Raw genomic sequence first — 179,655 nt, forward strand, 5'->3', positions numbered from 1 at the left:
CCCGGCAGGGTTCCGGCCGCGATGACTGCGGCGCCGGCTCCCAGCAGTGCGAGGCCCACGAGGGCAAGCAGGATGCGGTTCAGTGCACGGTGTGTTTGCCTCATTGCCCTACTGCTCCTTGGTTCAAGACCCGGACACTCGAGGAGGCCCGGCGGTCCAGCGCGAAGGCGGCCAGTTCGCCGTCGACCGCTGTTGTCACGGACTCAAGGTCCAACGGAACGCCCGACGTCGGACGCACCTGGACGCGTACGGACCGCCCACCGACGGTGGTGGTCACCTGCCCTGGGGCCAGGCCGGCGGCGAGCCGGGTGGTGTTGGAGAGAGCTGCGGCGATCACGTCGTCGTCCACCACCACGGCGGCGCGCTGGCTCGCCAAGGAGCGTCGGGCCTTCCGGCCCCTGCCCACGGCAAGTCCCAGCAGCAGCAGCCCCAGAATTCCAAGGCCCGCTCCGGCCGCTGCCATTCCCGCCGGGACCGTGGTGACCGGAAGGTCCACGAGCCACTGGAACATCTGTGCGGGGCTTGCCAGCAGCGGCTGGTCCTTGAGGATCCACAACACGGCTTCCACTGCGAGCCAAAGGAAAACGACCATCAGAATGCAGGCGGAAACGATGGACGGAAGAGCCCGCGAAGAGTGGGTTTCGCGGCGGATCATCCGCCGTTGGGTTCGATCTTGGGTCACAACACTCTCCTTACATCGACTCGGTCCGTGGATTGTTCCTTGGACTGCTTGGTGCGGGGCTGCTCCTTGGCACCGGCGAGACGGATATCCACCCGGCCGATCTCCAAGCCGGTCAGCTCCAGGCCGCGGGACACCAGTTGCGTTCGTGCTGCCTGGGCCTGTTGGAAGACGGTTCCTGTGGTTTTCCGCGGTCCCAGAAGCGGCGGGAGTGACAGCTTGACGGAGAGGCTGACCCCGAGCTTGCCGGCGTCGTCATCCAGTTCGGCCGCCACGTTTCCTGCACCCACCCGGAAAGCCTGGGCTGTGACGGCTTCCAGGGTTTTCCGGAGAGCGTGCTGGGTGATGCGCGTGTGGCCGGCGCGACTCATGATGAAGAGCGCTTGCCCCGCAACGCGTCCAGCACGCCGCGCAGGTCAAGCTTTCCTTCGGCGGAGCGGCCCAGGACAGCCCCGACGCCCATGAACAGTGCCGTCAGCAGGAGGCCCCAGAATCCAAAGGCCAACCCTGCCAGCGCCAGGACCGCTCCTATGGCCGTGCCGGCGATGGTGGGGTTCATGCGACCCTCGGCTCACGGCCGGCGTCGTCGGTCTCTGCGTCCTCGGAGGGAACATGGATGTCCGTGATGGTGATGTTGACCTCGGTGACTTCCATTCCCACCAGGTCCTCGATGGCGTTGTAGACGGCGTCGCGGGCGTTGTCCGCTACTTCCTGCAGCGGGTGCGGGTACTCAACAACCAGGGTGACGTCCACGGCCACCTGGGTTTGGCCCACTTCGACGCTGACGCCCTGGGTGAGGTCTTTCTGGCCCACCTTTTCGCGCAGGTTGCCGATGGCGCGGGCAGCGCCGCCGCCGAGGGCGTGGACTCCAGGGATTTCCTGGATGGCGATGCCGGCGATTTTGGCAACGACGCCGTCGGCAACCGTCGTGGCACCGCGGCCGTCCTTGCCCTTGTTCAACGCGGCGGCGTTCATTGCGGGGGCGTCGGCGTCAAGCGTGGCGGGGGTGTTGGTGGTCGCTGCCGTGCTGTTCTTGGCCGGAACGTCTGCGGGGGTGTGCGTCTGGATCGTCATGGCAATCAGTCCTGTCAGTTGGAAGCGGCTATGAATCATTGCGGCTTGGTTCGCTACGGCGTTTGTTTCGCCGTCATGAAGAAGACGCACCCAGTGGGCAGATCCTCACGGTGCATTTTGTGTGAGTTGCATCACGTTTTGGTGTTCACTATTGTTTAGCTGGTCCCGCTTCGGATCAGCGGCACCTAAGGTGATGAGGCTGGAACTACCCCGCAGGAGACTCATGGCCACCGGCTTCACCATGCCCGCCCCGGATTTTGACCTCAGCCCCATCACAGGCTGGACGCGGGAGCACTGGGTTTCCTTCGCGGATCAGCAGCTCCTCGCTGTGCGCCCGCACTTCTCCGCCCTAAAGGCGGCCATCCGGCTGGACGGCCGACCGTCGTCGTCGGGCGCTGTGTCCGACGCCTTGGAGGGCTTCGCGCGGACGTTCCTGCTGGCGGCTTTCCGGGTGGCGGGGGAGGAGGGTGAGGATCCCTTCGGCCATCTGGACCTCTACCGTGAGGGCCTCCTTCACGGCACGCAGAAAAACGGGCCCGAAGCCTGGCTCCCCATCACTGACCGCTCCCAGCCCATGGTGGAAGCCGCGTCCGTGGTCCTTGGGCTCCAGCTCACCAAGCCCTGGCTGTGGGACACGCTGTCCGCCGGGCAGCAGGAGCAGGTAGCTGCCTGGTTGCAGGGTTCCTCGCACAGCACCTGCGTGGACAACAACTGGGTGCTCTTCCAGGTGATGATCGCCGAGTTCCTGGCCGGTGCGGGCTTTGAGCACAACGCAGCCCAGATCGAGCATGGCCTGGACAGGCTGGACGACTGGTACGCAGGCGGAGGTTGGTACCGGGACGGAGACAATAACGATTCCGGTGATTTCTTCGACTACTACTGCGGCTGGGCCATGCACCTGTACCCCATCCTGTGGGCCGAAGCTGCTGCCGGACGCCATGCACAGGCCGATCACCGCCTGGAAATCTCCCGCCGCCGACTCGCCACCTTCCTGGAGGACCACCTCAGATTCTTCGGTGCCAACGGCGCCCCCGTGTTCCAGGGCCGCTCCCTGATCTACCGCTACGCCGCCGTAGCGCCCCTCTTTATGGGCGAGGCGATCTGCGCCACGCCGCTGGCCCCCGGCCAGACCCGCAGGATCGCCAGCGGTGCCGCCAAATACTTCCTCGACGGCGGAGCCTACGACGACGGCCTGCCCTCACTCGGGTGGTTCGGCGCTTTTGAACCAATGACCCAGGAATACTCCGGGCCGGCCTCGCCGTACTGGACGTCCAAAGCCTTCGTCGGACTGCTCCTCCCCGCCGACCACTCGGTATGGACGGCCGTCGAGGAGCCCTCGCCGTTGGAAGTGGCGGACGGCCTGAAGCACGCGGAAGCCCCCAACTACCTGCTCCATTCCACCGCGGCCGACGGCATCGCCCGCGTGCTTAACCACGGCAGCGACAAGTACTACGCACCGGGACCGGACGATCCCCTCTACCGCCGTCTCGCGTATTCAAGCCGCACAGCGCCGCTGTTCACCCAGGACCCCATCGACAACCACTTCGCCATCCTCAATGACGCAGGGACACCCAGCAGGCGTTCGCGGATCCACCGGCTGCCTGCCGGGCAGGGCCAAGCGGCCAGCTGGCACGCCCCGGTGTGGAGCGATGCTGAGGATGCCGCCGATTCGGTCTGGAGGGTGGCGACGGGGACCGCCGCCGCCGGCGGATACGAACTGCGTGTGCACGCAGTTGAAGCGCCGGACAGCTCCAAGCTCATGGTCCGGGACGGCGGGTACGCGCTCGCGGGTGATCATCCGGTGCCGGCCGACGGCACACTTACTGACGGTCGGCTGCACACAGCCATCTGGCCGCTCCATGGCTACGCGGACAGCGGCACTTACCAGGCCAAAGGGGTGTCCCCTTTCGGTGCCTTTGCCACCTGTGGCTATCTGCAAGGCAGGCTGTCCGGGGAGCGCAGCTGTTTCGCCTCCCTGGTGTATCTCGGCGGCGAGCCGGCCGCCTGGGTTCCTCCCGCCGTCGGGCCTTCTCCCGCTTTTGAACTGTTCGACGACGGCGCCAGCGTCTCCGCCCGCCTCGCTTTGGGCCCGGGCCAGGTGCTGGAAGTGGTGTTCCCCTTCTGAGGTGTGGGCCCGGAATCTTGAGCAAATCTTGAGATGACCCGGCGCCCTTCTTGAGGGCTCCGTCCGATGGTTGAAACATCAGCCAAGCCGCTGATGGAGCTTCCAGGAAGGACCACCGAAATGACTGACCAGATCTCCACCCAGTCCTCGAACGTCACCGCCGCCCACGACGCCCTGTCAGGCACCGCAGAGGCCGTCCGGCATGCCGGCGAGGTTCTCGGACAGACGCGGGTGGCCGTTCGTGAGCAGTTCAACCCGTTGGGTGTGGGACTGCGCAGTATCTGGCCGCAGTCGGTGGTCGGTTTCTAAGGGTCGTGGGTGCCCAGGAACCCTTGGGCTTTGAAGCGGGCAGGCAGCTCCCTCATGGGGGAGGTACCCTGCCCGGCCTCATTTAAGGGACGATGGAAGCAGCTCATTAAATAAGGAGGCTTGTCATCAAGGAAGAGATGAGGAAGGCCGCCGATGTGGCTGAGGAAGCTGCGAATTCGCAGGCCTTCGCCGCTGTGGCGCGCGCCGGGTACGTGGTCAGCGGGATCCTGCACGTGCTCATCGGCGTCATCGCCCTCCAACTGGCGTTCGGAAGCAGCGGCGAGGCCGATGTCAGCGGGGCCGTGACGTCCCTTGCCAGCCAGCCCTATGGGCCGCTGCTGCTCTGGGCCTGCTTCGCGGCCTGCACCGCGCTGGCACTGTGGCAACTGGGGAACGCCATCCTTGGCCACCGGAACGGCTCGGACAAGATCACCAAGAAGCTCTCCGCCATCGGGCAGGCGATCGTCTTCGCCGCCCTCGCCACCACCATCGTCTCGTTCATTGCAGGCAAGGGCCAGAACAGCCGCGAGTCCAGCAGCGACTTCACGGTCACGCTCCTCAAGGCGCCATTTGGCGTGTTTCTGCTGGTCGCGGTGGGTGCCGGCATCGCCATCACGGGGATCGTCTTCGCCGTGCGGGGATTTCGCCGGAAGTTCACCAAGGACCTCACGTTGTCCTCCAACAGTTCGGTGCGGAAGTTCCAACTGGGGGTAGGTGTGGTGGGGTACATCGCCAAGGGGATCGCCCTCTTCCTGGTGGGCCTGCTGGTGGTCATCGCCTCCGTGCGTGCCCAACCCGAGCAGTCGACCGGGCTCGACGGCAGTTTGAAGGCTCTCAGGGAGCAGCCGTATGGGGTGTACCTGCTGGCTGCCGTAGCAGTGGGGCTGATCGCCTACGGCCTGTTCCTGATGGTCAAGGCGCGGACCCTGCGGACGTAGGTCCCGGACTCCTGTATTACCGTCGCCGTGGTGGTCTTACTGTTTCCCTGAGTCCTCCCGCTCCACCGGAATCCAGAGCTGCCCGCGGCCGTGGGTGCCGCCTGCTTCCACCTGGACGCTGAGCATTTCAGGGCCGGGTGCCCACCTGTACGGGTTGGCCGGGAACCACTCCGTAGCTGCGTCTGCCCACATGCTTTGCAGGACCTCCGGGAACTTTCCTTCGGTTTCGAAAACCACCCACAGGCCTGCCGGAACGTCCATGGCCGCGAACCCTTCCGGTGCCTGCTGGCTGGATGCCACCGCATGCCAGTAGTCCAGCTCGCTTCCCTCGCTGCGCTGCTCATCGATGTTGTCAGTGACGGACAGCGGGCCCGCCGGCTCCATGTCTGCCAGCCCCAGTAAGCGCTGGGTGACAGCAGGATCCAGGCCCCGTTGAAAATCGATGATGGCCTGGTTGGGTCCTTCGTGGACCAGGGGGACGCGGGCTTTCAGGCCAATAAGGCGGAAAGCGGATTTGTCTTCAATGCGGTGTTTCATGTCGGTATTCCCTTCGACTCGCAGGTGGAACCTCAGCTGAGGTTGGGAATGAAGCACGGCGCCGGCTTGCCTCGCTTCAGACGGCGTCAGGCCGTGCATGGCTTTGAATGCCCGGGTGAACGCCTCGGCAGAGGCGTAGCCGTAGCGGACAGCAACGCCCAGGACTGTGCCGCCGTCGATGATTTCCGCTGTGGCCGCTGTCAGGCGGCGCCTCCGGATGTACTCCGAAACCGGCAGCCCGGCCAGGGAGGAAAACATCCGCCGGAAGTGATACTCGGACGTCATGGCGATCCTGGCCAACGTCCCCACGTCAATGTCTGCCGTGAGGTCCTGCTCGATTGCCTCGATCGCCCGATTCCACTCCTGCATGCTGACCCGTTCCCTCGTTGTGTTTCCCTGCCGTGTCTTCATTCCTGCCCTTGACGCTACGCAGGGCCGGGGGCCGATGCCCCACCTATCCTTGCCCGAAAATATCAGGGCCCCGTTTGGTTGGACCGTGCGATCAGTGCCGATCGCACGGCACGCCGGGCAGCAAAGCCCCGAAACGGGACCGCCTCCTTCGCGGGAATCCGAGGCAACGCAAGGACCCGGAGGCTGCGGCTGCAGCGCTCCGGGTCCTTGGTGTTATTCAGTCCCTGCCGTCCGGTGACAACCGGTTCATTCCTACGGGCGACTTGAGCCAGACGCTTCTTCATCCGGTTCGGACGAGAAGGGCCGGTCCTCAGGGGTGTCTTCCGTGTTGTGTTCGTCCAGTTCGGCGTCTGCCGACGGGACCGTCTTCTCGGCGTAGTCCCCTGCGGTGTAGTCGCCTCCGGCGTCATCCTTCAGGGTCTCCGGGGATACCCCGGTATCGCCGTAGTCGCCCTCGGAGTACTGGCCTTCGAGTTCGTCGCCCTTGGCGTCGCGGTTCTGGTTGTTAGCCATGGTGTGTCCGGCGGCTGGTGACCAGGCCGTAGATCAGCAGCACGATGATGGAGCCGCCGATAGCCAGGAGCCACGTTGTCAGGGAGAAGAATTCCTGCAGGCCCGTACCGAAGATCAGGCCACCGATCCAGCCGCCCAGGAGAGCGCCGACGACGCCCAAGAGGAGGGTGATCAGCCAGCCACCACCCTGGCGGCCGGGAAGAATAAGTTTAGCGATAGCGCCGGCCAAAAGGCCGAGCAGAAGAAAACCAAAGAAACCCATTTTTGGTCCTACTTTCTTGTTGATGGAAACTTGCTGATGGAAATTCCATGAACGTGATGAAGCGAGTAAGTTCACCGGGCGCCTGTTCCAAGGTTTAGGCACCGTAATGGGGCCCCTGAAGGCCCTATGGAATGTGGGGGAGTGGAACTGTTTATGCAACCCCGATGAATTTATGAAATACAGCCAATAGAGCACTCCTGCCGATTGGGTCGGACTCGGTACTACACCAGTAACGCTAGCGGCTCCCGCGGCTGGTAGCAAGTAACCTGACTATTAGCTCAACCTTGCTTGCAGGCCCGGGATGCCGGGGATCCGCGCTCTAGTGGCCCTTGAGGGAGTCCGCTGCTCCCTTGGCTGCGTCCTTGATTTTCTCACCGGACTGCTTGAGATTTGCCTCAGCTTGCTCGCTGCGCCCCTCGGCCTGGAGGTTCCCGTCGCCGGTGGTTTCGCCGGTCTTTTCCTTGAGCTTGCCGCCGGCTTCTTCGGCAGCATTGTTAATCTTGTCGTCCAGTCCCATGGCATTCACTCCCCGGGTTGCGATGCGGTTACTTCCTGCGGTTATCCGCTGGTTGGCATAACAGTTTAGTGGATTGTTAAATTTCGGCAAATTACTGGTAACCGGCCCGCAATCACTGGGCAGGTGACAGCGCGTGCCCGCCGGGGCTAGTGTCGAGGAATAACGCCTCGAAAGGAGTGATTCCTGTGAAAGGGAAAGCATTGTTCGCCGTTGGAGTGGCTGTCGGCTACGTCTGGGGATCCAAGTCCTGGCCGGAGGTGTATCGGCGTCTCCGCGGAGGCACTGAAAAGGTCTGGAAGAATCCGGAGGTCCAGGAGAACGTCCACCATGCCACCGAAGCTGTGCAGGAGTCAGTTCCGGACATTCTGGACAACCTCTATGAGGCCGGTAAGAAGCTGATGGAGAAGGCCGAGACCATGTTCCCCGGCATTTCCTCACCGAAGACGGACCAGCGGTCCGGTCCTTCGTGCACCAGCTCCTCTTCCACTGGCCCTACTGTCACCACCGTGCCCACGGTCAAGTCCGACGTCGTATCGGACCCCGCCCGGGATGACACCACCGGCAGCGACTGGACCGATGAGGGTGGCGCGGCGCCGGAGGGGCCCGCCACGAATACGCCGCCCAGGGCCTGAAGCCCCTGGGCTACTTGGCGCGTTCCACCGCGGTCACGATCGCCTCTCCCAGTTCCTTCGGTTTGGTAAATTGCGGCCAGTGACCCGTGGGGAGGTCGATGTAGTCCACGTCCCGGATCCGAGCGAGCTCGGCGGTGAACGGGTGCCCGGCGTCCATCCATTCCTTAAGGAGCGACGACGGGAACTGGCACGCGATGATCGTGGCCGGAACGTCGTACCGGCGGACGTCAGTCAGGTGCTGCTGGTCGACTGCCACTCCCTTGGGCTCAGGGACGGCGCGGGCGCGGAATGCTCTCTTCAGGTCATCGGTGAGGTCAATCAGGTCTTCGTCTTCGAAGGCTTCCCACGGCGGCAGCGGGATGTCGTCGCCGTCGTCGGGCAGTTCATCATTGATGACCCCGCCCTCACCAAGCGGTCCGCTATCCACATAGATGGCGCGGGCCACGCGGTCCGGACGGGAGTCGGCTGCACCGTGGATGATGGCGCCCCCGCCCGAGTGACCCACCAGGATGACCTTGCCTTCCAGCGAATCCATTTTTGCCACCACGGCATCGATGTGCGTGCGAAGACCGATGCCGGCGCGTGGTGCATCGGCAGACTCCAAGCCGAGCAAGGTCAAGGGGTGAACCGTGTGTCCAGAGGCGACCAGTGGGGGCGTCACCTCATCCCATGACGACGCGTCCAACCAGAAACCGGGTACAAGGATGATGTCCATGTCGGTACCCTACGGGAGGCCACTGACAGTTTGTAAGAGTGGCTAGTTTCCTCCGGCCAGCTTCTGCACTTCCTTCGCCAGGATTTTGTCGCGGGACTCTGGAGTGCGGGCCTTCAGGACCTGCAGGATGATGAGGTACCGGTCGGTTTTGCCCAGCCGTTCAAAGGCTTCCTTTGCAGCCGTGTTGGCTGCCAGCGCCGCTTCCAGGTCTTCGGGCACCTCGGCCTTGGCCTGCGAAACGTAAGCGGCCTCCCACCGTCCGTCGGCTTTGGCGGCCTCTATCTCCGCGAACCCCGCAGGCTGCATGCGCCCGGTCTCGATGAGGTGGGCCACTTTGCCCACGTTCACCTGCGACCATGTGCTCCGGGCGCGGCGCCGTGAATATCTCTGCAGGAACGTCTGCCCGTCGTGGGCCCTCCGTTGGCCGTCGATCCAGCCGAAGCAGAGGGCGGCGTCCAGGGCATCCTGTATCTCGATGAGACCGGCGCCCGCGTTCTTCTTCCCGATCACCAGCCACGCTTCGGTGTGGGTGCCGTGATGCGCCGCGAGCCATTCCTCCCACTCCGCGCCGCTGGCAAACCTCAGCAACTCCGGTTCGTTCTCCCGCTCCATGGTCTCCCCTCCCGTTGCACTCGCCCAAGTACCAGCATCCCCCAAGTAAGTCGCAGTTGATGCCGTTCTCAGCGCTGAAAACGGCATCTGCTGCTACTTGGTTGGGTGCAGGGAGGGGGTTGACGCGGGTCACATTCACGGTTCATAGTTATCGTATACGATTTCGTACCTGATGCAGCTTGAGGAAGAGGAGGCGCCGTGACACTGGAGTTCCGGACCCAGGAAGTCAGCCAGGACATGCTGGCCCGGACGCGCAAAGTCATTGCCGTCCACATCAACTACCCCAGCCGTGCGGCCCAGCGTGGACGGACTCCTGAGCAGCCGTCGTACTTTCTGAAGCCGTCCTCGTCGTTGGCGCTCGGTTCCGCGGATGCTCCCGGCACGGTTGAGCGCCCGGCTGGTTGCGAGCTGCTGGGCTATGAGGGCGAGATCGCGCTGGTGATCGGCAAGACCGCCCGTCGCGTGGAATTGGAAGACGCGTGGAGCCACGTCGAGTGGGTCACCGCGTCCAACGACCTCGGTGTGTACGATCTCCGCTACGCAGACAAGGGCTCCAACGTCCGGTCCAAGGGCGGCGACGGTTTCACCCCCGTTGGCCCGGCACTGATTCCGGCCGACGCCGTGGACCCGGCCCGGTTGCGGATCCGCACCTGGCACAACGGGGACCTCGTCCAGGACGACACCACCGAGGACCTGCTCTTCCCCTTCGCCCAACTCGTCGCGGACCTCTCGCAGCTGCTCACCCTCGAAGAGGGCGACATCATCCTCACCGGCACCCCCGCCGGCGCCTCCGTTGCCACGCCGGGTGACGTCGTCGAGATTGAGGTCACCGGCGGTGACTTCAGCAGCGGCCGCCTGGCCACCAAAGTCACGGAAGGCACGACGCCGTTCGCGGACTTTGGTGCCCGGCCCAAGACTGATGACACCCAGCGGGAAGAGGCGTATGGATCGCGGGAATTGGCGGGCTTGGCGCCTGCCGCGAGCCTCCTGACGCCGGAGCTGAAGGCGAAACTTGAAAGCGTCGCGACCGCCACCCTGTCTTCCCAGCTCCGCAAGCGAGGGCTGAACAACGTGAGCATCGACGGCCTCCAGGCCACCCGCCCGGACCGCAAAGTGGTGGGCCTGGCCCGGACCCTGCGCTACGTGCCCAACCGCGAGGACCTCTTCAAGTCCCACGGCGGTGGGTTCAATGCCCAGAAGCGCGCCATCGACTCCGTGAACGAGGGCGAAATCCTGGTCATGGAAGCCCGCGGCGAGAAGGGCACGGGCACGGTGGGGGACATCCTGGCGTTGCGTGCCCAGGTCCGCGGAGCTGCTGCCATCATCACCGACGGTGGCGTCCGGGACTACTCGGCCGTGGCCGATCTGCAGATGCCGACGTACTTCGCCAACCCGCACCCGGCTGTGCTGGGACGCCGTCACATTCCGTGGGATACGGACATCACCATCGCTTGCGGCGGGGCCACGGTCCAGCCGGGGGACATCATCGTGGCCGACTCGGACGGCATTCTGGTGATCCCGCCGGCCATCGCCGAAGAGCTGGCGGACGACTGCATCGCCCAGGAAAAGGAAGAGACTTTCATTTTCCAGATGGTTCAGGAAGGCAACAGCGTGGACGGGCTGTACCCCATGAACAAGGAATGGCAGGCACGCTTCCAGGAATGGCAGAGCCGGCAAGGAGCCCACAGTGACTGAGACCGCCGTCGGAAGTACCGCCGTCGAAAACGCCGCAGCCCAAAGCAAGTCCCAACAGGCCTACGCCGCCGTGAAGGCGCGCATCGTGGAGGGCGCTTACACGCCGGGGTACCGGCTGGTGCTCGCCAAGATCGCCGAGGACCTGGGCTTCAGCGTGGTCCCGGTCCGTGAAGCGATTCGCCGCCTGGAAGCCGAAGGACTGGTGAAGTTCGAACGGAACGTGGGCGCTACGGTGTCCGGGATCGACCCCACCGAGTACCTCTACACGATGCAGACCCTGAGCATCGTGGAAGGCGCGGCCACCGCGTTGTCCGCGCCGCTGATCGACTCGGTCTCCATTGCCCGGGCCCGTGCGGTGAACGAGGAAATGCGGGAGTGCCTGGAACACTTTGATCCCGTCCGATTCACCGCCTTGAACCAGGACTTCCACAGCGTCCTGTTTGAACACTGCCCCAACCCGCACATTCTTGACCTGGTCCACCGGGGATGGAACCGGCTGGCGTCCATCCGGTCCTCGACCTTCCGGTTCGTCCCAGGCCGCGCGCAGGAATCGGTGCGCGAACACGAAGCATTGCTGCAGCTCATCGAGAGCAGTGCAGACGCCGACACCATCGAAAAAGCAGCCCGCCAGCACCGCGCTTCCACCCTGGATGCGTACCTGGCCCAAGCCAAGCAATAACTACCAACCACTGATCGCTAGTTAGGACTTCAACGATGACGACCTCAGTAGAGACCGCCAAGCACTATATCCCCGAGAACCTGCCGTCCCACATCCAGCACTTCATCAACGGCGAGTTCGTTGATTCGGTATCCGGCAAGACCTTCGACGTCCTGGATCCGGTATCCAACGGCAATTACGCCACGGCTGCTGCGGGCCAGAAAGAAGACATCGACCTTGCTGTGGCTGCTGCCCGCGAGGCGTTCGTCAACGGTCCCTGGCCGAAAATGAAGCCACGCGAGCGTGCCCGGGTGCTGAACAAGATCGCCGACGCCGTCGAGGCCCAGGAAGCCCGGCTCGCGGAACTCGAAACCTTCGATACCGGCCTGCCGATCACCCAGGCCAAGGGCCAGGCCCTGCGCGCAGCGGAGAACTTCCGCTTCTTCGCGGACCTGATCGTGGCGCAGTTCGACGACGCCATGAAGGTCCCGGGCTCGCAGATCAACTACGTGAACCGGAAGCCGATCGGCGTCGCGGGCCTGATTACGCCGTGGAACACCCCGTTCATGCTGGAGTCCTGGAAGCTTGCCCCGGCGCTGGCCACCGGCAACACCGTGGTGCTGAAACCGGCCGAGTTCACCCCGCTGTCCGCATCGCTGTGGGCGCAGATCTTCAAGGATGCGGGCCTGCCCGACGGCGTGTTCAACCTGGTCAACGGCCTGGGCGAAGAAGCCGGCGATGCCCTGGTGAAGCACCCGGACGTGCCGCTGATCTCCTTCACCGGCGAGACCACGACGGGCCAAACCATCTTCCGCAACGCCGCAGCCAACCTCAAGGGCCTGTCCATGGAGCTCGGCGGCAAGTCCCCGTGCGTCGTGTTCGCCGACGCCGACCTGGACGCCGCGATCGATTCGGCACTGTTCGGGGTGTTCTCCCTCAACGGCGAACGCTGCACCGCCGGTTCCCGCATCCTGGTTGAACGGGCCATTTACGACGAATTCTGCGAGAAGTACGCCGCCCGGGCCAAGAACATCGTGGTGGGCGATCCCCACGATCCCAAGACCCAGGTGGGTGCCCTGGTTCACCCCGAGCACTACAACAAGGTGGCGTCGTACGTGGAGATCGGCAAGTCCGAAGGCCGACTCCTGGCCGGCGGCGGCCGACCTGACCACCTGCCCGAAGGTAACTACATCGCACCCACGGTGTTTGCCGACGTCGCGCCTGACGCACGGATCTTCCAGGAGGAAATCTTCGGTCCCGTCGTGGCCATCACGCCCTTCGAGAACGACGACGAAGCCCTCGCCTTGGCCAACAACACCAAGTACGGCCTCGCGGCCTACATCTGGACCCAGAACCTGACACGGGCCCACAACTTCTCGCAGAACGTGGAGGCCGGCATGGTGTGGCTCAACAGCCACAACGTCCGCGATCTTCGCACTCCGTTCGGTGGCGTGAAAGCGTCCGGCCTGGGCCACGAGGGTGGCTACCGTTCCATCGACTTCTACACCGACCAGCAGGCCGTGCACATCACGCTCGGATCCGTTCATACGCCTAAATTCGGCGCCTAAAAGCTTCCCACTGACCCTTTCAACGAAGAGAGAATCCCATGAGCAACTTCACCGGCCCCATCCCTACCCCCACCGTCCCGGCACCGGACATTGTCCGCTGCGCCTACCTGGAACTGGTGGTCACGGACCTGGCCAAGTCCCGCGCGTTCTACGTGGACCTCCTGGGCCTGCACGTCACCGAGGAAGATGAGAACACCATCTACCTGCGCTCCTTCGAGGAGTTCATCCACCACAACTTGGTCCTCCGCAAGGGCCCTGTGGCCGCAGCAGCAGCCTTCGCCTACCGCGTGAAGTCCCCGGCGGAGGTGGACGCCGCCGAGGCCTACTACCGTGAACTGGGCTGCCGGGTGGAGCGCCGCAAGGAAGGCTTCACCAAGGGCGTTGGCGACTCCGTCCGCGTGGAAGACCCGCTGGGCTTCCCGTACGAGTTCTTCTACGACGTGGAGCATGTGGAACGCCTCACCCAGCGTTACGACCTCTACTCCGCCGGCGAACTGGTCCGCCTGGACCACTTCAACCAGGTCACCCCGGACGTCCCGCGCGGCCGCAAGTACCTGGAGGACCTCGGCTTCCGCGTCTCCGAGGACATCAAGGATTCCGACGGCGTGACGTACGCCGCGTGGATGCACCGCAAGCAGACCGTGCACGACACTGCCCTGACCGGTGGCAACGGACCCCGCCTGCACCACATCGCGTTCTCCACGCATGAGAAGCACAACATCATCCAGATCTGCGACAAGATGGGCGCCCTGCGCATCTCCGACCGGATCGAACGCGGCCCCGGACGCCACGGCGTGTCCAACGCGTTCTACCTCTACATCCTGGACCCGGACGGCCACCGCGTGGAGATCTACACCCAGGACTACTACACCGGCGATCCGGACAACCCCACCGTCACCTGGGATGTCCACGACAACCAGCGCCGCGACTGGTGGGGCAACCCCGTGGTCCCGTCCTGGTACACCGAGGCCTCCCTGGTCCTGGACCTCGACGGCAACCCGCAGCCCATCATCGAACGCGAGGACAAATCCGAAATGGCCGTCACCGTGGGCGCCGACGGCTTCTCCTACACCCGTCCTGACGGCTCCTCGGATGCGGCTGAGGGATTCAAGCTGGGGGCGCAGGTCTAGCTATGTTGGACGCGAAGACGATCGAAGCCATTGCCGACGAGCTCCTCGAAGCCGGCCGCAACCGCAAGCCGGTCCCGCGACTGACCGCCCGCTACCCCGACATGACGGTGGAGGATTCCTACGCCGTGCAGCAGTTGTGGAGGCGGCGGAACGAGGAAGCCGGGCGCACGTTGGTGGGGCGGAAGATCGGCCTCACGTCCAAGGCCATGCAGGCAGCCACCGGGATCACCGAACCGGATTACGGTGCCATTTTCGATGACATGGTCCTGGAAACGGGATGCTCCGTGGAGTGGGACAAATACACCCACCCTCGGGTTGAGGTGGAGTTGGCCTTCGTGCTGAAGTCCGGTCTCAAAGGGCCCGGCTGCACGATTTTCGACGTCCTCAACGCCACCGACTACGTGGTTCCGGCCCTCGAGATCCTGGACTCCAGGATCGAAATGGAGGGCCGGACCATCGTGGACACCATCTCGGACAACGCCGCGATGGGGGCCATGGTGGTGGGTGGTCGCCCGGTGCGGCCCGACGCCGTGGACCTCCGCTGGGTGTCCGCCATCCTGTACAAAAACCAGACCGTGGAAGAGACCGGAGTGGCAGCCGGAGTGCTGGATCATCCGGCCAACGGCGTGCACTGGCTGGCCAACAAGATCGCCGCGCACGGGGACTCCATGAAAGCCGGAGATATCATCCTGGCGGGCTCGTTTACCCGCCCGCTCTGGGTGTACAAAGGTGATACCGTGCACGCTGACTACGGACCGTTGGGAGTTGTGACATGCCACTTCAGCTAGGCCCCACTTTCTACTCGGCGCTCACTGAGGCGGGCCGGCCGCTCGCTGGCATGTGGGTGTGTTCCGGTAGCCCCTTGGTTGCAGAAATCTGCGCCGGATCCGGCCTGGACTGGGTCCTGATCGACGCCGAGCACAGTCCCAACGGACTGGAATCCATCCTGGCCCAGCTTCATGCCGTGAGTGGCTACCCGGTGCAGGCCATGGTCCGGCCACCCGTCAACGACACCGTGGTCATCAAGCAATACCTGGACCTCGGTGTGCAGAACCTGCTCATTCCCATGGTGAACTCGGCGTTTGAGGCCGCCTCCGCGGTGGCCGCTGTCCGGTATCCGCCTCATGGGGTCCGGGGCGTCGGCTCGGCGTTGGCCCGGGCGTCCCGATGGAACCGGGTTCCGGACTACTTGGCGACGGCCTCGGAGACCATCAGCCTCACGGTCCAGATCGAATCCGAGGCTGCGGCGTCTGCGGTGGAAGAGATCCTGGCCGTCGACGGTGTTGACGGCATATTCCTCGGCCCCTCGGACCTCGCTGCTTCCATGGGCCTGCTGGGACAGCAGGAAAATCCCTTGGTGAGGGCCGTCGTCGAGCACTGCCTCGCAGCCGCCAAAGCGGCCGGAAAGCCTGCCGGCGTGAACGCCTTCAACGAGTCAACCGCCCGCGCCTATCTCGACGCCGGTGCCTCCTTTGTGCTGGTCGGCGCCGACGTTGCGGTGCTGGCCCGCGCGTCGGAAGGGTTCGCGTCAACATACATTCCCGTGTCTGAAACGGCTGACCGCGAAAGCTACTGACCTGTTCCAGCCCGGGGTAGACGGTGGGCTAGGCTCGATGGAACGAGAGCCTGAGGGGGCAGAGCCGTGAATCGTCGTGGGTTAGCTGTGATTGCCGTAGTTGCTGTGCTCGGACTGGCCGGTTGTTCGTCGCCCACTGGCCCGGATGTCCTGGCGCGGGAAGCGACGGCGGAGGACGAGCTTCCGGAGACCGTAAGCCTTATCAGTGTGGACACGGACATCAAAGCGGGGTCGGCCCGGTTGCTGACAACGTATGACGATGTGGAGTACTTCGCGGCCAAGAGTTCCACTGGAGGGTCCGCCTGCTTGATTTCGGTGCCTGTAGGACTCCCGGGGCGGTGGAGGGCAGGTTGCGCAGCGTTGGCGACAGGCGAGGAAATCATCACTCTGACTGGCTTTGACGATTCACAAGCGACGCTCATCAACGATGGCGTGGATGCAGGCCAGCCGAAATACGACGGCTGGACCCAGATCCACCCCAACGTCCTGTACAAACCCCGCTAGCTACTTGCGGGCCATGTACCACTCCGTGAATTCACGGGCGCGGCCGTCCTCGGCGAATCGAATGACCCACAGGTTGTCGTAGGTGGGGTCCCCGTTGAGGTACGTGGTCAGGCCTTGGACGAACGCCGTGTCACCATCGGTGCCCAGGAGCGTCCACTCGAAGGTCCAATCCTCGGGCTTGTCGCCGGCGTCCGCCCACGCTTTCACGATTTCCTCGTGGCCGTTCCACTGTTTCGCCGTGTTGGGGCGGTCGTTGTAGACGGCGTCCTCGGTGAAAAGTGCCCTGATTTCTGCGGGGTCGTTTGAGGTCCACGCGCGTTCGTACTGGTCCATCCAAGAGTTCACGTCGCTCATCCCTCCGTTCTACCCTGCTGCTGGGCCGGGTTCAACGGGTGGGTGATTCCCCGGCTCGCGCGGCGGATGTGGTCCGGGGTGAGGCCGGTCTGTGAGGCGAGCTCCAGATCATCGCAGACCTGGTTCCGGAGGGCCCTCACAATGAGGGCCTCGCGGCGTTCGGTGATCTGCTCCCGGTGGCTTTTTGCTGCCTTCAAAGCCTCGCTCTTCGCCGCCAAAGCAGCCACGTGCGCATCGCGGGGGATTCCACTGGGGTGGAGGTCGTCATAAGCCAAAGCGATGGTCCTGACCGCTTTGACGTTCTCACCCGTGATGGCCGAAACGGTGGTCAGGCTGAGCCCGTCCTCGATGGCCTGTGCTATCAGCTCGTTTCTGGCCGCGCTCAGGTTACGGATAGCGCTGGCCGCATGCGAGATGAGCTGCCGATGAACTCCCAGCGCGTGTGCCAGAGTGGCGTGTTCTGTGTGTTCCTGCGCTTGCGGGCGCTGTGCCTTGGCCCTGTAGGTGTACCTTCCGGTGGCTGAGCGGCCCTGAGGGGAAACGGCGGGGGCTGAGCTGGTTCGGGGTGGCATGGGGCTCCCTTTTCGGTTCGGAACAGGTCCTTGTGATCCCTCGAATGTAGGCGTCGTTGGGCCGGGTGAGGAAATACCAATACCGCGTGAGCCCATAAGCAAAGTGCATGGAAGATGTGTCATAAGCCCCCCTTATAGATCCACGCACATTAGGTCTTATCCACAGCCCGCGAGAATCCCTAGTCTCGAAAAAGGGGACACGCGAATCCGCATGTCCTGAGTTCCATATTCCTGGAGGAGACATGTCCGAGTACCTGCCGGCGTCGAGGGTCACCCGCATCAAGTCCTCAGCGAGCGTCGCCGCGGCCGCCCGCGTCCGCGAACTGAAGGCTGAAGGCATCCCGATCATCGACCTGACCGTTGGCGAGCCGGACTTCGACACCCCGGACCACATCAAGGCCGCCGCCATCGAGGCGATCAACAACGGCGAGACCAAGTACACGTCGGTGACGGGTACCCCTGAGCTGCAAACCGCCATCCTGCGCACAATCGAGGGGCACACCGGACATCACTATGAGCGCAACCAGTTGACCATCGGCGGTGGCGCCAAACAGGTCCTCTACGTTGCCCTGATGGCGTCATTGAATGACGGGGACGAGGTGATCGTCCCCGCGCCATATTGGGTTTCGTACCCGGACATGGTGCTGGCGAACGACGGCACTCCCGTGATCGTCCCGTGCGGCGAAGAGGTGGGCTTCAAGCTCACGCCGAACGCCCTGGAAAAGGCCATCACCCCCAAGACCAAGTGGCTCATCCTCAATGCCCCGTCCAATCCGACCGGCGCTGTGTACACCCGCGACGAACTGCGGGCCCTCGGCGCAGTCCTGGAGCAGCATCCACAGGTGTACATCCTCACTGACGAGATCTACGACGAAATCCACTTCGGCGACGGCCGCGTCACCAGCCTGGTCACCGCCGCACCGGTTCTCAAGGACCGCATCCTGCTGGTCAACGGCGTCTCCAAGGCCTACGCCATGACGGGCTGGCGGCTCGGCTACGGCGTGGGACCGGCTCCTCTGATCGCCGCCATGAACAAGCTGCAGTCCCAAACCTCGTCCTGCCCGTCGTCCATCAGCCAGGCTGCCGCGGTAGCGGCGTTGAACGGTGACCAGACTTTCGTCCGCGACAGCGTGGAGGTGTACCGCAAGCGCCGGGACGCCGCCGTCGAGGGCTTGAATGCCATCGACGGACTGTCTGTTGCGCCGGCGGAAGGCGCCTTTTATGCCTACGTGAACTGTGGCGGGGTCATCGGCAAGACCGCTCCCGATGGCACCGTCATCAAGGACGACCAGGATTTCACGCTTTACCTCCTGGACGCTGCCCGCGTCGCTGTCATCCAGGGCTCGGCCTACGGCCTGGGTCCCTACTTCCGGATCTCCTTCGCCACCTCGCTGGAGACCATCAACGCCGGCGTGGACTCCATCCGCGACGCCGTCAACGCCCTGTCCTAAGACTCACAGAAAGATCCCGACCATGATCCACGTCAAGACCAGATTCGAGCGCCCGGATGCCGACATCGTCAGCCGCCTCGCCAAGTTTTCCTCAGCCACCATCCATGAAGCCCAGGGCCGCCGCGGCGCCCTGAGCTCCAAAATCAAGCCGATCGACCGGTCCATGTCCTTCTGCGGCCCGGCCGTGACTGTGGCCTGCGCCCCGCAGGACAACCTCATGCTCCAAGTGGCCATCCACTACGCACAGGCCGGCGACGTGGTTCTGGTCGGTGCGCAGGAAATGGCCGAAGCCGGCACGTTCGGCGACGTCCTGGGCAATGCCATGAAAGCCAAAGGCATCGCCGCCATGGTGACCGATTCCGGCGTGCGCGATACCCAGGACCTGATCGAACTCGGCCTGCCCGTCTTCTCCGGCAGCGTCAGCATCAAGGGGACCGTCAAGGAAACCCTCGGTCCGATCAACCACCCGATCGTCTTCGGCGACGAAATCATCTACCCCGGCGACATCCTCCGCGGCGACGCTGACGGCGTGGTGGTGGTGCGCCGCGAAGAAGCCGAGGAAGTCATCGCACTCTCCCGGGCCCGCGACGACCACGAACGCGAACTCATCAAGCTCTACCACGACGGCGGCACCACCATTGAGCTGTGCGGCCTGACCGAGAAGCTGAAGGAGAAGGGCCTGTTGGTCGAGGACTAAGGGTTTCCGAAAGGACCGGCCACCGCAGGACGGTGGCCGGTCCTTTGCCGTGCTGTTTGCCTATTCTTGGGCACCCCCACTTGGGCACAGTAAAGGCGCCTTGCCAGGGGCAGGGCGCCTTATGGTGGTGGAGCTTTGGTGAAGGTACGACGGCGGGTGGCCGGGTTTGTGGGGTTCGGCCGGGCCCGCGTGGGCTTAATCAAGCCCTGAGTGTCCCGGACGCGTGTCCACCAGGTGCCATTCGATGCTGCTGCCGGCGTGGGCGGGCATCAGGCTGCCTTCGAAGACGAAGAGGGGTTCACCGATGCCGCCACCCGGACGCCAGAAGCCGTTTCTTGGGCAATGGAATCCGGTTCGTGCGCTGACGGTTCCGCGGGTCGGATTCGACACCCATCCGGCTGTGCTGATCTTTTTCACCGTTGTTTCCTTTGAACTTGCCCGCGGAACCCCGTGGGCCTTTTTCGAATTTCTTTCTTATTCGATAATAGGAAATTGCAACGGCCTTGAATAAGACCAAAGGTGTCTGTCCGGATAAGCGATTGTTATGGATGGGCCGGCAGTTGCACGGGGTCGGTCCCGTACTTGTTGATCAGTTGTTGATGCAGCATCTCCTTGACCACCAGGAGCACGGCCGACGCGGCCTCTGACAGCGGCTCGTGGTCCGGGGTGCAGAGGGCAATCTTGCTCTGCAGTCCGGGCTCCACGATCCGCAGCACCTTGAAGTCCTGGTCCGGGAAGAGGGCGTCGGCGGCAGACTTCGGCAGCACGGTCCCGCCGAGGTTGGCCCTGATGAGCCTCGTCAGTGAAGGAACCGATTCCACTTCGCCTACCAGTTTCAGGGGAAGGTCCTGGTCCGCCAAACCCTTCTCGATGAGCTGACGCAGTGTGTGGTTCTTCTCCGGGAGGAACAGCCCCACCGTGCTGGCCTCCGCGAGGGTGATGGTGTCCTTGCCGTGGCTGATGTCCACATCGGGATGGACCACCAGGTGCAGGTCTTCCACGATCATGGTGGTGAACTGGACTCCACGGATCTTTCCAGGCTCATAGATGAGAGCCATGTCGAGGCGGCCGTTCTTGATGGCCTCGCTCAGTACGCCGCCGAAAATCTCCGTCAGATGCACCACGATGTCCGGGTAGCGGCGGCCCACTTCACGGATGATCTGGGGTGTCAGGCTAGAGGCCATGCTGTAGGGCGCAATCGCGATGGAGACCCGGCCGGAGGGGGCTGCGCCGGAGGACGCGACGTCCTGCCGGGCTTGTTCCACCAGCCGCAGAATCGACTGTGCATGGCGGTAGAGCGTGTGCCCGGCTGCCGTCGGTTCCACGCCTTGCTTGCTGCGGATCAGGAGGCGTTGCTTGAGGTCGTTTTCCAGTGCAGACACCTGCTGGCTGAGGGCCGGCTGGGCAACATGGAGCGCTGCAGCTGCCTTGGTGATGCTCCCCGAATCAACGATCTGCACGAAGTATGAGAGCTTCCGCGTGTCCATGGATGTACCTTCCTGGGGAGCCGTGCCCCGTGGGTGGGAAGTCCCCTTGGGTGGCAGGTCCCGATGTTCAAATATAGACGCATCGCCCAGCGGGCAGTCTCTGGGACCCATGCCACAGGGTGAGGTGGCGCAGGTCATAACGGAGAGCTATCACGGGATAGCTATTAGGTCTTTGTGCAACGTACTTGACCGGTGCAAGACTTTTAGGACGAACTTCCGGCAACGCTTCGGATTCCATCCAGCGGCTGTCATTTCCCGGAAATTCCATGGTGCCCAGTAAATGCCCTTTGCGAATTTCACCATCAAATGCAGGACCACGGAAAGAGAACCACGTGAAACCGATCATTGATCTTGTAGCGGATCTTGGAGAGGGATTTGGCGCCTACACCATTGGCGACGATTCCGAACTCCTGGAGATCGTGACAAGCGCCAATATCGCTTGTGGTTTCCACGCCGGTGATCCGGACATTATGGCGGCCACCGTTGCGCAATGCGTTCGCCGCGGAGTCGGCATCGGAGCCCACCCGAGCTTTCCGGACCTGCGTGGTTTCGGCAGGCGGGACATGGGCCTCACTGCAAGCGAGGTTCAGAACGACGTTGTGTACCAATTGGGTGCGCTGAACGGCTTCGCAGCCTTCCACGGTACCAAGGTCACGCACCTGGCACCCCACGGCCGGCTCGGCAACCTGGTTGCTGTCCGCGCTGACTACGCCCAGGCCGTGGCTGACGCCGCCGCCCGCGTAGACCCGGAGCTGATTGTGGTGGCGCAGGAAGGTGAACTGGCTGTCGCCTCACGGGCTGCCGGGCTTGACGTTGCAATCGTCGGCATCGTGGACAGGGCCTACCAGGAAGACGGCACCCTGGTTCCCCGCAGCCAGCCCGGCGCCGTGCTCCACGATCCCGCAGAGATCGTTGAGCGAACCCTCCGCATGGTGATGGAGGGCAAGATCCGCTGCGCCAACGGCGCGGACCTGGACATCGACGTCGACACCCTCCTCCTGCACGGGGACAACGCCGGGGCAGTTGACCTGGCACGCCGGATCCGTGCAGAGCTCCTCTCCGCCGGTGTGCGGATTGCCCCGGTAGCCGAGGTCATGGGCGCAAAGAAGAAGGTGGCCTGACATGTCCGTGCTCACAGCGGCCCCCACCGAGATCTACGAATCCGGAGACTCGGCACTGCGCGTCGTGGCCATCTCGGAGGCCAGCGAACACAACTGGCTGACCGTCCACGGACTGGCCGACTGGTTGGAAAACTGCGGAGCCGAAGGTCTTCATGGAGCCGTTCCCACCTACGATTCCGTGCTGGTGGAATTCGACCCCATCCTGGTTTCTGCCCGGCAGGTGCGGGCCTTCGTAAAGCTCGGGCTGCTGGAACTCGGCCACGCCGTGGGATCCGCGCAAGCACCCCGCGAGTTTGATGTGCCCGTGGTGTACGGCGGTGAATACGGTCCCGATCTGGAGCGCGTTGCTGAGCACCAGGGAATCTCCGTGGAGGAGGTCGTCCGCCTGCACACCCACAAGACCTACACTGTGCGTTGCCTCGGTGCTCCGGCTGGTTCTCCCATGATGGACGGCCCCGCCTTCCCCAAGCCCGTGCCCCGCCTCAAGGATCCCCGGCTCAGCGTTCCGGCTGGTGCCGTGGCAGTTGCCGGACGCCAGGCAGTCATCGCTCCGGCTGTAGCTCCCGGTGGATGGTGCGTCATCGGCCAGACCCCCTTGTCGGTCTTGAACATCCGGCGCGAACCGTTGGTGCCCTACAAGCCGGGCGACATCCTGCGGTTCCGGCAGATTCGTGCTGAAGACTTCAGCCAGTACGCCGGTCTCGAATTGGAGCCGATGGAAATGGCTGCTGTGGAGATGCCTCCCGCGGAGCTGGGAAGGCAGCCATGACCGGCGAAATCCTGATCCAGCAGCCCGGCAACTCGGTGGTCACGGACCTCGGCAGGACCCGCGGACCGCGTTTTGGCCTTCCCGTCAATGGTGCTTTGGACCAGTATTCAGCCCGTGCCGCCAACATCCTGGCAGGAAACCTGGACAACGATCCCTTGGTGGAGATCACTGCCCTGGACTTCCGGATGACGGCCACCACCGACATCCTGATCGCCGTCACCGGCGCCCCGCTCACACTGACCGTTGGCGGGCGGCCAGCCAGCCAGTGGGAACCGGTCTCGGTGCTTGCCGGAGAAACAGTGTCCCTCCGCGGGATCACCCGTGGCCTTCGCGCCTACCTGGCCATCCATGGCTCCATCGAGGCAGAAACACTGTTGGGCAGCGTGGCGCCGGATACCGTGGTGGGCTTCGGGCTCCAACTCAAGGAGGGCACCAGTCTCCTTACCCGGACGAGTGTTGGCCCGGTTCGCCAGCCCTACTTCGATCTCCCGCTCTTCCGGCTGGGCCTGGAACGCCCCAGCATGGACCCAAACCTGTTGGTCGACGTGACCGACGGACCGGACGTTGCCGAGTTTGGCGACTCCGGTGAACTGCTCTTCACCTCGGAGTACGCCGTCAGCGGCCGCAGCAACCACATTGGCCTGCGGCTCGGCGGAGACCTTCCGGAAAGAACCTCAAGCGGTGAGGTTCTTTCCCGCGGAGTGCCAGTAGGCGCCGTCGAGGTTCCCTCCAGGGAAGAGCTGCTGGTACTGCACCGGGGGCGCGGCGTCACCGCCGGGTATCCCGTCCTGGCAGTAGTCACCAGCACCGGACTGGATGTCCTGGCCCAAGCGCGGCCAGGGGACAAAGTCCGTTTTCGGAGAACCACAGTGGCAGAAGCAACTGCCGCCCATCGGCGCTCGCGGGCCCACCTTGAAACCCTCCGCGAATCCGTCAACACCGTCTTCGGACTACTCGGCATCGGATGCCGTCCCCAGTGGCAGGACCTACCAGTTGCGGCATGCAGCTAAAACCCTGTCGTCACACCAGTAGGCATTGCTACGCTCATCCCAGTAAGGAAAAGTCATGACCGCAAGCACCAACGCTGCCCCCGTGCAGCATGAGCGGCTCACCAGCCGCCAAACCCGCAAGGTTGTCACCGCAGGTTGTGTTGGCATCTTCGTGGAACTGTACGACAACGGCATTTTCGCCTTCATGGCCGGAACGCTGGCGCTCGTCTTCCTGGCCCCGGGCAACCCGGACAACGCCCTGCTCTTCGTCTTCGCCGGCTATGCGGTGTCGTTCTTTGTCCGCCCGCTGGGAGCGGTGGTCTGCGGCTACCTCGGAGACCGGATCGGCAGGCAAAAGCTGCTGGTCTTCGTCATTCTCCTGATCAGCGTTGCCACCGCTGGAATCGGCCTGCTGCCCCCTTATGCGGCCATCGGCATCGCGGCTCCCATCCTCTTGGTCCTGATGCGGCTCCTCCAGGGCTTCTCCGTGGGCGGCGAGGCCGCCGGCGCCATGACCTTCCTCGCTGAGCACGCTCCCGAAGGGAAGCGCGGCATCATCACCTCCTATGCCCAGATCGCCTCCTTCGCGGCACTCCTGACCGGTACCTTGGTTGCCTTCTCCATGTCGCCGTGGCTCACCCAAGCAGCCATCGACGGCGGCGGGTTTGGTTCGTTCGCATGGCGCATCCCGTTCCTGGTCGCCATCCCCATGGGCATCATCGGCTGGTACATCCGCAAGGCCATCAGCGATACCCCCAACTTCGAAAAGCTCAAGGAAGAGGGCGGCCTCTCCAAGAACCCGCTCAAGGAAGCCTTCCAGTCCAAGGAGCACCGCCGGGCCATGCTCCTGGCCCTCTTCATCCCGCTCATGAACGGCTCCGGCTACTACGTCCTGTTCTCCTACATGCCCACGTTCCTCAAGGGCAAGCAGCTGAACTTCACCATCGGCGAAGCCCTCCTGGTCACGGCCTGCAGCCTGGTTGTCATCTGCATCGCCATCCCGTTCATGGGAGCCCTCTCGGATCGCGTTGGCCGCAAGAAAGTCATCGCCGGATCCGCCATTGCCATGGCAGTGCTTGGAATCCCGTCCTACGCCCTCATCGCCACTGGTGAAATGGGCCTGGCCATCCTCGGTGCCTGCATCATGGCCGTCGTGTTCGCCGGACACACCGCCGTCATCCACATCCTGATCGTGGAGCTGTTCCCCACCCGTGTCCGCTACTCGGCCTATGGCCTGGGCTACAACGTTTCCTCCGCACTGTTCGGCGGCACGGCTCCGTTGCTCATGACCTGGCTGATCGGCAGCACCGGCAACATCTACATGCCGGCGTTCTACGCAGTCATTACCGCGCTCGGCACGCTCATCGCGGTCAGCACGGTCAAGGACCGCGCCCACGAACCGCTGCGCGACGCGTAGCACCACCTGCCTCCGCGCTCCATCAACCAAGGCAGTGCGCCGGATCTCCGGGTCTGGCGCACTGAGCCCCACCGATTCCCCACCTTTTGGAGAACCCAATGTCCTTTTCTGACTACACCACCGCACTCGTCACCGGCGCCTCAACCGGCATGGGCGCAGCCATCGCCGAACGCCTCGCCAAGCGGGGCCTGACCGTTCACGCCGTGGCCCGCAACGAGGAACGCCTCGCCGAGCTGGCCGACCGCACCGGAGCAGTCCCGCACGTGGTTGACCTGACAGATACCGCCGCGCTGGCCGCCGTCGTGAGCGACCTCAAGGTGGACGTCCTGGTGAACTGCGCGGGCGTTTCCCGGCCGGGCAACATCCTGGACTCCTCCGAAGAGGACATTGATGAGCTGGTGGACGTCAACCTCCGCGGACTGCTGCAGCTCACCCGCCTGGTCCTGCCGGGCATGGTGGAGCGCGACCTCGGCCACGTCATCAACATCAGCTCCATCGCCGGCGTGTACAACTTCTACGGCCACACCGTCTATCACGCCACCAAGGCCGCCGTGCACCAAATCTCCCGCCAGCTCCGTAACGACACCGTGGGCAAGCGCATCCGCGTCACCGAGATCTGCCCGGGACGCGTGGAGACCGAGATCTTCGGCCGCAACCTGGGCGGTACGCCCGAGGCCATGAAAGAGGCCTGGCAGACCTACTACGAGGGCTACGAGTCGCTCACTACCGACGACATCGTGAACGCCCTGGACTACGCCATCGAAACGCCGCGCCACGTCAACGTGGGCATGCTCGAGCTCATGCCGACGTTCCAGGTGCCCGGCGGACTGACGTTCGACCGGCGCTGACGCCTCCGCGCTGACGATGGACCCGCGCTGATGCTTTCGGTCAGCACCCCACAGGTTCCGGTGGCATCACTCCCGTCACCGGAAATACAAGCTGGCGGCCGCCTTCCCGCGGCCGCCAGCACCCGTTAATGGGCCTGGACGGTCGGCCAACAGCGCACGACGCCGGTCGGGTCAGTCCTCGTCCAACGTTTCAGTCAGGTGGTGCGTGGGGATTCGGTCCCGGTCGTACGTAATTTCCGTGTAGCCGTGTGGCTGCGGACGTCCGTCGGTGCCCAGGTTCACGAAGACGATTTCCTCGATGGTCAGGATGGGCTGACGGGTGATCATATTGCGGACTTCGGCGCGCATGGTCAGGGAGGTACGGCCGAAGCGCTTGGCCGTCAGCCCCATCTCGATCAGGTCGCCCTGCACGGCCGAGCTCACAAAGTTGATCTCGGAGATGTACTTGGTGACGGCCCGGCCATTGCCCAGTTGGAGGATGGCGTAAATCGCGGCCTCTTCATCGATCCACTTCAGCAGGCTGCCACCAAAGAGCGTGCCGTTGGCGTTGAGGTCCTCGGGCCGCACCCATTTGCGGGTGCGAAAGGTGATGTCTGCTTTTTCCATAATCCGAGATTATCGAACTGCGGCGGCTGCCGCTTGATGTTGCGCCCCAGAACGGACGCCCAGCCTGGACCTTGCCATCAATGTGTTGCCCCGCGGCGCCATTCCACGTCACGCCCGCCCAGTTACGCCATTGCCGTGTGGGATGCGCTGTGGGAGTCGATCCTCTTGGAGTAGCAATACGATTCTGTGACGCCAACGTACGGACCAAAATTTGGTACCGCTGCAAAACCGGCGCTCTCGTAGAAGCTCCGACCGTCAGACTGGGCCGAACCCGCCTCCGCTGCGATGACGCCGAACCCGTGGGAGTGTGCCTGGGCTTCGAGTGCGGCCAGAATGGAGCTCGCCACACCCGAACCACGGGCATAGGGGACCACGTAAAGCCTCTTGATCTCAGCAGTCTTCTCGTCGAGCATCCTCAGCCCGCCGCATCCCAGCGGTTGACCTGAGCATTTCTCGTAGGCCACCACAAACACAGCAGTGTCTGCTTCCGACGGAGGAGGTCCAGGCTCGTGGTCCGTACTGCCGAACCGTGCATCGAGTTCAGCCTGCTGCGCGGCCCGGAGGTCAGCACCCACGGGGTTGGCCCATGTGACCTGCCGGATGTTGAGCCGTGGGTTGGTCTGCATCTTGCCTCTTTTCGCCGGGTTTCGGGGAGGTGTCTATGCGTCTTAAGCCTAGGGAGCTGTGGTTACCGCGGTGTTTCCTGCGCGTAAGCGTCGGGAGAATTGCTGGCCTTTTCCTGCGTTGTGAGGCCCGCTCTGCGCACTCCGGACTCGTTGTGGGGCGCAGAGCAGGCCTCACAACGCCAGAATCAGGACCACACCGATCAGGGCCGACGGGCCTCGCCCGTGGGGTCCTCGGCGGTTCGATCGGCCAAGGCCATTCCGCCCACAGGGATCTGGTCCCAGTGCAGCACCTTCCAGCCATTCCGGGGGTCGCCTTCGAGAGCCACGATGCCGGTGTTCGGGAGTTGATGGATCTGAGCGAAAACAGTGTCGATGTCCGTCGCCCGGCGTCCCGCCCAGCAGCGGATCGCGGCACCATGGCTGACGATCGCCGCCGTGGAGTGTCCAGCGGCCACAACTTCCTCCACGGACGCATCGAACCGGGCGAAGAAGTCGTGCCCGTTGAAAGCGCCCGGCATCCGTACGTCCAAGTCGCCATCCGTCCAGGCAAAGATTGTGCTCATGTAGCGGAGGTGCGACTCATGGTCTGTTTTCTTCTCCAATGCGCCCGCCTCAATCTCATGGACCCCCGCCAGAATGGCTGGCTCCAAGCCTGTGGCCTTCGCCAAGGGAGCGACAGTCCTTTGGGTGCGCAGCAGCGTGGAGGTGTAGAGCGCTTCGATGGCTTCGTCCGCCAGCGCATCCGGGAGGGCCGCTGCTTGGCGCTCACCGAGTTCGGTCAGTCCCGGCCCTGGAAAGGCGGTGTCCAGTTGGCCGGCAACATTCCCGGGCGTTTGTCCGTGCCTGATCAACAGGAGCTTCATGGGTGCTCCGCTCCTTACGTCGTCACTGATCCGTTTCCACAGAGGGTCCCGCGGTCAGACGCACCGCCGTGCTCGTTGCGCTGGTTGCGCGCCTCGCCCCGGCTGTGCTGGTCGCGCCGGCTTTGCTGGTTTGCACTGGCCGCACCGGGTTCCTCCCCGTGTACTCCCAGCCAATCAGCCCCTCAAGCACCGGAAGGACCCGACACGCCGTGTCCCGGAACTCCACCCTCGATCCCGGCAGAACAACCGGGAGAAAACACGATTAACGCCGACGGCGGGCCGAGGCACCCAGCCCCTGCCCGCCGTCGTCGTGCGTTTGGTCTTACTGCAGGTGGTCCACCAACTTGTCGGCGATGCCCGTGTATTTGCCCGGGGTCAGGGCGAGCAAGCGTGCCTCGGCGTCGGCGGAGAGGCCAAGCCCCTGCACGAATTCCTGCATGCGGGCGCCATCCACGCGCTGGCCGCGGGTGAGGTCCTTGAGCCGTTCATAAGGGTTTTCCATGCCTTCCACACCGGCGATTGCCTCGGCGCGCATGACCATCTGGATGGCTTCACCCAGGACTTCCCAGTTGCTGTCGAGGTCGCCTGCGAGGACTTCCTCGGCGACGTCGAGGGCTTTGAGGCCCTTGGCGACGTTGGAGATGGCCAGCAGCGAGTGGCCGAAGGCGACACCGATGTTGCGCTGCGACGAGGAATCCGTCAGGTCGCGCTGCCAGCGGGAGGTCACCAGCGTGGCACCCAAGGTGTCCAGGAGGCCGTTGGAGATTTCGAGGTTGGCTTCCGCGTTCTCAAAACGGATCGGGTTGACCTTGTGCGGCATGGTGGAGGAACCCGTGGCGCCGGCAACCGGGATCTGGCGGAAGTATCCGATGGAGATGTAACTCCAGATGTCCGTGCAGACGTTGTGCAGGATGCGGTTGAAGCGCGCGATGTCTGCGTAGAGCTCAGCCTGCCAGTCGTGGCTTTCGATCTGCGTGGTGAGTGGGTTCCATGTGAGGCCCAGGCCTTCAACGAACGTCTTCGCGACGGCTTCCCAGTCAGCACTCGGTACTGACGCGACGTGGGCGGCGTAGGTGCCGGTGGCGCCGTTGATCTTGCCCAGGAACTCGGTCTTGGCGATTCGTGCCAGCTGGCGGTTCAGGCGGTGGGCGATGACCGCGAGTTCCTTGCCAAGCGTGGTGGGGGTAGCTGGCTGGCCGTGCGTGCGGGACAGCATGGGCACGGCGCGGTTCTCTTCCGCCATGGCCTCGATCTGCTGGACGAGGGCGGCAGCGTTCGGGAGCCACACGTCCTCCACAGCGCCCTTGATGCCTACAGCGTAGGAGAGGTTGTTGATGTCTTCGGACGTGCAGCCAAAGTGCACCATGGCCGTCAGGTTCTCGATCCCAATGGCGGGCAGGCGGCGGCCGATGTAGTACTCCACGGCCTTGACGTCGTGGACGGTAACAGCTTCGATCTCGGCAAGTTCATTGACCGATGCGGCGTTGAAATCGGTGACAATGGCACGCAGCTGCGCGACTTGCTCGCCGGACAGTGGACCGGCGCCCGGCAGTACGGACTGGCTGGTCAGGTGGATGAGCCACTCGACTTCGACGTGAACACGATCGCGGTTGAGTGCAGCCTCGGACAAGTAGTCCACGAGGGGCGCGACGGCGGCACGGTAGCGGCCGTCAAGGGCGCCAAGGGCGAGAGGTTCGGAAGCGAGGGACACGCGAGGGGATTCAGCCATGGTGCCTATTCTTTCATGTTCCGCCAGGGGACCCGAGTCAGTGACGATGCTATGTGGACGGCTCCCCGGGTTATCCACATACGCGACGTCGGCGCTTCCGTTGGGTTCTGCCGCTCCGTAGCGTCGAACCTACCGATCAGCAGAACAATCAATGGAGTACACGGACATGAGCGTCGGCTTGATGCCTGCAGCCAACCCGCCCACTTTCGACCCCCTGGAGTGCGCCTCCCGAAGCCACGAAGTCCAACGGCTCGCTTGGCGCATCAAGACCTGCGTGGACCAAGTAGATGCTGTTCTTACGTCCCTGCGAAGAACCCAAATGGACGATTGGCAGTCTCCCGCCGGACGCGCCTACCGGACAACCATTGCCCTGCACGCTTCCGCGCTGATGCGTGCCCGTGAGGCCATGGACACCGCCGCTGCCTTGATGCTGCGTCATTCCCAAAACGTCTCAGTCTCGGGCGGGAGGGGCCGGTAATGGCTGATTCAGCTCCAGTGGGAGCCGGTGAAGCACCCCGGCCTCTATCTCCGGCGCCGGACGGAATTCTCACCATACGGGGCGGGGTAGGAGGGATGTCTTTCCAGTTGGAAGAACTTCTGCGGGGCGCAACCCAGCTCGATGACGTGGTCCAACAACTCCTTGGTATCGAAGACGAGGCACGTCGGGTCCAGGATGATCTGGAACCGTATCTGTATGAATCCCTTGACACCGGTCGCAATGCTGCCGACGCCGTGGCCGGGAGCAGGCGGGACGTGGCGCGGGTGCGTCAGGAGTTGGTCGAGGTCAGCTCGAGCGTCCGGGCCAGCCACCGGGACTACCAGAAAGTAGAGGCCGGCAACGGTTTCAAGCAGAAGCTGCGTCTCGATGAGCTCAGGAGCTCCGGGGCAGCCTGGGTCCTTGACCGGGACATGACGCACAACCTCCTCAGGGCAGTGGTAGTTCCACCTTGGACGAACGCGAGGGATACCCTTCACGGCATTCTGGAGTCGCCGCTCCTGGCAGCCCTTCAACCCCGTCACGTGAGCATCGAAAGGATGGAGCAATCCATAGAACCTGTGGAGCCTTCAATGGCAGAAAGCCTTCGTCGTCTCGAGAGGCTTCACTCCCGTAACAGCGGCGAGATTGAGGTCATCCAGTTCGAACAGGACGGCTCGTCGTCCTGGATGGTGCTGATACCTGGAACTCAACCCAACTCGCCCAACACGAACCCGCTCGATATCCCGGGGATCGGCGAGGCTGTTGCCTACGATTCGGAGGAAGTGATCCCGGCCGTTGGCCAGGCCCTCCGCGAAGCCGGGGCGGAAGCCGGAGACCAAGTTGTGGCGGTAGGGCACAGCCAAGGAGGCGTGCATGCCATGAACCTCAGCCAGAACCAGGCATTTCTCAGCGAGTTCGACCTCAAATATGTGCTGACAGCCGGAGCCCCTGTCGGCGGGATTACCCCGGAGCCAGGTATCACCTCACTCCACTTGGAACATGTGCAGGACTGGGTCCCGGGAACAGACGGCCAAGTGAACGCCGACACGAAAGACAGGGTGACGGTGTCGCTGACAGACGAGATCAGGACACCCGAAGGACAGGACGCAGGCCTTGGCCCGGGACACGACCAGGAGAACTACGCGGCAGGAGCAGAGCTGGTTGCCGCAAGCCATGACGAGTCACTGGCCGCCTCGTCAGCCGTATTCGCAGGCGTTGTGGGTGCCGGAGGGGTAGCAAGAGTGACGCGATTCAAGATGGAAAGGGCGCCAATGCCGGTTTCATCATCGCTGGAGAAGCCTGACTCGCCGCCGACGGTCCAGGACACGAAGAAAGCGGCCGGAACGCGGTAGGCGCTGCTCCTACCGCTTGCGCGTACCCGGAATCAGGCCGGCCACCATCGAGATGATGCTGATGATGAGCGAGGCCAGGATGGCGGTCCAGAAGAACGAGTCGAGGGTGAGGTGGACGGGTGTGAAAGAGCTCAGCCAGGCAGTGAGGTACAGCATCGCCGCGTTGATCACGACGGTGAACAGGCCAAGCGTCAGGATGGTGACCGGGAGGGACAGCAGCCGGACCAGGGGGCGGACCACCGCGTTCACTACGCCGAAGATCAGGCCTATGAACAGGTACGCCAGGATGATGCCGGCGGTGTCTGCGCCTTGGGTGAGGCCTGCGTTGGTGGCGGCTTTCTCGGTGGCGCTGGTGCTGATATCCATGCCTTGCAGCAGCCAGGTGGCCACCCACAGGGCAAGCCCGTTAATGAGGACGCGAATGATGAATGAACCCATGGGCCCATGCTTTCACACGGAGCTGATAATCAGCTCAGCATCAGTCATAAGCAGCCAAGTAGGCTTGAAGCCATGACTACTACTGACAACGCACCGGAGGGCGTACTCCCTCGACCGGTCGTGGACAGGCTACCGAAGTACGCGGCAGGTAAACCCCCCGCTGCGATCGAGGGCCTCACCAGCTACAAATTGTCGTCCAACGAAAACCCGCTGCCTCCGATTCCTGCAGTGTTGCAGGCAATTGCAGACCAGTCCGATATCAACCGCTACCCGGATCCACTCGCCACCAAGCTGCGCACCGCACTTGCCGGCTTCCTTGATGTCCCCGCCGACGATGTCGTCACTGGCGCGGGCAGCCTTGGCGCACTGAACCAGATTCTCGCAACGTTTGCCGGGCAGAATGACGACGGCAAGCAGGACGAGGTCATCTACGCCTGGCGTTCCTTCGAGGCATACCCCATCTGTGTGGGCCTCGCAGGTGCCGCCAGCGTCCAGATCCCGTTGCTGGCTGACGGACGGCACGACCTCGAGACCATGGCCTCGGCTGTCACTGTCCGTACCAAGGTGATCCTCCTGTGCACCCCGAACAACCCCACGGGGCCCATCCTCACCGCAGAGGAAACCGAGCGCTTCATCCAGTCGGTACCCCCACACGTGGTGGTGGTCATCGATGAGGCGTATCAGGAGTTCGTTCGGGATTCAGGCGCGGTGGACGGCGTTAAGTTGTACCGCAACTATCCCAACGTGGTGGTGCTGCGGACTTTCTCCAAGGCGCACGGACTGGCCGGATTGAGGGTTGGGTACAGCGTCTCAGGTCCCCTGCTCACTCAGCACCTCCGAGTCACCGCTACTCCTTTCGCAGTTTCCCAAATTGCAGAACGCGCAGCCGTCACCTCCATCGAGAATTTTGATCAGGTTGTGGAAAGGGTACAAAGCCTGGTGGACGAGCGGGACCGTATCACGGCCGGACTCCGGGACCTTGGGTGGTTCGTTCCGGAGGCCCAAGGCAACTTCGTTTGGCTGAACCTTGGGCAGCACAGTGGCGAGTTTGCGGCCTTGGCGGCAGAGCAGGCATTGTCCGTTCGGGCCTTCGCCAATGAGGGAGTTCGGGTGAGCATCGGTGAGGTCGAGGCCAACACCCGATTCCTGGAACTCTGTGCAGGTTATACAAATGCACCGCTGGGTTCCTAGCGGTTAACAAATGCGCCAACCGAACTTACTGCCGATAAAGTAAGGGACGAAAGCCAATAATATGCCCGTTCCGGAATACATTCCGGAACGGGCATATATCCCAGCGACAGACATTGCGCGGCGCCCCGCCGTGGCAAGCAAGGAGACGGAATGGGCTCGACACAACTGCCCCCCGGGACGGAAGACACTCTCGCGGCAACCTCCGCGGCAGCAGCCGCGCCAGGCGAACCGGTGGACATGGTTCAGTTGCTAGGCCCTGACGGAAAGCTGGGTTCAGATCCTGTGTTCTCGGATTACGCCAAGCGGATCGACCCCGAGAAGCTGCGTGTTTTCTATGCCGACATGGCCAGGATCCGCCGGTTCGACCAAGAAGCCACCGCCTTGCAGCGCCAGGGTGAGTTGGCGCTGTGGGTGCCGCTGACAGGTCAGGAAGCCGCGCAGATCGGTTCGGGCCATGCAAGCCAGCCCCAGGACTACATCTTTCCCACGTACCGCGAACACGGTGTCGCGCTGGTCCGCAACGTAGACCTCGCCGAGCTGCTCAAGCAGTTCCGCGGTGTGTCCAACGGTGGCTGGGATCCCCGCGAGAACAACTTCCACCTGTACACGCTGGTCCTTGCAGCCCAGACGCTGCACGCAGTTGGCTATGCCATGGGCATCCAGAGGGACCAGAAGCTCGCCGCAGCAGCTGATTCCACAGACCCCAAAGCCGCAGTCATCGCTTATTTCGGTGACGGAGCCAGCTCAGAAGGCGACGTCCACGAGTCCATGGTCTTTGCTGCGTCCTACGACGCACCGGTGGTGTTCTTCTGCCAGAACAACCACTGGGCGATTTCCGTGCCCACCGAAGTCCAGACCAAGGTTCCGCTGGCCAATCGCGCCAAGGGCTACGGCTTCCCGGGAATCCGGGTCGACGGCAATGACGTGATCGCAGTCCACGCCGTCACCGAGTGGGCCTTGGAACATGCCCGTGAGGGCCGCGGCCCGGTGCTGATCGAGGCCTACACCTACCGGGTGGGCGCACACACCACGGCTGATGACCCCACCAAGTACCGCGAATCCGCCGAGGAAGCTGCCTGGCGCGAGAAGGATCCCCTGGACCGCCTGGAGATGTACCTGCGCACCGAAGGGCTGGCGGACGAAGCTTTCTTTGACCAGGTCAAGGCCGACGGCGATGAGCTGGCCAAGTATGTCCGCAGCACCACGCATGGCCTTGAAGTTCCGGACATCCGCGACGCGTTCGCCAGCGTCTACGCCGAACAACACCCGCTGATTGCGGAGGAACTGGCTTGGTTCGAGGAATACTCGGCCGGCTTCGAAAGCGATGAGGAGACAGCTCACTGATGGCAACCATGACCATTGCGAAGGCCATTAACGAGGGTCTCCGCGCATCGCTGACGAACAATCCCAAGTCCCTGCTCATGGGCGAGGATATCGGTCACCTTGGCGGCGTCTACCGCGTCACCGATGGCCTCATCAAGGAATTTGGCGACGAACGCGTCCTCGACACACCCCTGGCTGAGTCGGGCATTGTGGGTACGGCCATCGGCTTGGCCCTGCGTGGCTACTCGCCGGTGTGTGAGATCCAGTTCGATGGCTTTGTCTACCCGGCCTTCAACCAAATCACCACGCAGCTGGCCAAGATCCATGCCCGCAGCCTCGGCAAACTCACCGTGCCTGTGGTCATCCGCATTCCGTACGGCGGCGGCATCGGCTCGATCGAGCACCACTCCGAGTCTCCGGAGGCGCTGTTCGCACACACCGCCGGCCTGCGCATCATCTCGCCGTCCAACGCCCACGATGCTTACTGGATGATCCAGAAAGCCATTGAGTGCCAGGATCCCGTGATCTTCTTCGAGCCTAAGCGCCGCTACTGGCTTAAGGGTGAAGTGGACGTCGAGAATGCCGGCCTTTCCGAGGACCCGTTCAAAGCCCACGTTGTCCGCGAAGGTACTGATGCCACGATCGTGGCGTACGGACCACTGGTGCCCGTGGCCTTGGCTGCTGCCAACGCTGCCACGGAGGACGGACGGAGCATCGAGGTCATCGACCTCCGCTCCATCTCGCCCCTGGACTTCGACACCGTTGAAGCCTCGGTCAAGAAGACCGGGCGCCTGATCGTCGCCCACGAGGCCCCCACTTTTGGCGGTATCGGAGGTGAGATTGCGGCACGTATCAGCGAGCGGGCATTCTTGCATCTGGAAGCTCCTGTGATCCGGGTGGGCGGGTTCCATATGCCCTATCCCGTTGCCAAGGTGGAAGAGGACTACTTGCCGGACATCGACAAGATCCTCGAAGCGCTCGACCGTTCACTGGCCTACTAACGCCCAGAGGCCTGCCAGCGCCCTCTCGCCTACCAAACCGCCCTGATCCTGCCCGGCTTCGCTGCCAGGTAACCGGAAATCGAGGACCACTGTGACTGTAAAGAAATTCAACCTGCCGGACGTCGGCGAGGGCCTGACCGAGGCCGAGGTAGTGGCTTGGAAGGTCAAGCCCGGCGACGTCGTAGCGATCAACGATGTCCTGTGCGAGATCGAGACCGCAAAGTCCCTCGTCGAGCTGCCCTCGCCGTTCGCCGGCACAGTCACTGAGTTGCTGGTGGAAGAAGGCATCACGGTGGAGGTTGGCACGGCAATCATCGCTGTTTCCGAAGGTGCCGAAGGCACGGAGGACACAAAGGGTACAGGGGGCGATGCCGCGCCGGCAGCGCCCGCCGTCGAGATGCCGTTGTACGGCAAACTGCCCGCCGATGACGACCACGATGACAACCGTCCAGCCGGAGGTCCGTTGGTAGGTTCGGGACCGAAAGCCGACGCCGTCAAGCGACGCGCGCGAAAGCGTCCGGCGGGTTCGGTTGAGGCAGCCACGGTCGCCGAGAATGCCGAAGGTACAGTTCAGGACCACCAGGCCGTGCTGGAAGCCAAGGCGGCCGAAGCGGCGGTTTCCCACCGCACGACGCCGGCACACACCGCCGTAGCGCCCGTCACCCAGGCGCCGGGCGCCCAGGCCCCTGTCACCCAAGCGCCGGCCCCGCGAGCATCTCAACCCACGGGCACGCCGACGGCTGCTTCCCGAGGTGCTGCCATCAGCGGCACCATCAGTGGCTTGGTGAACAAGGTCCTTGCCAAGCCTCCGGTACGTAAGTTTGCCCGTGATCTTGGCATCGACCTCGCCGATGTCGTGGCCACTGGCCAGCGAGGCGAGGTGACGCGTGAAGACCTGGTGAGCTACCAGGCGCAGCGCGATGCCGAACACGACCAAGCAGACTCGTTCTGGGGCGCCTCCAAGAAGCCACAGGACCAGCGCGTAGAGCGCACGCCGGTCAAGGGCGTACGCAAGGCGACCGCGAAGGCCATGGTTGATTCGGCTTTCTCGGCCCCCCACGTCAGCATTTTTGTGGACGTGGATGCCAGCCGCACCATGGAGTTCGTCAAACGCCTGAAGGTCTCGCGGGACTTCGAAGGCATCAAGGTGTCGCCCTTGCTGATCCTTGCCAAGGCAGTCATCTGGGCCGCCGCCCGCAACCCCAGCGTCAACGCAACGTGGGTGGACAACGCTGACGGGAATGGCAACGCCGAGATCCAGGTCAAGCACTACATGAATCTTGGCATCGCTGCCGCAACGCCGCGTGGCCTCATGGTGCCCAACATCAAGGACGCCCAGGACCTCTCGCTCAAGGAGTTGGCTCTTGCGCTCAACGAGCTGGCTACCAAGGCCCGCGCGGGCAAGACGCAGCCGGCTGAGATGCAGGGCGGAAGCCTGACCATCACCAATATCGGCGCGCTCGGCATTGATACAGGAACGCCGATCATCAACCCGGGCGAGGTTGCCATCATCGCGTTCGGAACCATCAAGCAGAAGCCCTGGGTCCTGGACGGCGAAGTCATTCCCCGCTGGATCACCACGCTGGGCGGTTCCTTCGACCACCGGGTGGTGGACGGCGATCTGTCGGCGCGCTTCATGGCCGATGTTGCAGCCATTCTCGAAGAACCGGCGCTGTTGCTTGACTGACCGGGACGCCTCGCAGGCCCCGGCCACGGTTACATCTTCAGGCGCGGGTCAGGGGACAGTGGTTGCCACTGACCATCCTGGCCACGTGCCCCCTCAACTGGTGACGGGGCCGTGGCGTACGGTTGCCCGCATTCTGACGGAAGTGTTCCAGCCGCCGATTGTGGTGACCGTGCTGTTGCTGGTCAGTCCCGCAATCGAACCCGGTTTTCCGGGCACCATTTGGTTCGGGCTCTTGGCTGCCCTCTTCGTTTGTGTCCTGCCGCTGGCCTACGTGTTGTTGATGGTCAAACTGGGCAGGATCACCGACCACCACGTCAGCGACCGGCGCCAGCGGCCCGCGCTGCTCCTGATGGCCTTGGTGTCAGTGGTGGTTGGCCTGGTGGTGCTGCAACTGATAAATGGTCCGGTCAGCGTCTCGGTGATGATCATCGCGCTCATCGGTGGCATCGGGATTTTGGCGGTGGTCAGCGCCTTCTGGAAGATGAGCGGCCACGCCTCTGCCTTGGCCGCGGCGGCGGTAATTGTCGTCGCGATGTTCGGACCCGCCTGGCTGCCGGTGCTGCTCTTGGTCCCTGCGGTGGGCTGGTCGCGTCTGGTCCTGCGTGCCCATACCCTGGGCCAGGTCATTGTGGGCTCACTGTTTGGTGGCGTGGTGATCGCCGGGCTGTGGTGGTTGCTGCGGGAGTGGATGCTCCAGCGATGAGCACGCCACCCGAGCGTGCCGTCCAGGTTTAGAACGCCGGGTAGCTGACCAGCAACGCCTGAAGTTCGGTGGTGGACATGTTGTTGGCCATCTCCACGCTGATGCCCATGGCAATGGCTGCAATGGTGACCATGGCAACGCAGGCCACGGACAGGAAACGCCAATCCTTGCGGAACACGCTTCCCAGGGTTTCCGGCATCTCAAGGCCCGGAGTGATCATGTTGGGGGCGCTGTCCCAAGAGCCGTCGTCGAGCATCGCGATGATGCGATCATTGCTGCGGTCATAGCGCATGGTGCTGATGTTGTTGCCGTGGCGGGCAAGCAGAATGTCGTGTCCCACGCGCTGGCGCGGCTGCAAAGTAAGCAAGTAAATGATCCCCTGAAGTCGGATATTGGAGGTGGCACGCGCCATTGGGGCATCTCAATTTTATAACGATGACTTCAGGGGGATGGCTCAAAAGACGCCAAACGCCGGGTGAGGCTCCCCACCCGGCGCCGTGATTCAGCTCGCTTTACGGCTGGTCGGTCTTGGCGATGTAGACGTCGCACGGTGCAGTGTGGGCCACGGTGTTGGCCACGCTGCCGAGCACGCGGCCCAGGCCCTGCATGCGCCGGTTCCCCACCACGATGAGCACGGCGTCCTGTATTTCGGCTTCCTTCACCAGGGCTTCGCCGGGCTTGCCGCGCGCTGCGGAGTAGGTGACCTCAAGACCCTCGTGGGACAGCCGTTCCGCCACGGTGCGGGCTACGGTTTCCGCTTCGGCGGCGTCGGACACGATCCACTTGTCGGTGCCGATCTCAACCACCTCGGTGCGGTTGCTGTCGAAAGCACTGACAACGCGCAGGCTGGCTCCGAGGCCGATGGCCAATTGCTGAGCGGCCTGTGCTGCCCTCATTGCCGTCTCGCTGCCGTCTACTCCGACAATCACAACTCCGGTCATTGTGCTGCTCCTTCATTGGTGGCTGTGATGGCTTCTGCCAAAACTGGGGCCAGGCGGCGGACGCCTTCGGCAATCGTATCCGGCGGGACTGCGCTGAACGCCAGGCGGAGCTTGTTGGAGGGGCCGTCGGCCGGCGAGAAGGCTGCGCCGGGGATGAAGACGACGCCGGCGTCGATTGCTTTCGCGAGCAACGGGTACGTGTCCACGCCCTCGGGCAGGGTCACCCACACGAAGAATCCGCCGTCCGGCCGGGTCCACGTGAGGCCCTCCGGCATGTACTCGTCGAGGGCGGAGAGCAAGGCCTCGCACCGCTCTGCATAGAGTTTGCGGTACGTGTCTATCTGGCCCTCCCAGTCGTACTCGCGCAGATATGCCGAGACCAGCATCTGGTTCAGCGGCGGCGGGCAGAGCGTCACGGCCTCGGAGGCCAGGTAGAAGCGACGCTGCAGGTGGGCGGGCACCAGCGCCCAGCCAATCCGAAGACCGGGAGCGAAGATCTTTGAGAAGGAGCCGAGGTAGATGACGTCGTCCGGGTTGGCGGCGCGCATCGGCGCGATGGGGTGGCCGTCGAAACGCAGCAGCCCGTAGGGGTTATCTTCCAGGACGATAATATTCGCTTCGCGGCATATATCGACGATTCGCTGCCTGCGCTCCTCGGCCAGGGTGATTCCGGAGGGATTGTTGAAGTTGGGGATCGTGTAGAGGAACTTGATGTTCTTGCCCTGCGACTGAAGCGCCGCGATCCTGGCCTCAAGAAGCTCAGGCACCAGGCCGTCGTCGTCCATGTTGATCGGCTCCACCTCCACCTGGTACGCCTCGAACGTGTTCAAGGCGCCCACGTAGGTGGGGTTTTCCACCAGGACTACATCGCCGGGGTTGCAGAAGACCTTGGTGGCCACATCCTGTGCCGACTGCGAGCCGGCAGTGATCACCACATTGCCGGGATCGGCGTCGGTAATGCCTTCGGCGGCCATGATCTCGCAGATCTGTCGGCGGAGCTCTTCGGTGCCTTGTCCGCCGCCGTACTGAAGTGCCGTCATCCCCTCTTCGGCGATGATGCGGGCGGCGGTCTGGCCAAGCTTCTCCAGCGGCAGCGACTGCAGATAGGGATTGCCTCCGGCGAGCGAGACAAGGCCCGGCCGCATGGAGATGTCGAAGACGTCCCGGACGGCAGATTGCTTGATGTTTGCGGCGCGCGCGGAGAACAGTTCCTCGTGCGGGTGTGCGGCCGTGGCGGCCCGCTCAATGGCGTCGATGGCTTCAGCGGGCAGCGTTGCGCCGGCATCCAATGTTTCGTGGGTCACAGTCACAGGATACTCCTCGATGTTGCTGATGAGGCAACAGTTGTTTTCGAATCTCCTCCATTTTGGCAGCCCGCGCTTTACGTCGCGATCCGGAAGGGCTGGAATGTAGCTATGACAGCGCACCGGGGATCCGTGACCAAGGCCGAACAGTTCCACAAACTCCATGATGCAGGGCCCGCGCCACTGGTGCTGGTGAACGTGTGGGACGCCGCCTCCGCCCGCGTTGTCCAGGAAGCAGGAGCGACGGCGATTGCCACCTCAAGCTCGGCCGTCTCCTGGAGTCTGGGGTTCCGGGACGGTGACCATGTGCCGTGGGGGCTGGCCATGGCCGCGTTGGGACGGGTGGTTGGCGCTACCACGCTGCCCGTGACCGCGGACATCGAGACGGGCTACGGGCGAACCGATGATGAACTGAGGGCGACCGTCCACGCAGTCCTGGACGAGGGTGCTGTCGGGATAAACATCGAGGACTCCGCCACGGAACCGCTCACCGACATCGACGAGCAATCGCGCCGCATAGCCCTCATCCGCGCCGCGGCCGACGACCGCGGGATTCCACTGTTCATCAATGCCCGCACGGACACGTATCTGTCCGGACAGTTCCCGGATGCGGCTTTCGACGAGACTCTGCGGCGTGCCGAGGCCTATCTCACTGCCGGCGCCGACGGCGTCTTCGTGCCCGGCGTCGTGGACCTGCATGTCCTCCACGAACTCTCCAGCAGGATACCGGCGCCGCTCAACGCGCTGGCGGGGGTGGGTGCGCCGTCGCCGCTGGAACTGCACGACGCCGGCGTCCGTCGCGTCAGTATCGGCGGCAACACCGCCAAAGCCGCCTACGCCAAGGTGGCGAGGGTTGCGAAGGAGATCCTGGGAGATGGCAACTGGGCCGGCCTCGCCGGGACACGCAGCCACGACGAGATGGACGCACTCTTTGCGGAGGGGCCCAAGTACAGCCAGTGAACTGATGCAACGCACGACGGCGGAGTCCGCCTTTAATGTCGGACCTCGCCGATAGCCTCGGATCCGAAGCAAAAGCCACCACGGCAGGGGAGTATGGATGGCACGACGCAGTGTGCAGTTCTGGCGGATCGAACAGCTGAACGGTGACGAGCTCAGCCGTCCCTTTCCGGCGCGCCGGGTGGCGGAGGTCCTGAAGAAAGCCCAGGATTCTGCGACGGACCGGCATTTCACCAGCGTGGACGGGACTGTGTTGCTCGCGCAGGCGGTGGCATCCTCGCCTCATCCTGTGCTGTTGCTGGACCGTGTCCGGGACACCAACCTGCCGAGTGTCGGCGACGCCCTTGGCCGGCGTAAACCACTCCCGCTGGCTCCCGGCGACCACCTCCTGGAGACCACCTATTTCGCGTTCCTGAAAAGGAACGTCATAGCCGTGCTCACCAGCGGCAACGGCCCGCGGGCATCCCGGATGGGGGAGTACCTCGGAGGGATGCTGGGACTGGAACCCACTCTGGTTCCTGTGGTGAGGGAGGATATCGAGGAAATCCTCACCCGGCTTGAAGTGAGCCGTTTCGAATTCGCGCTTCCCGCCGAGCGCCTCTCAGGGAAGCTCATGGAAGGTGAGTGGGCCGACGTCCTGGACAGCGCTTCACGCCTCATGAACGAAGGAACGTTCCGCATTTCCCTGAGCGTGGGCCGGTCCGGGAAGGCGGAGGACAAGCAACGGATCCGGGATCGTATTCAACAACTCATCGACCTCTTCCGCCGGGCCGGGTCCGTGGAGCACTTTGACTACGTGGTGGCAGAGGGCAAGGACTCCCTGACGGGCGACCGTGAAGTGGTTGACCTCCTGAAGGAACGGTTCGTGTCGCACATCGAGGTTGATCCGGACGTGTTCAACGATCCGCAGAAGTCAGTAGCCGAGGCCATAGCCATCCTCAACAAACAAGCCAAGGACAACGAGGCCTTTTTTGCGAGGACCCTGCCGGACGTCAAGGGCTCTGCTGACTCGAGCCTTGTGCCGGATATCGTCGCGGGCGGAATGGCTGCTGTGCGCGAGGCTCTCGTCGCGGCGACACTCGCTGATGAAGCCGCTGCAGGCGGGGAGGGCCATGAGCTTGTACGAGGTTGATATCGAACGCCCCGGACGGCGACGGACCCTGTGGCGGTGGTTCCTGCTGCATCCCACTGCCGACTATCTGTGGGCGGTTCTGGCCGTCCTGATCTGGTGGGGCATCGCCTTGCTGGCGCGTCAGCCGTTGATGCTGGAAGGGGTTGATGCCGGAACCCGGCGAACCCTCTTCCAGACGCTCGCCACCTTGGCCGGCGCCACGGCCGGGCTGACACTCACCAGTGTTTCCATGCTCATCAACGTGTTGGGCAAGAAAGCCGCGCCGGGCCAGCGGGAACTTCCCTTGGAGAAACTATCGGCCACCCATCGTCGCCAGATCGGTGAGGTGTTCCTGTTCGCCATCCCCGGGCTTGGCCTGCTGTTGGTCGCTGCCTTGGTCACCATGGTGCTGGAAGGAGGCGCGCCCACTGGTTTGTGGATTCCCGAGACCGTGGTGTTCGTGCTGGCGTTCGCCTCTGCCCTGGCTTTATTGCGCGTGGCCTGGGCCCTGCGGAGGGTGCTGGCGATCGCTACAGCGTGATGAAGGGGGTGGCTGTCCTAGCGCAGTGCCCGGAGGTATCGTCGCCGCACGCCGTTCTGTAGCAGCAGGAGGGCCGGGTACAGCAGTCGCCATGGTTGCTGCGGAGCCGGCCCTGTCAGCGAACGGATAGTCAGGCTTACCTGGTCCCCACTGCGATGCACAATGAACGCTTCTTCGCCGGAAACGGGATGCCCCGGGAGGGTCCGGTACGCGAAGCCCACCCGGTCCGGCTCTTTCACCACCGAGACCACCTCCACGGGTTCCAGCACCCTGAAACCGAAGAAATGTGCGGTGACCAGCACCCGATCACCCAGAGATACGGGGCTCGGTGAATCGACAGAGAATCCGCTTGCGGTCTTCACACCCCACCGGAGCACCTGCTCCGCGGCGCGTTCCCAGACAGCATCACCGACTCCCATGCTCGGAGATATCACCGCAGTGATCTCCGAGCGGCGGTAGCCCATCGCAGCACTGGGCCAGTCCTGCTCGTCAGGACATGTCATCACGTGTTCCCCCAAAGAGTTGCTCCCCACATCGCGGTACTTTGATGACGCCGAATCACGTCGCCAAGTTACAACAGGTCCCCAAGCTACAACAGCAAGCCGCTCTTCACCGTACCGCTGCTCAACCTGCCAGTTGCAGGCGGCGCCCCACTGCTCACCGTACGCTGAGGGCCTCCGTCAAGGTCCTGCCGTTCACGTAGATCTCCGCCCGCGATGCCCCGCTGGCTGCCACGATGGTCTGCGTTAGTTGTGCTTGGATACGCGGAATGTCGCACACGCCCCCTGGACGCAGTGATCCGCTGAGGTTCACCACTACCGTGGCCCCGCTCATGTAGCCGGACAGGTAGCGCAGCGATGAATCAGCCAAGGCGTCGTAGAGGGCGGCATCGCTGTCCACCGGCATTCCCGCCCCCAGCAGCCGGCCCAGCGCCACGGTCAGTGGATCCCCGGGAACGGCCACGCCGCGGACGGGAACCAGGCTGTCGTTGCAGCCGAACCGCACGCCGCGGGAGCCGCCGTCGTCGATTGCTACGTAGTAGACCGCCGGACCGGAGGCGTCCACGGTCATCACCGTGCCGGTTTCAGCAGGCTCGGGAGCGCTGGTGCCCGGCTCGGGTGAGGGCTCGACGGCGGCACGAGGCTGGGTAGGGGCGGCTGCGGGCGGAGCAGGGGTGGTGGAGGCGCCTGCACTCGGAGCGGGAGCAGCGGGCCCTTGGGACGACAGAGCCGGGGAAGAGGTCACCGGGGCGGGGATCAGCGACGCGGGACCGGCAACGGACGGCGTGCCTGGCGCGGAAGGACTGGAGGCCACCGGGGCGGTGGGCGAAGCGGCAGGTGAACTGACGGAAACCGTGGGCAGAGGTGCCGCGCTTTCAGGTGCGGCTCCTGCAGGACCGCCAGGGACGGTGGTGCAGCCAGCCACCCCCAGGCTGAAGAAGAGGCAGGCAGCCGTGATCGCCGTCGTACTTTTTTGTCCCCGTCCGGCATGCATGACAGCTCCGCGCTCCTGTCCGTCCACCTGTATCTCCAACGTTAGGCCGGGTGGGCGCAACACAACATGCCGCTACGGTGACGGTTCGGACAAGAGTTGGTCACGCTGGGCTGTCCGCAGTCCAGCAGCCCGCAGTCCAGCAGTCCGCGCGGCAGTAACGCGAATGCCCCCGCCCCGCACAAAGCGGAACGGGGGCATTGAAAGCGAAAGACTAGGCTGCTGCTTCTTCGTTCTGGACGGCGGTCAAGGGCTCGAAGATGCCCTTGATCTGCTCTACGACCTCGGCGTCGTCCTTCGGGTGCAGTTCAGCGAAGCGGATCATGGAACCCGGGACGGCCAGCTTGACGTCTTCCAGGACCTTGGCGCCGGCGATGCCGGCGGCCTTGCGGGCCTCGTCCTGGGCCCACACGCCACCGAACTGGCCAAATGCGGTTCCGACGACGGCGGTCGGCTTGCCGGAGAGGGCACCGGCGCCGAACGGGCGGGACAGCCAGTCGATGGCGTTCTTCAGCGATGCGGGCATGGTGCCGTTGTGCTCGGGGGTGACCAGCAGAATGGTGTCGGCGTCGGCTGCTGCGGCGCGGAGTGCGGCTGCTTCGGCGGGGACCTGACCCTCGACGTCGATGTCCTCGTTGTAGAACGGGATGCTGCCCAGCGAGCCGTGGATCTGTACATCAACATTCTCAGGCGCGTTCAGCTGGATGGCTTCGGCGAGCTTCTTATTGTGGGAATCGGCGCGAAGGCTGCCGACGAGGGTAAGAACGGTGCTCTTGGACATGGTGTCTCCTTGTGTCTGGACAGGTGCCTTGCGGAACCCGACCTGCGGTATCTGGGCTTTGGAGCCTTCATCGATACTAAACGGACTATGGTCCGCTTTCTATTCCCGGGGTCTAGAATATTTCTGTGAGCTCCATCCCTCTTCGGCCGGACGTGCCCTTGGGCGCGCCGCACGAGCGCAGCGATGCCGCCCGAAATCGTGAGCGCCTTCTCAGTGCTGCCCGGGACTTGGTGGCAGAGTTCGGTGCTGAAGCACTTACTATGGACGCGCTCGCCTGTAAGGCCCATGTGGGCAAGGGCACCGTCTTCCGCCGGTTCGGCAGCCGGGCGGGGCTCATGATGACCCTCTTGAGCGATTCTGAATCCGAGTTCCAGCAGGGCTTCATGTTCGGGCCGCCACCGCTGGGTCCAGGCGCCGCCGCTAAAGAACGACTGATTGCGTTCGGCGAAGGGCGGATCTACTTCGTCCTGGAAAACGGCGAACTCCTGAAAGCGGCGGGTGCTGCCACCCGCAACAGGTTCGATGTCCCCGCAACCAAGCTCTCTCACCGCCACATGGAGATCTTGCTCCGGGAGGCGGGGATTGCTGATCCCTGGGTCATGGCGATGTCCCTGACCTACGCCTTGGACCCTGAGCGCATTGTGGACGACGTCCGCGTGCGCGGCATTTCACCCACGCGCCTCACGGACTCCTGGCGCGAACTGATCACGCGGCTGCTGCCCGCCGCTTAGCCCACGCGGCTGCTGCCCGCCCGCCGCTTGGGCGCGCGGATGCCCCTGCCCCGCCCTGTTAGCGCCCCCATTGCCGCTACTGCAGGCGCACAAGTGCCTTTGGTGTCGGTAACGTGACGCAGTCTGCACATAACAATCTGGCTGCAGGCGCGAAACTGGACGCGATGAAGCAAAACGTGAAGCAGTTATTGTGGTAGTTTCCTCTTGAATGTGACGCATGCCATACAAGGCTGGTGATCACTGAAGGGGTGCGGGGGACCCAAGGCCCGCTGCGCCAATTCGTAGCTGACGCCGGCCACAGCCGGGAACCGCGGAAGGACGAGCATTGAGTTTTGCCACGATTCGGGGCAGCCGCCCGACATGCTGAAATATCTGATGAAGCGGTCGGGCATCTACCTGATCATGATCTTCCTGACCACAAGCGCCGGCTACTTCCTGGCGGTCTCATCACTCAAGCCCGCAGTTCTTGAGCAAGAGAAAATCCCGCGGCCAACCCCTGAACAGGTCAACGCTTCCTTCCGGGGACTGGGCCTGGACCCGGAGAAGAATGCCTGGGAACGCTACGTCGACTGGCTCGGTGGCATCCTCACACGCTGGGACTGGGGCCGGAGCCCCAACGGCGCGTTCGTCAACGCAGAGTTCGCCGACCGCGTGCTGGTCTCCACCCGCTTGTTCATCGCCTCGATCATCCTCACGCTGATCATCGGCGTCGCCCTCGGTGTTTATTCCGCAGCACGCCAGTACAAGGTGCAGGACCGCGTCATCACGTCCTACAGCTACCTGGTCCACATCCTGCCCGCGCCCATCGCCTACTTCCTGGTGCAGCTCGGAGCCATCAGCATCAACGAGGCCGTTGGGGAGCGCATCTTCTTCGTGACGGGAATTTCGACGCCGGGAATCGACCCCGGCTGGCCGGCTTTCGTTGACATGGTGGCCCACTACGCCGTGCCCACCTTCGCGATGACCATCTTTGGTTGGGCCGGGTACCAGATCGCCCAGAGGCAGTACCTCCTGGACAACGTCAATGCCGACTTTGTCCGCACAGCACGTGCCAAGGGGCTCACCCGTAACCAGGCCATCAGGAAACACGCCCTGCGCGTCTCCTTCATCCCGGTGGCCCAGAGTATCGCGTTCACCATCCCGGCCATCTTCACGGGAGGTTTCTTTGCGGAAGCCATTTTCGCCTGGCCCGGCATCGGACTCTGGAGCATCCAGGCCATCAGCCTTCAGGACGTCAATGTAGCCACCGCCACGCTGGCCTACGGCTCCGTGATCTTCGCGATCGGTGCCATCCTTGCCGACTTCGCCACCACGCTGGTCGATCCACGAGTGAGGGTCCAGTAATGACCAACATCATCGATCCCATCGCGGAAATCGACGAAGCCCGGGTTGGTGACCAAGACGTCGTCATCGGCAAATCCCGCATCATCTTCCGTCGCTTCATGCGGAACCGTACCGCCGTCGCCGGGTTATTCATCTTCCTGGCGCTGTTTCTCTTCTCGATTTTCGGCGGGTTCCTGACGTCCTGGGACAAGGACACCCTTGATCCGTTGAACATTGGCATGCCGCCGTCACCGGATCACCTGCTGGGCACCACGCAGGCCGGCATCGACCTCATGGCACTGATTGTGGACGGCACGCGAACCTCGATTCTCATCGGCCTCATTGTGGGCGGCGTGTCCGTGCTGATCTCCGCTGTGTACGGCTGCACCATGGCCTTCTTTGGGGGCAAGGTGGATGCCACCATGCTGTTCATCCTCGAAGCACTCATCATGATGCCCGCCATCCTGGTGGTTGCCGTGGCAACCAGCGGCAGCGGTGGCCTGAAGGACCTTCCCAGCTGGCTCCTGCTGGTGGTGGTCCTGCTGTTCTTCAGCTGGATGGGAACTGCCCGCCTGGTGCGCTCGCTGTCCATGTCGCTCATGCAGCGCGACTACGTCAAGGCCGCCAAATACATGGGCGTCCCTTCCCGCCGCATCGTGTGGCGTCACTTGGTTCCGAACATCGGCTCGTTGCTGGTGCTCGACTTCACCCGCGGCATCACCGGCGCCATCCTTGCCGAAGTAGCGTTCTCCTTCATCGGCATCGGCATCAAGCTTCCCGACGTCAGCCTCGGTGTCCTCATTGGGCAGGCCACGGGCCAGGTGTCCTCCTTCCCGTGGATGTTCTGGGTACCGCTGACTGTCATGTTCCTGCTGACCGGTTCGCTGGCCATGATGAACGACGGCCTCCGCGATGCCTTTGACCCCAGCTCCAGTTCCATTGGCCGGGCGAAGACCAAGACCGCAAAGAAGGTCAACAAATGAGCACCAACATCTCCCACACCCCCGCCGAACGCCTCCGCGACGCCGGACTTTACGCACCCGGCGACGCCGTCCTGAGCGTCCGCGACCTCAACGTCCGCTTCAACTCCGAAAATGGTGTGGTCCACGCTGTCCGCGGAGTGGATTTCGACCTCATGCCCGGCAAGACCCTGGGCATCGTGGGCGAGTCCGGCTCCGGCAAGTCCGTCACGTCCATGGCAGTCATGGGGCTCCTTCCCGAAACTGCGGACATCACCGGCTCCGTGCGTTTCAAGGGCAAGGAACTCCTGGGCCTCAGCGACAAAGCCATGTGCAAGCACCGCGGCAGTGACATCGCCATGGTGTTCCAGGACCCGCTCTCCTCGCTCACCCCCGTCTACACGGTGGGCACCCAGATCATTGAGGCGCTGACGGTCCACAACCCCACCATGAGCAAGCAGGCCAAAGAAGCCCGCGCCGTCGACCTTTTGCGCATGGTGGGCATCCCGAGCCCCAAGGATCGGCTGAAGGCCTTCCCGCATGAATTCTCCGGCGGCATGCGCCAGCGCGTCATGATCGCCATTGCGATCGCCAACGATCCGCGGGTACTCATCGCGGATGAACCCACGACGGCGTTGGACGTCACCATCCAGGCGCAGGTGCTGGAAGTCCTGCACACCGCGCAGGAGGAAACCGGCGCCGCCGTCGTCATGATCACCCACGACCTCGGCGTCGTAGCCGGCATGGCCGACGACATCATGGTCATGTACGCGGGCAAGCCGGTGGAAACCGGCACCGTGGAGGACATCTACTACAACCCGCGGATGCCGTACACGCTGGGGCTCCTTGGCGCGGTTCCCCGCATCGACACCGCCACCAAACAGTCACTGGTTCCCATCGAAGGAACGCCACCCAACCTCGCGCTACCGGTGACGGGTTGCTCCTTTGCGGCCCGCTGCCCCTTGGTCAGCGACGCTTGCCTGCACGGCGAGCCGGAGCTGTTCCCGGTACCTGGTGTTGAAGGTCAGACGCTGGGACACAAGGCAGCCTGCATCAAATCCGAAGAACTTTCCGGTCATGCGGACGCGCACAAGATCTTCCACGCGCCGCCCAAGCCGGTTTCAAAGTTCGACGGCGTCCCTCGCGTCGAGCGCGACAAGGTCCTGGAACTCAAGGACGTGAAGAAGCACTTCCCGCTGCTCAAGGGTGCCCTGATCAAGCGACGGATCGGCACGGTCAAGGCCGTGGATGGGCTGAGCTTTGACATCCGCGAGGGCGAGTGCGTCTCGATCGTAGGGGAGTCGGGCTGCGGCAAGACCACCACGCTCCTGGAAATCATGGAGTTCCACCCCGATCAGGTGGGCGAAGTGGTGATCGGCGGCGTCAGCAACAAGGTGGCCACCGACCACAAGACCAAGATGGCCATGCGCAAGGAAATGCAGATGGTTTTCCAGGACCCCACGGGCGCCCTGGATCCGCGTTTCACAGTGTACGAAGTCCTGGCCGAACCGCTGGAAAACCTGGGGATGCCCAAGGCCGCCATCAAGAAACGCATCATGGAGCTCATGAAGCTGGTGGGCCTTCAGCCTGACCACGTGAACCGCTTCCCCAACCAGTTCTCCGGCGGCCAGCGCCAACGCATCGGCATCGCCCGGGCGCTCGCGGTCAATCCGAAGCTGGTGGTCCTGGATGAGCCCGTCTCTGCACTGGACGTGTCCGTCCAGGCCGGCGTCATCAACCTGCTGGACCAACTCCGCGCCGAACTCGGACTCAGCTACCTCATGGTGGCCCACGACCTCTCGGTGGTCCGCCACATTTCTGATCGTGTGGCAGTCATGTACCTCGGCAAGATCGTGGAAACCGGCGACGTGGACGATGTCTTCGATAACCCGCGCCACCCCTACACCAGGGCTTTGCTGTCGGCGATCCCCGTGCCGGACCCCCAACTGGAACGCACCCGTGAACGCATCATCCTGCAGGGTGACCTGCCCAGTCCGTTGGATGCGCCCAAGGGATGCAATTTCGCCACCCGTTGTCCCGTGTTCGCCGCACTACCTGCCGCAAAGCAGGAGAAGTGCCTTACTCTGGAGCCGCCACTGGCTTCTGAGAAGGAAGGCGCGCAGGACTTCGCATGCTTCTTCCCGGATGGAGAGCTGGATGCCGACATGCTGGTGGTGCATGCCTGACGACATATGAAGCATTGAATACATCCGTGGTCTCAACTCGCAAAGATATTTCAGTCGTAAACACGAAGGGCAAACCATGAAGAAGTACACGACGATTGGCGGCGTGGCGCTCGTAGCAACGCTCATGCTGACCGCTTGCGGCGGGGGAACGCCGTCGGGTCCGGCCTCACAGAAGGCCGAAGCAAGCGGCGGCGACATCAGCAAGCTGATCAGCGTCAACGCCAAGGAAGCAAAAGACCTGGAGCAGGGCGGCACAGTCACCCTGGGAACCGTGGATCTCGGGCCGGATTTCAACAATAATTCCAACGTCGGGAACAGTGGCCCCACCGCCGCTGTGTTGACTCCCGTTAATCCGGCAGGCCTTAGCAGCGGCGGGATCGGCGGTTGCTGGAAGCTGGACTTTGACGGCAAGGCTGAGCCGAACAAGGACTTCTGCGAAGAGGTGAAGAGCGAAATCAAGGATGGCAAACAGACCATCACCATTAAGGTCAACGACAAGGCAACCTGGAACGACGGTACGCCTATCGACGTTAAGACGTTCGAGAACACATGGAAGATGTCCCGCGGCGAAGATAAGGCGATTGACATCGTCAACCCGGGGTCATATCCGTTTGTTGAATCAGTCAAAGCTGGTGCCAACGACAAGGAAGTCATTGTCACCACTACGCAGCCGGTCTATCCCCTTGAGGATCTCTTCTTCGGACTGATCCACCCTGCCGTCAACACGGCGGAGATCTTCAACAATGGCTTTGCGGGCAACATGCATCCTGAATGGATGGCTGGCCCGTTCAAGGTGGAGAACTACGACACCACCGCCAAGACCGTCACCATGGTTCCCAACGACAAGTGGTGGGGCCAGAAGCCTGTCCTGGACAAGATCATTTGGCGCCAGATGGAACCCAGCGCCACCATCGCCGCCTTCAAGAACGGCGAAATTGATGCTACTGACGCTCGCTCCCTGAGCCGCTACAAGCAGCTTGAAGGAACCAAGAACGCTGAGGTACGCCGCGGTCAGCGACTGTTCGCCGGTGGTCTCAACCTCAATGCCGAGCGGCCGGCCCTCACCGATGTGGCCGTCCGCAAGGCGATCTTCACGGCCGTGGACCGAAAAGCTCTCCGAGATGTTCAGTTCAACGGCCTGAACTGGTCCGAGGAAAGCTCGGGCTCCATGATGCTCATGCCGTTCTCCGAGTACTACCAGGACAACTACCCCGTGAAGGACGCGGACGCTGAGGCCGCCAAGAAGGTCCTCACCGATGCAGGTTACACTGCCAATGACAAGGGCATCATGGCCAAGGACGGCGTCCCCGTAACGTTCAAGGTGACCTACTTTGGCGAGGATCCCACACGGGCGGCCGTCTCACAGACCCTGCAGAAGCAGCTTCAGGCGGCGGGCATGGATGTCGCCGTTGAGCAGCGCGGGGACGCGGACTTCCAGAAGGTTCTGGGGTCGCGGGAGTTTGACCTGACGATTTCTGGCTATCAGGTTGGCCCGGATGCGACCAGCGGCGTCAAGCAGTTCTACGAGTCGACCACCAACGAAAACAAACTCGGCGATGCTGAGCTGGACGCTGAAATCAAGCGCCTGGCAACCATTGCTGATGACGCCGAGCGCAACAAGGCCGCCATGGAGGTCGAGAAGAAGCACATGGAGAAGTACTTCTCCATGGGTACCCTGCTGAACGGCCCGGAGATCCAGTTCGTGCGCACGGGCCTGGCCAACTACGGTCCGTCCCTGTTCAAGAGCAACTCCAACGTTCCTGACTGGACCACCATCGGCTGGGAAAAGGGCGCCAAGAAGTAGCCCTCCCGCTGTAGTTTTCCAAGGTGTAGTTTCCTGAAGGCCGGGAACGTCCCTGAATCCCTTGATGGGTTCGGGGAAGTTCCCGGCCTTCGCCGTCCCCAACCCTCGCTCACATCCCGCGTGCTCCAGCCCGGCCCTCTCTCACATCACGCGGGCAATCCGGGAACCCTCGTTCACATCCCGCGTGCTTGGGCCCCACCCTCGCTGGCATCCCGCTCCCAAAGACCAGATCTGGGGTCGTGAGATGTACAAGATGTACGTAAAGTACATTAACGACTATAGTTGGCATATGGGAACCGCAGATTACGTGGTGAGTGTTGCCGACCTCCGCGTACACCTTTCAGATACCATCAACCGCGCCGCATACGGACACGAGCGGATCAGCATCACGCGCCGCGGTAAAGTCGCCGCCGTGCTCATCAGCGCTGAAGACCTCGAGCGGCTTGAACGGCTCGAAGATGAGGCAGACCTTAGAGCGCTTCAGACCGCGAAAGCGGAAGATGATGGTGCCAGGGTCAGTCTCAATGATCTGCTGGAGGAAAATGGCATCACCCGGTGAGCCGATACCGGGTGGAGTTCAGCACGGCGGCGGCCAAACAGATTCGGAAGCTTGATGCTCCGGTCCGCCGCAAGATTCTTCTGGCCATTGCCGAGTTGGAACTGTACCCACGTCCAGTCGGAGTCAGGAAGCTTTCCGCAGAGTCGAATGCCTGGCGAATTCGTGTTGGTGACTTCAGGGTCCTCTACGAGATCCATGATGGTGAACTCATCGTCATCATCTTCCGTGCCGCCCATCGTCGCGAGGTCTACTGATCTAGCCTAGGGTCATGACTTCCCAGCCGATCCGTACCGCCGTCGCAGGCTTTGGCCTTTCGGGCAGCGTGTTCCACGCGCCGTACATCGCCAGCAACCCCGCCTATTCGCTTGCCGTCATCTCCACTTCGGATGAGGCGCGCCAAGCAAAGGCCAAGGACCGCTACCCGCAGGCCACCATCGTCAGCACTCCGGCGGACATCCTGGCGCTGTCGGACCAACTGGACCTCATCGTGCTGGGCACCCCGCCCGCAACCCACTACGCACTCGCGAAAGCCGCGCTGGAAGCCGGACTCGACGTCGTCGTCGATAAACCGTTCGTAGTTCACAGTGCCCAGGGTGAGGAACTGATCCATCTGGCGGCGAATCTGGGCCGTGTCCTGACGGTCTACCAAAACCGGCGCTGGGACGGCGACTCGCTCACCGTCAGGAAACTGCTCGACGCCGGAACGCTGGGGACCGTGACCAGGTTTGAGGTGGGCATGGAGCGCTGGGCGCCGGAGATCGCCAAAGCCTGGAAAGCCAGTGCCGCGGCGGAAGACGGCGGCGGTGTCCTGTTCGACCTCGGCACCCACGTACTGGACCTGTGCCTGCAGTTCTTTGGTCCAGCTACCGTCACCTACGCGGAAATCCAGGCCCGCCGTCCCCAGGAAAGCGTCGATGACGATGTCTTCCTGGCACTCCGGCACCAGTCCGGCGTGGTCAGCCATGTCACCATCAACCTGACCAGCCACCTGCACGGCCCGCGCTTCCGCATCCTGGGTACCGAGGGCGGCTTCGTGAAGTTCGGCACCGACCCCCAGGAGCCCTATGTGCTGGGCGGCGGGCTCCCTACGGACCCGCGGTACGGCGTCGAACCTGCCGAAAACCATGGCACGTTGGAACTGAACGGTCAGCGCATCGAGGTCCCCACAGAACGCGGCGCCTACCCAGAGTTCTACCGGATTCTGGCGGACAAGCTCGACGACGGCGGCGCGGCCTCCGCGCTTCCCTTACCTGTGGATCCGGCCGGCTCCGTTGCGGTGCTGAAGCTGATTGAGCAGGCTAGGACGCTGGCGTAACGTCTGCGCTGGCAACCAGCGAGTAGATGGCCTTGAGGTCGTCGTTGCCTTCGGTGGGTTGGCAGCTGCCCGTCAGCTGGACGATATCCGCAGCGGTTTCCTGGTGAACTACCGTGACGGCGGTGAACTGGGCCAGGGAGCCGGCCTGGGGGTGTGTGTACCGCGCCTCGCGTACGTGCCAATCCCGGCCATTGATCACTACAGGCTCCGTGCCCAGCAGAACGGCATCCGGCAATGCGTCCAGGAACGAGTCCACGGACGCAGCAATGTCCTGGAGCTGGTAGCCGGGCAAGCGGCGCGACACGGTGATGACCACGTTTGCGGTGTAGCTGCCCTCGGCTGCCGGGGCCATCATGGCTCCTACGGCGTCGGGGACCACATGCTGGGACCATCCCGCCGGCGCGTTGAGTTTGATGGTGGGGTAGGCGGGGAACGCGGCGGACGGGAAAACCTGGTGCGATGTCATGGGAGCCCTTTCGGAGCGCTGTCAGTCAGTTCGGGAGGCTATTTGTTGAGGAAGTCGACGAACCCGGTCACGGAATCCACGAACCCGGACGGGCTGATGGTGATCTGGCCACCGGCGCCCAGGCCCAGTTCCGCGGTGAGCTTGGCACCCGCGCCGAGGGTGAGCCCGTCTTCGTCCATGGAAGCCGTGAAGAAGTGACCCTCGCCAGCTCCGGCGGCCACCGTTGCGTTGAGCGTCAGTGTCTGGCCCAAAACCTCGACATACCGGCTCCCGGTCAGTTCCGCTCCGGCTCCGGCGCTGAAGGCTGTACCGGTGGTCTCGCGGCCCTTGACGCTGACTTCACCTTCGCCCGCGCTTGCCCAGGCACCAGCGCGCAATTCTCCGCCCTGCCCTAGGGAAAACAAGCCGCCAGCGAACTCGGTCTTGTTATCCATAGTGACCTTCTGGCCAGCGAAACCCTCACCGCCCGCAGAGAACAGGAACGGGCTGCTGGCATTGGCGTGGGCGCTGGCCTCCACTCCGGTCATCATTCGCGTGGTGGCGGTGTTGGTGACCCAGCCGTCGAAGAAGTCGGATCGTGTGGTGGTCACGTTCTCTGCGCCTGCGAACGCTTCGCCGGTGGCATGGGCGTTGGGAAGTCCGAGCCCGAACGGCACGCTGGCCCCGTACTCGCCTTCGGCGCGGGCTCCGACAAAGGTTTCGTTGGTGACCGTCGTCTTGACGGGACCAAATTCTGAGCTCGCCTTCCAGGTCATGTCACCACCAGTGGAAGCTTCGCCGGAGCCACCGACGTCGATACCGGCCGGACCTATGGATCCGTGCGTTTCGCCCGATGCTTTACTGTCGAAGGAGCCGTTGCCTTCAACCGTGACGGGACCGTATGTGGTGGGATCAAAAGTGAACTCCAGCGACCCCGGGGTTGTCCTGCCCGACCCGCCGGAAGGGCCTCCCCTGGATCCGCCACCCGAACCACCCAGGGATGCCTGCTCCTGTTGCTCCGCGTTGAGCTTCAGGGCGCGGGCATTGGTCCGCAAGCAAACAGCTGCGGCGCCAAGCCGTCCGTGGAGGTCGCTCTGCCACCTGCTGCGGAACTGCTCGGCGTCATTGCCTCGCCAATAAGTTCCGTTCTGAATCATTGCGGTGAGTTCCCGTTGAAGACTCGTGATCTTCTCGGCCTCAGCATCCATTACGGCCGATAAACGCCGGAGATCTCCGACGTCGGCGCCCACCAGTCCCTGTCCCATCACGCATCCCCTGAACGTAGCGACATCAAAATACCTGGGACCAGTCTTGGCGCCAGGTGTCTCCCGAGCATAGTTGTCCGGGAACAGGGCTGCCATGGGGAGAACTACCGGGGGTGGATAACTCCCTCCGGAAAATTTCGGCCACCTGCGTAACCTCGCTGCAGCCGTGAACGATGTAAGGGGAGTGCGGGCCACGTCCGCACGCTGATCATCCGGCCGCGACCCAACCGCTGCCGGGGCAATCCCAAGAATTTTGTCGGAGGGTTTTATGTCCTTGTTCACTGTCCTCGCCACCAGCAAAGTCGCCGCGGGCGTCCTGGCCGCCGGAGCTGTAGCTGCCGGTGGAACCGGTGTAGCTGCCTTCAATGGTGCGCTTCCCACCGGAATCCAACAGACCGCACATGACCTCGTTGGGGCACCTGCTCCGGTTGACGGTCCGGCCGCTGAAGCAGCCGACGGCGCCCGGACCGCCAGCACCAAGTCGGCTGACGCCGTCGGGACCGCGCAAGCAAAGGCGACCGAAGCCGCCGAATCCGGTCAGGGCAAGGCTGCCGACGCTGTTTCCGATGCGAAAACCACAGCCAACGATGCCACGTCCCCGGAAGCGTTCGGCCTGTGCACCGCGTTCCTCAACGGCGGCCTGAAGTCTGATGCCAAGGTCCCGGGCTTTGAGTCCTTGACCATTGCCGCGGGTGGCGAGGCGAAGGTGGAAGCGCACTGCGAGGCAGTGGTTGATGCCGGCAAGGCCGCCGACGCGAAGGCGAACGGTTCGGCCCAGGCAGACGCCGACGCCGATGCTTCCGTGACGTCTGAACTTCCGGCAACGCCGGCGGTCCCGGCCGTCCCCGCCAAGCCTGCCGTCCCGGCGACGCCTGCCGTCCCGGCGACGCCTGCCGTCCCGGCGACGCCTGCCGTGCCGGCAACCCCCGCAGTCCCGGCGACGCCTGCTGATCCGGCCCTCCCGTCGCAGGTTCCGAGCGGCGCTCCGGCGGATGTTCCGGCGGCACCGGGCGCACCCCTCGATTCTGTCCGCTAACCACGCAGCGGCTACGGTTTAACGGCGGGGTTCCTTGGCTTAGGGCAAGGAACCCCGCCCTCGTAACGTGGGATGGAGGCGTCCACGGGTGCTTGACCCTTTAGCTGACGAATACGTGCAGGCGGACCAGGATGACCCCGCGCTGCTCTTTACGGCTGCCTACAACAGCTTTTCCGGGCCGGTCTTTGGCTACCTCCGCGCCCGGGGTGTGGACGACCCCGAAGCCGTCACCCAGGACGTGTTCCTGGCTCTGTACCCAAAGCTTGAAACCCTCCACGGCGGCCTCCAGGGTGCCAAGACACTGCTGTTCTCCATTGCCCACGCCCGGATGGTGGACCACTACCGCAAACGCGAACGCACGCCTGACTCCACGCCTTACGAGTCGGAACTGGATTCGCGACGTGCGCCGTCGGCGGAAGACCAGGCCTTCGGTCGGGCCTCCGGTTTGGGAGTCACGGAACTCTTGAACGACCTCGCGCACGACTACCGGGAGGTCCTGGCATTACGAGTCATTGCCGACCTGTCCGTGGAAGAAACAGCGGACATCATGGGCAAATCCCAAGGCGCCGTGAAGCAGTTGCAGCGCCGGGCCTTGGGCGCACTGAAGAAGCGGGCACATCGAACGAACGGCACATCATGAGCGAACACTTACCGCCCCGCGGACGCAGGCACCAGCAGGCAGTCGACCGGTTCCTGGCCGACTCCGGCCTGGAGGGCGACGCCGAACTCCGCACAGAACTGCTGGAACTCCGTTCGCTGGCCGACACTGTCCCCGTGCCGTCCGAGGCAGTTCGTGCGCTTATGGTCAGCGCCCAAGGTGCAGCCACCCATAAGATCACGACGACGGATGGTCCCGCTGCGTCGTCGGGCGCACCGACGGCGGTACTCGCCATGGTCGGTGACCCTGCACGTCTGAAGGGCCCGACGCCGCCGGCTGAACCGGCGCCGGCCGGAGACCCAGCCCATGGGGGCGCCCTCCCTGCCGACGAACTTGCTGCGCGGCGACGGACGAAGCGTCGCACGGCCATTGCCGGCCTCGCCGTCGTGGTGTCCTTGGCCGGCGGTGCAACTGCTGCGGCCGCGTCCGACGGCGGAATCCCGGGTGCCGTCCAGCATCTTGGCGCGGCCATCGGCTCAGTGGTCTCGCAGTTCACTCCTGGTTCCGGCAACGCTCCGCAGCAGGGTGGCCCCGCCGGTTCCACTCCGGTGCCGACTGTTGAGGAGACGCCCGCAGTTCCCGACCGGAGCCAGCCCGCCCCGGCACCCGCTGCCCCTCGTCCAAGCGGCAAGCCCGGGACGGATTCCCTTCCGCAGCCCGGCGGAGGAGCGTCGCCTCAAAAACCCAAGGATCCCTCACCCCACGAACCCGGGAACGGCGGCATCCCCACGCCGGTGGTTCCTGTGACGCCGCCGGGGATCGACCAGCCGGGGATCGACCCCTCGCGGATCGATCCGGCGGAGCTCCGCCCGTCGGACATCCCCGTGACTGTTCCCACCCATGTGGTTCCCTCACCGCCAGCCAACCCCGATATCCCCGCGAAGTGACACTTAATGCCAATGTTCGTCAGAAACATTGGCATTAAGTGTCACCTCGGCGCGGATTGAACCACGCCGTCGGGCGTGGGGTCCTAAGCGGAAACCAGGCTGTGCCAGTCGGTGACGAGGGGCAGGTTGTGCGCCTCGGAAACGGAGTGGTGTGCCACGTGGCCTGCGGCGATGTTGAGGCCGGCAGCCAGCGCGGGATCGCGGTCCAAGGCGGCCTTGACGCCCAGGTTGGCCAATGCCACGGCGTAGCGCAGGGTGACGTTGGTCAGTGCGTATGTGGAGGTGTTCGGAACAGCGCCAGGCATGTTGGCAACGCAGTAGAAGATCGAGTTGTGGACCTTGTACGTCGGTTCCTGGTGGGTGGTGGGGTGCGTGTCCTCGAAGCAGCCGCCCTGGTCAACAGCGATGTCCACCAGGACCGAGCCCGGCTTCATGCGGGCAACGAGCTCGTTGGTGACCAACTTGGGAGCCTTGGCGCCCGGGATCAGGACTGAACCGATCACGAGATCTGCGTCGATGACTGACTTCTCGATCTCGTAGGCGTTGGAGGCAACGGTCTTCAGGCGGCCCTGGTAGAGGGCGTCGAGTTCACGCAGCCTGTTGATGTTGATGTCCATGATGGTGACATCAGCACCGAGGCCCAGCGCCATGGCAGCTGCGTTGGTTCCTGCAACGCCTGCGCCGAGGACAACAACCTTGGCCGGGCGGACGCCCGGTACGCCGCCCAGGAGGACGCCCTTGCCGCCGGCGGGAGCCATCAGAGAGGAAGCGCCGACCACGACCGAGAGGCGGCCTGCGACCTCGGACATGGGGGCGAGCAGCGGAAGGGTGCGGCCTTCCTGCACGGTTTCGTAGGCGATGGCCGTGACGCCGGAGTTGATGAGCTCGGCGGTGAGCTCGGGCTCTGCGGCGAGGTGCAGGTAGGTGAAGAGGATGAGGCCCTTGCGGAAGCGGTGGTACTCGGCCGCGATGGGTTCCTTGACCTTCATGACCATGTCCGCACGGCCCCAGACGTCGTCAGCGTCGTTGACGATTTCGGCGCCGGCGATCGAGTATTCCTCGTCGGTGATGCCCGAGCCGAGGCCTGCGCCGCGCTCAACCAGAACGGTATGTCCGTGGGTGCGGAACTCGTGGACACCTGCGGCCGTGATGGCTACGCGGAATTCGTTGTTCTTGATTTCTTTGGGGACGCCGATGATCATCTGTGGGCTCCATCGTTAGCGGCCTCTTCGGCCGAAAATGTGTTGCGGGCTGTGATTCCAGAATAGATCCGGCTGTGAGGCAGGCGACATGCGTTTGGTCGCGCGCAGATGGAGAAGCCCCGGAAATTCAACGATCTTCATCACGTGAGCTCGACATTTGTCGAGCGATGGAGCGTCAGGTGTCGCCTGCTGTTGGTACGCTTTCCTGATGCAGCAGGACGTGGAACAGATCGTTGAACGCGTGGCGTTGAAGCTGGGCCGCGGACTGTCCCTGGAAGACCTCGACGGCGTCCTCCTCGCCTACAGCTCCAACCAGTCGCACGCCGACCGCGTCCGCGTGAACTTTCTCCTCAGCAAGCGCGTCCCCAGCGACGTCAGTGTGTGGCAACTGTCCCACGGCATCGCCACGGCGGTGCGTCCCGTCGTCGTTCCCGCCAATGAGGAACTCGGCATGTTGGGCCGCGTCTGCGTGCCGCTCCTGGTGCGCGGCTTCCGCGTGGGCTACTTATGGGTCCAGTTGGACGTTGAAGAGCAAAGTGCGACGGCGATACTCGCCGAGTTGCCCGGCGTGCGTGACGAGCTGGACCTGTTGGCGGGGTTGCTCCTTGATTCCAACACCGCAGAATCGGAGTTCCGGCGCAGGCGTGAGCAGGAGTTTCTCTCGGCTTGCAGCGGCGAATCGAATGCCGTGGCCGCCGTGGCCGGGTGGAAGGAAATCCAAGGCCGCGGTCCATGGCAACTGGTGACCATCCTGGACGCGGAAGGTGCGAGGTCCGACGTCGATCCCCTTGCCGCAACCCTGACCCACCGTTCAGCCGCGCTGCAGTCCACCATCGGCGTCAACGCTGCGTTGTTCAGTGCCGGAACGGAGACGCATTCGGTGGTCCTGTTTCGCGAGTCCGGTGGCCGGGCAGACCACGCCCAGGTGCTGGTCCACTATCAAATGGAACTCGCCAAACGCGCGGGCCGCAAGGTGGACCGGGTGATCCTGGGCATCAGCGAGCCGTTCCACGTGATCCGGCAGCTCTCAGGAGCGTACCGGCAGTCCAAAGTTGCGGCGCAGGCCGCCGCGGTCGATCGACCCCTCGGCGAGCTCGTGGACAGCCGGGCCGTAGGCGTCTATCAGCTCTTCGACCGCCTGCTGGCACCCGGAGGCTGGGATGACACCGGTTCCGTGCACTTCCGAACGCTGGAGGACCAAGACAAGAACGGCGAACTCCTGCCCGTCCTGGAACTCCTCTATGACAGTGATGGTTCTGTCCAGGACGTCGCGACCAAACTTCACCTCCACAGGAGCAGCATCTACAACCGGCTCGGCCGGATCCGCCAGCTTATCGGCGCTGACCCGTTGAGCGGAGCGATCCGCCTCGAACTGCACGCTGCCTTGAAAGCCCGCCGCTGGGCAGGCCGGCCACGGATCTAGATTGGAAAGAAGAAAAGGCAGGCACCCTGGGGGTGCCTGCCCTTTTCGCAGGGTCTTGCTTTAGGAACGCCTCAGCCGCTGGCAGCTCCAACGTCCCAATCGGCGTCGGAACGCGGCCGTCCGGCTGCTGCTGCAGTACCGGCTGTGCCATCCCACGTGCGTGGTGGTGCGCGGCAAGCGCGTGCTCATTTGAGGGCGTCCTTTGTCGCGTTAAGGATCTCTTCGAGTGCCGTCTCGGTGGGCTGCGGCGCGGTGGCCGCGCTGGGCTTGCCCGTGGGCTTGGGTTTGGTGGTCTGCGTGGGAGTCCCCGTCGGGGTGGGGGTAGGAGTGGGAGTGGGCGTGACCGTCGGTGTGGTTGTGGGCGTCGGCGTCGTGGGTGGCGTAGTGATCGTGTCCGACGGCACCTCACTGGGTGCCGGCGCAGGCTGGGTGGGGACCGGGCTGGCGGTGCTGGGTGCCGCGGCGATGGTTGACGGCACTGCGGACGGGACCCAGACGGGGTCGGCCAAGGAGACTTTCGGGGTGGGAACGGACGACGGCGACACAGGTGCGGGCGCCTCCGGAACCGTGGCCGGCTGGCCGGCTGCCGACGTCGCTGCAGCTGACGCGGAGGGTGACGAGGCCGTCGAGTAGGAGGCGCTGGGTGCGGGGGCCGCTGTGCCCGAATTTCGATTGGAGGCGTTGGCTTCCTGGGAAGGCGTCTCCTGGCCGAAGAACGGCAGCTCGAGGGCCTGCCCCAAGGTCCCGGCTGTCAGGACCAGGCCGAGGGCGCCAGCCACCACGGCCATGCGCTGGCTCATGTGCTTGACAGACGCAGCTTTACGCAGGACCGCCTGGGGTTCCCGGCCAAGGGACGATCCGCCCATTCCCGGCCTGGAAGAACTGGGAGCGACCGACTGCTTTCGAACGTCCTTGCGGCTTGCCAGTGAAGCCGACGCTGTGGCGGCCGCAGCAACTTGCGCCGGGGATGTGCCCCGCGGTGAAACGGGTGCCGGCGAAGCGGGTGCGGCAGCAGGCTCTTGGCGGGCGGCCACAACGGGAATGGCGGCGGTGGCAGGTTGGGACGCGGCAGGCTGAGGCGTTGTCGGCTGCTCGGGATCCTCCTGCTCGGAACGTGACGCCTGAACAATCGGAATGGCCGAGGTAGGAGGCCCCGGCGTGGTGGAAGCCGGAGCTGCAGCCTGTGCGGCCTCCACGACCGGAATGGCCGCGGTTGCCGGCTCGGCAGCTTCGGAGGGCTCTCCTGTTGCGGATGCAGCTGGCTCGGCCTCGGACGACGCCGGGGCGGCGGGCGCGATCACAGCCAGGGCTGCCCGCTCCCGCTCGGCCGCGCGCGCGGCCGCTCGCGTGATGGGTGTCGCGACGGTGGGAAGGGCCGCAGTGGCGGCCTCCGGCGTCGTGCTTGTCGTTCCGGGTGCGGCAGCAGTGTCTGCCTGCACGCTGATGGGGGATCCGCTGGGTTGGGCCCGACGGCGTCCGGTTGGCTTGGTGCGCTCGCGTTCAGTCTCGGCGCGGCGCGGCTGATCCATGGTTGGGGACATGGTGGTTGCCTCTCAACGCCTTCGAGGTTAGCTGTCGGGTTCGGACGAGGCCGTCCGGCCGCCGTAGCGGCTTCACCCCAAGGACTTTGGAAAGTCCGGGAACTTTTGGGTCCCCCGCCTCTGCCGCGGGTCTGGCGGATCCCGGAATGCGGCAGAGCTCGGCGTCATTCCGGAAGCGGCCCAGCGGAGATACGGGTCGCCCTACGACGGTACATGAGCCGGAAAGTAAAGTCACATTAATATAACGGACGGTAGGCCTCCCAAGATGAGAGGGTTCTAGCGTTTAGGCTTCGGGGCCGGTGCCGGCGCGGGCAACTCATGCTGGATCCTCTGGATCTGCACGGCTTGGTGGGTTTCCGGGCGGAAGATTTCATCCGCCACTCCCAGCATGCCGCCGGTGGCTCCACGCCGGACTTTGCCCTCGCCGCTCCGGCGCGATGACCAGTACCACACGCCGGCCATCAGAGCCGGGAATCCGAGCACTGCAGCCGCCGCGAGCAAGATATCCATGGCCCAACACTAGCTTCGCGCTGCACCGGCAGGTAGACATTGACTATGGACCTGCCTGTGATGCCACCCGTCTCGCCCATGCTCGCCAAGTCCGTCCCCACCATCCCCGATGTTGGGCACTACGAGCCCAAGTGGGACGGATTCCGGACCATCGTCTTCAAAGACGGGGATGAGATCATCCTGGGGAGCCGCAATGAGAAGCCCATGACCCGCTACTTCCCCGAACTGGTGGAGGCGCTGCGGAAGAACCTTCCGGACAAATGCGTGATCGACGGCGAGATTGTCCTGATCGAGGGCAATCGGCTCGAATTCGAGGTGCTTCAGCAGCGGATCCACCCGGCCGACAGCCGGGTGAGGATGCTCGCCGAGAAGACCCCGGCGTCCATGATCGCGTTCGACATCCTCGCCCTCGGCGACGACGACCTCATGGGCAGGCCGTTCTCCGAACGCCGCGCCATTTTGGAGCGTGCGCTGGCCAAGGCGGAGCCTCCCGTGTACGTCACGCCCGCGGTCACGGCCCTGGAGCGCGCGCAGGAATGGTTCGTGCAGTTGGAGGGCGCAGGTCTGGACGGGGTGCTGTCCAAGCCCTTGGACGGGATGTATTTACCCAACAAGCGCGTGATGTTCAAGACCAAGCACGAGCGCACCGCGGACTGCGTGGTGGCTGGCTTCCGCTGGCACAAGACCGCGAAAGTTGTGGGGTCCATGCTGTTGGGTCTTTATAACGACGCCGGTCGACTCCAGCATGTGGGGGTGGTGGCATCGTTCCCCATGGCCAAGCGAGAGGCCCTGGTGGCTGAGCTTGAGCCGTACCAAGTGGAACTCAGCGAGCACCCGTGGGGGGAATGGGCCAGTCAAGGCGAGGGGGCTGCAGGGTCCAGGATGCCCGGCGCCCAAAGCCGGTGGAGCGGAGGCAAGGATTTCTCCTTTGTGCCGTTGCGTCCCGAGCTGGTAATTGAAGTGGCGTACGACTACATGGAGGGCGAGCGGTTCCGCCACACCACGCAGTTTCGCAGGTGGCGGCCGGACAGGACCCCCGAGAGCTGCACCTACTCGCAGTTGGAGGAGCCGGTTGCGTACGATCTCGGGAAGATCCTGACCCTGCCTTAGCCGGTCCCGCCTGGGCGTTCAGTCGTGGCCGGAGCTACTCTTCGTGTCCTTGGTCGCTGCTCATGCTGCCCTCGGCGGGCGGGGTTTCTCCCGGGGGTACTCCGCCGCCGGGTTCCAAGCCCGTGACGTTTCCGTCGAGGGGATCCGGGTTGGCAGATGCTGCAGGGTCCTCGTCCTCGTCCTGGCGCATGTCGGGATCCTCGTGGATGCTGTCGGCATCGGATGTTGTGTCAAACGGCCCTGTAGCGCCGGTTGCACCGAAGCCTTGGGTTTCCTCATTCGAGTCTGCAGCAGTCACAATCAGCCCTTTCGTAAGCAAACTTACTAATACTCTTGCTCCGTCAGCCTAGCCGGGAGGAGCTGACTCAACAAGCAGGCCAATGCCGGCGGCATCGTGCGTTAGTACTCAGCGATGAGGCGCAGTGGTGGTAACGAAGCTCCGGATGGCGTCGGCCACAGCTTGGGGCCGCATATGTTGCGCTACGTGCCCGACGCCGGGGATCTCCACCAAGCGCCCCTGGTCAACCGTCCTCGAAAGCCGGAGCGACCAGTCCGGGCCGGCCACGTTGTCTCGGCTTCCCCTCAGGACCAACACGGGGACCTTGATGCCAGCCAAGCGCTTTTCAGTGGGGTACCTCATCATCACGGGCAGTTCAGTGAGGTACCAGCGCGGACCGCAGCGGAAATAGTCCGACGTGACGATCCAATTGGAACCCGGGCTTTCGCGGAGCATCCCGTCAAGGAAAAGAGCCACGGACTGGCGCCTCACGTTCTTGTGCCGCGAATCGACAACAGGCCCCATCAGCACCACCTGCCGGGCCCGTTCCGGAGCATGCAAGGCCGCTTCGATCACAAATTGCGCACCCATCGAATGGCCCACCAGAACGTAGGAACCGATGCCGCGGGCAGCGAGGACCTCCGCAATGAAGGCACCGTAGTCCTCCACCGAGAGCTGTCGATCAGGCTTTGGAGTCCCTGCAAACCCCGGTAGGTCCAGGGAGTAGGTAGGTGCGCTCGCGGCAAGGACTGTATGCAGCCGGGCCAAATATCGGTGCGAGACCCCGATGCCGTGGACCAGAATGTAGGCGGGCCCGGAAGGAGGCGTCCCTTCGGTCCAGAGGATCCGTCCCTTGAGGCCCAAGGCCTCGACGTCGGCAGATAAGAGCGCTGCCGGTTTCCCCTTCGCTTCCATCAAGGGTTCCGCTGCAGGAACACCGGAGCTCCGGGGCCACTCAGCTCGTCCTCCGCTATTGGTCTTCCGGACACCGCCAGCAGCAGCGCAATGGCGGGCCCTTCAACGGCTGGCCCATCCCCGTGATCGAAAGCTGCGTCAGTGGCCACCAGACGCCAGCCCTGTGCCACTTCCTTGCCTCCGCCCATCTTGGTGGTGGTCCGCACCTGATAATGCAGGGCTGTGGCGACGTGCGCTGCTGGGTAGTCACGGCGGATCCCCAGCGGGCGGCGGATGTCCTCGCCGTGCACGAATGCTTCAACCAGCCGAGTTCCCAAGCCTGCAGGCGGCCCGGATGTCCGGGAGAGCGCGGCCTGCAACTGGACCAGCGTCTTCCCCGGGTCTGGGGTCCTTTCGCGCTCAACACCCACGGCATTGTCGCGGTCAAAATCCATCCGGGAGGCAATCATGCGTCGAATGAAGCCGAGGCGCGTGGTCTTGGCGCTGTCGATCACGTGCGCCAGGACATCATGGACGTCCCAGCCCGGGCACAGCGACGGAGTCCTCCATTGGGATGGCAGAAGTGGTTCCAGGTCCCGGATCAGGGCACGGCGTTCCTCATGCACCACGGGCCACACAACGGAGGGGGAAGTCGAAGCCATACCGCTATTGAACCCCATGCCTACTCCCGGGTGGCGTCGTCGGACCTTGTGGCGTCATCGGATTCGTTGGGGTCGCTTGCCGGGCGTGAAGATTCACGGGCGGCGGACGCCGCAGCCGCGTCCCGGCGTCGTGCGATTTTTGATTCCGTCCACATGGCAACCGCCACGAACACTGTGCACGCAAACATGAAGGTTGCCACAAAGTTCAATCCCATGGCAGAGCCCAAGGGTGCGGCAAGGGCCATGGCGGCCAACCCGGCCACGATATGCCACCCTTTGAAATTGCCCACCGATCAAGCGTAACCCCGGCTTTAAGGGGTGCTGGCCCGTTGGCTGGGATCGTTGCTTGATCCTTATCACTGTGGACACTATTGGCCGGCGATGACGTCATTTCCGTCGGGCTGGTCAGTGGCGCCTTCGGCCTGTTTCTTCTTCTGGGATTCCAACCAAGCGATGATGGCGGCTTGCCGGATCCGACGATGCGTTCCGCGGTATTCCACGGGGATTTCGCCGCGATCGGTCATATTACGCAGAAAGGTGTGCGAGATCCCAGCGAGCTCGGCAGCCTGCGAGGTGGTGAGCATTTCCTCCACGCTGCTGACCGTCACGGTTTCGCCGCGGCCCAGCCTCGCGAGGAGGTCGACGACGGCGTCCCTCGCCTCGTCCGGCAGGCGGTGGACTGTGCCGTCTACGAACACGGTGATGTCGTTGCTGTCTTGGAGGGAGCGCGCCAGATTCCGGGCGTCGTCGGCGGGGAGTCCTGCGGTGACGCGGGGAGCTATCAATGCCATGGCAGAAGCCTAGCGTGAGCCGCGTGCTAGCAGGCCTCGGCCATTTAGACGGCTCGCTGCGTGTTAGACGACTCCTACCGTCTAACACGCAGCAAGCCATCGAATCGGGGCCCGGCGAAAGCTACTCCGCGTCCAGGTCCGTCTCCAGCAGCTTCACCAGTGCGTCCAGCGCGGCGTCGGCACCGTCCCCCTCGGCCCGCAGCACCACGACGTCGCCCTTAGCGGCGCCCAGCGTCATCAGCGAAAGGATGCTGGCGGCGTCGAGCGCGTCATCGGCAGGTTCGCACTGCATGGCGATGGTGACCTCCACGGGCTGTTCCCCGGCAGCCTCGGCGAACAGGGCGGCGGGGCGGGCGTGCAGGCCGGAGCGGCTTGCGATGGTGGCTGTGCGTTCGGGCATGGTTTCTCCTTTGGCAGAAACAAGCAGAGGTTAGAGTCCGAGTTCTTCGAGGACGGGGAGTTTGGCGCGGACCCAGTCGCGGGCTTCAAGGGCACTCGGGGCAGATAGAGCGAGCTGGGCGAGTTCCTGCGCCTGCTCGAGGGTGACGGCTTTCAGGACGGTCCCGACGGCGGCCAGCGACCGGGCGGTCATGGACAGGGTGGTCACACCCAGCCCGGTGAGGACGACGGCGAGGGCCGGGTCCGCGGCTGCCTCACCACAGACACCCACGGGCTTGGCGTCACCTTCCCGTCCGGAGCTTTCCCGGGTGGCGCCTTCGACGGTGAGCTGCACGAGCCGGAGCACGGCTGGCTGCCACGGGGTGTTCAGTTGGGCGAGGGGGCCCAGTTGGCGGTCGGCGGCCATGGCGTACTGGGTGAGGTCGTTGGTGCCCAAGGAAGCGAACCCGACCTCGCGCAGTACGGTGGCTGCGGTCAGGGCGGCAGAGGGCACTTCCACCATGACGCCGGGAGTCTGGATCCCGGCGGCCGCGCAGAGGGAAGCGAAGCGTCCGGCTTCGGCGGCCGTGGAGATCATGGGGGCCATGACCCACACATCAGCCTCGGACTCCGAGGCTGCCCGGGCAATGGCCTCAAGCTGGCGCTCCAGGACCCCCGGTGTGGTGAAGTCGGTGCGGTAGCCGCGGACACCCAGTGCAGGGTTGGGTTCAGTGGCGTCCGTGAGGAAGGGCAGGGGCTTGTCGGCGCCGGCGTCCAGGGTGCGCAGGACAACTTTCTTGCCCGGGAACGCGTCGAAAACTGCCTTGTAAGCGGCGGCTTGCTCGTCCACGGAGGGTTCGGTGTCACGCTCGAGGAAGCAGAACTCGGTGCGGAACAGGCCAACGCCCTGGGCGCCCAAAGCTGCAGCTGCCACGGCGTCCTTGGCTCCGCCGACGTTGGCGAGGAGCGGCACCAGGTGGCCGTCCGCCGTCGTACCGTTTCCGTCGAATTCGGCGAGGGTTGCGGAGGTTTCCGCCCAGGCTGTAGCGGCCGCGCGGTGCTCGTCTGTAGGCGAACCGGCCACGAAACCTGCCGCGCCGTCCACGTAGATTTCGGTTCCATCGGCGATGTCGTCCACGCCGTGTGCTGCCACCACGGCAGGCAGGCCGAGGGAGCGGGCGATGATGGCCGTGTGGGACTGCGGGCCACCACCGGAGGTCACCAGCGCCTGCACCACCGCGGGATTCAGCGTTGCGGTATCGGCAGGGGCGAGGTCCTCGGCCACCAGGATAAAGGGCGTGTCCGAAGCAGGAATACCGGGCGCGGGGACGCCACGGAGTTCGGCCACGATCCGGGCACGCACATCCAGTACGTCGGTGGCGCGCTCGGCCATGTAACCGCCGAGGTTGTGCAGCATCTCCGAGACAGACGCGCCCGCTTCCCAAATGGCCCGCTCCGCCGAGGAGCCGGCGTTGATGAGCTTCGCCGCCGACTTCAGGAGCATGGTGTCCTTGGCCATGAGCGCGGTCGCCTCAAGGACGGCCTTACCATCGCCCGACGCTGTGTCCGCGCGTCCCTTGAGCTCGTCGTGGACCGACTGCGCAGCCGCTTTCAAACCCGCGACGGCGTCTTCCGGGGCCACGGCCGCGGCCAAACGCTCTCCCGACGGCGGCTCACTCACCGGCTTGGGCATCTGGCGGACGGAACCAATGATGCGGCCAGGGCTTACCCCTACTCCTTGGAAATTCTGCACTGAATCCTCTGTTCCTGCTTGTTGGTTCAGACCCGCCGGCGACGGCACCGGGAGCCTCGAAAACTAGCCTACAAATTTCCTTTGTGAGCCACTTCATATAGCAACGCTATAGGTGCTAGGGTAGCGGTTATGAGTTTCGATGACCAGCTTCCGCCTAAAATTCGGTTGCTTCGCGCAGCTGCCGAGTTGCTGGCGAATTCGGAGGGGTCAGCGGTCTCAACGCGCCAGATCACCAAGCTTGCCGGGGTCACGGCGCCAACGCTCTACCACCACTTTGGCGACAAAGAAGGTCTGTTCGACGCCGTCGTGTCAGCCGGATTTGAAGAGTACGTGGCGGGGGAGCGGGATTTTGCGCCATCCGGGGAGCCCTTGGAAGACGTCCGGCGGATGTGGGATAACCACGTCCAATTCGGACTGAGCCAACCCCATCTGTATCTGGTCATGTTCGGCAACATCAGGCCGGAAAGTCGTCCAGCAATCGTGGCCGATGCTGAAGTGCTTCTGGAGGAAATGCTGAACAAGGCCGCGATTTCCGGTCAGATCAACGTGCCGCCCCGCGAAGCGGCACGCAGCATCCTGGCGGCCAATGTGGGCGTCACGCTCATGCTGATCGCTGAACCGGTGGAGGAACGGAATCTCGAGCTCTCAACCATGACCCGGGATTCCATGATCTTTGCCGTCTCCACGGAAACCGCCCGTGGCGCCGCAGCGGAGGACTCCGGTAAGTCCTCGGTAGTTGTTGCGGCAATCGCCCTGAATGCGGCACTGCAGGCCTCGCATTCGGACCAGCTTTCCAGCTCTGAACTGAAGCTCTTCCTTGAATGGCTTCACCGCATTTCCAGCAGCTCCTAAGGCTGCACTCTCTCGATCTATATCGACTGACCCCGCGCCGCCGCGGGACACACGTTAGGAATTCACATGGCAACAGAGACAGTTGCGAAGCCCCGCACCAGCGTGCGCGTTGGTGTCCAGAAGTTCGGAACATTCCTGTCCGGCATGATCATGCCCAACATTGGCGCTTTCATCGCCTGGGGTCTCATTACGGCCCTGTTCATCGAGAAGGGCTGGTTTCCAGTCGCTGAACTGGGCGGTTTCGGCACCAACGCCGAGGGTGATCCCAACGTCGGCATCGTTGGCCCCATGGTCACGTTCCTCCTTCCGATCCTGATTGCCTACACGGGCGGCCGCATGGTCTACGACGTCCGCGGCGGTGTGGTGGGCGCTATAGCAACCATGGGCGTCATCGCAGGTACGGATGCGCCAATGTTCATCGGCGCCATGATCATGGGCCCGCTGGGTGCCTGGACCATGAAGAAGATCGACGCCCTGTGGGACGGCAAGATCCGCCCCGGTTTCGAAATGCTGGTCAACAACTTCTCCGCTGGTATCTGGGGCGCGCTGTTGGCTTTGGGTGGCTTCTACGGCCTCTCCTGGGTTGTCCAGCGCTTCACTGACGGCGCCGGTGCGGTGGTCGGATTCCTGGTCAACAACGGACTTCTGCCACTGACCAGCATCTTCATTGAGCCGGCCAAGGTCCTCTTCCTCAACAACGCCATCAACCACGGCGTGCTGACTCCGCTGGGTATCCAGCAGTCGCTGGAACAGGGCAAGTCCATCCTGTTCCTGCTTGAAGCCAACCCCGGCCCGGGCCTCGGCATCCTGCTGGCGTACATGTTCTTCGGCCGTGGCGCCGCAAAGGCCTCAGCGCCGGGCGCAGCCATCATCCACTTCCTCGGTGGTATCCACGAGATCTACTTCCCGTACGTCCTGATGAAGCCCATCCTGATCCTCGCTGCGATCGGCGGCGGCATGGCGGGCATCGCCACCATGGCCATCACCAACTCCGGCCTCGTTGCTCCTGCCGCGCCGGGTTCCATCATCGCGGTGCTGGCCCAGACCTCCCGTGACAGCTATGTCGGCGTGATTCTCGCGGTCATCCTGGCCACGGCCGTTTCCTTCCTCATCGCGTCGGTCATCCTGCGCACGTCCAAGAACAAGGGCGACGACGACCTCTCCGCAGCCACCTCCCGCATGGAAGCCATGAAGGGCAAGAAGAGCTCCGTCTCCTCGGCCCTGCCCGGCGAACAGGCAGGCCCCAGCGGCGCCCAGCCTGGCACCGTCCTCACCCGGCCGGTCCAGAACATCGTGTTCGCTTGCGACGCCGGCATGGGTTCCAGCGCCATGGGTGCTTCGGTTCTCCGCAACAAGATCAAGGCCGCCGGCTTCCCGGACGTCAAGGTCACCAACTCGGCCATCGCCAACCTCAACGACAGCTACGATGTGGTGGTCACGCACCAGGACCTGACCGAACGCGCCCAGCCGAGGACGGCCAGCGCCGTTCACTACTCGGTGGACAACTTCATGAACAGCCCCAAGTACGAAGAAATCGTTGAGCTGGTGCGGAGCAGCAACAGCGATACCCCCGCCGGAGGCGCCCAGCCCACCGCGGCTGCAACCACAGTAGCCGCCGGCCACGGTGCGCACGCCGCTCAGCAGGCTGCCGCCGTCGAAGGTCAACCCGCCGAAGGCAAAGGTGTCCTGCTCCGCGAAAGCGTGGTCCTGAACGGCACGGCAACCGACCGTGACGCAGCGATCGACGAGGCCGGAAAGCTGCTGCTGGACCGCGGCGCCGTTGATGTCAGCTACGTCCATGCGATGCACGAGCGCGAGGAATCCGTGTCCACCTACATGGGCAGCTTCCTGGCGATCCCGCACGGCACCAACGATGCCAAGGAGCACATCAACCACTCGGCGGTGTCCATCATCCGTTACCCGGAGGGCATCGACTGGGGCGGCAAGCAAGTGAAGTTCGTGGTCGGCGTGGCCGGCATCAACAACGAACACCTCCACATCCTGTCCTCCATCGCGAAGATCTTCACCAATAAGGCGCAGGTTGCCCAGTTGGAGGAGGCATCCACGGTTGATGAAGTGTTGGAGCTGTTCGGAAAGGTCAACGCATAGTGAAGGCAGTCCATTTTGGGGCAGGCAACATCGGGCGTGGCTTCGTGGGGCTGCTGCTTCACGAGGCCGGCTATGAGGTGGTGTTCGCTGATGTTGCGGACGCGCTGATCAGCCAGCTCGCAGCGGCCAGCAGCTACGAGGTCCACGAGGTTGGCGAGAGTCCGGCGGTCAAGACCGTTACCGGCTTCCGTGCCTTCAATTCCGCGTCGCAGGAAGCCGCTGTTGTGGAGGAAATCTCGACGGCGGATGTGGTCACCACTGCTGTGGGGCCGCACATCCTGAAGTTCGTGGCACCGGTGATCGCCCGCGGACTTGCGGCCAGGCCCACGGACTTGCCGCCCCTGCAGGTGATGGCCTGCGAGAACGCCATTAACGCCACGGACCTCCTGCACACGGAAATCCGGGCGGCCTGGGACGACTCGGCAGGCCACTTGGACGCCGTCGCGGTTTTTGCCAACACGGCTGTGGACCGCATTGTCCCCAACCAGGCCCCGGGCCAGGGCCTGGATGTCACGGTGGAGACCTTCTACGAGTGGGTCATTGACCGCACACCGTTTGGTGACAAGGTACCCACCATCCCCGGAGCCACGTTTGTGGACGAGTTGGGCCCGTACATTGAACGCAAGCTGTTCACGGTCAACACCGGCCATGCGTCGGCAGCGTACTTCGGGTACCAAGCCGGGCTTGAGAAGATCTCCGATGCCATGGCGGATCCATCTGTTGCGGCGAAGGTCCGCGCAGTACTGGAGGAAACCAAGGAACTGCTGGTGGCCAAGCATGGATTCGTGGAAGCCGAGCAGGAAGCGTATGTGCAGAAGATCCTGTCCCGCTTCACCAACCCGCACCTGCCGGACACCGTGAACCGTGTGGGCCGTGCGCCCTTGCGGAAGCTCGGCCGGCACGAGCGGTTCATCGGTCCCGCCGCAGAGCTCGCCGAGCGGGGTGTTACTCCGGTGGCGCTCCTTGAAGCGATGGCGGCGGCCCTTCGTTTTGACGACGGCGCCGACGACGAAGCTGTGGAGCTCGCAAGGATGCTGTCGGAAATGGACGCGGCTGCCGCCGTCGAACGCATCACTGAATTGACGCCGTCGCACCCGCTCTTCGCGGCTGTCCAGAAGCTCGTGGAGGACCAGCAGGCCGAAGCTTAAACACTCCGACCAAAGTCACAAAGGCTCTCCAGCGGGAGAAAAAAGCGTGAGTTCGCTCACATTCCCCGCTGGAGGGCCTTTCGGTTTTGAAGTTAGCCTCACCTTACTAATAGAGTCAAAATGCAATTAGGCAACACATCTATGACTTATTAGTGAGTGGAGTACTGGCGTGAAAAAGAGGCTGTCGAGCTACCTTGGGGCACTGGCTGCAGGCGCTGCCTTGCTGACCGTTACGGCGTGCGGAGGCGGGGCAACGGCGTCTTCGCAGCCCGAAGAAGCCATGACCATCACCATCGAGCACGCCCAGGGCTCAACGTCCAACGTTCCCGTGAATCCGGCCAAGGTTGTCACGTTCGATCTCGGCGTCCTGGACACCATGAACGCGCTCGGCGTCGAGCCCACGGGTGTTCCTGAGGCCAGCTACCCGGAGGCTCTCAAGAAGTTCTCCGATGCCAAGTACGCCAAGGTGGGTTCGCTCAAGGAACCCGACTTCGAGGCCGTCAGCTCCGCAGCCCCGGACCTCATCATCGTCTCCGGCCGCACCGCCGGCGCCTACGAGGAACTGAGCAAGATTGCCCCCACGATCGACCTCTCCGTTGATGCGGCCAAGCCCATGGAGAGCTTCAAGGCCCAGACCGAGAAGCTCGGCAAGATCTTCAAGAAGGAAGACGAAGTCGCTTCCAAGCTTGCAGAGGTGGACAAGACCGTTGCGGACACCAAGACCAAGGCCGCCTCGGCCGGCAAGGGCCTGATCGTCCTCACCTCCGGCGGCGAAGTTACCGCGTACGGCGCAGGCTCACGCTTCGGCATCATCCATGACGTGCTGGGCGTCCCCACCGCTGCCGACGTCAAGGCCGAAGGCTCCCACGGCGAGGCCGTTTCCTTCGAGTACATCAAGGAAACCAACCCGGACATCCTCTACGTCATCAACCGCGACACCGCGATCGGCACCGCAGGCTCCACCGCCAACCCCATCCTGGACAACGAGCTCGTGAAGTCCACCAACGCCGCCAAGAACAACAAGATCGTCAACCTCGATCCCGCAGGCTGGTACATCGTGGGCTACGGCCTGAACAACGTCCAGGCTATGGTCACAGCAGTGGCCGACTCCGTCGCCTGACAGCGCTCATTATCTGACGTCCCGTCATGACAACTACAGCCGTGCGCCCCACGGCAGCAGCAAGCCGCAATCGGACTGGCGAAACCGCCCGTCTGGTTGCGGCTGCCGCCGTTGTGCTGGTGATCGCCGTGGGCAGCATTTTTGTGGGCGTCAGCGACGTTTCGCTGCCCGCCTTGATGGCGAACGACGCCGGTGCCTGGGAAATCTTCTGGGTCTCCCGGGTACCACGCACCGTGGCTGTGGTCCTGGCCGGAATGGCAGTGGCGGTGGCCGGGTTGATCATGCAGCTCATGGCCCGGAACCGCTTTGTGGAGCCGTCCACCGTGGGCACCGTGGAGTCGGCCACCCTGGGCATCCTGGTAGTCACTGTGCTGGCTCCGGACTCTCCGATTCTCACCAAAATGCTGGTGGCTTCTGTGTTCGCCGTGCTGGGCACAGCCCTGTTCCTGGCCATTCTTCGCAGGCTCCCCACCCGCAACACCCTGCTGATTCCGCTGGTAGGCATCATGTTGGGCGGCATCATTGCTGCCGTCACCACGTTCTTCGCCTACCGCTTCGATCTCCTCCAGACCCTGAGCAACTGGATGATCGGCGACTTCTCCGGCGTGCTCCGCGGGCGGTATGAACTGCTGTGGATCGTGGCTGTCCTGGTGTTGGTGGGCCTCTTTGCTGCCGATCGCTTCACGGTGGCCGGCATGGGGCAGGACTTCACCACCAACCTCGGCCTGAACTACGCGCGCACCATGCGGCTGGGGCTGATGATCGTCTCGCTGATCTCCGCTGTGGTTGTCACCACCGTGGGTGCCGTGCCGTTCCTCGGCCTGGTAGTTCCGAACATCGTTTCTTTGTTGTTCGGCGACAACCTCCGCCGGGCTGTTCCGTGGACCGCTCTTTTTGGGGCGGCTTTCGTGCTGGTCTGCGACATCATCGGCCGGACCATCCGGTTCCCCTACGAAGTGCCGGTCGGCATGGTCATGTCCGTGCTGGGCGCCATCCTGTTCCTCTTCCTGCTTTTGAGGAAACGCAATGCCTGAAACTCCTGTGACGCCTGCGCCCCTGACGACGTCCTCCGATCCCGTTTCCGGCCGGACCCGCTCGTTCACGCCGGCCCACTGGCGCGACGCCATCCGCAGCACCCCGCCGGGACTGGTGATCGCCGTGTTGGCGATTGCCGCCGTCGTGCTTGTTGCCGTTTTCCTGACCATCGACCTCAAAGGCAACATCGCCTACATCCTGCCGCGGCGGGCCATCAAGGTCTCGGCAATGCTGCTGGTGGCCGTGGCGGTGGGTGTTTCCACTCTGTTGTTCCAGACCGTCACGGCCAACCGGATCCTGACGCCCTCCATCATGGGCTTCGATTCGCTGTACATCCTGGTGCAGACCGCGCTGGCGTTCGCAGCCGGTGCGGCGACGCTGGCCACGGCGCCGTCCACGCTCAAGTTCGGGCTGGAGATCCTGCTGATGGTGGGGTTCAGTGCGTTCCTGTATCGGTGGATGTTCACCGGAGCCACGCGATCGCTGCATTTGCTCTTGCTGGTGGGGATCGTGCTGGGGACGTTGTTCCGTGGCTTTTCCTCGCTGCTGCAGCGGCTGATGGAACCCAGCGAATTCATCATCCTCCAAGACCTGTTCTTCGCCAGTTTCAACAATGTGGATCCCGGCCTGCTGGGTGTTTCTGCGGTGCTGATCGCCTTGGTGTGCGTCGGGGTGTGGCGGATGCGGCACACGCTGGACGTGCTGGCGCTGGGCCGGGAAGTGGCCATCAACGTGGGCGTCGACCACAAGCGCGTGGTGATGCGGGTGCTCCTCGCGTGCTCGCTGCTGGTGGCGATTTCCACCGCCCTGGTTGGGCCGGTGACGTTCTTCGGGCTCCTGGTGGTCAGCCTCGGCTACCAGCTCTGCCGTGGATTCCGGCATGCTTGGCTGCTGCCGATAGTGGTCCTGATTGGCGCCATCGCCTTGGTAGGTGGCCAGTTGCTGCTGGAACGCGTGTTCGGTTTCGCCACTGCCCTGAGCGTCATCATCGAGTTCACCGGCGGCATCCTCTTCCTGTACCTGTTGCTGAAAGGCTCACTGAAATGATTGGGGTCTGCCCATGATTACCGTCCGGAACGTGACCAAGCGCTACGGCGGCACCACTGTGCTGGACGACGTCACTTGCGAGATCCCTCGCGGCGGCATCACCTCCATCATCGGTCCCAACGGTGCTGGCAAGTCCACGCTGCTGTCGCTGATCAGCCGTCTCCAGCCCATGGACGGCGGGGGAGTGTCGGTGGCTGGCTTGGATGTCACAGCGACGCCCAGCAAGGAACTGGCCAAGACCATGGCCATCCTGCGGCAGGAAAACCACCTGACCATGCGGCTCACGGTCCGCGACCTCGTGGCTTTTGGCCGCTTCCCACACAGCGGCGGCCGGCCCACGGTGGAGGATCTTGAGCATGTGGACGAAGCCATCCGGCAGCTGGATCTGACCTCCATGGCTGACAAGTTCGTGGATGAGCTCTCCGGCGGTCAGCGTCAACGCGCGTACATCGCGATGGTCCTGGCGCAGGACACCGAATATTTACTGCTCGATGAACCGCTCAACAATCTGGACATGAAGCACTCCGTGGAAATGATGCGGCTGCTGCGGCGTTTGGCCGACGAGCTCGGAAAGACGATCGTCCTGGTGGTTCACGACATCAACTTCGCGTCCTGCTACTCGGACACCATTCTGGCCATGAAAAACGGCCGGCTCATCCATCAGGGCACGCCCTCGGACATCATGCGCGCCGGGATGCTGCACGACGTTTACGACATCGACATCCGCATCGAGGAAATCGACGGCAACCGTATCGGAGTGTACTTCGCCTGAGGCTTTGCTGTCCCTGCACCGGAAGAGCCCGACGTCGGCACCCAAGTTGGGTTCCGACGTCGGGCTCTGATTGTTATCGCGTGTTAAGAGTCAGCGCGCTGCCGCGGTTTCGGCCTCGGACATGGCTTTCCATTCGGCCACGCGGGCCTGGTGGAGGGGCGTCCTGCGGACCACAGCGTAGGCGACGCCGAGAATGGCGAACCAGATGGGCGTCACCAACAGGGCAGTGAGCGTGTCCGGCTGCGTGGTCAGCGCCCAGACGAGGAACGCGAAGAAGGCGAAGACAACCCACACCATGGGGATGCCGCCGGGCATCTTGAACGGCGAGGCCGCGTGCTGCTCGGGGCGGCGTTTGCGGTACACGAGGTAGCTGGCCAGGATGATCGACCACACGAACATGAAGCAGACGGCGGACACTGTGGTCACCATGTCGAACGCGACCCCCACGTCCTTGCCCGCGTAGAGAAGCGCGACGCCGGCCAGCAGCAGGACGCAGGAGAGGAACAGGGCGTTCTGGGGTACTTTACGGCTGGAGAGCCGGCCGAAGAGCTTCGGGGCGTCGCCGTCGTTGGCCAGGCCGTAGACCATGCGCGACGTCGAGTAGATGCCCGAGTTGGCCGATGACATGGCCGAGGTGAGCACTACGAGGTTGACCACGGTGGCTGCCATTCCCAAACCGGCGAGGGAGAACATGGCGATGAACGGGCTCTGGCCGGCCTTGAACTCGGTCCACGGGGTGACGGACATGAGGATGATGAGGGCGCCTACGTAGAAGAGCATGACCCGCAGGGGGATGGCATTGATGGCGCGGGGGAGGTTGTGCTCCGGGTTCTTGGTTTCGGCTGCTGCAGTGCCAACAAGCTCGATGCCGACGAAGGCGAAGACGGCGATCTGGAAACCGGCCACGAAGCCCATGAATTCCTTGGGGAAGAAACCGCCGTGGCTCCAGAGATTGGTGAAGCTCGCAGTTCCTGCGTTGGACTGGAAGCCCGTGAAGATCATGACCAAGCCAACGACGATCAGCGCCACGATGGCGACGATCTTGATGAGGGCGAACCAGAATTCGGTCTCGCCGAACGCCTTGACTGTAGGCAGGTTGAGGAGCAACAAGATGATGATGGTGGCGATGCCCGGGATCCAGAGTTGGATTCCCGGCCAGAGTTCGTTGGCGTAGCCCGCGATCGCGATGACGTCTGCCACGCCGGTGACTACCCAGCAGAACCAGTAGGTCCAGCCGGTGAAGAAGCCGGCCCAAGGGCCCAGGAGGTCGCCTGCGAAGTCACTGAATGATTTGTAGTTCAGGTTGGACAGCAGCAGCTGACCCATGGCGCGCATGACGAAGAAGAGCATGAAGCCGATGATCATGTACACAAAGATCACGGAGGGGCCGGCAACGGAAATGGTTTTGCCGGAGCCCATGAAAAGGCCGGTTCCGATGGCGCCGCCGATGGCCAGGAGCTGGATATGGCGGTTGCTGAGCGAGCGTGACAGGTGGGGCTCGCTGTCCCTGCTGGAGGCGCGGAGCTGCCCCTGTGTTGTCTGATCGGACATTAGTTCAAGAACCCTTCGAAGGACCCGCCACAATAGTGACGGCCGTTACAAATGTGTTCGATAAAGCTATAGCCAATGTCTGACAAATGGCGAATCGGTCTGTATGGCGAAAGCTCCCACCCTGACGGAGGGGGAGCTTAGGCCTTGGTTTGACGCTGTTTTCAGTGGTTCAGGCGATCTGGCGCTTGTAGGCTGCGGTGGCGAAGGCGTACGAGACGATGAGGATCCCCAGGCACCACGCCAGAGCAACCCAGATGTCGCTGCCCACCGGACGCTGCGCGAACAGATCCTGGATGGTGTTCACAATGGAGGTGACCGGTTGGTTCTCTGCGAACCAGCGGACCGGACCGGGCATGGTTTCCGTCGGGACGAAGGCTGAGCTGATGAATGGAAGGAAGATCAGCGGGTAGGAGAACCCGCCGGCACCGTCCACTGACTTTGCCGAGAGGCCCGCGATGATGGCGATCCAGGTGAGCGCCAAGGTGAACAAAGCGAGGATGCCTGCGATGGCCAGCCAATCAAGCACGTTGGCCGACGTTCGGAACCCCATGAGGAGCGCCACCAGCACAATGATCACCAGCGAAAGTCCGTTGGCCACCAAGGACGTCAGGACATGTGCCCAGAGAACCGAGGAACGCGCGATCGGCATGGACTGGAACCGTTCAAAGATGCCGCTCTGCATATCCGTGAACAACCGGACTGCCGTGTAGGCGATGCCCGAAGCGATGGCGATCAGCATGATGCCCGGGAGCAGGTAGTTGACGTAGTTTTCAGCGCCGGTCTTGATGGCGCCGCCAAAAACGTAGACGAACAACAGCATGAGAGCGATCGGGGTGATCGCGGTGGTGATGATGGTGTCAACGCTGCGGAAGATGTGCCGCATGGAACGGCCCAGCAGCACAGACGTGTCCGCGAAGAAATGGGTGTTCATGACCTGTCCTTTACCGACTCGTTGCTGACCTTTTGGGCGCCGGTGCCGGTGCCCACCAGCGCCAGGAAGATGTCCTCCAGGCTCGGTTGCTTCTCGACGTATTCAATCTTGGCCGGGGGCAGCAGCTGTTTCAGTTCTGCCAGGGTGCCGTTGGCGATGATGCGGCCCTCATGGAGGATGGCAATCCGGTCTGCCAGTTGCTCGGCTTCATCGAGGTACTGCGTCGTCAGCAGGACCGTGGTCCCTTGATGGGCGAGGTTCTTGACGATCTGCCACACCTCAAGCCGGGCCTCCGGATCAAGGCCGGTGGTCGGCTCGTCCAGGAAGATCACCTTTGGATTGCCGATCAGGCTCATGGCGATGTCCAGCCGGCGACGCATGCCGCCTGAGTATGTCGCCACCTTGCGGGACCCTGCCTCCGTGAGGCTGAACTGCGCCAGCAACTCATCGGCGATCTGTCCCGGGTTCTTCAAGTGCCGGAGCTTCGCCACGAGGATCAGGTTCTCCTTGCCGGACAGGACCTCATCCACTGCGGCGAACTGGCCCGTGAGACTGATGGACTGCCTCACCTGGAGCGACTCCGTCGCAACATCAAAGCCCTCGACGGCGGCCTGCCCGCCATCCGCTTTGAGCAGCGTGGACAGGATCTTCACTATGGTGGTCTTGCCGGCACCATTGGATCCGAGGAGGGCAAAGATGCTGCCGGCCGCTACCTCGAAGTCCACTCCGCGGAGCACATGGAGGTCTTTGTATGACTTCTCGATGCCCTCTACCCGGATTGCTGCAGCGGTCATGATTCCGCCTCCTTCGCTTTATCGATTGCCTTGATGAGGCGCTCGCGTTCCTTATCGATCCAGCGCTTTCCGCCGTATGCCTGGGCAAAGGCCTCTGCGAACTCGACGGGATCATCGCCGACGATCTCAGTCACGGGCGTGCCGTCGATGGCGGCGCGGTCCCAGAGATCTGCGAAATCCGTCAGCATCTGAACCATGGTGTCCCCCTCAGTGACGCCGCCGTAGTACATGAGGTAGCGGTTGAAGGCGGTGGCTACGGTCAGGTAGGGCTCGGGCAGGGAATCCAGCCGCGCCTTGGCTTGCTTGTATTGCTTCTTCTGCTCGAGTGATCCGGTGACCAGTTCGATCCATTTTGCTGCCATGTTATTTTCCTTCCTTGCGGAGCTCTTCAATCCGACCGGACAGGAAGCTCCAGGTGTTCCAGAATTCGTTCAGTTCTTTGTGGCCCTGCGCGTTGAGCGTGTACACCTTGCGGGGTGGCCCTTTTTCGGACGGTCGCTTTTCAACGTCCACCAGCCCCTTTTGCTCGATCCTGACCAGCAGCGCATACACGGTGCCCTCAGCGATCTCGGCGAAGCCCTGCTCCCGGAGCGACGTGGTGATCTCGTATCCATACGCTGCCTTTCCGGTCAGGAGAGCCAGCACAATGCCCTCCAATGTGCCTTTGAGCATCTCCGTCATCTGCTTGCCCATTGGACACCTCCTCCACTACTCAGTATTACTGGCTACCACTACATAGTAGAACTAAGTACCGGTACTTAGCAACACTAGGTTCCGACGCAGAATGGCATGCTGGGGTGGTGACTGCAGAATTTGGTACCGCACCCACTTTGATGACCGCCGCCGTCGGGCCTGGAACCTTCAGCCTTCGACGCGCCACCAAAGCCGACCTGCCGCGGATCCTCGCGCTGCTCGCGGATGACCAACTGGGTGCCACCCGCGAAGATGCCGGCGATTTAGCGCCGTATGAGCAGGCTTTTGACGCGATCGACGCCGACCCGGCCCACCTCCTGGTGGTGGGTGAGCTCGCCGGCGATGTGGTGGCCACGTTCCAACTCAGCTACCTTCCGGGGCTGTCCCGCAAGGGTTCCTGGCGTGCCCAGATCGAGGCAGTTCGGGTATCGGTGGTGCTGCGCGGCCACGGTGTTGGGGCGCTCATGATCCAGTGGGCTGTTGAGCAGGCAAGGGAGCGGGGCTGCTCCCTGGTGCAGCTCACCACCGATAAATCCCGTACGGCCGCGCACCGTTTCTACGAGCGGCTGGGGTTCGTCGCGAGCCATGAGGGCATGAAGCTGACGCTCTGAGCCGGGACCCGCTGCGGGGTAGTTCGGCCTGCGTTTTCCACATAGGCAGCTTCCGGCCTTACGGGGCCGTTGGCCCGCTGGAAGAGTTGGGCCATGGAGAAGATTCGGGAGCGGCAAGCGATTGATTCGGACTCACATGCCCTGCTGATGGCGCCTCAGCCTGACGGCTCCGCGCCCAGCCTCTCCGCTCTCATGGGGCTGCTAAGGGCCATTTGCCTTGGGTCGACCTGTGGTGAGCTGATTGATCAGCTGCGCGGTTTGGAGGATCTGAAGTCGGCTATCGCAGGCGTCCAGGCGCGGGCAGCCGTAGCCTTCGATCTCGCGCAGCGCCGTGAGCAAGCGTCGGTTGGCATTCCCGTATCCGAGCAAGGGCAGGGCTCGGGGGCGCAGATCGCCTTGGCGCGTCGCGAATCACCAAGCCGCGGCTCGCGTCTCCTCGGGCTGGCCAAAGCGTTGGTGACGGAGATGCCGCGCACCATGGCTGCGTTGGAATCCGGGCAGCTCAATGAATGGCGCGCCACCTTGCTCGTGAAAGAGACGGCATGCCTCTCCTTGGAGGATCGGCGCGCCGTGGACGAGGAACTCGCACCTGACGCCGGCACCTTCGATGGTGTCGGCGACAAAGCCATCATCGCCGCAGCGAAAGCCGCCGCCTATCGTCGCGATCCCCGCACCGTTGCCCAGCGCGCCAGTCACGCTGCCACGGAGCGGAACGTCAGCCTGCGCCCCGCGCCGGACGCCATGACGTACCTGACCGCCCTGCTTCCTGTCGCCCAAGGGGTTGCCGTGTATGCCGCCCTCACCCGGAAGGCGGACTCTGTGCGGTCCGCTGGTGAATCACGGAACAGGGGCCAAGTGATGGCAGACACCCTCGTCGAACGCATTACCGGCAGGCGCGGCGGAATCAGTGGTGTCGACCTTGAGATCATCATGACTGACCGCACGCTGTTCCAAGGGGACAGTGAGCCGGCTCGTCTCAAGGGCTACGGAATCGTCCCGGCGGCATGGGCGAGAGCCTTGGTTGGCGCCGGAGGGGCTGCCTTGGGCGAGTCTTGTGAAAGGAGGCAGGTGGCGACGGGCGGTAGTCCGTCGCCAACGAAGGATCCGGAGTTCACCGTGTGGCTTCGCCGCCTCTACACAGCGCCGTCAACGGGGGAGCTCATCACCATGGACTCGAAAGCGCGACTCTTCCCGCCGAGGTTAAGGCGTTTCATCGAAGTCCGGGACGACACTTGCCGCACCCCTTACTGCGACGCGCCCATTAGGCATATCGACCACATCGTCCCGTGGCAATCAGGTGGCACCACCACCGTGGCCAACAGTGCAGGACTCTGCGAAGCCTGCAACCACACCAAGGAAAACCCTGGCTGGGTGGCGCAGCAGTTGCCTGGTGACGTCCACTCCTTGGAAATCAGCACGCCAACAGGGCATAACTACCGATCGTCAGCGCCGCCCCTCCCCGGGCATGGTCGATCAGCTGTTTCACCGGCCGAAGTAGCCGGGGCCGGGCAGGAGACTTTGGCTCAGGCGGACCAGCTTATTGACTATTAGGTTACCTAACTATTAGGATACCTAAATATGAGCACCTTTGATCCCCGGTTACTTGATCTCGCGCAGGAGTTTCGCGAGTCACTGCGTCTCGGCGTGTACATGTTCCGTCGCCTTGATCCTGAAGGTGACCTTACCGCCGCGCAGCTCAGCCTGCTGTCCATGGTCTCCGACGACGGCTTTCGCGTGGGCGACATCGCCAAGAACCTGGGAATCAAAGTCCCCAGCGCCACTGAGCAAATCATCAAGCTCGAGCGAGCCGGCCTGGTTACCCGCCAGCAGGATCCGGACGATTCCCGTGCTGTCCAGGTGGTCATCACCGAAGCCGGGACGTCCGCCGTCGAGTCTGCCAATCAGCGGCGCAACGCGATGGTGGCCGAACTCCTTCAGGGCCTCAGCAGCGACGAAATCGGGCAGCTCGCCGCGGCACTGCCCGTGATCGCCAAACTAAACAGCTCATTCCAGAACTAAAAAATCCAGCACAACCAGAAAACCAGCACCGACAAGGAGCCATTGAATGTCACGCCAGTTGGCTGACGCTTCAGCAAGCGCCGAAACAACCCTCGAAACCACGCTGGAGGCTGAAAAAGCTTCCTTCCTCAAGCAGCCAAAGGCCGTCTGGGCCACCGCCCTCGCCGCCGTTTTCGCCTTCATGGGCATCGGCTTGGTGGACCCCATCCTGCCCGCAATTGCCAAGAACCTTGAGGCGTCCACCAGTGAGGTGTCCCTGCTGTTCACCAGTTACTTCCTGGTGACAGCCATCGCCATGTTGATCAGTGGCTTCGTGTCGTCAAGGATCGGTGGCAAGAAGACGCTGCTGATCGGCCTGGCCATCATCGTGGTGTTCGCGTCGTTGTCCGGCCTTTCAGGCAGTGTTGAACAATTGGTCGGGTTCCGCGCCGGTTGGGGCCTCGGCAATGCGCTGTTCGTTGCGACAGCCCTTGCCGTGATCGTCGGCGTGGCCAGCGGTGGAACCGGCACGGCCATCATTCTTTACGAAGCAGCCCTGGGCCTGGGCATTTCGCTCGGCCCACTCTTAGGCGCCCTCCTTGGCGGGTGGCAGTGGCGAGCCCCGTTCTTTGGTACCGCTGTCCTCATGGCGGCAGCCTTCGTCGCCCTTCTGGCTCTCCTTCCGAAAACGCCCGCCCCGGCAAAGAAATCCCGCTTGCGTGACCCGCTCCTGGCGTTGGGCCACAAGGGACTCCGCACCACTGCAGCCAGTGCGCTCTTCTACAACTATGGGTTCTTCACGATTCTTGCCTTCACGCCCTTCATCCTCGGCATGGACGCTTACGGAATCGGGGGAGTGTTCTTCGGGTGGGGTGTCGCCGTTGCCGTGTTCTCAGTATTCGTCGCTCCCGTTCTGCAGAAGCGCTTCGGCGCAGTGAAGGTCCTGACTGGCACGCTGGCTGTCCTCATGCTTGACCTGGTGGGGCTGGGACTGGCCGCGGGGCACTCAGTGACTGCCGTCGTCGTGCTTGTCATCGTGGCAGGTGCCCTGCTGGGCATCAACAACACGGTTTACACGGAACTGGCCATGGGCGTATCTGATTCGCCGCGTCCTGTTGCTTCAGCGGGCTACAACTTTGTGCGCTGGATGGGCGGTGCGCTGGCTCCGTTCGCGGCGGCGCAACTCGGCGAGCACTTCGGACCCCAGGTTCCGTTCTTTGCCGGCGCGGTTGCCATGGTGATCGCGATCGTCATCTCCGTCAGTGGCCGTGGGTACCTGACCTCGCATGAGCCACACCTCGTGTAGTCCCCACGAATAAACAGCGGGCCCCGCGGTGATCCGCGGGGCTCGCTGTGCATCTTGCCGGTGTCGAGTGTCTACTTGGGTTCGTCGGAAGCTACCGGCAACGGCGCAACAGGCGCTCCCTTGGGAACAAACAACGTTTCGGCCTGCTCGAGGGACATCCCGTTGGTCTCCGGAACCTTAAACATGACAAAGAAGAACGACGCCGCCGCGAAAGCCGCGTACATGGCGTACGTCAGTGGCAGCGAACCTGCTGCCATGATGGGGAAGCTGAGCGTGATGGCGAAGTTTGCGATCCACTGCGCGGCGGCAGCAAGGCCCAGGGCGCGAGCGCGGATCCGGGACGGGAAGATCTCGCCCAGTAGTACCCACACGAGCGGACCCCAGGAGGCGCCGAAGCTGATCACGAAGACGTTGGCGGCAACCAGGGCAACAGGGCCCCACGCGCCGGGGAGAGTGATCTCCGAGCCGGACCCGGTTGCCGAAGAGAAGGCCAGCGCCATGACGCCCAGGGAAACAGCCATGCCGATGGAACCGGTGAGCAGGATGGGTCGACGTCCAATGCGGTCCACCAAAGCGATAGCCACAAGGGTCACCAGGATGTTGGTCACGGACGTGGCGACGGAGATCGTGAGGGAGTCCTTTTCCTGGAACCCGACGGCCTTCCACAGCGTGGTGGAGTAGTAGAAGATGACGTTAATGCCGACGAACTGCTGCAGCACGGACAAGATGATGCCGATCCACACTACCGGCAGCAGGCCGAACCTGTTGCCGCGCAAGGAGCCCTTCTTGGTGGAGAGCTGTTCCTGCTGGATGGATTCGCGGATCTCGCGGATGTGCCGCTCAATGTCATCGCCGGGGATGAGCTTGTTGAAGATGGTTCGGGCCTGGTCTTCCTTGCCATTGAGCACCAGGAAGTGAGGCGACTCGGGCAAGCGGAAGGCGATCCAGCCGTACACGGCTGCCGGAACGGCGCAGGCGATAAACATCCAACGCCAAGCCTCGATACCAAGCCATAACGTGCCCCCGGCGCCGCCTGCCGAGTTGGCCAGAACTGCGTCAGAGAGCAGTGCGGCGAAGATGCCTGTGGTGATGGCGAGCTGCTGAAGCGAAGCCAAGCGCCCACGCACGTGGCGGGGCGAAATCTCGGAGATATAGGCGGGAGCAATGACCGAGGCGAGGCCGATGCCCAGACCGCCGACGAGCCGCCAGAAGATCAGGTCCCACACGCTGAAGGCAAGGCCTGTGCCGATGGCGCTCACAAGGAACAGCAGAGCGCCGATCTTCATGGCGGGGATGCGTCCGTAGCGGTCCGCAATCTTGCCGGCAAAATAGGCGCCGGCGGCACAGCCTAACAACGCAACCGCAACGGCGAAGCCGGTCAATGCCTCGCTCATGACGAATTCGTCCGCCATCGCGTCCACGGCGCCGTTGACCACGGAGGAATCGAAGCCGAAGAGGAAGCCACCCACCGCGCCGGCGACGGCCAGGCCGATCACTTTCCGCGAAACTGTGGGCGCGCCTTCGGTGCTGGAACTGGACATGGGTCTCCCTTGGGGAATGGTGTTGTGGGAGCGATGTGCGGGACGTCGTCGGCTGTTCCGACGGGGACGCCGGTGCACTCGCGCTACACAGTGTGGCACGTCATATCGCCCGAGTTCCAGTCAAGTGACCGACGTGACATGCATTCACGTTGTGAACGCATGGGTGTCTATTTTGGTGCCTGTGAGCTCGCTGGGCGGCGCCTCCGTGTGAGCTGTACTGGGAAGAGAGTGTTTTTGCTGCGGAAGGCCGGACCCTTGCCAAAACCTATTGAACACACCGGCACTGTCCGGAGCAGCTTGGTTATACAACGAAAGGCAGCCCGAGGGCTGCCTTTCGTTCTACTCAGCGTCCGGAAGATGCTGAGGTGATCCATATTGTTAGTGCGCCGGCACCGATTCCTTGGCTGCGGCCTTCGGGTCGGTGAGTTTCTTGTTGGGCAACGCGAAACTGATCAGGAAGGCGATGAGCATGAGCCCGGCTGCCGTCAGCATGACGATGTCGATCGCCTGGGCAAAGCCCTCGGTGATAGGCCTGGTCAGCGTGCTGTTGGCTGAGTGGAGCCAACTGGTGTCGTTCAAGGACTCATTGTTGGCGCCGTTATTGAAGAAGTCGAACAGCTTGGCGTTGGCGGGGTCCGATGCCACGGCCGGGTCCTTCATGACCGCTTGGTAGTCCGGGCTGGAAGCGGCAGTCTTCATGCCGTCGGCGATCTTGTCGGCCGCGACGCTGAACAGCATGGAGATGAACACCGCGGTGCCTACCGCGCCACCCATCGAACGGAAGAAGGCGGCCGTGGATGTGCCCACGCCCATGTCCTTCGGCGGAACGGACACTTGCATTGCGAGGGTGAGCGGCTGCATGCAGAAGCCCAGTCCGACGCCGAAGAACACAGCGATCAGACCCGGGACCCACAACCCGGTATCGACGCCGAGTACCAAACCCATCACGGTGGCAGCGCCGGCAAGGATGGCTGTGCCCATGATCGGGAAGATCCTGTAGACGCCGGACGACGAGATGGTGCGGCCGGCCGAAATGGAACCGAACAGAATGCCCACGGTAAACGTGATCATCATCAGGCCAGCCTCGGTGGGCGTGAGGCCCTTTACCAACTGCAAGTACATCGGCAGCATGGCGATGGCGCCGAACATGCCGATGCCGATGATGAAGTTCAGCAGCGATGACAGACCGAACGTCATGTTCTTGAAGAGACGCAGAGGAATGAGCGCGTAGTCACCTGCTCGCTTCTCGGCGAGCAGGAACGCCACGATGCCTATGACGCCGAGGCCGTAGCAGAGCCAGGAGGCGCCCGATGCCCAACCCCACACGCGACCCTGTTCTGCTACCAGCAGCAGCGGAACAATGGCCAGCGTGATGGCAGCAGCACCCCAGTAGTCGATCTTCTGCTTCACGTGCCTGGCTGGCAGATGAAGGTACATGAAGACCACCACAAGAGCGGCCAGCCCAATGGGCAAGTTGATGAAGAAGACCCAACGCCAGCCGTCAAAGCCCAGAATGTTGGACGTGCCGGCGAAGGCTCCACCGATCACCGGGCCCAGTACGGAGGAAATGCCAAAGACGGACATGAAATAGCCCTGATATTTGGCCCTGTCCTTCAACGCCACGATGTCGCCAATAATGGTGAGTGCCAAGGCCAGCAGGCCACCGGCACCAAGGCCTTGGATGCCGCGGGCAATCGCCAGTTCGGTCATGGAGTGGACGGAGCCCGCGTACAGCGAGCCGGCCAGGAAGATCACGATGGCCACGAGGTACAGCGGACGACGGCCGAAGATGTCGCTGAGCTTTCCATACAGGGGCGTGCTCACCGTTGAAGTGATGAGGTATGCGGTGGTGGCCCAGGCCTGAAGCGAGAGGCCGTCGAGATCGTTGGCGATGGTGTAGATGGACGTGGACACAATGGTCTGGTCCAACGAGGACAGGAACATGCCGAGCATGAGTCCCACCATGACCGTGAGTGTCTGACGATGGGTCAGAACCTCACCGGCGGCCCGAACGGGCGTGGTTTTGGACATATCTTCTCCAGAGGTGGCAGAAAAGTGGATTAAGCAGGATAGTTGCTTTCAGTAACTATCTTACTGCCAGGTTGATTCCCGCTGGGAGAATATTTCTTCCACTTTCCGTCTAAGTCGGGCCCAAACTGAGGATTCAGCGCTCGATCAGGATGCCGTCCGGGTCGCAGTAGATCATCACGCCGGGTTGGATGCGGACGCGATCGATCACCAACTCGACGTCCACTTCGCCAACTCCCGTCTTGGCGCTTTTCTTTGGGTTGCTCCCGAGGGCCTTGACGCCAAGGGGCAGGCGGGCGATGGCCTCCCGGTCCCTGATGGCTCCGTTGATGACCACACCGGACCAGCCGTTGGCCACAGCGCTCGCAGCAATCAGGTCTCCCATAAGTGCTGTCCGCAGAGACGCTTGGCCATCGATGACCAGAACAGCGCCCTCTCCTGGCGTGTTGAGGACCGTCTTCACCAGCGCATTGTCTTCAAAGCACCGGATAGTGCGGACTGGCCCGCTGAAGTGGGTGTGCCCACCCAGGTTGTGGAACTGGACGGCTACGGACTCCAGTTCCTCGCCGCGCTCGTCGTAGAGATCGGCCGTATTTACTTGCTCGCTCACAGTGCTTCTCCTCAATCGCTGTGAGGCCACACTAACGCTCGCGAGGGGGCTAAGGCAGCGCTTGCAGCGGCCTATGTGGATAAAGGGCTCTACGGCAGTTCAGTGCCGCTTCGCCGCGCTAGGCTGAATCCAAACATTCAATGAGGGGGAACCTGCCATGAGCCTGTCCGACCTGCCGGGTCCGGTGCCGGATCCTGCCATCGTCCGCGGCGGAACAACCACGGCGCTTGCCGAACCTGTTCTTCCAGTTCGGCCGATCTGGGTCACAGGAGTGGTGCTGGTCAACCTGGGCATCAACGCTGCCTTCTTTGGACCCCTCCAAGTACTGCTGGGTCAGCAGGCAGCCCACTTTGATGACGGCCAGAAGGAAGCGATCCTGGCGTTGGTCACCGGCTGTGGTGCCGCCGTTTCCATGGTGGCCAACCCCCTGTTCGGCGCTTTCAGCGACCGCACAACCTCACGGTTCGGGCGGCGTGTTCCCTGGGTGCTCATGGGTGCCATCCTTGGAGCTGCGGCTTTGGTCGCCTTGGCAGGCGCTCCCAACGTTGCCGTCATGACCGTGTTGTGGTGCCTTGTACAGGCCGGAGCCAACGCCATGTACTCGGCAATTACGGCGGCCGTGCCGGACCGGGTTCCGGTGCCTCAGCGCGGAACCGTCGGCGGGTTGGCGGCCATGGGCCAGACAGTAGGTATCCTCGTCGGCGCAGTGATCGCTGCCGTCGTCGCCGGTAACTTTGCGGCTGGTTACTGGGTGTGCGCGGCAGCGCTGCTGGCCGGCGTCGTGCTTTATCTCTTCAAGAGCGATGATCAACCCCTGTCGCCAGGCGACCGCTCCGCGTTCAAGCTGGCTGAATTCCTCAAGGGCTTCTGGGTTTCGCCCAAACGTTACCCGGACTTCGCCTGGGCGTGGTTGACCAGGTTGTTGGTCAGTACGGGCAACCACATGGTCACTTTGTATTTGCTCTTCTTCCTCAGCGATGCTGTAAATCTTGAGGAGACCGAGGGTATCAAGCCGGAGTTCGGCGTTCTCATTCTCACCGGCCTGTATGCAGTCACCGTGATCATCACCAGCGTTGTGGGTGGGCGGTTGAGCGACAGGATGGGCAAGCGGAAACCTTTGGTTATCGCGTCATCCGTCATCATCGCTGCAGCGTCGCTGATCCTCGCTTTTGCTCCCACCTGGATCGGCGGACTTGCCGGTGCTGCGGTGCTGGGAATCGGATTCGGAGCCTACCTCGCCGTGGACTTCGCGCTGATCACCCAAGTCCTGCCTACAGCACTGGACCGGGGCCGGGACCTGGGCATCATCAACATCGCGAACTCGCTGCCCCAGGTGATAGCCCCATTGATTGCGTTCCCGTTTGTGGCTTACTGGGGCGGCTACATCTCGCTGTACGTAGCCGCCGCCGTCATTGGGCTCTTAGGAGCCGTGTTCGTGATAAAGATCAAGAGTGTTGACTAGGCCTAGAAAACTGCGGTAAAGCCACCCCATCCCCAGCCGACTGCTTCCTGGCCTTTCCAAGGGCTACTAGAAAAGGCACCCGGCAGATAGTCGGCGCCCCTGCCGTAGTACATGGTGAGGATCCCATTCCGGTCGATGCCGTAAACATCGATCTTGTCGTCTCCATCAAAGTCGCCAGCTGAGCCGATGGTGGTTAGCGCACCCCAACCCCAGCCAACGGTCCCGGCGAAGTTGATGAACCATCCGTCGCGCCGGGTCTGGAACATTTGGAGTCCACCGTAGGCGTTCCGTCCGGCTACTTCCAACTTGCTCGTACCCCCGAAGTGACCGACTCCCACGATCACGTCATAGAGCCACCATGCCCATCCGGCGGTGTACGACTGGAGCCATCCGCCCCTGCCGTTCCCGGGGTACAGCACCACGTTATTTGATTTGTCCTTGACCAATACATCGTTGGTGCCGTCGCCGTTGACGTCACCAACTCCTACTATCGCGCTGAACTCTTGCCAGCCTTGGCCCACTTGGATTGCCTTCTTCCAGCCACCAGCGCCGTTTCCCTGATAAAGAAAGAGTCGTCCCAGCGCATCGCGGGCCATGACGTCCACCGTGCCGTCCCCATCGAAATCTCCAGGGGAGAAGATGTGGTTAAAGGTGTTCCATCCCGTTCCAATCACCTGTGCCTGCTGCCAATTGCCGTGCCCGTCTGTTGGGTACAGCAATAGCCGGCCAGAGGAATCCCGCGCGAAGATGTCCATGGTGTTGTCACCATTGAATCCTCTTGCCCGCGGTTTTGCCGCGATGCGCAGCGTCTCAGTTGTGCGCAGTGTAAGCGTCGAATCGACATCGTAGGAAACGGTCACGAACGCTGTTACAGCGCGGCCGTAATCCGCGGCCGTTGCCCGATAGGTCTGTCCAGTCGCGCCGGGGATGACCTGATCGTCCCGGGTCCAGTAGTAGGAGAACGAGGGGTTTCCTCCTTCAGGTGTCACTGAAGGAGGAAGCGAGAAGAGGTGTACTGCCAGTAGCCCGCCCACTGTCGGATCGCCAACGAGTTGGGGCGGCTCCATGGAAACCTGACGCGTCGGGACCGCCTGTATTGGCTTGGCAGCTACCGCGGGCAATGCCGGAGCCAGCAGGAGTCCTGCAACGAGGGATGTCGTGAGGGCTGAAAGAAGTTACCGCCGCCTGGGCACGGCCAAGCGTGATGGGTGGTAGGAGCTCAATATTTTTCCTCATAGTGGGGTTGGCCGAAATGTGCGAAGTGGTCAATACTGAATGCCTAGAAAACGGCCGTGAACCCTCCCCAGCCCCATCCGACTACGGATTGTCCGTACCATCGGATGTCCGGACGTCCGCCTGTCAGGTACTCGGCTCCCTTGTTGTAATACATCGTGAGCCGTCCCGCGGTGTCAACGCTGAAGATATCTACAGTGCCATCCCCATTGAAGTCACCCGCCGAACCCACGAACGGGAAGTCATTGAACCCCCATCCGATATCCGTGCGGGCGCCATCCAGCCGGCCATTCCGACTGGCTTCATAAAGCCGGAGATAGCCGTAGTTTCGGCTGACGATTCCCAGACTGCTCTTCCCGCCGAAGTGGCCCACTGTGAAGACCGGATCGCCGTTGACCCAATAGGTATCCACTCCGTAGGCCTGTAGGAATCCGCCCCGCCCGTTGCCGGGGTAGAGGATGGCTTGATGCCATTGATCGACAACAATCAGATCGTTGCTTCCATCCCCATTGAAGTCGCCGGCAGACGAAATCGTCTTGAAGTTTTGCCAGCCCTGGCCAATTTGGAAGGCGTTCTTCCATCCTCCAGTGCCGTTGCCCTGGTAGAGGAACAACCGCCCATGCGCGTCACGGCCAATAACGTCCACTGCGCCGTCCCCGTCAAAGTCACCCGGAGAGAACAGAGCATTGAAAACACTCCATCCTGTCCCCAGTACCTGGGCTGCACGCCAGTTGCCCCGGCCGTCAGTGGGGTAGAGGAGCAGGCGGCCGGCGGCATCGCGGGCAAAGATGTCCAGGGTGTCGTCGCCGTTGAACCCCCGGGCGCGGGGCTTGGCGGCGATCCTCAGCGGATAGTCCGCTTGTAACGTGAGCCGGGATTCGGCGTCGTAAGAAACCGTGACAAAGACGGCGACTACCCTGCCGAGGTCACCCGAAGTGGCCCGGTAGGTTGAGCCGTTGGCACCCGGTATGGCCTGACCATCCCGGGTCCACTTGTAAGTGAAGGAAGGCGTGCCGCCCTCGGGAATGACGAATGGAGCGTATCCGCCCAGTTCTGCTTTGAGGAGGCCGCCCACTGTGGGGTCTCCGTTGAGTTGGGGTTGGCCCATGTACACCGGACGGGCCGCGGCCGGCAGCAACGTACCTGCTCGGACGGGGGCCTCCCAGTGCGCCGCTGCACTGGCAGGAGCCGCGATGAAGGGAGCAGCCAGGGTCCCGACCAGCACGGACGTCGTCAGCAGCGCGAGGAGGCGGCGCGGACGGTCGGGCGCGGACGACCGCGGGGCAGTAACAAGTTCCAAGGATTCCCCCAAGAATGACTGGCCGGAGAGGACCAGCTGAGATCAATTGAGATGACACTACATTTTGGTGTTCGCCCCGTAAATGGTTCAGGGAAACCAGCGAATATATGAAGGAGACCTCCTCCGGCCGAATCCGGAGGAGGCTCTCAGCCATCAGCCAGGAGGATGGTCTAGAAGACCGCGTTGAAGCCGCCCCATCCCCAACCGACAACGCCAGAGGTCTTCCATCCACCGGAGCCGTTGCCGTAGTACATGCGCATCTGGCCGGAGGTGTCGATGCCCCAGACGTCGTTGGCACCGTCGCCGTCGAAGTCTCCCGCACCTCCCAGCTTGGTGATCGCGTTCCAGCCCTGGCCGGTCAGGCCGCTGGTGGTCCAGCCTCCGTTGCCATTGCCGCCGTAGAAGTGCAGGTTTCCTGCCGAATCGCGGGCCAGTACGTCGGGCTTGTGGTCGCCGTTAAAGTCCCCGGGTGAGAAGACAGACGTCATGCCGCTCCAACCCCAGCCAACTGTTGACGCACCGAGGAAGCCGCCGTATCCGTTGCCCGGGTACAGGACGAGTTCCCCGGAAGGCTTGCGGGCCAAGAGGTCGTTGTTGCCATCTCCGCTGAAATCGTCGGCAGCGAAAACAGAAGTGAAGATGCCCCAGCCCCAACCAATCTGCTGACGGGGGTACCAGCCGCCCTGACCATCCGCGGGATAGAGGAACAGGGAACCGGCACCGTCGCGGGCAATAACGTCGTTCTCGCCGTCATTGTTGAAGTCTCCGGAGGAGAACATCAGGTTGAAAATGTTCCAACCCGAACCGACTTCATAAGCCTGCTTCCACGTACCGGTGCCATTGGTGGGGAAGAGGCCCAGGCGGCCCCCGGCGTCACGGATGAAAAGGCTCATCGTGTACGGATCCCAGTACTCTGTGCGGTAGGAGCCCGAGGTGTGGGGCCGGTCAATGTCCACGGGGGTTACGTAATTGAAGTCCAGGGCGTCCAGAGCCACAGCAGCAGTGCCGGAGCCCGGAAGATTGCCTGGGTTATGGATCAGTGAACCGTCGCGCCAGTAGCCGATCTCCTGACCGGCAGCGGTGAGGATCTGCAGATATTGTGCAACATACGTTCCTGGCGGAGTGCCTTGGGCGAAGAACACCTCGAACGAGTAGGTTGAGTCGGCAGCGCTGTAGGAGCCCTGGGTCATCTGCGTATGGAGCTTGCCAGTGGCAGTGTTGCGGAAGAGCACGTAGACGTCGGTGATGGGACCCGAAGCTTGGACCGTAACCCTGGATGTTGCTTGTCCGCCGGAAGCGATCGAGTCCGGTGTCGTGGAGACGGCCACCGGCACCGGCGCGAACGTGTCATCGGCCTGAGCTGCAGGTGCCAAGCCCAGCCCGCCAGCCAGAATGATTCCGCCCGCAATCGCGGCCAACCAATGACGCACACGGCGCAAAGGAGTGATCCCCATTGTTCCCCCAAATCAAGCCGGTCCCAGATGGCCGGCGGTGTCAGTGAATTGAGAGTACAACGGCGGAACGACAGTCTGGGAATTTGCTGGCAAATGTTCAATGAAAAGACAAGTCAAACCCTGAAATCAACCGAAATCTGTTTAGAAAACGGCCGTAAGGTAACCCCATCCCGTCCCCGCTTGGCCGGTCTGTCGATAGTAGCTGTTCCAGTCGCTGCCCAGTGCCTCGGTGGTGAACACGCCTTGGTCGGAGACGCTGAAGAAGTAGTTGTAGCGGTCGGAATGGTTGAATCCGCTCAAGCCACCCATGTAGATGCTGGATGAGTAGTTTCCTGTCAGCGTCCTCGACGACAGCCATCCACCCTTGCCGTTGGGGTAGTAGGCGCTGAGCTTCCCGTCTGTTCCGCGGGCAAGGAAATCGGAGACCCCGTCGCCACTGAAATCGCCGGGAGTGAAGACCTTGTTGAAGGACTGCCACCCCTGTCCTACCTGCGTTGGGGTTAGCCATCCGCCCCGCCCATTGCCGGGGTAGAGGAAGAGGCGCCCCTGCGGGTCGCGCGCCAGGACGTCGCTGGTCCCGTCACCGTTGAAATCGCTGGCCGGAATGATCTCGCTGAAACCTGCCCAGCCGGTCCCAATGACGGAGGAACCGAGCCAGCCGCCCGCGCCGTTTCCACGGAAAAGCCACAGCTGACCGGATTTATCGCGCGCCATAACGTCCATTTTGCCGTCACCGTCGAAGTCACCAGGCGACATCAGAGCAGTGAATCCAGCCCATCCCCAGCCGATGTCCTTGCTCGTGCTCTTGAATTGGCCATACGTGTCCCCGGAAAACAGCGTCAGTGTGCCATTGGGCTTTCTGGTGATGACATCCGGCCTGGCGTCTCCGTCAAAGTCCCGGAGGAGTGACTGCTGCTTGACCGTCACATCGGCGCTGCGGAAGAGGCCTACGACGCTGCCGTCGTAGCTGACAACGGCCGCCACGCCGAGCCGCTTTCCGGCATCTGAAGGTTTAGGGCTGTAGCTGGCCCCTGTGGCCGAAGGGATGGGATCGGCAATGTTCAGGAGCCATTGGTAGCTGACAGTCGGTTTCGCTCCCATGGGGAGTCCCTTGATGGTGGAGGGATCGAACGCTGCCTTCACGGACCCCCGCGCCCCCGGATAGCCGGAGATGTCCGGGGCCGCGGCGTCCACCAGGTAGAAAGGCTTGGTCTCGACGGTCTCGGGAAGGCGCCCGGTTGCCAACGCAGTGAGCTTCAGCGTGAGCCCAGACCCAGTGCCGGCGTACTTGTCCGGAACATCGAACCAGGTGCTGCCGGAGGACTTGAAGATGCCGTCCCGGAACCACTCGTATGTGTAGGCCGATGGCGGCGCGGTCCATGTTCCGTGGTTGACGTCGAAGGCAGGATACGAGTAGCCCGCTTCCTTCCGGATCCCGAGCGCCGGCATGGTCAGGTTGTCGTTGGGAACAAGGGCTTTGGTGGGGTTGCTTACCGTGAAGTCCAAGGTTTCCCAGGCAACCGGGAGTACCTCTTCGTAGGTGGAGCCACGGTTGTAAGTCAGCATTCTCTGGCCGTAGGTGATGGTCACACTCTTCAACGTGTGGAGGCCGTTAAAGAAAACGTTGGACGCCACCGCAGACGAAGCTGTTGCGGTCAGCGGCCCGGCCGCCGGTGTCCCCGACCAAACGACGCGGTGTTCGGTGACTTGGGATTCGTCGGTGTAACGGAACTCTACGCGCTGGGCGGGCTCCGCCAAGGTGAAGGTGATCTTTACCGTTCCGCCGGCGGCAACAGTGGGGGTGGACATCCGTTGGACGGAAACGAGCTTTGGCACGGGGTCTTCCGCTGCCGCTGCAGGGGAGGTCCCGGACGGCGCCAGCATCACTGCGGCCAGGACGAGTCCCAGCAGGGCAGCAAAGCGCCGAAACGTGATGGGGACAAGCCCCGCAGCGGTCCGAGTCGTCATGATGTCTTCCCTCGAATGGTGTGAAGTAGGTGTAAGCATGGCCTAGAAGACAGCGTTGAAGGCGTTCCAGCCCCAACCGATGGTGGCTTGGCGCTTCAGCGCGATATGTCCCAACCCGTAGAACATGGTGAGCCGTCCGTCAGGGTGGATCCCGTATACCTCCGGCACACCGTCACTATCAAAATCTCCCGGTGCACCGATCCGGCTGAAACCTTCCCAGCCGTAGCCTGCATAAGCGCCGAAGACGTTGGGGGTCCATGCGTTTTCGTGGAAGTATCCGTTGCCGGAGCCGGAGTAGTACCGTAGATTACCTGAGCTGTCACGGGCGAAGATGGAGCGCGACGATGGAGAGACAAAGGCATTGAAATCGCCCCAACCACCGCTGAGCGTGTAAGGGGTCAGGAAGCCACCACGTCCATTTCCGGGATACATCACCATAGTGTTCGATGCATCCCGGGCAATCAGGTCCGCGGTACCGTCACCGTTGAAGTCGCCCGGTGCCACGATGTCCTTGACAGACCCCCAGCCCTGCCCGATCTGGAACGATCGAAGCCAGCCTCCCTGGCCATTGCCTTGGTATAGGAAGAGCCTGCCAGCACCGTCGCGGGCCATGACGTCCACGTTTCCGTCGCCGTCGAAGTCGCCGGGTGAGAAGAGGGAGTTGAACCCGTTCCAACCTTGGCCGATCTTCTGCGCGGGCAACCAGCCGCCGCTGCCGTTGCTGGGGTACAACCACAGGTTGCCGCCGGTGTCCCGGGCGAAGATGTCCCCTGTGCCGTCCGCGTTGAAGCCCTTGCCGCGGGTTTTGTCGGCCAACGGTCCCACAAGGTCTACAACTTCGGTGATAGCCGAGCCTGCGTCGAAGCGGGCCGTTACCCCGGCCGTGATGATGTTTCCCTTGTCAGCCAGGGTTGTCCGGTAGTCGCGGGACGTGGCGCCCGGAATGGGCGTGCCGTTGCGCTTCCAGACGTACGTATAGCCAGGCTGGCCGCCCTCGGGATCGACGCCGGCAGCACCATGCTCCAGCCGGAGGACGCCGCCCACTGACGCGTCTCCGGTGATGCGCAGGTTGCTGACCCAGACCCTGCGGGGCATCGGCCCGAACGCCAAAGTGGAGACGCCGGTAGGGAGGTAACCCGCAGCCCGTACGGTCATCTTGACCCAGATCATGTTTGCGGGGTCGTCATACATGTTGGACTGGTAGGTGTCTTTGGTCGCGTAGTCGATGGGTGCGCCGTTGCGGTACCACTGGATTTCTGAAAACGACGGTTCCACGGGCCACGTCCCGCGCTGGATACTGAGGACCGTATTGGGAACCAGATCCCCCGCAATACTCGGCGCAACCGTTGGGACCAGCTTCTGCAGCATCTTCGCAGGGTTGCTCACCGCGAAATCGCCGGTAGCGAGCCCTGCCCGCACGGCGGTACCCAAGGGAACAGGCGAGGTCCGCTCCAGCGTCCCATCGCGAAGGTAAGAGTCCTTGGCCAGCCCATCGAAGTACGTGACCTCGATGCGCTCCAGGGTGTACGCACCGGAAGCTTGTGCAGCCGTGACCGCACCTGTTGCAGTGACGGTTTGGGCTCCCGGTGCCGGGGTGCCTGTCCATGCCAGCTCGAAGGTGGTGACCTCGGAAGCGTCGCGGTAGATCAGCCGTACTGACTGGGCAAGCTGGGAGAGCTTGACTTGGACCCCGGCGGTCTGGCCGGGAGCGAAGGTGGCTTTTTCCGGCACAAGCGACGTAGGGACAGACGCAGTGTAGGGCAGCATCGGGTTCTTGATCTTGAAGTCCTGCGCCGCCGGATCGCCAAATGGCGAGGTGCCCGTGCCGGGCGAGTAGACGCCGCCGCCACGGTAGTACACCTGCGACGCGCCCACAGTGGTAATCACTTGGACGTAGCTGACCTCAATCGTGCCGTTCGGCCACGAGGACGGGGAGGCAACGCCGGCCACAGTCCCGGCCTTGGTTCCGGCGGAGGTCCAGGCCAGAATGTGGGTTCCCGCAGCACTCCGCAGCCCAACCTCAACACGCTTGACCGCAGCGGCGGTGGTGAAGGAAAAGCTGACTGGGGCGCCGGCGTCGACCGTTGAAGGAGAAATCCGCGCAAAAGACGAGAGGACAGGCGTAGCAGCCACGGCGGGTGAAATGGGGGTCAAGACCACGAATGCCAAAGTAAAAGCCAGCGCCATCAGAAGAGCTCGAACAGCGGTGGACGCAGCGCGAAAGCGCAGAGCAGGATGAGACCCCAAGATTCCCCCAAAATGGTGCAGACCAGAGCGGCCTGTCGAGGCCAATTGAGATGAGAATACAGCCCGGCCTCACCGGGGACAGCTATTGGGATTGGATTATCGTTATTCGCCTAAATGTGTCGCGCGTCAAACCCAAAACTCAACCAAAATCGGCTTAGAAAACGGCGGTGAATCCGCCCCAGCCCCAACCGACCACACCCGCGCCCTTCCAGCCGCCGCTGCCGTTGCCGTAATACATGTTCAGCTGCCCGGCGGAATCGATCGCCCAGACATCGTTGAGGCCATCGCCGTTGAAGTCTCCTGCGCCGCCGATGCGCGACATGACATTCCAGCCGGTGCCAATGGACCGTGCAGTGGTCCAGCCCCCGCTGCCGTTGCCGCCGTAGAGGCGGAGGTTCCCGGCATTGTCGCGGCCCATGACGTCGGGGTTGCCGTCACCGTCGAAATCGCCGGGGGAGAAGAGTTGGCTGAGGGCATCCCAGCCCTGGCCTACCGCGCCCGGGGAGCGGAAACCGCCCACGCCGTTTCCGGGGTAGAGGACAAGAGCTCCTGCAGGGGTCCGGGCCAGGAGGTCGTTGGCGCCGTCTCCTGAGAAGTCGCCGGCTGCGATGACGGAGTCAAAGACGTCCCATCCCCAGCCGACTTCCTTGCGCGGCAGCCAACCGCCCGTCCCGTTGCCTGGGTAGAGGAAAAGCGTGCCGGCGTCGTCGCGTGCCAGGACGTCGTTGAGCCCATCGCCGTTGAAGTCGCCAGCGTTGAACACGAGGTCGAACACATCCCAGCCATACCCGATGGTTTTCGCCGCTTGCCATCGTCCGGCGCCATCCGTTGGGTAGAGGAGAAGGTTCGCCGCGGCGTTCCGGGCGAACAGGTCCAAGGAGGTACCGGCGTCGAACCCTGCTGTGTGGGCCTTGTTCCGCACCACGGTGCGGCTGTACACCGTGAATGGGCGCGTGGCCGTGGCCGGATTGCCGGCCTGGACTACCGCGCGGAAGCCGACGACGGCGCCACGGTCGGCCGCGGTCAACGTGTAGGTTTTGGCGGTGGCCCCGTTGATCGGGGTACCGTTCCGCACCCATTCGTACCTGACGCTGACGGCACCGCCGGCTGTCCCGGTGGAGACGCTGCCCTCGTTGAAGACACCAGTGAGTTTTTCGCCCACGGTCAGCTTGCCTTGGAGCGCAGGGGCTGTTGCGGTGATGGGGGAGGTGGGGGTGAGCGGCAGGGAGGACGCCGACACAGCCCGGTACCCTGCGCGGGTGGCCGTGACCCGGACGGACAGGGTCTGGTCCAGGTCGGCTTCGGCCACCCGGTAGCTGTTGACGGTAGCGCCTGCGATGGGTTGGCCGTTCCGCAGCCACTGGTAGGCGAAGCCGGTGGGCGGGTAGGTCCAGGTGCCGTTGTCAGTGGTCAGCACTTGGTCGTAGCGGGCCACTCCGGACACGACTGGTGCTTTGGTATTGGGGTTGTCGATGAGCGGGTAATTGGGGTTGTTGACGGCGAAGTCCACGCCGTCCAGGGCGCCGGGCCGCTGCGTTGGCGCTTCGAGGCCTTGGCTCAAGAAGAGGATGTTGCCGTCGCGGCCGTAGCGCACGGATCCCTGCCCCGCGGGAAGCACAATGTTGACGCTGAGGAGTTTGTACCGGCCCGTGCGTTTGAATGCGCTTCCGTTGACCGGCACCTTGGCCTGGGCGCTGTAGGGTCCCGGAGCTGCGCTGGTGGGTCCGTAGAGAATGGCCTGCTCCAGCGTGTCCTCGTTGACGTACGCGAATCCCACTTCCTGGGCCGGCCCGCTCAGGGTGAAGGAGAGGGAGATGGTATTGCCGGGAACCACGGTGGCGGGTGAAGTCCGCGTCACCACAGTCGGCAACGGCGTCGGGCCTGCTGCGTTGGCGCCCGGCGGCGGAACCGCGATGGCGAGGGCAGCGCACAGGAGAACGGCCAGGAGGAGATGGAAACCCAGCCGCAGCGGACGTCGGGAAGTCAGAGCAGAAGAAAGAAATGTCATGGAATCCCCCAGATCCTAGAAGACTGCGTTGAAACCGCCCCAGCCCCAACCAATGGCACCGGCGCCGTTCCAGCCGCCGTCGCCGTCGCCGTAGTAAGCGAGCAATTGCCCTGAACCGTCCACAGCGTAGACGTCCACGTTGCCGTTGCCGTCAATGTCGCCGGCCGCGCCAATGGTAGCCATGCCGCCCCAGCCCTGGCCGACCACCGCCATACCGTCCCAGCCGCCCGCTCCGTTGCCCTTGTACAGGCGCAAAGCTCCTGCTGTGTCGCGGGCCAGGATGTCCACATTGTGGTCGCCGTTGAAGTCGCCGGGGGTGATGACCTTGTTGGCCACGTTCCATCCGCTGCCCACCAAGGACCGGGTGAGCCAGCCGCCGTCGCCGTTGCCCGGGTAGAGGTAGAGGAGGCCGCCGGCATCGCGTGCCAGGAGGTCGTTGGTGCCATCGCCATTGAAGTCGCCGGGCGAAACGATCGAGTTGAAGGCGTTCCAGCCACTGCCTACCTGGCGTCCGGCGAGGAAACCGCCGTTGCCCGTTCCCGCGTACAGGAAGAGGTTGCCGGCCGAATCCTTGGCCAGGATGTCGTTGGCGCCGTCGCCGTTGAAGTCGCCGGGGGAGACTACCGTTCCGAAGCCGTTCCAGCCCGGTCCCACTGTCCTTGCGGATTCCCAGGCGTTGTTGACGCGGGGATACATCATGAGGGTGCCATCAGTGCGGCGGGCCAGCATTTCATAGGCACCGCGCCCTGTGAAGCCGTTCGCCCTGTTGGAGGCGGAGATCGGAGCGGTCTCTTCGCTGGAGACTTCCAGCGGCTCGCATCCGTTCTGGCTGGCCACCACGTGGGCTGCGATGGTCTTGCCGCGATCTGACTCATCGAGCGTGTAGGTCCACCACGCCCAGTGGTCCTGGGCCCGAACGCCGTCGCGGGTCCAGTAAATGCCGTAGTCCGGTCCGGCAGCGGCGCCGCAGCCACGGTAGGAAGCAGGATCGATCTCAAGCGTGAGTGTTGAGCCAACAAACGGTGCACCATGAACCACGGGATTCGAAGGATCCATGGTTGCCATGGCGGGTGCCGGCGTGAAGGCGACTGCGGCAACGACCGCCGCTGCAATGCCAGCCACCACCCGGCGCACACCTGACGTAGGGCGCGTTGGTGCGTTCATGATGTCCTCCCCAGACTTTATGCGGCTAATTCTACCGCGCGGGGGTTTTCTCTAGAAGATCGCTGTGAATCCGCTCCAACCATTACCGGCGATCTCAGACCCGCGCCATCCTGCGCGCCCGTTGCCGTAGTAGATCACCAACCGACCCTGCTGATCGACGCCGTAGACATCGTTGAAACCGTCATTGTCGAAGTCCCCGGCGGCGCCCGCTGCTTTCAGCGCGTTCCAGCCGACCCCGATCAACCATGACCTCGTCCAGCCGCCCGCGCCGTTGCCACCGTAGAAGTAGAGATAGCCACTGCGGTCCCGTGCCAGCACATCCACGTTGCCGTCGCCGTTGAAGTCTCCCGGAGTCAGCAGCGCATCCATCATCTGCCAGCCCTGCCCGACGGCGGTCCTTGCCAACCAGCCTCCGGAACCATTGCCCGGGTACAGATAGAGAGCGCCGCCGGGTTCGCGGGCCAGGACGTCGTTGTGGCCATCGCCGTTGAAGTCTCCGGGGCTCACGATCGTGTCGAAGACGTTCCAGCCCTTGCCGATGGTCTGTGCCGGTTTCCAGCCGCCGGTTCCGTCACCGGCGTAGAGGTACAGGGTTCCTGCGGCGTCCCTGGCGATCACATCGCCCTTGCCGTCGCCGTTGAAGTCGCCCGGCGAGAAAGTCAGGTTGAAAATGTTCCAACCCCAGCCCACCGTCCGGGCCGCTTCCCACGCGGCTCCCTTTCGGCCGTAGAGCTGCAGCGCGCCGTCGGTGCCGCGGGCCAACAACTCGAAGCTCCTGCCCGTGAACCCGGCCGCCCGGTTGGCAGCGCCTACGGGTTTGGTTTCGTCGCTGTGCAGGGATTCGCCGCCGCAGGCAGTCTTGCTGGCGGTGACATGGGCGGCCATCCGGGCCCCTGTGTCATCGGACTGCAGTACGTAAGTGCGGGCGGTCTCGCCGGCCACCAGGAATCCGTCCCTGGTCCAGTAGATGGTGAAGTCCGGACCCTTGCCGCCGCCGCAGCCGTAGAACGTGTAAGGGCCGATATCCGTGGTCAACGTCTGGCCAACGAACGCTTTTCCGCTGAGGACGGGATCAGGCCCGCTGTTTTGGGCGGCCGACGCCGGGAGCGGACTCAGTGCCATGGCCGCCACAGCGGCGGTCAGCAGCGCCGCTGCCATCCGGCGTCGAAATGTCCCCATGTGTGCGTTCCTCCCGTGATCCAGACCTGCCTGCAGTGTATGTGCGCTGAGCGCCAATGGCCGGGAGCGGCGTGCGCGCTTTCTTGTCTGATGAGCTCTCAGGAAACGGTCATTTAGCTCCCGTATCATTGATGCGATCGGCCAGCCGCGGGTCTTTGACCCCAGCCGGCCGCTTCCTTGTCAGCCTGCCAAGAGATCGCCGGAAATGCCCGCCTCAAACTCACTGGAACCGTATTCCCTTGACCTGACCACGGGGTTGCCCCGTATGGCTGCCGCGCCCACCACCCCGCGGCAGCAGCTGCGCTATGCCCGCATCCTGAAGACGGCTGAGGGTTTTGCCCAGAGGCAGTTCGATACGTTGAGCCTTTCCGACGTTGCGGCCAGGGCTGACATTCCGCTCGGTACGCTGTACCGCTACTTTCCCTCCACAGCCCACCTGATGCTGGCCGTGTACAGGCAGCAGCTGCGTGAACTCCGGGACGGCGTCCGCCGCCGCGAGGGCAAAGGGCACGCGCTCGCGGGTTTGATGATGGAAATATTCCACCTAAGGGTCATGCAGCCGGGGGTAGAGCACTGCTTGATCCGTCCTGCAGGCAAGGACGACGACACCGCCCAGTTGCTGCGCGAGATCGATGCGCTGTCCGAGGAAGTGGTGGGTTCGCTCAGCAAGGACACCGGCCAGGATGCCGTGCGTGCCAGGATCCTGCTCCACCTCGTCAGTGGGCTTGTCCAAGCCGTCCGATGCCGGCGGTTGTCCCTGTTCGAGGCGGAAAAGGATCTCAAGAAGGCCTGCTCGTTGCTGACCGGAGAATGACGGAATCGCCTGCTGGTCTAGACCAGCAGGACTTCTGAACACGGTTTTTCGCATGACCTGGATCACATTTGGAGCTGGTTGAACGTTTTACTCTCGAATCGTCTCTCTTGGTATTGAATCTTGTACCCCCGCAGGCTCCTTAGGCTGGAAACACCGAAGCGGCTAGCAGCCCCCTATCTGCAGAAGCAACGCCGGACCAGCCATCCTTGGTCCGCTACAGCAGTTCTGTTCCTGCCCGAACCATGCCGTGGGTCCACGGCTAGCCTGAGGAGACAAAGACGTGTCCATTGAGACAATTGCTACAGACAACGACGCCCTGGTACTGACCGAAGAAGAGATCTTCGCAGCCCACGAAGGCGGCAAGCTGACCATTTCCAGCACCGTGCCGCTGAACAACAAGCGCGACCTTTCCATCGCCTACACCCCCGGAGTTGCGCAGGTCAGCCGCGCAATCCACGCAAACCCCGAGCTCGCCCGCACCCACACCTGGGCCGAGCGCCTGGTTGTTGTTGTCAGCGACGGCACCGCGGTCCTTGGCCTCGGCAACATCGGCCCCAGCGCCTCCCTGCCGGTGATGGAGGGCAAGTCCGCCCTGTTCAAGTCCTTCGGAGACCTCGACTCCATCCCGCTGGTCCTCAACACCACCAACGTGGACGAGATCATTGAGACCCTGGTCCGCCTGCGCCCCAGCTTCGGCGCCGTGAACCTCGAAGACATCTCCGCTCCCCGCTGCTTCGAACTCGAAGAGCGCCTCATCGAAGCCCTGGACTGCCCGGTCATGCACGACGACCAGCACGGCACCGCCGTCGTGGTTCTTGCAGCCCTGACCAACGCCGCCAAGGTGACCCAGCGCGAACTGGCCGGGCTCAAGGTTGTTGTTTCCGGCGCCGGCGCCGCTGGCATCGCCATTGCCGAAATTCTGCTTGCTGTTGGCATCAAGGACGTCATCCTGCTCGACTCCAAGGGCGTGGTCAACGCTGACCGTGCCGATCTTGTGGCAGACCCCGGCAGCGTCAAGGCCCGCATGGCCCAGCGCACCAACCCTCGCGGCGTCACCGGTGGCCCGGGCGAGGGACTGACGGGTGCAGACGTCTTTGTGGGCGTCTCCTCCTCCAAGCTGGACGAAGAGCACCTGAAGCTCATGAACGATCAGTCGATCGTGTTCGCCCTGTCCAACCCGGACCCGGAAGTTCTCCCCGAGGTTGCCCAGAAGTACGCGGCCGTTGTTGCCACCGGCCGCAGCGACTTCCCGAACCAGATCAACAACGTGCTGGCCTTCCCCGGCATCTTCCGTGGCGCACTGGATGCCAAGGCCCGCCGCATCACGCCCGCCATGAAGATCGCTGCTGCCAACGCCATCGCTGAGCTGGCCGCTGAAGACCTCTCCGCGGACTACATCGTGCCGAGCCCGCTGGATGCCCGCGTGGCGCCGGCCGTCACCGCGGCTGTTGCTGCCGCCGTAGCCGACTAGTCGGGCAAGCAGAGTTACCTGCGCAAGACCGACGACGGCGACGCCTCCCGTGCTGGGGAGCGTCGCCGTCGTTCTTTGTTAAGTCAGGCGCTGGCGGGTCAGCTGACCGGCGTTACTTAATCGCCAGTCTTACCTGGTCGACAGTCCAAAAGGCGCTGTTGGTCCCGGTATAGCGGAAGCTGACTTTGGCCGTCTTTACGCCCTTGGGTACTTCCAAGGCCAGGTTTTCGAAGCCGTTGAAGTTGGCGGTGTAGGCCTTCACGAGCTGCGCGGCGCCGTCGTCGTAGCTGATCAGAACCTCGCCACTCTGGGGTCCGTCGATCCTGTAGTTGGAAGCGAAGGAAAGCGTTGCGGTCTTACCGCCCTTGACCTTGAAGGCGGGGCTGATGAGGGTGGAGTCGAACTGCCCGGCGGCGTGGGACTTGTCATCCCATTCGTCCGAATCGGCCACAGCGAAGACGTTACGGTTGCGGACGGACGTTTCACGGCCCTGATTGCGGTCGGTGTTGGTCCAGAATTCGTCCGTGGCGAAGGACCAGCCGCGCCATTCGGTCACGCCACCAGCCGGCATGGCCGAGTTGTCGATGTTCCAGCCTCCCGGTGCAGTCCCGGTCCAGCCTTTGACGTCGGCGGCAGGTCCGGTCTCGTCCGCACGGGTTTGCAGGTTGTCCTTCAGGGAATCGAACGCGTCCGGTGCGATGTCCGGGAGTGCCAGTCCGTCCAGGTTCCAGGCCGCGTCAGACTTTACTCCTTCGTGTTTGAGGACCGTGGGTGCGATGTCCGTGATTTTGACGTCGTTGCGGACAGTGCCGGGCTCGATGCCCTTGCCCTGGGCGATTACGAAGGTCTGACGCTCGGCCGGGGTGCTGCCACCGTGGCCGCCGGTGGGGGTGTGCCCGTGGTCGGAGGTCAAGACCACCAGCCAGTCTTCGGACTTGTAGCTGGGCCGGTTCTTGACGGCATTCAGGATCTCGCCCACTTGCCGGTCCACGGTGCGCAGGGCTGCGAGGTATTCCTCGCGCTCGGTGCCGTAGGAGTGGCCGGCGCCGTCAACCTCGTCCAGATGGATGAACGTGCTGTCAGGGTTGCCGTTGGACTAGTAGTCCACAGCTTTGGCTGTGGTGCCGGCATCGGTGCCGCCGGCGATTCGAAGGTCGACGTTTTTGCCAAAGACCTTTTCCGGAATGGGTGCCCACGTGCCTGCAACCAACGTGGAGGCATTCGGCTGGGCTGCTTCGAGCCGGCTCAGGTAGTCGGGGTACTGGCTGTAGTTGGGGGCCGTGAAGTTGTTGTCCACCACGTTGTGCTTGTCCGGCCACACGCCGGTGGCGATACTCGACCAGCCTGCTCCGGACACGGTGGGTGCCATGGGGTTGGCGAACAGGTTGCTTTTGGCGGTCATGCCGGAGTCGATCACGCTTTGGATAGTGGGCACGCCGGCCGTGCCGAACTTGGCGATTGCTGCACCATCGATGCCGATCACCAGCGTCTTCTTGCGCTTCGTGCCATCGGGGAGGCCTGCGTAGGACGACTTGGCCGGACGGCTGGCGGCATCCGAAGCGCTGGGTTCTGCGGGTGCCGCGATCGCGGCTGAGGGAAGCACGACGGCGGCTGCGAGCGTCAGTGCGGCCGTTGCCAAGGCTCTGCGGAAAGGACGGGCGTTGTCCAAAGGTATCTCCATGTTCGGGTCAAGACGGGAGCCCTCGGCACGGTGGGTGCCGACGGCCTGACTCCTCAACCCTGCCGCTTCAATGGCTCCCAATCAACGAAAATTGCTACTTGTCTATACAAGTTCTCGGGACGTTAATCTCTTGTTTCCCAAGCCTCCTGGGTGCTGCGGTGCTCTGCATCGTTCCTGACTGGCCGGTTGTTCATACAACACTGTGTCGCAAGGCCTGGCCCGTGGCCGTCGCTTCTTGTCAACGGACCCCGCCTAGACTGAGGATCATGAACGCCGAACTGTTCGTGACCATCCTGTGCGGCCTGGCCATTGCGGTAGGCGTCGTCGGGACCATTATTCCTGTACTTCCCGGCAGTATTCTCATCGGCGCGAGCCTGCTGGCCTGGGCCATCTGGGGAGGCGCCGGTCCGCTCGGCTGGGTGATCTTCGCCGTCGGCATGGTGTTTGTGGTGGCCGGTATGGCCGCCAGTGCCGTGCTCACCGGACGGAAGCTGAAGCAACACGGCATTCCCAACAGGTCGGTGTTGATCGGCGTGGTGCTGGGCGTGGTGGGCATGTTCGTTATTCCCGTGGTGGGGCTCTTTGTGGGGTTCGCCGTCGGGCTGCTGCTCAGCGAAGTCCAACGGACGCGGGACTTCCGTACTGCCGTCCGATCCAGTGGTGCCGCGCTCAAGGCGACGGGCATCGGGATCCTGGTGGAGTTCGGGCTGGCGTGTGCCGCGGCGAGCACGTGGATCATCGGAGTGTGGATCAACGCGGTAAACGGCTAAGCGCCTAAACACTGCACCCAGATGGCAAAAGATGACAATCCCGGAGCTTGGGATTATCATCTTTTGCCATCTCGGCGGAAGGCGAGGGGCGGGGGATCTATTGGTGCGCCGGCAGTCCAGCGGGGACGTGGACCTGTGCGGGGCGGAAGGTTGCTCCGGCTCCGGGGAACAGCGGGATCTCGATCCGTGCGTGGGTGTGGATTTCCTGCACATTGTCCTTGGTGTGCTGCGCGATCTCGGCCAACGTGGTGACCCACATGCCGTCCAAATCCTTGACACGCTCCATCAGCTGCTCAAGGGCCACGGCGCGGGATGGCCGGCCTGAGATGAACGGGTGGTTGGTCAGGACGAAGCAGCTTCCTTGGGAGTGGTGCGCCCGGGCTTCAAGAGCCCACATCTCCAGGGCCTTGGCCGGGCTCTCGATGACCCCGCTGCCCGTGACGCCGGGGTAGAACCCGTACTGCTCCCAATCGTCCAGTGCCCAGTCCACGGGGATCTCCACGATGTCCCGGGAGTCGCCCTCGGCGACGGACATGCGGTAGGGGGCATCGCCGTCGAGCAGGCTTGAATCGTAGAGGAAGCCGCGGTCCGCCAGCAGGGCGGGCGATTGCCAGTTCAGCTCCCACCACGGAGCGCGGTACCCCACGGGCCTGATCCCGGCGACGTTGGCCAGTGCCTCCAGGCCGCGGTCCAGGTAGCTCGCTTCTGTAGCAGCATCGATGCCCTGCATGGGCTCGTGGAGGTAGCCGTGGTGGGCGATCTCGTGCCCGCCATCAGCGATTCTGCGGACCACGTCCGGGTAGCTCTCCGCCGTGAAACCCGGGATGAAGAACGTCCCCTTGATGTCCTGGCGGTCCAGGATCTGAAGCAAACGCGGCACGGCGATCTTGGGCCCGTACGACTGGTGGCTCATAAGGGACATGCGCTTGGTGCTGGAAGGATCATGGGCGATGGTGCAGGACTCGGCATCGACGTCGAAGGTGAAGGACGCCGCGGCCTGGTACCCCTCGGGCCACGTGATCTGGTGGAGGGAATCAGCGAAAGCGGGCTGGTTCATGCTGTGGTCCTTTCGGGAACTGCGGGAACTGCCTGAGCATCGGGTCCGGCCGGGGCCGCGGCAGCAGCGGTGGCCGATACGTGGTTCGAGTCCGCCAACAGGTACTTCTTGTGTGCCCGCGGGCCGAGGAGGGCGTAGCTCGCCGCGCTGGTCAGTCCGCCGGCCAGCCAGGAGAGATCCCACCCGCCCAGGGCCACGGCGATGGGACCCTGCATGGCGGGAACCAGGCCATACATGAACAGCCAGGTGGAGAAGATGCCTACCAGGAGGGACACGATTCCGGCCCAGTTGATGACGGGCAAACGGCGTGTTCCAACTGGATCAAAGAGGCGGTCAACCTTGGCCGGCCAGCGCTTTTCCAGCCAGAAGTAGTGCACCAGCATGACGCCGCCCCAGGCAGCCACCCACGCGACCAGGCCGATCAGCCAAGCGTCGAGAACCGCTGCGAAGTCCTCCTGGAAGATGAAGAACACGACGGCGATGAGCGAGAAGACGCCGACGAACAGGTTCAGCTTGCGGCGGCTGATCTTGATGTCCAGGGCCTGCGTGGCCACGGAGAAGGTGTAGATGTTCAGGATGTTGGTGGCGATGGGGCCGTGCAGGACCATGAGGAGGACCGGGAGGGCCAGGACGCCGAAGTTCTGAACGATCAGTTTTCCGGGGTCGATCTCGCCGCTGTTGGTAGCCAGGCTTGCACCGAGGACGCCGAGCCACACGACAGGGATGAACTGGCCCAGGACCGAGGCGAGGTAGACCTTGCGCTTGGGAACGGAGGTGCTGACGAAGCGGGAGTAGTCGGCGGCGTACGTGAACCAGGTGATGCCCCAGCCGATGCCGATTGCTGTCATCACTGCACTCATGGCGGCGATGCGCTCGGAGCCTTCAAGGATGTTGCCGGCCGGGCCCGCGTAGCCCCAGTCGATCTTCATGCCGAACCAGGCCACGCATGACATGACGGCCAGAATGATGATGGTGGGCGGAACAGTCCACTTTTCAAAGGCCGCGATGGCCTTGTATCCGAACCAGGCAATGGCAACCTGGGCCGCCATGATCGCCGTGGCGACGCCAATCTTCCAGGCGTAGTTCTTGGCCTCGGGATCTACCCAGCCAAGGGTTCCAAAGAGCGCCATGACCAGGTCCAGGATGATCCAGGTGTTGACTGCGCACCAGCCGATCACCAGCAGGGCTTGGATGGCGGCCGGGAGGTAGTTGCCTTGACGGCCGAAAGCGGCGCGGGCGAGCACCATGCCAGTGGCGCCGGTCTTCTGGCCAAGGAGAACGAAGCAGCCGAACAGCAGCATGCCGATCAGGTTTCCCAGCACCAGGACAATCACTGTGTCTGCGAAGCCGAGGCCGAGGTGGATGCCAAGGGCGCCGAGCACCCAGTTAATAGGTGCAAGGTTGGCGCCGGCCCAGATCCAGAACTGTCCGGAAACTTTGCGGGTGCGGTCTGCCTCAGGAATGGGTTGGAGCCAGGCTTCGCTGTCATGGCCCGGCGCCGTTGCCGGACCTGACTGCGCTGGGCTGGAAGGCGAAGGGGAGAGGTTGTCTTGCATGGGGGAGCCTCCGTGTATGAAAGGGACCCCTTCAGCGTATGTGCCTCAGATCACAGCAACAAGATACGATGTGTCTAAACAAGACGCCAACGACCATACGGAGTGTCATGTCGATTCTGCTGGGTGCCGCTTTGGAGTACCAAAGCCTGAAATCTGCGGACCCCCTGGTCCTCAACGACGTGCCGGGCGCGCTCTCCCGGCCGGTCCGTTGGGTCCATTCCAGCGAAGTGCTGGATATCGCCCCGCTCCTCAGCGGCGGCGAACTGCTGCTGAGCGGAGGGCAGGCGCTCGCCGGCGTGACCCCCGAGCGGCAAGCCAATTATGTCCGGGAATTGGCCGCCCGAGGCATCGCGGCCTTGGCTCTGGAGACGGGTCCGGCACTCCCTGAAATTCCGGCGGGCATGCTGACAATTGCCGAGGCCGCCGGGCTGCCGGTGATCGAGCTCCGACAGGTGGTGCCCTTTGTTGGCGTGATGCAGGAGATCAATTCCCTGCTGGTGAGCGAATCCGTGGAGCACCTCCAACATGCCGACCAAGCCAGCCACGCCATGGCTGCCGAGCTTGCCCACGGCGGTGGGCTCGACCAACTCCTGGCTGTTTTGTCCGAAAGGACGGGGGCAGGCGCGCGGCTGGTCTCGCCGTCGGGCCTTACCCTCGGTGCCGCCGGCGAGACGTCTGCCATGGACGACGGCGGCAGCGTCACCACGGTGGATGTCCCGGTGCGCGGCGTCCTTGCCGCACGGCTTGAACTGCACGTGCCCGACGACGGCGACGGCGGGCTCGCGCGGGTGGCGGGCGAACGATCCGTGGACATCCTCGGGCTGGCCCTGTTGCAGCGGATGCCGCCGGGGTTGAAGGAGTTGGCGGGCATCGAACTCATGCGTGCCATCAATTCGGGGAGCCAGCAATGGCAGCTCCAGCAGCTCGGACCGGCGTCGGGGTTTCCCGTGCTGGGTAAAGTGGCCGCGGTGGTGATTCGCTCCACCGGGGCAGGCCACTTGCGTCCGGCCGTGGATGCGCTGCTGCGCGAGTGTGTGCCGCACAGCGCGAGCTACGCCAACAATGCTGAGCTGATCGCGCTGGCTGCCTTGGACGATGGGGCAGTCACCCGGCGGGCGCTCACGGTGGCGTTGCAGGGATTGGAGGTGCCCGCTGGTTCGGTGGTGGCCGTGGGGCCGCTGGGGGCCGGCATTGATCAGGCGCCGTGGTCCTTGGCTGAGGCGCGTCGGGCACTGGAGCTGGTCCCGGCCGGCCACGGTGTTGTGGATGCTGACACCCTGGCCGTGGAGCTCCTTGCCCATGAGGCGCTGGACCCGGCCACGCGGGAAGGGTTCGTGCAGCGGCAGCTGGGTGCCGTCGTCGAACATGATCGCCTGAAGAAGTCCGAACTCATGAGGACGCTGACCGTGTGGCTGGATACCGGCTGCAACACTGCCCAGGCTGCGCGTGAGCTGCACTTGGAACGGCAGTCCCTGCATCACCGGCTCCAACGGATCTTCGAGCTGTGCGGGGGAGATCCTCGGGGGACTGGCCGGCTGGCTGCGCTGCATCTGGCAACGCGGCTGGCGCGGTTGTAGCCCCTTAAGCACCAATTCGACGGCCCGCTGCGGGTTGGACGGTTGGAACCATCTATGACGCAGCAAGCCGTCGAATCGGGGATGCAAAGCCCTACTTCAGCACGATCGTCCTGTTCCCATTCAGGATGATCCGCCCCTCGCAGTGCCAGCGAACGGCGTTGCTGAGGGCTTTGCATTCGGTGTCCCGGCCGGCGGCTACGAGATCGTCCGGCCCGAACGTGTGGTCCACTTCCACTACCTGCTGGGCGACGATGGGACCTTCATCCAACTCGCCATTCACGTAGTGGGCGGTGGCCCCCACAGTTTTCACACCACGTGCGTAAGCCTGGTGATAGGGCTTGGCACCCTTGAAGCTGGGCAGGAACGAGTGGTGGATGTTGATCGCGCGGCCATCAAGCTTGCGGGCCAGATCATCGCTGAGCACCTGCATGTACCGGGCCAGGACAATGAGTTCCACGTCCAGTTCGTCGATGATCTCCAGCAAGCGACCTTCGGCTGCGGGCTTGGTGGCCGCCGTGACGGGAACGTGGAAGAACGGGATCTCGTGCCACTCCGCCAACCCCTGGTGGTCGGTGTGGTTGGACACGACGCCCACCACGTCGATGGGCAGCTCGCCGATCCGTGCCCGGAACAAGAGGTCGTTCAGGCAGTGCCCAAACTTGGAAACCATGATCAGCACGCGGCGCTTGTAGCCCTGACGCTGCAGTTGCCAGTTCATGCCGTACTTCTCGCCAACCGGGGAGAACGCCTCCCGCAGCGCATCAACCGTGGATTCGTCACCGGACGACGCGAAATGGACCCGCATGAAGAAGTGGCCCTCGGCGCGGTCACCGAACTGTTTGTTGTCAATGATGTCGCAGCCGTGGTCCAGCAGGAAGCCGGACACAGCGTGCACGATGCCCGGACCTTCGGGGCAGTCAAGGGTGAGGACGTGTTCCACAGTGGTCTCCGGGGAGGCAACGGCGGCAGTTTCAGTTTGGATGGCAGTCATGGCTAGCACTCCACTACGTTGACGGCGAGGCCCCCACGGGAGGTCTCTTTGTACTTGGATTTCATATCTGCGCCTGTTTCGCGCATGGTTTTGATGGCTTTGTCCAGGGACACTTTGTGGCTGCCGTCGCCGTGCAGGGCAAGGCGGGCGGCGTTGATGGCCTTGACGCTGGCGATCGCGTTGCGTTCGATGCAGGGGATCTGCACCAGCCCGCCCACGGGATCGCAGGTGAGGCCCAGATTGTGTTCGATGCCCACTTCGGCGGCATTTTCCACTTGCTCCGGCGTTCCACCCAGGACTTCGCAGAGACCGGCGGCGGCCATGGAGCAGGCGGAGCCAACCTCGCCCTGGCAGCCCACCTCGGCACCGGAGATGGACGCGTTGATTTTGAACAGGATTCCGACGGCGGCCGCCGCCAGCAGGAACCGCACGACACCGTCGTCGTTGGCTCCCGGAACAAACCTGGTGTAGTAGTGCAGCACGGCCGGGACAATTCCGGCGGCGCCGTTGGTGGGCGCGGTGACAATCCTGCCGCCTGCGGCGTTTTCCTCGTTCACGGCCAGGGCGAACAGGTTGACCCATTCCATGGCGAGGAGGGGGTCCGCAGATTTGGCTCCGTTGAGGCCCGCATCAGTTTCGGAAAGCTTCTTGAACAACGACGGCGCCCGTCGCCTGACCTTCAGGCCTCCCGGCAGGATTCCCTCGGCAGAGCAGCCGTTGTCCACGCACTCCTGCATGACGGCCCAGATCCCCAGCAACCGTTCGCGCAGTTCTTCCTCGGAACGCCACACGAGTTCGTTGGCCAGCATGATGTCCGAGATGGACTTGCCCTCGCGGAGGCAGATGGCCAGGAGTTCGTCTGCGGTGGTGAAGGGGTAGGGCAGCACGGTGTCGTCAGCTACCACTTTGTCGGCTCCGGAGACGTCCCCGTCCACCACGAAGCCGCCGCCGATGGAGTAGTAGCTGCGTTCCCGGAGCACGGTGCCCGTATGGTCGAGCGCCCGGAAGGTCATCCCGTTGGGGTGGGCGGGCAACGACTTGCGGCGGTGCAGGACCACGTCCTCGTCCCAGTTGAAGTCCACCCGGTGGTTCCCGGCCAGGCGCAGTTCCGCGTCGAGTGCCGCGGCCGCCACCTGGTCATCGGCGGTGTGGGTATTAACGGTTTCGGGGGAGTGGCCTTGCAGCCCCAGCACCACAGCCTTGTCTGAGCCGTGGCCCCGGCCGGTGGCGCCCAGGGAGCCGAAAAGCTCTGCCTGGACGCGCACCGTAGCCGGAAGCTGGCCGGACGATTCAAGACCGTCCGTGAACTGCTTTGCCGCGCGCATCGGACCTACCGTGTGTGAAGACGAGGGCCCGATGCCAACAGAAAACAGATCAAGCACACTCAATGCCATTAGGGGACCTCTGGGGAGGCGTACTCCCGCATGGCATCGAGGAGCCAGCGTCCCAGGAAATCGGCAAACGAGGCCCGGGGAAAGATCCGGTAGGACTCGTCAGAGGTCTTCCACAGCATCACCGGGATGTGGGCGAGCTCAGTGGAGACAGCGGTCCCGGCCTTGAAGACCCGAGGGTGCAGGTCCAAGGCGCAGGTCTTCTCCAGCACTGCGCGGGCGTGGCTGCCAGAGAGCTCAAACGTGGTGCGGTTGGCGGACAGGTCCACCACCTGGCCCGCGTCGTTGCCCAATGCCGTGGTCAGATCGCTGACCAAGGAGCCTCCCAGCGAATCGTGGGCTTCTTCCGGGGCGACCACCATGAACTCCGTGGGGCCAAGCCACAGGGTGTTCACCGAATCCTTGCCCCAGACCGCGCCGCCCGTCACTTCACCGCAAGCGGCAGGCAAGCCGCCGGTCACGGACGCAACGCGGGCACCGGCGTCGGACGTTCGGTGAACCCGAAGACCAACCATGGCCTGGTACGGGATTTCGGTGAGCGTCACCGTGCCCGGCACGGAGCCGGAGGTGAAGGCGTCAGCCAGGTGCTCGGCCGGGCTGCGGCGGGCGCCCCGGACGCGGTCGACGTGTGCGGTTTCTGCTGGTGTTGCTGTTTCAGCCATCTTTGCGGGTCCCTTCAGCATCGAAAAGTACGGTTTCGCCAACAACCACGTCCACCAATTGGTCTCCCAGCGAGGCCACCAGGGTCTCGCCGATGCGGTTGCGGCCGTTTTGAATGAGAGCCAGGGCGAAGGAACGGCCCAACGCGGCGCTGTGATAGCTGGAGGTCACGAAGCCCTCCATGGGAACGGGGCCGTCAGCCGGGTTGACCGGGATGCCCTTTTCCACCAACTGCGTGCCTTCCGGCAACCTCAGCGAGTGGTCCACGGGAAGGACGCTCACCAGGTGCTTCCGGTCCTCGCGGCTGGCGTCCTGCCGAAGGTAGGAGCGCTTGCCGATGAAGTCCTTGGCCTTGGAGACAATCCAGTCCATGCCGGCGTCCTGCGGGGTGACCGTGCCATCGGTGTCCTGCCCAACGATCGGGTAGCCCTTCTCGGCGCGGAGAACGTGCATGGTCTCCGTGCCGTACGGGGTGATGTTGAACTCGGCACCGGCAGCGGCAACAGCTTCCCAGGTGTTGAGTCCGTACCAGGACGGGATGTTGATTTCGTAGGCCAGTTCACCGGAGAAGGAGATGCGGCAAACGCGGGCCTGGACTCCGGAGGCCAGGGTGGTCTCGCGGAACGTCATGAACGGGAAGGCTTCAGCATCCAGGCCACCGTTTTCGGCGAGCTGGGGAGCAACCTTGGCGATCACTGCGCGGGACTTCGGGCCAACCACGGCGATGGTGCTCCACTGTTCCGTCACGGACGTGCAGACCACATCGAGTTCCGGCCACTCCGTCTGGTGCCACTCTTCCAGCCAGTCCAGCACCTTGGCTGCGCCGCCGGTGGTGGTGGTCATGAAGTAGCGGTCATCGTCCAGGCGGAGGGTTACGCCGTCGTCGAAGATCATGCCGTCCAGGGTGCACATGACACCGTAGCGGGCGGATCCCGGGGCAAGCTTCTTGAACGCGTTGGTGTACACGCGGTTCAGGAATTCTCCGGCGTCCTTGCCACGGATCTCGATCTTGCCCAGGGTGGTGGCGTCCATGAAGCCCACGGAGTCGCGGACAGCTGCGCATTCACGCAGGACTGCCGTGTCCATGTCTTCCCCGGCCTGCGGGTAGTACCAAGGGCGCTTCCACTGTCCAACGTCTTCGAACAGTGCGCCCTGGGCAACGTGCCACGGGTGGATGGAGGTGACGCGGGCGGGGTCGAACAGTTCGCCACGCTGGCGGCCTGCCAAAGCTGCGAAGGCCACGGGCGTGAACGGTGCACGGTAAGCGGTGGTGCCAATCTCGCCGACGCCCGGGATGTTCTCAGCTCCGCCGAACTTCAGCGCCGCGGCGATGACGCCGATTGCGTTGACGCCGGACGTCTTGCCCTGATCGTTGGCCGTGCTGATGGAGGTGTACCGCTTGACGTGCTCCACGGACCGCATGCCTGCCCCGGTGGAGCGGAGGACATCGGCCACGGACTGGTCGCGCTGGAAGTCAACGAAGTGGTGGTGCCACTCGCCGGGCTCACCGGTTTGGCCGGGGACCAGCCAGAGCTGGCGGCTTGGAGCACTGGCCACAGGTGCCTGCAGTTCCACCGGGGTGGTGGCGGATTCGAAGCCAGCGGCGATGGATGCTGCCGCTCCCGCCGAGATGCCCTCTGCCAGGCAATCCTGGAGTTCAAAGCTGCCACGGCCTGCGCCTGCAAGCTGCTGGTCGCGGACGGGCTTGGTGGGAATGAACGCTGCGAGCTCGTCGTCCCAACGCAGCTTGCCCTGGCGCTGGCTGTGGAGGTGGACCACCGGGCTCCAGCCACCGGAAACTGCCAGAAGATCGGCAGCCAGCTGTTCGACGCCCGAGGTGAGTTCGCCGTCGTCGTCAATGCTGCGGACGGTGACGCCATTCAGGCGGCCATTCCCGTCCGCCGACGTGTCAGCCACGGCGCTGCCGATGAGGACCCGGATACCGGACTCGACGGCGGCAGCGGCCTTCGCGCTGATCTGCGGACGGGCATCGACGACGGCGGCAACCGCCACGCCTGCTGCCTGCAGGTCCGCGGCAAGAGCGTAAGCGGAATCGTTCGTGGTGGTGATGACCACGCGTGAACCGGCTGCCACGGCGTAACGGTTCAGGTAGGTGCGGGCAGCCGAAGCGAGCATGATGCCCGGGCGGTCGTTGTTCTCGAAGACCAGCGGACGCTCGTGGGCGCCGGGGGCCAGGACAACCTGCTTGGCCCGGATGTGCCAAATGCGCTGGCGGGAGACACCCGAGGCTGCCGGAACGCTCAAGTGGTCCGTGCGGTTCTGGGCTGCGATGAAGTAGTTGGAATCGTAGGAACCGAAAGCCGTGGTGCGGTTCAGCACCGTGCATTCGCCGGCGGAAACCAGTTCAGCTTCCACGTCAGCAACCCATTCCAGGGCCGGCTTGCCTTCGATCAGTTCGGCGAGTTCCGGGGCGGTGGAGCCGGAGAGCAGGGAGCCGCCAAGTTCGGGCTGGTCGTCGATGAGGATGACGCGGGCACCGGTGCGGACAGCTTCGCGGGCTGCTGCCAGGCCGGCGATGCCTCCACCAACCACCAGGACGTCGGTGTGCACGTACTTCTTGTCGTACTCGGCCTTGTCCTCGTTGGGATCCAGTTTGCCCAGGCCGGAGAGGAGTTCAATGTTCATGCCGTCCACCAAGGAAACTGCGGTGGCGGGAAGCATGGACTCGGCGACGTGCCCGCGGAAGCGGGGAGCGATCTTGACCAAGGCGTTGGACTCTTCCACCCCGGCGGCCATGATGCCGCGGGGGCGGTCCTCGTAGAGGGAGTTGCCGGCGTTGATGTGGCCGTTGGCCAACAGCGCCGAAGCGATGGTGTCACCCGGGTGGCCGGTGAATTCCTGGCCGTCCACGGTGAAGCGCCAAGAGATGCTGCGATCGATGCGTCCGCCGGTGGCGAGGCGTGCGTTCCTGCTGGTCACTTCTAGACTCCTTCCGAGGAGATGGGGGTGGTGGCCGTGGGGGCTGTGGCGCCGGGGGCGAGGCCGGGTTCGCCGGCCTGGCCGAAGTCCCCTGCCTGGCTGAACTCGCCTGGCTGGGTGGGTTCGCTGGTTGGGCTGGCGTTTGTCCCGGCGCTCGACTTGAGGTCCGGGCGGGGCTGGCCCATCCCGTAAATGGAGTGGATTTCGTAGCTCACGGTGTCGCGGAGCATGTTGAACCACTGGCGGCAGCCTGTGCTGTGAACCCAACGTTCGGCGAAGGTTCCCTTGGTGTTCTCGCGGTAGAACAGGTATTCAGCCCATTCGCGGTCCGTGAGGTCATTCGGGCTCTCGGGGTAGGCGATGTGTGCCTGGCCGCCGTAGTGGAATTCGGTTTCGTCGCGTGGCCCGCAGTTGGGGCATGAAATGAGGAGCATGTCTTTCCTGTCCTGGCTAGTGGGCTACGGCTGCGGCGCCGTGTTCGTCGATCAAGGCGCCGGTCTCGAAGCGTTCCAGCGCGAACGGCTTGTTCAGCTGGTGCGGTGCGCCCGTGGCAATGGTGTGCGCGAAGGTCAGACCTGCCGCAGGCGTGCCCTTGAAGCCGCCGGTTCCCCAGCCACAGTTGACGAACATGTTCTCCACCGGTGAGAGGCCAACAATCGGCGAGGCATCGAGTGTGGTGTCCACGATGCCGCCCCAGGTCCGGAGCACGTGGGCCCGGGCGAAAATCGGGAAGAGCTCCACGGCTGCTGCCATCTGTTCCTCGATCACGTGGAACGAGCCGCGCTGGCCGTAGCCGTTGTAGGAATCGACGCCGGCGCCCATCACCAGCTCGCCCTTGTGGGCCTGGGAAACGTAGACGTGCACGTGGTTGGACATGACCACCGTGGGGTGGACCGGCTCGTGCAGTTCGGATACCAGTGCCTGGAGCGGGTGGGACTGGATCGGCAGGCGGAAGCCGGCCATTTCTGCCAGGACCGAGCTGTGGCCGGCGGCGCAGAGGCCCACTTTTTCGGTGTTGATATCGCCGCGGGTGGTCTTGACCCCGGTGACCCGGTTTCCGTCCTTGATGAAGCCGGTGACTTCGCAGTTCTGGATGATGTCCACGCCGAGTTCATCGCACTTCCGGGCGAAGGCCCAGGCTACGTGGTCGTGCTTGGCGATGCCTGCGCGCGGCTGGTACGTGGCGCCCATGACGGGGTAGCGGATGTTGTCGTTGATATTCAGGATGGGGCAGAGTTCCTTGACCTGCTGCGGGTCCAGCCATTCAGCATCCACGCCGTTGAGCCTGTTGGCACCCACGCGGCGAACGCTTTCGCGGACATCGCCCAGGGTGTGGGCCAGGTTCATGACGCCGCGCTGGCTGAACAGGAAGTCGTACTCCAGCTCTTCCGGGAGGATTTCCCAGAGCTTGAGCGCGTGCTCGTAGATGGCGGCGCTCTCGTCCCAGAGGTAGTTGGAACGGATGATGGTGGTGTTGCGGGCCATGTTTCCACCGGCCAGCCAGCCCTTTTCCAGGATGGCGATGTTGGTCATGCCGTGGTTCTTGGCCAGGAAGTACGCGGTGGCCAGGCCGTGCCCGCCGCCGCCCACAATCACGGCGTCGTAGCTTTTCTTCGGGTCCGGGTTGCGCCAGAGGAAGTCCGGGTGTTCGGGGAGGTGGTCTGCACTCACTGGGCTGCTCCAATCAGTTCTGCTTCGGTTACGGCGCCATCGCCGTTGTTGTTCAGGTGGGGGTAAAGCGGGAACTTGTCCGCCAAGGCAGTTACGCGGCGGCGGAGTTCGACGGCGGTGGCGTCGTTCAGGGTGCCTGCTTCAGTTCCTGCTTCGGTGCCGTTGTTCGCTGCGGCGATCAACGCCGTCGCAATGATGTCCGAGACTTCGGTGAAGTCCTCAGCCTTGAAGCCGCGGGCGGCGAGTGCGGGTGTACCGATGCGCAGGCCCGACGAAACCATGGGCGGGCGGGGGTCGAACGGGACGGCGTTGCGGTTGACCGTGATGCCGATCTGGTGGAGCGTGTCCTCGGCCTGCTGGCCATTGAGGACGGAGTGGCGGAGGTCGGCGAGCACCAGGTGGACGTCGGTACCGCCGCTGACAACGGAGATGCCGGCTGCGGCTACGTCGTCCTGGAGGAGGCGCTGGGCCAGGATCTTGGAGCCTTCAAGGACGCGGACCTGGCGTTCCTGGAACTCCGGCTCGGCTGCCATCTTGAAAGCCACGGCCTTGGCGGCGATGACGTGCTCCAACGGACCACCCTGCTGGCCGGGGAAGACAGCGGAGTTAACCTTCTTGGCGATGTCGGCGTCGTTGGTCAGGATCACACCGCCGCGCGGACCGCCGAGGGTCTTGTGGGTGGTGCTGGCGACGATGTGGGCGTGCGGCACCGGGCTGGGGTGGAGCCCTGCAGCGACGAGACCCGCGAAGTGGGCCATGTCCACCATGAGGTAGGCGCCCACCAGGTCCGCAATGCGGCGGAACTCGGCGAAGTCCAGCTGGCGGGAGTAGGCAGACCAGCCGGCGACGATCAGTTGGGGCTTGCTCTCAAGAGCCAGTCGCTCCACTTCAGCCATGTCTACGGTGTGGGTGTCCTCGCGAACGCCGTAGGGAACAACCTTGTACAGCTTCCCGGAGAAGTTGATGCGCATGCCGTGGGTCAGGTGGCCACCATGGGCGAGGTTCAGTCCCATGATGGTGTCGCCCGGGGTGATCAGTGCGTGCATGGCCGAGGCGTTGGCCTGGGCTCCGGAGTGGGGCTGGACGTTGGCGAACTCTGCGCCAAACAAGGACTTCAGGCGGTCAATGGCCAACTGTTCGATCACATCAACGTGCTCGCAGCCGCCGTAGTAGCGCTTGCCCGGGTAGCCCTCGGCGTACTTGTTGGTCAGTACCGATCCCTGGGCCTCCATGACGGCCGTGGGAGCGAAGTTCTCAGAGGCGATCATTTCCAGCGTGGACTGCTGGCGGATGAGTTCCTGGGCGATCGCCTGATCGACCTCCGGGTCCGCCTGTGCAAGCGGGCGGATCAGCGGTTCAACCATGGTGTTCTCCTTCAAAGGCTTGTCTAGTGGCCGACTGTTAGGCAACTGATATATTAGAACTATTGCCATAGTATGTTGGAGATCACATAGTCGTCAACAGGTCAGCGGTAACTCATCCAGCAGACTGGGAATGCGACTAACGGGAGAGACTAATGAGCGCAGCACTCGAAGCACTGGAATCAGTTCCGCAGGGTACGTCCCTGGCGGAGAACGCCTACCTGCTGCTGCGCGACCGGCTCATCATGCTGGACATCAAGCCCGGCGACCCCATCAACGATGGCCAGATCGCCGCCGAACTGGGAATCGGGCGCACCCCCGTCCGCGAAGCCATCAAGCGCCTTGAAAGCGATCACCTCGTGGTGTCATACCCTCGGCGCGGCACCTTCGCCACCGGCGTGGACATCACCCAGCTCGCCGAAGTCTCCGAGATCCGCGAACTCCTGGAACCGCTCGCCTCCAGGAAAGCCGCCCGCATGGCCAGCCCCGCCATGCGCTCCGAACTCCGCGGCGTCGCGGCTGCCATCCGTGACCTCGAGGGCCAGGACAATTCTTCGCAGGAACTCATGCGCTACGACATCCAGGTGCACCGGCTCATCTACAAGGCCTCCGCCAACGCACACCTCGAAGACGTCCTGATCCGGTACGACAACCTCGCCACCCGCATCTGGTGCCACATGCTCGAGAAGATGCCCTCCGTGTCCGGCCATATCTCCGAACACGCCGACCTCCTCACAGCCATCGCCGACGGCGACGAAGACCGCGCCGCCGAGCTCGCCCTGCACCACGTCGTCAGCTTCGAAGAGACCATCCGCAAGGTCCTCTGACCCTCTCTCACATCACTCGTGCTTGAGCGCATCGCTCTCGCACATCCCGCGGGCTCGAGCCGTGCCGCCTTCCGGTGGCGGCGTCATCCTCTGCGCGCTCGCTCGTTCCTCGCTTAGACGCGCGCTGCCGGATCACCCCGCCCCCCTCCCGACCCTCTCTCACTTCGCTCGGGTTTGGGTGGGTCGCTCTTTCACATCCCTCGTGCTTGGCGCTGACCCTCGTCACGGCCCGCTGACATCTTCCGGATGCACCCCTCATCGGGCCCATTGGGCCGATCTGCTCCGACGCCGCGACTCCCGTCGCCTGGGCGGCGGGGCGTGCGCAGCCGCCAAAAACGGAAGGCTCGACGTCGATGCCAACTTGAGTGCCGACGTCGGCCTTCCTCGCCCTGATGAGCGAGCGATCGGGTGAAGGGCTAGGGATGTGAGAGAGCGTCGGGAGAAGAAAGGCGCGTTGAGTGCAACGCTGATGCGGTGAGTACAACGATCTTCTTCGGCTTTTGAATGCTTGGTCCGTTATTAGGGTTTCAAAAAAGTCTAGATCCACCCTTGACCGTGGCGTCGCTCACACATACTCTGGTGCAACAGCGTTGCGTTGAATGCAACCCCAATGATTTTGGTGGACACATGAGCAATGAATCCTCTGTGGCAGCCGAGCTAGGTGTTTCACCCGCCTCCGGCTCCAACCACACCCTCAGCCCCAACAACACAGTCAGCAAGGACACTCGACGGCGAGTGGTCACTGCCAGCTTCATCGGCAACTTTGTTGAGTGGTTCGATTACGCCGTTTACGGCTACCTGGCCGGCATCATCTCAACAGTTTTCTTCCCGGAGTCAGACCGGCAGACAGCCCTCCTGGCGACATTCGGTGTCTTTGCCATCAGCTTCTTCGTGCGGCCGCTTGGTGGCTTCATCTGGGGCCATATCGGTGATCGACTCGGCCGAAGGCAGGCGCTCTCCCTCTCCATCGTGTTGATGTCAGTGGCCACGTTCTGCATCGCACTGATACCGGGGTACGCCACCATCGGCGTGATGGCCCCCATCCTGCTCCTCCTGGTACGGGTGGTCCAAGGTTTCTCCGCAGCCGGCGAGTACGCAGGGGCGTCCGCCTTCCTTGTGGAGTACGCGCCGGCCAATCGCCGCGGACTGTATGCCGCCGTCGTGCCTGCCAGTACCGCAGCGGGACTACTGCTGGGATCCTTGCTGGCCGCCCTGCTGACTTCAGTACTAAGCGCGGAGCAGCTCAACGAGTGGGGTTGGCGATTGCCGTTCCTACTCGCAGCGCCCATGGGCCTGATCGGCCGGTACATCCGGACCAAACTGGAGGACACACCGGCGTTCCGTGAACTGGCCGAGAAGGATGACGGCGTCAAGGCTCCCGCGCTGGCGATGTTCAAGACGTACCGGAAGGAACTCGTTATCGCCACGGGAGCGGTGCTGCTCAACGCGGTGGGCTTCTACGTGATCCTCAGCTATATGCCCACGTACCTGTCCGAAGAGCTGGGCTTCGGTGCCACGGAATCGTTCCTGGCCACCACCATTGCCCTGGCAAGCTACATCGGCTTCATCTTCCTGACAGGCATGGCCTCGGACAAGTTTGGCCGCAAACGAATGCTCATCACCGCATCAGTTCTTTTCATCCTGCTCACGGTGCCGGCGTTCATGCTGCTGGACACCCGCAACTTCCTGGTGATCGTGCTGGTTCAGATTCTTCTGGGCGGCATGCTCACCCTCAACGACGGCACCCTGCCCAGTTTCCTGGCCGAACTCTTCCCCACGAAGGTCCGGTACACGGGCTTCGCCGTCAGCTTCAACCTCTCCAACGCCTTGTTCGGCGGCACCGCACCGTTCATGGCCACCCTCCTGATCGGCATGACCGCCAGCAAGCTGGCCCCCGGTTGGTACCTCGTGGCCGCCGCAATAGTTTCCCTCATCGCAGTCCTGTTCGCCACGGAGACTTCCAAGAAGCCTCTGCTGCAGGACTAGTACAACCCACCCATTGAAAGGAACCACCATGACCATCACCCAGAACGAGGCCGTCAACGATGTCGCCAAGCTCGAGCGCACCAAGGTCCTCAACAACGGCGAAAAGGTTTCGCTGACTTTCTCCGATGCAGAATTCGAGCGCCGCCTTGCCGGCCTCCGCAGCATCATGGCCGAGAAGGACCTCGACGCCGTCATCCTCACCAGCTACCACTCCATCAAGTACTACTCCGACTTCCTCTTCACCTATTTCGGCCGCTCTTACGGCATGGTGGTCACCAAGGATGACACGGTCACCATTACGGCAAACATCGACGCCGGTATGCCTTGGCGCCGGAGCTACGGCGACAACCTGGTGTACACGGACTGGCGGCGTGACAACTACATCCATGCCATCCAGGAAGTGCTGCGGACCCGCGGCATCAACCCGCGCCGCATCGGCGTCGAAGATGACTCGCTGCCGCTGGACAACCGCAACAAGATCCAGGCTGCATTCTCCGGAGCAACACTGGTGGATGTGGCGCAGGCTGCGATGCGCCAGCGCATGATCAAGTCGGACGAGGAAATCGCGGTCATCAAGCACGGGGCCCGTATCGGCGACCTCGGCGGCGAGGCCATCCGCAACGCGATCACGGCAGGCGTCACCGAGTACGAGGTTGCGTTGATCGGCACCGAGGCCATGGTCCACGAGATCGCCCGGACGTTCCCGGACTCGGAAATCCGCGACACGTGGGTCTGGTTCCAGTCCGGCATCAACACCGACGGCGCCCACAACTGGGCCACTACCCGCAAGATTCAGGAACACGACATCCTGTCCCTGAACTGCTTCCCGATGACCAGCGGCTACTACACGGCCTTGGAACGTACCTTGTTCTACGGCGAACCGGATGCCCGTTCCTTGGAACTGTGGAACATCAACGTGGAGGTCCACAAACGCGGCCTCGAACTCATCAAGCCCGGAGCCGTCTGCAAGGACATCGCCGCCGAGCTCAACGAGATCTACGTCAGCCACGGTCTGCTGGCCAACCGCACGTTTGGCTACGGCCACTCGTTCGGCGTGCTGAGCCACTATTACGGGCGCGAAGCGGGCCTGGAACTTCGCGAGGACATCGACACCGTTCTGGAGCCGGGCATGGTGGTCTCCATGGAACCGATGATCACGGTGCTGGATGGCCAGCCGGGTGCTGGCGGCTACCGCGAGCACGACATCCTGGTGATCGGCGATGACGGCGCCGAGAACATCACCAAGTTCCCGTTCGGCCCTGAGTACAACATCATCGGAGCCTAGTGACCCGGCCGGTGGACACAGCGTGGTGTCCACCGGCCGTTTGGCCTTCCCCAGCGAAACCCCCTGCCGCAGCGAAATATAGTGAACCCATGACTCCCTCGGAATCCAACGACGCTCCTGATAGCAGCAACACCAACGGCGATACCAAGAGCACCTCGGTCATCGTCAACGCCATCGCCGTGCTGCGAAGCTTCAGCGCGGACGAACCCCTTCTGGGAGTCACCGAAATTGCCGGGCGAATTGGCCTTCACAAGAGCACCGTCTCCCGCATCCTGGCGACGCTGGAACAGGAAAACCTTGTAGAGCGCGACGTCGATTCGCGCAGGTTCCGCTTGGGGCTGGGAATGATCGCCATGGCGGGCCCACTCCTGGCGGAACTCGAAGAGCGGCGCGTTGCCTACCCCGTGCTGCGCGAACTTACTGAGCGGACAGGGGAGACGAGCGCGCTCATGGTGTGGAACGGCAACGAGTCCATGTGTGTGGAGCAGATCCCCAGCCGGCACCAGGTCAAACACCTCGCACCGCTGGGTGCCCGGTACAACGAAGCCCTGAGCTCGTCGGTGCAAGTGTTCCTTGGGGCGGAGAACCAGGACCGGGTGCGTCAGCTGTTGCGCAGCGGCTCCATCACGCTCGCTGGTCTGGATGAGGATGCCATCGAGGCGTACTTGGCACGGGTGACAGAATCCGTGGAGCGTGGCTGGGCTGTGAACTTCGGTGAGACATCCATCGAGGAAGTGGGTGTGGCTTCTCCCGTGTACGACCATCGCGGCAACATGGTGGCCTCGGTCCTGATCCCGGCCCCAAAGTTCCGCGTTTCGCAGGACACGTTGGACAGCCTCGGTGAAGCCTGCGCCGCAGCCGCTGCGAAGGTGACCACCCGGCTGGGCGGGCGCGCCCCGCGCTGAGCCGGGTACCCGCCGTCGAGCGCTTAAAAACGCGCCGAGACTGCATTTAATGACAATCCGGAGCGCAAACATTGTCATTAAGTGGAATCTCGGCGAAAGAAAAAACGGCGACCGGCCCCTCTGAGGGGAGCGGTCGCCGTCGTTGTTTTACTCGACGTGCGGAAGGACCTACATCTTCCGTCGCGCTGTGGTTGTTTCGTCCATGGCATCCCTGCCCAGCCAGGCACCCAAGCCGATCATGGCAACGCCAAGGATCAGGTGCAGCCAGTTGTCAGCGGTGTTGAACGGGACAAAGTTGGCGCCTGTTTCCTGGTTGATGACCAGGCCGTAGATCCAAAGAACGATGTACACGGCGCCGCCGCCCAGGAGGAAAAGGCGGGCCATGCGTGCGTTCCTTGCCATGGCCAAGCCGGCCACGCCAAACAGCAGATGAACGATGTTGTGGAGTATGGACACTTGGAAGACTCCAAGCAGCATGGCGCCGGATTCATGTCCCGCAAAGGTCATGGCGCCGAAATTGGTGGTGATTCCCGGGATGAAGCCCAGGACACCAACCAGCAGAAATACAACGCCAACGCCCATGGCGGTGTTGCGAAGCGTCAACCCCATCATGTGGTGGTGTTCGGCGGGGTGCGAAGCGGTGGTCATCAGTCCTCCCTTTCACGCTGTTACCCGGCTCTTCTCATGGAGAGCCGACCTGCGGCAAGGGTTGTCGCAAAACCTTGCCGACGCCGCCATAATACTCCTGAAATGCCTCCGATAGCAGGGGATGGCCCCAGTTCAGCGGCGGCTAGCATGGATTCATGAGCCAGGTTCCCAACGGACGTGTTCACACGATTTTCCATGACACCCGCGATCTCACGCCTTTCCGGGAGGGCTACGTCCGCACTTCGGTCCGAGGCCTTGCCGACGGCGTCAATGACGTGCTGTCCGGCGTCCTCAGTGGCCGTGACCACGCGAGGTTGTCCTTGGTGGGCAATGTCCCGCGGCTGAAGATGCTGTCCTCCAAGACTGCCAAGGCGATGCACGAGGCCGTGTTCACCTCCGCGGAGCCGGATCGGCTCCTCGCTTTCGGCCGCATGAATCCGGGGTGGGCCGGCTTATGCCACGTGATGGCGGGCTTGCTCGCGTACAAGCACGGCGGCTTCCTGAGGGCTTCGGAACTGCTGCAGCGCGGCTTGACGACAAGGATCGACGACGACGCCAGCCAGTTCTCGGCAACGTACCTGGGGCAGGTGGTCACCAAAGTCGAGGTAGCGGAACGCATTGAGGTTCCGGTTCTGTTCAGCGAGGAATCCGTGTTCCTGGCGCTGGCCCATTGCCTCCGGGAGATGGGGATGACCGAGTCGGCGTTGGAAGCAGTGGTGGGCTTGCCGCCGTCGTTGCCTTCTGCCCTGGCGCGCTGCACGGCGGCGTATTCGCTGGAGCGGCACCGGGACGTGGTGCTGTGGACCGAAGGGTTGCTGAACACTGACGACCTTTCGGCTGCCCTTTTGCTGATCCGTGCGCGTTCCCAGCGGGCCAGGGGCGACGTCGAATCCGCGCAACTTGCGTTGAAGGAAGTCCTCCGGCGGCGGAAGACCAACCTCGCTTTGAAGAATGATGCGTTGACCGACAGGGCACTCGTGGCACTTGACCAAGGCCGCCGTACCTTGACTCCGCGGTCCAAGCGCCCTGCTCCGCCGGCTGAGCTGGAGACGCTGGAGGTCATCCGCAAGGACGCGGAAATGCGGCGTCTTTGGGAGAACGACTTCCGGCAGCTGGGCGGCGAATAAAAACCATTGCGCCTTCTCCGGGTTGAGCGTAGTCTCTTAATCAACCAAACGGTTGATCAATGAATTGGTTGATTGAGCTTTGGTTGATGACGAAGGGTTGAAGTGGCGATGGAACACGATGCTCCGGGGTCAGACACCCTGGACAGGGCATTCATGGCGTTGGCGGATCCGGTGCGGCGGGCCATGGTGGCCCGGCTGTCCCGGGGGGACGCCACTGTCAATGAGCTCGCGGAACCATTCGCCATTACCAAGCAGGCGGTGTCCAAGCACATTCAGGTCCTGGAGCACGCGGGTTTGGTGACTCGATCCCGGGACGCCCAGCGCAGGCCGGTCCATCTGGATGCAGCAGCCTTGGAGCGATTGACGGCCTGGATTGACAACTACCGGCTGATCGCCGAATCCCGCTTCAGGCAGTTGGACGAACTGCTCGGGGCAGGCACCTCGCACCGACAAGAAGAAAACACACCAGCACAGAAGAAAGAGGAACTGACATGAGCAATCCAACAACAATCACCGCTGACAACGGCGTCCCGTTCGTTGACACAGTCCGCGAATTTGATGCTCCCGTCAGCGCGGTCTTCAAAGCCCACGTTGACCCGGACCTCCTGGCCAAGTGGCTGGGCCCGCGCAGCACGGCAACAAAGATTACCGAATACAACGCCACCACTGGAGGCAGCTGGCGCTACGAAAGCGGCGACGACAACGGAATGTACGGCTTCCGCGGCGTCTTCCATACCGTTGAAGCCGATGCGCTCATCATCCAGACTGTGGAGTTCGAGGGCGCACCAAACCAGGTGGTCATCAGCACCACCACGTTCGAGGAAATCGACGGCAGGACCCGGATGGTTGCCCACGAGGTCTACCCCTCCGTGGAAGCCCGCGACATGGCGCTGGCAACAGGCATGGACTATGGCGTGATCGAAGGATATGAGCGTCTGGACGAACTGCTTGCTGCCTAAGCGCCCGCTGGCTGCAGCTGCAGCACCAGTGGGAGGAGCTGCTCCGACAACAGCACTGTCCCCAGTCCGATCATGATGATCCCGCTGGTCAGCGTCACAATCCGTGCGGCGCCGGGCCGGGAAGCCAGCAGCTTCCGGGACGTCAGCGCCACGCCGGTGTAGACCGCCCCGGCCAAGATCACGAAGGTCAGGCCCAGCAAACCTGACTGGACCGGAACGGGCAGTGCTGCCTCGGGGCTGACGAACTGCGGTACCAGCGCGATGAAGAAGAGCAGGCCCTTGGGGTTGATGCCGCTGGTGCCCATGCCCTGAAGGAATGTGCGGAGTTGGTTGCCGGACTGCACGACGCCGGCTTCCGCGCTGAAGCTCGCACCTCGCCATGAGCGGATGGTGGAGACGCCGAGCCATAACAAATAAGCCGCCCCGGCGATGGTCAGCCACCCCAGGAGTCCCGGAACTCCTGCCAGCAGCGCGGCCAGGCCTGCCGCCATCAGCAATGTGTGGATGACATACCCGCTGCACAGGCCGGCCACTGCGGGAATAAAGCTGCGTTGGCGGAGGCCTGCCGAGATCGAATATGCCCAATCGACGCCGGGGGTGCACGCCAAGCTGACGGCCACCAGCATGAAGGCGAGGAACAGCTGCGGATTCACGATCTCTCCAGAGGTAGTTGGTAGGAAAACTCTAGGAAAAATCCGCCCATAAGTGCTCCCATTTTTAGCCCTGAATCCCGTATCTTGGGTAAGATTCTTGCGTGATTGACGGAATCGATAGAAGTATTTTGCGCCACCTCAAAGAGGACGGCCGAATGACGGCCACAGCCCTTGCCTCAAAGGTGGGTTTGACCGTGGCTCCATGCCATCGGCGGCTGCGGGATCTGGAGTCGTCAGGGGTGATCCGCGGCTACCGTGCCGACATCGATCCTGCTGCCGTGGGGTTGGGGTTTGAGGCGATTGTCTTTGTCACCCTCAAGCAGGTGGAACGCACCATCATGGCGGAGTTCGAGGAGCGCGTAACAGCGAGCCCCAACATCGTGGAGGCGCAGCGGCTGTTCGGCTCTCCTGACTATCTGTTGAAAGTCATTGCCGCAGACTTGCCCGCCTACCAGCGCTTTTACGACGACGAACTCGCGGCGCTTCCTGCCGTGGAACGCCTGACATCAACCCTGGTGATGAAGAACCTGAAAACCAACATCGGCCCGCCCGTCTAATCCCGCCCTACTCCGCAAGCAGCCCCGTTGTCCGGTAGGGAATCACTTCGCGGAGGAACATGCTGGTGGACGTGCGCACGATTCCGGGGCACAGGCGAATTTCCTCGGACACACGGTAAAGATCGTCCGGGCTCTTGGCCACCACCCTGATGATGAGGTCGGTATCGCCGGCGGGTGCGTGGCACTCGAGGACTTCGGGGATGTCCCGGAGCGCGGCGATGGCTTCGTTCAAATGGCTTTGGTCCAGTTCGGCGCTGACCGCAGCAGCTACGCCGCGCCCCAAGGCCGACGGCAGGACGCGGCTGCTGTTCGGTCGCAGGGCCCCGGCGGCCGTCATCCGTTCTAGGCGGGACTGCACAGTGCCGCGCGCGAGATGCAGCTTCTGGGCCAACACCATGATGGGCACCCGGGGATCGTCATCGAGGGCGGCCAGGATTCGCCGGTCCGTCGCGTCGAGTTCCTGCAAAGTGACCACTTCCTGTCCAAGTTTTTCGAGCAGACTGGTCAGATCGACCATTCTTTTTAGTGTCCGTTGCACCAACTGTATGTCTCCTGCTCAAATGGTGACAACGAAGCAGGGCAAGGCTACCGCCGGACCCCGCAGGCACCAGGCATCCGGAACACCACCCGGATCCCTGCACAGGTTTCCCGCAAGGAAGCAGCCGCTGATTGACTCTTGTTCACAGCATTGTCATTCTGCACTCGCCCGTATCGTGCGGGCAGCACAGTAAGAGCCCCTGAGCCACCGGATCGTTGCGGTAGCTGAGGGGCTCTTGCATTGCCCGGTTCCCGGCCGCAGTGCCCGGTTCCCGGCGGGCGCCGGGCAACACAGCCACATAGGCTTGGACCATGACTTCAGCTGGCCGTTTCGCCCCGAGCCCTTCCGGCGAACTACACGTCGGCAATCTCCGTACGGCCATCCTGGCCTGGCTCTTCGCGAAGTCCACTGGCAGGGACTTCCTGCTGCGCGTGGAGGACCTGGACCGGGCTCGGTCCGGCGCCGAAGCAGAGCAGCTCCGCGACCTGCAGGCCGTCGGCGTCAGGTGGGACGCCGCCGTCGTACGCCAGACTGAGCGCACGGCGCTCTACGACGAAGCGATTGCGCGCCTCACCGCTGATGGTCGCACCTATGAATGCTTCTGTACCCGCCGGGAAATCCAGGAAGCACCGTCGGCGCCGCATGCGCCGCAGGGCGCGTATCCAGGGACGTGCCGGCGGTTGTCCCACGCTGAACGGGAGATCCGGCGCGCGTCACGTCCGGCGTCGATCCGGCTCCAAGCGGACGTTTCTGAGTGGGCTGTTGAGGACCAGTTGCGCGGCAATTATGTGGGCGTGGTGGATGACTTTGTGCTGCGTCGGAATGACGGAGTCACCGCCTACAATCTGGCAGTGGTGGTGGACGACGCCGCCCAGGGAATCGATCAGGTGGTGCGCGGCGACGACCTCCTCCCCTCCACCCCCCGGCAGGCCTACTTGGCGACGCTGCTGGGCCTGCCCATTCCCGAATATGCCCACGTTCCGCTGGTGGTAAACCACGACGGCGCGAGGCTGGCAAAGCGCGACGGTGCGGTCACGCTGGGCGACCTCGCCGCCGTCGGAAATACTGCCGACAGGGTCCGCAACCTGATCCTTGAATCGGTGGGCCTGCCGGCCGGAACCTTGGGGGAGGCGCTGCCGTACTTCCACCCCCGGAGCCTCCCCAAGGAGCCGTGGGTGTGGAAAACTCGCCGGCCCTGAACAGCCCAGCACGTAGGCTGTCTGGATGCATGCACAGGTGATCGCCCCAGGTTTCGAACCCGTCGCCGAGCTCTTCGGCAGCTTCCTTGATCAGGATCCGGACTATTCGGCGCAAGTCGCCGCCTACCATCGCGGCGTCAAAGTGCTGGACCTCAGCGGCGGACCGCATATCCGCCCGGACTCGGTCACGGGCGTCTTCTCCTGCTCCAAAGGCATGGCGGGCCTGGTGATGGCGTTGCTGGTTCAGGACGGCACCTTGGACCTTGATGCCGAGGTGACCAAGTATTGGCCGGAGTTTGGTGTCGAAGGGAAAGCCTCGATCACCGTTGCGCAGCTTTTGTCTCATCAGGCCGGGCTCCTGGGGGTGGAAGGCGGCCTCACCCTCCACGAGGTCAACAACTCCGGGCTTGCAGCCGCCAAGCTCGCCAAACTTCCGCCACTATGGAAACACGGCGCTGCTTTCGGCTACCACGCGCTGACCATCGGTATCTTCATGGAGGAGCTGTGCCGCCGCATCACCGGTTCCACCCTCCAAGACGTCTTTGAACAGCGGATCCGGGCCGTGACCGGTGCCCACTTCTACCTTGGCCTGCCCGACGCCGAAGAGGCCCGCTTCGCACCCTTCCGCTGGGCTGCCGATCCGTCGTGGCCGTGGGTGGATCCTGCCAGCCACGTCGGCCTTGCGGCCAACTCGGCCGTGGGTGACATCCTGGACTTGCCCAACATCCGGGAGGTGCGGTCTGCGGGGCTGAGCTCGGTCGCTGGTGTGGCCAGCGCGGAAGGGATGGCAAGGATCTACGCTGCAGCGCTGACCGGGTTGGCGGGCGAACCCGGTGCTCCCCCTCTCCTTACGGAGGAGACAATCCGTGCGGTGACCAGCGAGCAGGTCTTCGGAATCGACCGCGTCTTTGGGGAGACCGGCTGCTTCGCCACGGTGTTCATGAAGTCCCACACTCGGATGCCGTTCGGCAGCTACCGCGCGTTCGGGCACGACGGCGCCAGCGCATCTTTGGGGTTCGCGGACCCTGTGTATGAACTCGGCTTTGGGTACGTGCCCCAGCAGGCGGAGCCCGGGGGAGTGGGCTGCCGCAACTTCCAGCTGAGCGCGGCGGTGCGGGAAGTGATTGCCGGCCGCGCCACTTAACTGCTGAGCTGCGTTGTAGAGGCGAGCTGGGCTGCCGGGACTCCAGCCGCCATGCCTGCCCAGAGGGTGTCGGTGGTAGCGGTGACCACGTCCTCCACTGACGTCCCGTCCAAGTGCCCGCCGGCCGCTAGAAGGGCAGTCCCGTGAAGGCTTACGAAGCACACCATGGCCAGTGTCCCGGGGTCGCCGTCGGCCAGGACGCCGGCTTCCTGGGCCTCGGCGATCATGGCTTGGGCAACGTGGATTCCTTGCGCGCCGGTGTTGCGCAGTTCCTCGCTGGAATCGGGGTGGTGTTTGGTGGAGTACATCACTGTCAGCAAGGCGGGGTGCTCAACGGCAAAGTCGACGTAGGCCTTGCCGACGCGGACGAAGCGGCCGCGGAGGTCATCGCCGGACTGGGTGGCATCCCGGATGAGTCGGTTCATCGACTGAAAGCCAGCCAGCGCCACGGCGTCGATCAGGGCTTGCTTGTCACGGAAGTGTTTGGCCGGGGCACCGTGGCTGACGTTGACATCACGGGCCAGCTGGCGCAGCGAGAGTCCGTCCACGCCGGCTTCTTCAATAGTCTCCATGGCTCGCTCCAGGAGGGCCTCCCGGAGTTTGCCGTGGTGGTAGGGCTGGTCGGTCATGGTTCAAGTCTAAGCCAATGTTGTCATTGACAACAAAGTAGACAGTGCCTACCATGTAGACAGCGACTACATCAGTCTCCGACTCAACGGATTGGATTCCGCCATGACCATGACCTACGCAGGTACCACTGCACTCATTACAGGTGCCAGCTCCGGCCTCGGCGCTGAGTTCGCCGGACAATTTGCTGCCCGGGGCTCCAACCTCGTCCTGGTGGCCAGGCGCGCAGACCGTCTGGAGGAGCTGGCCCAGGACTTGCGCTCCCGCCACGGAATCACGGTGACCGTGCTCCCCATGGACTTGGGCCGTGCAGGAGTGGGTCGCGAGCTCTTCGACTCACTGGCCGGCCGCGGGATTACCGTGGACACCCTGGTCAACAACGCGGGTTTCGGTACCCACGGGCCTTTGGTTGAGGAAGATCCGGACACTATTGCCTCTGAGATTTCCTTGAACGTGGCCGCCCTGGTGGACATCACCCGGGCCTTCCTGCCGGAACTGCTCGCCTCCGGGAAAGGTGCCTTGGTGAATGTCGCCAGCACCGCCGCCTTCCAGCCCATTCCCGGCATGGCCGTTTACGGCGCCACCAAGGCCTTCGTCCTGAGCTTCACCGAGGCCGTCGCCCACGAAACCAAGAACTCCGGACTGAACGTCCTGGCCCTTTGTCCCGGGGCGACGCGCACTGAGTTCTTCGACGTCCTCGGCGGTGAGTCCGCAGCAGTGGGCAAAATGCAGACCTCTGAGCAGGTTGTCGGAACAGCGCTTAAAGCTCTGGGCCGCAAGGACACACCCGGCAGTGTCGTTTCGGGGTGGGTCAACCGGGTGACGGCCGGATTTGCCCAGCGCTTGCCGAGGGCTGTCACCGTCGCCATCGCAGCCCGCGCTGTACAGGACTGGTAGAACACGTCCACGGCGCTTCCTGTCCCGGAACACCCGATAGCCTGAACATGGGATCGATCGCCGTTGGTCCCATGTTCAACCCGGAGGCCAGCATGACCGAACCACACTTCACTGTAGAAACAGCCCAGGTCCTGGCGGAGGTGGCCCACAACAGGCAGAAGGACAAGCTCAAGCGCCCGTACCGCGAGCATGTCCTGGCAGTAGGCGATGCTCTGGCCGACTTTGACGCGGACATCCAGATCGCCGGCTACCTTCACGACATCGCCGAGGACACACCCATCACCCGGCAGGCCCTGCTGGAAATGGGAGTTTCCGAGCGTGCGGTAGACATCATCGAGCGCGTCACCAGGCGCTTCCACGACGATCCGGATGATTACGACGCCGGCATCCGTTTCGTTGCCGAGGACCATGACGCCACGTTGGTGAAGATCGCGGACAACGCCCACAACTCGCTCCCGGAACGGGTTCAGGCCCTTGCGGAGAAGTGGCCGGAAAAGCCGCCGGTCACCCGCTACGCCGACGCCCGGCCTGTGCTGTACACGGCCGTTCCCCGCGACGAGGTCAGGATGATCCTGGAACGGATCAACCCATACCTGCTCGAGGAACTGGACGAGATCGCTCCCGAGTAACTCATGCGCGCCCGTTGTGGGGCCTGCTCTGCGTGCCTCGGCGACGAAATGGGGCGTAGAGCAGGCCCCGCAACGCAGGGAAGTGCCTTAGCCCGCGGCGGTTTCCAGTCGACGGAGTGCCGCGGCCCGGCCCTTGTGGCCGCGTCGTTCGTCGTAGGCGATGGACAGGCCCAGGACCAGCATCATGACCAAAATGCACACCGGAACGGATGCACCTGCTGCGGCCAGGGCAATGGTTGATGCTAAGCCCAAGACCACCAGTGTGGAGCTCCAGAGGTGTTCCCGGTCCATGCCGAGCAAGATGCCGTACAGCGTGCTGAGCGAAACCTTGAACAAAATAACTGGGATGGCGATGGAAGCCACCGCAGCGGCCGCAGGAATGTGGGTTTCATGATCAATGAAGTACGCGGCAACGTGCAGGCCCGCGCCGGTGGCGGCAATAGCTGCAAAGACGGGCATGTGCCCATAGCCAAACACCCACGAACGATGCCGCTGGACGTGCAATGCCGGGCCTGAGGGCAGGATGAAGTAGATCCACCACATGGCGAAGGCTAACCCGGTGCCACTCAGTCCAACCAGTGCTGCATCCATGGACCACTGGTGGGTAGCAACAATGGCGCGCAGGGTTTCAATGGCGCCAATCAAGCATTCGCCCAGGGCGATGATGGCTAGAAGCCCGTACCTTTCCGCGATGTGATGGGCGTGCCACGGGGTGCGGATCTTACGTTCCGCGAAGTACGGTGCCGCCATCTCCATGACGAACAGCGGAGCTGCCATCAGGAAAGTGGTGAGGACGTTGGCGTCGATCAAGAGGACCGCCACCCACCCAATCTGGACGACTGCCACGTATTTCGCATAGCGCAAACAGGTGTCCCGACGTGCCGGGTCCTGGCGGGCTGCGCGCAACCATTGGAAGATCAGGGCCACACGCATGACGATGTAGCCCAGCACCATGGTGAAGTTGTCCACGTGCTTGCCGTCGATGATGGAGTGGAATACCGGTTCGATGCCCATGGCCAGGATGAGGACGCCCACCATCTGCACCATGGTCACTACGCGGAACACCCAATCATCGGTGTCGTAGGCGCTGGCGAACCACGTGAAATTGATCCAGGCCCAGATCACGGCGAACATGGCGAACGAAAACGCCAGAAGCCCCGGCCAAAAGTGCGCTTCCGCCACAGCATGGGCAAATTGGCTGCCCGCAACACCGAAAGCGATGACAAAGGTCAGGTCGAAGAAGAGCTCCAGCGGGGTTGCTGTGCGGTGCTTTTCATGGGGATCGCGGCCGCCCATGCGGGACAGCGCATGGCGAAGGGGATTCGAGGACATGGCTCAAAGATTACCGCTGCCCCTGCCTCCACGCCGAGATCGCCGGAATACGTCGGGATCGCCGGTTAGCTCCAGCGAACCCGCAGCGTTCCGGCGATCCCGCGGGAAGGAGTTACACCCGCCCCAGCACGTCGATGTCCTCGAGGAAGTCCTGATGCACCTCGGGGCTCACGGTGGTGCGGGTGTCACCAATCGCGTCGAGGTAGTCCTGTGTCTCGGGACCCTTGCGCCCGTTGGACCTGGCCCCGGACCCGGCCCCGGACGCAGCGCTGGCTGAACCGCCTAAAGCAGCCCCGTCGTCGTACACTGCTTTTTCCAAAGCGCGCTGGGAGGCGCTGCGGGCCGCGAACTCGATGTCGGCGGGCGAGAAGCCTTCCGTCCGTTCCACCAGCTGGGCGATGTCCACGGAATCCACCACCGTGGCGGGGATGAAGCGCTGCCACATGGCTTCGCGGGCGTGGACGTCCGGGAGGCCGATGGGGATGACGTAGTCGAACCGGCCGTGGCGGAGGAATGCGGTGTCCAGGGCGCGGATGAAGTTGGTGGCGCAGACCAGGAGCCGGCCGGGTTGTTCGCGGAAGGCCGGGATGATCTTGAGGAGCTCGTTGGTGACGCCCTGCAATGGCGACGGCGGATCGCCGGCACGCTGCGATGCGATCTCTTCAACCTCGTCGATGAACACCACGGCGTGCTCCAGCTCGGCGATCTCCAGGAAGGTCTCGCGCAGGGCGCCCGCCAGGCCCTTGGGGTCAGCGGCCAAGCGCGACGGGAAGACTTCCACGAACGGCCACTCAAGCCGCGACGCAATGGCCTTGGCAAACGTGGTCTTTCCCGTACCCGGCGGACCGAACAGCACAACGGCGCGCGGGGGCACCACGCCATATTCGTCGGCGAGGTCGGCCTCAGCCAAGGGAAGCACCAGCCGTCGTTCCAGCAGTTCCTTCTCGCGGCGCATGCCAGCAACGTTTTCCCACAGATCACGGGCAAGGATGCGGCCACCGAGCAGGCTCAATGGCTCCAACTCCTGCCGCTGAACGGGAATGGTGCGCTCGAAATAGCGCAGGTTCTTCTTGACCACGAAGCCCCGCCCCAGGAAGGCTTCCACGCGGGTTTCGGTTTCAGGCATGAGCGCGGACAGCTTGTTGAGGCCGTGCGGGGCCATGCGGTTCTCGACGGCGGACAGCAGCGAGGTGCCGATGCCGCGGCCGCGGAACTCGGTGAGCGTGGCCAGGAAGACGATCCAGCCTTGATCGTGTGCGGCACGTCCGACGGCGGCGCCCACCACTTGATCGCCCTGCACCGCCACCACCGCATGGTCCTTTTCGCAGGAAGCGAGGACCTCGGACAACGCGTACACCGGTTCCACGCCGTCGGCCTTGAGCGACTCCCAGAGGTGAAGGATGCCATCGAGATCGGACGAATGGAAGTCCCTGATGCGCCAGTTGCTCATGGGTGATGCTCCTGAGTTTGCTAAGTGAGTCGCCGTTGATTCCTTGTGGTTGAGCATAGGCGAACCACCGGTGCCGGACGTTGCACGCCCGTTGCGTTACGAAACTCCTACTGCACTGGACGCAACCGCAAACCCTGCATGCCGCCGTCGACCGCCAGCGAGGTTCCCGACGTCGAGCCTGACAGCGGGCTCGCAAGGTACGCGACGGCGCCGGCCACCTCTGCGGCGTCAACCAGCCGGCCGTGGGGCTGCCGGGCGTTGAGGGCGGCGCGCTCGCCGGCGGGGTCGGCAGCGGAATCCAACAGCCGTCCCACCCAGGGGGTGTCAGCGGTGCCGGGATTGACGCAGTTGACGCGGATCCCCTCACGGACGTGGTCTGCTGCCATGGCGAGCGTCAGGGACAACACTGCACCCTTCGACGCCGAGTACAGGGCGCGCTGCGGGAGTCCGGCCGTGGCCGCGATGGAACAGGTGTTCACGATCGCCGCTGCCGGGGATTCGCGCAGATACGGCAAAGCTGCGCGGCTGACGCGGGCGATGCCCACAACGTTGACGTTGAGGACGCGCAGCCACTCGTCGTCGGCGTTCGCCGCAATGTCGCCTTGGGCGCCGATTCCGGCGTTGTTGATCACGATGTCCAACCGGCCAAACTGCCCCACAACGGCGTCGACGGCGGCACGCACCGACGCGTCATCGGCCACATCGCACTGGACGCCAAAGTGCGTGCTGGTTTCCGGGGCGAGGTCCAGGACGGCGACCTGAGCGCCTCCGGCAGCAAGGCGGTCCGCTATGGCCGCCCCGATGCCGGAGGCACCGCCGGTCACGAGGGCTGCGAGACCCTCAAAGTCGTTGCCCACCGAGGGCGCTGCGGCTGCCATCAGGCGTTGACGTGGGCGGGAGCGGCTGCATCGGACACGGAACCGGCCTGTGCCCTGAAGTACTCCTGGCGCTGGCGTCCCAGTCCTTCGATCTCCAACTCCACGATGTCGCCGGGCTGGATGTAGGGGAAGCGGCCGGATAGTGCAACGCCCTCGGGGGTCCCGGTGATGATTACGTCCCCGGGCTCCAGGACCATGTATTGGCTCAGGTGGTGCACGATGGTGGCCGGGTCGAAGATCATGTCCGACGTGCTGGAATCCTGGCGGGCTTCACCCTTGACCAAGGTCTGGAGGCGCAGGTTGCTTGCGTCGATCTCGGAGGCCGGGACCAGCCACGGGCCCAGGGGAGTGGAGCCGGGGAGGGACTTGCCTTTGGTCCACTGTCCCGCAGCACCGGGAATTTGGTAGGCGCGCTCGGAGAGGTCGTTCGCCACGGCGTAGCCGGCGATGCAGGCTTCCGCCTCCGAGACTGAGGAAAGGTATGACGCTTCCCGGCCGATCACGATGGCCAGTTCCACTTCCCAGTCGTACTTTTCCGACGACGGCGGGATGGGAGCGGCGTCGAACGGTCCGGCGATGGTGTTGGTGGGCTTGAGGAAGACCACAGGAACCTCGGGTGGTGTGGCACCCGACTCGGCAGCATGGGCGGTGTAGTTGAGGCCGATGGCCACCACTGCACCCGGGCGGGCAACCGGCGCACCGATGCGCTGGCCTTCGGGGGAGATCTCGGGAAGTTCCCCGCTCTTCAGGGCTTCGCGGGTGCGCTCGATGCCATCCGAGGCGAGGAATCCGCCGTCGATATCCTGGGTCAGGGGCATGAGGCTGAAGTATTTCTCGGTGCCGTCGGCGTCCTGGGCGATGACGGCCGGTTGTTCGTTTCCGGCCGTACCCAGCCTGGCGAATTTCAAGGTCATGGCTTCCTCCGTGTTCGGGACTAACATCCGAGCTCTAGTGTGGTGTTCTCCCCCATAATACGGAAATGTGACCCATTGACAAGCAAGACATCGGATGTTTAGGCTCGGTGAAGAATCGTGACGCACTTCAGGAGCCGCATGAGCATCATCACCGCAATGGATACGTTCGATATCCGCTTTCCAACATCCCTTGAGCTGGATGGCTCCGACGCCATGAATCCGGACCCGGACTACTCCGCGGCATACCTGATCATCCGCACGGATGCCGGGGATGGACACGAGGGCCACGGCTTCGTGTTCACCATCGGCCGGGGGAATGAGGTGGAAACGGCGGCGATCAACGCGCTCCGTGGTCACCTCCTCGGCGCTGATGTTGAGGCGCTGCTGGCTGACATGGGAGCCACGTGGAAGCTGCTGGCCCATGACTCCCAGCTCAGGTGGCTGGGCCCCGAGAAGGGTGTCATGCACATGGCCATCGGAGCCGTGGTCAATGCGCTGTGGGATTTGAAGGCCAAACGTGCCGGGCTGCCGCTCTGGGAGCTGTTGGCCGGTATGACGCCGGAAGAGCTCGTGGCACTCGTTGACTTCCGCTACCTCACCGACGCACTTACTCCCGAGGAAGCGCTGGACATCCTACGCGCCGCCGAACCCGGCAGGGAAGCGCGGAAGGCGGCACTTCGCGCCGAGGGTTACCCCGCGTACACCACGACGCCGGGCTGGCTGGGGTACAGCGACGGGAAACTGACGCGGCTGGCCAAGGAAGCCGTTGCCGATGGTTTCACCCAGATCAAGTTGAAGGTAGGTGCGTCTTTGGAGGACGACATCCGCCGCGTACGGACGGCACGCGCTGCTGTTGGGCCCGACATCAAGATTGCCGTGGATGCCAACCAGCGCTGGGATGTCCAGGAAGCCATCGACTGGATAGCCCACCTTGCCCCCTATGACATTGCCTGGATTGAGGAGCCCACCAGCCCGGACGACATCCTGGGCCACGCCGCCATCGCCCGCGGGGTAGCCCCGATTCCCGTGGCCACAGGCGAACACGTGCAGAACCGGGTGGTGTTCAAGCAAATGCTGCAGGCCGGCTCGCTGCAGGTCCTGCAGATTGATGCCGCCCGGGTGGCAGGAGTGAACGAGAACCTCGCCATCCTCCTGCTCGCTGCAAAATTCGGCGTCAGAGTGTGTCCGCATGCAGGTGGCGTTGGCCTGTGTGAAGCCGTGCAGCACCTGTCCATGGTGGACTTCATCGCCGTGTCCGGCACCAAGGAAGGCCGGACCATCGAGTTCGTGGACCACCTCCATGAACACTTCATCACACCCGTTGACGTCCACGACGGCGCGTACTGGCCGCCGTCGAATCCTGGAGCCGGAAACGAAATGCTCCGTGAAACACTGGCCGCGTACAGCTTTCCGAACGGCCCCGTATGGAAGGAATCCCGTTGATCCAGCACGCACCTTGGTTCGAGGAGGCACGCTTGGGCATGTTCGTGCACTGGGGCCTCTACGCCCTGCCGGCACGCCACGAGTGGGTGATGAACCAAGAGGAAACAACGGTGGAGGAGTACTCCAAGTACTTCCGGCGCTTCGATCCGGACCTCTATGACCCCCATGAGTGGGCCCGGGCCGCACGCAACGCAGGGATGAAGTACGTGGTCCTCACCACCAAGCACCACGATGGCTTCTGTCTGTGGGACTCCGCCCTGACGGACTACAAAGCCACCAACACGCCCGCCGGCCGGGACTTGATCGCTCCCTATGTGGACGCGCTCCGGGCCGAGGGATTGAAGGTCGGTTTCTACCACTCACTCATCGACTGGCACCACCCCGACTTCACCGTGGACGGGGTCCATCCCCAACGCAACGCGGCCGACGTCGAAAGCTTGAACGCCGGGCGCGACATGGACCGATACCGCCAGTACCTGCACGGCCAGGTGCGTGAGCTCCTCACCAACTACGGCACCATCGATTACCTGTTCTTCGACTTCTCCTACACAGGCGGACACCAAGAGGAATATTGGGGCGGCAAAGGCCGGAAAGACTGGGACTCAGACGCCTTGCTCGCCATGATTCGGGAGCTGCAGCCAGCCATTGTGGTCAACGACCGCCTGGAAATCCCGGGAGACCTGGTCACGCCGGAGCAGTACCAGCCTGCCGGCCCCATGATGGACGACGGCGAACCGGTCACCTGGGAAGCCTGCCAGACGCTGAACGGCAGCTGGGGCTATGACAGGGACAACCTGAACTACAAGCCCGTTGACCTGCTCATCCGGATGCTGGTGGATGGTGTGTCCAAGGGCGGCAACCTGTTGCTCAACGTGGGCCCCACTGGAAGGGGCAGCCTGGATCCGCGGGCGCTGGGTTCGCTGGAGGGCATTGGTGAATGGATGAAACTGCACTCGCGCGCCATCTACGGGGCCGGAGCCTCGCCCTTTACCGCGCCGACGGATGCCCGCTACACGCAGCGTGGTGACAGGCTGTACGTCCACCTCTTTGCGTGGCCCTTCGAATACGTCCACCTGCCGGACCTCGCCGGCAAGGTGGAATACGCCCAGCTGCTGAACGACGCCTCGGAGGTGTTCCTGCGGGAACTGGACCCCGCCCAGCAAGCCATGAACATGACCCCGGGCGGCCAACCACCCGGAACACTCACCATCAAGCTTCCCGTTCAAAAACCCGATGTCGCGGTGCCAGTGCTGGAACTTTTCCTGAAGCCCTCAGCCCTCCGGCAAGAGGCCGTCCATGGCTGAGAGCATCGCCCTCCACACCAAGCTCAAGCCGGGAACCGAGGACGAATACGCCGACGCCCACGCGCACATCCCGCCCGAACTGGTGGCGGCTCTCAAAGAGGCCGGGGTGAAGAACTGGCGGATCTGGCGCAGCGGTCTGGATCTCTTCCATGTGGTGGACGTCGAAAACTACCAAGCCATGCGGCACGCGCTCGCCGACCACCCCTCCAACGTTCCGTGGCAGGCCCGGATGGGTGAACTTTTAGCGGTCCAGGATGATTACTCGGGGGAGGATGCGGGTATCCAGAAGGTATGGGAACTGCCATGAACTCACTTGGCCCGGGGACATTGGGCAATCTTGGCTTCGGTGGTGCGGGCATCGGGAACCTGTACCGGGCCATTCCGGACGGGGAAGCGCTCGCCACCGTTCTAGCCGCTTGGGACGCCGGCATCCGCTACTTCGATACCGCTCCGCACTACGGCCTGGGCCTGTCCGAGCAGAGATTGGGTGCCGTTCTCCGGGACAAGCCCCGCGACGAGTTTGTCATCTCCACCAAGGTGGGCCGGCTGCTGGAGCCCAACGCCGCCGGTGGGCAGGACCCCGAGGGCTTCGATGTCCCCGCCACCACGCGTCGCGTGTGGGACTTCTCCGAGAAGGGAATCCGGCGCAGCATCGAGGACTCGCTGGAACGGCTTGGCGTGGACCACGTGGACATTGCCTATCTTCACGACCCCGATGTCCACGATCTCCACGCCGGCATCTCCCAGGCACTCCCGGTACTTGAGAAGCTGCGCTCCGAGGGAATGGTCAGGGCCATCGGTGTGGGAATCAACTCGGCCGAGGCTGCGCTGGAATGCGTCGAATCCGCCGACCTCGACCTCGTGATGCTGGCCGGCCGCTACACCCTGCTTGAGCAGCCCAGCGTCCCGCTGCTTGACCGCTGTGTGCAGCGCCGCACCGGCGTCGTCAGCGTTGGTGCCTACAACTCGGGCCTCCTGGCCCGGCCCGAGGTCCCCGAGGGCGCGCACTACAACTACCACCAGGCGCCCCCGGACGTGCTGGCGCGGGCGCGGCGCCTGGCGGCTGTCTGCCGCGACTTTGGCGTGGAACTTCCGACGGCGGCACTGCAGTTCCCGCTGCGGCATCCCGCTGTGGTGAACGTGACCGCTGGGGCCACTTCTCCTGAACAGGTGGCCACGAACGCATCCCGGATGGAAGCGCCCGTGCCGGAGGAGCTCTGGGACGCGTTGGAGGCGGCCGGGCGTGATTGACTCGCATCTGCACCTGTGGACGGTGGATTCCTTCGTCACCGGCGGAGTGCGCCCCTATGGATGGCTCGGCCCGCAGCACGGTGCGCTCTACCGGAGTTTCGGGGAGGACGAAGCCCGCGAGAGGCTGGAGGCCGCCGGAGTTCGGGGAGCGGTGCTGGTCCAGGCCGACGATACCGTTGCCGACACCGAAGCCATGCTGGCCGTAGCTGCGCGGAATCCTTGGGTGCTGGGCGTGGTGGGCTGGATCCGGCTGGATTCGCCTTCCGAGGCCGCGGAGCAGTTGGCGCGCTTCGGTGCCCAGCCTGTGTTTAGGGGCGTGCGGCATCTGATCCATGATGATCCGCGGGCTGATTTTCTTGACCTGCCCGCCGTTCGTGAGTCGCTGGCGATGGTGTCAGCGCGGGGGCTCGCCTTTGACGTTCCGGATGCGTTTCCGCGGCATCTGGAAGCTGCAGTGCGGCTGGCCCGGGACCTCCCGGAACTGACCGTTGTCCTGGATCATCTGGGCAAGCCTCCGTTCGGCGATCCTGACGTCATGGATTCGTGGCGCGCCGACTTCCGAGCCCTAGGCCGGGAGCCCAATGCCGTGGCCAAACTCTCCGGACTCCACCTGCCCGGCGTTGAGTATGAACCGGAGACACTGCGGCCGCTGTTCGAAACCGCTGTGGAGGCTTTCGGGCCAGAGCGCTTGATGATCGGCGGCGACTGGCCGGTCAGTACCCTCGGGGCCCCTTATGGCAGGACGCTGGATGTGTTGCTGGAACTGGTGTCATCCCTGAGCCCGTCCGAGCAGGACGCCGTCCTCGAAGAGACCGCGATCCGGACTTACGGCTTGGCGGTCACCCCTCTGGCCGAGGGTTAGAGCGCCTGCCGCAGCCAGTTCTCCACGCCACTGATGTGCACCGTCACCAGTGCGCGTACCAGTTCGGCGTCTCCCCGCTCCAGCGCGTCTGCGATCGCGTGATGCTCGGCCAACGTGTGGGCCACAGCTTTTTCCTGTGTCAGTCCGCGCCAGATCCGTGCCCGGACGGTGCTGCTGGACAGGGCCTCCAAAAGACTGCCGAGGTAGTCGTTTCCCGCGGCTTCGGTGATGATGCTGTGGAACTCGAGGTCATGGGCCACAAGTTCCTCGACGTCCGTGTTCTCGTTGATGCCGTCCATGGTGCTCCGGAGGGCCAGCAGTTGGTCGGGCGTCATTTTGCCCGCGGCCAAGTGCGCGGTAGCCGGTTCAAGGATCCGCCTGACCTCAAAGAGTTCCAGAATGGACCTATCCTGATGCAGGTCCACCACGAACGCCACGGCTTCGTTGAGCAGCTTGGCGTCGAGGCTGGTCACGTAGGTTCCGTCACCGCGGCGGACGTCCAGCACGCGGATCAGTTCGAGGGCTTTGACCGCCTCGCGCAGGGAACTCCTGGAGAGGCCAAGCCGCTCGCTCAGTTCCCTTTCCGGCGGAAGTCGATCGCCGGCCTTGAGTTCCCCGCGGATCAGCATGTCTTTGATCTTGCTGATCGCCTCGTCTGTGACAGCCATGGACCAATAGTAGCCACGAATGATCCGATGTCTGCCTCCGCCGCGTCCCCACCCAACTGAGTCGCAGTTGAGCGCGTTTTCAGTGCTCAAAACGCGCTCAGCTGCGACCTGGTTGGGGGCGTTAACGCACGACGGCGACACCCGGGTTCCGATTGTTACGGAACCCGGGTGCCGCCGTCGTGATTCAGCGGTTGTTGCTTGTTACTTATCGCCGCCGGGAAGCGGACGGTTGGCGATCACCGGCGCGCTGCCGGTGTAGCCGTCGCGGGTGGCAGCAAGCTCATGAATTTGCTTGCGGCACAGGAACCAGCCCCAGACCATGAGTCCGCAGGCAATCGCAGTGACCAGCATGGTCAAGGGGGACTCGATGAACACCATGATCAGGACGGCCGCCAGGAAGATCAAGGACAACCAGCCGGTGTACGGGGCACCAAACATCCGGAAGGACGGGCGTTTGACCCATCCCTTGTCGGCCCAGCGTTTGAGCTGCATCTGGCACAGGACGATGGTGGCCCAGGTGACGATGATGCCAACTGATGCGACGTTGAGCACGATTTCGAAAGCATCGGCCGGGACCAGGTAGTTCAGCGGAACACCGAGGAGGGAAACGCCGGCGGTGATGGCGATGCCACCGTAGGGGACGCCTGCCTTGTTCATGCGTTGGGCGAACTTCGGGGCAGAGCCGGCCACCGACATGGAGCGGAGGATGCGGCCTGTGGAGTAAAGCCCGGCGTTCAGCGAGGACAGTGCTGCGGTGAGAACCACAAGGTTCATGATGACGTCCACGCCCTCAACGCCGATGGAACCGAAGAACGTCACGAACGGGCTGACACCCTTTTCGTAAGTGGTGTACGGCAAGAGGAGCGCCAGCAGAATCACGGAGCCAACGTAGAAGAGGGCGATGCGGATGACCACGGAGTTGATGGCCTTGGGCATGATCTTTTCCGGGTTGGCAGTTTCGCCGGCTGCAGTGCCGATAAGTTCAATCGACGCGTAGGCGAAGAGCACACCCTGCATGAGGATGATCATGGGAAGGACGCCGTTGGGGAAGACGCCGCCGTTGTCTGCGATGAGGCTGAAGCCGACTTCCTGGCCCTCCACCGGGGTGCCGAAGATGACGAAGTAGGAGCCCACCAGGAGGAAGGCCACCAGTGCTGCCACCTTGATCAGCGCGAACCAGAACTCCATTTCACCGAAGACCTTCACGGAGACCAGGTTGAGGCAGAGCACTACAACCAGCGCAATGAGCGCCCACGCCCACTGCGGAACGGCACCTATCCAGGCGACGTATTTGCCGAAGAACTCCATGTAGAGCGCCGCTGCGGTGATGTCCACGATGGTGGTGGTGGCCCAGTTGATCCAGTAGAACCAGCCCGAAACGAAGGCTGCCTTTTCGCCGTAGAACTCACGGGCGTAGGAAACGAAGGAACCCGACGACGGGCGGTGCAGAACCAGTTCACCGAGAGCGCGGAGGATCAGGAAGGCGAAGAAACCACAGATTGCGTACGCGATGACAAGGGAGGGGCCAGCTGCGTTAAGTCGGCCGCCGGCGCCCAGGAACAGTCCGGTGCCGATTGCGCCGCCGATCGCGATCATCTGGATCTGGCGGGGCTTAAGGTCCTTGTGGTAGCCGGCGTCCTCCTTGTGGAGGGCTTTCTCGCTGGCGTGCGCTTGGGCCGGGACCGTGTGGTCCGTGATGGGGTTGGTCATTGGAATCCTTAGGAGTGTCCTGTTGGGGGGTGTCCTGGGCGCGTCCGGCTCGGGGGTCCGGGCACGCGGAACAGCGCCTCGTGGGGTATGCCTCATCGGGCGGGACGGCTGACTGTAGCCGTGGGCTTACTGGCCAGTTTCGGCCTATTTACTCAGGTTTGCCAGACGCTCCGGGCTGAGCAGTTCCTCAAGCTGGGCCGCGGTCAGGAGACCATGTTCCAGAACGAGTTCTGCCACACCCTTGCCCGTTGCCAGCGCCTCCTGGGCGATAGCGGTGGCGGAGGCGTAACCGATATGGGGGTTCAATGCCGTGACGAGACCGATCGACTGCTCCACGGTAAGCCGTAGCCGTTCGGTGTTGGCGGTAATGCCCCGGACGCAGCGTGCTGTAAGGGTGCGGCACGCTGCTTCCAGGTGGGAGATGCTCTTGTGCAGGCTATGCACAATGATCGGTTCGAAGGCGTTCAGCTGAAGCTGGCCCGCCTCCGCGGCCATGGTGACAGTGACATCGTTGCCGATGACTTCATACGCCACCTGGCTGACCACTTCCGGGATCACCGGATTGATCTTGCCGGGCATGATCGACGAGCCGGACTGCACTGCCGGAAGGTTGATCTCGCCCAAACCTGCACGCGGTCCTGAGGACAGCAAGCGGAGATCGTTACAAATCTTGGAAAGCTTCACTGCCACGCGCTTCAGGACACCGGACAGGTGCACGAACGCACCAACGTCCTGGGTAGCCTCAATGAGGTCGGCGGCAGTGAGGAGCGGAAGACCAGTGATTTCGGCCAAGTGGCGGCACGCGGCCTCCGCGTAGCCTGCCGGCGCATTCAAACCCGTGCCGATGGCGGTGGCACCAAGGTTGATCTCGTGGATCAACATGTGGGACTCGTCCAGCCGTGCCCGGTCCTCGCCGATGGTCACGGCATAGCCACCGAATTCCTGGCCCAGCGTCATGGGGACGGCATCCTGGAGCTGGGTGCGTCCCATCTTCACCACAGTCCGGAACTCCCGGCCCTTTTCAGCGAAGGCGAGCTCGAGTTCCTCGAGGGCTTCCAAGAGCTCCTTCACGGAGAAGATCGTGGCCAGATTCACCGCCGTCGGGTAGACGTCGTTGGTGGACTGGCTCAGGTTCACGTGGTCGTTCGGGTGCAGCTTGGAGTACTCGCCCTTGGGGTGCCCCAGGATTTCCAGTGCACGGTTGGCGATGACCTCGTTGGCGTTCATGTTGGAGCTGGTTCCGGCGCCGCCCTGGATCACGTCCACCATGAACTGCTCGTGGAGCATGCCGTCCATGATGTCCTGGCAGGCCTGCACGATGGCATCCGCCTTCTCGGCATCCAGGAGGCCAAGCTCGTGGTTGGTGCGGGCCGCGGCCTGCTTCACTGCGGCCAAGCCGCGGACCAAGTGCTTGTTGGTGGAGAGCGGCTGCCCGGTAATGGGGAAGTTCTCCATGGCGCGGAGGGTGTGGACGCCCCAGTAGGCATCCGCGGGTACATCACGGTCGCCCAAAAGGTCGTGTTCGGAACGGAGGGGGATCGCCTGATCGACGGTGGTCATAGCTGTCCTTGGTTTAGTTACTGAAAATGTGGGCCGCGCGGAGCTCGCCGACCGGAAGGCCGCCGCCCAGCACGGGTGGGCTCTGAAGCGTGTCCAAGCTGCCGCTGTCGACGCCCAGCCGGCGAAGAACCTCAACGGTGACAGGCATACGGGCGCGATCGCCGCCGTCGGAAATCTTGACGGCCACACCGGTGCCATCCGGGAGCCCCACCAGCTGGAGTCCCTCAAAGCCGTCCTTCGCGATGAGTCCCGGTACGGCCCGCATGATGGCGGTGACGTCGCGGCCTTCGCCGGCCACCATTTCAGGGAATCGACGCATGGCGTGGGCGACTTTGCCCTCATCGGTGCTTGCGTCGGCAGCAGCGAGGCGGCCATAAGCCCGGGCCATGCCGTGCAAGGAGTGGGCGAAGAGCGGGGTCCCGCAACCGTCCGTACTCACGGCAGCTGCTTCCTCGCCGGTGAGGTCCGTGATGGTGTCGCGGACCAGGACCTGCAAGGGGTGCTCAGGGTGCAAATACCCCTCCACAGGCCAGCCGTTGATGACGCAGACGGCGGTCATGGAAGCGTGTTTACCGGAACAGTTCTGCGCGAGCTGGGTGGGACCGTTGCCGGCGCGGAGCCATTCTTCGCGCTCCTGAACGCCGTACGGCAGGTCCGTGCTGTTGCCCAGTGCCGCTTCTGTGAGGCCGTGCAGCTTCAGGATTTCAGCGGCTCCGTCGCGGTGCATCTGTGCGCCAGAGTGGCTGGCAGCGGTGAGAGCCAGGAGGTTTTGGGGGATGTCCAAACCGGCCTTGAGCAGCGCCACGGCCTGCAGCGGCTTCAGGCTTGAACGCGGGTACATCGGCGCGTCCGGTTCGCCGGCTTCGACCGCGGTTGTGCCGTCTTCAGTGAGGGCAATCAGCGAGCCGTAGTGGATGCTCTCCACCAGGCCGTCGCGGGTTACCTCGACGAGGGGGACGTGGTGCGGCGCTTTGAGGTTTTGTGCCGCTATTTGGTGGGGCGGTGCTGCGGGGGCGGGCATGGTGTCCTTTGGGATATTCATTTGCTGAGGATCGTGTCCAGTGCCACGCTGACGGCCTGCAGGTGGGCGGCCATCGCTTTGCTTGCGGCTTCGGAGTCGCCTGCTTCGATTGCGTTGAGGACGGCGACGTGTTCCTCGTCCGAACGGTGTTGCCGGTCAGCGACGAGGTTGAGGGTTTCCGACTGGTGGGCCAGTGCCTCGCGGATATCCGAGACGACGCTGGCGAACACCCGGTTTCCGCTGGCGCGGGCCACAGCAGAGTGGAAGCTCGCGTCCAGGTTCACCCAGGCTTCGGGGTCGTTCTCGCTGAGCATTTCCTGGACGATCTCTTTGAGGTGTTCAAGCTCTTCTTCGGTGCGGCGCTGGGCGGCGAGGCCCGCTGCCGGGATCTCGATGTGCGGGCGGGCCTCGTTGAGATCACGCGCGCTGTACTGACCCAAGGTAAGGTCGTTAGCAACCTTGTTGGCCACAATGAACGTGCCCTTGCCCGTCTTGGTCACGGTGAGGCCCAAGGTATTGCAGGATCGCAGCGCTTCACGAATGACGGAGCGGCTGACGCCGTACTGGCCCGCCAGTGTCGCTTCCGAGCTCAGCTTGGTGCCGATATCGAACTGGCCGCCCTCGATCGCACGCCTCAGCGCCGCGAAGACCGCTTCAGCTGCGGAGATGCGGGAAATGGGCATATGCCCGCCCTGGGGCTCTTGCTGTCCGGCTGTCCGGCTGTCTGACAGGTTCACGCTTTGAATATGGCACGGGTCACAAGCGACTGTCAACGCTGAAAGGCTTGCTTCAGGGTTTGGGGGCTGGTGAAGGCCCTCTTCACGCTGTCACCACGGCTTTCTGTCGGGACGAGCCATCCTTGACACAATGGACCATGCTCTTCACCAAAAAGTCCCTCATGCAGGACGGGTTCACCGGATTCCGGCCGCTCGACGAACTCGATCCCATGAGGATTCCCCAAGGCCCCGGCGTCTTCGCCATCCTTTGCCCCGCGGATTTTGACCCTGTATTTCTTAGTAAGAGCACTGCCGGCACGTTCAAGAAGAAGGACCCCTCGCTCAAACGGGAAGCCTTGGAAGCCGAGTGGATTGCGGATGCTTCCGTGCTGTATCTGGGCAAAGCGAGCGCCGGCAGCCAGGGTAACCGAGGGCTTCGCAAGCAGATCCAGGAATTCATGGACTACGGCCGCGGACGGCCCACCGTTTTCTGGGATGCCCGGCTCATCTGGCAACTACGGGATGCCTTAGACCTCATTGTTGCCTGGAAGGAGCTCCCCGCCTCCGAGGTCAATGCCGCCGAAGTCGACTACCATTCTGACTTTGTTTCGTCTTTCGGGCGGCTTCCGTTCGCCAACCTCGTCCAAGCGCGTCCCAAGAAGTAGCGAACAGGGCACGACGGCGTTACATGAGTTCCGCCTCGGCCTCCCGCCCGCTGTGCGTTCGGCGCATAATGGCAACCATGACGGCCACCAACCCCGTTGGAAGCAGATTGCATGGGCCTCGCATCACAGTTGAGGTACCCGTACTCCGTATTGGCGACGGAGCCTCCGACTACGAGGGTCTGGCCCGGTTCGTTGATGCCCTCCGTAAACCTTCGGGGTTGCACCTGACATTGCTGCACGTCGGGATCCTCGATGACTTGGTCCAGGACATCGTGGCGTGGACCAAAGGAGTAGCGAGGCCTGAGCATGTGCTCCCTGAAGTCGCCAGTTGGTTGACGGAGTTGCCTGTTTTGGCCGGATTCCTTGGCAAATCGGACTGGCTGATTCCCTTGGGTGGCGGACGGGTCATGGGCTTGGAAGTGGATGTTCCACAAGAAGTTCACGACTACCAGGCGCTCCTGCTGCAGGGTTTGCACTTTCTTCTGGACGATCTTGGACTCGACAACGTTGACGACTTCATCCTCAGCTCACCTGCCCTTGGTTACAGGTCTCCCCGATGGGTTCCGCATATTGCTGTCGGGAAAGCCCGCACGCGGCACGAACCGGTGGTCGAGATCGCTCCCGTTGCCATCGAGTTTGGCGATTCCCGCATCCGGAACGGGCAGGCACTGTCCTCGGCACAGTGAATTGTTGTTGGGAAGTACAGTGAATTGTTGTTGGGAAGTGACGCATGGGAAGTTCTACAGCCGGTAAAATACGACGTGTCTCCCGTTTTCTACCTGAGGACTTCCATGCAGCCCCGCACTTTGTTCCGCACCGTAGCTTTTGCCGAGGCCGTGACTTGGACGCTGCTGCTGATCGGGTTGTTCCTTAAGTACGTCACGCGCACCACCGACGTTGGCGTGAGCATCGCTGGCGGTATTCACGGCTTCGTGTTCCTTTGCTACGCCGCGACCGCCGCTTTCACTTGGATCAACCAAAAGTGGTCAACACGAACGGGCCTTCTTGCCATCGGTTCGGCTGTGATCCCGTACGCCACCATTCCCATGGAGAAGTCCCTCGACCGCCGTGGCCTTCTCGCCGGTGGTTGGCGCTTGGCAGCCGGGGGAGAATCACCGCGTGGTGGGTTCGAGAAAGCCCAGGCTTGGGTCTTGAGGAACCCGATCCTCGCCGTTGTTGTCACTCTGGTGGCCGTGGGCGCAGTGTTCAGCTTCCTCCTTTTCATGGGCCCTCCGGGGACCTGGTTCTCCTAGGATTCAACTGACGGAAAGCACCGTTCTTCGGAACTGGTGCTTTCTTTTTTTAGGCGTCCCCATTCGGCGGGCCGCCACCACCCACTTTGAGTCTTGGATGGCTTGACGCACTATCTGCACAGTGCGTCGACGGGCGGTTCGCCTTCGAAGTGGGTGATGGCGGTTCGTGGTACCGCCGGCTATTTGCGATCTGTGCCGGGGCAGCCCCAGGAGTTGGGGTTTTGCTGGCAGGTGTCGGCGACGAGTGCCCTTTCTGTCTTCCAGACGTGGATGGTTTTGGCTGGTGTGGTGATGTCGAGGGTTCCGTTGATGGGTAGTGGTGGGCCGTTGTTGACGGAGTAGGTGCCGGTGAAGCTGGTGGTGAGGGTGGCTTGGTAGTTGCCGGTTTCGGTGTAGGTGTGGCTGGTTCGGGTGTCGTTGGTGAGCCAGTCGGTCTCGGGGATGGAGTAGCCGGCCACTGGGGTGGGTCCGAGGGTTCCTCCGTCGCCGAAGGTGTAGGTGTAGTTGGCTGGTGTTGCGGTGAGGTGGACTGCTTGGCCGAGGATGGTGACGTCGAAGCCTTGTTCTGCGGTGGTGGCGTAGAAGTTGGTGGGTCCGCCTTTGAGGGTGTGCGGGAACGGCTGGGCTTCGAGGGACCCTGCGTTGACGGGGAGTTGGCGGAAGTCGGTCAGGATGCGGGCGGCGATGTTGGCCAGGACGTTCTGCGGTTCGGCTGCGTAGAGGCAGGTGGGTCCGCTGACGGGGATCCAGTCCGTCCAGCCCGGATTGGTGATCGCTCTTGGGGCTTCCTTCCAGATCACGGGGGTGCCTTCTTCTCCGCCGGTTGTGGTTGCCGGGCATTCGAGGGCGTCGCAACCGGGGTCCTTGGTGTCAGGTCCATCGGCACGGCAATGGGTGTCAGCCATGTACTGGTTCGGGTCCTCTGTCGTGGGCGAAGTCCCCGCTGTTGACTCAGATTTACCGGTCTCTGGGTTGAATACGAATGTAGCCCCGACTTCTAACTGCCGCCCATGCCTGTCGGCGCTGACTCTTATGTCATCGGCTTTCGCAGCCGCGGAGGCGAGGACGAGTTGCGACAAAACGAGAAGCAGAATGCCGAAGCGGAAGTTGAATGCCCGCACGACTAACCCACAATCGTTCCGTAGTTCGTGACCTTCCACGCTCCACTCAAATAAGTAGTGAAGAGCGCGTCGGCAGTATTAGTGCCCACAGAGTCACTTTGGCCCTTAGTACCGTCAGCATCGAAGTACTGGATTGCTTCCTGAATCACTTGGACCTTTGCTGATGAGACACCGCTCCCAGATTCATTCCAGATGACGTCAATCACTGGGGTCTCAAGGGTGCCGCCGGCCATCCATCTGCCGTCCGTGTAGTTGAGATACACCGACTCTTCGTGGGCGACGGCAACGAGGATCGTTGTGTCGGTGACCTTCTTCCACGCGGCTAGATCACCTGTTTCGATCGCATAGGAGTACGTCGCGTACCAGTACCCAATAAATGCCTCCAGCCCGGCCTTCGAATTCTCCTTCACCAGCTCCGGCATCACTGGAACCGGCACGTTCTGCGCCTTCCCCTTCGCATCCGCGGGTTTGTACACGGCGGACGTCGGCGGACTTGCCGGAGTGGCCGAAGCCGTCGGAACCGGAGCGCTGGTGGTGGGCGACGCAGTCGTCGAGCTTGATTGGGAGGGTGACGCGCTGGGTGCGGGACCGCCCTGACAGCCACTCAGAAGCACCGCCAGAGTGAGAGCCATGACCGCCGTCCAAGGCCGGACAGAAGAAAAAGTGGCAGACGAAAGGCGTGACATGACAGGCTCCCCAGCAGCTGTTTGGCGTTGTGCCGGTCAGTCTAGGTCGGGAGGGAAGCCAGATTCACGTCGGTAACGGCGGCCTGTGGAAAACCACCTACCCGCGCAGCTTCTCCATATCCCTGCGGTCCTTCTTGGTGGGCCGACCCGCGCCGCGGTCGCGCTGGGGGAGACCGAGCTTTGGCGCCACAGGGCGCGGTGGAGTGTGGTCGGTGAAGCAGTGAGAAGCGGCCTCAGCCCCCACGCGTTTGGCGATCAGGCGCCGCACTTCGAGGATCCGTTCCCAGCCGGATTCGCGGACGCGGATGGTGTCGCCAATGATCACGCTTTGGGACGCCTTGACCGGGTTTCCGTTGATGCGGATGTGCCCGGCACGGCAGGCTGCGGTGGCTGCCGAACGGGTCTTGTAGGCACGGATCGCCCACAGCCAGGCGTCGACTCGGACGTTTGCCGGTGAAGATGACGGGATACTCATGATTGAGACGAGTCTAACCGGGGCGTCGCTTGCCGGGCGAGAGCGCTGAAGTCGCCGGAAAGCTGCGAGAACGCCGGAAAGCTTCAGCGATCTCGCACGGGACCGGCGATCTCGGCGCAGCCCGCCGGGCCCGGCCCGCCTGGCGGCGCCAGGAGGAACAAACTACCGCACCGTCACCTCAACCACCTGCGCCATGTTGTTCCCGATGCCTTGGTAATTCCACACCTGATCAGTGGGCTGCAGCGCGCCGGACGTATCCATCGCCCGGCACCGCAGCACATGCTCGCCCGGACTGGCGACCCACACCATGGACCACGACCTCCACGCGAAATCACCCACGGGCGGGTCCACATGAGCGGGCATCCACTCGCCGTCGATCCCCACCTCCACCCGTTCCACCTCGCCGTGGCCGGACCACGCGCGGCCGTGCAGCATGACCGGACCGGCATCCACAATGCGGCGTCGGGTGAAAAAATCAGGAATCCCGGGAGGGGCCATCAGTGATCGAACGCGGATGTGTGTGACCGGCAGCCCGGGCCCATCGGGCCCTTGCAGGTAGTGGTACGCGACCGCCTGCTGGAAACCCATGAACCGCGACGTCACAGCCTCGATCGACGTCAACCACTTCACACTCGTCATGCCATACCACCCCGGAACCAGCAGCCTGAGCGGGAACCCGTGCTGGATCGGCAGGGGATTGCCGTTCATGGCGTAGACCAGCATTACCTCTGGATGCATTGCCTCGGCGATCGAAAGACTGCGTGCATACGGCTCTTCGACGCCGCCCTGGACACCGGCGTCGGCACCGGTAAAGACAAGCTCGACGGCGTCACTCGCCAAACCTGCCTCCTCCAGCAGGGGTGCCAAGGGAGTTCCGGTCCACTCGGCGGTGCCAACTGCGCCGAGGACCCACGGCTGACTCAACGGACGCGGTTCCAAAAGGGATCGGCCGTTTCCTGCGCATTCCATGGTCACTGGCATGGTGACGGCGGGTCTGGCCTTGATGTCCTCAAGACTCAGGTCGAGGCTGTGATCCACGGCCCCGCCCAGCCGCAACCGCCAGGTATCGGCGGCAACGTGCGGGATGTCGAAATGGATGAGCAGGTAGTGGAGGCCTGCCGGCGTGATGTCGTCGTGCAGGGCCTCCAACGGCATGGAATGGTTCCTGCCGGAGAGTTGCAGTTCTTCGTGGGTCAGGGGACCTTCGGTCGGCTGCCCGGGGGTGGCGGCTTTCGCTGCTCTTTGCTTGACGTGGTGCTTGGACATGGGACGGCGGCGTTCTACTGGAAGCTAAACGCTGCGGAGTGCCGCAGCACTTAGGACAAGGATCACGCCGCGGCCGAACCCCGTCAAGAGTCTGTTGCGAGGCCCGCTCTGCGCCTCAACGGAGTCAAAGAGCGCGCAAAGGAGGCCTCACAACGCAAGGAGGCTATCGGCGTCGTAATTCCGGGTACTCAAGGTGCGGTGCAACGGTACCGGCGTCGCGCTCAAGGAAGTTCACGGCGGGTGCAACGATGTCGTCGATTTCGTCGAGGATCGCCTCGTTGAGCACCACGTCTGCGGCCTTCAAGTAGTCGGTGAGGTGGTCCTCGGTGCGTGGCCCGATGACGACGCTGGTGACGGCCGGGTGATTCAGGGCGAAAGCCACAGCGAGCTGGATCAGGGTCAACCCATGACGGGTCGCGAGCTGCGCAAGGGCGTCTGCAGCGTGCAGCTTGCCCTGGTTGAAGGGTGCGTTGACGTCGAAGCGGCCCGGGACAGCAGCCGACCGCGAACTTTCAGGCTGGCCCGCACCCACGCGGTAACCACCGGCCAGCCACCCGCCGTCGAGCGGTCCATAACTCAAAACCCCGACGCCGTACTGCTGGGTGATGGGGAAAACGTCACGTTCGTTGGCGCGCACCAGGAGCGAATACGGGACCTGGTCAATCACGGGCGGCGTGAGGTGGTTGGTGTTGGCGATCCACTGGGCCTCAACAAGTTGGGCGGGGCTGAACACGGACGTGCCGTAGTACAGGATCTTTCCCTGCCGGATGAGGTCGTTCAGCGCAGTGATGGTTTCCAGGAGATCGGTGTTGTAGTCCGGGCGGTGCGCTTGGTAGAGGTCGATCCTGTCTGTGTTCAGCCGCCGCAAGCTGTCCTCCACAGCCCGGACGATCCAACGGCGCGAGTTGCCTGCATGCGCCGGGTTGGAACCCATCTGGCCGTGGAACTTGGTGGCGAGGAAAACGTCGTCGCGCCGACTGTGGATGGCCTGGCCAACCACAGTTTCGGCCTCGCCCTGGGAATAGATGTCCGCGGTGTCGACGCTGGTGATGCCTGCGTCCAGCGCTGCTTTGATGATCCGGATGCTCTCGGCTGGACCCGTGGGTGCGGCGCCGGTGCCGAAATTGAGGGTGCCCAGCGTGAGCGGGCTGATCAGGGCGCCAGTGCGTCCAAGCGTTCGTAGCTCGTTGAGGCTCATGTCGGCTTCCTGTGGTGGGACTGTGCTGATGGGCGGTGCTGGTGTCCGGGCGTGAGTCGGTGGCCACGGACGGGATGTTCAATCGAGGCTACACACGGCCGTCGGAGGCATAAACGCAAGCGGTAGAACTTCTTCGTTTTTCGTCTTGCGAAGTAATGGAAGAGGCCATACTTCGCGACATTTCTTGACACGCGGCAACACAAATGTCTTTCGAATCAACAAATATTGCTGTTCCCGGAAGCAGGTGAATTATGGGAAAGGAACTCAAGCAACACACGACAGGGGACAGCGGAATGACACAGACCACAGTGGAAGAAACGGCGGCCATCAAGGCTGCATTTGCGCAGTTCCCGTCCGGAGTTGCCGCGTTCAGCGCCATGGTGGACTTCACGCCGGAAGCCTTGGTGGCATCGTCCTTCACCGTGGGTGTTTCGCTGGAGCCGCCGCTGGTGATGTTTGCCGTGCAGAACTCCTCCACAACGTGGCCGAAGCTCCGCCAAGCCCAGCGCTTGGGCGTGTCGGTGCTTGCCGAGGGCCAGGAAGCGGCTGCCCTCCAACTGGCCTCCAAGACCCGCGACCGTTTCGCCGGGCTGGACACCAGCGTGAGCGACTCAGGTGCGGTGCTGATCGACGGTGCCGTGCTGGGCTTCGAGTGCGAAGTTGTCTCCGAGACGCCCGCCGGTGATCACGCGATCGTGGTCCTGGAGGTCAAAGCGACCACCATCAACCTTGAGTCAAAGCCACTGATCTATCATGGCGCGTCGTTCCGGCAGTTGGCTGCGTAGCCGCTAGGAGTTGCGGCTGGCGCTACTGAGCGAACCTTTACGGATCGGGCTCGGAGACTTCCCATTCTTGGAAGTGTTCGGGCCCGATTTCTTTGCGCCGTTGCCGTTGCCGTTGGAGCCGCTTCCGCTGCCGGTGGGGCCACCGCCGTCGTTACCGGAGCCGGTTTTTCCGTTGCCATTGCCAGTCGTTTTTGCCGAAGTATCCGGGGTTTTCGGACCTGGCGTTGTGCCATTGGATGACGACGGCGTGGGCTCGTCGACGTCGCGGACAGTCACCTTGATGGCGGGCGGCTGCTCAGCTTGCGCGCGGGCGGCTGCACGGCGATCGGCCTCGGCCACGGCATCTGCCCAGTCCTTCGCCAGAACCGGCGGTTCCTTGGTGGCTGCCACGAGAATCGGATGGTGTGCGGCCTGGTTTTCAACCACCGACTTAACCTCCGCCGGTTTGGGAAGGTTGCGTGGGTCTACCTTGGCCTTCCACGCGCCGTCTTTGACAGCGGCCGACGCACCCGAGAGCCGTCGTCGAACGTCTCCCAGGAGGTCGCGCTTGGGCGCGTGAGGGGCGGAAGGTTCGGCGGGCTTCGCCGCCGGCGGAGCGGCCGGCGCGGCGGCAACCTTCGAAACCGGCGCGGCTGCAACTTTCGAAACCGGCGCAGGGGCAGCCGGTTGTGAAGCCGTAGCAACCGCAGTGGGAGCCTGCACCGCAGTAGATCCAGTTTCAAGATAGGCGAGGTCATCCAGAGGCGATGCAACAGCTGCAGGAGACTCGACGCCGGTCACGGGATCAGGGACGCGAGCGGGGCGCGGCGGCAACTGGACGATGGGAGTGGTTTCCTTCTTCGGGAAAATCCCCACCATCGCCAGGAGAATAATCGACAGCAGCCGCCCGACTCCCGCTACCACCAAAGTGATGATGATGACCAACCCGAGACCCAGGAACATGAGGACAGCGAGTCCCAGTGTTCCCAAATACGTCAGGTTGATGGCGAGTGTTGTCGGATCCTCCACGTAGCCTCCCCTGGCTGTCGTTTTGTGATGCGCGCATTGCCCACCCAGCTTGCGTATCTAGCCTAAGGTCCAGCACCGACGGAATCACGCGCCGCCCCCTACTCTGGCGGGGTTGTTTCAAAGCTGTTATATGGCATGGGAAAATATGTTGCCCAGCTCTCATTTACAGCCTCAGATTGGGACCTCGTGACCCCTGACCTTGCCAGACTCCACAACGGCGCCTGTCCCTGCCTCTCCGGGGATCAATACGACGATTGCTGCGCCCGATTCCACCGCGGTGACGCCGACGCGCCCACTGCCGGCCAACTCATGCGTTCCCGCTATTCGGCCTTCGTCGTCCTGGACCCCAGCTACCTCCTGCGCACCTGGCACGCCTCCACCCGGCCGGAGGCCATGGACCTCGATCCGGACATGCAGTGGCGCAGGCTGGACATCGTCGCGACGTCGAAAGGCGGCCCCTTGGACACGACGGGCACGGTTGAGTTCGCTGCGCACTACAGGCTCGACGGCGAACGCGGCGTCCAGCGCGAAGTCAGCCGCTTCGTTCGGGAAGGCAAGCGCTGGTTCTACGTGGACGGAGACGTTCGCTAGCGCGTCATCGATAGTTGCGGTGCAGGTTCTCCTTGGTTGAGGCTCCGGGCGAGGCGTCACCGATCCACGGCCCGGTACCTTCGGACTGGTCCAGGACCCCGGCCTCCAACCAGGCGTAGTCACCAGCGAGGACTTTGCGCGAGAGTCCGTGGTCGCCGTCGTCAGTATTCCTCCACAGCTGGTCGAAGTATTCGTCCACCCGCACACGTGCCTGCTCACAGAATGCCTCTGCCAGTTCGAACGCGGTGGCGCCTTGTTCCGGGTGCTTACGGAGGAGCATTTCGGCCCGCGAGCAGCACGCGGCCATGGCGAACAACTCAGCGCCGATGTCCACAATCCTGCCAAGGAACGCCTGCTTGTGCTCGAGCTTCGCCTGCCACCTTCCCATGCCGTAGAAGGTCTGCCGCGCGAGCCGCCGCGAGGACCTCTCAACGAATCGCAGCTGCTTGGCCAAACGCCCGAATTCCGCGTAGGACCGGGGATCCATGCCGGCACCCGCCACGAGTTTCGGCAGCCATTTCGCGTAGAAGCCAGAGGCCCCGACGGCGGCCCTCGCCTTGTCCTGCAGGCTCGCGTCCGCTGAGGCGAGGTCGCCCGCGGCTGCAAGGTGCGCATCCACGGCTTCGCGGGCAATCAAGAGTTTCATGATCTCGCTGGAACCCTCGAAGATCCGGTTGATGCGCAGGTCCCGGAGCAGTTGCTCGGCCGGGACTGCGCGCTCGCCCCGGGCCTCAAGGGAATCGGCGGTTTCGAAGCCACGGCCGCCACGGATCTGGACCAGTTCATCGGCGATCCGGCAGCTCAATTCAGTGGACCACAGCTTGGCCAGCGCAGCCTCGATGCGCACATCCTTCTGGCCGGCGTCGGCCATCTCGGCGGACAATTCGAACACCGCTTCCAGCGCAAAAGTGGTGGCGGCGATGAACGCGATCTTCTTGCCCACGGCTTCGTGCTTGCCCACGGGACGTCCCCATTGGGTCCTGGCGTTGGACCATTCACGGGAAATCTTCAGGCTCCACTTTCCGGCAGCAACGCACAAACCAGGGATGGAAAGCCGTCCCGTATTGAGAGTGGTGAGAGCAATCTTGAGTCCTTGGCCTTCGCGGCCGAGCCTGTTGGCTGCAGGGACCAGGACCTGGTGGAACCGGGTCACGCCGTTTTCGATTCCACGCAGCCCCATGAAAGCGTTGCGGTTCTCCACCGTGATGCCGGGGGAATCCATTTCCACAACGAACGCAGAGATCCCGCCCTTGTGCTCGGTCCCGTCAGCATCGGTATGTGCCGGAACCCGGGCCATGACCACCACCAATTCGGCGATCACACCGTTGGTGGTCCACAGTTTCACGCCGTCCAAAAGGTAAGAACCGCCGTCGTCGGACAACACGGCAGTGGCGCCCATGCGCGCGGGGTCGCTGCCGACGTCGGGCTCTGTCAGGAGGAAAGCGGTAATGGCGCCGGCGGCGCATCGCGGCAGGTATTCCTGTTTCTGTTCCGGTGTGCCGAATTCCTTCACAGGCTCCGGGACGCCGATGGACTGGTGCGCGGAAATGAGGGCGCCGAGGCTCGGATGAACCGATCCCAGCAGGGCCAGCGCGCGGCCGTAGTAGACCAGGGACAAACCCAGCCCGCCGTATTCGCGAGGAATTTTCATGCCAAAGACGCCAAGGTCCGCGAGCCCTTTGAGGTACTCGTCGGGAATCTTGGCGTCCCGTTCAATGGTGCGGCCGGACATGGTCTTGGCGAACGTGAGCAGCCGGCCCATGAATTCCTCGCCCCGCTCCACGTCATCGGCCCGTGCTTGTGGCCAGGGGTGGATGAGGCTGAGGTCGAAGCTGCCCAGGTAGAGGCCCTTGGCGAAGCTGGGCCGGTTCCATTCGGTTTCCCGCGCGGCTTCGGCGACGGCGCGGGCTTCTTCTGCGGTGGCGTTGACGCTTGCGGCGGCGAGACTGTTGTCAGTGGCGGACGTCATGGGGTAACTCCTCTAGCCGGTTGTGCCGGATGGAGCCAGGGTCCGCCGTGGGTGGGAACCCTTCAGCTGTCCCTCAATGCTACCCGCGGGTAGCTTCCCGTACCAGAGGAAATCTGCGGCTGGAATTCGGCCGGAATTTCCACTTGTCCTGCGTGGTGAACCAGGCGGTCCCACGCGAAATTAATGCCATGGACAAGGCCACCAAGAACACCTTTGACGGCGTACCAGACCATGCCCATAGTGCCGATAAGAATGATTGTTGCCATTGCTGCTGCTGCGATGAATGCCACTAAAAGTGCAGCGAAGACCAGCGTTCCAATAACGACGTAGGTGCCTGTTTCCAGCGCAGTGAAATCGAAATCCATGGTTCCCCCCGGAGCGACGGTGCGTGGGTCGGCGCGGCGAGGCTGCGTCGATGTTCTGACACTAGGGGTGGGCGTGCTTTCCGGCCAGAGCGGAAACGCCTCGCGACGCCGTTGATATGGGATCGAAACCATACCGCACGGTAGGTTACGAAATGGTTGCGGTGGGGAGGCTCTGACGCTCTGCGTTAACCTTGTACGGGGCAGTTTCCGCTGCCAGCCAGGTTTCGCAGCAGCTGAAGGAGAGTAGTTGTCCCGTTCAGCCATGTCCTCCGCCGACGCCATCAGCGCGAGGCTCCGTGACCTCGAGCAGCTGACCAAAGGCCCTGCGTGGGCTTTGACCCGATCGGCGCCGTGGGTGATCGCGGTGCTGCAAGCATCCTTTACCCGCACCCGGCCGCAGCTTCCCCTCGAAGAGTTCCACGCCGACGTCGACGCTTTCCTTGAACAGCTCCGGCGCCAGGACCCGACGCTGGGCGGCCAGCAGAACGGCAAGCTGTTCGGCGACGAATGGACGCGCAAGCAGTTCCTGACCCGTCGCAATCAGTCCGGCCAGATCGTCTACGAAGTCACGGAACCCGCCGCCCGCGTGCTGGCGTTCCTGGACAGCCTTTCCAGCGAGCGTTCCACGCTGAATGGCTCGCGGCTCGGCACGCTTCTGGGCGATGTGGAGAAGCTCGCCAACGAGACCAACCCGGACCAGAGCGCGCGGTTGGAAGCCCTGGAGGAGGAAATCCACGAGCGGCAGCAGTTGGTTGAGGACATCAGCTCGGGCGAATTCGATGGCCTCCTGGACGACGAGGAAGCCGTGGAAGCTGCCGGCAACATCCTGGACCTCGCCGCCAGCCTGCCCGCGGACTACAAGAAGATGCGTGACCGCATCGAGGAATTGGTGGGCGAACTCCGCAACCAGATCATCGAGGAGTCCCTAAGCAAGGGCGCCACCATGGCCCAGGTTTTGGAGGCCGACAAGCGGCTGCGCCAAAGCCCCGAGGGCCGCACCTTCCGGTCGTTCACTGCCTTCCTGGAGGACCCACAGCAGCAGTTGCGCTTCCGCTCAGCGATCGGCGAAGTGTTGAGCAGGCAATTCGCCGACGACCTCACCCATGAGGACCGCGAAACGCTCAAAAACCTCGTGGCCGAACTGCGAACGCAGCACAGCCAGATCCAACGTATCTACGGCAAGCTTTCCGAGAGCCTGAATACGTATATCCAGAGCGACGACGTCCGGCAATCCGTCAGCCTCCGCAAGGTGCTGGCCGAAGCCGAGCAGGCCATCCGCTCCATGCCCTACGAACGGGACCGGCCCAGCCTGATCCCAGGGCCAGTCCTGTTCAACGCCGGGTTCGAGTCGCTGGCAATGGTCAAACTGTTCGACCCCGACGAATTCGCCACACCCCCGCGGCTCGCCGACCCCATCGCGTTCAGCGACTCCGACCGGGTCCGGTCGGCGCGCACCGGCAAGGCCAAGCCTGCTGCTGTCCGGGCGGCCATGGCCGGCGCGGCCACCCTGGGCGACGCCTGGGAAAACCTGCCCGCCGAAGAACGGCACATCAACACCATGCGCACCCTGCTGTCCATGGCACTGCAGGGCGGCGCTGCCTTCGACCGGGCCGCCTGGGAACACATCGACTTCGAACAAATCGACGGCAGCATCCGCACGGCGTACCTGCCTGTCGTCACGCTGAATGAGGATTCTGATGACTGAGGAAATCACCACAGAGGAAAGCACGACGCCGGACGTCGCCGAAGCGGGGGAGGTCACCGAGGAGATGGTTGAGGTTGGTGTTGAGCCGGCTGAACCGGCGGAACCGGCGGCCGAAATCAGCCACGCGGATCCGTTCCGGGTGACACCGAGGGACTCCTTCGTTGACGGCGCCGCCCTGTTCCCCGGCGACACCGGCGTGCTCCCCATGAAAGTGCGTCACGCCTTGGTGAAGCTCCTCAAAGGCCCGTACATCGACGGCGGCCGCGACGAGAAATTGTGGACCACCCTCTTGGACAACCAGCTGATCCTCCGCAGCCGCCTGTCCGAACTTTTCCTCACCCTCCAGCTCGATCACGACCGCAAAATCGCGGTCCTCCGCCCGGTCGATCCCGAAATCATCGGCGCGAGCTCCCGGTCCAGCATCCTCCGGCAGCAGCGTGCTTTGAGCCGCGTGGAAACCATCGTCCTGCTCCGCCTGCGCCTCCTTCTGGACCGCCACGTCACCGCCCAAACGGACCCGACGATCACCCGCGAAGAAATCTCGGATCTCGTTGCCAACTACACCCCTGCGGGCCAGCAAGACGCCCTGCGCGACTCCGACGTGGTCACCCGCACCATCACCAAACTCCTGGCCCGCCAACTCATCCTCCCCACACCGCTGGACGACAGCTACACCATCAGCAACGCCCTCCCACTGGCCCTGCCCTTCGAAAACATCGGCGACATCCCGGCCCAGATAGAGGCACTGATAGCAGTAGCCGCCGACGTATCCGGAACAGAGCCCCTCCTGGACCTGGACTCCGACTCCAACCAACCCACGCCCTCAGATGACGGCCTGGACGAGGACCCCGAAGGTGACGGGTCCGCTGAGGTGAGCACCGACGTCGAGCGTTTTGAGCCAGCTGTCGGCGCCAAGGGTGACATGCACGACGAAGCCGGAGCGATGGATGCTGGACCGGGAGTGGCATCGGGCCTGTCGAAGCCGCGCGTCGAGCTGATCGAAGATCAGCTGCGCGGCGAAGGGGCGGGGCCGGCATCCATCGCGCAGGCGGACGCAACCACGACTGACGGGATGACCAAGTGACCATCGCAAGCATGCTCCCGCTCGGTGAGCTCACAAACCCGGGCCAGATGCGTTTGGCGCTCGTGCAGGTGGTCAACTGGGGCACATTCCACGGGGCCCACACCATGCATGTGGACCGCAAGGGGACCCTTCTGACGGGCAACTCAGGTGTCGGTAAGTCGACGCTCTTTGATGCGATGCTCCGGGTGTTTGATGCCCGTCCGCGCTCGAATGAGGCTGCTGCCCAGCGCTCCGGCGGTGCTGTGGAGGACAAGAGGACCACGTTCACTTACATGCGCGGCAAGGTTGGTGATAAGGCGGTGGGCGACAGCTCCGCCAGTGCCTTCCAGCGCCCGGGTGCCACCTGGTCCGCCGTCGCGCTGACGTTTGATAACGCGGCCGGCACGAAGGTGACGGTGTCGGCGCTGTTCGATCTGCCGAAAAACGGCACGGAGTCGAGCGTCGGGCGTTTTTACGTGATCGACAGCAAGCCGTTGGACCTTGAGGCCATTGAGGGGATCGCGCAGAAGCGGTTCACCAAGGGCGCGCTGGAGTCGATCTTCCCGGATGGGCAGGTTTTCGACGTCCACAAGGCGTTCGCCGAGCGTTTCCGGAGGCTCCTGGGTATCAACTCGGACCAGGCGCTGCCGCTGTTGCGTGTGATCCAAGCCGGTAAGGGTTTGGGCGGCAGCGTTAATACCTTCTTCCGCGACCAGGTACTTGACGCTCCGGCCACGTTGGCTGCGGCCGATGATGTGGTGGAGGAATTCAGCAACCTGATGTCCATCCGGCAGCGGTTGGAGGATGTCCGGCAGCAGCGCGACCAGTTGGCACCCGTTCCGGGGCTGAACAAGGAGTACGCGCAGGCGTTGCTGGACGCGAACCGTCTGCGGGAGTTGGCCGGCGAGGAGTTTGAAGCGTACAAGCAGCAGCTCGCGGTCACGGTGCACGCCAAGACGCTGGCCCGCTACAAGGACTTGGCCCAGTCCAAAGCCCAGGAACTCGCCGCTGAGCGTACGGTGCGGGACGCTTTGGCCAAAGAGCTCCGCGACCTTGAACTGGACTACAACAACCGCGGCGGCAATGCGATTTCGGCCATTGAGCAGTCGTTGGAGAACGCCAAGGTTGGCCTGAAGCTCCGTCAGCAGGTTGAAGATTCGGCCCGGAAGGCGCTGGCCGACGCCGGACTGAACCTTGAGTGGTCAGCCGAGGGCTGGGACCAGGCGCATGAGCAGGCAGCAGCCCGCTCGGCGGAGCTGAAGGACGATTCGGAGGCACTGAAGGAGCTTCGTTTCGAGGCGTTCGACGGGCACGCCACCAAAAAGCGTGAACTGGCGGCGGCCCAGCAGGAACTCCTGTCGTTGCGGTCGCGCAAGTCCTTGTTGCCGCCGTCGAGCATTGAAAACCGGGCCGCCATCGCGGCCGCAACCGGCGTCCCGGAAGAGCGCATGCCGTTTGGCGGCGAGTTGATCGACCTCGCTGAGGGGCAGGATCAATGGCGTCCGGCCGCCGAGCGTGCGCTGCGCAATCTCGCCACCACGTTGCTGGTTCCGGGTGAGCATTTCGCGGCGGTCACCCGGTACCTGAACGATAACGCCGTCCGTGGAGCCCTCCGGGCCGTCGATGTGTCCAAGCCGCTCGCCGGTGGCGCGCTGGCTGTGGAGGACGTGTCCGACGGCGACCTCTTGACTAAGTTGAGCATCCTCACCTCGGGCGCCAACGCGGACGCCGGAGAGTGGATCCGGGAACGGATCGCCGTGGACTTCGCGTACCCGTGCGTCGAGGATCCTGACGAGCTTGCTCGGCTGGACAAGGGCCTGAGCCTGGGTGGCGTGGTCAAGCGCAACCGTCACACGGTGGAGAAGGACGACCGGTTCACGAGCCGCCAGGATTACGTCCTGGGCTTCGACAACGCTTCCAAACTGGAGTTGGTGGCAGCCCGCGCGGGCGAGTTGGAGAACGAGCTCGTGAAGGCCGCGGAACTTGCGCAGAGCCGTGAGGATTCGCACCAAGGCATGGCCCGGCAGCTCGAGGCGCTCCGCCGTGTCGCTGAGGATGAGCGGCCGTGGGAGCAAGTTTCCGCAGCTGTCGCAGCAGAGGAACTTGCCCGGATCGAACAGCGCCTCTCGGATGCTTTGGCCGCGCAGGCCGACCTGGAGCCGTTGCGGGCCACCATCGAGTCCGTACGCGAGAAGCACCAGGCCTCCACAGGTACGGCCGCGGTGCTGCAGAGCGAGTACAAGGCGCTGGACCACAAGATGACCACGGCGGACGGCCTGCTCGATGCCGCGAGGCTGAAGCTCGAGCAAGCACCGCCGTCGGCTTCTACCGTCACTGCACTGGAGCCGTACTTCGACGGCGTCGCCGAGGTCTCTGAACTGTACGAGCTCGACAACCTGGCCAACAGCGTCCGCAACAAACTGCTCGACGAATTGCATTCCGCAGAGTCGCGCGGCCAAGCGACGGCTGAGCGGTTGACCCGCATGTTCGAAGCCTTCGTGCGCGACTGGGGAAGTGCCATCAGCGCCGATCACGGTACGTCGATTGGGGCTGCCAGGGACTTCGAATCCCGCTACCACGCGATCGTCAGTGATGGTTTGCCCGCACAAGAGGCCGAGTTCCGGCTGTTCTTCAACCAGCGCACCCACGAATCGTTCAGCACGCTCCTGCATTTGCTCGATGAGGAACGCCGCAGCATCACCAGCCGCATCCTGCCCCTCAACGGCATCCTGTCCCAGGTGAATTTCCACGAGGGCAGCTTCCTGGAACTGGACATCAAACAGACGCTTCCGGCTACGGCCAAACAGTTCAAGGACGCGATCCAGAACGCCTTGAAGGCGAAGCACACCCGCCCCTCGCGTGGCGCTGCTTCAGCCACAGAAGTGGACGACGACGCCGAACTCACCGCGCGCTATAAGTCGCTTGAGACCTTGGTCAAGCGCCTTGGATCCCAAACCCCGGAGGACCGCCGTTGGCGGTCCGAGGTGCTGGACGTTCGTGGCCACCTGTTTATCCAGTGCAAGGAGCACCGTGAGGTCGCTTCGAAATCGGGCAAAACCGGCACCGGCAAAGCAGTCAATCGGAAGACCGAAGTCTTCATGCATGCTGATACCGGCTCCATGTCCGGCGGTGAGCGCCAGCGTTTCACGGCGTTCATCATGGCTGCGGCCCTGAGTTACCAGCTGGGCATTGCCGAGCAGGGCTTTACGACGTACGGCACGGTGATGATGGACGAAGCATTCGTGTTGGCTTCCGAAGAGTTCGCGGGTGCCGGCATCAAGGCGCTCCACGAGTTCGGGTTCCAGCTGTTGCTGGCCGCCCCGGAAAACGTGATCGACCTGTCCAGGCACCTTGGATCCGTTACGGAAATCCTCCGCGACAAGCGAACCAACCGCTCGGGTGTGCTCACGGCTCCGGTCATTGCCGGGCCCGGTGACCCCGGAGCATGGCGGTCCGAAGCCAACCCGGTGGACATCGTCCTCCGCTGACGTCCCCTGCCGTCTTGCCCGCCCAAGTAGGTAGCAGATCATGCCGTTTTGACCGTTCCAAACGGCATCTGCTGCTACCTACTTGGGGTCGCCGGGAGTTACTTCGCGCGGACGCGGTCCAGGAACTGTTCTGTCCTTGACTCCAGCCCGGTGATCTGCCGAACCACGACGGCGGCCGGGTCCGGGTTGATCTCGTTGGCGGGCGGCTCCTTGCGCACGTTGGCGCTGCAGCCGAACTCCGCGCAGATCAGTGTCCCCACGGTGTTCCCGTCCTTGCCGGATTGTCCGGCTTTTTTGGCAACCCACAGGTAGACGTCGTCCTTGGAGAAGACGTCACGGCACAGTTCGCAGAGGACAACGCGCCTCTTGCCGGACCCACCTTCAGGAGCCCGGAGCAGGATACCGGTGAGCTTGCCCCGGTGTGGAACCACGAGGTAGCCGCGCTGGGGCATCTTTTCGTCGCGCCAGCCGAGGAACTCCAGGTTGTCCCAGTCAATGGTCTCGAAGTCGCGGGGGAGGCTGGCCTTGGCGGCCTCCGAGCGGCTGGCGTTAATGAATGACGCACGAATCTGTTGGGCTGTGATTTTTTGCATGGCAAAGCTTCTTTCGGAAATGGTCGACGTCCGCGCGCTGCGGTTGGGCGCGCGGGGAGTGGCAGAAGACGTCGGTCATCAGAGAAAGAGGGCACTGAAAAGAGACCCTGAATCGGGTGCTGGGCGAGTGCCTAGAAGGATGCCGACGAGCGGGGTAGTGCCAAGCAGGCCAAAACGGCCACCTCGCCAACCATGGCTGCAGCAACTGAAACAGTGCGCACGCTCATCCCCTCGTTCCAATCCGTAAGAAGCGGTAGTCCGCTGCCACCAATACTTTCAAAACTTCCGGGCAGATGTCCATTGAGAGATGGTTCGGCTTGAGAGCGCGGGATGTGAGAGATGGTTCGGCTGGAGGGCGCGGGATGTGAGGGAGCGTGTGATCTGCATCCCATTTCACCCATAGGCTGGATTAGGTGACGCAAACGTTTCTTAATTATCGGCAGGCTAGGCTAGCCTTACTTAGGTTCGCATCACTTACTTAAGGAGTCCCGTGGCTTCCCTTCTCCCACGCCGCGCCCTGCTGAAAACAGCAGGAACCGCGACGGCCGCGCTTGCCGCCGTCGCTCTTACCCTCACCGGCTGCTCCACTGGCCCCTCGACCTCGGCTCCGGCTTCTTCCGAGGCAGCATCCTCAGCTTTCCCCGTAACCCTCAAGAACGTCTTTGGTGAGACCACCATCAAGGAACAGCCCAAGCGCGTAGTCACCGTCTCGTGGGTCAATGATGATGTCGCGATCGCACTGGGCGTTGTTCCCGTCGGCGTTCCGAAGAACGAATGGGGCAACAACGATCAGGGCTCCACCCCCTGGAAGGACGCGGCCCTCGAGAAGCTCGGCGCCGGCTTCGGCACCGACAAGGCTCCGGTCCAGTTCTCCGAAGCTGACGGCATCAACTTCACCGAGATCGCCAAGCTCAGCCCCGACGTTATCCTGGCCGCCTACTCGGGCCTGGAAGAAGCTGACTACAAGAAGCTCAGCGAAATTGCACCCGTTGTGGCACAGCCAGAGCTCGCCTACGGCACGCCGTGGCAGGAAAGCACCACCCTGATCGGCAAGGCGCTGGGCAAGGAAGCCGAAGCCAAGAAGCTGATCGAGGACACCGAGACCACCGTCAAGGACAAGGTTTCCAAGTTCCCGCAGATCAAGGACAAGACCTTCATCTACGGCAACCTCGAGCCCGCCAAGGGCGATGGCGCCAATGTTTACACCGCCATCGACAACCGTCCCCGCTTCCTCTCCGAAATCGGCATGAAGCTGGCTCCCGTGGTGGAGCAGAACACCAAGTCGACCACTGAATTCTTCATCCCGTGGTCCGCTGAGAAGGCCAACGAACTCGATTCCGACATCTTCGTGACCTGGGTTCCGGACGCCACCACGGCAGATGCCATCAAGGCTGATCCGCTGCTCGGACAGATCCCGGCCATCAAGAAGGGCGCCCTTGTTGCCGATTCGGACAACACTCTGACGCTCTCCATCTCGGCCTCGTCGCCGCTGAGCCTGCCGTGGGCACTGGATACGTTCCTGCCGCAGCTGGGTAAAGCAGCGGACGCCGCAGGCAAGTAACTGCAATGAAACTGAGTACGACGACGGCAGCCCAGGGGCGGGGCAACGGCACTTCGGTGCCGGCTGGCCCGGGAGGCATCACCCCTGGTGCTACGGGAACCGGAGGGGGAACCGGTTCCCGTACCACCGCAGGCAAGCGCACCGCTTGGCTGTTGGCGGCCGTCGTCGTACTCGTCGCTGTCTGCGCCGCATCCTTGGCGATCGGCGCGCGCGGGCTTCCGCTCACTACTGTTTGGGAAGCTCTCACCAACTTCACTCCGGAGGACGGTAACCACGCTGTGGTCATCGCCCGGATTCCCCGCACTGTCCTGGGCCTGCTTGCCGGAGCCGCACTTGGCCTTGCCGGTGCAGCCATGCAGGGCGTGGCCCGCAATCCACTGGCCGATCCCGGCATTCTGGGGCTCAACGCCGGTGCTGCCCTGGCGGTCGTCGTGGGGATCTACGTTTTCGGTATCGGCTCGCTGTCCGGCTACATCTGGTTCGCCTTCATCGGCGCCGCGGCGGCCGCCGTCGTGGTTTATGCCGTTGCTTCCCTGGGGCGGGACGGCGCGACGCCGGTCAAACTCGCCCTCGCGGGTGCGGCCCTGAGCGCAGGCCTGTTCTCCCTGATGAACGTCATCCTGGTTTCGAGCCAGGACACGTTCGATCGTTTCCGTTTCTGGCAGGTGGGCACCATCGGAGGTCGTGACTGGTCCGTCCTCCTTCCCGCGCTGCCGTTCCTAGCCATCGGGGCCCTGATCATCCTGGCCGGCGGCCGCATTCTGAACAGCCTGGCACTTGGCGACGACATTGCCCGCGGCCTCGGCCAGAACGTCGCTTTGGCCCGTGGCATCACGGGGCTGGGCATCGTCCTGCTCTGTGGATCCGCCACTGCCGTGGCCGGACCGATCGCCTTCCTGGGCCTCGTCATTCCGCACGCTGTCCGCTCGCTGACCGGGCCGGACTACCGGTGGATCCTGCCGTTCTCCGCCGTTGTGGCCCCCATCCTGCTGATCAGCGCCGACATCGTTGGCCGCGTGATCCTTCTCCCGGGCGAAGTCCCCGCAGGAATCATGACGGCAATCATCGGCGCTCCCGTGTTCGTCTGGCTCATCCGCCGCGGCAAGGGGGCCGGACTGTGACAACCGTCCACAAACTCCCCACCGAGTTGGCACTTAATGCCAATAATGCGGGCAAACATGGCCATCAACTGTCACTTCGGCGCGTGCTGAGCCCTACGTTTTTCCTCGGGCTCGCTGTCGTGGTCATGTTCGCGGTTTATGTGCTCCTGGGTAGCTACACGGTGACCATCCCGGACTTCTTCAAGATTGTCATCAACCACCTGACCGGCGGGGAGAAGATCCCGGGGGCCAGCTTCATAGTCATGGAGCACAAACTTCCCCGCGCAGTGGTGGGAACCATGATCGGCATCGCCTTCGGCCTGGCCGGTGCACTGTTCCAGACCATGCTGCGCAACCCCCTCGCCAGCCCGGACATCATCGGCATCAGCTACGGTGCCAGCGCGGCGGCCGTGACGGCCATCGTCATTTTCGGTGCTTCGGGGGCCGTTGTTTCCGGGGCTGCGCTCGGTGGAGCGCTTGGCGTCGCAGCCATCATTTACGCAATCTCCCGCGGTGGTTCGGGCGCGGGTGGAGGCAGCCGCGGCAATGCCGCCGGCAACCGCCTCATCCTGGCAGGTGTCGGCATCGCCGCAGCCCTGCACGCGGTGGTCAACTTCCTCATGACCCGTGCTGACATCCGCACTGCAGCTGATGCCCTCATTTGGCTCAACGGATCCTTGAACTCCGCAACCTGGGACCGGGCAGGCGTCCTGGCGGTTTCCCTGCTGGTCCTGATCCCCGCCGTCATCGCCCTGGCAGGGCCGTTGCGCATCCTCGAACTGGGCGACGACGCCGCTGCAGGCCTTGGGATCAAGGTCAACGCCGCCCGGCTGGGACTGGTGCTGACCGCCGTCGGACTGGCCGCCGTCGCAACCGCCGCTGCCGGCCCGGTAGCGTTCGTCGCTTTCCTCGCCGGTCCGATCGCCCGCCGGATCGTCCGCAAACCGAGCCTCCCGGCGTCGGCCCTTACCGGTGCGCTGATCGTGCTCCTGGCCGACTTCTTCGCTTCCAACATCGCTCCCGTCATCCTCGACGGAACCGTCCTCCCGGTCGGCGTCATCACCGGCGCCCTCGGTGCCCCCTTCTTGCTGTGGCTGCTGGTCACGTCGAACCGAAAGGAGGCCTGACATGGCCATCCTTAATGCCCAGGACCTGACGCTCCAATACGAGGCACGCAAAGTGGTGGAGGGACTCAGCACCGAGATCCCCGAGGGCAAAGTGACCATGATCGTGGGCGCCAACGCCTGCGGGAAGTCCACGCTCCTCCGAGGCCTGTCGCGGCTTCTCAAGCCTGCGGGTGGCACCGTGACGCTGGACGGGAAAGACATCCACACCCGTCCCGCCCGCGAACTCGCCCGGACGCTCGGCCTCCTGCCGCAACATCCCACCGCTCCGGACGGCATCACCGTGCGCGATCTCGTGGGCCGCGGCCGCTACCCGCACCAGGGCTTCTTCCGCAGCTGGAGCGCAGCCGACGACGCCGCGGTGCAGCGCGCGCTCGATGCCACCTCCACGCTGGAACTCGCTGACCGCAGCATCGATGAACTGTCCGGCGGGCAGCGCCAGCGCGTGTGGATCGCCATGGCCCTGGCGCAGGAAACGGAAGTTCTGCTGCTGGACGAGCCCACCACCTACTTGGACCTCGCGCACCAAGTAGAAGTCCTGGACCTCATCACGGACCTCAACCGCAGCCGCGGCACCACCGTGGCAATCGTGCTCCACGACCTCAACCTCGCGGCACGTTACGCGGACCACGTCATCGCCATGAAGGGCGGGTGCATTGTGGCCGAAGGGCCCGCTCCCGTCGTAGTGACAGAAGAACTCGTCTACAACGTTTTCGGCCTGGAATCCCGCGTGGTTCCGGACCCCATTTCAGGCACGCCGCTGATCGTCCCCATCGGACGCCACCACGCACGCCCCGCTTCAACCAACGAACTGGAGATCGCCTCATGAGTGCACAACCGACCCAGGCAAAAGCAAGCGCCGCCGTGGAGCCCATGACCCTCGCCTTCGACGTCACCGTGACGGCCGTGCAGGAATTGAGCCCTAACTTCCGCCGCATCACCTTCGGCGGTTACTCACTGCGTGACTTCGGCGTTGCCGGAGACACCCTGGACCTCCGCGTGAAGCTGATGATCCCGTCCTTCGACGCCTCCGGAAACGTCATTCCGTTGCCTGCGTTCAAGATGGAAGAAGCCGGCTGGTACCAGGAATGGCTCGCCATGGACTCGACCGTCCGCGGTGACATGCGCACCTACACCGTGCGCTCCGAGCGCCTCGACGCCGTGTACCCGGAGATCGACATCGACTTCGTCATGCACTTCGACGACGCCGGCCACGGTGGCCCCGCGGCCAACTGGGCTCTCGGTGCGAAACCAGGCGACGCGCTCACCATCATCGGGCCCAACAACCGCGCAGCGCAGTGCACCACTGCCGGCGCATATGGTGGCATCGAATGGCGTCCGGGACTGGCCCAGCGCGTGCTCCTGGCCGGCGACGAAACCGCGGTCCCCGCCATCAGCGCCATCCTCGAAAGCCTCCCCGCCGACATGACCGGCCACGCCTTCCTCGAAGTACCGGAAGCGGGCGACTTCCAGGACATCAACACCGCGGCCGACATCGAAATCACCTGGCTTGCCCGCGGTGCGGCCATCGGACGCGCACGTCCCCACGGAGAACTCCTCAAGGAAGCCGTCGCCAAGGCCGTTCCCGTGCCGGGCTGGGTAGGCATCAAGGGTGCCGGGACCGCAGCCGGACCCGAGCCCGAAGACGTCAACGTGGACCAGGACATCCTCTGGGAAACCCCGCAGCGCATGGACGCTGCAGCCATCGAAGCCACCAAAAACCCCACCCTTCCCGCCGGTGCACTGCCGTTCTACGCCTGGATCGCCGGTGAAGCCTTCGTCATCAAGGAAATGCGCCGCTACCTGGTGCGGGACGTTGGCATTGACCGTAAGCAGGTTGCTTTCATGGGTTACTGGCGTCGGGGCAAGGCAGAGGGCTAAGCCTGCTGGTCCGCTTAGTCTGCCGCTGGGCGGCCGGTTGACGGCCATCCTCGGCGTGCTGCTACTTCGTCGCTTTGACGCACGCTGCCGGATGCCCGCCAACCGGCCGTGCGCGTGTGTCACCTTCCGGCGCTCTCTCACTTCCCTCGGGTTTGGGGGCGGCGCTCTCTCACTTCCCTCGGGCTTAGGGGTGTTGCTCTCTCACTTCCCTCGTGCTTGTTCACTTGGGGTTGGCTCTGGTGTAACCGGGGGCGGGTAGCTTCGGTGGGGTGCGGGAGGAATTCGGGGACGGGGTTAAGGCTCGACGGCGGTTTGTCGCCATCGGGGATTCCTTCACCGAGGGCGTGGGGGACCCCAGCAAGGTTTTGCCCAACGGGGTCCGCGGATGGGCGGACCGGGTGGCCGAAAAGTTGGCGAAGGCGGAGCCGGGCTGGGAGTACGCCAACCTGGCAGTACGCAGCAAAAGGCTCCGGCACATCATTGACGAACAACTCGAGCCTGCGGTGGCCATGGAGCCGACGCTCATCACGCTCTACGCGGGCGGTAACGACATCCTCGACTTTGGTACTGACATGGATGCGCTCCTCAACGACTATGAGCTCCTGGTCGCCCGGCTGAGTGAAACCGGGGCCACCCTGGTGCTGTTCACTGGGTTCGACGTGAAAGTCTCCGCGGTCTTGGAGCCTTTCAAAAAGCGCAACACCCTCTACAACCAAAGGGTCCGTGACATCGCCGCGAAGTACGGCGCAGTCCTGGTGGATTACTGGTGCTTTGACGCCTACAAGGACCAGCGGATGTGGGCCCCGGATCGCCTCCACATGTCCAAAGCGGGCCACAAGTACCTGGCCGCGCAGGTCTTGGACCACCTCAACGTCCCACACAAAATCTCGCCCAAGGACTGGGACCCGCCCACGCGTTTGTCCGTGCGCGAATGGGAACGCCGCCAGCGTCGCTGGGTGAACGACTGGGTGGTCCCGCTCTTCGGTCGGAAACTGCGTGGCGTCACGCTGGGCGATGCGCTCAGCCCGCGCTGGCCCCAACCCGTGAAGGTCCCGCGCAAGGGCGGTTTGAAGAAGCTCATGGAAAAGGCAACGCAGTGACGGAACAAATCAGGTTCGTGGCCCTCGGCGATTCCTTCACTGAGGGTGTTGGTGACAACGACCTCAGGCTTCCCAACAATTGCCGGGGTTGGGCAGACAGGGTGGCAGAAGAACTGGCAAGGCACGACGAAACAGTGCGATACGCCAATCTGGCCATCCGCGGCAGGCGCCTCCAACGGATCGCCGACGAACAAATCCAACCCGCCCTCGCTATGAAGCCCACGTTGGTCAGTTTCTACGCCGGTGGCAATGACCTCCTGATGGCCCGGCCCAACATGGCCAAACTGATCGGGGATTACGAGGTCGCCGTCCAACGAATCACAGCCAGTGGAGCCACGGTGCTGCTGTTCACGGGTTACAACGTCCCCTTGTCGCCGCTGCTGGAGCCGCTCAAAGTCCGCACGGCAATCTACAACCGCAACATTCGGAGCATCGCCGCGAAATACCAGGCGCTCCTGGTGGACTATTGGTGCTTCGAGAAGTTCCAGGACCCGCGCATGTGGGCCCCCGATCGCCTGCATATGTCCACTCCCGGCCACAGCTACATGGCCAAAAAGGTCCTCGAGGTGCTCGGGGCGCGGCACTCACTCCAGTCGCCCAGGCTCTCAGCGCCTCGTCCTCGGACCCGGACCGAAAACATCGCCGACGACGTCGCCTGGTTGAGGCGCGACGTCGGACCTTGGTTTTCGCGTCGGCTTCGCGGCGTATCCAGCGGCGACCACGTGGAGGCGCGGTGGCCGGAACTCATGCCGGTGGTGCTGCCCGAACGGCTGGGCACTGCAAAAGCGCAGTTGCCTCAGTTATCCAGCAGGTTTTCGTAACCCTCAGCAACGCTGGTTGCCGTGAACTCGATGATCTCGAACTCAGCCACGCCATTGCTGTAGAACGGATCCTCGGCCAGGGAGGCGTCCAAGGTTGCCCTGTCCACTTTGGACAGCAGCACGCCGCCCGTGGCTGGGACGCGGCGTCCGGACGCAAGGAAGATGCCGCCGTCGAACGCGTCCTTAAGCCAGGCCATGTGGCCCGGACGGTGGAAGTCGACGATTTCGTCGGGAACTTTGTAGGTCAACGAGACTACGAACATGCCGCCAGCCTATCGGTTGGGCCGCTGCCCGGACCTAAGGAGGCTGTGAATTCTCCTAAGATGGGTTCATGACTCAACCCCGCTGGCTGAACGCCGACGAACGCCGTGCCTGGCTGGCCCTTCTGAGCATCAACACCTTGCTTCCTTCGGCGTTGGACACCCAACTCCAGTCGGTCGGCAAACTGTCTCTTTTCGACTACAACGTGTTGGCGATGCTCTCCGAAACCGAAGGCCGATACCTTCCCATGAGCGAGCTTGCTGCGCGAACAAGTGCCTCCTTGTCGCGCCTGTCGCATGTGGTGACCAAGCTGCAGAAGCGTGGCTGGGTAGAGCGGCAGGCACACCCCGGCGACGCCCGCGTGACCGTTGCGCACCTCACCGAGGCCGGCATGTCCACCATCGTTTCCCTCGCCCCGGGACACGTGGAATCCGTGCGTACGCTGATGCTTGATTCGCTGACCCCGGACGACGTCGCGGACCTCGCCCGGATCGGCGAGAAAATCGTGGCCCGCCTGGATAACAACCACTGGATCCTTCGGGACTCGTGAGGGTGCTTTGTGGCCCCGGGCGTTGAGGTGGCAGACTGGCGGCATGGATTTTTCTGCCCGTTACGTTGCCCTGGGCGACTCTTTCACTGAGGGCGTCGGCGACGACGATCCCCACCGTCCCAACGGGGTTCGAGGGTGGGCAGACGTCGTAGCCGGGCAGTTGGCAAGCAGCAACGAGGACTTCGGCTACGCGAATCTCGCGATCCGCGGCCGGAAGCTCCGCCAGATTATGGCAGAGCAAGTGGACGCCGCCGTCGCCATGAATCCAACGTTGGTGACCCTGTACGCAGGGGCGAACGACATCCTGCGTCCCAAGATCGATATTGACTCGCTTCTTGAGGAGTACGACGCCGGTATCGCCAAGTTAAGCGCGGTGGGCGCCACCGTTGTCCTCTTCACGGGCTTTGACGCAAAGGGCTCCAAGGTTTTCAGCGCCATGCGCGGACGCACTGCCATTTACAACGAACTGGTGCGCGAAATAGCCGAGAACCACGGCGCCTTGCTGGTGGATTACTGGCGGTTTGACGAGTACGACGATTGGCGCCTCTGGGGCGAGGACCGGATGCATATGTCCACCGCCGGCCACGTCAACATGGCAAAGCGGGTGCTCGATGTCCTTGAGCATGAGCACGTCATCGAGGTCCCCGAACTGGCGCCGACGCGGCTGATGAACCGGGTTGAAGCCCTCAAGGCCAATGCGCGCTGGTTCCGGGAATCCGCCGCGCCGTGGGTGGCCCGCCGTGTCCGGGGCGTCTCTTCCGGCGATGGTTTGAGCCCTAAATACCCCGAATTGATCAGACCGCTCTAGCCCGACCTTGCCGGCGACCCGCCTTTGGTAAGACGGTGGCTCGGGGCATGGGCGCGCAGGGCTTATGATGCCGGATTGGTCTTAATTTGGCCTGGCCCGTAGAATAGTTAGGCGCTAGGTAGTGCGGTTCGTGTGCAATTGCTCCGGTTGGTGGTGACTGTCGGTTTTCCCGACATCCCGGTGGCCGGTAGTTAGGGGCTCAAGTTGCGTGCATTCCTGTATTCGCCCGGTATCCCAGGACCTGTTCCAGTGTTCATCACTGCCCGGTCCTGAGGCCAACCTTCTTCGCCGCACTTGCTGCGGAAACTACCGAAATGGTTTGGACCCGGATGCGGACGCTGCCTGTCGCACGGTAACGCAGGAACATCTGCACGCCGTTACATTCAATCTTTGGAGGAGAGTCATGGCAGCACACTGCCAAGTGACCGGAGCCGAGCCGGGCTTTGGACACAGCATTTCGCACTCGCACCGTCGCAACAAGCGTCGGTTCGACCCGAACATTCAGAAGAAGCGCTACTGGGTTCCGTCCCTGCGCCGTAATGTCACGCTGACCCTGTCAGCCCGTGGCATCAAGACAATCGACGTTCGCGGCATCGACTCAGTCGTCGCCGACATCCTGTCACGAGGAGTAAAGCTCTAATGGCAAAGGACAAGGACGTACGTCCCATCATCAAGCTGAAGTCCACCGCGGGCACCGGTTACACCTACGTAACCCGCAAGAACCGTCGTAACGACCCGGACCGTCTGGTCCTGAAGAAGTACGACCCCAAGATCCGCCAGCACGTCGAATTCCGAGAGGAGCGCTAAACACATGGCAAAGAAGTCAAAGATTGCTCGCAACGAGCAGCGCAAGGTCATTGTTGAGCGTTACGCTGCCAAGCGTCTCGAGCTGAAGAAGACCCTGGTTGATCCCAACGCGACTGACGAAGCACGCGAAGCTGCACGCCTCGGCCTGCAGAAGCTTCCCCGCAACGCTTCCCCGATCCGTCTGCGTAACCGCGACCAGATCGACGGCCGTCCCCGCGGCACGCTCCAGAAGTTCGGTATCTCCCGTGTTCGCTTCCGCGACATGGCTCACCGCGGTGAGCTCCCGGGCATCACCAAGTCTTCCTGGTAATCACGAAGCTCTGAAAAGGTCGGCAACCGTCATGGTTGCCGGCCTTTTCTGCGTTTAAGCGTCCTTTCTGGTGTGTGGGGGAGAGGCGCCGGACGGCGGCGGGTGAGTTTTGCCGGTGCCGGCTGGTGAGTGGTGCCGCCGGAAGCGGCGGTCATCCTCGGCGCGCTCGGTCGTGCCTCCCTTGGACGCGCGCTGCCGGATGACCGCCGCCTCCTTTCGTCGCTCTCTCACTTCCCTCGGGATTGGGCCCGACGCTCGCTCACTTCCCTCGGGTCTGGTTGGTGTTCGACGGCGGTTGTTGGGTTTGGTGCCGGGGCGGCTGGTGGGTGGGGGCTAGGGTGTGTGACGGGCTTCACCTGTGTTGTTTTGGGCGGGTTCGGGGTGGTTCGTGGGTCGTTTGGCTTTGTTGGGCCCGTGTTTGCGGGGTTCTGGGGGGTGTTGGGGGTGATTTGTGCCGGGGCGCGTGGGCGTGTAATGTCTTCTGAGTCGCCGCGAGTGAGACAGCCTGGAGCTGAGAGCCGCGGAGACCGAATCCCTTTGATAACAGCCTGAAAAATGGTTCGCTTTTGAGCGTTCCTGTGCAGGGTGGGGCCGAGGGCTGGATCGGGAATCGCGGAAACGTTGATTTGCCAAGATCTGGTTGATCGGGTAAGTTTGAAAAGTTGCTCCGGAGCGATCCTGGACCCCTTGTGGGTGTGGGTGGTGCCGGTAGTGTCTGTTGTTTGAGAACTCAATAGTGTGCCAAGTTTGTTGATACCGATTGTTTTATCAATTGGTTGAAATTATGGCCAGTACTGTCGCGCACCCCCGTGTGTGGTGGTCTGGTTTTCAGCTGGTTTCGAATTTTGTGCAGCCGTGCCGGTCGTTATTTCCGGTGGGTGTGGTTGTGTCTGTTTGATTTGTTTTACTTCAACGGAG

Annotated in this window: 181 protein-coding genes, 2 pseudogenes and 1 riboswitch (1 of these 184 running past the window's edge); of the genes and pseudogenes, 95 read left to right on the top strand and 88 right to left on the bottom strand. The window is 63.4% G+C overall.

Features of this window, described 5'->3' with window-relative positions; translation table 11 throughout:
- The 5 genes in view from RQH14_RS03355 to RQH14_RS03375 are tightly spaced (each overlapping or abutting the next) and all read right to left on the bottom strand, a layout consistent with a single transcriptional unit that may run on beyond the window.
- Positions 1-104, bottom strand: the 5' portion of a protein-coding gene (locus RQH14_RS03355) for a hypothetical protein (protein WP_311211926.1). It extends 556 nt beyond the left edge of the window; the window shows 104 of its 660 coding nt (coding positions 1-104); its start codon is at positions 102-104; its stop codon lies off the left edge, out of view.
- Positions 101-682, bottom strand: a complete 582-nt coding sequence (locus RQH14_RS03360) for a hypothetical protein (RefSeq protein WP_311211927.1) — start codon at positions 680-682, stop codon at positions 101-103. The genes RQH14_RS03355 and RQH14_RS03360 overlap by 4 nt, the downstream gene beginning before the upstream one ends.
- Positions 679-1,050 (bottom strand): hypothetical protein, encoded by a 372-nt coding sequence (locus RQH14_RS03365; protein WP_311211928.1) that lies wholly within the window; start codon positions 1,048-1,050, stop codon positions 679-681. Before RQH14_RS03365 ends, RQH14_RS03360 begins: the two co-directional genes overlap by 4 nt.
- Entirely contained in the window at positions 1,047-1,238 is a 192-nt protein-coding gene (locus tag RQH14_RS03370; protein ID WP_311211929.1) for a DUF2273 domain-containing protein, read from the bottom strand. The genes RQH14_RS03365 and RQH14_RS03370 overlap by 4 nt, the downstream gene beginning before the upstream one ends.
- Complete coding sequence (locus tag RQH14_RS03375; protein WP_311211930.1) at positions 1,235-1,753, bottom strand: Asp23/Gls24 family envelope stress response protein; 519 nt, start codon at positions 1,751-1,753, stop codon at positions 1,235-1,237. The genes RQH14_RS03370 and RQH14_RS03375 overlap by 4 nt, the downstream gene beginning before the upstream one ends.
- 223 nt (positions 1,754-1,976) lie before the next feature.
- Here RQH14_RS03375 and RQH14_RS03380 point away from each other — a divergent pair, with 223 nt between their 5' ends.
- The 3 genes from RQH14_RS03380 to RQH14_RS03390 all read left to right on the top strand — a co-directional run bounded on the left by RQH14_RS03380 (position 1,977) and on the right by RQH14_RS03390 (position 5,125).
- Positions 1,977-3,878: a DUF2264 domain-containing protein gene (locus tag RQH14_RS03380; protein ID WP_311211931.1), complete on the top strand. Its 1,902-nt coding sequence runs from the start codon at positions 1,977-1,979 to the stop codon at positions 3,876-3,878.
- A gap of 120 nt (positions 3,879-3,998) precedes the next feature.
- Positions 3,999-4,187, top strand: a complete 189-nt coding sequence (locus tag RQH14_RS03385) for a hypothetical protein (protein WP_311211932.1) — start codon at positions 3,999-4,001, stop codon at positions 4,185-4,187.
- A 137-nt stretch (positions 4,188-4,324) separates the two neighbouring features.
- Positions 4,325-5,125: a DUF1206 domain-containing protein gene (locus RQH14_RS03390; protein WP_311211933.1), complete on the top strand. Its 801-nt coding sequence runs from the start codon at positions 4,325-4,327 to the stop codon at positions 5,123-5,125.
- A 36-nt stretch (positions 5,126-5,161) separates the two neighbouring features.
- Here the strand turns inward: RQH14_RS03390 and RQH14_RS03395 are convergent, their stop codons facing one another.
- The 4 genes from RQH14_RS03395 to RQH14_RS03410 all read right to left on the bottom strand — a co-directional run bounded on the left by RQH14_RS03395 (position 5,162) and on the right by RQH14_RS03410 (position 7,365).
- On the bottom strand, positions 5,162-6,031 hold the full coding sequence (locus RQH14_RS03395) for an AraC family transcriptional regulator (protein ID WP_311211934.1): 870 nt from the start codon (positions 6,029-6,031) through the stop codon (positions 5,162-5,164).
- Positions 6,032-6,325: 294 nt separating this feature from the next.
- Positions 6,326-6,586, bottom strand: coding sequence for a hypothetical protein (locus RQH14_RS03400; protein WP_311211935.1), 261 nt, complete (start codon positions 6,584-6,586; stop codon positions 6,326-6,328).
- Positions 6,579-6,848, bottom strand: coding sequence for a GlsB/YeaQ/YmgE family stress response membrane protein (locus RQH14_RS03405; RefSeq protein WP_089596629.1), 270 nt, complete (start codon positions 6,846-6,848; stop codon positions 6,579-6,581). The genes RQH14_RS03400 and RQH14_RS03405 overlap by 8 nt, the downstream gene beginning before the upstream one ends.
- Positions 6,849-7,167: 319 nt before the next feature.
- Positions 7,168-7,365, bottom strand: a complete 198-nt coding sequence (locus tag RQH14_RS03410) for a CsbD family protein (RefSeq protein ID WP_311211936.1) — start codon at positions 7,363-7,365, stop codon at positions 7,168-7,170.
- Between the two features lie 185 nt (positions 7,366-7,550).
- On the opposite strand from RQH14_RS03410, the gene RQH14_RS03415 reads away from it, so the two are divergent.
- Positions 7,551-7,997 (top strand): hypothetical protein, encoded by a 447-nt coding sequence (locus tag RQH14_RS03415; RefSeq protein WP_311211937.1) that lies wholly within the window; start codon positions 7,551-7,553, stop codon positions 7,995-7,997.
- 10 nt (positions 7,998-8,007) lie between these two features.
- Here the strand turns inward: RQH14_RS03415 and RQH14_RS03420 are convergent, their stop codons facing one another.
- Entirely contained in the window at positions 8,008-8,712 is a 705-nt protein-coding gene (locus RQH14_RS03420; protein ID WP_311211938.1) for an alpha/beta hydrolase, read from the bottom strand.
- Between the two features lie 42 nt (positions 8,713-8,754).
- Positions 8,755-9,324: a YdeI/OmpD-associated family protein gene (locus RQH14_RS03425; RefSeq protein WP_311211939.1), complete on the bottom strand. Its 570-nt coding sequence runs from the start codon at positions 9,322-9,324 to the stop codon at positions 8,755-8,757.
- Between the two features lie 198 nt (positions 9,325-9,522).
- Here RQH14_RS03425 and RQH14_RS03430 point away from each other — a divergent pair, with 198 nt between their 5' ends.
- The 7 genes from RQH14_RS03430 (at position 9,523) to RQH14_RS03460 (ending at position 16,455) form a co-directional block, all read left to right on the top strand.
- The gene (locus RQH14_RS03430) at positions 9,523-11,019 is read left to right on the top strand and encodes a fumarylacetoacetate hydrolase family protein (RefSeq protein ID WP_311211940.1); all 1,497 of its coding nucleotides are present in this window, start codon (positions 9,523-9,525) and stop codon (positions 11,017-11,019) included.
- Complete coding sequence (locus RQH14_RS03435; RefSeq protein ID WP_311211941.1) at positions 11,012-11,698, top strand: GntR family transcriptional regulator; 687 nt, start codon at positions 11,012-11,014, stop codon at positions 11,696-11,698. The genes RQH14_RS03430 and RQH14_RS03435 overlap by 8 nt, the downstream gene beginning before the upstream one ends.
- A 35-nt stretch (positions 11,699-11,733) precedes the next feature.
- Complete coding sequence (gene hpaE, locus RQH14_RS03440; protein WP_144652317.1) at positions 11,734-13,245, top strand: 5-carboxymethyl-2-hydroxymuconate semialdehyde dehydrogenase; 1,512 nt, start codon at positions 11,734-11,736, stop codon at positions 13,243-13,245.
- Positions 13,246-13,283: 38 nt separating this feature from the next.
- On the top strand, positions 13,284-14,375 hold the full coding sequence (gene hpaD / locus RQH14_RS03445) for a 3,4-dihydroxyphenylacetate 2,3-dioxygenase (protein WP_311211942.1): 1,092 nt from the start codon (positions 13,284-13,286) through the stop codon (positions 14,373-14,375).
- A gap of 2 nt (positions 14,376-14,377) precedes the next feature.
- A complete protein-coding gene (hpaH, locus tag RQH14_RS03450) occupies positions 14,378-15,163 on the top strand; it encodes a 2-oxo-hept-4-ene-1,7-dioate hydratase (protein WP_311211943.1) in 786 nt (261 codons plus the stop codon).
- Positions 15,148-15,951, top strand: a complete 804-nt coding sequence (locus tag RQH14_RS03455; RefSeq protein WP_311211944.1) for an HpcH/HpaI aldolase/citrate lyase family protein — start codon at positions 15,148-15,150, stop codon at positions 15,949-15,951. Before hpaH ends, RQH14_RS03455 begins: the two co-directional genes overlap by 16 nt.
- 87 nt (positions 15,952-16,038) lie before the next feature.
- Positions 16,039-16,455, top strand: a complete 417-nt coding sequence (locus RQH14_RS03460; protein WP_311211945.1) for a hypothetical protein — start codon at positions 16,039-16,041, stop codon at positions 16,453-16,455.
- On the opposite strand, the gene RQH14_RS03465 is transcribed toward RQH14_RS03460, so the two are convergent.
- Together RQH14_RS03465 and RQH14_RS03470 are read right to left on the bottom strand one after the other, a co-directional pair.
- The gene (locus tag RQH14_RS03465) at positions 16,456-16,809 is read right to left on the bottom strand and encodes a nuclear transport factor 2 family protein (protein WP_311211946.1); all 354 of its coding nucleotides are present in this window, start codon (positions 16,807-16,809) and stop codon (positions 16,456-16,458) included.
- Positions 16,806-17,381, bottom strand: a complete 576-nt coding sequence (locus RQH14_RS03470; RefSeq protein ID WP_311211947.1) for a hypothetical protein — start codon at positions 17,379-17,381, stop codon at positions 16,806-16,808. Before RQH14_RS03470 ends, RQH14_RS03465 begins: the two co-directional genes overlap by 4 nt.
- Before the next feature lie 242 nt (positions 17,382-17,623).
- Between RQH14_RS03470 and RQH14_RS03475 the strand changes: the two genes are divergently transcribed.
- Both RQH14_RS03475 and RQH14_RS03480 read left to right on the top strand, forming a co-directional pair.
- Entirely contained in the window at positions 17,624-18,832 is a 1,209-nt protein-coding gene (locus RQH14_RS03475) for an aspartate transaminase (RefSeq protein ID WP_311211948.1), read from the top strand.
- 22 nt (positions 18,833-18,854) lie between these two features.
- Positions 18,855-19,529: a 4-carboxy-4-hydroxy-2-oxoadipate aldolase/oxaloacetate decarboxylase gene (locus tag RQH14_RS03480; protein ID WP_311211949.1), complete on the top strand. Its 675-nt coding sequence runs from the start codon at positions 18,855-18,857 to the stop codon at positions 19,527-19,529.
- 195 nt (positions 19,530-19,724) lie between these two features.
- Here RQH14_RS03480 and RQH14_RS03485 read toward each other — a convergent pair whose 3' ends face one another.
- Entirely contained in the window at positions 19,725-19,946 is a 222-nt protein-coding gene (locus RQH14_RS03485; RefSeq protein WP_311211950.1) for a hypothetical protein, read from the bottom strand.
- Positions 19,947-20,071: 125 nt separating this feature from the next.
- Positions 20,072-21,016, bottom strand: a complete 945-nt coding sequence (locus RQH14_RS03490) for a LysR substrate-binding domain-containing protein (RefSeq protein WP_311211951.1) — start codon at positions 21,014-21,016, stop codon at positions 20,072-20,074.
- Positions 21,017-21,348: 332 nt separating this feature from the next.
- Here RQH14_RS03490 and RQH14_RS03495 point away from each other — a divergent pair, with 332 nt between their 5' ends.
- The 5 genes from RQH14_RS03495 to RQH14_RS03515 all read left to right on the top strand — a co-directional run bounded on the left by RQH14_RS03495 (position 21,349) and on the right by RQH14_RS03515 (position 26,160).
- Entirely contained in the window at positions 21,349-22,137 is a 789-nt protein-coding gene (locus tag RQH14_RS03495) for a 5-oxoprolinase subunit PxpA (RefSeq protein WP_311211952.1), read from the top strand.
- A gap of 1 nt (position 22,138) precedes the next feature.
- Entirely contained in the window at positions 22,139-22,906 is a 768-nt protein-coding gene (locus RQH14_RS03500) for a carboxyltransferase domain-containing protein (protein WP_311211953.1), read from the top strand.
- A complete protein-coding gene (locus tag RQH14_RS03505; RefSeq protein WP_311211954.1) occupies positions 22,903-23,916 on the top strand; it encodes an allophanate hydrolase in 1,014 nt (337 codons plus the stop codon). Before RQH14_RS03500 ends, RQH14_RS03505 begins: the two co-directional genes overlap by 4 nt.
- A gap of 55 nt (positions 23,917-23,971) precedes the next feature.
- On the top strand, positions 23,972-25,312 hold the full coding sequence (locus RQH14_RS03510; protein ID WP_311211955.1) for an MFS transporter: 1,341 nt from the start codon (positions 23,972-23,974) through the stop codon (positions 25,310-25,312).
- A gap of 98 nt (positions 25,313-25,410) precedes the next feature.
- Complete coding sequence (locus tag RQH14_RS03515) at positions 25,411-26,160, top strand: SDR family oxidoreductase (RefSeq protein WP_311211956.1); 750 nt, start codon at positions 25,411-25,413, stop codon at positions 26,158-26,160.
- Between the two features lie 171 nt (positions 26,161-26,331).
- Here the strand turns inward: RQH14_RS03515 and RQH14_RS03520 are convergent, their stop codons facing one another.
- The 4 genes from RQH14_RS03520 to purB form a co-directional block, all read right to left on the bottom strand.
- Complete coding sequence (locus RQH14_RS03520; RefSeq protein ID WP_089596607.1) at positions 26,332-26,766, bottom strand: acyl-CoA thioesterase; 435 nt, start codon at positions 26,764-26,766, stop codon at positions 26,332-26,334.
- Between the two features lie 122 nt (positions 26,767-26,888).
- Positions 26,889-27,392, bottom strand: coding sequence for a GNAT family N-acetyltransferase (locus tag RQH14_RS03525; RefSeq protein ID WP_311211957.1), 504 nt, complete (start codon positions 27,390-27,392; stop codon positions 26,889-26,891).
- A gap of 200 nt (positions 27,393-27,592) precedes the next feature.
- A complete protein-coding gene (locus RQH14_RS03530; protein WP_311211958.1) occupies positions 27,593-28,255 on the bottom strand; it encodes a histidine phosphatase family protein in 663 nt (220 codons plus the stop codon).
- A 322-nt stretch (positions 28,256-28,577) separates the two neighbouring features.
- Positions 28,578-29,984, bottom strand: a complete 1,407-nt coding sequence (gene purB, locus RQH14_RS03535; protein WP_311211959.1) for an adenylosuccinate lyase — start codon at positions 29,982-29,984, stop codon at positions 28,578-28,580.
- A gap of 166 nt (positions 29,985-30,150) precedes the next feature.
- Between purB and RQH14_RS03540 the strand changes: the two genes are divergently transcribed.
- Complete coding sequence (locus tag RQH14_RS03540) at positions 30,151-30,462, top strand: hypothetical protein (RefSeq protein ID WP_311211960.1); 312 nt, start codon at positions 30,151-30,153, stop codon at positions 30,460-30,462.
- 95 nt (positions 30,463-30,557) lie between these two features.
- Complete coding sequence (locus RQH14_RS03545) at positions 30,558-31,814, top strand: hypothetical protein (protein WP_311211961.1); 1,257 nt, start codon at positions 30,558-30,560, stop codon at positions 31,812-31,814.
- 9 nt (positions 31,815-31,823) lie between these two features.
- Here the strand turns inward: RQH14_RS03545 and RQH14_RS03550 are convergent, their stop codons facing one another.
- Positions 31,824-32,252: a phage holin family protein gene (locus RQH14_RS03550; protein WP_311211962.1), complete on the bottom strand. Its 429-nt coding sequence runs from the start codon at positions 32,250-32,252 to the stop codon at positions 31,824-31,826.
- Between the two features lie 72 nt (positions 32,253-32,324).
- Here RQH14_RS03550 and RQH14_RS03555 point away from each other — a divergent pair, with 72 nt between their 5' ends.
- The 5 genes from RQH14_RS03555 to RQH14_RS03575 all read left to right on the top strand — a co-directional run bounded on the left by RQH14_RS03555 (position 32,325) and on the right by RQH14_RS03575 (position 38,157).
- Positions 32,325-33,443 (top strand): histidinol-phosphate transaminase, encoded by a 1,119-nt coding sequence (locus RQH14_RS03555; RefSeq protein WP_311211963.1) that lies wholly within the window; start codon positions 32,325-32,327, stop codon positions 33,441-33,443.
- A 150-nt stretch (positions 33,444-33,593) separates the two neighbouring features.
- Positions 33,594-34,787 carry a pyruvate dehydrogenase (acetyl-transferring) E1 component subunit alpha gene (pdhA, locus tag RQH14_RS03560; protein WP_311211964.1) on the top strand — a complete coding sequence of 398 codons (1,194 nt, stop codon included), beginning with the start codon at positions 33,594-33,596 and terminating at the stop codon, positions 34,785-34,787.
- Positions 34,787-35,767, top strand: a complete 981-nt coding sequence (locus tag RQH14_RS03565) for an alpha-ketoacid dehydrogenase subunit beta (RefSeq protein ID WP_311211965.1) — start codon at positions 34,787-34,789, stop codon at positions 35,765-35,767. The genes pdhA and RQH14_RS03565 overlap by 1 nt, the downstream gene beginning before the upstream one ends.
- Before the next feature lie 91 nt (positions 35,768-35,858).
- Positions 35,859-37,454: a dihydrolipoamide acetyltransferase family protein gene (locus tag RQH14_RS03570; RefSeq protein WP_311211966.1), complete on the top strand. Its 1,596-nt coding sequence runs from the start codon at positions 35,859-35,861 to the stop codon at positions 37,452-37,454.
- A gap of 100 nt (positions 37,455-37,554) precedes the next feature.
- Complete coding sequence (locus tag RQH14_RS03575) at positions 37,555-38,157, top strand: phosphatase PAP2 family protein (protein ID WP_311212095.1); 603 nt, start codon at positions 37,555-37,557, stop codon at positions 38,155-38,157.
- A gap of 28 nt (positions 38,158-38,185) precedes the next feature.
- On the opposite strand, the gene RQH14_RS03580 is transcribed toward RQH14_RS03575, so the two are convergent.
- From RQH14_RS03580 to RQH14_RS03590, 3 genes are all read right to left on the bottom strand, one after another.
- Positions 38,186-38,497 carry a hypothetical protein gene (locus RQH14_RS03580; RefSeq protein WP_311212096.1) on the bottom strand — a complete coding sequence of 104 codons (312 nt, stop codon included), beginning with the start codon at positions 38,495-38,497 and terminating at the stop codon, positions 38,186-38,188.
- Between the two features lie 172 nt (positions 38,498-38,669).
- Positions 38,670-39,098: a universal stress protein gene (locus tag RQH14_RS03585; protein WP_311211967.1), complete on the bottom strand. Its 429-nt coding sequence runs from the start codon at positions 39,096-39,098 to the stop codon at positions 38,670-38,672.
- Positions 39,095-40,402 (bottom strand): PLP-dependent aminotransferase family protein, encoded by a 1,308-nt coding sequence (locus RQH14_RS03590; RefSeq protein WP_311211968.1) that lies wholly within the window; start codon positions 40,400-40,402, stop codon positions 39,095-39,097. Before RQH14_RS03590 ends, RQH14_RS03585 begins: the two co-directional genes overlap by 4 nt.
- Positions 40,403-40,513: 111 nt before the next feature.
- Between RQH14_RS03590 and RQH14_RS03595 the strand changes: the two genes are divergently transcribed.
- The 3 genes from RQH14_RS03595 to RQH14_RS03605 all read left to right on the top strand — a co-directional run bounded on the left by RQH14_RS03595 (position 40,514) and on the right by RQH14_RS03605 (position 43,011).
- Entirely contained in the window at positions 40,514-41,362 is an 849-nt protein-coding gene (locus tag RQH14_RS03595; protein WP_311211969.1) for an isocitrate lyase/phosphoenolpyruvate mutase family protein, read from the top strand.
- Between the two features lie 97 nt (positions 41,363-41,459).
- Positions 41,460-42,491 carry a hypothetical protein gene (locus RQH14_RS03600; RefSeq protein WP_311211970.1) on the top strand — a complete coding sequence of 344 codons (1,032 nt, stop codon included), beginning with the start codon at positions 41,460-41,462 and terminating at the stop codon, positions 42,489-42,491.
- Entirely contained in the window at positions 42,472-43,011 is a 540-nt protein-coding gene (locus tag RQH14_RS03605; RefSeq protein ID WP_311211971.1) for a hypothetical protein, read from the top strand. The genes RQH14_RS03600 and RQH14_RS03605 overlap by 20 nt, the downstream gene beginning before the upstream one ends.
- A 17-nt stretch (positions 43,012-43,028) precedes the next feature.
- Here RQH14_RS03605 and RQH14_RS03610 read toward each other — a convergent pair whose 3' ends face one another.
- From RQH14_RS03610 to RQH14_RS03620, 3 genes are all read right to left on the bottom strand, one after another.
- Positions 43,029-43,514 carry a DUF1990 domain-containing protein gene (locus tag RQH14_RS03610; RefSeq protein ID WP_311211972.1) on the bottom strand — a complete coding sequence of 162 codons (486 nt, stop codon included), beginning with the start codon at positions 43,512-43,514 and terminating at the stop codon, positions 43,029-43,031.
- A 154-nt stretch (positions 43,515-43,668) separates the two neighbouring features.
- Complete coding sequence (locus RQH14_RS03615; protein ID WP_311211973.1) at positions 43,669-44,532, bottom strand: GerMN domain-containing protein; 864 nt, start codon at positions 44,530-44,532, stop codon at positions 43,669-43,671.
- A gap of 184 nt (positions 44,533-44,716) precedes the next feature.
- Complete coding sequence (locus RQH14_RS03620) at positions 44,717-45,283, bottom strand: NAD(P)H-dependent oxidoreductase (protein ID WP_311211974.1); 567 nt, start codon at positions 45,281-45,283, stop codon at positions 44,717-44,719.
- 125 nt (positions 45,284-45,408) lie between these two features.
- On the opposite strand from RQH14_RS03620, the gene RQH14_RS03625 reads away from it, so the two are divergent.
- From RQH14_RS03625 to RQH14_RS03660, 8 genes are all read left to right on the top strand, one after another.
- The gene (locus tag RQH14_RS03625; protein ID WP_311211975.1) at positions 45,409-46,014 is read left to right on the top strand and encodes a helix-turn-helix domain-containing protein; all 606 of its coding nucleotides are present in this window, start codon (positions 45,409-45,411) and stop codon (positions 46,012-46,014) included.
- Between the two features lie 360 nt (positions 46,015-46,374).
- A complete protein-coding gene (locus RQH14_RS03630) occupies positions 46,375-47,358 on the top strand; it encodes an ABC transporter permease (RefSeq protein WP_089596580.1) in 984 nt (327 codons plus the stop codon).
- Entirely contained in the window at positions 47,358-48,320 is a 963-nt protein-coding gene (locus tag RQH14_RS03635; RefSeq protein ID WP_311211976.1) for an ABC transporter permease, read from the top strand. The genes RQH14_RS03630 and RQH14_RS03635 overlap by 1 nt, the downstream gene beginning before the upstream one ends.
- The gene (locus RQH14_RS03640) at positions 48,317-50,482 is read left to right on the top strand and encodes an ABC transporter ATP-binding protein (protein WP_311211977.1); all 2,166 of its coding nucleotides are present in this window, start codon (positions 48,317-48,319) and stop codon (positions 50,480-50,482) included. Before RQH14_RS03635 ends, RQH14_RS03640 begins: the two co-directional genes overlap by 4 nt.
- Before the next feature lie 76 nt (positions 50,483-50,558).
- The gene (locus tag RQH14_RS03645; protein ID WP_311211978.1) at positions 50,559-52,286 is read left to right on the top strand and encodes an ABC transporter family substrate-binding protein; all 1,728 of its coding nucleotides are present in this window, start codon (positions 50,559-50,561) and stop codon (positions 52,284-52,286) included.
- A gap of 289 nt (positions 52,287-52,575) precedes the next feature.
- Complete coding sequence (locus RQH14_RS03650; protein ID WP_311211979.1) at positions 52,576-52,845, top strand: type II toxin-antitoxin system Phd/YefM family antitoxin; 270 nt, start codon at positions 52,576-52,578, stop codon at positions 52,843-52,845.
- On the top strand, positions 52,842-53,099 hold the full coding sequence (locus tag RQH14_RS03655) for a type II toxin-antitoxin system RelE/ParE family toxin (protein ID WP_311211980.1): 258 nt from the start codon (positions 52,842-52,844) through the stop codon (positions 53,097-53,099). Before RQH14_RS03650 ends, RQH14_RS03655 begins: the two co-directional genes overlap by 4 nt.
- A 14-nt stretch (positions 53,100-53,113) precedes the next feature.
- Positions 53,114-54,160, top strand: coding sequence for a Gfo/Idh/MocA family oxidoreductase (locus tag RQH14_RS03660; RefSeq protein WP_311211981.1), 1,047 nt, complete (start codon positions 53,114-53,116; stop codon positions 54,158-54,160).
- On the opposite strand, the gene RQH14_RS03665 is transcribed toward RQH14_RS03660, so the two are convergent.
- Both RQH14_RS03665 and RQH14_RS03670 read right to left on the bottom strand, forming a co-directional pair.
- Positions 54,144-54,626: a hypothetical protein gene (locus RQH14_RS03665; protein ID WP_311211982.1), complete on the bottom strand. Its 483-nt coding sequence runs from the start codon at positions 54,624-54,626 to the stop codon at positions 54,144-54,146. The genes RQH14_RS03660 and RQH14_RS03665 overlap by 17 nt on opposite strands.
- Positions 54,627-54,664: 38 nt before the next feature.
- Entirely contained in the window at positions 54,665-55,870 is a 1,206-nt protein-coding gene (locus RQH14_RS03670) for a hypothetical protein (protein WP_311211983.1), read from the bottom strand.
- 268 nt (positions 55,871-56,138) lie between these two features.
- Between RQH14_RS03670 and RQH14_RS03675 the strand changes: the two genes are divergently transcribed.
- The 3 genes from RQH14_RS03675 to RQH14_RS03685 all read left to right on the top strand — a co-directional run bounded on the left by RQH14_RS03675 (position 56,139) and on the right by RQH14_RS03685 (position 58,451).
- Complete coding sequence (locus tag RQH14_RS03675; protein ID WP_311211984.1) at positions 56,139-56,906, top strand: hypothetical protein; 768 nt, start codon at positions 56,139-56,141, stop codon at positions 56,904-56,906.
- Positions 56,907-56,994: 88 nt separating this feature from the next.
- On the top strand, positions 56,995-57,546 hold the full coding sequence (locus tag RQH14_RS03680; protein ID WP_311211985.1) for a sigma-70 family RNA polymerase sigma factor: 552 nt from the start codon (positions 56,995-56,997) through the stop codon (positions 57,544-57,546).
- The gene (locus tag RQH14_RS03685; RefSeq protein WP_311211986.1) at positions 57,543-58,451 is read left to right on the top strand and encodes a hypothetical protein; all 909 of its coding nucleotides are present in this window, start codon (positions 57,543-57,545) and stop codon (positions 58,449-58,451) included. Before RQH14_RS03680 ends, RQH14_RS03685 begins: the two co-directional genes overlap by 4 nt.
- 83 nt (positions 58,452-58,534) lie before the next feature.
- Here RQH14_RS03685 and ald read toward each other — a convergent pair whose 3' ends face one another.
- Positions 58,535-59,653 carry an alanine dehydrogenase gene (ald, locus tag RQH14_RS03690; protein ID WP_311211987.1) on the bottom strand — a complete coding sequence of 373 codons (1,119 nt, stop codon included), beginning with the start codon at positions 59,651-59,653 and terminating at the stop codon, positions 58,535-58,537.
- A 208-nt stretch (positions 59,654-59,861) separates the two neighbouring features.
- Between ald and RQH14_RS03695 the strand changes: the two genes are divergently transcribed.
- The gene (locus RQH14_RS03695; protein WP_311211988.1) at positions 59,862-61,076 is read left to right on the top strand and encodes a helix-turn-helix domain-containing protein; all 1,215 of its coding nucleotides are present in this window, start codon (positions 59,862-59,864) and stop codon (positions 61,074-61,076) included.
- A 185-nt stretch (positions 61,077-61,261) separates the two neighbouring features.
- On the opposite strand, the gene RQH14_RS03700 is transcribed toward RQH14_RS03695, so the two are convergent.
- Together RQH14_RS03700 and RQH14_RS03705 are read right to left on the bottom strand one after the other, a co-directional pair.
- Positions 61,262-62,617, bottom strand: a complete 1,356-nt coding sequence (locus RQH14_RS03700) for a hypothetical protein (RefSeq protein ID WP_311211989.1) — start codon at positions 62,615-62,617, stop codon at positions 61,262-61,264.
- A 2-nt stretch (positions 62,618-62,619) separates the two neighbouring features.
- A riboswitch (cyclic di-AMP (ydaO/yuaA leader) is annotated at positions 62,620-62,764 on the bottom strand.
- A gap of 129 nt (positions 62,765-62,893) precedes the next feature.
- Positions 62,894-63,127: a hypothetical protein gene (locus RQH14_RS03705; RefSeq protein ID WP_311211990.1), complete on the bottom strand. Its 234-nt coding sequence runs from the start codon at positions 63,125-63,127 to the stop codon at positions 62,894-62,896.
- 45 nt (positions 63,128-63,172) lie between these two features.
- Here RQH14_RS03705 and RQH14_RS03710 point away from each other — a divergent pair, with 45 nt between their 5' ends.
- Positions 63,173-64,237, top strand: coding sequence for an ATP-dependent DNA ligase (locus tag RQH14_RS03710; RefSeq protein ID WP_311211991.1), 1,065 nt, complete (start codon positions 63,173-63,175; stop codon positions 64,235-64,237).
- Between the two features lie 34 nt (positions 64,238-64,271).
- On the opposite strand, the gene RQH14_RS03715 is transcribed toward RQH14_RS03710, so the two are convergent.
- From RQH14_RS03715 to ptsP, 7 genes are all read right to left on the bottom strand, one after another.
- Positions 64,272-64,535, bottom strand: coding sequence for a DUF6480 family protein (locus RQH14_RS03715; RefSeq protein WP_311211992.1), 264 nt, complete (start codon positions 64,533-64,535; stop codon positions 64,272-64,274).
- A 108-nt stretch (positions 64,536-64,643) separates the two neighbouring features.
- Positions 64,644-65,429 (bottom strand): alpha/beta hydrolase, encoded by a 786-nt coding sequence (locus RQH14_RS03720; RefSeq protein ID WP_311211993.1) that lies wholly within the window; start codon positions 65,427-65,429, stop codon positions 64,644-64,646.
- Positions 65,429-66,088 carry a maleylpyruvate isomerase family mycothiol-dependent enzyme gene (locus RQH14_RS03725; protein WP_311211994.1) on the bottom strand — a complete coding sequence of 220 codons (660 nt, stop codon included), beginning with the start codon at positions 66,086-66,088 and terminating at the stop codon, positions 65,429-65,431. Before RQH14_RS03725 ends, RQH14_RS03720 begins: the two co-directional genes overlap by 1 nt.
- Positions 66,089-66,090: 2 nt before the next feature.
- Positions 66,091-66,360 carry a hypothetical protein gene (locus RQH14_RS03730; RefSeq protein WP_311211995.1) on the bottom strand — a complete coding sequence of 90 codons (270 nt, stop codon included), beginning with the start codon at positions 66,358-66,360 and terminating at the stop codon, positions 66,091-66,093.
- 78 nt (positions 66,361-66,438) lie between these two features.
- A complete protein-coding gene (locus RQH14_RS03735) occupies positions 66,439-66,861 on the bottom strand; it encodes a helix-turn-helix domain-containing protein (protein WP_311211996.1) in 423 nt (140 codons plus the stop codon).
- 121 nt (positions 66,862-66,982) lie between these two features.
- Positions 66,983-67,261: an HPr family phosphocarrier protein gene (locus RQH14_RS03740; protein WP_311211997.1), complete on the bottom strand. Its 279-nt coding sequence runs from the start codon at positions 67,259-67,261 to the stop codon at positions 66,983-66,985.
- 30 nt (positions 67,262-67,291) lie between these two features.
- Entirely contained in the window at positions 67,292-68,992 is a 1,701-nt protein-coding gene (gene ptsP / locus RQH14_RS03745; RefSeq protein ID WP_311211998.1) for a phosphoenolpyruvate--protein phosphotransferase, read from the bottom strand.
- Between the two features lie 129 nt (positions 68,993-69,121).
- Between ptsP and RQH14_RS03750 the strand changes: the two genes are divergently transcribed.
- The 7 genes from RQH14_RS03750 (at position 69,122) to RQH14_RS03780 (ending at position 77,075) form a co-directional block, all read left to right on the top strand.
- Positions 69,122-69,844 (top strand): TetR/AcrR family transcriptional regulator, encoded by a 723-nt coding sequence (locus RQH14_RS03750; RefSeq protein ID WP_311211999.1) that lies wholly within the window; start codon positions 69,122-69,124, stop codon positions 69,842-69,844.
- Positions 69,845-69,910: 66 nt separating this feature from the next.
- The gene (locus tag RQH14_RS03755) at positions 69,911-71,953 is read left to right on the top strand and encodes a PTS mannitol transporter subunit IICBA (RefSeq protein WP_311212000.1); all 2,043 of its coding nucleotides are present in this window, start codon (positions 69,911-69,913) and stop codon (positions 71,951-71,953) included.
- Entirely contained in the window at positions 71,953-73,101 is a 1,149-nt protein-coding gene (locus RQH14_RS03760; protein WP_311212001.1) for a mannitol-1-phosphate 5-dehydrogenase, read from the top strand. The genes RQH14_RS03755 and RQH14_RS03760 overlap by 1 nt, the downstream gene beginning before the upstream one ends.
- Before the next feature lie 169 nt (positions 73,102-73,270).
- Positions 73,271-74,221: a siderophore ABC transporter substrate-binding protein gene (locus RQH14_RS03765; protein WP_311212002.1), complete on the top strand. Its 951-nt coding sequence runs from the start codon at positions 73,271-73,273 to the stop codon at positions 74,219-74,221.
- A 26-nt stretch (positions 74,222-74,247) separates the two neighbouring features.
- Complete coding sequence (locus tag RQH14_RS03770) at positions 74,248-75,255, top strand: ABC transporter permease (protein ID WP_311212003.1); 1,008 nt, start codon at positions 74,248-74,250, stop codon at positions 75,253-75,255.
- Positions 75,248-76,303, top strand: coding sequence for an iron chelate uptake ABC transporter family permease subunit (locus RQH14_RS03775; RefSeq protein ID WP_311212004.1), 1,056 nt, complete (start codon positions 75,248-75,250; stop codon positions 76,301-76,303). The genes RQH14_RS03770 and RQH14_RS03775 overlap by 8 nt, the downstream gene beginning before the upstream one ends.
- A gap of 13 nt (positions 76,304-76,316) precedes the next feature.
- Positions 76,317-77,075, top strand: coding sequence for an ABC transporter ATP-binding protein (locus RQH14_RS03780; protein WP_311212005.1), 759 nt, complete (start codon positions 76,317-76,319; stop codon positions 77,073-77,075).
- Positions 77,076-77,165: 90 nt separating this feature from the next.
- On the opposite strand, the gene cycA is transcribed toward RQH14_RS03780, so the two are convergent.
- The 5 genes from cycA to RQH14_RS03805 all read right to left on the bottom strand — a co-directional run bounded on the left by cycA (position 77,166) and on the right by RQH14_RS03805 (position 81,044).
- Positions 77,166-78,626, bottom strand: coding sequence for a D-serine/D-alanine/glycine transporter (gene cycA / locus RQH14_RS03785; protein ID WP_089596558.1), 1,461 nt, complete (start codon positions 78,624-78,626; stop codon positions 77,166-77,168).
- A 169-nt stretch (positions 78,627-78,795) separates the two neighbouring features.
- Positions 78,796-79,557 carry an ABC transporter permease gene (locus tag RQH14_RS03790; protein WP_311212006.1) on the bottom strand — a complete coding sequence of 254 codons (762 nt, stop codon included), beginning with the start codon at positions 79,555-79,557 and terminating at the stop codon, positions 78,796-78,798.
- On the bottom strand, positions 79,554-80,351 hold the full coding sequence (locus RQH14_RS03795) for an ATP-binding cassette domain-containing protein (protein WP_311212007.1): 798 nt from the start codon (positions 80,349-80,351) through the stop codon (positions 79,554-79,556). The genes RQH14_RS03790 and RQH14_RS03795 overlap by 4 nt, the downstream gene beginning before the upstream one ends.
- On the bottom strand, positions 80,348-80,713 hold the full coding sequence (locus RQH14_RS03800) for a DUF1048 domain-containing protein (protein ID WP_311212008.1): 366 nt from the start codon (positions 80,711-80,713) through the stop codon (positions 80,348-80,350). The genes RQH14_RS03795 and RQH14_RS03800 overlap by 4 nt, the downstream gene beginning before the upstream one ends.
- Before the next feature lies 1 nt (position 80,714).
- Positions 80,715-81,044, bottom strand: coding sequence for a PadR family transcriptional regulator (locus tag RQH14_RS03805; RefSeq protein ID WP_311212009.1), 330 nt, complete (start codon positions 81,042-81,044; stop codon positions 80,715-80,717).
- Positions 81,045-81,184: 140 nt separating this feature from the next.
- Here RQH14_RS03805 and RQH14_RS03810 point away from each other — a divergent pair, with 140 nt between their 5' ends.
- The 4 genes from RQH14_RS03810 to RQH14_RS03825 all read left to right on the top strand — a co-directional run bounded on the left by RQH14_RS03810 (position 81,185) and on the right by RQH14_RS03825 (position 84,959).
- The gene (locus RQH14_RS03810) at positions 81,185-81,655 is read left to right on the top strand and encodes a GNAT family N-acetyltransferase (RefSeq protein ID WP_311212097.1); all 471 of its coding nucleotides are present in this window, start codon (positions 81,185-81,187) and stop codon (positions 81,653-81,655) included.
- 192 nt (positions 81,656-81,847) lie between these two features.
- A complete protein-coding gene (locus RQH14_RS03815; protein ID WP_396136287.1) occupies positions 81,848-83,206 on the top strand; it encodes an HNH endonuclease in 1,359 nt (452 codons plus the stop codon).
- A gap of 27 nt (positions 83,207-83,233) precedes the next feature.
- Complete coding sequence (locus RQH14_RS03820) at positions 83,234-83,674, top strand: MarR family transcriptional regulator (RefSeq protein WP_311212011.1); 441 nt, start codon at positions 83,234-83,236, stop codon at positions 83,672-83,674.
- Positions 83,675-83,720: 46 nt separating this feature from the next.
- The gene (locus RQH14_RS03825) at positions 83,721-84,959 is read left to right on the top strand and encodes an MFS transporter (RefSeq protein ID WP_311212012.1); all 1,239 of its coding nucleotides are present in this window, start codon (positions 83,721-83,723) and stop codon (positions 84,957-84,959) included.
- Positions 84,960-85,030: 71 nt separating this feature from the next.
- Here RQH14_RS03825 and RQH14_RS03830 read toward each other — a convergent pair whose 3' ends face one another.
- The 3 genes from RQH14_RS03830 to rraA form a co-directional block, all read right to left on the bottom strand.
- Positions 85,031-86,500 carry a sugar porter family MFS transporter gene (locus RQH14_RS03830; protein ID WP_311212013.1) on the bottom strand — a complete coding sequence of 490 codons (1,470 nt, stop codon included), beginning with the start codon at positions 86,498-86,500 and terminating at the stop codon, positions 85,031-85,033.
- A gap of 378 nt (positions 86,501-86,878) precedes the next feature.
- Entirely contained in the window at positions 86,879-88,531 is a 1,653-nt protein-coding gene (locus RQH14_RS03835; protein ID WP_311212014.1) for an MDR family MFS transporter, read from the bottom strand.
- 133 nt (positions 88,532-88,664) lie between these two features.
- Positions 88,665-89,138, bottom strand: a complete 474-nt coding sequence (gene rraA / locus RQH14_RS03840; protein ID WP_311212015.1) for a ribonuclease E activity regulator RraA — start codon at positions 89,136-89,138, stop codon at positions 88,665-88,667.
- Positions 89,139-89,295: 157 nt separating this feature from the next.
- Between rraA and RQH14_RS03845 the strand changes: the two genes are divergently transcribed.
- A complete protein-coding gene (locus RQH14_RS03845; protein ID WP_311212016.1) occupies positions 89,296-90,600 on the top strand; it encodes an MFS transporter in 1,305 nt (434 codons plus the stop codon).
- 2 nt (positions 90,601-90,602) lie between these two features.
- Here RQH14_RS03845 and RQH14_RS03850 read toward each other — a convergent pair whose 3' ends face one another.
- The 8 genes from RQH14_RS03850 to RQH14_RS03885 all read right to left on the bottom strand — a co-directional run bounded on the left by RQH14_RS03850 (position 90,603) and on the right by RQH14_RS03885 (position 103,153).
- Positions 90,603-91,589, bottom strand: a complete 987-nt coding sequence (locus tag RQH14_RS03850) for an FG-GAP-like repeat-containing protein (RefSeq protein ID WP_311212017.1) — start codon at positions 91,587-91,589, stop codon at positions 90,603-90,605.
- A 290-nt stretch (positions 91,590-91,879) separates the two neighbouring features.
- On the bottom strand, positions 91,880-93,133 hold the full coding sequence (locus tag RQH14_RS03855; protein WP_311212018.1) for an FG-GAP-like repeat-containing protein: 1,254 nt from the start codon (positions 93,131-93,133) through the stop codon (positions 91,880-91,882).
- Between the two features lie 170 nt (positions 93,134-93,303).
- Positions 93,304-94,587 (bottom strand): VCBS repeat-containing protein, encoded by a 1,284-nt coding sequence (locus RQH14_RS03860; protein WP_311212019.1) that lies wholly within the window; start codon positions 94,585-94,587, stop codon positions 93,304-93,306.
- A 141-nt stretch (positions 94,588-94,728) separates the two neighbouring features.
- The gene (locus tag RQH14_RS03865) at positions 94,729-96,555 is read right to left on the bottom strand and encodes a VCBS repeat-containing protein (protein ID WP_311212020.1); all 1,827 of its coding nucleotides are present in this window, start codon (positions 96,553-96,555) and stop codon (positions 94,729-94,731) included.
- A 42-nt stretch (positions 96,556-96,597) separates the two neighbouring features.
- Positions 96,598-98,715: an FG-GAP-like repeat-containing protein gene (locus RQH14_RS03870; protein ID WP_311212021.1), complete on the bottom strand. Its 2,118-nt coding sequence runs from the start codon at positions 98,713-98,715 to the stop codon at positions 96,598-96,600.
- A gap of 241 nt (positions 98,716-98,956) precedes the next feature.
- Positions 98,957-100,810 carry an FG-GAP-like repeat-containing protein gene (locus RQH14_RS03875; protein WP_311212022.1) on the bottom strand — a complete coding sequence of 618 codons (1,854 nt, stop codon included), beginning with the start codon at positions 100,808-100,810 and terminating at the stop codon, positions 98,957-98,959.
- A 15-nt stretch (positions 100,811-100,825) separates the two neighbouring features.
- Entirely contained in the window at positions 100,826-101,974 is a 1,149-nt protein-coding gene (locus tag RQH14_RS03880) for a VCBS repeat-containing protein (protein WP_311212023.1), read from the bottom strand.
- Positions 101,975-102,025: 51 nt separating this feature from the next.
- Complete coding sequence (locus RQH14_RS03885; RefSeq protein ID WP_311212024.1) at positions 102,026-103,153, bottom strand: VCBS repeat-containing protein; 1,128 nt, start codon at positions 103,151-103,153, stop codon at positions 102,026-102,028.
- A 205-nt stretch (positions 103,154-103,358) separates the two neighbouring features.
- Here RQH14_RS03885 and RQH14_RS03890 point away from each other — a divergent pair, with 205 nt between their 5' ends.
- Together RQH14_RS03890 and RQH14_RS03895 are read left to right on the top strand one after the other, a co-directional pair.
- Positions 103,359-103,967, top strand: a complete 609-nt coding sequence (locus tag RQH14_RS03890; protein WP_311212025.1) for a TetR/AcrR family transcriptional regulator — start codon at positions 103,359-103,361, stop codon at positions 103,965-103,967.
- Between the two features lie 280 nt (positions 103,968-104,247).
- Positions 104,248-105,438: an NADP-dependent malic enzyme gene (locus RQH14_RS03895; RefSeq protein ID WP_311212026.1), complete on the top strand. Its 1,191-nt coding sequence runs from the start codon at positions 104,248-104,250 to the stop codon at positions 105,436-105,438.
- A 112-nt stretch (positions 105,439-105,550) separates the two neighbouring features.
- Here RQH14_RS03895 and RQH14_RS03900 read toward each other — a convergent pair.
- Positions 105,551-106,516 (bottom strand): annotated as a pseudogene (locus tag RQH14_RS03900) (alkaline phosphatase family protein); the annotation flags it as partial.
- 18 nt (positions 106,517-106,534) lie between these two features.
- Positions 106,535-107,200, bottom strand: coding sequence for an alkaline phosphatase family protein (locus RQH14_RS03905; RefSeq protein WP_311212027.1), 666 nt, complete (start codon positions 107,198-107,200; stop codon positions 106,535-106,537).
- A 185-nt stretch (positions 107,201-107,385) separates the two neighbouring features.
- Here RQH14_RS03905 and RQH14_RS03910 point away from each other — a divergent pair, with 185 nt between their 5' ends.
- Entirely contained in the window at positions 107,386-107,889 is a 504-nt protein-coding gene (locus tag RQH14_RS03910; RefSeq protein WP_311212028.1) for a DUF456 domain-containing protein, read from the top strand.
- 97 nt (positions 107,890-107,986) lie between these two features.
- On the opposite strand, the gene RQH14_RS03915 is transcribed toward RQH14_RS03910, so the two are convergent.
- A complete protein-coding gene (locus RQH14_RS03915) occupies positions 107,987-108,946 on the bottom strand; it encodes a polysaccharide deacetylase (protein ID WP_311212029.1) in 960 nt (319 codons plus the stop codon).
- A complete protein-coding gene (locus RQH14_RS03920; protein ID WP_311212030.1) occupies positions 108,943-110,502 on the bottom strand; it encodes a cytosine permease in 1,560 nt (519 codons plus the stop codon). Before RQH14_RS03920 ends, RQH14_RS03915 begins: the two co-directional genes overlap by 4 nt.
- Before the next feature lie 107 nt (positions 110,503-110,609).
- On the opposite strand from RQH14_RS03920, the gene RQH14_RS03925 reads away from it, so the two are divergent.
- Positions 110,610-112,079, top strand: a complete 1,470-nt coding sequence (locus tag RQH14_RS03925; RefSeq protein WP_311212031.1) for a PucR family transcriptional regulator ligand-binding domain-containing protein — start codon at positions 110,610-110,612, stop codon at positions 112,077-112,079.
- A 91-nt stretch (positions 112,080-112,170) separates the two neighbouring features.
- Here RQH14_RS03925 and purU read toward each other — a convergent pair whose 3' ends face one another.
- The 7 genes from purU to glyA are packed head-to-tail and all read right to left on the bottom strand — an operon-like array spanning position 112,171 to position 121,096.
- On the bottom strand, positions 112,171-113,070 hold the full coding sequence (gene purU / locus RQH14_RS03930) for a formyltetrahydrofolate deformylase (RefSeq protein WP_311212032.1): 900 nt from the start codon (positions 113,068-113,070) through the stop codon (positions 112,171-112,173).
- Positions 113,071-113,072: 2 nt separating this feature from the next.
- Positions 113,073-114,464, bottom strand: coding sequence for an L-serine ammonia-lyase (locus RQH14_RS03935; protein ID WP_311212033.1), 1,392 nt, complete (start codon positions 114,462-114,464; stop codon positions 113,073-113,075).
- On the bottom strand, positions 114,464-115,123 hold the full coding sequence (locus RQH14_RS03940) for a sarcosine oxidase subunit gamma family protein (RefSeq protein ID WP_311212034.1): 660 nt from the start codon (positions 115,121-115,123) through the stop codon (positions 114,464-114,466). The genes RQH14_RS03935 and RQH14_RS03940 overlap by 1 nt, the downstream gene beginning before the upstream one ends.
- Positions 115,116-118,061, bottom strand: a complete 2,946-nt coding sequence (locus RQH14_RS03945) for a sarcosine oxidase subunit alpha family protein (protein ID WP_311212035.1) — start codon at positions 118,059-118,061, stop codon at positions 115,116-115,118. Before RQH14_RS03945 ends, RQH14_RS03940 begins: the two co-directional genes overlap by 8 nt.
- Before the next feature lie 2 nt (positions 118,062-118,063).
- A complete protein-coding gene (locus RQH14_RS03950; RefSeq protein ID WP_311212036.1) occupies positions 118,064-118,495 on the bottom strand; it encodes a sarcosine oxidase subunit delta in 432 nt (143 codons plus the stop codon).
- Between the two features lie 16 nt (positions 118,496-118,511).
- Complete coding sequence (locus tag RQH14_RS03955; protein ID WP_311212037.1) at positions 118,512-119,732, bottom strand: sarcosine oxidase subunit beta family protein; 1,221 nt, start codon at positions 119,730-119,732, stop codon at positions 118,512-118,514.
- The gene (glyA, locus tag RQH14_RS03960; protein WP_311212038.1) at positions 119,729-121,096 is read right to left on the bottom strand and encodes a serine hydroxymethyltransferase; all 1,368 of its coding nucleotides are present in this window, start codon (positions 121,094-121,096) and stop codon (positions 119,729-119,731) included. Before glyA ends, RQH14_RS03955 begins: the two co-directional genes overlap by 4 nt.
- A 152-nt stretch (positions 121,097-121,248) precedes the next feature.
- Between glyA and RQH14_RS03965 the strand changes: the two genes are divergently transcribed.
- From RQH14_RS03965 to RQH14_RS03980, 4 genes are all read left to right on the top strand, one after another.
- Positions 121,249-121,920: a GntR family transcriptional regulator gene (locus tag RQH14_RS03965; protein WP_089596525.1), complete on the top strand. Its 672-nt coding sequence runs from the start codon at positions 121,249-121,251 to the stop codon at positions 121,918-121,920.
- A 627-nt stretch (positions 121,921-122,547) separates the two neighbouring features.
- Positions 122,548-123,906, top strand: coding sequence for an MFS transporter (locus RQH14_RS03970; protein ID WP_311212039.1), 1,359 nt, complete (start codon positions 122,548-122,550; stop codon positions 123,904-123,906).
- Between the two features lie 28 nt (positions 123,907-123,934).
- A complete protein-coding gene (locus RQH14_RS03975) occupies positions 123,935-125,191 on the top strand; it encodes an aminopeptidase P family protein (protein WP_311212040.1) in 1,257 nt (418 codons plus the stop codon).
- An 89-nt stretch (positions 125,192-125,280) separates the two neighbouring features.
- Positions 125,281-126,096 carry an IclR family transcriptional regulator gene (locus RQH14_RS03980; protein WP_311212041.1) on the top strand — a complete coding sequence of 272 codons (816 nt, stop codon included), beginning with the start codon at positions 125,281-125,283 and terminating at the stop codon, positions 126,094-126,096.
- A gap of 168 nt (positions 126,097-126,264) precedes the next feature.
- Here the strand turns inward: RQH14_RS03980 and RQH14_RS03985 are convergent, their stop codons facing one another.
- On the bottom strand, positions 126,265-126,744 hold the full coding sequence (locus RQH14_RS03985) for a DUF4383 domain-containing protein (protein ID WP_311212042.1): 480 nt from the start codon (positions 126,742-126,744) through the stop codon (positions 126,265-126,267).
- 155 nt (positions 126,745-126,899) lie between these two features.
- Between RQH14_RS03985 and RQH14_RS03990 the strand changes: the two genes are divergently transcribed.
- The 3 genes from RQH14_RS03990 (at position 126,900) to RQH14_RS04000 (ending at position 128,830) form a co-directional block, all read left to right on the top strand.
- A complete protein-coding gene (locus RQH14_RS03990) occupies positions 126,900-127,871 on the top strand; it encodes a hypothetical protein (RefSeq protein ID WP_311212043.1) in 972 nt (323 codons plus the stop codon).
- A 108-nt stretch (positions 127,872-127,979) separates the two neighbouring features.
- Positions 127,980-128,366, top strand: a complete 387-nt coding sequence (locus tag RQH14_RS03995; RefSeq protein ID WP_311212044.1) for a metalloregulator ArsR/SmtB family transcription factor — start codon at positions 127,980-127,982, stop codon at positions 128,364-128,366.
- The gene (locus RQH14_RS04000) at positions 128,363-128,830 is read left to right on the top strand and encodes an SRPBCC family protein (RefSeq protein WP_311212045.1); all 468 of its coding nucleotides are present in this window, start codon (positions 128,363-128,365) and stop codon (positions 128,828-128,830) included. Before RQH14_RS03995 ends, RQH14_RS04000 begins: the two co-directional genes overlap by 4 nt.
- On the opposite strand, the gene RQH14_RS04005 is transcribed toward RQH14_RS04000, so the two are convergent.
- The gene (locus RQH14_RS04005; RefSeq protein WP_311212046.1) at positions 128,827-129,483 is read right to left on the bottom strand and encodes a LysE family translocator; all 657 of its coding nucleotides are present in this window, start codon (positions 129,481-129,483) and stop codon (positions 128,827-128,829) included. The two genes, RQH14_RS04000 and RQH14_RS04005, sit on opposite strands and share 4 nt — an antisense overlap.
- Positions 129,484-129,584: 101 nt before the next feature.
- Here RQH14_RS04005 and RQH14_RS04010 point away from each other — a divergent pair, with 101 nt between their 5' ends.
- Positions 129,585-130,040 (top strand): Lrp/AsnC family transcriptional regulator, encoded by a 456-nt coding sequence (locus RQH14_RS04010; protein ID WP_214822090.1) that lies wholly within the window; start codon positions 129,585-129,587, stop codon positions 130,038-130,040.
- A gap of 7 nt (positions 130,041-130,047) precedes the next feature.
- Here the strand turns inward: RQH14_RS04010 and RQH14_RS04015 are convergent, their stop codons facing one another.
- Positions 130,048-130,557: an Lrp/AsnC family transcriptional regulator gene (locus RQH14_RS04015; RefSeq protein WP_311212047.1), complete on the bottom strand. Its 510-nt coding sequence runs from the start codon at positions 130,555-130,557 to the stop codon at positions 130,048-130,050.
- A gap of 332 nt (positions 130,558-130,889) precedes the next feature.
- Between RQH14_RS04015 and gluQRS the strand changes: the two genes are divergently transcribed.
- Both gluQRS and RQH14_RS04025 read left to right on the top strand, forming a co-directional pair.
- Entirely contained in the window at positions 130,890-131,777 is an 888-nt protein-coding gene (gluQRS, locus tag RQH14_RS04020) for a tRNA glutamyl-Q(34) synthetase GluQRS (protein WP_311212048.1), read from the top strand.
- A 25-nt stretch (positions 131,778-131,802) separates the two neighbouring features.
- A complete protein-coding gene (locus RQH14_RS04025) occupies positions 131,803-132,921 on the top strand; it encodes a serine hydrolase domain-containing protein (protein WP_311212049.1) in 1,119 nt (372 codons plus the stop codon).
- Here the strand turns inward: RQH14_RS04025 and RQH14_RS04030 are convergent.
- Positions 132,918-133,550, bottom strand: a complete 633-nt coding sequence (locus tag RQH14_RS04030; protein WP_311212050.1) for a WHG domain-containing protein — start codon at positions 133,548-133,550, stop codon at positions 132,918-132,920. The genes RQH14_RS04025 and RQH14_RS04030 overlap by 4 nt on opposite strands.
- Positions 133,551-133,653: 103 nt before the next feature.
- Here RQH14_RS04030 and RQH14_RS04035 point away from each other — a divergent pair, with 103 nt between their 5' ends.
- Entirely contained in the window at positions 133,654-134,445 is a 792-nt protein-coding gene (locus RQH14_RS04035; protein WP_311212051.1) for an SDR family oxidoreductase, read from the top strand.
- Positions 134,446-134,492: 47 nt separating this feature from the next.
- Complete coding sequence (locus RQH14_RS04040) at positions 134,493-135,074, top strand: HD domain-containing protein (protein ID WP_311212052.1); 582 nt, start codon at positions 134,493-134,495, stop codon at positions 135,072-135,074.
- 87 nt (positions 135,075-135,161) lie between these two features.
- Here the strand turns inward: RQH14_RS04040 and RQH14_RS04045 are convergent, their stop codons facing one another.
- From RQH14_RS04045 to RQH14_RS04060, 4 genes are all read right to left on the bottom strand, one after another.
- Entirely contained in the window at positions 135,162-136,406 is a 1,245-nt protein-coding gene (locus RQH14_RS04045) for a low temperature requirement protein A (protein WP_311212053.1), read from the bottom strand.
- Positions 136,407-136,518: 112 nt separating this feature from the next.
- On the bottom strand, positions 136,519-137,856 hold the full coding sequence (locus RQH14_RS04050) for a GNAT family N-acetyltransferase (RefSeq protein WP_311212054.1): 1,338 nt from the start codon (positions 137,854-137,856) through the stop codon (positions 136,519-136,521).
- Positions 137,857-137,963: 107 nt separating this feature from the next.
- The gene (locus RQH14_RS04055) at positions 137,964-138,734 is read right to left on the bottom strand and encodes an SDR family oxidoreductase (protein WP_311212055.1); all 771 of its coding nucleotides are present in this window, start codon (positions 138,732-138,734) and stop codon (positions 137,964-137,966) included.
- Positions 138,734-139,648: a fumarylacetoacetate hydrolase family protein gene (locus RQH14_RS04060; protein WP_311212056.1), complete on the bottom strand. Its 915-nt coding sequence runs from the start codon at positions 139,646-139,648 to the stop codon at positions 138,734-138,736. The genes RQH14_RS04055 and RQH14_RS04060 overlap by 1 nt, the downstream gene beginning before the upstream one ends.
- 138 nt (positions 139,649-139,786) lie before the next feature.
- On the opposite strand from RQH14_RS04060, the gene RQH14_RS04065 reads away from it, so the two are divergent.
- Genes RQH14_RS04065 through RQH14_RS04085 form a run of 5 tightly spaced genes read left to right on the top strand, consistent with a single transcriptional unit; the run spans position 139,787 to position 144,508 of the window.
- Positions 139,787-141,091, top strand: coding sequence for an L-fuconate dehydratase (locus RQH14_RS04065; RefSeq protein ID WP_311212057.1), 1,305 nt, complete (start codon positions 139,787-139,789; stop codon positions 141,089-141,091).
- Entirely contained in the window at positions 141,088-142,395 is a 1,308-nt protein-coding gene (locus RQH14_RS04070; protein ID WP_311212058.1) for an alpha-L-fucosidase, read from the top strand. Before RQH14_RS04065 ends, RQH14_RS04070 begins: the two co-directional genes overlap by 4 nt.
- On the top strand, positions 142,388-142,702 hold the full coding sequence (locus RQH14_RS04075) for an L-rhamnose mutarotase (protein ID WP_311212059.1): 315 nt from the start codon (positions 142,388-142,390) through the stop codon (positions 142,700-142,702). Before RQH14_RS04070 ends, RQH14_RS04075 begins: the two co-directional genes overlap by 8 nt.
- Entirely contained in the window at positions 142,699-143,646 is a 948-nt protein-coding gene (locus RQH14_RS04080) for an aldo/keto reductase (RefSeq protein WP_311212060.1), read from the top strand. Before RQH14_RS04075 ends, RQH14_RS04080 begins: the two co-directional genes overlap by 4 nt.
- Positions 143,639-144,508, top strand: coding sequence for an amidohydrolase family protein (locus RQH14_RS04085; RefSeq protein WP_311212061.1), 870 nt, complete (start codon positions 143,639-143,641; stop codon positions 144,506-144,508). The genes RQH14_RS04080 and RQH14_RS04085 overlap by 8 nt, the downstream gene beginning before the upstream one ends.
- On the opposite strand, the gene RQH14_RS04090 is transcribed toward RQH14_RS04085, so the two are convergent.
- The 5 genes from RQH14_RS04090 to RQH14_RS04110 all read right to left on the bottom strand — a co-directional run bounded on the left by RQH14_RS04090 (position 144,505) and on the right by RQH14_RS04110 (position 150,204).
- Positions 144,505-145,176, bottom strand: coding sequence for a FadR/GntR family transcriptional regulator (locus RQH14_RS04090; protein ID WP_311212062.1), 672 nt, complete (start codon positions 145,174-145,176; stop codon positions 144,505-144,507). The genes RQH14_RS04085 and RQH14_RS04090 overlap by 4 nt on opposite strands.
- A 201-nt stretch (positions 145,177-145,377) precedes the next feature.
- Positions 145,378-146,886 (bottom strand): amino acid permease, encoded by a 1,509-nt coding sequence (locus RQH14_RS04095; RefSeq protein ID WP_311212063.1) that lies wholly within the window; start codon positions 146,884-146,886, stop codon positions 145,378-145,380.
- Between the two features lie 144 nt (positions 146,887-147,030).
- Positions 147,031-148,446 (bottom strand): aspartate ammonia-lyase, encoded by a 1,416-nt coding sequence (gene aspA / locus RQH14_RS04100; RefSeq protein WP_311212064.1) that lies wholly within the window; start codon positions 148,444-148,446, stop codon positions 147,031-147,033.
- Positions 148,447-148,459: 13 nt separating this feature from the next.
- Positions 148,460-149,488 carry an asparaginase gene (locus RQH14_RS04105; protein ID WP_396136284.1) on the bottom strand — a complete coding sequence of 343 codons (1,029 nt, stop codon included), beginning with the start codon at positions 149,486-149,488 and terminating at the stop codon, positions 148,460-148,462.
- The gene (locus RQH14_RS04110) at positions 149,485-150,204 is read right to left on the bottom strand and encodes a FadR/GntR family transcriptional regulator (protein WP_311212065.1); all 720 of its coding nucleotides are present in this window, start codon (positions 150,202-150,204) and stop codon (positions 149,485-149,487) included. The genes RQH14_RS04105 and RQH14_RS04110 overlap by 4 nt, the downstream gene beginning before the upstream one ends.
- 137 nt (positions 150,205-150,341) lie before the next feature.
- Here RQH14_RS04110 and RQH14_RS04115 point away from each other — a divergent pair, with 137 nt between their 5' ends.
- The 3 genes from RQH14_RS04115 (at position 150,342) to RQH14_RS04125 (ending at position 152,101) form a co-directional block, all read left to right on the top strand.
- Positions 150,342-150,848, top strand: a complete 507-nt coding sequence (locus tag RQH14_RS04115; protein WP_311212066.1) for a hypothetical protein — start codon at positions 150,342-150,344, stop codon at positions 150,846-150,848.
- Positions 150,849-150,925: 77 nt separating this feature from the next.
- Positions 150,926-151,534 (top strand): hypothetical protein, encoded by a 609-nt coding sequence (locus RQH14_RS04120; protein ID WP_311212067.1) that lies wholly within the window; start codon positions 150,926-150,928, stop codon positions 151,532-151,534.
- A gap of 105 nt (positions 151,535-151,639) precedes the next feature.
- Entirely contained in the window at positions 151,640-152,101 is a 462-nt protein-coding gene (locus tag RQH14_RS04125) for a DUF3817 domain-containing protein (protein WP_216659694.1), read from the top strand.
- A 179-nt stretch (positions 152,102-152,280) separates the two neighbouring features.
- Here the strand turns inward: RQH14_RS04125 and RQH14_RS04130 are convergent, their stop codons facing one another.
- Positions 152,281-153,006 (bottom strand): PKD domain-containing protein, encoded by a 726-nt coding sequence (locus tag RQH14_RS04130; RefSeq protein WP_311212068.1) that lies wholly within the window; start codon positions 153,004-153,006, stop codon positions 152,281-152,283.
- Positions 153,007-153,224: 218 nt separating this feature from the next.
- Positions 153,225-153,659 carry a DUF6318 family protein gene (locus RQH14_RS04135; protein ID WP_311212069.1) on the bottom strand — a complete coding sequence of 145 codons (435 nt, stop codon included), beginning with the start codon at positions 153,657-153,659 and terminating at the stop codon, positions 153,225-153,227.
- A 31-nt stretch (positions 153,660-153,690) separates the two neighbouring features.
- Between RQH14_RS04135 and RQH14_RS04140 the strand changes: the two genes are divergently transcribed.
- The gene (locus tag RQH14_RS04140; protein WP_311212070.1) at positions 153,691-153,819 is read left to right on the top strand and encodes a hypothetical protein; all 129 of its coding nucleotides are present in this window, start codon (positions 153,691-153,693) and stop codon (positions 153,817-153,819) included.
- A 186-nt stretch (positions 153,820-154,005) separates the two neighbouring features.
- Here the strand turns inward: RQH14_RS04140 and RQH14_RS04145 are convergent, their stop codons facing one another.
- The 3 genes from RQH14_RS04145 to RQH14_RS04155 all read right to left on the bottom strand — a co-directional run bounded on the left by RQH14_RS04145 (position 154,006) and on the right by RQH14_RS04155 (position 156,847).
- Entirely contained in the window at positions 154,006-154,383 is a 378-nt protein-coding gene (locus tag RQH14_RS04145) for an RNA-binding S4 domain-containing protein (RefSeq protein ID WP_018779945.1), read from the bottom strand.
- A 162-nt stretch (positions 154,384-154,545) separates the two neighbouring features.
- Entirely contained in the window at positions 154,546-155,649 is a 1,104-nt protein-coding gene (locus RQH14_RS04150; protein WP_311212071.1) for a sulfite oxidase, read from the bottom strand.
- 163 nt (positions 155,650-155,812) lie between these two features.
- The gene (locus tag RQH14_RS04155; protein WP_311212072.1) at positions 155,813-156,847 is read right to left on the bottom strand and encodes an aldo/keto reductase; all 1,035 of its coding nucleotides are present in this window, start codon (positions 156,845-156,847) and stop codon (positions 155,813-155,815) included.
- A 293-nt stretch (positions 156,848-157,140) separates the two neighbouring features.
- Here RQH14_RS04155 and RQH14_RS04160 point away from each other — a divergent pair, with 293 nt between their 5' ends.
- The gene (locus RQH14_RS04160; protein ID WP_311212073.1) at positions 157,141-157,632 is read left to right on the top strand and encodes a flavin reductase family protein; all 492 of its coding nucleotides are present in this window, start codon (positions 157,141-157,143) and stop codon (positions 157,630-157,632) included.
- Between the two features lie 3 nt (positions 157,633-157,635).
- On the opposite strand, the gene RQH14_RS04165 is transcribed toward RQH14_RS04160, so the two are convergent.
- Positions 157,636-158,640, bottom strand: a complete 1,005-nt coding sequence (locus RQH14_RS04165; protein WP_311212074.1) for a hypothetical protein — start codon at positions 158,638-158,640, stop codon at positions 157,636-157,638.
- Between the two features lie 135 nt (positions 158,641-158,775).
- On the opposite strand from RQH14_RS04165, the gene RQH14_RS04170 reads away from it, so the two are divergent.
- A complete protein-coding gene (locus tag RQH14_RS04170) occupies positions 158,776-159,231 on the top strand; it encodes a YchJ family protein (RefSeq protein ID WP_311212075.1) in 456 nt (151 codons plus the stop codon).
- 4 nt (positions 159,232-159,235) lie between these two features.
- On the opposite strand, the gene RQH14_RS04175 is transcribed toward RQH14_RS04170, so the two are convergent.
- Both RQH14_RS04175 and RQH14_RS04180 read right to left on the bottom strand, forming a co-directional pair.
- The gene (locus RQH14_RS04175) at positions 159,236-161,200 is read right to left on the bottom strand and encodes an acyl-CoA dehydrogenase family protein (protein WP_311212076.1); all 1,965 of its coding nucleotides are present in this window, start codon (positions 161,198-161,200) and stop codon (positions 159,236-159,238) included.
- Between the two features lie 62 nt (positions 161,201-161,262).
- The gene (locus tag RQH14_RS04180; protein WP_311212077.1) at positions 161,263-161,565 is read right to left on the bottom strand and encodes a hypothetical protein; all 303 of its coding nucleotides are present in this window, start codon (positions 161,563-161,565) and stop codon (positions 161,263-161,265) included.
- A 247-nt stretch (positions 161,566-161,812) separates the two neighbouring features.
- On the opposite strand from RQH14_RS04180, the gene RQH14_RS04185 reads away from it, so the two are divergent.
- From RQH14_RS04185 to RQH14_RS04195, 3 genes and pseudogenes are all read left to right on the top strand, one after another.
- On the top strand, positions 161,813-163,270 hold the full coding sequence (locus RQH14_RS04185; RefSeq protein ID WP_311212078.1) for a DUF3375 family protein: 1,458 nt from the start codon (positions 161,813-161,815) through the stop codon (positions 163,268-163,270).
- A 64-nt stretch (positions 163,271-163,334) separates the two neighbouring features.
- Positions 163,335-164,141 (top strand): annotated as a pseudogene (locus RQH14_RS04190) (DUF4194 domain-containing protein); the annotation flags it as partial.
- Between the two features lie 209 nt (positions 164,142-164,350).
- Positions 164,351-167,821: an ATP-binding protein gene (locus RQH14_RS04195; protein WP_311212079.1), complete on the top strand. Its 3,471-nt coding sequence runs from the start codon at positions 164,351-164,353 to the stop codon at positions 167,819-167,821.
- Positions 167,822-167,919: 98 nt separating this feature from the next.
- Here the strand turns inward: RQH14_RS04195 and RQH14_RS04200 are convergent, their stop codons facing one another.
- Positions 167,920-168,414, bottom strand: coding sequence for an FBP domain-containing protein (locus RQH14_RS04200; protein ID WP_311212080.1), 495 nt, complete (start codon positions 168,412-168,414; stop codon positions 167,920-167,922).
- A 490-nt stretch (positions 168,415-168,904) separates the two neighbouring features.
- Between RQH14_RS04200 and RQH14_RS04205 the strand changes: the two genes are divergently transcribed.
- The 7 genes from RQH14_RS04205 (at position 168,905) to RQH14_RS04235 (ending at position 176,001) form a co-directional block, all read left to right on the top strand.
- Positions 168,905-169,975: an iron-siderophore ABC transporter substrate-binding protein gene (locus RQH14_RS04205; protein WP_311212081.1), complete on the top strand. Its 1,071-nt coding sequence runs from the start codon at positions 168,905-168,907 to the stop codon at positions 169,973-169,975.
- Positions 169,976-169,980: 5 nt separating this feature from the next.
- Positions 169,981-171,096, top strand: a complete 1,116-nt coding sequence (locus RQH14_RS04210) for an iron chelate uptake ABC transporter family permease subunit (RefSeq protein WP_311212082.1) — start codon at positions 169,981-169,983, stop codon at positions 171,094-171,096.
- Positions 171,093-172,202 (top strand): iron chelate uptake ABC transporter family permease subunit, encoded by a 1,110-nt coding sequence (locus tag RQH14_RS04215; protein WP_311212083.1) that lies wholly within the window; start codon positions 171,093-171,095, stop codon positions 172,200-172,202. Before RQH14_RS04210 ends, RQH14_RS04215 begins: the two co-directional genes overlap by 4 nt.
- A gap of 1 nt (position 172,203) precedes the next feature.
- The gene (locus RQH14_RS04220; protein ID WP_311212084.1) at positions 172,204-173,028 is read left to right on the top strand and encodes an ABC transporter ATP-binding protein; all 825 of its coding nucleotides are present in this window, start codon (positions 172,204-172,206) and stop codon (positions 173,026-173,028) included.
- Entirely contained in the window at positions 173,025-174,080 is a 1,056-nt protein-coding gene (locus RQH14_RS04225) for a siderophore-interacting protein (protein ID WP_311212085.1), read from the top strand. The genes RQH14_RS04220 and RQH14_RS04225 overlap by 4 nt, the downstream gene beginning before the upstream one ends.
- Positions 174,081-174,349: 269 nt before the next feature.
- Positions 174,350-175,180 (top strand): SGNH/GDSL hydrolase family protein, encoded by an 831-nt coding sequence (locus tag RQH14_RS04230; RefSeq protein ID WP_311212086.1) that lies wholly within the window; start codon positions 174,350-174,352, stop codon positions 175,178-175,180.
- On the top strand, positions 175,177-176,001 hold the full coding sequence (locus tag RQH14_RS04235; RefSeq protein WP_311212087.1) for an SGNH/GDSL hydrolase family protein: 825 nt from the start codon (positions 175,177-175,179) through the stop codon (positions 175,999-176,001). The genes RQH14_RS04230 and RQH14_RS04235 overlap by 4 nt, the downstream gene beginning before the upstream one ends.
- Here the strand turns inward: RQH14_RS04235 and RQH14_RS04240 are convergent.
- Complete coding sequence (locus RQH14_RS04240; protein WP_311212088.1) at positions 175,977-176,264, bottom strand: YciI family protein; 288 nt, start codon at positions 176,262-176,264, stop codon at positions 175,977-175,979. The genes RQH14_RS04235 and RQH14_RS04240 overlap by 25 nt on opposite strands.
- Positions 176,265-176,332: 68 nt before the next feature.
- Between RQH14_RS04240 and RQH14_RS04245 the strand changes: the two genes are divergently transcribed.
- From RQH14_RS04245 to rpsN, 5 genes are all read left to right on the top strand, one after another.
- Positions 176,333-176,812, top strand: coding sequence for a MarR family winged helix-turn-helix transcriptional regulator (locus RQH14_RS04245; RefSeq protein ID WP_089596480.1), 480 nt, complete (start codon positions 176,333-176,335; stop codon positions 176,810-176,812).
- 43 nt (positions 176,813-176,855) lie between these two features.
- Positions 176,856-177,620, top strand: a complete 765-nt coding sequence (locus RQH14_RS04250; protein WP_311212089.1) for an SGNH/GDSL hydrolase family protein — start codon at positions 176,856-176,858, stop codon at positions 177,618-177,620.
- Positions 177,621-178,023: 403 nt separating this feature from the next.
- Complete coding sequence (rpmB, locus tag RQH14_RS04255) at positions 178,024-178,260, top strand: 50S ribosomal protein L28 (RefSeq protein ID WP_311212090.1); 237 nt, start codon at positions 178,024-178,026, stop codon at positions 178,258-178,260.
- The gene (rpmG, locus tag RQH14_RS04260; protein ID WP_003798558.1) at positions 178,260-178,427 is read left to right on the top strand and encodes a 50S ribosomal protein L33; all 168 of its coding nucleotides are present in this window, start codon (positions 178,260-178,262) and stop codon (positions 178,425-178,427) included. Before rpmB ends, rpmG begins: the two co-directional genes overlap by 1 nt.
- 4 nt (positions 178,428-178,431) lie before the next feature.
- Entirely contained in the window at positions 178,432-178,737 is a 306-nt protein-coding gene (rpsN, locus tag RQH14_RS04265; protein ID WP_011776360.1) for a 30S ribosomal protein S14, read from the top strand.
- The last annotated feature ends 918 nt before the right edge of the window (positions 178,738-179,655 follow it).

The sequence above is a fragment of the Arthrobacter sp. WCS2018Hpa-7 genome, assembly GCF_031843805.1.
Taxonomy (GTDB): Bacteria; Actinomycetota; Actinomycetes; order Actinomycetales; family Micrococcaceae; genus Arthrobacter.

Excerpts from the sequence above, each read along its gene's own strand:
- RQH14_RS03380 (WP_311211931.1), top strand. The coding sequence starts at position 1,977 with ATGGCCACCGGCTTCACCATGCCCGCCCCGGATTTTGACCTCAGCCCC.
- hpaD (WP_311211942.1), top strand. The coding sequence starts at position 13,284 with ATGAGCAACTTCACCGGCCCCATCCCTACCCCCACCGTCCCGGCACCG.
- RQH14_RS03995 (WP_311212044.1), top strand. The coding sequence starts at position 127,980 with ATGGAACACGATGCTCCGGGGTCAGACACCCTGGACAGGGCATTCATG.
- RQH14_RS04180 (WP_311212077.1), bottom strand. The coding sequence starts at position 161,565 with ATGGATTTCGATTTCACTGCGCTGGAAACAGGCACCTACGTCGTTATT.
- RQH14_RS03610 (WP_311211972.1), bottom strand. The coding sequence starts at position 43,514 with ATGACATGTCCTGACGAGCAGGACTGGCCCAGTGCTGCGATGGGCTAC.
- RQH14_RS03395 (WP_311211934.1), bottom strand. The coding sequence starts at position 6,031 with ATGCAGGAGTGGAATCGGGCGATCGAGGCAATCGAGCAGGACCTCACG.
- RQH14_RS03830 (WP_311212013.1), bottom strand. The coding sequence starts at position 86,500 with ATGTCCAGTTCCAGCACCGAAGGCGCGCCCACAGTTTCGCGGAAAGTG.
- RQH14_RS03595 (WP_311211969.1), top strand. The coding sequence starts at position 40,514 with ATGACAGCGCACCGGGGATCCGTGACCAAGGCCGAACAGTTCCACAAA.
- RQH14_RS04120 (WP_311212067.1), top strand. The coding sequence starts at position 150,926 with ATGACGGCCACCAACCCCGTTGGAAGCAGATTGCATGGGCCTCGCATC.
- RQH14_RS03585 (WP_311211967.1), bottom strand. The coding sequence starts at position 39,098 with ATGACCGGAGTTGTGATTGTCGGAGTAGACGGCAGCGAGACGGCAATG.
- RQH14_RS03740 (WP_311211997.1), bottom strand. The coding sequence starts at position 67,261 with ATGCCCGAACGCACAGCCACCATCGCAAGCCGCTCCGGCCTGCACGCC.
- RQH14_RS04125 (WP_216659694.1), top strand. The coding sequence starts at position 151,640 with ATGCAGCCCCGCACTTTGTTCCGCACCGTAGCTTTTGCCGAGGCCGTG.
- RQH14_RS03935 (WP_311212033.1), bottom strand. The coding sequence starts at position 114,464 with ATGGCATTGAGTGTGCTTGATCTGTTTTCTGTTGGCATCGGGCCCTCG.
- RQH14_RS03365 (WP_311211928.1), bottom strand. The coding sequence starts at position 1,050 with ATGAGTCGCGCCGGCCACACGCGCATCACCCAGCACGCTCTCCGGAAA.
- RQH14_RS04065 (WP_311212057.1), top strand. The coding sequence starts at position 139,787 with ATGAGCATCATCACCGCAATGGATACGTTCGATATCCGCTTTCCAACA.
- RQH14_RS03525 (WP_311211957.1), bottom strand. The coding sequence starts at position 27,392 with ATGCAGACCAACCCACGGCTCAACATCCGGCAGGTCACATGGGCCAAC.
- RQH14_RS03980 (WP_311212041.1), top strand. The coding sequence starts at position 125,281 with ATGACTCCCTCGGAATCCAACGACGCTCCTGATAGCAGCAACACCAAC.
- ald (WP_311211987.1), bottom strand. The coding sequence starts at position 59,653 with ATGATCATCGGCGTCCCCAAAGAAATCAAGAACAACGAATTCCGCGTA.
- RQH14_RS04220 (WP_311212084.1), top strand. The coding sequence starts at position 172,204 with ATGGCCATCCTTAATGCCCAGGACCTGACGCTCCAATACGAGGCACGC.
- RQH14_RS04050 (WP_311212054.1), bottom strand. The coding sequence starts at position 137,856 with ATGAGCAACTGGCGCATCAGGGACTTCCATTCGTCCGATCTCGATGGC.
- RQH14_RS03880 (WP_311212023.1), bottom strand. The coding sequence starts at position 101,974 with ATGAACGCACCAACGCGCCCTACGTCAGGTGTGCGCCGGGTGGTGGCT.
- RQH14_RS03500 (WP_311211953.1), top strand. The coding sequence starts at position 22,139 with ATGTCCGTGCTCACAGCGGCCCCCACCGAGATCTACGAATCCGGAGAC.
- RQH14_RS03635 (WP_311211976.1), top strand. The coding sequence starts at position 47,358 with ATGACCAACATCATCGATCCCATCGCGGAAATCGACGAAGCCCGGGTT.
- RQH14_RS03790 (WP_311212006.1), bottom strand. The coding sequence starts at position 79,557 with ATGAACACCCATTTCTTCGCGGACACGTCTGTGCTGCTGGGCCGTTCC.
- RQH14_RS03805 (WP_311212009.1), bottom strand. The coding sequence starts at position 81,044 with ATGGGCAAGCAGATGACGGAGATGCTCAAAGGCACATTGGAGGGCATT.
- RQH14_RS03800 (WP_311212008.1), bottom strand. The coding sequence starts at position 80,713 with ATGGCAGCAAAATGGATCGAACTGGTCACCGGATCACTCGAGCAGAAG.
- RQH14_RS03505 (WP_311211954.1), top strand. The coding sequence starts at position 22,903 with ATGACCGGCGAAATCCTGATCCAGCAGCCCGGCAACTCGGTGGTCACG.
- glyA (WP_311212038.1), bottom strand. The coding sequence starts at position 121,096 with ATGGTTGAACCGCTGATCCGCCCGCTTGCACAGGCGGACCCGGAGGTC.
- RQH14_RS04210 (WP_311212082.1), top strand. The coding sequence starts at position 169,981 with ATGAAACTGAGTACGACGACGGCAGCCCAGGGGCGGGGCAACGGCACT.
- RQH14_RS03910 (WP_311212028.1), top strand. The coding sequence starts at position 107,386 with ATGAACGCCGAACTGTTCGTGACCATCCTGTGCGGCCTGGCCATTGCG.
- RQH14_RS04240 (WP_311212088.1), bottom strand. The coding sequence starts at position 176,264 with ATGTTCGTAGTCTCGTTGACCTACAAAGTTCCCGACGAAATCGTCGAC.
- RQH14_RS03480 (WP_311211949.1), top strand. The coding sequence starts at position 18,855 with ATGATCCACGTCAAGACCAGATTCGAGCGCCCGGATGCCGACATCGTC.
- RQH14_RS03875 (WP_311212022.1), bottom strand. The coding sequence starts at position 100,810 with ATGACATTTCTTTCTTCTGCTCTGACTTCCCGACGTCCGCTGCGGCTG.
- RQH14_RS03770 (WP_311212003.1), top strand. The coding sequence starts at position 74,248 with ATGACAACTACAGCCGTGCGCCCCACGGCAGCAGCAAGCCGCAATCGG.
- RQH14_RS04130 (WP_311212068.1), bottom strand. The coding sequence starts at position 153,006 with ATGGCTGACACCCATTGCCGTGCCGATGGACCTGACACCAAGGACCCC.
- RQH14_RS03985 (WP_311212042.1), bottom strand. The coding sequence starts at position 126,744 with ATGACCACCGCTTCGCACCCCGCCGAACACCACCACATGATGGGGTTG.
- RQH14_RS03630 (WP_089596580.1), top strand. The coding sequence starts at position 46,375 with ATGCTGAAATATCTGATGAAGCGGTCGGGCATCTACCTGATCATGATC.
- RQH14_RS04145 (WP_018779945.1), bottom strand. The coding sequence starts at position 154,383 with ATGAGTATCCCGTCATCTTCACCGGCAAACGTCCGAGTCGACGCCTGG.
- RQH14_RS03810 (WP_311212097.1), top strand. The coding sequence starts at position 81,185 with ATGACCGCCGCCGTCGGGCCTGGAACCTTCAGCCTTCGACGCGCCACC.
- RQH14_RS03825 (WP_311212012.1), top strand. The coding sequence starts at position 83,721 with ATGTCACGCCAGTTGGCTGACGCTTCAGCAAGCGCCGAAACAACCCTC.
- RQH14_RS04045 (WP_311212053.1), bottom strand. The coding sequence starts at position 136,406 with ATGTCCTCGAATCCCCTTCGCCATGCGCTGTCCCGCATGGGCGGCCGC.
- aspA (WP_311212064.1), bottom strand. The coding sequence starts at position 148,446 with ATGACCACCGTCGATCAGGCGATCCCCCTCCGTTCCGAACACGACCTT.
- RQH14_RS03780 (WP_311212005.1), top strand. The coding sequence starts at position 76,317 with ATGATTACCGTCCGGAACGTGACCAAGCGCTACGGCGGCACCACTGTG.
- RQH14_RS04035 (WP_311212051.1), top strand. The coding sequence starts at position 133,654 with ATGACCATGACCTACGCAGGTACCACTGCACTCATTACAGGTGCCAGC.
- RQH14_RS03410 (WP_311211936.1), bottom strand. The coding sequence starts at position 7,365 with ATGGGACTGGACGACAAGATTAACAATGCTGCCGAAGAAGCCGGCGGC.
- RQH14_RS03490 (WP_311211951.1), bottom strand. The coding sequence starts at position 21,016 with ATGGACACGCGGAAGCTCTCATACTTCGTGCAGATCGTTGATTCGGGG.
- RQH14_RS04000 (WP_311212045.1), top strand. The coding sequence starts at position 128,363 with ATGAGCAATCCAACAACAATCACCGCTGACAACGGCGTCCCGTTCGTT.
- RQH14_RS03865 (WP_311212020.1), bottom strand. The coding sequence starts at position 96,555 with ATGACGACTCGGACCGCTGCGGGGCTTGTCCCCATCACGTTTCGGCGC.
- RQH14_RS03965 (WP_089596525.1), top strand. The coding sequence starts at position 121,249 with ATGAGCGCAGCACTCGAAGCACTGGAATCAGTTCCGCAGGGTACGTCC.
- rpmG (WP_003798558.1), top strand. The coding sequence starts at position 178,260 with ATGGCAAAGGACAAGGACGTACGTCCCATCATCAAGCTGAAGTCCACC.
- RQH14_RS03510 (WP_311211955.1), top strand. The coding sequence starts at position 23,972 with ATGACCGCAAGCACCAACGCTGCCCCCGTGCAGCATGAGCGGCTCACC.
- RQH14_RS03670 (WP_311211983.1), bottom strand. The coding sequence starts at position 55,870 with ATGGGACAGGGACTGGTGGGCGCCGACGTCGGAGATCTCCGGCGTTTA.
- RQH14_RS04095 (WP_311212063.1), bottom strand. The coding sequence starts at position 146,886 with ATGACCAACCCCATCACGGACCACACGGTCCCGGCCCAAGCGCACGCC.
- RQH14_RS03695 (WP_311211988.1), top strand. The coding sequence starts at position 59,862 with ATGCAGCAGGACGTGGAACAGATCGTTGAACGCGTGGCGTTGAAGCTG.
- RQH14_RS03650 (WP_311211979.1), top strand. The coding sequence starts at position 52,576 with ATGGGAACCGCAGATTACGTGGTGAGTGTTGCCGACCTCCGCGTACAC.
- RQH14_RS03555 (WP_311211963.1), top strand. The coding sequence starts at position 32,325 with ATGACTACTACTGACAACGCACCGGAGGGCGTACTCCCTCGACCGGTC.
- RQH14_RS03400 (WP_311211935.1), bottom strand. The coding sequence starts at position 6,586 with ATGGCTAACAACCAGAACCGCGACGCCAAGGGCGACGAACTCGAAGGC.
- RQH14_RS03975 (WP_311212040.1), top strand. The coding sequence starts at position 123,935 with ATGACCATCACCCAGAACGAGGCCGTCAACGATGTCGCCAAGCTCGAG.
- RQH14_RS03640 (WP_311211977.1), top strand. The coding sequence starts at position 48,317 with ATGAGCACCAACATCTCCCACACCCCCGCCGAACGCCTCCGCGACGCC.
- RQH14_RS03545 (WP_311211961.1), top strand. The coding sequence starts at position 30,558 with ATGTCTTTCCAGTTGGAAGAACTTCTGCGGGGCGCAACCCAGCTCGAT.
- RQH14_RS03685 (WP_311211986.1), top strand. The coding sequence starts at position 57,543 with ATGAGCGAACACTTACCGCCCCGCGGACGCAGGCACCAGCAGGCAGTC.
- RQH14_RS03795 (WP_311212007.1), bottom strand. The coding sequence starts at position 80,351 with ATGACCGCTGCAGCAATCCGGGTAGAGGGCATCGAGAAGTCATACAAA.
- RQH14_RS04075 (WP_311212059.1), top strand. The coding sequence starts at position 142,388 with ATGGCTGAGAGCATCGCCCTCCACACCAAGCTCAAGCCGGGAACCGAG.
- RQH14_RS04160 (WP_311212073.1), top strand. The coding sequence starts at position 157,141 with ATGACACAGACCACAGTGGAAGAAACGGCGGCCATCAAGGCTGCATTT.
- RQH14_RS04055 (WP_311212055.1), bottom strand. The coding sequence starts at position 138,734 with ATGGCAGCCGCAGCGCCCTCGGTGGGCAACGACTTTGAGGGTCTCGCA.
- RQH14_RS04060 (WP_311212056.1), bottom strand. The coding sequence starts at position 139,648 with ATGACCTTGAAATTCGCCAGGCTGGGTACGGCCGGAAACGAACAACCG.
- RQH14_RS03940 (WP_311212034.1), bottom strand. The coding sequence starts at position 115,123 with ATGGCTGAAACAGCAACACCAGCAGAAACCGCACACGTCGACCGCGTC.
- RQH14_RS04090 (WP_311212062.1), bottom strand. The coding sequence starts at position 145,176 with ATGGCTGTCACAGACGAGGCGATCAGCAAGATCAAAGACATGCTGATC.
- RQH14_RS04150 (WP_311212071.1), bottom strand. The coding sequence starts at position 155,649 with ATGTCCAAGCACCACGTCAAGCAAAGAGCAGCGAAAGCCGCCACCCCC.
- RQH14_RS03750 (WP_311211999.1), top strand. The coding sequence starts at position 69,122 with ATGAGTTTCGATGACCAGCTTCCGCCTAAAATTCGGTTGCTTCGCGCA.
- RQH14_RS03990 (WP_311212043.1), top strand. The coding sequence starts at position 126,900 with ATGAGCCAGGTTCCCAACGGACGTGTTCACACGATTTTCCATGACACC.
- RQH14_RS03660 (WP_311211981.1), top strand. The coding sequence starts at position 53,114 with ATGACTTCCCAGCCGATCCGTACCGCCGTCGCAGGCTTTGGCCTTTCG.
- RQH14_RS03920 (WP_311212030.1), bottom strand. The coding sequence starts at position 110,502 with ATGCAAGACAACCTCTCCCCTTCGCCTTCCAGCCCAGCGCAGTCAGGT.
- RQH14_RS04040 (WP_311212052.1), top strand. The coding sequence starts at position 134,493 with ATGGGATCGATCGCCGTTGGTCCCATGTTCAACCCGGAGGCCAGCATG.
- rpmB (WP_311212090.1), top strand. The coding sequence starts at position 178,024 with ATGGCAGCACACTGCCAAGTGACCGGAGCCGAGCCGGGCTTTGGACAC.
- RQH14_RS03915 (WP_311212029.1), bottom strand. The coding sequence starts at position 108,946 with ATGAACCAGCCCGCTTTCGCTGATTCCCTCCACCAGATCACGTGGCCC.
- RQH14_RS03620 (WP_311211974.1), bottom strand. The coding sequence starts at position 45,283 with ATGTCCAAGAGCACCGTTCTTACCCTCGTCGGCAGCCTTCGCGCCGAT.
- RQH14_RS03455 (WP_311211944.1), top strand. The coding sequence starts at position 15,148 with ATGCCACTTCAGCTAGGCCCCACTTTCTACTCGGCGCTCACTGAGGCG.
- RQH14_RS04030 (WP_311212050.1), bottom strand. The coding sequence starts at position 133,550 with ATGACCGACCAGCCCTACCACCACGGCAAACTCCGGGAGGCCCTCCTG.
- RQH14_RS03700 (WP_311211989.1), bottom strand. The coding sequence starts at position 62,617 with ATGTCCCCAACCATGGATCAGCCGCGCCGCGCCGAGACTGAACGCGAG.
- pdhA (WP_311211964.1), top strand. The coding sequence starts at position 33,594 with ATGGGCTCGACACAACTGCCCCCCGGGACGGAAGACACTCTCGCGGCA.
- RQH14_RS04170 (WP_311212075.1), top strand. The coding sequence starts at position 158,776 with ATGGGAAAATATGTTGCCCAGCTCTCATTTACAGCCTCAGATTGGGAC.
- RQH14_RS03530 (WP_311211958.1), bottom strand. The coding sequence starts at position 28,255 with ATGAAGCTCCTGTTGATCAGGCACGGACAAACGCCCGGGAATGTTGCC.
- RQH14_RS03420 (WP_311211938.1), bottom strand. The coding sequence starts at position 8,712 with ATGGACATCATCCTTGTACCCGGTTTCTGGTTGGACGCGTCGTCATGG.
- RQH14_RS03950 (WP_311212036.1), bottom strand. The coding sequence starts at position 118,495 with ATGCTCCTCATTTCATGCCCCAACTGCGGGCCACGCGACGAAACCGAA.
- RQH14_RS03890 (WP_311212025.1), top strand. The coding sequence starts at position 103,359 with ATGCCCGCCTCAAACTCACTGGAACCGTATTCCCTTGACCTGACCACG.
- RQH14_RS04155 (WP_311212072.1), bottom strand. The coding sequence starts at position 156,847 with ATGAGCCTCAACGAGCTACGAACGCTTGGACGCACTGGCGCCCTGATC.
- RQH14_RS04225 (WP_311212085.1), top strand. The coding sequence starts at position 173,025 with ATGAGTGCACAACCGACCCAGGCAAAAGCAAGCGCCGCCGTGGAGCCC.
- rpsN (WP_011776360.1), top strand. The coding sequence starts at position 178,432 with ATGGCAAAGAAGTCAAAGATTGCTCGCAACGAGCAGCGCAAGGTCATT.
- RQH14_RS03465 (WP_311211946.1), bottom strand. The coding sequence starts at position 16,809 with ATGAGCGACGTGAACTCTTGGATGGACCAGTACGAACGCGCGTGGACC.
- gluQRS (WP_311212048.1), top strand. The coding sequence starts at position 130,890 with ATGACTTCAGCTGGCCGTTTCGCCCCGAGCCCTTCCGGCGAACTACAC.
- RQH14_RS03425 (WP_311211939.1), bottom strand. The coding sequence starts at position 9,324 with ATGGAGCGGGAGAACGAACCGGAGTTGCTGAGGTTTGCCAGCGGCGCG.
- RQH14_RS03540 (WP_311211960.1), top strand. The coding sequence starts at position 30,151 with ATGAGCGTCGGCTTGATGCCTGCAGCCAACCCGCCCACTTTCGACCCC.
- RQH14_RS03815 (WP_396136287.1), top strand. The coding sequence starts at position 81,848 with ATGGGGCTGCTAAGGGCCATTTGCCTTGGGTCGACCTGTGGTGAGCTG.
- RQH14_RS03405 (WP_089596629.1), bottom strand. The coding sequence starts at position 6,848 with ATGGGTTTCTTTGGTTTTCTTCTGCTCGGCCTTTTGGCCGGCGCTATC.
- RQH14_RS03370 (WP_311211929.1), bottom strand. The coding sequence starts at position 1,238 with ATGAACCCCACCATCGCCGGCACGGCCATAGGAGCGGTCCTGGCGCTG.
- RQH14_RS03925 (WP_311212031.1), top strand. The coding sequence starts at position 110,610 with ATGTCGATTCTGCTGGGTGCCGCTTTGGAGTACCAAAGCCTGAAATCT.
- RQH14_RS03390 (WP_311211933.1), top strand. The coding sequence starts at position 4,325 with ATGAGGAAGGCCGCCGATGTGGCTGAGGAAGCTGCGAATTCGCAGGCC.
- hpaH (WP_311211943.1), top strand. The coding sequence starts at position 14,378 with ATGTTGGACGCGAAGACGATCGAAGCCATTGCCGACGAGCTCCTCGAA.
- RQH14_RS03600 (WP_311211970.1), top strand. The coding sequence starts at position 41,460 with ATGGCACGACGCAGTGTGCAGTTCTGGCGGATCGAACAGCTGAACGGT.
- RQH14_RS04080 (WP_311212060.1), top strand. The coding sequence starts at position 142,699 with ATGAACTCACTTGGCCCGGGGACATTGGGCAATCTTGGCTTCGGTGGT.
- RQH14_RS04175 (WP_311212076.1), bottom strand. The coding sequence starts at position 161,200 with ATGACGTCCGCCACTGACAACAGTCTCGCCGCCGCAAGCGTCAACGCC.
- RQH14_RS03520 (WP_089596607.1), bottom strand. The coding sequence starts at position 26,766 with ATGGAAAAAGCAGACATCACCTTTCGCACCCGCAAATGGGTGCGGCCC.
- RQH14_RS03845 (WP_311212016.1), top strand. The coding sequence starts at position 89,296 with ATGAGCCTGTCCGACCTGCCGGGTCCGGTGCCGGATCCTGCCATCGTC.
- RQH14_RS03565 (WP_311211965.1), top strand. The coding sequence starts at position 34,787 with ATGGCAACCATGACCATTGCGAAGGCCATTAACGAGGGTCTCCGCGCA.
- RQH14_RS04115 (WP_311212066.1), top strand. The coding sequence starts at position 150,342 with ATGCTCTTCACCAAAAAGTCCCTCATGCAGGACGGGTTCACCGGATTC.
- RQH14_RS03835 (WP_311212014.1), bottom strand. The coding sequence starts at position 88,531 with ATGTCCAAAACCACGCCCGTTCGGGCCGCCGGTGAGGTTCTGACCCAT.
- hpaE (WP_144652317.1), top strand. The coding sequence starts at position 11,734 with ATGACGACCTCAGTAGAGACCGCCAAGCACTATATCCCCGAGAACCTG.
- RQH14_RS03385 (WP_311211932.1), top strand. The coding sequence starts at position 3,999 with ATGACTGACCAGATCTCCACCCAGTCCTCGAACGTCACCGCCGCCCAC.
- RQH14_RS04025 (WP_311212049.1), top strand. The coding sequence starts at position 131,803 with ATGCATGCACAGGTGATCGCCCCAGGTTTCGAACCCGTCGCCGAGCTC.
- RQH14_RS03720 (WP_311211993.1), bottom strand. The coding sequence starts at position 65,429 with ATGGAAGCGAAGGGGAAACCGGCAGCGCTCTTATCTGCCGACGTCGAG.
- RQH14_RS03885 (WP_311212024.1), bottom strand. The coding sequence starts at position 103,153 with ATGGGGACATTTCGACGCCGGATGGCAGCGGCGCTGCTGACCGCCGCT.
- RQH14_RS03820 (WP_311212011.1), top strand. The coding sequence starts at position 83,234 with ATGAGCACCTTTGATCCCCGGTTACTTGATCTCGCGCAGGAGTTTCGC.
- RQH14_RS03675 (WP_311211984.1), top strand. The coding sequence starts at position 56,139 with ATGTCCTTGTTCACTGTCCTCGCCACCAGCAAAGTCGCCGCGGGCGTC.
- RQH14_RS03860 (WP_311212019.1), bottom strand. The coding sequence starts at position 94,587 with ATGGGGATCACTCCTTTGCGCCGTGTGCGTCATTGGTTGGCCGCGATT.
- purB (WP_311211959.1), bottom strand. The coding sequence starts at position 29,984 with ATGGCTGAATCCCCTCGCGTGTCCCTCGCTTCCGAACCTCTCGCCCTT.
- RQH14_RS04105 (WP_396136284.1), bottom strand. The coding sequence starts at position 149,488 with ATGAATATCCCAAAGGACACCATGCCCGCCCCCGCAGCACCGCCCCAC.
- cycA (WP_089596558.1), bottom strand. The coding sequence starts at position 78,626 with ATGTCCGATCAGACAACACAGGGGCAGCTCCGCGCCTCCAGCAGGGAC.
- RQH14_RS03470 (WP_311211947.1), bottom strand. The coding sequence starts at position 17,381 with ATGCCACCCCGAACCAGCTCAGCCCCCGCCGTTTCCCCTCAGGGCCGC.
- RQH14_RS03775 (WP_311212004.1), top strand. The coding sequence starts at position 75,248 with ATGCCTGAAACTCCTGTGACGCCTGCGCCCCTGACGACGTCCTCCGAT.
- RQH14_RS03755 (WP_311212000.1), top strand. The coding sequence starts at position 69,911 with ATGGCAACAGAGACAGTTGCGAAGCCCCGCACCAGCGTGCGCGTTGGT.
- RQH14_RS04245 (WP_089596480.1), top strand. The coding sequence starts at position 176,333 with ATGACTCAACCCCGCTGGCTGAACGCCGACGAACGCCGTGCCTGGCTG.
- RQH14_RS04250 (WP_311212089.1), top strand. The coding sequence starts at position 176,856 with ATGGATTTTTCTGCCCGTTACGTTGCCCTGGGCGACTCTTTCACTGAG.
- RQH14_RS03665 (WP_311211982.1), bottom strand. The coding sequence starts at position 54,626 with ATGACATCGCACCAGGTTTTCCCGTCCGCCGCGTTCCCCGCCTACCCC.
- RQH14_RS03550 (WP_311211962.1), bottom strand. The coding sequence starts at position 32,252 with ATGGGTTCATTCATCATTCGCGTCCTCATTAACGGGCTTGCCCTGTGG.
- RQH14_RS03375 (WP_311211930.1), bottom strand. The coding sequence starts at position 1,753 with ATGACGATCCAGACGCACACCCCCGCAGACGTTCCGGCCAAGAACAGC.
- RQH14_RS03710 (WP_311211991.1), top strand. The coding sequence starts at position 63,173 with ATGGACCTGCCTGTGATGCCACCCGTCTCGCCCATGCTCGCCAAGTCC.
- RQH14_RS03515 (WP_311211956.1), top strand. The coding sequence starts at position 25,411 with ATGTCCTTTTCTGACTACACCACCGCACTCGTCACCGGCGCCTCAACC.
- RQH14_RS03970 (WP_311212039.1), top strand. The coding sequence starts at position 122,548 with ATGAGCAATGAATCCTCTGTGGCAGCCGAGCTAGGTGTTTCACCCGCC.
- RQH14_RS03735 (WP_311211996.1), bottom strand. The coding sequence starts at position 66,861 with ATGGCATTGATAGCTCCCCGCGTCACCGCAGGACTCCCCGCCGACGAC.
- RQH14_RS04200 (WP_311212080.1), bottom strand. The coding sequence starts at position 168,414 with ATGCAAAAAATCACAGCCCAACAGATTCGTGCGTCATTCATTAACGCC.
- RQH14_RS03605 (WP_311211971.1), top strand. The coding sequence starts at position 42,472 with ATGAGCTTGTACGAGGTTGATATCGAACGCCCCGGACGGCGACGGACC.
- purU (WP_311212032.1), bottom strand. The coding sequence starts at position 113,070 with ATGACTGCCATCCAAACTGAAACTGCCGCCGTTGCCTCCCCGGAGACC.
- RQH14_RS03645 (WP_311211978.1), top strand. The coding sequence starts at position 50,559 with ATGAAGAAGTACACGACGATTGGCGGCGTGGCGCTCGTAGCAACGCTC.
- RQH14_RS04015 (WP_311212047.1), bottom strand. The coding sequence starts at position 130,557 with ATGGTCGATCTGACCAGTCTGCTCGAAAAACTTGGACAGGAAGTGGTC.
- RQH14_RS03705 (WP_311211990.1), bottom strand. The coding sequence starts at position 63,127 with ATGGATATCTTGCTCGCGGCGGCTGCAGTGCTCGGATTCCCGGCTCTG.
- RQH14_RS03725 (WP_311211994.1), bottom strand. The coding sequence starts at position 66,088 with ATGGGGTTCAATAGCGGTATGGCTTCGACTTCCCCCTCCGTTGTGTGG.
- RQH14_RS03475 (WP_311211948.1), top strand. The coding sequence starts at position 17,624 with ATGTCCGAGTACCTGCCGGCGTCGAGGGTCACCCGCATCAAGTCCTCA.